At 54.8% G+C, this 230,686-nt stretch carries 186 protein-coding genes, 4 pseudogenes and 5 riboswitches (1 of these 195 cut by a window edge); of the genes and pseudogenes, 40 read left to right on the top strand and 150 right to left on the bottom strand.

The window, feature by feature from the left end; all coding sequences use genetic code 11:
• Positions 1–938: the 5' portion of a putative cytokinetic ring protein SteA gene (gene steA, locus GSF01_RS06680; RefSeq protein ID WP_159882244.1), read on the bottom strand. The gene continues 238 nt to the left of window position 1, outside the view; only the first 938 of its 1,176 coding nucleotides appear in the window; it begins with the start codon at positions 936–938; its stop codon lies beyond the left edge, outside the window.
• A 21-nt stretch (positions 939–959) separates the two neighbouring features.
• Complete coding sequence (locus GSF01_RS06675; RefSeq protein ID WP_159882243.1) at positions 960–1,316, bottom strand: carboxymuconolactone decarboxylase family protein; 357 nt, start codon at positions 1,314–1,316, stop codon at positions 960–962.
• A gap of 196 nt (positions 1,317–1,512) precedes the next feature.
• Between GSF01_RS06675 and GSF01_RS06670 the strand changes: the two genes are divergently transcribed.
• Complete coding sequence (locus GSF01_RS06670) at positions 1,513–1,851, top strand: hypothetical protein (RefSeq protein WP_235941321.1); 339 nt, start codon at positions 1,513–1,515, stop codon at positions 1,849–1,851.
• A 790-nt stretch (positions 1,852–2,641) separates the two neighbouring features.
• Here the strand turns inward: GSF01_RS06670 and GSF01_RS06665 are convergent.
• The 27 genes from GSF01_RS06665 to GSF01_RS06535 all read right to left on the bottom strand — a co-directional run bounded on the left by GSF01_RS06665 (position 2,642) and on the right by GSF01_RS06535 (position 25,944).
• A complete protein-coding gene (locus GSF01_RS06665) occupies positions 2,642–2,923 on the bottom strand; it encodes a hypothetical protein (protein WP_159882242.1) in 282 nt (93 codons plus the stop codon).
• A gap of 956 nt (positions 2,924–3,879) precedes the next feature.
• On the bottom strand, positions 3,880–4,686 hold the full coding sequence (spo0A, locus tag GSF01_RS06660) for a sporulation transcription factor Spo0A (protein ID WP_159882241.1): 807 nt from the start codon (positions 4,684–4,686) through the stop codon (positions 3,880–3,882).
• A gap of 251 nt (positions 4,687–4,937) precedes the next feature.
• Positions 4,938–6,284: a SpoIVB peptidase gene (gene spoIVB / locus GSF01_RS06655; protein ID WP_201305329.1), complete on the bottom strand. Its 1,347-nt coding sequence runs from the start codon at positions 6,282–6,284 to the stop codon at positions 4,938–4,940.
• A 182-nt stretch (positions 6,285–6,466) separates the two neighbouring features.
• Positions 6,467–8,167, bottom strand: a complete 1,701-nt coding sequence (recN, locus tag GSF01_RS06650; RefSeq protein WP_159882239.1) for a DNA repair protein RecN — start codon at positions 8,165–8,167, stop codon at positions 6,467–6,469.
• A gap of 17 nt (positions 8,168–8,184) precedes the next feature.
• Complete coding sequence (ahrC, locus tag GSF01_RS06645) at positions 8,185–8,634, bottom strand: transcriptional regulator AhrC/ArgR (protein WP_159882238.1); 450 nt, start codon at positions 8,632–8,634, stop codon at positions 8,185–8,187.
• A gap of 64 nt (positions 8,635–8,698) precedes the next feature.
• The gene (locus tag GSF01_RS06640; RefSeq protein WP_159882237.1) at positions 8,699–9,175 is read right to left on the bottom strand and encodes a hypothetical protein; all 477 of its coding nucleotides are present in this window, start codon (positions 9,173–9,175) and stop codon (positions 8,699–8,701) included.
• Between the two features lie 79 nt (positions 9,176–9,254).
• The gene (locus GSF01_RS06635) at positions 9,255–10,139 is read right to left on the bottom strand and encodes a TlyA family RNA methyltransferase (protein ID WP_159882236.1); all 885 of its coding nucleotides are present in this window, start codon (positions 10,137–10,139) and stop codon (positions 9,255–9,257) included.
• A 30-nt stretch (positions 10,140–10,169) separates the two neighbouring features.
• Positions 10,170–12,056: a 1-deoxy-D-xylulose-5-phosphate synthase gene (dxs, locus tag GSF01_RS06630; RefSeq protein WP_159882235.1), complete on the bottom strand. Its 1,887-nt coding sequence runs from the start codon at positions 12,054–12,056 to the stop codon at positions 10,170–10,172.
• A gap of 152 nt (positions 12,057–12,208) precedes the next feature.
• On the bottom strand, positions 12,209–13,114 hold the full coding sequence (locus tag GSF01_RS06625; RefSeq protein ID WP_159882234.1) for a polyprenyl synthetase family protein: 906 nt from the start codon (positions 13,112–13,114) through the stop codon (positions 12,209–12,211).
• The gene (xseB, locus tag GSF01_RS06620; RefSeq protein WP_159882233.1) at positions 13,111–13,362 is read right to left on the bottom strand and encodes an exodeoxyribonuclease VII small subunit; all 252 of its coding nucleotides are present in this window, start codon (positions 13,360–13,362) and stop codon (positions 13,111–13,113) included. Before xseB ends, GSF01_RS06625 begins: the two co-directional genes overlap by 4 nt.
• Positions 13,359–14,714, bottom strand: a complete 1,356-nt coding sequence (gene xseA, locus GSF01_RS06615) for an exodeoxyribonuclease VII large subunit (protein WP_159882232.1) — start codon at positions 14,712–14,714, stop codon at positions 13,359–13,361. The genes xseB and xseA overlap by 4 nt, the downstream gene beginning before the upstream one ends.
• Before the next feature lie 4 nt (positions 14,715–14,718).
• Positions 14,719–15,585 (bottom strand): bifunctional methylenetetrahydrofolate dehydrogenase/methenyltetrahydrofolate cyclohydrolase FolD, encoded by an 867-nt coding sequence (folD, locus tag GSF01_RS06610; RefSeq protein ID WP_159882231.1) that lies wholly within the window; start codon positions 15,583–15,585, stop codon positions 14,719–14,721.
• A 76-nt stretch (positions 15,586–15,661) separates the two neighbouring features.
• The gene (gene nusB / locus GSF01_RS06605) at positions 15,662–16,120 is read right to left on the bottom strand and encodes a transcription antitermination factor NusB (protein ID WP_159882230.1); all 459 of its coding nucleotides are present in this window, start codon (positions 16,118–16,120) and stop codon (positions 15,662–15,664) included.
• A 79-nt stretch (positions 16,121–16,199) separates the two neighbouring features.
• The gene (locus GSF01_RS06600; RefSeq protein WP_159882229.1) at positions 16,200–16,439 is read right to left on the bottom strand and encodes a DUF2273 domain-containing protein; all 240 of its coding nucleotides are present in this window, start codon (positions 16,437–16,439) and stop codon (positions 16,200–16,202) included.
• 17 nt (positions 16,440–16,456) lie between these two features.
• A complete protein-coding gene (gene amaP, locus GSF01_RS06595) occupies positions 16,457–17,017 on the bottom strand; it encodes an alkaline shock response membrane anchor protein AmaP (RefSeq protein ID WP_159882228.1) in 561 nt (186 codons plus the stop codon).
• Between the two features lie 77 nt (positions 17,018–17,094).
• On the bottom strand, positions 17,095–17,508 hold the full coding sequence (locus GSF01_RS06590; protein ID WP_159882227.1) for an Asp23/Gls24 family envelope stress response protein: 414 nt from the start codon (positions 17,506–17,508) through the stop codon (positions 17,095–17,097).
• A 162-nt stretch (positions 17,509–17,670) separates the two neighbouring features.
• Positions 17,671–19,029, bottom strand: coding sequence for an acetyl-CoA carboxylase biotin carboxylase subunit (gene accC, locus GSF01_RS06585; protein ID WP_159882226.1), 1,359 nt, complete (start codon positions 19,027–19,029; stop codon positions 17,671–17,673).
• Positions 19,030–19,045: 16 nt separating this feature from the next.
• The gene (gene accB, locus GSF01_RS06580; RefSeq protein ID WP_159882225.1) at positions 19,046–19,540 is read right to left on the bottom strand and encodes an acetyl-CoA carboxylase biotin carboxyl carrier protein; all 495 of its coding nucleotides are present in this window, start codon (positions 19,538–19,540) and stop codon (positions 19,046–19,048) included.
• 246 nt (positions 19,541–19,786) lie between these two features.
• Positions 19,787–20,560 carry a SpoIIIAH-like family protein gene (locus GSF01_RS06575; protein ID WP_159882224.1) on the bottom strand — a complete coding sequence of 258 codons (774 nt, stop codon included), beginning with the start codon at positions 20,558–20,560 and terminating at the stop codon, positions 19,787–19,789.
• Between the two features lie 46 nt (positions 20,561–20,606).
• The gene (spoIIIAG, locus tag GSF01_RS06570; RefSeq protein WP_159882223.1) at positions 20,607–21,245 is read right to left on the bottom strand and encodes a stage III sporulation protein AG; all 639 of its coding nucleotides are present in this window, start codon (positions 21,243–21,245) and stop codon (positions 20,607–20,609) included.
• A 4-nt stretch (positions 21,246–21,249) separates the two neighbouring features.
• On the bottom strand, positions 21,250–21,972 hold the full coding sequence (gene spoIIIAF / locus GSF01_RS06565) for a stage III sporulation protein AF (protein ID WP_159882222.1): 723 nt from the start codon (positions 21,970–21,972) through the stop codon (positions 21,250–21,252).
• 34 nt (positions 21,973–22,006) lie between these two features.
• On the bottom strand, positions 22,007–23,239 hold the full coding sequence (spoIIIAE, locus tag GSF01_RS06560; RefSeq protein WP_159882221.1) for a stage III sporulation protein AE: 1,233 nt from the start codon (positions 23,237–23,239) through the stop codon (positions 22,007–22,009).
• Positions 23,240–23,311: 72 nt separating this feature from the next.
• Positions 23,312–23,701: a stage III sporulation protein AD gene (gene spoIIIAD / locus GSF01_RS06555; RefSeq protein ID WP_159882220.1), complete on the bottom strand. Its 390-nt coding sequence runs from the start codon at positions 23,699–23,701 to the stop codon at positions 23,312–23,314.
• 37 nt (positions 23,702–23,738) lie between these two features.
• The gene (gene spoIIIAC, locus GSF01_RS06550; RefSeq protein ID WP_072331993.1) at positions 23,739–23,942 is read right to left on the bottom strand and encodes a stage III sporulation protein AC; all 204 of its coding nucleotides are present in this window, start codon (positions 23,940–23,942) and stop codon (positions 23,739–23,741) included.
• A gap of 46 nt (positions 23,943–23,988) precedes the next feature.
• Complete coding sequence (gene spoIIIAB, locus GSF01_RS06545; RefSeq protein ID WP_159882219.1) at positions 23,989–24,507, bottom strand: stage III sporulation protein SpoIIIAB; 519 nt, start codon at positions 24,505–24,507, stop codon at positions 23,989–23,991.
• Positions 24,508–24,550: 43 nt separating this feature from the next.
• Positions 24,551–25,561, bottom strand: coding sequence for a stage III sporulation protein AA (gene spoIIIAA / locus GSF01_RS06540; protein ID WP_159882218.1), 1,011 nt, complete (start codon positions 25,559–25,561; stop codon positions 24,551–24,553).
• Between the two features lie 107 nt (positions 25,562–25,668).
• Positions 25,669–25,944, bottom strand: a complete 276-nt coding sequence (locus GSF01_RS06535; RefSeq protein ID WP_407945745.1) for a YqhV family protein — start codon at positions 25,942–25,944, stop codon at positions 25,669–25,671.
• Positions 25,945–26,084: 140 nt separating this feature from the next.
• Between GSF01_RS06535 and comA the strand changes: the two genes are divergently transcribed.
• From comA to GSF01_RS06520, 3 genes are all read left to right on the top strand, one after another.
• Complete coding sequence (comA, locus tag GSF01_RS06530; protein ID WP_159882217.1) at positions 26,085–26,960, top strand: phosphosulfolactate synthase; 876 nt, start codon at positions 26,085–26,087, stop codon at positions 26,958–26,960.
• Positions 26,961–26,996: 36 nt separating this feature from the next.
• Entirely contained in the window at positions 26,997–27,758 is a 762-nt protein-coding gene (locus tag GSF01_RS06525) for a 2-phosphosulfolactate phosphatase (protein ID WP_159882216.1), read from the top strand.
• A gap of 70 nt (positions 27,759–27,828) precedes the next feature.
• The gene (locus GSF01_RS06520; RefSeq protein ID WP_159882215.1) at positions 27,829–28,293 is read left to right on the top strand and encodes a DUF441 domain-containing protein; all 465 of its coding nucleotides are present in this window, start codon (positions 27,829–27,831) and stop codon (positions 28,291–28,293) included.
• A gap of 1 nt (position 28,294) precedes the next feature.
• On the opposite strand, the gene GSF01_RS06515 is transcribed toward GSF01_RS06520, so the two are convergent.
• The 5 genes from GSF01_RS06515 to GSF01_RS06495 form a co-directional block, all read right to left on the bottom strand.
• The gene (locus tag GSF01_RS06515; RefSeq protein WP_159882214.1) at positions 28,295–29,554 is read right to left on the bottom strand and encodes an aspartate kinase; all 1,260 of its coding nucleotides are present in this window, start codon (positions 29,552–29,554) and stop codon (positions 28,295–28,297) included.
• A 96-nt stretch (positions 29,555–29,650) separates the two neighbouring features.
• On the bottom strand, positions 29,651–30,094 hold the full coding sequence (locus GSF01_RS06510; protein ID WP_159882213.1) for a flavodoxin: 444 nt from the start codon (positions 30,092–30,094) through the stop codon (positions 29,651–29,653).
• A 235-nt stretch (positions 30,095–30,329) separates the two neighbouring features.
• A complete protein-coding gene (locus tag GSF01_RS06505) occupies positions 30,330–30,662 on the bottom strand; it encodes an antibiotic biosynthesis monooxygenase family protein (protein WP_159882212.1) in 333 nt (110 codons plus the stop codon).
• An 18-nt stretch (positions 30,663–30,680) separates the two neighbouring features.
• Positions 30,681–31,400, bottom strand: a complete 720-nt coding sequence (locus tag GSF01_RS06500) for a DUF1361 domain-containing protein (protein ID WP_159882211.1) — start codon at positions 31,398–31,400, stop codon at positions 30,681–30,683.
• Positions 31,401–31,473: 73 nt separating this feature from the next.
• The gene (locus tag GSF01_RS06495) at positions 31,474–32,280 is read right to left on the bottom strand and encodes a GNAT family N-acetyltransferase (RefSeq protein ID WP_159882210.1); all 807 of its coding nucleotides are present in this window, start codon (positions 32,278–32,280) and stop codon (positions 31,474–31,476) included.
• 266 nt (positions 32,281–32,546) lie between these two features.
• Here GSF01_RS06495 and GSF01_RS06490 point away from each other — a divergent pair, with 266 nt between their 5' ends.
• The gene (locus GSF01_RS06490) at positions 32,547–33,017 is read left to right on the top strand and encodes a GreA/GreB family elongation factor (protein ID WP_159882209.1); all 471 of its coding nucleotides are present in this window, start codon (positions 32,547–32,549) and stop codon (positions 33,015–33,017) included.
• Positions 33,018–33,365: 348 nt separating this feature from the next.
• Here GSF01_RS06490 and GSF01_RS06485 read toward each other — a convergent pair whose 3' ends face one another.
• From GSF01_RS06485 to GSF01_RS06465, 5 genes are all read right to left on the bottom strand, one after another.
• On the bottom strand, positions 33,366–33,701 hold the full coding sequence (locus GSF01_RS06485) for a hypothetical protein (protein WP_159882208.1): 336 nt from the start codon (positions 33,699–33,701) through the stop codon (positions 33,366–33,368).
• Positions 33,702–33,782: 81 nt separating this feature from the next.
• Entirely contained in the window at positions 33,783–34,340 is a 558-nt protein-coding gene (efp, locus tag GSF01_RS06480) for an elongation factor P (protein WP_159882207.1), read from the bottom strand.
• 30 nt (positions 34,341–34,370) lie between these two features.
• Entirely contained in the window at positions 34,371–35,444 is a 1,074-nt protein-coding gene (locus GSF01_RS06475) for a M24 family metallopeptidase (protein ID WP_159882206.1), read from the bottom strand.
• A gap of 2 nt (positions 35,445–35,446) precedes the next feature.
• Positions 35,447–35,893, bottom strand: a complete 447-nt coding sequence (gene aroQ, locus GSF01_RS06470; RefSeq protein ID WP_159882205.1) for a type II 3-dehydroquinate dehydratase — start codon at positions 35,891–35,893, stop codon at positions 35,447–35,449.
• 102 nt (positions 35,894–35,995) lie between these two features.
• Positions 35,996–36,508, bottom strand: a complete 513-nt coding sequence (locus tag GSF01_RS06465; RefSeq protein ID WP_159882204.1) for a YqhR family membrane protein — start codon at positions 36,506–36,508, stop codon at positions 35,996–35,998.
• Positions 36,509–36,720: 212 nt separating this feature from the next.
• Here GSF01_RS06465 and GSF01_RS06460 point away from each other — a divergent pair, with 212 nt between their 5' ends.
• On the top strand, positions 36,721–37,590 hold the full coding sequence (locus GSF01_RS06460; protein ID WP_407945746.1) for a DUF1385 domain-containing protein: 870 nt from the start codon (positions 36,721–36,723) through the stop codon (positions 37,588–37,590).
• A gap of 31 nt (positions 37,591–37,621) precedes the next feature.
• A complete protein-coding gene (locus GSF01_RS06455; protein WP_159882202.1) occupies positions 37,622–37,897 on the top strand; it encodes a hypothetical protein in 276 nt (91 codons plus the stop codon).
• A 26-nt stretch (positions 37,898–37,923) separates the two neighbouring features.
• Here GSF01_RS06455 and GSF01_RS06450 read toward each other — a convergent pair whose 3' ends face one another.
• Together GSF01_RS06450 and mntR are read right to left on the bottom strand one after the other, a co-directional pair.
• Positions 37,924–38,943, bottom strand: a complete 1,020-nt coding sequence (locus GSF01_RS06450) for a patatin-like phospholipase family protein (protein ID WP_159882201.1) — start codon at positions 38,941–38,943, stop codon at positions 37,924–37,926.
• Positions 38,944–39,105: 162 nt separating this feature from the next.
• Positions 39,106–39,528 carry a transcriptional regulator MntR gene (mntR, locus tag GSF01_RS06445; protein WP_159882200.1) on the bottom strand — a complete coding sequence of 141 codons (423 nt, stop codon included), beginning with the start codon at positions 39,526–39,528 and terminating at the stop codon, positions 39,106–39,108.
• Positions 39,529–39,729: 201 nt separating this feature from the next.
• On the opposite strand from mntR, the gene splB reads away from it, so the two are divergent.
• On the top strand, positions 39,730–40,788 hold the full coding sequence (gene splB / locus GSF01_RS06440; RefSeq protein ID WP_159882199.1) for a spore photoproduct lyase: 1,059 nt from the start codon (positions 39,730–39,732) through the stop codon (positions 40,786–40,788).
• A gap of 9 nt (positions 40,789–40,797) precedes the next feature.
• Here the strand turns inward: splB and GSF01_RS06435 are convergent, their stop codons facing one another.
• From GSF01_RS06435 to yidD, 6 genes are all read right to left on the bottom strand, one after another.
• Entirely contained in the window at positions 40,798–41,505 is a 708-nt protein-coding gene (locus tag GSF01_RS06435) for a cytochrome c biogenesis CcdA family protein (protein WP_159882198.1), read from the bottom strand.
• A 31-nt stretch (positions 41,506–41,536) separates the two neighbouring features.
• Complete coding sequence (locus tag GSF01_RS06430; protein ID WP_159882197.1) at positions 41,537–42,340, bottom strand: metal ABC transporter permease; 804 nt, start codon at positions 42,338–42,340, stop codon at positions 41,537–41,539.
• Positions 42,341–42,398: 58 nt separating this feature from the next.
• Entirely contained in the window at positions 42,399–43,181 is a 783-nt protein-coding gene (locus GSF01_RS06425) for a metal ABC transporter ATP-binding protein (RefSeq protein ID WP_159882196.1), read from the bottom strand.
• A 33-nt stretch (positions 43,182–43,214) separates the two neighbouring features.
• A complete protein-coding gene (locus tag GSF01_RS06420) occupies positions 43,215–44,201 on the bottom strand; it encodes a metal ABC transporter substrate-binding protein (protein ID WP_159882195.1) in 987 nt (328 codons plus the stop codon).
• Positions 44,202–44,380: 179 nt separating this feature from the next.
• Positions 44,381–46,420 (bottom strand): methionine--tRNA ligase, encoded by a 2,040-nt coding sequence (gene metG / locus GSF01_RS06415; RefSeq protein WP_159882194.1) that lies wholly within the window; start codon positions 46,418–46,420, stop codon positions 44,381–44,383.
• Between the two features lie 357 nt (positions 46,421–46,777).
• Positions 46,778–46,987, bottom strand: coding sequence for a membrane protein insertion efficiency factor YidD (yidD, locus tag GSF01_RS06410; RefSeq protein WP_159882193.1), 210 nt, complete (start codon positions 46,985–46,987; stop codon positions 46,778–46,780).
• A gap of 348 nt (positions 46,988–47,335) precedes the next feature.
• Here yidD and GSF01_RS06405 point away from each other — a divergent pair, with 348 nt between their 5' ends.
• Positions 47,336–47,728, top strand: coding sequence for a hypothetical protein (locus tag GSF01_RS06405; RefSeq protein WP_159882192.1), 393 nt, complete (start codon positions 47,336–47,338; stop codon positions 47,726–47,728).
• Entirely contained in the window at positions 47,715–48,182 is a 468-nt protein-coding gene (locus GSF01_RS06400) for a type II toxin-antitoxin system VapC family toxin (RefSeq protein WP_159882191.1), read from the top strand. Before GSF01_RS06405 ends, GSF01_RS06400 begins: the two co-directional genes overlap by 14 nt.
• Positions 48,183–48,377: 195 nt before the next feature.
• On the opposite strand, the gene GSF01_RS06395 is transcribed toward GSF01_RS06400, so the two are convergent.
• From GSF01_RS06395 to GSF01_RS06385, 3 genes are all read right to left on the bottom strand, one after another.
• Positions 48,378–49,172: an ABC transporter ATP-binding protein gene (locus tag GSF01_RS06395; protein ID WP_159882190.1), complete on the bottom strand. Its 795-nt coding sequence runs from the start codon at positions 49,170–49,172 to the stop codon at positions 48,378–48,380.
• Positions 49,172–50,083 (bottom strand): ABC transporter permease, encoded by a 912-nt coding sequence (locus GSF01_RS06390; protein ID WP_159882189.1) that lies wholly within the window; start codon positions 50,081–50,083, stop codon positions 49,172–49,174. Before GSF01_RS06390 ends, GSF01_RS06395 begins: the two co-directional genes overlap by 1 nt.
• A 102-nt stretch (positions 50,084–50,185) precedes the next feature.
• Positions 50,186–51,226 carry an ABC transporter substrate-binding protein gene (locus GSF01_RS06385; RefSeq protein ID WP_235941319.1) on the bottom strand — a complete coding sequence of 347 codons (1,041 nt, stop codon included), beginning with the start codon at positions 51,224–51,226 and terminating at the stop codon, positions 50,186–50,188.
• Between the two features lie 312 nt (positions 51,227–51,538).
• On the opposite strand from GSF01_RS06385, the gene GSF01_RS29265 reads away from it, so the two are divergent.
• Together GSF01_RS29265 and GSF01_RS06380 are read left to right on the top strand one after the other, a co-directional pair.
• Complete coding sequence (locus GSF01_RS29265) at positions 51,539–51,715, top strand: hypothetical protein (RefSeq protein WP_201305325.1); 177 nt, start codon at positions 51,539–51,541, stop codon at positions 51,713–51,715.
• A 101-nt stretch (positions 51,716–51,816) separates the two neighbouring features.
• Complete coding sequence (locus GSF01_RS06380; RefSeq protein WP_159882187.1) at positions 51,817–52,581, top strand: helix-turn-helix domain-containing protein; 765 nt, start codon at positions 51,817–51,819, stop codon at positions 52,579–52,581.
• Between the two features lie 141 nt (positions 52,582–52,722).
• On the opposite strand, the gene GSF01_RS06375 is transcribed toward GSF01_RS06380, so the two are convergent.
• The 7 genes from GSF01_RS06375 to GSF01_RS06345 form a co-directional block, all read right to left on the bottom strand.
• The gene (locus GSF01_RS06375; RefSeq protein WP_159882186.1) at positions 52,723–53,796 is read right to left on the bottom strand and encodes an alpha/beta hydrolase; all 1,074 of its coding nucleotides are present in this window, start codon (positions 53,794–53,796) and stop codon (positions 52,723–52,725) included.
• Positions 53,797–53,824: 28 nt separating this feature from the next.
• Positions 53,825–55,360: a carboxylesterase/lipase family protein gene (locus GSF01_RS06370; protein WP_159882185.1), complete on the bottom strand. Its 1,536-nt coding sequence runs from the start codon at positions 55,358–55,360 to the stop codon at positions 53,825–53,827.
• A 90-nt stretch (positions 55,361–55,450) separates the two neighbouring features.
• The gene (locus GSF01_RS06365) at positions 55,451–57,208 is read right to left on the bottom strand and encodes a type 2 periplasmic-binding domain-containing protein (RefSeq protein WP_159882184.1); all 1,758 of its coding nucleotides are present in this window, start codon (positions 57,206–57,208) and stop codon (positions 55,451–55,453) included.
• Positions 57,209–57,248: 40 nt separating this feature from the next.
• Positions 57,249–58,217: a carbohydrate ABC transporter permease gene (locus GSF01_RS06360; RefSeq protein ID WP_159882183.1), complete on the bottom strand. Its 969-nt coding sequence runs from the start codon at positions 58,215–58,217 to the stop codon at positions 57,249–57,251.
• Positions 58,214–59,134, bottom strand: coding sequence for an ABC transporter permease subunit (locus GSF01_RS06355; RefSeq protein WP_235941318.1), 921 nt, complete (start codon positions 59,132–59,134; stop codon positions 58,214–58,216). The genes GSF01_RS06360 and GSF01_RS06355 overlap by 4 nt, the downstream gene beginning before the upstream one ends.
• Before the next feature lie 593 nt (positions 59,135–59,727).
• Entirely contained in the window at positions 59,728–60,432 is a 705-nt protein-coding gene (locus tag GSF01_RS06350; protein ID WP_159882182.1) for a hypothetical protein, read from the bottom strand.
• Positions 60,425–60,988, bottom strand: coding sequence for a helix-turn-helix domain-containing protein (locus GSF01_RS06345; protein WP_159882181.1), 564 nt, complete (start codon positions 60,986–60,988; stop codon positions 60,425–60,427). Before GSF01_RS06345 ends, GSF01_RS06350 begins: the two co-directional genes overlap by 8 nt.
• Before the next feature lie 204 nt (positions 60,989–61,192).
• Here GSF01_RS06345 and GSF01_RS06340 point away from each other — a divergent pair, with 204 nt between their 5' ends.
• Positions 61,193–62,131, top strand: a complete 939-nt coding sequence (locus tag GSF01_RS06340) for an MraY family glycosyltransferase (protein ID WP_159882289.1) — start codon at positions 61,193–61,195, stop codon at positions 62,129–62,131.
• Positions 62,132–62,284: 153 nt separating this feature from the next.
• Here GSF01_RS06340 and GSF01_RS06335 read toward each other — a convergent pair whose 3' ends face one another.
• The 5 genes from GSF01_RS06335 to GSF01_RS06315 form a co-directional block, all read right to left on the bottom strand.
• On the bottom strand, positions 62,285–63,403 hold the full coding sequence (locus tag GSF01_RS06335) for an aminopeptidase (RefSeq protein ID WP_159882180.1): 1,119 nt from the start codon (positions 63,401–63,403) through the stop codon (positions 62,285–62,287).
• 186 nt (positions 63,404–63,589) lie between these two features.
• Complete coding sequence (locus GSF01_RS06330; RefSeq protein WP_159882179.1) at positions 63,590–64,582, bottom strand: glycoside hydrolase family 43 protein; 993 nt, start codon at positions 64,580–64,582, stop codon at positions 63,590–63,592.
• A gap of 110 nt (positions 64,583–64,692) precedes the next feature.
• Positions 64,693–65,538, bottom strand: coding sequence for a carbohydrate ABC transporter permease (locus GSF01_RS06325; RefSeq protein WP_159882178.1), 846 nt, complete (start codon positions 65,536–65,538; stop codon positions 64,693–64,695).
• Between the two features lie 4 nt (positions 65,539–65,542).
• Positions 65,543–66,460: a carbohydrate ABC transporter permease gene (locus tag GSF01_RS06320; protein ID WP_159882288.1), complete on the bottom strand. Its 918-nt coding sequence runs from the start codon at positions 66,458–66,460 to the stop codon at positions 65,543–65,545.
• A 62-nt stretch (positions 66,461–66,522) separates the two neighbouring features.
• Positions 66,523–67,824: an ABC transporter substrate-binding protein gene (locus GSF01_RS06315; protein WP_159882177.1), complete on the bottom strand. Its 1,302-nt coding sequence runs from the start codon at positions 67,822–67,824 to the stop codon at positions 66,523–66,525.
• Positions 67,825–67,953: 129 nt separating this feature from the next.
• On the opposite strand from GSF01_RS06315, the gene GSF01_RS06310 reads away from it, so the two are divergent.
• Together GSF01_RS06310 and GSF01_RS06305 are read left to right on the top strand one after the other, a co-directional pair.
• A complete protein-coding gene (locus GSF01_RS06310) occupies positions 67,954–69,027 on the top strand; it encodes a GntR family transcriptional regulator (RefSeq protein ID WP_159882176.1) in 1,074 nt (357 codons plus the stop codon).
• A 93-nt stretch (positions 69,028–69,120) separates the two neighbouring features.
• Positions 69,121–70,146 carry a phosphotransferase gene (locus GSF01_RS06305; protein ID WP_159882175.1) on the top strand — a complete coding sequence of 342 codons (1,026 nt, stop codon included), beginning with the start codon at positions 69,121–69,123 and terminating at the stop codon, positions 70,144–70,146.
• A gap of 137 nt (positions 70,147–70,283) precedes the next feature.
• Here the strand turns inward: GSF01_RS06305 and ndk are convergent, their stop codons facing one another.
• From ndk to GSF01_RS06280, 5 genes are all read right to left on the bottom strand, one after another.
• A complete protein-coding gene (gene ndk, locus GSF01_RS06300; protein ID WP_159882174.1) occupies positions 70,284–70,739 on the bottom strand; it encodes a nucleoside-diphosphate kinase in 456 nt (151 codons plus the stop codon).
• Between the two features lie 207 nt (positions 70,740–70,946).
• Entirely contained in the window at positions 70,947–71,285 is a 339-nt protein-coding gene (locus GSF01_RS06295; protein WP_159882173.1) for a L,D-transpeptidase, read from the bottom strand.
• Positions 71,286–71,612: 327 nt separating this feature from the next.
• The gene (locus GSF01_RS06290) at positions 71,613–71,888 is read right to left on the bottom strand and encodes a DUF1294 domain-containing protein (protein WP_159882172.1); all 276 of its coding nucleotides are present in this window, start codon (positions 71,886–71,888) and stop codon (positions 71,613–71,615) included.
• Between the two features lie 47 nt (positions 71,889–71,935).
• Positions 71,936–73,225 carry a UDP-N-acetylglucosamine 1-carboxyvinyltransferase gene (gene murA, locus GSF01_RS06285; protein ID WP_159882171.1) on the bottom strand — a complete coding sequence of 430 codons (1,290 nt, stop codon included), beginning with the start codon at positions 73,223–73,225 and terminating at the stop codon, positions 71,936–71,938.
• A 47-nt stretch (positions 73,226–73,272) separates the two neighbouring features.
• Complete coding sequence (locus tag GSF01_RS06280; RefSeq protein ID WP_235941317.1) at positions 73,273–73,992, bottom strand: FHA domain-containing protein; 720 nt, start codon at positions 73,990–73,992, stop codon at positions 73,273–73,275.
• 289 nt (positions 73,993–74,281) lie between these two features.
• On the opposite strand from GSF01_RS06280, the gene GSF01_RS06275 reads away from it, so the two are divergent.
• Entirely contained in the window at positions 74,282–75,835 is a 1,554-nt protein-coding gene (locus GSF01_RS06275) for a sulfatase-like hydrolase/transferase (RefSeq protein ID WP_159882170.1), read from the top strand.
• Positions 75,836–76,024: 189 nt separating this feature from the next.
• Here the strand turns inward: GSF01_RS06275 and GSF01_RS06270 are convergent, their stop codons facing one another.
• From GSF01_RS06270 to GSF01_RS06235, 8 genes are all read right to left on the bottom strand, one after another.
• A complete protein-coding gene (locus GSF01_RS06270; RefSeq protein WP_159882169.1) occupies positions 76,025–77,815 on the bottom strand; it encodes an ABC transporter ATP-binding protein in 1,791 nt (596 codons plus the stop codon).
• Complete coding sequence (locus GSF01_RS06265) at positions 77,812–79,578, bottom strand: ABC transporter ATP-binding protein (protein ID WP_159882168.1); 1,767 nt, start codon at positions 79,576–79,578, stop codon at positions 77,812–77,814. The genes GSF01_RS06270 and GSF01_RS06265 overlap by 4 nt, the downstream gene beginning before the upstream one ends.
• Before the next feature lie 154 nt (positions 79,579–79,732).
• Positions 79,733–80,158, bottom strand: coding sequence for a chemotaxis protein CheW (locus tag GSF01_RS06260; protein WP_159882167.1), 426 nt, complete (start codon positions 80,156–80,158; stop codon positions 79,733–79,735).
• A gap of 13 nt (positions 80,159–80,171) precedes the next feature.
• Positions 80,172–81,740 (bottom strand): methyl-accepting chemotaxis protein, encoded by a 1,569-nt coding sequence (locus GSF01_RS06255; protein WP_159882166.1) that lies wholly within the window; start codon positions 81,738–81,740, stop codon positions 80,172–80,174.
• An 84-nt stretch (positions 81,741–81,824) separates the two neighbouring features.
• Positions 81,825–81,929: riboswitch (cyclic di-GMP riboswitch) on the bottom strand.
• Between the two features lie 278 nt (positions 81,930–82,207).
• Positions 82,208–83,281: a nitric oxide synthase oxygenase gene (locus GSF01_RS06250; RefSeq protein ID WP_159882165.1), complete on the bottom strand. Its 1,074-nt coding sequence runs from the start codon at positions 83,279–83,281 to the stop codon at positions 82,208–82,210.
• A gap of 130 nt (positions 83,282–83,411) precedes the next feature.
• Positions 83,412–83,861, bottom strand: a complete 450-nt coding sequence (locus tag GSF01_RS06245) for a GNAT family N-acetyltransferase (protein WP_328803650.1) — start codon at positions 83,859–83,861, stop codon at positions 83,412–83,414.
• A 13-nt stretch (positions 83,862–83,874) separates the two neighbouring features.
• Positions 83,875–84,567 (bottom strand): metal-dependent hydrolase, encoded by a 693-nt coding sequence (locus GSF01_RS06240; RefSeq protein WP_159882164.1) that lies wholly within the window; start codon positions 84,565–84,567, stop codon positions 83,875–83,877.
• 111 nt (positions 84,568–84,678) lie between these two features.
• A complete protein-coding gene (locus GSF01_RS06235; RefSeq protein WP_159882163.1) occupies positions 84,679–85,041 on the bottom strand; it encodes a response regulator in 363 nt (120 codons plus the stop codon).
• A gap of 309 nt (positions 85,042–85,350) precedes the next feature.
• Between GSF01_RS06235 and GSF01_RS06230 the strand changes: the two genes are divergently transcribed.
• Together GSF01_RS06230 and GSF01_RS06225 are read left to right on the top strand one after the other, a co-directional pair.
• Complete coding sequence (locus GSF01_RS06230; RefSeq protein WP_235941325.1) at positions 85,351–86,688, top strand: MFS transporter; 1,338 nt, start codon at positions 85,351–85,353, stop codon at positions 86,686–86,688.
• Between the two features lie 60 nt (positions 86,689–86,748).
• Positions 86,749–87,756, top strand: a complete 1,008-nt coding sequence (locus GSF01_RS06225) for an acrylyl-CoA reductase family protein (protein ID WP_159882162.1) — start codon at positions 86,749–86,751, stop codon at positions 87,754–87,756.
• Positions 87,757–87,874: 118 nt separating this feature from the next.
• Here the strand turns inward: GSF01_RS06225 and GSF01_RS06220 are convergent, their stop codons facing one another.
• Together GSF01_RS06220 and GSF01_RS06215 are read right to left on the bottom strand one after the other, a co-directional pair.
• On the bottom strand, positions 87,875–88,042 hold the full coding sequence (locus tag GSF01_RS06220; protein WP_159882161.1) for a hypothetical protein: 168 nt from the start codon (positions 88,040–88,042) through the stop codon (positions 87,875–87,877).
• Positions 88,043–88,149: 107 nt separating this feature from the next.
• Positions 88,150–88,232: riboswitch (cyclic di-GMP riboswitch) on the bottom strand.
• A gap of 52 nt (positions 88,233–88,284) precedes the next feature.
• Positions 88,285–88,929: a sensor domain-containing protein gene (locus GSF01_RS06215; protein ID WP_159882160.1), complete on the bottom strand. Its 645-nt coding sequence runs from the start codon at positions 88,927–88,929 to the stop codon at positions 88,285–88,287.
• Positions 88,930–89,161: 232 nt separating this feature from the next.
• Between GSF01_RS06215 and GSF01_RS06210 the strand changes: the two genes are divergently transcribed.
• The 3 genes and pseudogenes from GSF01_RS06210 to GSF01_RS30185 all read left to right on the top strand — a co-directional run.
• Positions 89,162–90,148, top strand: coding sequence for a Gfo/Idh/MocA family protein (locus GSF01_RS06210; protein ID WP_159882159.1), 987 nt, complete (start codon positions 89,162–89,164; stop codon positions 90,146–90,148).
• 118 nt (positions 90,149–90,266) lie between these two features.
• Positions 90,267–90,521: a DUF1450 domain-containing protein gene (locus GSF01_RS06205; protein ID WP_159882158.1), complete on the top strand. Its 255-nt coding sequence runs from the start codon at positions 90,267–90,269 to the stop codon at positions 90,519–90,521.
• Positions 90,522–90,625: 104 nt separating this feature from the next.
• Positions 90,626–90,703, top strand: a pseudogene (locus tag GSF01_RS30185) (alpha/beta hydrolase); the annotation flags it as partial.
• A gap of 275 nt (positions 90,704–90,978) precedes the next feature.
• On the opposite strand, the gene GSF01_RS06195 reads toward GSF01_RS30185, so the two are convergent.
• The 6 genes from GSF01_RS06195 to GSF01_RS06170 form a co-directional block, all read right to left on the bottom strand.
• The gene (locus tag GSF01_RS06195; RefSeq protein WP_235941316.1) at positions 90,979–92,520 is read right to left on the bottom strand and encodes an ABC transporter substrate-binding protein; all 1,542 of its coding nucleotides are present in this window, start codon (positions 92,518–92,520) and stop codon (positions 90,979–90,981) included.
• A gap of 64 nt (positions 92,521–92,584) precedes the next feature.
• Complete coding sequence (locus GSF01_RS06190) at positions 92,585–93,502, bottom strand: carbohydrate ABC transporter permease (RefSeq protein ID WP_159882156.1); 918 nt, start codon at positions 93,500–93,502, stop codon at positions 92,585–92,587.
• Between the two features lie 22 nt (positions 93,503–93,524).
• Complete coding sequence (locus GSF01_RS06185; protein WP_235941315.1) at positions 93,525–94,505, bottom strand: ABC transporter permease; 981 nt, start codon at positions 94,503–94,505, stop codon at positions 93,525–93,527.
• A 213-nt stretch (positions 94,506–94,718) separates the two neighbouring features.
• On the bottom strand, positions 94,719–96,332 hold the full coding sequence (locus GSF01_RS06180; RefSeq protein WP_159882155.1) for a response regulator transcription factor: 1,614 nt from the start codon (positions 96,330–96,332) through the stop codon (positions 94,719–94,721).
• Positions 96,307–98,088, bottom strand: a complete 1,782-nt coding sequence (locus GSF01_RS06175) for a sensor histidine kinase (protein ID WP_159882154.1) — start codon at positions 98,086–98,088, stop codon at positions 96,307–96,309. Before GSF01_RS06175 ends, GSF01_RS06180 begins: the two co-directional genes overlap by 26 nt.
• A 14-nt stretch (positions 98,089–98,102) precedes the next feature.
• A complete protein-coding gene (locus tag GSF01_RS06170) occupies positions 98,103–98,903 on the bottom strand; it encodes an RDD family protein (protein WP_159882153.1) in 801 nt (266 codons plus the stop codon).
• Between the two features lie 76 nt (positions 98,904–98,979).
• On the opposite strand from GSF01_RS06170, the gene GSF01_RS06165 reads away from it, so the two are divergent.
• Complete coding sequence (locus GSF01_RS06165; RefSeq protein WP_159882152.1) at positions 98,980–99,999, top strand: stage II sporulation protein M; 1,020 nt, start codon at positions 98,980–98,982, stop codon at positions 99,997–99,999.
• Here the strand turns inward: GSF01_RS06165 and GSF01_RS06160 are convergent.
• From GSF01_RS06160 to GSF01_RS06025, 28 genes and pseudogenes are all read right to left on the bottom strand, one after another.
• On the bottom strand, positions 99,959–101,341 hold the full coding sequence (locus GSF01_RS06160; RefSeq protein ID WP_235941314.1) for a DUF58 domain-containing protein: 1,383 nt from the start codon (positions 101,339–101,341) through the stop codon (positions 99,959–99,961). The genes GSF01_RS06165 and GSF01_RS06160 overlap by 41 nt on opposite strands.
• Positions 101,292–102,218, bottom strand: coding sequence for an AAA family ATPase (locus GSF01_RS06155; RefSeq protein WP_159882281.1), 927 nt, complete (start codon positions 102,216–102,218; stop codon positions 101,292–101,294). The genes GSF01_RS06160 and GSF01_RS06155 overlap by 50 nt, the downstream gene beginning before the upstream one ends.
• Before the next feature lie 5 nt (positions 102,219–102,223).
• Positions 102,224–103,354, bottom strand: coding sequence for a DUF4350 domain-containing protein (locus GSF01_RS06150; RefSeq protein ID WP_159882151.1), 1,131 nt, complete (start codon positions 103,352–103,354; stop codon positions 102,224–102,226).
• Positions 103,335–103,976, bottom strand: a complete 642-nt coding sequence (locus GSF01_RS06145; RefSeq protein WP_159882150.1) for a DUF4129 domain-containing protein — start codon at positions 103,974–103,976, stop codon at positions 103,335–103,337. The genes GSF01_RS06150 and GSF01_RS06145 overlap by 20 nt, the downstream gene beginning before the upstream one ends.
• Positions 103,969–105,246 (bottom strand): glycerophosphoryl diester phosphodiesterase membrane domain-containing protein, encoded by a 1,278-nt coding sequence (locus GSF01_RS06140; protein ID WP_159882149.1) that lies wholly within the window; start codon positions 105,244–105,246, stop codon positions 103,969–103,971. The genes GSF01_RS06145 and GSF01_RS06140 overlap by 8 nt, the downstream gene beginning before the upstream one ends.
• Before the next feature lie 99 nt (positions 105,247–105,345).
• Positions 105,346–106,044 (bottom strand): SanA/YdcF family protein, encoded by a 699-nt coding sequence (locus GSF01_RS06135; RefSeq protein WP_159882148.1) that lies wholly within the window; start codon positions 106,042–106,044, stop codon positions 105,346–105,348.
• A 250-nt stretch (positions 106,045–106,294) separates the two neighbouring features.
• A complete protein-coding gene (locus tag GSF01_RS06130; RefSeq protein ID WP_159882147.1) occupies positions 106,295–113,125 on the bottom strand; it encodes a fibronectin type III domain-containing protein in 6,831 nt (2,276 codons plus the stop codon).
• A gap of 126 nt (positions 113,126–113,251) precedes the next feature.
• A complete protein-coding gene (locus GSF01_RS06125; RefSeq protein WP_159882146.1) occupies positions 113,252–114,130 on the bottom strand; it encodes a carbohydrate ABC transporter permease in 879 nt (292 codons plus the stop codon).
• A gap of 15 nt (positions 114,131–114,145) precedes the next feature.
• Positions 114,146–115,147, bottom strand: a complete 1,002-nt coding sequence (locus tag GSF01_RS06120) for an ABC transporter permease (RefSeq protein WP_328803649.1) — start codon at positions 115,145–115,147, stop codon at positions 114,146–114,148.
• 203 nt (positions 115,148–115,350) lie between these two features.
• The gene (locus tag GSF01_RS06115) at positions 115,351–117,006 is read right to left on the bottom strand and encodes an extracellular solute-binding protein (RefSeq protein ID WP_159882145.1); all 1,656 of its coding nucleotides are present in this window, start codon (positions 117,004–117,006) and stop codon (positions 115,351–115,353) included.
• 265 nt (positions 117,007–117,271) lie between these two features.
• The gene (locus tag GSF01_RS06110; RefSeq protein ID WP_159882144.1) at positions 117,272–118,768 is read right to left on the bottom strand and encodes an extracellular solute-binding protein; all 1,497 of its coding nucleotides are present in this window, start codon (positions 118,766–118,768) and stop codon (positions 117,272–117,274) included.
• Between the two features lie 19 nt (positions 118,769–118,787).
• A complete protein-coding gene (locus GSF01_RS06105; protein WP_159882143.1) occupies positions 118,788–119,765 on the bottom strand; it encodes a glycoside hydrolase family 43 protein in 978 nt (325 codons plus the stop codon).
• Between the two features lies 1 nt (position 119,766).
• Positions 119,767–120,732: pseudogene (locus GSF01_RS06100) on the bottom strand (sugar phosphate isomerase/epimerase family protein).
• Between the two features lie 85 nt (positions 120,733–120,817).
• Positions 120,818–122,332, bottom strand: coding sequence for an extracellular solute-binding protein (locus GSF01_RS06095; protein ID WP_159882142.1), 1,515 nt, complete (start codon positions 122,330–122,332; stop codon positions 120,818–120,820).
• Positions 122,333–122,357: 25 nt separating this feature from the next.
• Positions 122,358–123,236, bottom strand: coding sequence for a carbohydrate ABC transporter permease (locus GSF01_RS06090; protein ID WP_159882141.1), 879 nt, complete (start codon positions 123,234–123,236; stop codon positions 122,358–122,360).
• A gap of 21 nt (positions 123,237–123,257) precedes the next feature.
• The gene (locus tag GSF01_RS06085) at positions 123,258–124,208 is read right to left on the bottom strand and encodes an ABC transporter permease (RefSeq protein ID WP_407945744.1); all 951 of its coding nucleotides are present in this window, start codon (positions 124,206–124,208) and stop codon (positions 123,258–123,260) included.
• 170 nt (positions 124,209–124,378) lie between these two features.
• Entirely contained in the window at positions 124,379–125,971 is a 1,593-nt protein-coding gene (locus GSF01_RS06080; protein WP_159882140.1) for a glycoside hydrolase family 43 protein, read from the bottom strand.
• A 222-nt stretch (positions 125,972–126,193) separates the two neighbouring features.
• Positions 126,194–128,452, bottom strand: a complete 2,259-nt coding sequence (locus GSF01_RS06075; protein ID WP_159882139.1) for a helix-turn-helix domain-containing protein — start codon at positions 128,450–128,452, stop codon at positions 126,194–126,196.
• Between the two features lie 238 nt (positions 128,453–128,690).
• Complete coding sequence (locus GSF01_RS06070) at positions 128,691–130,229, bottom strand: glycoside hydrolase family 28 protein (protein WP_159882138.1); 1,539 nt, start codon at positions 130,227–130,229, stop codon at positions 128,691–128,693.
• A 215-nt stretch (positions 130,230–130,444) separates the two neighbouring features.
• On the bottom strand, positions 130,445–132,688 hold the full coding sequence (locus GSF01_RS06065) for a helix-turn-helix domain-containing protein (protein WP_159882137.1): 2,244 nt from the start codon (positions 132,686–132,688) through the stop codon (positions 130,445–130,447).
• Positions 132,689–132,904: 216 nt separating this feature from the next.
• The gene (gene metE, locus GSF01_RS06060) at positions 132,905–135,211 is read right to left on the bottom strand and encodes a 5-methyltetrahydropteroyltriglutamate--homocysteine S-methyltransferase (RefSeq protein WP_159882136.1); all 2,307 of its coding nucleotides are present in this window, start codon (positions 135,209–135,211) and stop codon (positions 132,905–132,907) included.
• 179 nt (positions 135,212–135,390) lie between these two features.
• Positions 135,391–135,597, bottom strand: a riboswitch (cobalamin riboswitch).
• A 93-nt stretch (positions 135,598–135,690) separates the two neighbouring features.
• Positions 135,691–136,143, bottom strand: coding sequence for a GNAT family N-acetyltransferase (locus tag GSF01_RS06055; RefSeq protein ID WP_159882278.1), 453 nt, complete (start codon positions 136,141–136,143; stop codon positions 135,691–135,693).
• 3 nt (positions 136,144–136,146) lie between these two features.
• Entirely contained in the window at positions 136,147–137,937 is a 1,791-nt protein-coding gene (locus tag GSF01_RS06050) for an ABC transporter ATP-binding protein (protein ID WP_235941313.1), read from the bottom strand.
• Entirely contained in the window at positions 137,924–139,675 is a 1,752-nt protein-coding gene (locus tag GSF01_RS06045) for an ABC transporter ATP-binding protein (RefSeq protein WP_159882134.1), read from the bottom strand. The genes GSF01_RS06050 and GSF01_RS06045 overlap by 14 nt, the downstream gene beginning before the upstream one ends.
• Before the next feature lie 400 nt (positions 139,676–140,075).
• Entirely contained in the window at positions 140,076–140,936 is an 861-nt protein-coding gene (locus tag GSF01_RS06040) for a class I SAM-dependent methyltransferase (RefSeq protein ID WP_159882133.1), read from the bottom strand.
• A 50-nt stretch (positions 140,937–140,986) separates the two neighbouring features.
• Positions 140,987–141,751 (bottom strand): ABC transporter ATP-binding protein, encoded by a 765-nt coding sequence (locus GSF01_RS06035; protein ID WP_159882132.1) that lies wholly within the window; start codon positions 141,749–141,751, stop codon positions 140,987–140,989.
• Between the two features lie 12 nt (positions 141,752–141,763).
• A complete protein-coding gene (locus tag GSF01_RS06030; protein ID WP_159882131.1) occupies positions 141,764–142,819 on the bottom strand; it encodes a FecCD family ABC transporter permease in 1,056 nt (351 codons plus the stop codon).
• A 2-nt stretch (positions 142,820–142,821) separates the two neighbouring features.
• The gene (locus GSF01_RS06025) at positions 142,822–143,994 is read right to left on the bottom strand and encodes an ABC transporter substrate-binding protein (protein ID WP_159882130.1); all 1,173 of its coding nucleotides are present in this window, start codon (positions 143,992–143,994) and stop codon (positions 142,822–142,824) included.
• A 207-nt stretch (positions 143,995–144,201) separates the two neighbouring features.
• Positions 144,202–144,408: riboswitch (cobalamin riboswitch) on the bottom strand.
• 157 nt (positions 144,409–144,565) lie between these two features.
• On the opposite strand from GSF01_RS06025, the gene GSF01_RS06020 reads away from it, so the two are divergent.
• The 6 genes from GSF01_RS06020 (at position 144,566) to GSF01_RS05995 (ending at position 150,066) form a co-directional block, all read left to right on the top strand.
• On the top strand, positions 144,566–145,684 hold the full coding sequence (locus tag GSF01_RS06020) for a WD40/YVTN/BNR-like repeat-containing protein (RefSeq protein ID WP_159882129.1): 1,119 nt from the start codon (positions 144,566–144,568) through the stop codon (positions 145,682–145,684).
• Complete coding sequence (locus tag GSF01_RS06015) at positions 145,668–145,949, top strand: MoaD/ThiS family protein (RefSeq protein ID WP_159882128.1); 282 nt, start codon at positions 145,668–145,670, stop codon at positions 145,947–145,949. The genes GSF01_RS06020 and GSF01_RS06015 overlap by 17 nt, the downstream gene beginning before the upstream one ends.
• A 189-nt stretch (positions 145,950–146,138) precedes the next feature.
• Positions 146,139–146,915: an ABC transporter permease gene (locus GSF01_RS06010; protein ID WP_159882127.1), complete on the top strand. Its 777-nt coding sequence runs from the start codon at positions 146,139–146,141 to the stop codon at positions 146,913–146,915.
• A complete protein-coding gene (locus GSF01_RS06005; RefSeq protein WP_159882126.1) occupies positions 146,912–147,730 on the top strand; it encodes an ABC transporter permease in 819 nt (272 codons plus the stop codon). The genes GSF01_RS06010 and GSF01_RS06005 overlap by 4 nt, the downstream gene beginning before the upstream one ends.
• Positions 147,731–147,797: 67 nt before the next feature.
• A complete protein-coding gene (locus tag GSF01_RS06000) occupies positions 147,798–148,778 on the top strand; it encodes an ABC transporter ATP-binding protein (RefSeq protein WP_159882277.1) in 981 nt (326 codons plus the stop codon).
• 106 nt (positions 148,779–148,884) lie between these two features.
• Positions 148,885–150,066 (top strand): MalY/PatB family protein, encoded by a 1,182-nt coding sequence (locus tag GSF01_RS05995; RefSeq protein WP_159882125.1) that lies wholly within the window; start codon positions 148,885–148,887, stop codon positions 150,064–150,066.
• A gap of 46 nt (positions 150,067–150,112) precedes the next feature.
• On the opposite strand, the gene GSF01_RS05990 is transcribed toward GSF01_RS05995, so the two are convergent.
• A complete protein-coding gene (locus GSF01_RS05990) occupies positions 150,113–151,051 on the bottom strand; it encodes a phosphotransferase family protein (protein ID WP_235941312.1) in 939 nt (312 codons plus the stop codon).
• 643 nt (positions 151,052–151,694) lie between these two features.
• Between GSF01_RS05990 and GSF01_RS05985 the strand changes: the two genes are divergently transcribed.
• Positions 151,695–151,910 carry a YrzA family protein gene (locus GSF01_RS05985; protein ID WP_159882124.1) on the top strand — a complete coding sequence of 72 codons (216 nt, stop codon included), beginning with the start codon at positions 151,695–151,697 and terminating at the stop codon, positions 151,908–151,910.
• Between the two features lie 5 nt (positions 151,911–151,915).
• Here the strand turns inward: GSF01_RS05985 and GSF01_RS05980 are convergent, their stop codons facing one another.
• Positions 151,916–152,128, bottom strand: a complete 213-nt coding sequence (locus GSF01_RS05980; protein WP_159882123.1) for a hypothetical protein — start codon at positions 152,126–152,128, stop codon at positions 151,916–151,918.
• A 102-nt stretch (positions 152,129–152,230) separates the two neighbouring features.
• Positions 152,231–153,526 (bottom strand): Gfo/Idh/MocA family protein, encoded by a 1,296-nt coding sequence (locus GSF01_RS05975; protein WP_159882122.1) that lies wholly within the window; start codon positions 153,524–153,526, stop codon positions 152,231–152,233.
• 147 nt (positions 153,527–153,673) lie between these two features.
• Between GSF01_RS05975 and GSF01_RS05970 the strand changes: the two genes are divergently transcribed.
• From GSF01_RS05970 to queF, 5 genes are all read left to right on the top strand, one after another.
• Positions 153,674–154,534: an AraC family transcriptional regulator gene (locus tag GSF01_RS05970; protein WP_159882121.1), complete on the top strand. Its 861-nt coding sequence runs from the start codon at positions 153,674–153,676 to the stop codon at positions 154,532–154,534.
• A 125-nt stretch (positions 154,535–154,659) separates the two neighbouring features.
• Positions 154,660–154,703, top strand: a riboswitch (PreQ1 riboswitch).
• A gap of 135 nt (positions 154,704–154,838) precedes the next feature.
• The gene (gene queC, locus GSF01_RS05965) at positions 154,839–155,507 is read left to right on the top strand and encodes a 7-cyano-7-deazaguanine synthase QueC (RefSeq protein WP_159882120.1); all 669 of its coding nucleotides are present in this window, start codon (positions 154,839–154,841) and stop codon (positions 155,505–155,507) included.
• Positions 155,504–155,947, top strand: a complete 444-nt coding sequence (gene queD, locus GSF01_RS05960) for a 6-carboxytetrahydropterin synthase QueD (protein WP_159882119.1) — start codon at positions 155,504–155,506, stop codon at positions 155,945–155,947. Before queC ends, queD begins: the two co-directional genes overlap by 4 nt.
• Positions 155,940–156,689 carry a 7-carboxy-7-deazaguanine synthase QueE gene (queE, locus tag GSF01_RS05955; RefSeq protein ID WP_159882118.1) on the top strand — a complete coding sequence of 250 codons (750 nt, stop codon included), beginning with the start codon at positions 155,940–155,942 and terminating at the stop codon, positions 156,687–156,689. Before queD ends, queE begins: the two co-directional genes overlap by 8 nt.
• A gap of 47 nt (positions 156,690–156,736) precedes the next feature.
• Positions 156,737–157,234, top strand: a complete 498-nt coding sequence (queF, locus tag GSF01_RS05950) for a preQ(1) synthase (protein WP_159882117.1) — start codon at positions 156,737–156,739, stop codon at positions 157,232–157,234.
• Between the two features lie 133 nt (positions 157,235–157,367).
• Here the strand turns inward: queF and GSF01_RS05945 are convergent.
• Positions 157,368–158,590: pseudogene (locus tag GSF01_RS05945) on the bottom strand (MFS transporter).
• Positions 158,591–158,704: 114 nt separating this feature from the next.
• On the opposite strand from GSF01_RS05945, the gene GSF01_RS05940 reads away from it, so the two are divergent.
• Positions 158,705–159,517, top strand: coding sequence for an AraC family transcriptional regulator (locus tag GSF01_RS05940; protein ID WP_159882116.1), 813 nt, complete (start codon positions 158,705–158,707; stop codon positions 159,515–159,517).
• Between the two features lie 202 nt (positions 159,518–159,719).
• Here the strand turns inward: GSF01_RS05940 and GSF01_RS05935 are convergent, their stop codons facing one another.
• The 9 genes from GSF01_RS05935 to GSF01_RS05895 form a co-directional block, all read right to left on the bottom strand.
• Positions 159,720–161,045, bottom strand: a complete 1,326-nt coding sequence (locus GSF01_RS05935) for a DEAD/DEAH box helicase (protein ID WP_159882115.1) — start codon at positions 161,043–161,045, stop codon at positions 159,720–159,722.
• Positions 161,046–161,269: 224 nt separating this feature from the next.
• A complete protein-coding gene (locus GSF01_RS05930; protein ID WP_159882114.1) occupies positions 161,270–162,763 on the bottom strand; it encodes a tagaturonate epimerase family protein in 1,494 nt (497 codons plus the stop codon).
• Between the two features lie 35 nt (positions 162,764–162,798).
• A complete protein-coding gene (gene uxaC / locus GSF01_RS05925) occupies positions 162,799–164,208 on the bottom strand; it encodes a glucuronate isomerase (RefSeq protein ID WP_159882113.1) in 1,410 nt (469 codons plus the stop codon).
• Between the two features lie 113 nt (positions 164,209–164,321).
• Entirely contained in the window at positions 164,322–165,773 is a 1,452-nt protein-coding gene (locus tag GSF01_RS05920) for a glycoside hydrolase family 28 protein (RefSeq protein WP_159882112.1), read from the bottom strand.
• 111 nt (positions 165,774–165,884) lie between these two features.
• Positions 165,885–166,988 carry a prenyltransferase/squalene oxidase repeat-containing protein gene (locus GSF01_RS05915; protein ID WP_159882111.1) on the bottom strand — a complete coding sequence of 368 codons (1,104 nt, stop codon included), beginning with the start codon at positions 166,986–166,988 and terminating at the stop codon, positions 165,885–165,887.
• Between the two features lie 36 nt (positions 166,989–167,024).
• Positions 167,025–167,900, bottom strand: a complete 876-nt coding sequence (locus GSF01_RS05910) for a carbohydrate ABC transporter permease (RefSeq protein WP_159882110.1) — start codon at positions 167,898–167,900, stop codon at positions 167,025–167,027.
• A 92-nt stretch (positions 167,901–167,992) separates the two neighbouring features.
• The gene (locus GSF01_RS05905; RefSeq protein ID WP_159882109.1) at positions 167,993–168,946 is read right to left on the bottom strand and encodes an ABC transporter permease; all 954 of its coding nucleotides are present in this window, start codon (positions 168,944–168,946) and stop codon (positions 167,993–167,995) included.
• Between the two features lie 84 nt (positions 168,947–169,030).
• The gene (locus tag GSF01_RS05900; RefSeq protein ID WP_159882108.1) at positions 169,031–170,548 is read right to left on the bottom strand and encodes an extracellular solute-binding protein; all 1,518 of its coding nucleotides are present in this window, start codon (positions 170,546–170,548) and stop codon (positions 169,031–169,033) included.
• Positions 170,549–170,798: 250 nt separating this feature from the next.
• Entirely contained in the window at positions 170,799–172,322 is a 1,524-nt protein-coding gene (locus GSF01_RS05895) for an extracellular solute-binding protein (protein ID WP_235941311.1), read from the bottom strand.
• A 155-nt stretch (positions 172,323–172,477) separates the two neighbouring features.
• On the opposite strand from GSF01_RS05895, the gene GSF01_RS05890 reads away from it, so the two are divergent.
• Complete coding sequence (locus GSF01_RS05890) at positions 172,478–174,790, top strand: helix-turn-helix domain-containing protein (protein WP_159882107.1); 2,313 nt, start codon at positions 172,478–172,480, stop codon at positions 174,788–174,790.
• Entirely contained in the window at positions 174,780–175,061 is a 282-nt protein-coding gene (locus tag GSF01_RS30175) for a DUF3025 domain-containing protein (protein WP_328803652.1), read from the top strand. The genes GSF01_RS05890 and GSF01_RS30175 overlap by 11 nt, the downstream gene beginning before the upstream one ends.
• 223 nt (positions 175,062–175,284) lie before the next feature.
• Here the strand turns inward: GSF01_RS30175 and GSF01_RS05880 are convergent, their stop codons facing one another.
• The 8 genes from GSF01_RS05880 to GSF01_RS05845 all read right to left on the bottom strand — a co-directional run bounded on the left by GSF01_RS05880 (position 175,285) and on the right by GSF01_RS05845 (position 185,230).
• The gene (locus GSF01_RS05880) at positions 175,285–176,442 is read right to left on the bottom strand and encodes a sn-glycerol-1-phosphate dehydrogenase (RefSeq protein WP_235941310.1); all 1,158 of its coding nucleotides are present in this window, start codon (positions 176,440–176,442) and stop codon (positions 175,285–175,287) included.
• 109 nt (positions 176,443–176,551) lie between these two features.
• Positions 176,552–178,048: an L-arabinose isomerase gene (gene araA, locus GSF01_RS05875; protein ID WP_159882105.1), complete on the bottom strand. Its 1,497-nt coding sequence runs from the start codon at positions 178,046–178,048 to the stop codon at positions 176,552–176,554.
• 134 nt (positions 178,049–178,182) lie between these two features.
• Positions 178,183–179,856, bottom strand: a complete 1,674-nt coding sequence (locus tag GSF01_RS05870; RefSeq protein WP_159882104.1) for a ribulokinase — start codon at positions 179,854–179,856, stop codon at positions 178,183–178,185.
• A gap of 39 nt (positions 179,857–179,895) precedes the next feature.
• On the bottom strand, positions 179,896–180,585 hold the full coding sequence (gene araD, locus GSF01_RS05865) for an L-ribulose-5-phosphate 4-epimerase (protein ID WP_159882273.1): 690 nt from the start codon (positions 180,583–180,585) through the stop codon (positions 179,896–179,898).
• A gap of 106 nt (positions 180,586–180,691) precedes the next feature.
• The gene (locus GSF01_RS05860) at positions 180,692–182,005 is read right to left on the bottom strand and encodes a copper amine oxidase N-terminal domain-containing protein (RefSeq protein ID WP_235941323.1); all 1,314 of its coding nucleotides are present in this window, start codon (positions 182,003–182,005) and stop codon (positions 180,692–180,694) included.
• 251 nt (positions 182,006–182,256) lie between these two features.
• Positions 182,257–183,429: a GntR family transcriptional regulator gene (locus GSF01_RS05855; protein ID WP_159882102.1), complete on the bottom strand. Its 1,173-nt coding sequence runs from the start codon at positions 183,427–183,429 to the stop codon at positions 182,257–182,259.
• A 77-nt stretch (positions 183,430–183,506) separates the two neighbouring features.
• Positions 183,507–184,367: a sugar phosphate isomerase/epimerase family protein gene (locus tag GSF01_RS05850; RefSeq protein ID WP_159882101.1), complete on the bottom strand. Its 861-nt coding sequence runs from the start codon at positions 184,365–184,367 to the stop codon at positions 183,507–183,509.
• 53 nt (positions 184,368–184,420) lie between these two features.
• Positions 184,421–185,230 carry a phytanoyl-CoA dioxygenase family protein gene (locus GSF01_RS05845; RefSeq protein WP_159882100.1) on the bottom strand — a complete coding sequence of 270 codons (810 nt, stop codon included), beginning with the start codon at positions 185,228–185,230 and terminating at the stop codon, positions 184,421–184,423.
• A gap of 311 nt (positions 185,231–185,541) precedes the next feature.
• Here GSF01_RS05845 and GSF01_RS05840 point away from each other — a divergent pair, with 311 nt between their 5' ends.
• Positions 185,542–186,384, top strand: coding sequence for a helix-turn-helix domain-containing protein (locus GSF01_RS05840; RefSeq protein ID WP_159882099.1), 843 nt, complete (start codon positions 185,542–185,544; stop codon positions 186,382–186,384).
• Positions 186,385–186,491: 107 nt separating this feature from the next.
• Positions 186,492–188,012 (top strand): arabinosylfuranosidase ArfA, encoded by a 1,521-nt coding sequence (arfA, locus tag GSF01_RS05835; RefSeq protein ID WP_159882098.1) that lies wholly within the window; start codon positions 186,492–186,494, stop codon positions 188,010–188,012.
• Positions 188,013–188,125: 113 nt separating this feature from the next.
• On the opposite strand, the gene GSF01_RS05830 is transcribed toward arfA, so the two are convergent.
• The 13 genes and pseudogenes from GSF01_RS05830 to rpoD all read right to left on the bottom strand — a co-directional run bounded on the left by GSF01_RS05830 (position 188,126) and on the right by rpoD (position 204,567).
• Positions 188,126–188,866 (bottom strand): MerR family transcriptional regulator, encoded by a 741-nt coding sequence (locus tag GSF01_RS05830; RefSeq protein WP_159882097.1) that lies wholly within the window; start codon positions 188,864–188,866, stop codon positions 188,126–188,128.
• Between the two features lie 221 nt (positions 188,867–189,087).
• Positions 189,088–189,618, bottom strand: a complete 531-nt coding sequence (locus GSF01_RS05825) for a hypothetical protein (protein ID WP_159882096.1) — start codon at positions 189,616–189,618, stop codon at positions 189,088–189,090.
• Between the two features lie 200 nt (positions 189,619–189,818).
• A pseudogene (locus GSF01_RS05820) lies at positions 189,819–190,237 on the bottom strand (transposase); the annotation flags it as partial.
• A 265-nt stretch (positions 190,238–190,502) separates the two neighbouring features.
• A complete protein-coding gene (locus tag GSF01_RS05815; RefSeq protein WP_159882095.1) occupies positions 190,503–192,578 on the bottom strand; it encodes a beta-galactosidase in 2,076 nt (691 codons plus the stop codon).
• 104 nt (positions 192,579–192,682) lie between these two features.
• The gene (locus GSF01_RS05810) at positions 192,683–193,795 is read right to left on the bottom strand and encodes a rhamnogalacturonan acetylesterase (RefSeq protein ID WP_159882094.1); all 1,113 of its coding nucleotides are present in this window, start codon (positions 193,793–193,795) and stop codon (positions 192,683–192,685) included.
• A gap of 36 nt (positions 193,796–193,831) precedes the next feature.
• Positions 193,832–194,857: a glycoside hydrolase family 88/105 protein gene (locus GSF01_RS05805; protein ID WP_159882093.1), complete on the bottom strand. Its 1,026-nt coding sequence runs from the start codon at positions 194,855–194,857 to the stop codon at positions 193,832–193,834.
• 50 nt (positions 194,858–194,907) lie between these two features.
• Complete coding sequence (locus tag GSF01_RS05800) at positions 194,908–195,684, bottom strand: carbohydrate ABC transporter permease (RefSeq protein WP_235941322.1); 777 nt, start codon at positions 195,682–195,684, stop codon at positions 194,908–194,910.
• Positions 195,685–195,799: 115 nt separating this feature from the next.
• Positions 195,800–196,705: a carbohydrate ABC transporter permease gene (locus tag GSF01_RS05795; RefSeq protein ID WP_159882092.1), complete on the bottom strand. Its 906-nt coding sequence runs from the start codon at positions 196,703–196,705 to the stop codon at positions 195,800–195,802.
• Between the two features lie 200 nt (positions 196,706–196,905).
• Positions 196,906–198,243 carry an ABC transporter substrate-binding protein gene (locus GSF01_RS05790; RefSeq protein WP_159882091.1) on the bottom strand — a complete coding sequence of 446 codons (1,338 nt, stop codon included), beginning with the start codon at positions 198,241–198,243 and terminating at the stop codon, positions 196,906–196,908.
• Positions 198,244–198,511: 268 nt separating this feature from the next.
• Positions 198,512–199,819, bottom strand: coding sequence for an ABC transporter substrate-binding protein (locus GSF01_RS05785; RefSeq protein WP_159882090.1), 1,308 nt, complete (start codon positions 199,817–199,819; stop codon positions 198,512–198,514).
• Positions 199,820–199,962: 143 nt separating this feature from the next.
• Positions 199,963–201,510, bottom strand: coding sequence for a response regulator transcription factor (locus tag GSF01_RS05780; protein WP_159882089.1), 1,548 nt, complete (start codon positions 201,508–201,510; stop codon positions 199,963–199,965).
• On the bottom strand, positions 201,503–203,275 hold the full coding sequence (locus tag GSF01_RS05775; RefSeq protein WP_159882088.1) for a cache domain-containing sensor histidine kinase: 1,773 nt from the start codon (positions 203,273–203,275) through the stop codon (positions 201,503–201,505). The genes GSF01_RS05780 and GSF01_RS05775 overlap by 8 nt, the downstream gene beginning before the upstream one ends.
• A gap of 173 nt (positions 203,276–203,448) precedes the next feature.
• The gene (gene rpoD, locus GSF01_RS05770; RefSeq protein ID WP_159882087.1) at positions 203,449–204,567 is read right to left on the bottom strand and encodes an RNA polymerase sigma factor RpoD; all 1,119 of its coding nucleotides are present in this window, start codon (positions 204,565–204,567) and stop codon (positions 203,449–203,451) included.
• A 326-nt stretch (positions 204,568–204,893) separates the two neighbouring features.
• On the opposite strand from rpoD, the gene GSF01_RS05765 reads away from it, so the two are divergent.
• Positions 204,894–205,742: a sugar phosphate isomerase/epimerase family protein gene (locus GSF01_RS05765; RefSeq protein ID WP_159882086.1), complete on the top strand. Its 849-nt coding sequence runs from the start codon at positions 204,894–204,896 to the stop codon at positions 205,740–205,742.
• A 55-nt stretch (positions 205,743–205,797) separates the two neighbouring features.
• Here GSF01_RS05765 and GSF01_RS05760 read toward each other — a convergent pair whose 3' ends face one another.
• From GSF01_RS05760 to GSF01_RS05740, 5 genes are all read right to left on the bottom strand, one after another.
• Positions 205,798–206,178, bottom strand: a complete 381-nt coding sequence (locus GSF01_RS05760) for a VOC family protein (RefSeq protein ID WP_159882085.1) — start codon at positions 206,176–206,178, stop codon at positions 205,798–205,800.
• Between the two features lie 195 nt (positions 206,179–206,373).
• Positions 206,374–207,060 (bottom strand): S1 family peptidase, encoded by a 687-nt coding sequence (locus tag GSF01_RS05755; protein ID WP_159882084.1) that lies wholly within the window; start codon positions 207,058–207,060, stop codon positions 206,374–206,376.
• 37 nt (positions 207,061–207,097) lie between these two features.
• Positions 207,098–216,889, bottom strand: a complete 9,792-nt coding sequence (locus GSF01_RS05750) for a chitobiase/beta-hexosaminidase C-terminal domain-containing protein (protein ID WP_159882083.1) — start codon at positions 216,887–216,889, stop codon at positions 207,098–207,100.
• A 94-nt stretch (positions 216,890–216,983) separates the two neighbouring features.
• The gene (locus GSF01_RS05745) at positions 216,984–224,684 is read right to left on the bottom strand and encodes an S-layer homology domain-containing protein (protein WP_159882082.1); all 7,701 of its coding nucleotides are present in this window, start codon (positions 224,682–224,684) and stop codon (positions 216,984–216,986) included.
• Between the two features lie 33 nt (positions 224,685–224,717).
• On the bottom strand, positions 224,718–230,171 hold the full coding sequence (locus GSF01_RS05740) for a hypothetical protein (RefSeq protein WP_159882081.1): 5,454 nt from the start codon (positions 230,169–230,171) through the stop codon (positions 224,718–224,720).
• Between the last annotated feature and the right edge of the window lie 515 nt (positions 230,172–230,686).

Here is a 230,686-nt window from a genome sequence, read left to right as displayed (position 1 = left end):
GCCAGAAAATCCTGCATATGTGCATGAAGCCCCACGCCCACGATCAACGAGCAGCCCCCGTCGAACGCCAGCAGCAGGGCTGCATCCTCGCTCGTGCCTCCTGAGCAAAGCACCCGTGCTTCGGAACCCTGACCGGCCGCTTGCACACGCGCCATACCCGGCGTCTCCCCGCTGCGGTATCCGTGCACGACCAGCTCAGCCCCGCACCCGAGTGCCCGGTCGGACACGCTATCCATGTCTCCGACTATCAGATCCGGTATCCATCCGTTATCCAGCAGCGCATCGGCGCCTCCGTCTACCCCGATCAGTACCGGCTTGACCCTTTTCATATAAGACTTGAGCGCTCTCAGGTCACTCTTGTAACCGCCGCCTCGAGCGACCACGAGCGCCTGTCTTCCGCGTAAACCGACACGCAGCTTCAAGCTTTCCATCGGGAAGGGCGACAACCAATATTCCTTTTCGAGATGCGCATAGCGCAAGGTATTGTCGATGAATCGCGAAAGATTGGCCAGCTCTTTATCAAGGGCGTGGCTGTTCATCCTGTGCCAGCTATGGCGGGTAAACCAGCGGCAAGGCAGCCAGCCCGTGCCCAAGTCGATTCCATCATCCGATAAGCTTGCATAGGAAGCCGCGCTTAGGATGTCAAAGGCATCGGGCGACGTCTCCACGATCGGAATGCCCGCATCGAGGAGCTTCAGCGGCGCTGTCGTGGGGAAAGCTCCCGACATGGTCATCCCCGTATTAACAACAGCCGCCGCGCCTGCCTCCATAAGCCCCTCCGCCGCCAGTTCATCCAGATTATCATGATGAATAACGGCGATCGCACCCGGCTCCAGCTGCCGGATCAGATTCTTTGTACTCCGGTGAGCCTGCACTTTGCCCTTAATCCGAATGCCCCGGTGCTGTTCGGGCCAAGCAAAGGTTTCCTTCCCCAGCATGGTTTCACCTCCCGCCGGTTGCTACTGCATCCCGGCCGTAAGACTTTCAAGCGCCTGCTGCACGCGTGTTGCCCCTTGCGACAGGATATGGCCGCTTCCCACCGCCGAAGCAACGGCCGAAGCTTCCAAGATTTCCTGCTTGGTTGCTCCTTGAGTATAAGCTTCCTGCACATGATAGTAGGTGCATACCTCATTATTGGCAAACAGACTGATACCGAGCGCGATCAGCTGCTTTTGCTTGGCATCCAATGCGCCGTCTTTCAAGCAAATGTTTGTAAATTGATCGTATGCCTCCACCATAGTGGGCATAAGTTCTTTCATATGCCCGACTCCGAGCTTGTAAGAGTCGACCTTGCGGTCCAGATCCGCTGATGGCATGTCCTTGGCTCCTTCCATTCGACAGCCGTCTGGCAGACTTCCGGGCTGTCATCTTACTCTTACATTGCCCATGCCAAAAGACTCGTATGCAAGTAAATAAAAATAAAAAAATAAGAAAGCACTTACAAAATTCTACACCTTCCGAGCAAAACCATATGCTATAATGAGGCTTATTCCAACGCAAGGAGTAGAGTCCATGCAGAAAATTTGTCAAAAAATTGTTCGTGTTCAGGACGGTCTGATTACGGAAATTTATGATGGCTTGATCTATCGGGACTTCCAAGACAATCACAGTGCTATCAAGGAACTGCTGATGGACGATGTCGGCTTGGACTTCGATGGGATCCTGCAAACTTACGAGAAGTTGATTTATGACATGGCCTGCGCCAGCGTGGAGTTTAGAAGCCAAATCATGAGAAGACTTCCTGAAGGGTGGATGGATTGGGCGCATAGCTGCTATCGGGAAGAGGAGGAGATGGCGGTAGCCGAGACGGCCGTTGCTACGCTTCCCGGCTCTTCCGGCCTTCGGAAGTAGGCTCCAGCGATTAAAGGCTTGATGGCATCGATCAAACGATAGTGAAACAGCCCGTCAGAGTTGTTATACAACCTAACCAATACCGCTCCTTGATCGGATGACATACCGTCCAGGAGCGGTTATTGGTTATTTCCTAGTGCTGGATTGGCTATATGACTCGAAATGTTTAGGTCATGTTTCAATAGACTTATTACATTATTTTCAATATAATATCAATAAAGGAATTTTCAATTGTTTAACTGAGGGCTCTCTCATAACGATATTATGCTGCCCCATCACCGAACTCGAATGGCCTTTGGCCAAATCTAATCGAAGGAACATGGTAATTATGAAACGAGGTTATACGGACCTGAACAGTACGGAGCAGAAATTACAGAAGATTTCTATCATCTCTTTCAGCTTACAGTTCGGTCCCATATTTGGATACTCACTAAACAAAGAAATGTATTCTATCTGGCTATTACTTACCTTTGTTGGCAGCATTTCTTTAGTAGTCAAATCAAGGTGGATCAGACAGGAACTTAGAACTAAGATTATCATTTGTGAGATTATTTTGACTACGGCACTAATCATATGGATTTTCTCAGAAGCAATCCTATTGCCCATGATTTTAAAACAACTCATCTTTTTTATTGTTTTTAGCGTAGCGGCTCACCCCTATTTCCAGCTGCTGTATGACGGTAAACTTGCGATAAAAAATGCAGAGTCGAAATAACTACTGCCGATAAAATAAAACCAGTTGCTGTTTGCCGCAACTGGTTTTCATGTATTAAATCTTAGTTTTCCGTCATTACTGTTTTTTCATATTTTTTTGTATGAAAGATCTTAATTGACTCTCAAAAATTTGACTTAATACTCCTGCTATTCCTGCAAAAATACAAAATGTACTCCATCCATGATTCGCTGATAAGTCTATTTGATAAGTGTCGGGAGTAAAAGATCCTGCGTGTGCCAACTGGAAAACAGCATATCCTATTTTTGGCATGAGTACTTCAATCGTATTTGACATCACCCGAATTAAGATACCTACAAGGATAAATAAAAAAGAAAATACAAGGGTTACTTTTCGCATTTTTCCGCCTCCTTTTAGATTTACTAGATTACCTAGGGTGTATAGCCAATGACTGATATTTTGAAACTTATAGGGGAACAAATCAGAGAGCATCGTAAAGCCATCGGTCTCAGCCAAGGTGGCAACTTGGAATTGAACTAAGCCAATTGGTTGACATATTGCATCGATTATTCCAGACATACAAAGAATCGGCCGATAAGTAATAGAGGCTGATTTTTCACTTTGACAACGCATCCTAATTCAGTTCATCTTAAAATTAAAAAAAATAATAGAAAGCAGGTCATGTTTGATAATGGATATTATTTTCGGAGTTGTAGCTTTCATATTCATGCTATCTTTTCTTACTACCCTACGTACGATTGTTCAGAAGGAAAATGGTGGTACACTTACATTTTTTACAGCATTGATGTTCGGAACATTGCTTTGGGTGATTATGTATATATTTGCCCGATCAAGCTAACAGCAACAGTCAACCATTTATATATTTAGAACAAGATTCTTAGATGTTTCTTTCTCGACTTCGTACAAATAATTGAAAAATACTTTAATATTACTAACGTAGTTAGCAATGGTTGTCCTTGAAACTTCTTTCTTGAAGTAATGTTCTGCTTTCGGGGTGATTCTTTGCCTTGGACTCCTCTTTGTGGACAACAGTGTATTTGCCGCGTTCTCTGACATACTTGATATATTGTCGGATATGTCCAGATATGGCTAAGATTCTTGGATGAACAGTAAATCATGAAATTAACCAATTGAAACTCATGTCAGTCACAAGAAAAATACCGCATTTCATCGGATTTTAGAAACCCAATAAATAAGCGGTATTTGTTGGTTTGCTGCTCAAAAGTTTATCGGTATGAAAACGGCATTTTCGGATATTAGTCGCCGAAATTGGACTGGCTGGATGCCATTTCCAAAACCCGAATTCCCTTGCAGTTGCTCTACTCCTTACCCTCTCAAGACACCTTATGCTCAATCCTTAACTTATCCGCCACCATCGCGATAAACTCACTGTTCGTCGGCTTCGATTTACTAATGTTAATCGTATACCCGAACAGGTGGCTGATGCTGTCGATGTTGCCGCGCGTCCAGGCGACTTCGATCGCGTGGCGGATGGCGCGTTCGACGCGGGATGGCGTCGTTTTGTATTTTTCGGCGATGGCTGGGTAGAGTGTTTTGGTGATGGCGCCCAAGATCTCGATATTGTTGTACACCATCGTGATCGCTTCGCGCAAATATTGATAGCCCTTAATATGGGCGGGAACGCCGATCTCGTGGATGATGGTCGTAATGTTCGCATCCAGGTTTTTACCCTTAGGGAGCTGCACGATGTTGGCTTTCATGGAGATTTGCGAGCTCATCATCGGCATGGACGACTGGGAAGTATTCACCAGCTGCCGGATCCGGTTGGTCAGAATCTCCATATCAAACGGCTTGAGAATATAATAAGAAGCCCCGAGCTGGACTGCTTTTTGCGTAATATTCTCCTGGCCAAAAGCCGTGAGCATAATGATTTTGGGCTGCGGATTGAGATCCATTTCACGCAGCTTCTCCAGGACTCCGAGTCCATCCAAGTGAGGCATAATAATATCAAGAATCAACACATCGGGAACCCGGCCGCTCTGTTCGATTAATCGAAGCACATCATTTCCGTTATAGGCTACCCCGGTAACTTGCATATCTTCTTGTTCATCGATGAATTCAGACAGCAGGTTCGTAAATTCACGGTTATCGTCAGCTAAAAGAACTTCAATGGTTTGCAACGGCAAGCACTCCCTTCATTTGAGGCAATTAACTTTAGCATTATTTACCTAATATATGAATTCGACAGTCCGCTTTAAAATCCTTCTGTCGAATATTATTTTTGTGGATTTATTTTCTGTTATCTATTATAATGGAAAATTCGACCTTCTAAAAAACAATTATCGACAAATAGCGTGTTCATCAGGCAGTCCTCGCTACTACTGACGTATTGCACGCGCTTTTTGTTGCAATATTAAAAAAACGAAGGCCATTAGCTGGCCTTCAGAAGTTGTTCCGGCTTTGAAGTCGTATCTTTCGTACGGAGCATGATGCCTGCATCCTGCAGCATCCATTCGATAAAGCAGCCATAGCCGCTGGTCGGATCGTTGACAAAGACATGCGTGACGGCCCCTACTACCTTTCCGTTCTGGATGATCGGACTGCCGCTCATGCCTTGAACAATTCCTCCGGTTTTCTCGATGAGCTTCTGATCCGTAATTTTGATGACCATGCCCTTGGTTTGCGGAAATTCCTGCTTGGCCACGTGAATAATCTCGATATCGAACTTCTCGACCTTCTGGCCGTTGACTACCGTATAGATATGAGCCGGTCCTTCCTTCACCTCTTCGGCAAAAGCGACCGGGAGCGCGTGATCGTTAATGCCGTGATCAGGTACATCGTGCATTTTTCCGAAAATGCCGAACTGCGTATTTTTCTCGATATTGCCGATCGATTTGCTTTCTCTGGAAAACTGGGCCCGCTTCTCCCCGGGTTCGCCATTGTGGCTCTTGGAGATGGAAGTGACGTTGGAGTGAACAATGTCTCCGCCGCCGACCGAGATCGGAGTCTGTGTATCCATGTCCGTGATGACATGGCCAAGCGCGCCGTATACTCCTTGGTCCGGGGCATAGAACGTCAAGGTGCCGACACCCGCCGCCGAGTCGCGAATGTACAAGCCGAGCCTGTAGGCTTTGTCCACGATATCGTAAGCTGGCACAATAGGAATTTCAAGCGTCTCATTATTGCGAACGATCGTGAGTTTCAACGGCTTCTTGCTTTCTCCCGCTTCCTTCACAAGCTCCGCCACTTTGCTGACGTCCTGAATCGCCTTGCCGTTCATCTTGACGATCAGATCGCCAAGCAAAACCTTGGCTTCTTCGCCTGGGGACGATTTTTTATCCTCGGCTACGGCAACCAAATGATGACCGACGACCATGATGCCGGCCGATTTTAATTTGACGCCGATGGTTTGTCCGCCAGGAATCACCTTAAGATCCGGCACGACATTGACCTTGACCGTTTTGAACGGGATGGCGCCGAACAGCTTGAGCTTCATTTCCGCTATTCCTGCCTGATAAGATTCCAATGAGATCGGGTGATGAAGATCGACTCGGAATGAATGCTCGGTCGAACCGTTCACTTTGAGAATTTCCGGGTGGTTCACGGTGATTTGGGCGCTTACGGGCATGGCCAGCTTCAGATGGGTCTGTTGTCCTGTAAATAATCGGAGCTCCTCGGGGAATGAGGCAAAGCTGCGGAAAGGGGTGGTCAAGCTACCCAAACAAACGAAGAGGACGAGCACTAATCCAATCAATCTTTTTCTCTGGTTGGAACTCAATTCGCTCACGCTCCCTTGCTTCCTTTGCTTAGCGGCGCCGGCCTTCCTTGCCCTGAAGGCCGGCGTCACACCTGCGCACCGACCTCTCGGTCAGCTTTATCCTTGCGCAGCACCGCCGTTTGTGTACCTTTAAGGTAACCCCCCGCCTCCGCTTTTATAACTCCAAAATGCTCCCACAAGCGTCAACTCATGCGCATTTTCTTGTCCTGTGCCAGGTTTAGCATGTCCTGAGCATGCTCCAGCGTTTTGTCGGTGACCTCAACTCCGCCAAGCATTCGAGCCAGCTCATGAACCCGCTCTCCGCCTTGCAAATCCACAATATTCGTATAAGTCCGGTCCCCGTCCGTCGTCTTCCGGATCAGATAATGCACGTCGGCCATGCAGGCCACCTGCGGGAGGTGAGTGATCGAGAAGACCTGACAATCGTTGGAGAGTCTGGACATTCGCTCGGCGATCGCCTGCGCCGCCCTCCCGCTTACGCCCGTATCGACCTCGTCAAAGACAAGCACAGGTATACGGTCTACCCGAGCGAAGATCGATTTCATCGCCAGCATGATTCTCGATATTTCGCCGCCGGAAGCAATTTTGCTCAGGGAACGCAGCGGCTCGCCCGGGTTAGCGGAGATCAGAAACTCCACTTGATCGGCTCCGTCTGCGGTAAACCTTCGCTCTCCCTCCGATTCAACCTGCACTTTGAATTGCGTGCGCTCCATATGCAGGCCGCGAAGCTCCGCCACGATCTCTGCGGCGAGCCGCTCCGCCACCGCCAGACGCTTCAGCGTCAGATTGGAGGCCAGCTTTGACATCTTCTCAAATGCCTTGCTCTCCTCACGCTGCAGCTCCTGGAGCCTTTCATCTTTATGCTCGATCAGGCTGAGCTCCGCCTCGATTTTATTGGCATACTCGATAATTTCCTGAACGTTATCTCCATATTTTCTCCGCAACGAAGAGATTGTATCCAGCCTTTGCTCAATAAAATCGAGCCGGGACGGGTTGAATTCGATTTCATCCCGGTAATCTCGGACCTGGTACGCCGCATCCTCCAGCTGGTAGAAGGCAGACTGAACCTGTTCGGCGAGCGGCTGCAGCTTGGCCGTATCGTAGGAAGCGATATCCTGCAACTTCTGAACAGCGCGGCCGATCACATCCAGCCCCTTGCCGTTGCCGTATAACAGCTCGTAGGCATCGGCTGCGCTCTGGTACAGCTTCTCCGCATTGGACAGCTTTCTCCGCTCCTCCTGCAGCGCCTCGTCCTCGCCGGGCTTCAGCTTGACCGAACGGATTTCCTCGACCTGGAATTTGTACAGATCCGCCATCTGCAGCGCCTGCTGACTCGTCTCCTGGAGCTCACGGACCTGTCTGCGGACTGCCTGGTAGTTCGCGTAAGCGCTCTGATAATCACGCTTGACCTCGCCAATCGTCGGCTCTCCGAATGCATCCAGAAAGCGAATATGGCCTTCGGCATGGAACAGCGATTGATGCTCGTGCTGACCGTGAATATTGACCAAGCATTCGCCGATCTCCTTCAGCATCGCCAGGTTGACTAGCTGCCCGTTGACACGGCTTGTACTTTTGCCTTGAGCCGAAATTTCGCGGCGGATGATCAGCGTTTCCTCCGATTCCCCCTCGATACCGAGACGCGACAAGACGCTCCATACCGGATGGTCGGCCGCCACGAGAAAGGAGGCTTCGATGGAAGCCTTATCGCTGCCGTAACGGACGAGATCCGAGGAGCTTCTCCCTCCTGCGATCAGACCGAGCGCATCGATAATAATCGACTTCCCGGCTCCGGTCTCCCCGGTTAAAACATGAAAGCCGGTCTTGCAATGAAGCTCGACATGCTCGATTACCGCTAAATGACGAATCGATAATTCTAATAGCATAAGCGCACCTCTTTAAGTTAGCTTAACATCCCCATCACTTGATTAACCACGTGAACGCTATGTTCCTTCGTCCGGCAAATAATCAAAATCGTATCGTCTCCGCAAATGGTGCCCATAACCTCATTCCACTCCAGGCTGTCGATCAGTGCGCCTATCGCATTGGCTGTTCCGGGAAGGCTTTTCAGTACGACCAGATTTTCGGAATAATCGATATGTACGAAGTGGTCATTCAAAGCGCGCCGCAAACGCTGAAGCGGATTATACCGCTGGTCGGCCGGCATGGAATATTTGTACCTGCCGTCGTCAAGCGGCACCTTGATCAGGTGCATCTCCTTGATATCTCTTGAAATGGTAGCTTGCGTAACATGGAATCCTGCGCCGGCAAGCATATCTACCAGATCATCCTGCGTTTCAATCTCATTGTTCGTAATAATTTCTCTTATCTTCACATGCCGTTGGCCTTTCATAAATTCCTCCTAGGCTTTGTTAGACGATCATGTCAAGCAGCTCTGCAATGGCGATTCCATCAAATTACTCTTCCTGATCCGCCTCCATCAGGGAGAATCGATAGCAGACGACTTCCCTTTCCGCCAGCCTTACGTATAATACGCCTTCCGTTTGCTCATCCAGCAGCTGGTAGACAAGCAGACGATCCCGCAGCGAGCTGCCGGTAGGCTCAAGGGGCTTGCGTTCCTTGGCTACCTTAACGGCAAAGAAGCTGCCGTCACGCTCGGCCATATAATCAAGGAACAACCGGCTTTGCAGCGTTTCCCCGTCATTCACCCGAATCGTGATCGGAATCCGCCGCTTGCCTGCCAGTACGCGATATCCGTGCTCCGCAAGCAGGCTTGTCGTCTCGTCTTCCGGTATCTCCGCATCTGCGGACAGCCAGTCCAAAGGGGGCGAAGCTTCCACCGCATCACGCATTTTTCCCCGTATACTTACAAATACCCAAAACCCGAGTGCAGCGATCAGCAGCAGTACGACCAGCCCGTCTCCGCTTTGCATGGCATCACCTCGTGAGTAGTATTCGGGGAAATGGAGGCAAACTCCTTCTGCAGCAAAAAACTCATCGCTGCGGACGAAACTAGCCCACGGATGAGTTCTGCATGCCTTGCGACTCTTGAACGACCTCGCGAATCAGCGAATCGAGCCTCGTTCGATCAATATTCAATTCGTGCTGCTGTTCGTCCTGTACGCTGTCCGGGCCTTCAACGGATCCCGGCTTGACCAGATACGTCAGAAACTCGATATTGCCTTCGCCACCCTTGATCGGCGAGTAAGTCAGACCGCGTATAGCAAAGCCCGTCTCACCCGCAAAACCAAGAACAGCCTCCAGCACTTCGCGATGTACCGCGGGCTCCTTCACCACGCCTGTTTTGGGCACCTTCTCGCGCCCCGCCTCGAACTGCGGCTTGATCAGCGCCACGACGGCGCCGCCTGGAGCCAGCAGCTGAAACAACGGCGGAAGTATCAGCTTCAGCGAGATGAAGGACACGTCGATCGAAGCGAAGGTCGGAACGGGACCCGACAAATCCCCGGGCTGCATAAAACGGAAGTTGGTCCGCTCCATCACGCGAACCCGCGGGTCCTTGCGAAGCGACCAATCCAGCTGGTTATAGCCGACATCGACCGCGTACACCTCGGAGGCTCCGTTCTGCAGCGCGCAGTCGGTGAAGCCTCCCGTGGAAGCGCCGATATCGATCATCGTGACGCCGGTCAGATCAAGTGAAAAGGACTTTAAGGCCTTCTCCAGCTTCAATCCGCCTCGGCTGACGTAGGGGTGAAGGGCTCCCTTCACCGTAAGGGAGGAGGTGACGGGAATTTTGGTGCCTGCTTTATCCACAGGCTCCCCATACACCGCCACCAGATTCGCCATAATGGCGGCCTTGGCCTTCTCCCGGGTTTCAAAGAAGCCTTGTTCGACGAGAAGAACGTCCAGCCGTTCCTTTGCCTTTTTATCCGGATTCATGTAAAGCTCCTCTATCGTTCCTGCTGCTGACTACGCCCGCTGCCTCCTGCGGGGCACCAGTGCCTGTATGTCGCCGACCAGCCGCTCGGCAGTCAAGCCGACCTCAGCGTATTGCTCCTTCACCGAACCGTGCTCGACGAAATAATCGGGCACGCCGATAACCTTAACCCGCATGCCGAAGATGTTGTGCAGCGAATAAAACTCCATCACTCCGCTGCCAAAACCGCCCATCACGGAACCCTCTTCAAGCGTTACGACCGGTATATCCTCCTTGGCCAGCTGAAGCAGCATCGCTTCGTCCATCGGCTTGATGAACCGGGCGTTAATGACCCTAACCTGGACGCCTTCCTTGGCCAAAGCCTCCGCAGCCTCCAGCGCGATCGGGATCATCGGACCGACGGCAAGCACGGCCGCATCCGCACCTGCTCTAAGCACTTCCCAAGTCCCGATCGGGATTGGCTCCAGCACCTCATCCAGAGGAACTCCGAGTCCGCTGACCCGCGGATACCGGTAGGCGATAGGGCCCTCGTCGTACACAAGCGCCGTGTGCATCATATGCCGGAGCTCATTCTCATCCTTGGGCATCATCACGACGATATTAGGGATGCTCCGCAAATAAGCAATATCGAATACGCCATGATGCGTCTCTCCATCCGGGCCGACGAATCCGGCACGGTCGATCGCGAACGCTACGTTCAGATTCGCCCGGCAAATATCGTGTACGATCTGATCGTAAGCACGCTGCATAAAGGTCGAGTAGACGGCGTAAACCGGCTTGAGACCTTCCGCCGCGAGCCCTGCGCAGAACGTTGCCGCATGCTGCTCGGCGATGCCGACGTCAAACATCCGATCCGGGTACGCTTTGGCAAATCCGGTAAGTCCCGAGCCTCCCGGCATGGCCGGGGTGACTGCCACGATACGCGGATCCTGACTCGCCATCTCGATCAGCGTACTGCCGAACACCTCCGTATACATCGGAGGTCCCACAGATTTCAAAACTTGCCCGGACTCGATTTTGTAAGGGCTGATTCCATGCCATTTGTGGGAGTCGGCCTCCGCCGGGGAATAGCCCTTCCCCTTCCGCGTGATGACATGGACGACGACCGGTCCGTTCACTTTATCCGCCTGCCTCAGCGTCTCCATCAGCAGCGGCAGATTATGTCCGTCCACGGGCCCGAAGTACGTAAAGCCCAGCTCCTCGAACCAGATGCCCGGAACGACAAGATATTTGAAGGAATCCTTCAACCGCTCAGCCGTCTTGGCCAGCGTCCCGCCGATGGCGGGAATTTTCTTGATCAGATGCTCGACTTCTTCCTTGGCCTTCACGTAGTGGCGGTCCGAACGGATCCGGGCCAAATAGTTGCTAAGCGCGCCTACGTTCGGAGCGATCGACATCTCGTTGTCGTTCAGCACAACCATCAGTCTGCGCTGCTCATGACCGATATGGTTGAGCGCCTCCAGCGCCATCCCTCCGGTCAGAGCGCCGTCGCCGATCATCGCGATGACGCGATTCGTGCCGCCCGTCAGATCGCGCGCGACGGCCATCCCCATAGCGGCGGAGAGCGACGTGCTGCTGTGTCCGGCCTCCCAGACGTCGTGCTCGCTCTCGGAGCGCTTGACGAAGCCGCAAAGCCCTTTATATTTGCGAAGCGTATTGAACCTGTCCATACGTCCCGTCAACATTTTATGCACATAAGATTGATGTCCGACATCGAATATAAATTTATCCTGGGGACTCTCAAACAAGTAATGCAGGGCGAGCGTTAATTCGACAACACCAAGATTCGGCGCGAGGTGGCCGCCGGTCACCGACAAATTCTCGACCAGAAACTGGCGGATTTCGGCTGCCAATGGTTCGAGCTGTTCGAGCGTCAGACGCTTCAGATCTTCAGGCTGTTGAATGTGTTCGAGCAGCATGCTTGTTCCCCTCGCTTTCCGTAATAAGATGTTTATGCCCGTGATATGTACCAAGTTATTATATCACGGAGCATCGGCCCGCTCAAACGAAACTCAGCCAGCCTGTATGACAAACGGCATTCCCCCGGTCTCCTGGCGAATAAGCTCAGGGACTAGTGGTCGCGCTTCATCAAATAATCGGCCAGCTGAAGCAGCCGCTCCGGCGACGGGAATCCGGCGGTCGTGATCGCTTCCCGGGCTTCCCGGGTCAGCTCCTCTACCTTCGCCTGCGACGCTTCGATCCCAATAAAGTACGGGTACGTCACCTTCTGCTGCTTCACATCGCTTTGTACCGGCTTGCCCAGCTTAGTCTCGTCGCCGACGAGATCGAGAATATCGTCCTGAATCTGGAACGCCAGCCCGATGCAAGTGCCGAATCTCTCCAGAGCGGCAAGCTGCTCGCGGCTTGCTCCGGCGATCCGTCCTCCCGCTTTCACGGAGAACACGATCAGATCACTCGTTTTGTGAAGATGGATATACTCCAGCTCCTCCAGCCTCGTCACGCCTTGCTCACCCTCCATGTCGGCCGCCTGCCCTCCGACCATGCCCGGAGCGCCGGACAGCCTGGACAGCTCCTCTACGATATCGGCTATCGTATCGCCAGGCACCCCGCTCTTCCGGGCAGCCTGAACGACCGAATAGAACGCATGGGTCAGCAGCGCGTCGCCCGCTAGGATCGCCATGGCTTCGCCGAATACCTTATGATTCGTCGGCTTGCCGCGGCGGAAATCGTCATTGTCCATCGCCGGCAAGTCGTCATGGATAAGCGAATACGTGTGTATCATCTCCACTGCAAGCGCTACGGGAAGCGCGTCCTCGGGACGCCCTCCAAGCGCCTCGGCTGCAGCTAGCACCAAAATGGGACGAAGCCGTTTGCCGCCTGCCATCAGCGAATACTGCATCGCTTCGCGCAGAGCGGCCGGCATGTTCCATTCGGCCGGAACGGATCTCTCCAGCTCGCGCTCGATCAGCGCCGCCTGATCCTTGATGTAATCTGCGATGTCCGCTCTTGTCGTCATTTAGAATCTCCTTCGCCGGGCTGGAAGGGCTTCTTCGCAAGCCCGCCCTCCTCCTCAAGCAGGATCTCGATCTTGCGCTCCACCTGCTCAAGCTTCTGGCCGCAAAGCTGGGACAGCCTCATACCGTCCTGAAACAGCTCGATCGCCTGCTCCAGCGGTACGTCTCCGCTTTCCAGCCGCGCGACGATTTTCTCGAGCTGCTCGATCGCCTGCTCGAAGCTGGGCGTATTTTGTTCCTGCTCCGTCATTTTGATTTCTCCTCCATAGACCAGACATGACAATCGACCTTGCCGTCCGACAGCTGGAGCTTCAGCACATCTCCTAGCTGGATCTGCTCGACCGACTTGATCAATTGCTTTTCTTGTTCGTCATAGACAAGGCTGTATCCGCGCTGCATCACCTTCAGCGGGCTTAGTGCGTCCAGCTGACGGATCGATGACTGCCAGTCCCGCTGCTTGCCTTTGAGCGCCGCTTGCATCGACAGCCTCAACTGACGCCTCGCTCCCTCAAGACGCTTCCGCGTATACACGATCTGCTCCTTGGGGTTAAAAGCAGCCAGTTGGCGTTCTTTCCTCATCAGCGTTTCCTGCGATTTATTCAACCTGTCGCGCATTTTGTAGATCAGCTGCTCCCGCATCCGGTCCAGACGCTCTGCCGGCTGCAGCATCAGCTGCCTGCGCGGGTTCGTCAGATACGGGGAGCGCTCGGAGCGCCGCAGCCGCTCCCGGCTTTGGTCGAGCCTCGACGTCAGCCCGCCATAGAGCCGCTGCTTCAGGTGGGTAAGCCGCTGCGCGAGCTCCAAGTGATGCGGAACGGCCAGTTCGGCCGCCGCCGTAGGCGTCGCGGCCCGAAGGTCCGCCACAAAGTCGGCGATGGTAAAATCCGTCTCATGCCCTACCGCCGAGATCACCGGCAGCAGCGAGCGATGAATCGCCCTTGCGACCGCCTCTTCATTGAACGCCCAGAGCTCCTCCAGGGACCCCCCGCCGCGCCCGACGATCAGCACGTCGACCTCGCCGAGCCGGTTCATCTCGTCAATCGCTTTCACAATCGAAGGCGCCGCCTGCTTACCCTGGACAAGCACCGGATAGAGCAGCACGGGCACGGACGGGTACCGGCGCTGCAGCGTGATGATGATGTCACGTACGGCCGCCCCTGTAGGCGATGTTATGACGCCGATCCCACGCGGAAACGCCGGTATCGGTCTTTTCCGCTCCGGCGCAAACAAGCCCTCGCCCTCCAGCTTCTTCTTCAGCTGCTCGAAGGCCAGATATAGGCTGCCTATCCCGTCGGGCTGCATCTGCGTCGCATAGAACTGGTACTGCCCGTCCCGCTCATAGACGGAGATATTCCCGCAGGCGAGCACCTTAGTGCCTTCCCGCGGGATAAAGGCCAGCCGTTGGTTGTAAGAGGCGAACATAATACTCTTTAACCGGCTGTCCGCATCCTTTAACGTAAAATACATATGCCCGCTCGAATGATGGGTAAAGTTCGAAATCTCACCCCGCACCCAAACATTCTGAAGGGCGTCCTCGCTCTCCAGCTTCAGCTTGATGAACCGGTTAAGCTCCTTGATGGAGAGTATATTTTTCTGGTTCATAGGCTCACGAAGAGACGCTTACGCCTGCCGCACGCTCCGCCGCTTCCAGCGTGTTACGCAGCAATATCGTAATCGTCATAGGTCCCACGACGCCCGGTACGGGGGTAATCACGGATGCCGCATCCACCACATCGTCGAAATCGACATCGCCGGACAGCTTGCCGGTATCCAGCCGGTTTACGCCGACGTCAATTACGACGGCTCCGGGCTTCACATGCTCGCGCTTGATCACCTTCGGCTTACCGATAGCCGCTACGAGTATATCGGCCTGGCTCGTGATCGCCGCCAAATCCTTTGTCCGCGAATGGCATACCGTCACCGTCGCATTCTCCCTGAGCAGCAAAATGCCCATCGGCTTGCCGACGATGTTGCTGCGTCCGATGACTACGGCATGCTTGCCCGCAATCTCCACGCCGACCTTCTTCAAAATCTCGATCACGCCCGCAGGCGTGCAAGGCGCGGGTCCCGGCTTGCCGATCATCAGATTCCCGACATTCACGGGATGGAAGCAATCTACGTCTTTCTCTACCGCAATCGCCTCGACGATTCGTTCCTCATCGATATGCTTTGGAAGCGGAGACTGGACCAGAATGCCGTGAATGGCCTGGTCTGCATTCAGCTTGCCGATGAGAGCCAGCAATTCGCCCTCCGTGGTCTCCTCAGCCAGTTTATACACTTCCGAGTGGATGCCCGCTTCTTCGCAGGCACGGTTCTTATTGCGCACATACACGTGAGAGGCCGGATCATCCCCCACGATCACAACGGCCAGGCCCGGTTTAACCCCCCGCTCGGCCAGACGCTCGACCTGCTGCTTGATTTCGGCACGATAGGCGCCTACTAGTTCCTTCCCGTTGATGACATGTGCAGACATACATTGTTCCCCTTTCATCGTATCCTCGCGGATTGTTTAGCTTCAGGCCTGCCCTGATGGCAGATAACGCCCTGGTTTATTCCCGCGGAGCTTGACCCCGCAGCGTCTCCAGATCCCGGATCATCTTGCCGAGTACGCCGTTGACGAACTTGCCGGACTCTTCCGTTCCGAAGTTTTTCGACATCTCAATCGCTTCGTTCACGACCACCTTCGGCGGAACGTCATCGCTATAGATCATCTCATAAGTGGCCAGACGCAGTATCTCGCGGTCGACCTTGGAGAGCCTGTCCATCTGCCAGCCCTTCAAATAGTCGACCAGCAGATGATCGATCTGCGATTTGTAACGCAGCGTCCCCTCGACCAATTCCTTGACATCGAGCTCTGAGATCTGGTCCTTCGCACGCGTCAGCTGCGCTTCATCCTCGCCTCGGGCTTCCTCCACGACATGGTCGACCGCATCGGTAGTCGTCACTTCGTTCATCGCCATCTGGTACAAGCTTTGCAGGGCAAGCTCCCTTGCCAGTCTTCGTCTCATTGATTGAAAATCCTCCTGTTGGCTCAAATCCGGCCTCACGTTTGCCCGACAAAAAATCCTTGGGCGGCTCCCAAGGATTTTAGCGGAACATTCTCCATTTGTCCATGAGCCGGCGCCAAACGTCTTCTGCGGGAAATACCGGCTCGTTCCGGTCAAGCTTATTCCCTATATAATATCCAGTATATACGATCAAGCCAAAGATTAACATATGAAACAAACCAAAGAACAAATAAATGATGCCCAGCACGCCCGCTGCAAGGGTACAGAGCGTCGCGCTTCTGTGCTTATCGAAAAGCTGTTCCCACATTTGCCTCCACATGCTCGGGGCACCCCTTCCTACTCTACGCGGCTTTTAAACGTCGGGGCAGATTGCTGAATGTTCGCAATAAATACGGACACGAACGCCACGGGAATGCCGGTAATTTCTTCGATATGCCCTTTTACGTTAGCTTGCATCTCTTCCGTCAAGCCTGGAATCGGGGTTTCACCGTCGACAATCGCACGGATGACGATCTCGAGACCGGCTTGGTTGACCTTCACCCGGGCGCGCAGATCGCGTACGCCGCGGGAGCGGGAGGCGGCCTTCAGGGACAAGTTCTCGACCGTATCGAGCGAGATGCGGATATCGCCGAACTCCGTCCGCTGGTCGATCGAAGGCACGGAGGATTTCCCGCGGCGCACCGATACATACAGAAAACGCAGGGCCAGCAGGCCGGCAACCGCCGATGTGACAATGAACGGAATCGCATAGTTGAAATCCTCATAGACATGTTCGGCAAACTGCTTGGTGCTGCCGAGCGAAACCCAGCCAAATGCAGCAAACAGCGCAATTAAGGCTGCGATAAGAACGATGAGGCTGAGGAGGAACAACAGAAATTTATCGAGTACTTTGGCCACGGGCTTGGACTCCTTCCGCAATATGGAGGAAACCCCCAGACGTGAACGTAAGGGGGTTCGACCTGACTATGATCGGTTTATTTCACGCGCTGGGAGCTGACTTCCGGCTCTTCCGGCGGCTTCTCCGCACCTTTGAAAATAACGTCGTGGATATGCACGTTCACCTGGATCACGCTCAGCCCGGTCATGGATTCGATCGCATGCTTGACGTTCTGTTGAACGCCGCTCGCCACTTCGGGAATCCGGGTGCCGAACTCGATCACGATGGAGACGTCGATCGCCGCTTCGCGCTGTCCAACTTCGACTTTTACGCCTTTGGACAAATTTTTACGCCCGAGCAGCTCGGCGATCCCGCCGGCAAATCCGCCGCTCATGCCAGCGACTCCCGGCACCTCGATGGTAGCCATGCCGGCGATGATTTCAATAACCTCAGGTGCAATTTGGATCGTGCCCATGTCGGTCTTTTCGTAATCGGCAGCAAGTAAGCTCATGGTAGGTCCTCCTTTTATTTTCTGCGGAACACAATCATAAATCCGATTCTATTCAACCGAAAATTGGCGACTGGTTCTGGCATCAACTCAAACCTTGTCTATACTGTATACTATACCACCCGGTCAAAAATATGACAACGAAGTGAACGAAGGAACCGGTCATTACGAGTTCGGATCGTTGACATCATGCTCTTCCAGGAATTTGATATCGAAGTCTCCCGCCAAAAACTTTTTGTGCTCCAGCAGCTTCATGTGGAACGGTATCGTCGTATGTATGCCTTCAACGGCAAATTCCGCAAGCGCACGCTTCATCCGCTGGATGGCGTCATCCCTGTCGGTTCCCCACACGATCAGCTTGGCGATCATGGAGTCGTAATGAGGGGATATCGTATAGCCCGGATAAGCGGCACTATCGACCCGCACGCCAAATCCGCCGGGAGGCAAATAAAACTGGATCTGTCCGGCCGACGGCATAAAGTTGCGCTCGGAATCCTCGGCGTTAATGCGGCATTCGATCGCCCAGCCGTTGATTTGCACCTCATCCTGAGTGAAGGATAGGGGCTCGCCCTCCGCTACGCGGATCATTTCCTTTATGATATCGATTCCTGTGATCATCTCGGTAACCGGATGCTCCACCTGAATCCTTGTATTCATCTCCATAAAGTAAAACTGCCCGTCCTGTCCGAGCAAAAACTCCAGCGTCCCTGCGCCGGAATACTGGACGGCCTGTGCCGCACGCACTGCGGCTTCGCCCATCTTCTGACGGATTTCGGGCGTCAGCACCGGACAAGGCGCTTCCTCCACGAGCTTCTGTCTGCGCCGCTGAACGGAGCAATCGCGCTCGCCCAGATGAACGACATTGCCATGCTTGTCCGCCAAAATCTGGATTTCGACATGCTTCATGCCCGTCAAATATTTCTCAAGGTAAACGCCTGCATTGCCGAACGCCTTCTGAGCCTCCTGCTGGGCAGTCGTAATCTGTTGAATCAGCATTTCCTCGTCTTCGGCAATACGGATACCTTTGCCTCCGCCCCCTGCGGTCGCTTTGATAATAAGGGGGTAGCCGATCTCGCGTCCAAGCCGGATAGCATCCTCCATATGGTCGACAATGCCGTCAGAGCCCGGAATTACCGGTACTCCCGCTTCCTTCATCGTCTGCTTGGCGACGGATTTGTCCCCCATCCTGCTGATAGCTTCCGGAGAAGGACCGATGAACGTAATGTTGCAGCTTTCGCAAATCTCTGCGAAGTCGGCATTCTCAGCCAAAAAGCCGTAACCGGGGTGAATGGCATCGGTCTCGGTCAAGGTAGCCACGCTCATCAAATTCGTATAATTCAGATAGCTGTCCTTGGACAGCGTCGGCCCGATGCAATAAGCCTCGTCGGCCAATCGGACATGCAGCGCATCACGGTCGGCTTCGGAATACACCGCGACCGAAGCGATGCCGAGCTCACGGCACGCGCGGATGATCCGAACTGCGATCTCGCCGCGGTTGGCAATCAAAATTTTATGAAACTTCAAAGGGTTCTCCTCCTACTTACTCCGGTTTCACCAGAAACAACGGTTGTCCGTACTCGACGAGTTGACCGTTCTCAGCCAGCACTTGAACGATCTCGCCCTTGACCTCGGCTTCAATCTCATTCATAAGCTTCATCGCTTCAATAATGCAAACGACGGTTTTCTCCTTAACCTCGCTGCCTTTGGAAACAAACGATGCAGCTCCAGGCGAAGGCGCCGAATAGAACGTGCCGACCATCGGAGATGCAATTGTATGTAATCCCGCATCGGCAGCCACGGGAGCGGCAGCCGTTGAGCTTTGTGCCGCAGGGGCTTGTACCGCCGCTGCTGCCGGATTCGGCGCCAGCACAGGGGCGAATTGCTGCGCGCTGGGAGCAGCGGTGACAAGCACCTGTTCGGTTTTTACCGGTTTACGGATGAAAAGGCGCGAGCCTTCGCTTTCAATCTCAAGTTCTTGCAAAGAGCTTTGGTCCACCAGCTTGACCAATTCTTTGATTTCGCTCAGCTTAAACACAGGAAATCCACTCCTTTGGGCTTTCTGACGTTGTTATTATATCACAATCTAGTTTGAAGGGAAGAGTTTATTACGGCACCGGGCCTACCGCTCTTCACACCCTTCCGCCCGTCAGGCAGTTTGGCGCCCCGCAAAAGTCAGGCGGCAAAAAGAGCCTGACGCGCGCAGGCTCTTTCTCCATTCCTACTATCCATACTAGGTCCAGCCGTATGGAGCGAAGCTCATCCGATTGTCGAATCCGGCTGCTTACGGCTTCATTTCAACCTTGATCTGATCCGGCTTCAGTCCGAGCTCCTCGATCGCCTTGTCGACGATGCTCACTGCCTGACTGCGCTCCAGCTTGGTGGCCTGCACCGTTACCTTCCATTTGGACGCATCCTGGGTAACGACCGCCTGCGGGTAATCCTTCATCAGGCTTTCTTCCAAGCTGGTGACTTTGTCCTGTGTATCCTGCAGCCTGCCCAGCTCCTCCTGCGCTTTGGCCGCCTCTTCCTTACTTTTCTTCGGATCGGTTGCTATCGTCATCAAACTTTCCACCTGCTTGGCCAGCTCTTCGTTACGCTTCAGCTGCTGGGAGATAAAGAAATCCGTGCCGGATGTGGCCTTGGCCGTCGCTTGCATATTTTGCAAAACTTTGGCTTCCTCTGTCACGGCCCCTGCGTCCGTTTTCGACACGGGCTGAGCTTGGCCGACACCGGCTGCGGCCCCGCTCGATTTCCCGTCTGCTTTGGTTTCAGCCTTCGGATCAGCTGTCTTTGCTTCGGCGGCTTTCAAGTCGGTAGCCTTTGCGTCTGTTTTGGCCTCGCTGACTTTGGCGGACACGGCCTTGGCGTCTGCCGCTGCAGGAGCGCCCGTATCCAGCTGACCCGTATTCACGACGATTTCATCCGTCTTGAGACCGGCAGCGGTAGTCGCGATGTCCAGTTCCTTCACATCCTCGGTAAACAGATAGTAAGCAGAGAGCACGACCATCAAGCTCAGCATCGATACCAGCCATATGGTTTGTTTTTTGGAGTTCATCCCTAATTCCTCCTCAGATGGGTTTATATACGTTAGACAGCCGCGGCTATTGCTTCCGGGGCAATATCGATATCCGGTGCGCCGGCACGTCAAGCCCCCGTTCCACCGCTTCAATCATCATTTTTTTAACCGTCAGGTTATCCGCTCCCTTGGCTACGACCAGAACCCCCCGGATCTTCGGCTTGATAGTTTTGACGATCAGCGGCTGCTTCCCGTTTCCTCCCGATTCATATACGACGACCTCGCCGCTGCGGCTCACATCGGTTATATGCCGGGTGGCTCCGTGCTGGTCCTTCTCATTCGTCACCTGCTGCGTTTCCTTTGTATTGCGTTCCGTCTGGATCTCTTCGGTGGACTCGATCGTGACCAGCACCTCGACTTCGCCGACGCCTACGATCTGGGACAGCATGTCGCGCAGCTTGGTTTGGTAAGCCTCCTCGTATTCCCGGAAGCTCGTCTGTTCCCGGCTGGAGCTGCCGAAGACCGTGCTCGACTTGTCCTCCGGGGAGGCGCGGCTAGTGCCCAGCGGCTCCACATCCTTCACGGTGAGGAAGGAATCCATAAGGAGCAGGGCGGCTCCCGCCAGTCCGAGCAGCAGCAGCCAGCGGAACGCCTGGACCCGCTTCGGTCCTCCCGGACCGCCGCCCAGCCAGCGAAGCCATTTGTTCTTCTGATGTTCCTCCATCGACTCACCTCCCCGGGGACGGTTCCAGCATCAGCTCGATCTGTTCCTGCCGAAGCTGCCAATCCAGCTCCAGCAACCGAATAATTTGCGTCTTCGCTTGCAGCAGACTTGGGGAAATAAGCTTGGTTTGCTCTTCCTTATGCGTTTGGGCGGCCGGCGCAGCTCCCCGCCCGATCCGCACCTCAGCAGGCGGGGTAACAGGCTCCATCGGCTTGAACGCTCCGATCGCAGGCGACGCCGCTTGGGTACGTGTCTGTTCACGCGAAGCGTCCTCCGGCTTTGCCTCCTCCACCGCCAGCACCACCCTGCGGATCACGGGCTGCCCCTGATCATTCGGCCCGGTTTCGACATTCACGCTGCGCACGCTGACGGGAACTTGCTGCTCGATCTGCCGCTTCATCAGCTCGGCTACCTGTGAACGGACCAATCGTTCGGCGTCCTCCCGTTGCCGCTCCTGCAGCGTTTGGCCGCGCTGACGGATAACCTCGAGCGAATCGATGCGCCCTTCCGCCTTGACGGCTTCCGGTTGAAGCAGGGTTGCCGTAAGCCTTTCCTCGATAGCGGACTCGGTTCTCAGCAGGGACAGCAGCGGCTGAAGCAGCGTCATCAGAAGAAATAAGCTCATGACGGTTTTCACATAACGCTGCATCGACCGGTTCGGCAGCAGCAGGTCCACGAAGGTTGCGATCAGAATGACGAGCACAACCGACTTTAGCCATTGGCTCAAAAATTCCAGGCCCGCCCCTCCCTTCGTCCGAGCCTTAGCGCATCATTACCGATACATTGCCCGCCGCGATCATGATCGTAATAGCCAGGAAGAACATCAGCCCGACTACCGCTAGAGCGGCAAACACATAAATCATGCTTCGGCCGATGGTCTGAAGACAAGCGATCATCGGATTATCTCCGAGAGGCTGCAGCACCGCTGCGGAGATGTTATATATGAAGGCTAACGCCATTATTTTCAGCGCGGGGAAAGCGCAGAGCACCATGATGACGACAACACCCGCCAAACCGATCGCATTCTTAACCAGAAGCGAGGCTCCGATCACCGTCTCCGACGCGTCGGAGAACAAGCGGCCTACCACAGGTACGAAGTTGCCCGCAATATACTTGGCCGTCCGTATGGTGACCCCGTCTGCTACGGCTCCGGTCGCCCCTTGGACCGAGATCACGCCCAGAAAGACCGTGATGAAAATGCCGAGGCACGCCAGACTTACCGTCCGGAGCAGATTAGCCAGCTGTGTCACCTTGTATTTATCCGACAATCCGCTGACGATGTGCAGAATCGCCGAGAAGAACAGCAGCGGGAAGACGACCAGATGCACCGCCGTTCCTACCGCGTGAACCATAAAGACGATAAGCGGATGAAGCACGGTAACGGATACCGCATTGCCCATCGATGCCAGCAGTGTCAGCAGCAGCGGTACGACGGCGATCATGAAGTGAATCATATCGGTGATGGCTGACTTGGCGTATCCGATAGCGACATTGAAGCTGTTGACCGCAAGAATCATCAGCACAAGGAAGGAGATGGCATATGCGACCTTGCTGACGGCATTTTTCTCAAATGAGCTTTGCAGCGTCTCCAGCAGCATGCTGAACACGGTAAGAACGACGATGGACACCAGCAGCTTGCCGTTATAGATCAGTTCATGAAAGAAATACTTGAGCAGACCGGCGAACAGGCTGCCGATGCTGAAGTCCTTGGCCCCCAGAAGCAGGTCCTTGAAAGTGGGCGCTTTGCTGTCCGGGAAGTAACCTCCGTACTGCTTCATCAGCGTGCTCCAGAACTGCTCTACCTGATCCAGAGGAAGCCGCTCGGCCTGCTGGCGAACCAGCTCATCGGCCGGTACGGCCGCCTGTACGCCGCTTGTACATCCGGCCCCGTGCTTGCAAGCGATCCCGGTGTCGCTGCCGAAGAAAAACACGGTAAGGATCGCGGCGGTAATCAGCCAGCGTATGCGGCGATTCGGTCGGAACATGGGCTTCATCTCCTGGTTCAGCGCCTGGCTGCCGCTCGGGATGGCCGGAGCTTGCGTCAGCCCCCTGCAGCCCCTCGCCGTTTAGGCCGGCAGCAGCTTGATAACCGTTTCGATAATGACGGATATGATCGGAATGGCCATGACCATAATCAGGACCTTCCCCGCCAGCTCGATCTTGGCTGCGACCGACTCTTGTCCGGCATCCCGGACGACCTGGGCGCCGAACTCGGCAATATAGGCGATACCTATAATTTTCAATATCGTTTTAAGAAAGATGACATTGATGTCGGCCTTGGCTGCCAGATCCTCCAGCATGTGAATAACAGACGAAATTTTGCCGATGAGGAACAGGAAGATCACAATCCCGGTAAAGGTCGTCAGCAGAAAGGCGAACATCGGCTTCTGCTCCTTGATAACCAGCACCAGCACCGCCGTTAAGAGACCGAGTCCTACCACCTGTATAATCTCCATGGGCCGCTCCCGCCTCGCCACCTGAGCTAAAGCTTCCTTATTGGAAGAGAAAGATTGTTTTGATCTCCTGAAACAGACTGTCGAGCAGACGGACAACCATAAACAACACAACGACAAATCCGATCAGCGTAACCCAGTGGGCCATGTCCTCCTTGCCCATCTGCTTGAGCACCGTGTGTATCATCGCGATAATGATGCCGATGCCGGCAATCTGAAATATCGCATTCACATCCACATTCATGAGAGGCACCCCATCCTTAAAACCCTTTGCGCCGGACAGTCCGGATTTAGTAGATCAATACTACGACCAGCGCCCCCATCAGCAGTCCGAGACTTTTCCACATCCGTTCATACCTCTGCTGTTCGTCCCGGGCATTGTCCTCTTCCCCTTGAAGCTGGCTGATGGCCAGCCTTACATGCTTGACCTGGTCCTCCCGGTCCGACAGTCCTAGCGTTGCTCCGAACTGGAGCAGCACCTCCCTCTCCCCCTGCTTCATGGACAGATTCCGCCACAAAGCTTGCACGGTCTCCTGCCAGATCAGCTGTACGGGCCTGCCCCCGGAGCGAAGCAGCTCATCGGCGGTGCGCACGAATAAGCTTCCGACCTCCGTAGCGCTGGACTGCCCCGTCTTCCGAAGCGCCCCCGGCAGTGGCGTATAGCCGTAGACGATCTCGGTCTCCAGCCGTTGAAGCAGCCTAATCGCATCGCCGATCTGTCTCGGACGTCGGGACAGCTGCGAAGCCTGATAAAATCCGAGCAGCGTGCCCGCCAGGAGAATCATGCCTGCGCCGAGCAGCTTGATCATGGCGGGCTCCCTTTGCGCAGGAGGCTCCTTCCCCGCCGACGCTTCATAAGCTTGCCCCTCCACGAAGCGTCAGCCGCTCGTCGATCCGCCGTCCTCCTGTATCATAGACGGCTGTCAGCGGTCCGACTGCCTTCCTGTCCCCCCATCCTGACTGTCCGGGCGAAGACAGCACGACAAAGCGCTCGAATACTCCGTCACGGAGAAGCTCCCTTAGGATCGGGCGTCCTCCGACATCCTGAACGTCCCTCCCATGGGCGGTAGCAATGACGCTGATGCCCGCATGAAGAGCTTCATGAAGCGCCGACGCATCCTCGGCCCGTCCGATTTCATCCGCGATCAGGATCTCGGGCGACATGGAGCGGATCATCATCATCATGCCCTCCGCCTTCGGACAGCCGTCCAGCACATCCGTCCGCGGACCGACATCGAAGCTGGGCACCCCGCCTACGCAGGCCGCGATTTCGGAGCGTTCGTCCACGATTCCGACTTTATACGCCCGCCCTGACTCCAGCGCTTCTCCGCTGCTCAGCAGCCGTGCGATATCCCGGATCAAGGTGGTCTTGCCTAGCTGCGGAGGCGAAACGATCAGCGTCGATAAAATCCGCCCCTGTCCGGGCTCGGTCAGGTGAGCAACGACCGCTTTGCCCGCCTGCTTCCATTCTCTCGCTATACGGATATTGAACCCGCTGACCTCTTTGATATACTTGACCTTCCCCTGCTCGATCACCGTGCGTCCGGAGAGACCGACCCGGTGACCTCCCGGTACGGTCAGGAAGCCTCTCTTCATTTCTTCCTCGAAGGTATACATGGAATGCTGGGTAAGCAGCTCCAGCAAAGCGGCGCAATCCTGACGCGTCGGCCGGTAAGCCCGCTCCGGAGCCTGGCGCCAATCCCCATCGACGGAGATAAAGCCGTAGCCGCCTCCCCATGAGGCTTCGAGCGGGCGACCTTCGCGGATACGTATCTCCTGGATCGGATACGTCAGTTTCGTTGATAGAGCTGCTAGAATCTGTTTCATAGGGTCGGAAAAATAACTCAACAGCGACTGCATCATGATCGTCCTCCCAACGCTCTTACGGAATCCGCGGTAGTCTGAAGGCAAGCTGTCCATCTTTTACAGTCATATGTATGCTCCCTATCCGGAAACTATGACTATGCTACTTACTTTTTTAAGATTCCGATAAAGATGCAGCTGACGCCGGCAAACACCCACAGCATCTTGCCCCACGACAGCTTATCCGCAAGTCCCACCAACCCAAGCGTCGTCGTAGCGAGCAGCACGAGCGGTCCGACCAGAGCAAGCCCCGAGTTGACGAGCAGCGCCTTCTCGATCTGGTTGAAGCGAAGCATCAGCAAGGCTGCGAAAATTTCGATACAGCCGGACAATAGTCGCAGCGCAGCCATCCCGAGGACGATTTTATGAATCACACCCAACATTCAGCACTCCCTTCGCATTCCAAGTCTTCCCTAACACTGTATGCTGGCTCGTCTTCATTTAGGCTATCCGGGCACCTCCCCAATCCAACGCGCATATGATGACTCATGATTCCAAACCTGAGTATAGCGAGGCGATAGTTATGGAGGTTTCAACTCCGCTGCAATGGCACTCTCAGCTTGGCGACCCGACTGGGCAGCGAGCCGGTAAACCGCGTACGGCCGGCAAAACGATGGTGATTGACAAAGGTCTTGGACTACACGCGCTGGAGGATCTTCTGCAAACCGCCGGCCCCCATATGGATATGCTGAAAATAGGCTTCGGTACCTCTCCGCTGTATGAAACGACCTTGCTGCGCAAAAAAATAGAAATGGCCAAAGCGAGCGGCCTTCTCATTTATCCGGGCGGCACGTTTCTGGAGGTCGCAATTGTTCAGCAAAGCGTGGATCATTACATGGATATGCTGGCCTATCTGGGATTCAACGGTCTGGAAATATCTGACGGCACCATCGAGGTGCCGCGCAGTCTGCGCAGCGAGTTAATCCGCAGAGGGGTGGATTCGGGATTTACGGTAATTACCGAATATGGGAAAAAGGGCTGGGGATCGACTATCGAGCTGGAGGAGCTGATCGAGACCGTGCTGATTGACTCCGAGCTGGGGGCCGAGCTGGTAACCATCGAGGGAAGGGAATCCGGCCGGGGCGTAGGCATCTATGACGAGAAGGGCGACTGTAGGGACGAAGAGCTCGACCGGGTGCTCTCCCAGGTGCCGAGTCCCGATATCCTGCTGTGGGAAGCGCCGCATAAGGAGCAGCAGGTCCATCTGCTCAAGCGCCTCGGCCCGGGCATTCATCTGGGGAATATTGCTCCGGCCGAGGTCATCAGCCTTGAAGCGCTCCGGCGCGGCCTTAGATCGGATACCTTATCACAGTCAATGTGCGAGACGGCGAAGCCAATAGCTGCCATGCCCAGGAGGTTGCAGGAAGCTGCGGAGCCGGCTTGGTACTACCACATCTGATGAGACAGACTTACGGAACGAGGGGGTAGAGCGAACGTGCATATTCAAGTCATCTCCAGTGTCAATGAAGCCAGAGGAGACGATCTGCAGCATAAAACGGTAATCGTGATCGATGTGCTGCGGGCCACTTCGACCATCCTGAAGGCGATTGACTCCGGATGCATGCAGCTCATTCCTGTAGAAACGGTGAATCAGGCGAAAAACATGCAGCGGCCGGGAGAGCTGCTGGGCGGCGAACGCTTCTGCAAGAAAATTCCGGGCTTTGACTTCGGCAACTCGCCCTTGGAATATACGAGCGATCGCGTAGAGGGTAAAAGCATCATACTGACCACAACCAACGGCACCCGCGCCATTCAGAAGTCGTCCAAAGCCGCACATGTGCTGATAGGCAGTCTATTGAACGCCAGGACATGCGCGCGCAAGGCAGCTGCGCTGTCGGAAGATGTCGTCATCTTATGTGCAGGCACACAGGATATGTTCGCCCTGGAGGACGGCCTATGCGCCGGTCTGATCGTAGAAGAGCTGTTGAAGCTGGAGGCGGACGGCTGGCCCCGCCGTTCTTCCGCTGCAGGCACAGACGCAGTCACGATAGATGATTTCGGCCTGTCCATGCTGCTAGCGTACCGACACGCACGCGACAATCTGGAGGAAGCGCTTCTCTCCAGCTCGAACGGCAAAAGGCTGAAGAAGATCGGATTTCACGAAGACATCGTCTACTGCGCCCAAGTGAACGTGCTGGAGTACGCTCCGATCGTGCGCAACGGACGGCTTGAGGCCGAGATGCCGCTTCACCGCTAGCTTGTTCTAAATGGCAAACAGGCTCATACACTTATGAAGTAGATAAGTTAGGGACAAGGGGCACTGTGCCATGAATGGAGACATTTTGCTGGTTGCGCTCATTATTATCGGCTTGCTCGGTCGCTCGCATATTATTACGACGGCAGCCTGCGTGCTGCTGATCATCAAGCTGATCAGTCTGGAGAGGTTTTTGCCGAGCATCGAACGACGAGGACTAGAGCTGGGGCTGTTGTTTCTGACGATGGGGGTTCTGGTGCCGTTCGCCAGCGAGAAAATCTCGATCAAGGACGTTACCTCCATGTTCACCACATGGCCGGGTATCCTTGCTTTGCTGGGAGGCGCTATCGCCACTTATATGAACGGTAAAGGCTTGGAGCTGCTGAAAATAGACCCGCAAATGATTGTGGGCCTCGTGATCGGTTCTATATTCGGCATCATTTTCCTAAAAGGAATCCCGGTCGGACCGTTAATGGCCGCCGGGATTACCGCATTCTTATTGAAGGCATTTACCTTGTTCTTCGATAAGCTCCGCTAGACTAACGGCGGTCAGCCGGTCCTCCGACGAATACAGTCGAATCCGTATCCAAACCGTAAGCCGTGTGAAGCGCCTGGACAACCTCGTTCAGGCGTCCTTCGTTCTCGATGACGCAGGACGTCTTGATCTCGGACGTGCTCACCATCAGAATGCTGATCCCGAGATCCGAGATCGTCTCGAACATCTTGGCGGCGACGCCAGGCGTACTGACCATGCCGGCTCCGACGATCGACACCTTCACCAGATTGTTCTCCGAAGTAATCTCGCGGAAGCCTACGGAGCTGCGGATGCTTTCAAGGGTATTCAGGGCTTTGTCCAGATCGCTCAGCGATACGGTAAACGAGAAATCGGCGGAAACGTTCGTCACACCGCTCTGCACGATAATATCTACATCGATCTGGTCCTTGGCCAGCGCCGTGAATACCTTGGCGAGCTGCCCCGGCTTCTCCTCTACCCCCAAAATACTGATGCGGGCCACGTTTTTGTCGTAGGCGATCCCGCGGACCACAATTCCTTGCTCCATCGCTGCTTCCTCCTTCACGTTCGTGCCTTCATTATGATTGAAGCTGGATCTCACGACCAGCTGCACCTTATGGTTTTTGGCGTACTCGACCGCACGCGGATGAAGCACGGCTGCCCCGAGATTCGCCAGTTCCAGCATCTCGTCGTACGTAATTTCTTTCAGCTTGCGCGCGCACTTGACGATCCGCGGATCGGTCGAGTAGATGCCGTCCACGTCCGTAAAAATTTCGCACACATCGGCCTGGATCGCCCCGGCCAAGGCAACGGCCGTCGTATCGGAGCCGCCTCGTCCTAGCGTCGTGATCTCGCCTTCTTCCGACATGCCCTGGAAGCCCGCCACGATCACGATCTTCCGCTCATCCAGCGCCTGACGCACGCGGGCTGGCTGAATATCGGTGATTCTCGCTTTCGCGTGGACCGCTTCCGTATAGATGCCTGCCTGCCAGCCCGTGAAGGAAACGGCCGTCTCTCCGAGCATATGTATCGTCATAGCCAGTAAGGCCACGGAAACCTGCTCGCCTGTTGACAGCAGCATATCCATCTCCCGGGCCGGAGGCGACGTTGCGCCGATCCGCTTCGTCAGATCGATCAGATCGTCCGTCGTATCGCCCATCGCGGATACGACGACGACACATTGATGCCCCTCGCGGTGCCGCTCGACGATACGTCCGGCCACCCGCTTCATCCGTTCAGCGTCCCCTACCGAGCTTCCGCCAAATTTCATTACTATAAGAGCCAAGCTGCTCACTCCCTACACAAACTTTTGCATAACTAAGGATGAATTATACCATAAGGGCTGCTCTCATAGAAATAGACAATTGTCGAACTTTTTCAATTAGCTCAGTGAGGCCGCCAGCTTGCTTCCCAGCTGCCGGCACTGCTCCTTCTCTCCCAGAGACGGGCTTAGCTCAACCTTGAAGCCTTCCAGCTCTACCTCCGCGCCCAGCTCCTTCAGCTTATCGAGCAGCGTATCCACGGCGCCGCCGTAGACCGGGTACGAGGAATCCGCCGAGCCGAAAACAGCCGCTTTACGGCCAGCCAGACGGATATCGTCCATCTCTTCATAGAAATCAAGCATCTCGTCAGGCAGATCGCCATCTCCCCACGTATAGGCCCCGAGGATAATACCTGCATACTGCTCAAGCTCGGAGGCGCTGGCATCCAGCACGGATTTCAAAACAGGCTCGATGCCCGCCGATCTGACCCCTTCCGCGATCAGCTCCGCCATCTCCTCCGTATTTCCCGTCATGCTCGCATATACAATGATAATCGAACTCATGGCACCCTCCAATGTTCAGGGAGGCTTAGTCCCTTTTTCTATGATTAGCAGCGTAAGCAAGGGCTGTTACCAAATGAAGGCAGCCTCTTACTTCTCGATCATAGTTGATAATGATTATCATTGTCAACATAACTTTTTCACGATTACCCTCCTACTTCCTGAACCTAAAGAAAAGACCGTCCGGAAATTAATTCCCGAAGGGTCTTCCTTCATACGGTGCTATGAAAGCCTGTCGTTATGATCTTTTAAGATGAGTATACGAAAGAGGCTCTTGACCCAGGTTGATTTGGATATAATGCTCCACTTCGGGGAACGGATCGTAAAAGTGATGGAGCAGCTCCTTCCATTCCTGATATTCAGCGGAGCCCCGAAAGCCGACCGTATGATCCTTCAGCGTCTCCCATCGAACTAGCAGCACATATTTATTCTCGGTCTCTATGCACTTCTGCAGCTCGTGCTGAACATACCCCCTCATCGAGGAAATAAGTCGGGACGCCTTGCGGAAGCTCGATTCAAACTCACTGGCCGTACCGGGCTTGATCTGAAGAATAGCGACTTCCAATATCATGTTCTTCTCCCCTTCGGTCTAGGTTCTCTCGCTCTTGCCACTTGCCCCCAAAGCCGCCACGGCGTGGAAAAACAAATAGGTAAACGCCTGCACGAAAAATATCAGCAGCGTAAAGGCCAGCATAAACTTCCCGGACCTCTCGTCCGTGACGATCTGCTGCATATCTCTCAGGATGGACCCGGGATCGGATATCACATCCCAGCTGTTCCAGCGGATGAAGCGCCCGATATAGATCCCGATGCTGCTGATCCCTATCATCATGATGGCGCCGAGCCAGCCGTACCATCGCCCGATTCGGTCGCTTAGGAGCCTGTGAACGATGTATAAGGATAGGCAAAAAAGCATAAGCCCCAGCAAGCTGGTCGCAAAAGCCGAAATTAGACTGAGCCAGAAATCCGTATGCAGCCAAAAGGTCGTATAGGGATTGGGCTTAAAATACCTGAAAGCATGGATCATCTCCGTCACCAGGTAAGAGGCATTGGGCAGGAAGAAAAACCAAGCCGCTCCCACGACAAGCAATGTCAATCGACTTGCCCATACAGGTGCTCTGCCGACAACTTCCATGATAATCAAAGCTAGCATCAGAGGCACCCAGCCAAGAAAGATATCCCAGAGTAGGGAATTATACACGTTCGTCCCTGTTCTGAACCGCAAAAACATGCTGGTGCCAGCACAAAACACGGTTAAGGCCAACAGAACATGAACGGCCGGATACGGTTTCCATATACGTTTCTTCATGTTGCCTCCTTCTTGCACCCTGCATCGTTCGGCAGTTCTTTTTCTCACGAAACCTTATGCCGGCGCCGAAATGTTATTCGCTCCAGGTAGCTCGCGTATAGGCGATTCTCATGCCGATCCGCTCCATATTCCGCTGACTTGGCGATAGGAAAGCCGCTTGCGACACCAGTAACGAGCAGCCGCGCGCCTCAGCCTCCTCCCGCCTTCTTTGCAGAAGAGCCGAATGAATCCCCCGGCCGCGAAGCTCCGGCAAAGTTGCGGCAAACGTAAGCGATGCCGTAGTACCCTTCACATAAAGAACGCCGACTCCAGCCGGTTCTCCTTGATACAGCGCCATATAAAACAACCAGCCGGGCCGTCTCATCAGTACTCGGTTATTGTCCGCCACATAGGGAATGCCTTCATCCGGAAGTCCGGTGCCTCTGCAATGGATGGCGGCATAGGCTTGCGCCTCCGCTTCCGTAAGCGGCTTGATCTGAATATCCGAGGAACGGCTGGCAGGCTCGCAGGGCTCCGACAGATCCGCATACAACGACGTATGAAAGCCGGTCTGGCGCAAGCCAAGACTATGCAGCTTGCTTAACAGCGGGGCTCCCGCCCGGGTCGGTACGACTTCGATCTGCGGCTTGCGTCCGCGTGACTTATAGAACTTATAGATTTCCTCAAGCAGGGGAAGCTCCTCGTCACTGATTCCCTTTACGGTATTGAAGGCCGGCCAGCCCATCGTACGGCTGTAGAAGGCTTGAGCGTGACCGAAGGCGCAAAGCTCCACCCCTTCGGGGTTGCCCTCCCTTTCCCGTACGGCCGTCATCCGGTCAGTCATATAGTCAAGTTCCGACCGCTCGATCGCACGCAGCAGTGATTCCGTCAAGATGGCCATGCTTCTCCCCCTTACCGTTCGTGCTTCCTCTAAAATATACCATCCCGATTCATTTGTCATCTTCTCCTCAGGACAGGCTTCTCCCGGGCGAACGGTGTTGGACTTCTTCCAAGGATTTGATACAATAGATCCAAGGCCTCTGTTCCGCAGAGGCCTGTTCGTTCAACACAAGTTTTCTAATTCCATGAGGGAGGAAACAGTCATGAAACAGCCCGGTTTAAGCTTCGCCAAAGTGCGCACCAGACACATAGGAGGTGATATCTACTATGAACCCTAGCAGAGCCTTCCATCCGCTGCGGGAGCAGTACGTCCGGCAGCTTATTCAGCTTAGCGACGAGAGGAACCGCTTTCTCGACGTTTATTTTCCCGATTACGGAACCAGGCGCACTCAGATGGGCAAGCTTTTGTCTTCCTATACGCATGCCCTGGAACGAATGCTGGCAACGCCGGACGAGGCTTGGCCCGACATTGTGCTTATCGGGAGCCGCGTAACGATCACCTACCTTGAGGATAGTCTTTCCGATACCTTCACCATTGTGTTCCCCGATCAAGCCGATCCCGAGGAATACCGGATTTCATTCGTATCCCCTGTTGTAGAGAAGCTGCTGCTTCGTAAGGCCGGGGACGTGGTGACGGTGGAAACGAACCTGGAGACGTTTCATGTCCGTATCGAACAGATCTACCCTGCCGATGAGCCTGTAGCGGCCCCCAATGGAGGCAAGCGACTCGGGTCCTAAGAGCGACCTGCCGGCTTCCGCCGGAAATGTAACCCTTAATGCGACTGAACCTCATTCAAAAGCTTACGATAGCCGGGAGGCTCCTTGGCCTTCTAGATGCCTATCGGTAACATGTACTTCCGTTCCGAGCTTGTTTCGGAGCGATTTTCGATTTGGATATTTTTCGCGAAACTCCACTTTACCCGGCTGATCGTGCGCTGGCTATCGGCCAACATGCTGCCTCAGCTGCGGCAAGCTTACGATGATCATGACAAACATCGGCAAAGCACAAGAGTCTGCTCCCTGCCGTTCAATCTATGGCGGTGCTGCACGTACCGCTGCTGGCCCAGGATTCAGCTCCAGGCCTGATTATACAAACACCGAGATTAACATGGACACAATCACAATGATTAGCAGGACGACTAGAAAGGATACAATCATCCCTTTAATAAATTCACCTAAGCCGGTTTTCTTATCCGTAATGACGAACCGGCTTTTCAGCCATATCACCGCCAGCGTGACCAGGCTGATAAACGAAGCGAACCTGAGCAGTTGGATGATGTATTGCTTATCATTAGTCACATGGATGCTAAAGCCCCATATCCATCTGACGGTCGACGAATCCGGATCCGGGAAAATAACTAATCCGAGAAGCAGGCCTATCAGAAAGCTGTAGACCGCTCCTTTAACCAAGGTTTTTTCCATATCGAGCTCTCCTTGCTCAAGCGAGAACAAGCCGCACCCGGACGGGTAGCGGCTTGTTCTCGTGCGTTGGTGTATGGTGTTCTATGCTCTGGAGATATAGTCGCCTTCGCGGGTATCGATCAACAGGACGTCGCCTTCATTAATGAAGAGCGGAACTTGTACCGAAAGACCTGTCTCGACCTTGGCATGCTTTGTAGCGCCTTGAGCCGTGTTGCCCTTGATCCCAGGCTCTGTTTCGATGACCTTTAATTCTACGCTATTAGGCAGGTTGATACCCAAAATTTCGCCGTGATAGCTCATGATATTGATATTCATATTTTCCTTCAGGAAGTTCAATTCCCACTCGATCTGCTTCTCGTCCAGGCTGATCTGGTCGAAGGTTTCCGTATCCATAAACGTATGCTCTTGGCCGCTCGCATACAAATATTGCATCTGGCGGTTCTCGATATGGGCACGGCTGACGTTCTCGCCAGCGCGGAACGTCCGCTCAACAGTATTGCCGTTACGCAGATTTTTCAGCTTGGAACGGACGAACGCTGCGCCTTTACCCGGCTTCACGTGTTGGAAATCAATAACCGTAAACAAGTCGTTTTCTACTTCGATCGTCAAGCCTGTTTTGAAATCGTTAACTGAAATCACTTTTAAAAAACCTCCCTGAGATGTAACCCTTTATGAAATCACAACCAAGTCTTTGCTTGATTGCGTCAACCGCCGATTGCCGTTCTCCGTGATCACAATGTCATCTTCAATCCTTACGCCTCCGAAGCCCGGTAAGTAAATGCCCGGCTCCACTGTGACGACCATGCCTGGCTCCAGTATGATATTCCCCGTAGGGGACAATCGCGGCTCCTCATGGATCTCCATCCCGAGGCCGTGACCGAGACCGTGGCCGAAGTAATCTCCATAGCCGTGCCGCTTGATCACCTCGCGGGCGACAGCATCCGCTTCGCGGCCGGTCATGCCGGGCCGGATACGGGCCAGCGCCTCAAGCTGTGCCTCGAGTACGATGTCATAGATTTCCCTATGCTTGTCCGACGGCTTGCCTACGAAGAGCGTGCGCGTTATATCGGAACAGTACCCTTTATAATACGCGCCAAAGTCCAATTTGACAAACTCATCCGAACCGATGATTCTATCGCTCGCCTTCCCGTGAGGCAGCGCAGAACGCTCGCCTGAAGCGACGATCGTTTCGAACGAAGTGGAAGCGGCCCCGCCCCTGCGAACGAACAGCTCGATCTCAAGTGCAATATCGCGCTCGGCCAGGCCCGGCTTCAGCAGTCCCGCAATATGGTGGAAGGTGCGATCCGCCAGATCCGCCGCCTCTTGCAGAACGGCAATCTCCGTATCGTCCTTGACAAGGCGAAGCGTCTCGATCAGCTTGTCCGTGGGGACAAGCTCTATCCCGGCAAGAGCTTGGCCATAAGCCAGATAGGCGCCATACGACACATCCTGCTGCTCAAAGCCGAGCTTCCCCAGACCTTCCGTACCGAGGATAGATCTCACCGTGTCCATCGGGCTCGAAGCATGCTCCATCACCTCATAGCCGACAGCCTGCTGGGGAGCCTGCGTCATGTACCGGAAATCGGTCAACAGAACAGCACGCTGCCCCGTCACCAGCACATAACCCGCCGATCCGGTAAATCCGGTCATATAAAGCCTGTTCGTAGCATTCGTGACCAACAGAGCTTCTAATCCCTGCTGCTCCATCAATCCCCGAAGCCGATTCAATCGCACGCTTTGCATAGCTATCCCTCCGCACGGTTAACATAATGGACTAACGCCTGAAGACCCAGTTCATAGCTATCCGCGCCAAAGCCGGCAATTTGTCCGACCGCAACAGGCGCTATCACAGAAACATGCCGAAAAGCCTCTCGCTTATGAATATTCGAAATATGTACCTCAACGGCAGGCAAAGCGACCGTACTGATCGCATCGCGCAGCGCATAGCTGTAGTGGGTAAAGGCTCCGGGGTTGATAAGGATGCCGTCCTTCGTCCCGAAGGCGCTATGAATTTTATCGATCAGCTCGCCCTCGTGGTTGGACTGGAAGCATTCCAGACCGACTCCCAGGCTGTCGGCAAGCCGGTTCAGCTTATCCTCGATCGCCTGAAGCGTCAGCGTTCCATAAACGCCGGGCTCCCGAATGCCAAGCATATTCAAATTCGGCCCGTTTAGCAGCAATATTTGTTTCACCAGATCGTCCTCCTTACCGCAGACCAAGCATACGCTAAGCCATTTTACCATAGATTTCCCCGGTTTGAGAACTTTTTTTTGTTTTCATCCCGTGAACTCCGCTCAGGCAGGCTCCGGTTCTTTCCTTTCCTTCGAGTCGTCAGGCTCGCGGCTGCGCTCGTCCGTGAACTCGAAGCTGATCGAATAGCCGATAAACAATCCCCACAGGACGAACAGGCAAAACTCCGTTATTACCGTATTCAGCTCCATATAAGCAATCCACTTCGTCATGCCCGTTATCGGCCCGATGAAGAGAAATATGACGATCCACCACATGATCCCGTAGCCAAGTCCGTACCAGGGCCCCTTCGCCTTGGCCAGTATCAGCGCATACAGCAGAGAAGCGATAACCGAGAATAAAGTAAAGACTGCCCAGCCGATCCAGAAGCCCGCTTGCGAAAGCAGAAATTTGTGCAGAAAGAACGGCTCCAGCATAAATCCGGGCGGCAGCGATGTAAAATGGAAATAGTTTTGAATGATTTTGATCCCGCCCCATACGAGACCGGCAAAAAATCCGATATACAGCGCAAATGACCATTTGCCAGTCCTGACTGGCTTCCCATGGCTCCTCGACATGACCATACTCCCTTCCTTAACTCATTGTCGCCCGCATGTCTGCATAGTATGTACAAAACTTCATCCTATAAACAAGTAGCATTATAAGCTCCGATTCGTTACAATAAAAAAGTGTGCGGAGCACAAAGATGAATAATTAAAGAAGGTGCAGCGGTTTGTCGAATAATCAGCAGCAAGCGGTTTACGGCGGTCAAGCCGTCATCGAAGGCGTCATGTTCGCCGGGAAGACGGTTCACGTTACAGCCGTCCGCCGCAAGGATCAAACGATTCAGTATCTGGAAGTCCCCAAGAAAGAGATTCCATGGGTGCAAGCCTTGAAGAAGATCCCTTTCATCCGGGGAATCGTAGGCATTGTCGAGGCAAGCGCCAAGGGAGCGCAGCATCTTAACTTCGCCGCGGAGGTATTTGCCGAGGAAGAGGGCGAGGCTGCAGAGGAAAAGAAAGAAACCGTCGGAAGCCGGATCTCGATGATACTGGGCGTTGCCGTTATCGGTATTCTATCGTTCCTGTTCGGCAAATTCGTCTTTACGCTAGTCCCTACCGCTGTTGAGCAAGTGATCTTTGGCCGAATGTTCACGAATCAAATCGGTCATAATCTGATCGAAGGGCTGATCAAAATCATTCTGCTTGTCGGCTATATTTACTTTATCTCCCTAACCCCGATGATCAAGCGGCTGTTTCAATACCATGGGGCCGAGCATAAGGTTATCAGCGCTTATGAAGCGGGCATGGAGCTTACCGTTGAGAACGTGCAGAAGTTTAATACGCTTCACTACCGCTGCGGAAGCAGCTTTATCGTATTCACTGTGCTGATCGGCGTCGTTATTTATTCGTTCTTCGAATATAATTCATTTATCGAACGCATCGTACAAAGAATCGTCCTGCTTCCGCTGGTCATCGGCGTTTCTTACGAAGCACTGCGGTTTACCAATTCGCTGAGAGAGGTACCCGTTCTGCGCTATCTGGGTTACCCCGGTCTTTGGCTGCAGCTGCTGACGACCAAGGAACCCGATGATTCGCAAGTCGAGGTATCGATCGCCTCCTTCAACCGGATGCGTGAAATCGATCGTCAACTGGGTTAAATACTATCTAGGGCAAAGGAGGTCTCAAGGAATGAGAAACCGGAACAACACGATTGCTTATGTGATTTTCGGCCTAATCGCCATCGGTGTACTTGCCAGCCTGCTCATGAATCCCAGTGCATTCCTTTTACCGCTTCTTATATTTGGAGCTATCTTCTTCCTGTACAAGTTTCCTCCGAATACTTGGAATCGTCCTAAGCGGACGCCCCCTGGCAGCCGGTTTGCCAAAGGCAAGCGCAAAAACGCCACGTTCCGCGTGATTCCCGGCAATAAGGACAAGCAGGATGACCCGCCAAGCTACCATTAATGCCAAAAAAACTGGCCTCCTCGAGGTCAGTTTTTTTTGATTGTTTCTTTCGTTACCACGTTAACGGGTTGAACAGGAAGAGGTATCTGGCACACATGCGAATAATAATGCTCGGTGTACTCGCTGATTTTCCACTTGCTGAAAAATTTATCAGCGGCCTGCTTCCCGGCTTCGAACAGCTCTCTGCTTTGTTCCGGGGAAAGGTCGAAATCCGTCATGCCGATGCCATGAGTCGGAATCTTGACCGTTCGAAATCTATTGTTCTCTTGAATATAATAATCGTCATGCGCATCGAGCATCGTCGAAAATAAAGCCTTCAGCATGGAAAGCGGGCCGCGCACGGGATTAGGCTTGGCGGCTCCTCGGCCGACGAGCTGAAACCCAATTGTCGGTATCAGCTTCTCCGCCTTCGGAGGATCCGTTTGATCGAATAACCACAGCGGGAAGTTGCTGAGCAGCGCTCCATCCACGATATAAGCGAACTGATCGGCAAATGTAGCCCCTGGAGTCCGCACAGGCTTCTTCCTGCGGATAATGACCGGGTCGAAGAAATACGGGATGCTCGTGCTCATCCTGACGGCTTTGGCGACCATGAGCCTTTTCGGATCGATCCCAAACTGCTCGATATCATCGGGAAGCACCAGGAGCTTTCGGTCCGAGATATCGGACGCGATGATCCTGAGCTGCATCGGCTTTAGATCGCCAAAAGTCCGAATTCCTTTCGCAAGCAGCAGACGGTGCACCCAATGCTCCAGCGCCTCTCCGGAATAAAGCCCTTTTTTGATAAATAGACGAGCCATAGGACCGACTACTCTTGCATTAAAAATAGGAGCCCGCTGCAAAAAGGACTTAAAGGGCGTAGACTCGATAATATCCCGCAGCTCGTCGGCCCGGTAGCCTGCCGCCACCAGCGAAGCGACGATAGCTCCCGATGAAGTGCCCGCAACCTGATGAAAGGAATAGCCCAGCTTCTCCACCGTCGAAACGGCCCCAGCGAGTGCGATTCCCTTGACCCCCCCGCCCTGAAACACGGCGTTAATCTTCATACGCATCCCCTCTCCCCACCAGCCGAGCGACGCTTTCCGTGATTTATTGTATGAGGATACGGGTTGTACCTATGTCCGGCCCGAAACAACGAAAAAGCTTTGACCCTGTATGACGGATCAAAGCTTCTAGGCTTCTATATTATATATGAATGCGCTACTGAGCTATTCCGTTTCAAGCTCAGCCTTGAGCTTCAGCAGCTCTTCTCCCCGGGAAGCATCCCTGCGAAAGTATTCGACAAGCGTCTCGATGCAGGTGATCGAATCGGTACTCAGATGATGCTCGATCCCTTCGACATCCTTATAGATGTTCTCTTCCGCTACGCCGATCGTCGTCAGAAACTGCTCCAGCAGCTGGTGGCGGTCGACCAGACGCTTGCCGACCTTCTGTCCTTTGGACGTCAGCACCAGTCCCCGGTACTTCTCATAGATGAGGTAGTTATCCTTATCCAGCTTCTGAATCATCTTGGTAACCGAAGAAGGATGCACTTCCAGTCCTTCTGCAATGTCGGATACGCGCGCATAGCCTTTCTCGTCGATCAATTTGTATATTTTCTCCAAATAATCTTCCATACTCGGCGTAGCCATCTAGTATCCTCCTGTATTCCAAAACCGTAATCTTTGGACAATGGTAATCCGGTATGTACCCTTTATCGAAATTTCCAGGAGTCGAATATTCGCTCCTGCAGCAAGCTAAGGGGGCCGGATAAGCGTTACTAACTATATCATAGCCTTCCGGCGTAAAGCAAGTCCAGCCCTATATCAAGCAAAGGGAGGCGGATATCCGGCATGACAACCGAATTGCTGCCGCAGGTCCGGCAAACGCAGGTTTTTGTACCCGAGCTCGTATATTTCGAGCCGGCTGCTCTGGACTTCCCCAAGGGCAAACGAATCCACGAATGGGCCCTGCGCGAAGGTTTGCCGATTCGGATGACGACATCCCACAACCGGATCACCAATCTCCCGGGAGAAAGCGATCTGGAGAAATATCGGATCGCGAAGCGAACCCTTGTCGTCGGCATCCGAAAAACACTGAAGTTCGATACATCCAAGCCGTCGGCGGAATATGCCATCCCGGTTGCAACAGGCTGCATGGCGCACTGCCATTACTGCTATCTGCAGACAACCCTGGGCGCTAAACCCTACGTACGGGTTTATGTGAATACCGACGAAATCCTGGAACAGGCTCAGAAGTACATCGACGAACGGGCGCCCGAGATCACCCGGTTTGAAGCGGCCTGTACCTCCGATCCGGTAGGGCTGGAGCATATTTCCGGCTCGCTGAAGGAATATATCGAATTTATGGGCAAGCAGCCGCTCGGAAGACTCCGATTCGTCACGAAGTTTCATCACGTCGAGCCGCTGCTCGACGCCCGGCATAACGGCCATACTCGCTTCCGCTTCAGCGTAAACGCCGATTATGTGATCAAGCATTTTGAGCCCGCCACGTCGAGCTTTCAGGAGCGTATTACAGCAGCGGGCAAAGTGGCCAAGGCCGGCTATCCGCTGGGCTTCATCATCGCTCCGATCATCTGGCATGAGGGCTGGGAGGACGGCTATGCCGGTCTGCTGCACAAACTAAAAGAGGCGCTCCCGCAGGAAGCAACCTCCGATCTGACCTTTGAGCTGATCCAGCACCGCTTCACCAAAACCGCCAAAACCATCATTAATCAGCGCTATCCGAAGTCAAAGCTCGAAATGGATGAAGCGAAGCGGAAGTATAAATGGGGACGCTGGGGTCAGGGCAAGTACGTATATCCCGACGAGCAGGCGGACGCACTCCGGGAGTTTATCACGGAGCGCATCTTCGAGAGCTTCCCCGAGGCCCGGATCGAGTATTTTACTTAGCAGGCAAGGCTAGCCAATCCAGGCGGGCGTAATGCTCTGCAGCCAGATCGTAATGCGGGTCATCTGATCCGTGTAGAGCAGCAAGGCGATCACGACCATGACGCCCCCGCCCACCTTCATCATCAACGAGGAATACTTCAGAATCCATCTGGTCGATCCGATAAAGAAGGCCAGTATAAAGAACGGAATCGCGAAGCCGAGCGAGTAAGCGGTAATTAAGGGAAGCCAGGCGTTCGGCTCGCTGGCCGCCAGCACCAGCATCGCGGACAAAATCGGCCCTATACAAGGGGACCATCCGGCTGCAAAGCCGATCCCGATCAGCACGGAGCCCAGATAGCCGGCGGGCTTCGCTTTGATCTGCAGCTTGCGCTCCTTCATCAGCCACTGGGGCCGGAATATGCCGAGCAGGAACAAGCCCATAACGAAAATAAAGATGGCGGATAGCTGTCTTAATAGATCCCGATTGTCGAAGAAAGTTGTAGCGACCACATTCGCTCCAAGCCCGAGACTGTAGAAAACGATACTGAACCCGAGAATAAAGCACAGCGTATGCGTGATCAGCTTGAATCGGATTTCCTTCGAGTTTTGCCCATCCTTTAATTGTCCGACCGAGACTCCGGTTATGTAGGACAAGAATGACGGATACAGCGGAAGCACGCAAGGCGAGATGAAGGATATCAAGCCTGCCCACAACGCGATCCATACGTTCAATTCCATACTTCCCCCTCCTCCTTGCCTCCATCCCTTCTTAGGAACGCAGGCCTCTCTTGACGAACATGATGACGATCAGCATGGCAATAAGCATCAGCACGACCGTCGCGCCAGGCGCCAGATCCCAGATGCCCGCGGCGAACAGACCGAGCACGACAGCGGCCTCCGAAAACAGGATAGACCAGAAGATCGATCGTTTGAAGCTGCGGGCAACGAGCAGACTGCAGGCCACCGGAATCGTAAGCAGCGACGATACGAGCAGCGCCCCGACGATCTTGATCGCTACGCTGATGACGAGCGCCGTCAGCATCGTTATCATTATATTGTAGAAACGCAGTGGCAGACCGCTGACTCCCGCGGCGTCCTCATCGAAGAACAGCAGGAACATCTCCTTGTAGTTGATCGCCACGAATACCGTTACGAGTACCGCAACGCCCCCGACCACCCACAGATCCGTATTGTCCAGGGTATAGATACTGCCGAAGAAATAACTCATGACATTGATATTAAAGCCCCGTCCCAATGTAAAAAGAAGGGTCGCCAGCGCTACGCCTCCGGACATAATGATGGCAATCGAAAGCTCGGCATACGTCTTGTACGCTTTACGCAGCCGCTCAATGGCAAAGGAAGCGATCAGCGCGAACAGCAGCCCGACTCCCGTCGGATATACGTTGATCAGGAAGCCCAGCGCCACGCCCGCGATGGAGACATGAGCCAGCGTATCCCCGATCATCGACAAGCGCCGAAGCACCAGAAAAACCCCCATCAGCGGCGCAGTCAGCCCGATCAGAACACCTCCGATGAGCGCCCTTTGAAAAAAATATTCGGTTACGATATCCAAGTGGTTTCTCTCCCAAACTAAGACTATGCCCCGGCACTTTTGGTTCCGCCAAGCTGTGCTATGTCAATATTTCAGCGGTCTCCCGCAATTGCCGCATGGAATGGGACAAGTCCGTCTCGCGGCAGTTCTCGGGAGCATGCGTATGCTTGACATAGAAGCTAAGCCCTCCGTTGCGCCGCTCCGGCTCCGGTCCGATATACGACCGCACCATATCCAGATCATGGGACACCATCATAAAAGCAATATGATGATGCTCATGCATATGCCGGATCATCCGGAAAAAGCCAGCCTGCGTCTCGGCATCGATGCCGACCGTAGGCTCATCCAGGATGAGAAGCTCCGGGCTGTTCACGAGCGCGCGAGCCAGGAAAACGCGCTGCTGCTGCCCTCCCGACAATTGACCGATGCGCCGGTCAGCCAAATCTTCGATGCGCATCGCGTATAACGCATCGTCCGCCTTGCTGCGCTGGGCGGCGCTTAACCGTCGCAGCAGCGTTTTTTTGTTATACAGGCCGGAGGTTACCACCTCTCTCACGGTCGCGGGGAACAGCGGATTCAGCGCATTCTTCTGCGGCACATAGCCGATCCGCTCCCAATCGCGAAACGAGGACAACGGCTGCCCGAAGAGACGGATCTGGCCCTGGGTCGGCTTGAGCAGTCCAACGATCATCTTGAGCAGCGTCGTCTTCCCGGCTCCATTGGAGCCTACGACGCCGACAAAGTCCCTCTCCAGAACAGAGAAGCTCAGGTCCTTGATGACCGTTTTGTTCTCATAAGAAAAAAAGACGTCATCGATCGTTACGATCTGCTGATGACATCCGGAATGAGCATTCAATTCCATAAGCGAGGCTCCTTAGCGGTTCAGGTGTCCCTTCTATTTTAACGCTTTTATTAAATTATTCAAATTTTTCTCCATCTGCGATATATAATCCTCGCCTTGAGCCAGCTGCTCTTCCGTCAAGCCCTCGATCGGGTTGAGCACCAGCGTCTCGATACCTGCGTCTCGGGCTAATGTTTTGGCCATTTTATCCGATACGAGCTCTTCAAAGAAAATATAGCTCACTTGGTTGTCCTTAATAAATTGAAGAATTCCCTTCATCTCTTTGGAAGTGGGCTCGGCATCCGGGGACAGCCCCATAATCGCCTTCTGAGTCAATCCGTATTCCTTAGCCAGGTAAGCGAACGACTGATGAGTCACAACGATTTCCTTCTTCGATACGGTGGCGAGCTGTGAGGCATACTTGGCATGCAGCGCATCAAGCTTGTCGGCTAATGCTTTATAATTCGCTTCGTAATCCTGCTTATGGGCAGCGTCCGCCTCGACAAAAGCGTCCTTGATCGTCGCCGCCATTTGCTTGGCGTTGAGAGGCGACAGCCACACATGCGGATCGTGCGAGCCATGATCATGCGCAGCCTTGCTCTCCTCTTTGCCGTGGGCGTGCTCCTCCTCCTCGCCATGGCCGTGCTCCTCTTCGCCGCCTTCGAGCAGCTTGATGCCCCGGCTCGCTTCCACGACCTTGACTTTGGCATCCTTTCTCATGCTGTCGAGCGCATCGTGCACCCATCCCTCGAAGCCCGCCCCGAGATAAACGAACAGCTCGGCGTCGGTCATATGCTTGATATCCCGGCTCTTCGGCGACCAGTCGTGGGGCTCGACGCCCGTAGGGACCAGGTTGATCACATGCACATGATCCCCGCCGATCTCGGAGGCGAAGTTGTACAGAGGATAGAAGCTCGTCACGACATTGACCTTACCGCTGACCAGCCCCGATTTGGGTTGACCGCAGGCTGACAGCATTAAAGTTAAAGCCATAACGAGCGCAGCCGACCATATAAAACGTTTTTTAGAAGAACGCGACATGAATAATTCCCTCCACCATGAATGTAAATCGTAATAATTTTCATTTAACTAGGCTGATTATAAAGCTCTGCCCCCTACTTGTCAACGTTAAATGTAGTTTTTACGAAAAGACAAAAACACCCTCACGCTCCGGCGCGGTCTAACTCGCTCGGAGCGGAGGGCGTTTGGCGCCTCTTATCTTACTTCACGATGGAACCGTTAGGCAGATCCTCTGCCACCGTTGCCAGCGTCAGCTGATCCCCTTGGGAAGCGGCCAGGATCATGCCTTGGGACAGCTCTCCCCTTAGCTTGACAGGCTTCAGGTTGGTTACGCAGATAACTTTGCGTCCCACCATCTGCTCCGGGGTATAAAACTTGGCGATTCCGGATACAACCTGGCGCTGCTCGAAGCCCAGATCAAGCTGCAGCTTCAGCAGCTTGTCAGCCTTCTTCACCGGCTCGGCGGCGATAACCTGCGCGACGCGGAGCTCGACCTTGAAGAAATCGTCGATGGAGATTTCTGGAGCTCGCTCTTCGTCCTCCGTCAGGGAGGAGGATCCGTCTGCGGCAGGCTTGCCCGCAGCGTTCTCAGCGGAGGCCGGCTCCTGCTTCGCATCTGGCGCAGCGGCGTCGCTTTGACCCGTGCTCGAACCCATCGACGAGGCAATAAAGGCGATCTCCTTCTCCGCCTCAAGCCGCGGGAACATCACTTCGCCCTTGACCACCTGCGTGCCGGCAGGCAGCGTTCCGAAGGCATGGATGGTATCCCATACGGTGAGCTCCCCCTGCACGATGCCGAGCTGGGCCCACATCGCACGCGGCGTGCCGACCATGAACGGCTGCAGCAGCACCGAGGTGATCCGCAGGGACTCGGCCAGCATGTACAGAACAGAACCGAGCACGGGCCGCTTCTCTTCATCCTTCACCAGAGACCAGGGCTGCGTCTCATCGATATATTTGTTGGTCCGGCTGACCAGCTGCCAGATCGATGAGAGCGCAACGGAAAACTCCAGGCCTTCCATCGCTTCTTCAACCTTAGCCACGGTGTTCTCCATGGTTTCCAGCAGCGGAGCATCGAATTCGGTCGCATTCGGGATATACGGCTGCACGATGCCATTGAAATATTTGTCAATCATGACGACCGTCCGGCTCAGGAGGTTGCCCAGATCATTGGCCAGATCGAAGTTGATGCGCTCCACGAAGCTTTCCGGCGTGAAGGTGCCGTCCGAGCCGAAAGGCACCTCGCGCATCAAGTAATAGCGAAGTGCGTCCAAGCCGTAGCGGTCGATCAGCGTGACCGGGTCCACCACATTGCCTTTGGACTTGGACATCTTGCCGTCCTTCATCAGCAGCCATCCATGGCTGAATACCTTCTTCGGCAGCGGCAGGCCGAGAGCCATCAGCATACACGGCCAGATGATCGTATGGAAGCGGACGATCTCCTTGCTCATCAGATGAACATCCGCCGGCCAATACTTGAGGTAGGCCGTATCGTCGTCGCTGCCGTAGCCGAGCGCCGTAATATAATTGGAGAGCGCGTCAATCCAGACGTAGATCACATGCTTCGGGTTGCCGGGCACCCGGATTCCCCAGTCGAAGGTCGTGCGCGAGACGGCGAGGTCCTCAAGCCCCGGCTTAATAAAGTTGTTGATCATCTCATTGCGGCGGGATTCGGGCTGGATGAAGTCGGGGCTCGACTCGTAGAACTCGACCAGCCGGTCAGCGTATTTGCTCAGCCGGAAGAAGTAGCTTTCTTCTTTCACCCACTCCACGGGACGGCCGCAATCCGGACAATTGCCGTCCACGAGCTTATTTTCGAGGAAGAAGGACTCGCACGGCGTACAGTACCAGCCTTCATAATGACCCAGATAGATGTCATCCTGCTCCATCAGCTGCGTGAAGATTTTCTCTACCGCCTCCTTGTGGCGGGGCTCGGTCGTCCGGATGAAGTCATCATAGGAAATGTCCAGCTTGCTCCACAGCTCTTTAATCCCGGCCACGATGTCGTCGACGAATTGCTGGGGAGTTTTACCGGCCTCCTGAGCCTTGCGCTCGATCTTTTGACCATGCTCATCCGTGCCCGTCAAATACCTGACGTCAAAGCCGCGCAGTCGCTTGTAGCGGGCCAGTACGTCGCCTGCTACCGTCGAGTAGGCATGACCGATATGCAGCTTGTCGCTTGGATAATAGATCGGGGTTGTGATATAAAAGCTTGGCTTGCCTGTCGTGTTGTTGGACATCATATGGCCTCCTCTTGATCTGCATCATTGAACACAAAAAAGCCCTCGTCCTCTTGGGACGAGAGCATCGCTCACGTGGTACCACCCAACTTCCCCTGCCCAGCGAATGCTCCGTGTTCATCCGGCGCACCGCAGCCCGGCAAGGCTCAGCGGTCATAATGACCTTCCCGTAACGCTGGAAATGCGATGAAGGCTTACCCGCACGCGGCGCAGCTCACCCCCATATCCTCCGGGACCATCTTCCTCCGACTTCCGCCTGCCGGTTCGCAGCTACCCCGGCTCTCTGGGCGACGTCCCTCGAAGTACTTATCCGTTCATGGGATATTAAGCCAAATATATCGAAAACCGTACGCGATGTCAAGGAACATGGTCGATTCCCCCGGGATGAAACGGATGGCACTTGCAGATCCGCTTCACTGCCAGCCACGAGCCCTTGGCCGCCCCATATTTATCCAGAGCCTGCAGCGCATAATCGGAGCATGTCGGATAGAACCGGCAAGTCGGCGGCTTCAAGGGGGATATGAACGTTCGATAAAAGACAACCCCGCCCCGCAGCACACGTTTCATCGCAAACCCGTTCTCCTTTATCGATCGAATGAATGGCCTGACCCTATTGAGTCATTAGTTTAATAGTGAACGATCCTCTCGCAGCTGTCAACTTCACCTCTAGTCTCTCCAAGAAACAGACATGCCAAGCGTAAGCCGAGTTCCCTCCTCCCTCTATTCTGGGAGCACAGGCTTGCTCTGTATGCCGGAAGACTTGAAATGTCAGCCCGTTTCAGTGTTTAATGAATGGGGTAACAGGGTATGCGCCGGCATGTCCCGACTGAAATCGACGACGCCTCCCGAAGCCTATAGGGAGTACCTGGATCGCACGATAGCCTCAAATCCATGCTGTGGAAGGTGAAACAACCGATGAATAATTCCAAGGATTTTGTTCAAAGCCAATTTAAAAAATGGAAGAGCGCGGCCTCCTCGCTGATCTCGAGCGAGGAAGGCGATGCCCAGGACACGATGGTCGAGCTGGAACCGGAATATTACGAGAAATGCCGCCAGCTGGCCTCGGCGCAAAATACGACGGTCGCTTCCGTCGTTCATTACATTCTCGAGCAGCAGTTCGCCGTCAGAGCCGGGGAACGCATCTACCAAGCCAGCGTCGAGCAGATCGAGAAAAATCCGCTGCTTGCCCTGGACGGCCTGACCGGACGCCGGGACAAACGCGAGCCGCATGAAGGCCGCGATCGCTCCGACAGCTGGAGCCTGCGCGAGGAACGCAAGACGGAGGTGCGCGAAGATGAATTCTCATGACCAAGCCTATCTGGGCCAAGCCGTATTCCTGGAGCAATCCGCCTGGATGGCCTTCATGAACCCGGAGGATCCCTACTACCTGAAGGCGCGATCGTTGTTTTACGATCTGAACGATCTGGATCGCCCGCTGGCCACTACGAATTACGTCATCTTCGAGACGCATCAGTGGCTGCGCAATCATTTTGATTATGCCGATGCCCAAATCTTCCTGAACACCATCGACAAGTCGATGCAGCAAGGCAATCTGACGATTATTCCCGGCGGCTCGGAGCTCGAGCATGAATCCAAGCGGCTGCTGCTGGAATATCCCGACTACCGCTTCTCTCTGAATGAAGCTCTGACAGCGGTCGTGCTGCTCCATTACCGGATGAAACGGATCTTCACCTTCAATCCGAACTACGCCTTCCTCTCGCGGATGGACCGTGAAATCAAGGTAATTCCGAGCATCGTATAGCTTTCCCCGGTAAGACCCGTCCCTCGGACGGGTCTGTTTACGCTATTGGCGTTCACCATAGCCAGAGGTACAGCTCCTTGTCACGAGAGAGATGACCGCGCCCTATTCGGACGTTCGGTCGTGATCAATGCCAAACAGGACCTGCCGGAGCTGGATTAGCCCCGACAGGTCCTGCGCGCTTGCTTATGAGAGGTTCTAGCCCAAGACGACCCGGTCGTCGGCGAACTTGGTCCCGCGAATATGTTCGAACTGCTGGAGCAAGCCTTCTACCGTCAGCCCCCGCTTCTCCTGCTCCGAAACCTCCAGGATGATGCCGCCCTTGTCCATCATGATCAGGCGATTGCCGAGGCGAATCGCTTGCTCCATGTTGTGGGTGACCATCAGCGTGGTCAGCTTCAGCTCGGAGACAATTTGCTCGGTCAGCTTCGTGATCAGCTCCGCGCGGGACGGATCAAGCGCGGCCGTATGCTCGTCGAGCAGCAGGATGCGCGGCTCGGTGAACGTGGCCATCAGCAGGCTCAGCGCCTGGCGCTCGCCGCCGGACAGCAGACCGACCTTGGCGTTCAGCCGGTCCTCCAGCCCGATGCCAAGCCGGCTGAGCTGCTCGCGGTACCATTTCCGCTTGGAGGCCGTAACGCCGATCGACAGCCCCCTTCGCTGTCCGCGCTTGTATGCCATCGCCAGATTCTCCTGGATCGTCATCGTCGGCGCCGTCCCCGCCATCGGGTCCTGGAACACGCGCCCGATCCAGGCGCTGCGGCGGTATTCGGGCAAATCATCCACCTGCTTGCCGTCAATCCAGACCCTGCCCAGATCCGGAGGCATGACCCCCGAGACGATATTCATCAGCGTTGATTTCCCGGCCCCGTTACTGCCGATCACCGTTACGAAATCCGCTTCCTTTAGATGCAGGTTGATGCCGGACAACGCCATCTTCTCATCCGGCGAGCCCGGGTTAAACAGCTTGGACACCTGTTCGATACGCAGCATCAGCGTTGCACCTCCCGGGAAGGCTGTGAGACTCTTGACTGAAGTTCGTCCGCTCTTCGCCGCATCACGGCTTTCTGACGAAGCGACTTACGCACCATCGGCAGCGTAAGCGCCACGATAACGATCAACGCCGTCATCAGCTTCATATCGGTCGGCTCCAGCCCGACCCGAAGCGCAAGCGCTACGATCAAGCGGTAGACGATCGCTCCGAGCATGACGGCCAGCGTAGCCCTGAACACCGTGCGGGCGCCGAACAGCGCTTCGCCGATAATGACGGAAGCAAGACCGATGACGATCATTCCGATCCCCAGCGTAATGTCTGCGAATGCGGAATATTGGGCGATCAGAGCGCCCGACAAAGCTACCATTCCGTTGGACAGGCTCACGCCGATGATAATCGTGTTATCGGTGTTGACGCCGAAGCTGCGAATCATCCGCGGATTATCGCCTGTCGCTCGGAGCGCCAGGCCCGTATCCGTATGCAGGAACCAATCCAGACCAAGCTTGATCAGAATCACCATAATCGGCATGACCAGAAGCACATTGACATCGGTAAGCAGCGTCTCGGTATTCAGCAGAGGAATGTTGGACTTCCCCATGATCCGCAAGTTAATCGTGTAAAGCGCGATCATCATCAAAATTCCAGACAACAGCGCATTGATCTTGCCTTTCGTATGCAGCAAGCCCGTACAGGCGCCTGCCGCCAGGCCCCCGGCGAATGCCGCGATGCTCGCGAGCAATGGCGATTGGCCCGCCGTTATCATCACGGCCGAGATGGCCGCCCCGGTCGTGAAGCTGCCGTCCACCGTCAAGTCCGGAAAATCCAGGATACGGAACGTCAAATAGACGCCAAGCGCCATAATCGCGTACAGCATGCCCTGTTCTACGGAACCTAATAAAGCCGAACCCATATACATCCTCCTATCGTGAAAGAAGCGGGAGCAACATCTCTTGCACACAAGAAAGGCTGCCCCCGCTCTGACTATATCTCCTGTTTACGAAGTAATGACAGATTACTTCGCGCCGTTCAGCAGGTTGTTTTTATCCTGCATCTTGCTCTTCATCGAATCCGTAATTTCCACGCCCTGCGCCTTGGCAGCGTTCGCATTGATGATCAGATCGAGCTTATCCGGATACGTCACGTTCATATCGCCAGGCTTTGCTCCCTTCAGAATCTCGACAGCCATTTTGCCGGCCTGGTAGCCATGATCGTAATATTTGAAGCCGTATGTGGCAAAAGCGCCCTTCTCGACCGTATCGCGATCGCTGGAGAAGAACGGTATCTTCTTGTCGTTCGCCACCTTGATGATGGATTCCACTGCGCTTACAACCGTGTTATCGAGCGTGATGAAAAACGCATCCGCCCGGCCAACGAGCGACTCGGCAGCCTGCTTCACCTCAGAGGCGTTCGCAATCGCCGCTTTGACGACCTTGATATTATGCTTCGCGAGTGCCGCTTCAGCGGACTTCACCATGAAAGTCGCATTCGGCTCGCCTTCATTCACGACGATCCCGACGGTTTTCACCTTCGGAAATTCCGCTGCGATGAAATCCATCAGCATCGGAGTCGCGTCCGGATGTGTGTCTGCAGCGCCGGTGACGTTGCCGCCTGGCTTGTCCAGTTGAGGGACCAGCTTCGCGCTGACCGGATCAGTGATGGCGCCGAACAGGACCGGCGAATCCTTCACATTCTGTACAACAGCCTGTGCCGAAGAAGTCGCGATAGCAAACACGAGGTCCTTCTTGTCGGCCGCAAACTTCTGAGCGATCGTCATGTTGGTCGTCGTGTCGCCTTGAGCGTTCTGATAGTCGACTTGCATCGTATCTTTGTCGACGAAACCTCCGTCCTTCAGCGCCGCCAGAAACCCTTCACGGGTAGCATTCAAGGAAGGATGCTCGACGATCTGCGAGATGCCGATCTTGACGACCTTTTTCTCCGGCTGAGAGGCGCCCCCTCCGGCAGAGCCTGTGGATTCAGGCGCCTTGGTCCCACAAGCGGCAAGCACGAGCGGTACCGCGACTAGCAAGGACAATAGCTTAACTGATTTCTTCACAATCTTGATCCCCCTATACATACGATCACGTTAAATTGCTGTAAAGCAATAAGGTTATCATAGTATGGACGATCCTTATTCGTCAATAAAGAATAGACTCTTGTTCAAATAAAAAAGGCCTTTTTCCAGGTGGAATAAATAAACAGTTCCAACATAAACCCAACTATTTCTAACATTATTATCCAAAAACATGTAAGATTTTCAACGTAAGGCTTACTACCCTGACTGCGTTTGCGGACAAGACATGGTACAATATACGGCGGGCAGACCCGGCCTATGTCAGGTCTGCCATCACTTCCTTGGGAGGTTCCTATGAAAATCGCCGTATTCATCCTGTTGATGCTGCTGTATCCCTTGTTCCTTCGCCTGATCGAGATTTGGGACATCCGCGCCATTCCCCTGATCCTGCCGTATGCCCTAGCTTCGTTATCGCTAATCATCCTGGTATCGGAGATCGGTTCGTTTCTAATGAGGAAATGGAATAAATAGCGGTTAAATTCATCTGCTGATTGCGATCCAACCAACTGAATCCTCATTCATATTTTTCTAGAAATGGTATAATATAAATACAAGTTCAAGGAGGGGAACGAATGGCCCATATTCACTTCGTCGAATGCAATACTACACATACAAGTAATTTTGTTATCGATGTTCCCGTGGGTTATCACTGGCTCCTTGTCATTACCAAAACCCCTGCGCAATTCTGGGTCGATGGCGGCCTCAAAGAATACCCTGCGCACAGCGCCATCCTCTACGCTCCCCTACAGAAAGTCTATTACCAAGCCTGTGCCGATCATTATATCAATGACTGGATTCGCTTTGAATCCAATGAACCTTATATTACAGACTCGCCGCTTCCGCGTGGCGTTCCGTTCTCCCTGGAAGATCCGGACTACTGCCATAAGTTATTTGAACTGCTAGTCATCGAACATAACTTTTCTCGAAGTTACCGAGAATCCTCTATCGACTATTTGTTGAGAATGCTGTTCAACAAGCTACTGGAATCCTACTTCCACAATGACATTCCCCCTCAATACTACAATTTACTGAGACTTCGCACCGCCATTCAAATCAATCCTAGTGATCATTGGACCGTTTCGAAAATGGCAGATTATCTTCGTATCAGTCCAGGCTACCTTCAGAACATCTACAAAAAAACCTTTGGAATTTCCTGCATGGATGACGTCATTAACAGCCGAATTCGATTGGCCAAAGAATACTTAATTCACAGTTCTCAAAGTGTTGCGGAAATCTCTGCTCGATGTGGATATCAAAATGTGGAACATTTCTGCAGGCAATTTAAACAGATAACAGGATATTCGCCCAGAACATACCAAAAAAGGTTGAAAAGTTGAGGTTCCATTTCAATTATGGCCAAGCCGAGCCGGTTATTCTTACCCTCTCTAATTTTTTGTTGGATTTGAAAACAAAGAGCCATTCCATCTGGAACGGCTCTGAAGCTGCTTATTATTCAATCAAAACCTTTTGCATGGTCGCTAGGCGAGTGTCACCCTGATAACGTTCGGCTGCAAGCACAGTTCATGATTCCTGAAGCACAACCGGGTAAACTGATAGGCCCCGTTGTACCATACATGAAAATCATGAATCCCACCTGTAATAAGAACCTGGTAAAAATCGGAAATATACTTCCCTGCCAACTCTGCGAGTTCATCTATTGAATTTGCGTAATGGGTTATGGATACTTCATCTGCTTCACCGCAAGTCATATAAAGCAGATGAAGCCTGTGGCATTGTGATGCTATACCGCTGCCGAGCACTGAACCACGACTCGACGTCGGCGCATTCGAAAACGCCCCGACGTAAGCAAAAAGATCTCCCATTCCCGGAGCGAGCACCGTCGTGTCAAGCCCGTTTGCCCAGCTGCTTGCTGTTCGGGTAAACGCTGTTGAATCACATCGATAACCACCAAGTACCAAGTTCAATGCCTGCATCCCTCCCATTGAAAGGCCGGCTATTGCCCTGTGCATGCGATTTTTTTCGATCCCTTCGGGTGAGGTGTCTTTACTATTCGCATAGGTATGATACTCGGATTCGATAAAGGGGATCAGATCATATCTCAGCTCATAATCGAAATAATAGAAGCCAAGTATGTGGGTACCTGTCGTTTGGAAGGAACGGTCCGTCCCGTCATGCGCGCTTCTGCCGTTGGGGAATACAATAATAAGCGGATCGATATGACCGTTTGCTATGAGATTGTCCATGATATTGCATAGGATAAAATTCCCGTCGACTGTGCCATTGCCGCTCAACCATTCCTCATGGTCGCCGCCTACTCCGTGAAGCAGGTACATGACATTGTATCTGGTCTCAGGATCATGCTCATCATAGCCGGCAGGCAAGTATATGCTGCATGTCTTTACGATGGCTTCTCCCTTGGCCGTTTCTCTTCCCGCTTCTGAGGAATCGATGTGCCGGTCCGTCACAAGCTGCCGAGATGCGTTGATATAATTCCTTACCTTGTAGGAAACATTACGAATCTCACCTCGGCGCCCCTCTTGGGCAGCCTGTATATATGCGAGAGGCAGTGCAGTCACATCGTCGTTTGTCATCGTTCGTTCTCCTTCTCCGTCCCCATCCTCATGCATGGTTCTGTTGCAGGACCAAGCCGTTTTTCTTAACATATTGCTGCACAAGAAACTTCACGATCTCACTCGGTTGTTCCCTGGAAAACTCGGCCCGGTCTGCGAACAGCATCCCATACGGCGCTTCGGATATATAGGGTTCCCATCTCGGCAGTTCCTCTCCTGCAGAACCTCGCCCGTTCGGGTTTCCGGAACGGATGAAGTTCGTCCAGTAATCGCACATTTGGCGAGCCAAATCATAATGCTTACCGACAAAAGGTCTCCAGCATTTGGCAAGCGTCTCAAAGAAAAACCAAAGATCTACCGAATGGAAGGTGCCGGGGTTATCCCAGCCCGGTATTTCCGCGTCGAACTTATAATAGTATAACGGGGAAACGGTATTGGCCTGAGCGGCAATATGAATCGCATATTCGATGCTGCCCACCGAAGCTTTCTTCTTGCTCTCCTCTAGGTTGACCGACTGAGCATCGCAAAGCGCCAGGAATGCATCGGCATCGTCGCCAAACAGGTCCACGGCCATTTTCTTGAAGTCGTCGAGTGTGTCGACATTCGGAACGCTGAAAAACTCGGAGGATGTATGCCCGAACATCACCGGCACCATCCAGCGCTTGTTTTGAAGGAACAATTCAAACGGATGACCTACGCTGAACACCTGATCTGGAACGGTGCCCCAGAAGCCCCGGTACTCCACCGCCTTGTCGCGGAGGTAGACCGCATCCAGTTGCCGGGCTTCCGCTAACGAGGACACGCCGAGGTACTCAAAAAACTTGACGCCCTCCTGTTCGGCTTCTGCCAAATGACTCTTATGTGCGGGCACGGGAGTTCCCGGGTAAAGCTTCGCAAATATTCCGCTTTGAACGATCGCCTTCTGAAAGAGCCCTTCGTTCTGAGGCGATGTGAGCTGGCTCATGACACTTCCACCGCCGGCGGACTGTCCGCCGATTGTGATGTTGTCCGGGTCGCCGCCGAAAGCCGCAATATTGCGCTTGACCCATCTTGTAGCCGCCTGTTGGTCGAGGTTGCCGAAGTTGGCGGGCGCCTCCGGCGCTTCCGCCGTAATGTCAGGATGGCATAAAAATCCGAAGACATTCAGACGATAGTTGATCGTGACCACCACGATGCCTCGTCGTGCAATACGTTCGCCGTCAAATTCCATTTCGGCTGTATGACCAACCTGCAGTCCTCCGCCAAAATACCAAACATATACCGGCAGTTTTTCATCGGTATGATGGGCCGGAGTCCATACGTTCAGATAGAGGCAGTCCTCGTCCATGGCGATGTCCGGTTCCACAGCCCATTCACGGGTATAGATGTTGTTTTCGTCGAGCTCTTGTCTCACCTGCATCGAGATCGGCGCGAATTCATAGGCTTTGAGCACGCCTTCCCAATCTTTTGCGGGCTGCGGAGCACGCCAGCGGTTTTCCCCGACGGGCGGAGCGGCGAAGGGTATCCCTTTGAAACTCGTAATCCGAGGATCAGCCGCCGGCAGCCCCTGAACTGTCCCATTTTCAACCTTCACTACTCTTAGCATGGTTAATGTCTCCCTTCAGGCCTGCCAACAATGCGAGGGATATATATATGATTGAGCATACATATCCCTCGTATTTATAGCAGTCGTATATTACTTTTTGGCTAAGGCTTCGGCACGCAATCTAACTATCTTTTTGGCTTTTACCGTATCCGAGGCAACGACATCATTCCAGCCAAGACCTACCACATCGGTCTTCATCTTTGCCCACAACTGGTCAAAATCTGCTTGATTTTTTGCGAATACTATTTTCCAGGAGGTGTTCTTTATATAGTCCGAAATTTGGCTGCGTTTGTTTTTAATATCTGACGGATCGATTCCGAAGCTTGTGTTGATATTGGGTACGATATCGATCATCTTATTTTTCAGGTAGTAGTCTGTTGCGTTCTTTGCGTTATAGGTGTTCTGCCAATCAAGCGTCAGAGCAGTCTTGTTAGCTTCTAGGGTGGCGTTCCAGTAATTATTGTTATAGAATTCCCCTGTATCCGGATCTATGACAAAATCACTCATAATCATACTGTTGATCTTACTTTGTCCGTCCTGATATCCGCCGCCTCCGTACTGATTCGGAACTGGCGTATTCTTCTGAAAGGCGGTTTGTCCTATCTCGGTCAGCTTAAACTTGCCATCTGCCGTCTTCTCGTAATTGAAGCCTTCAAAACCATTCGTCGTGTAGCGCATACCCTCGGGAGAAACGAACCAATCCAGGAATTCCATGATTCTTGCGGGATCCTTGGCTTTAGCGCCAAGTGCAAATACTCTTCCATTGCCATAATAAGCATCGCTGTTCTGAATGATTCGGGTGTCCGCGATCGGAATTGCCACATTACCATCGCCGTTCTTTCCTCTTTCAATCGTATTGTAGAATCCTCTTTGCCAGGTGTACCACAAGAGAAGCACCTGCTTGTTGGTCAGCTTCTCAGCCACTTTGTTCCAATCCTGGGATGCGGAGTCCGGATCAACCAATCCCATTTGGTTTGCCGTGAATAAGAAATGCAGCATTTTTTTGTACATGCTGTTGTCATCGATAAGTGGAACGATGTCGCCTTTTGCATTCAATTGTATCGTAGTGGTCCCGTCTGGCTGCTCATAACCGTACCAGCTGCTCAACCAGCGTACATTTTCCATACTGCCGCCATCCCAATCCTTCCACAAGGTGATCGGAACGATCGGTTTACCATCTGAAGTCTTAGGGTATTTTTCCTGCATTTTCTTTAGTGCATTCAGAAGATCTGTCAAATTATTCAGCTTGGGGGCGCCTACTCCCTTGTAATAATCCCAAGGCATAATTGGGCTTGAGTAAGGCAGTTCTTCAGAGTACGTCGTTGGCGAAGTATCCGCTACATAAGTGGGCATAGCATAAATTTTTCCTGCCGGATTTACTTTGTCAAAGGCTGCATTGAATGGTTTAAAATGATTATCTACGTATTTGGACAGATATTTCGTATTCTTGATCCTGTCCGTGATATCCATAATTAAATTGGCCGGAATTAACTCTTCCAACTGACTATTATCGATTACTAGAAGATCGCCCAGATCCCCTGCCGCCGATCTTGTCTTGTATAACTGATCGCCGGCAACCTGCGGAGCAAGAATGTTCAAGGTAATATTGAACTTGTCTTTAAGAAGCTTTCCATACCATCCAGTCTGCTCGCCTTGATAATTGGCTGCATTGTCGAAAACGGTAATGGTCAGCGGCTGACGGTGATCTGTCGAATCACTAGAGGCTCCAGTTGATGCATCCGTATTCCTGGGTGCGCTTTCACAACCGGTCAATACTGCAGAAGCCATGAAGACGCAAGCAAACAACACCAAAGCCAATCTTTTTACTGATTTAGTACTCTTACTCATTTGCAGCCCCCCTCATATTCCTTTATTACAATGGTGCATGTTAACCTTTTACCGCACCTATCATAATCCCCTTTACAAAAAACCTTTGAAAGATCGGATAAACCAGCAAGATGGGCGCAACAACAATAATAGTAACCGTCATACGAATGGAAGTAGTGGTTTGCTTGGTTGCCAGACTAGCCATAGCTGACGAACCGGCATTTTGCAGGTTTACCATGGTAGATAATGAGCTTGCCTGATTAATATAGTTATATAGAATGAACTGCAAACTATATAGCTTGCTGTCCGTAACCAACAACAACGTATCCTGAAAGGAATTCCACTGATCCACCGCTGCGAATATGGCAACCGTAGCTAATATGGGCTTACTTATCGGCAGCATGATCTTGAAAAAAATCGTCATTAACCCGGCCCCGTCGATACTTGCCGCCTGCTGCAATTCCTTCGGCGTTGACTCTATAAAAGTCTTGACAAGAATAATGAAAAACGGTGCTACGATTGTCGGCAAAATATAGGCTAGAAAATTGTTAGTCAAATGCAAGGATCTCATGGTCAGATACCAAGGAATAATCCCGGCATTAAAGTACATCGTTATGATCGTAAAGCGGTACCAAAATCTTCTCCTCCACATATCCTCCTGGGTGAACATAAATCCCAAAAAGGCAGACGCCCCTACCGTCAAGGCTGTTCCCAGCAACGTTCTTCCCAAGGATACGAGAGCGGCATTCCCCAGCCCCGGTATTTTAAACACATCCAAGTAGTTCTGGAAATGAATCTGACGAGGGTAAAATACAACATCTCCTCTGGCGCTGATATCGTTTGCGCTTATCGTATTAATGATGATCGAGTAAAATGGAAATACACAGATTAGGGCGAACAGAGCGAACAGCGCATAGATCAAGACCGTTATCATCGTGTCGGCTGCGCTGACCCGCGCTTTGAGTTTGGCAGAGGAGCTTTTGAAATGAACTTGTTCGTTCGGCGTGATATCTACTGCTTTTTCACTCATACAATGCTCTCTCCTCTTAACAATTTGGATAGTCCGTTTACAGAAAAGAGAAGCACCACACTAATCAGGCTTTTCAGCATACTGATCGCGACGGAAACGGAATAGCTGCCGCCTCCCATCGCCAGGTTGTACACATATAGATCTAAAACCTGGATAGTCTCCTTGTTAAAAGAATTTTGAAATACAAAGTATTGCTCCAAGCCATTATTCAGGAAGCTGGCAATCTGCAGCATCAATAATACAAAATAGGTCGGCAGCAAGCTTGGCAAGGTGACATGCCGTATAACCTGCATTCTCGTCGCACCGTCAACATGGGCCGCTTCATAGAGGGAGTCATCGATTCCCGTTATCGCTGCTATGTACAAGATGGCTGACCAGCCCAGCGTTTTCCAGATAGTCCACAGCAACATCGTAAGCCAAACATGCTCGGAGTCCTGAAGGAATAAGATCGGCGACTCAATAAATCCCAGTTGTTTCAAAAAACCGTTGGCTATACCTTCACTCGAGAACATGGCGAATGCCAGTGAATAGACCAATACCCAGCTGATAAAGTTCGGAAGGGTCGTTACCGTCTGTACAACCTTCCGGAAACGAATGACTTTGATCTCGTTCAGGAATATCGCAAAAATCATGGGAAGCCAGGAGAATAGCAGAATCAAGCCACTCATCGCAAACGTATTCTTGATTACCTGGAGCAGCTGGTCTATCTTGACTTGATTTTCAACCAAGGAACGAAACCACTTCAAGCCAACAAACTGCGATTGGGACAGAGGAGTCGGCGGCGTGTAATCAAAGAACGCATACACCCATCCATATAGCGGGTAATAAGCAAAAGTTGAAAGTAAAATCATGAATGGGAGAATATAAAGAAATTTCCTTACAGACATGCTACTCAAACTGTTTTCTTTTAATCGCACCTTTTCACCTTCCTCTTATTTGGTATTCTCATCGCACTGGGGAGACGCCACGTTAACGGCGTTCTGCCCACGAAAGGGTTCGAACAAATCCGAAGTCGAATTCAGAGTAAACGCTTCCACGATTTATTAGATTTTCCGACCCCCTTCTAGTATTCCCTTCATTTCATATGGATTACTTTTTTTTACATTCACCGACTTGCAAAAATAATTTTATATGACTATCCTGATCAAAACAATGATGTATGCAACTATGTAATTGATGGATACTAAGATTCGCATGTAGGATAGCGCTGCTACTGACCGAACGATAAAAAAACTGCGTGGAACCGTTCTTCTCGCGTCCGCAAAAATGATCCCAAGAAAAAAGGCGACCTCTCCCCGGTTGAATACCGAGAATCGGTCGCCTCCGGTTGTATAAGGCGGCAGCCAGTACGTTTGCTTTTCCAGCTCTCGGAGGGATTGACATCCGTCCTTACACTCCCTCTCGCGCCAGCTATGGTTATAAGAATTAACAAGCCCGAATGACCTACAGCTCCGTTGTATCTGTTGGCTCCAAAAACGAAAAGAACTATTCCGAGCCCCGCACGGCCCGCCTACAGCCACACCAAACAGCCGATAACAAGAACAGCCAGACCGATGATGGCCGCCATCGCCTCAGCTCTCACGATCGATCGCTTGGCCAGCTGTACGACAGCCAGATTAAATCCGGTATGCAGCGGGATGAGCAGCCAAACCATCCAAGGAACGGCCGCTACGCACAGCGTCGCTCCGATATGAAAGCCGCTGGCGCTGATGCGCTCGACCACTCCCCATATCGGATGAGCCGTAGCGGTCCCCTGTGCCTCCAGCATCGCCTTGGCCTGCATCGATTTCTCGTCGGTACGGCCCGAGAGCGAAGAAATCGCTACCGTCTGCAGCATAGCAAACAACACCTCGATAGCCGCCCAGCCTTGCCCGAGCGATGCCGCCCACCCGAACTGCATGCTGGTCAAAACGAGCAGCGCGTAGCGCACCCCTTCCTCCAGCGGACCTGAAGCGGAGATCATGACGAGCTTCCCCGGTCCAGGCTTCTTCATGGCCAGCAGCGCAATAGGCCCCCGAAGCAGGTAGGCAACCACCCACCCGCCGGCTCCAAGTGCAAAGGCGGACCACTGCATAGCCGCCCCCGCCCAAGTAAAGACGATTGCGTACAGGATAGGCACCAGTAAATAAACCGGCAGCAGCTTCCTGGCGAGACGGGCGTTGCGGTCGAACACTTCAGCTTGCGTAAAGGCGTGGACGTTCATTTCTTTATTCATGCTTGCTCTCCTTCGGGGACTCAGGCGGTCCGGGAATAATTAGATTGGTAAATGTTCTTCTTCTGCGATCGGGAGCGGCCTGCAAGCTCATGCGCTTGGCATAGGCTTCTCGCACTTCTCCGAGCAGCTCGTGAAGCTCGTCCTCGTTCAAGTACAAGGTAAGCTGTCTGAGCGAAACTCCGTCCTTCACGAGATCATAGCGGTCTTGAGCGACATAGCTTCCGAAGTCGGCGATCAGGCCGGAGATCAGCTTCAGGAACAGTTCCATATGCTGCTCCGCATCCATCGCCTGCAGGTCTTCATGAGGTACGCTCTCCGCCTCCTTGCGGAGAGCGTACACCTTCTCGGTTGCTCCCCGCTGCTTGTACTGCTCCACGACATCGATCAGCCCGCCCTTCTCCAGCGTGTTCAGATGCCGGTACATCGTGGCTTGCGGAATTTCGGGAAAAAGCTCGCTAAGCTTCTGCCGGGTCAGTCTTTTGTCGGGAACAAGGGCCTGAATAATTTTCAAGCGGACCGGGTGCAAAATAAGATCCGATTTGGATGCTGGCTTCATGACCTCACCTCTAACCATTATTATTATCGATAATGATAACAGAAGTCAATCTTTTTTTTCCAGCTGCTGCGGTTATCCTGACGCAACCCTGATAAAGCCGTCATATTATGGAACCTTTTTGCGCAATCATGCTATAATTGCTACAGATTGTCACTGATTTCGACACAGTGGAGGGGAAACCTTATTCTTTATTTCGCCGCCTTTATGGTCTCATTTCTCGTCGTCCTGCTGTTGATCCCACCACTTCGGAAGCTTGCATTCCGCATCGATTTTGTGGACAAGCCCAAGCCGGATATCGAACGGAAAATTCACCGCGACCCGATCCCGCTTACCGCAGGGCTCGCGATTTTCGCCGGATTCGTCATTGCCTATGCGCTGTTCATTCCTTTGCAGGAAAACGGCTCCTTCTCGCTGCTGCTCGCTTCCCTGCTCATTCTGGGCGTCGGACTCGTCGATGACTGGTACAAAACGCACGGCAAGGAACTGGCGGCATGGCCGAAGCTGATCATCCAATTAGCCGCGGCGATCATCGTCTATCAATCCGGCGTCGTGTTCTACGGCTTCAACAATCCGTTCACGGGACAGGATGTGCTGCTGCCGGTCTGGCTTCAATTTTTCCTCACGATCACCTGGATCTTCGGCGTCACAACCGTCATCAACTTTATGGACGGCATGGACGGGCTGGCAGGAGGACTTTCAGCTATCTCCGCCGTAACCCTATTCGTCGTGGCCCTGGCCAAAGGCCAGTCCGACTCGGCCATGATGGCGATTATTCTTGTCGGCGCCGCCGTCGCTTATCTGCGCTATAACAAGCCACCGGCCAAGGTATTCATGGGCGATGCGGGGGCTACGCTGTTCGGCTTTCTGCTCGCGGTCGTCGCCTTGGACGGCGCCTTCAAGGGAGCAACCGTGCTGTCGCTCGCTATTCCGATCCTAGCGCTCGGCGTGCCGATCTTCGACAACATCTTCGTCGTGATCAAGCGGATCCGCAACGGCAAACCCATCTACCAGGCCGACGCCACCCAGGCGCATTACCGTCTGCTGCGCAGCGGACTGAATCCGAAGCAGGTCGTGCTGTTTCTCTGCTTGATTAATGCCTGCTTCAGCCTGACGTCCATTATCCTGCTTCTCCTGAATGTCTAGACAAACCGCAGAGGCCCTGCCCGGTTGAGAGAGCATCCACTCTCGCCCGGACAGGGCCTCTTTACGTTAGTCCGCTTCCTTGCTGCGGCCGCGGAAGATCCATCTGATTATTTAACACTCGGATTCATATGGACCCTCCTGCTCCATCGCCCGTTACTTGAGATTCTCGGGATTCAAAGGCTCCAGATCGGCTGTCACGAACCGTCCGTCCTTGCGTACCAATTCTCCGTCGAAGTAAATCTCCCCGCCTCCATACTCCGGCCGTTGAATAAGCACCATGTCCCAATGAACGGATGACCGGTTGCCGTTATCCGCATCCTCATACGCATTGCCCGGGGTGAAGTGAATGCTGCCGTCAATTTTCTCGTCGAACAAGATATCCTTCATCGGCTTCTGGATGTACGGATTGACGCCTATCGCGAACTCGCCGATATAACGCGCGCCCTCGTCAGTATCCAGAATATCGTTCAGCTTTCCGGTATCGCTGCCTGTCGCTTCCACAATCTTGCCGTTCTCGAACCGAAGCGTGATGTTCTCGAATGAAGTGCCTTGATAGATCGTCGGCGTATTGTAGGCAATCACGCCATTCACCGAATTTTTTACCGGTACGGTGAATACTTCCCCGTCCGGAATATTATTTTTGCCTGCACACTTGATCGCCGGTATCCCTTCGATCGAGAAGGTCAGATCCGTTGCGCCCGGGCCGAGCAGACGAACCTGGCGGGTACGCTCCATCCGTGCGACTAGAGCATCCATAGCCGCGGACATCTTGCTGTAATCCAGGTTGCAGACCTGGAAGTAAAAGTCCTCGAACGCCTCCGTACTCGTACTGGCAAGCTGCGCCATCGACGGATTCGGATAACGCATGATGCACCATTTGGTATGATTGACGCGCCAATCCGTTACCGGACGCTGGAACAGCCTCGTATACAAGCTCATTTTCTCGGCAGGAACATCGGACGTTTCCGTAATGTTGTCGCCGCTTCGTACAGCCAGATACGCATGCATCTTCTTCATCCGGTTCAGCTCCAGCTCCGCCAGCTGCGTATACAGCTCCTCGGTTCCGCCAAGCATCAGGCTCCGTGTGACTTCGGGATGGCGGAATTCTAGGAAAGGAAACCCTCCGGCTGCATAAACCTCCTCGATCAGGCACTTGGTCAATTCTTGATCGGGCAGCCCGATCATCTCGATCAGCACGTTCTCACCCGGCTGAACATCCACGGAGTAGCTGACCAAATTTTTGGCAAATTGCTTCAGTCTAGGATCACGCATCGTATTCGCTCCCTTTTGCGTCTGTTTGAACACCCTATTCTTCAATGTATCGTTTTTTGAAGAAAAGTTCAAATGCGCGCATCGCTTGGAAAAAGCGCAAGCAGGCCTCTGCTCCTCTCCCCATCGGGCAATCCAACGCTCGGGGCATGCGTCGATCACGATGTCGGTCCTGACTGACCGGCCCATCTATCTGCTGCCGCCGGCCTCCGCTTCGGCCGGCCTTCCATAGACGGAGGCATGCAGATCCGGAGTGCCGTCCTGCGTCCACAGCAGCTTGCGTATGAAGGTGTGCCGATTCGGGTCATACAGCGGGTCCCCGACGATGTCGCGATACTTGCGCGCGTGAAGCACGATCACATCATCCTGCCCGTCCTCCGATTTGGTGAAGCTGTTATGCCCAGGTCCGAATATTCCGGCTTCTTCATTCGTACGAAGCACGGGCTGCTCCGACTTTCTCCACGACGCCGGGTCCAGCAGATTGGCTTTCTCGTCAGCCTCCAGCAGCCCCATACAATAGTTGGCGTCGGTCGCGCTGGCCGAGAAGGAGATAAATATACGTCCGCCTCGCTTGAGCACAGCCGCCCCTTCATTCACCTTGAAGCCGATAATCTCCCAGGCATATTCCGGCTTGGTGAGCATGACCTGCTCTCCTCGCAGCGTCCACGGATTGCTCATTTCGGAAATATAAAGATTGGAATTGCCCGGGATGTCCGGCGCTTTCTGAGCCCATACGAGGTAACGCACCCCGCGATGCTCAAAGGTCGTCGCGTCCAGCGAGAAGCTTTCCCACTTCGTGCGAATCTGCCCTTTTTCTTCCCAAGCCCCCTCAAGAGGATGGCTTCCGGCATTCTCCAGAACGTACATCCGATGATCGAACAAGCCTTCATTCGTCTCCGTCGTACGCGCGGCGGCAAAATAAATGTACCATTTCCCCTCGATATAATGGATCTCGGGGGCCCAAATATTGGCGCTAAGCGGCCCGCTTTCGTGCTTTCGCCAAACTGTCTTCGGCTCGGCCTTCGCCAAGCCCTCCAGGCTCCTCGCCCGACGTACCTCGATACGGTCATACTCCGGCACCGAAGCGGTAAAGTAATAGTAGCCGTCCGTATGCTTATACACCCATGGATCGGCCCTCTGCTCGATAACCGGTTGAAGGTCTGCGATAGAATTGTCTCTCATGATAGCTCCTGCTCCTTTATTCTCTGTTAGGTTGGGCCTGGTGAACAGAAACGCTCCGATCACCAGACCGCTTAATACAACCGGTACCACCGTCTTCCGAGCGAAGGAATTCAACCTTTGACGCCCCCGACCGTCAGGCCCGACACAAAATACCGCTGGAAAAAGACGAATACGATGAGGATCGGCAGGATAGCCAGCACGGACCCCGCGATAAGAATATCGTAATTGTTGCCGTAAGGCGTGATGAGGCTGGCGAGACCGATCGGCAGCGTCATTTTCCCGCTTGATTTGATTACGATCAACGGCCATACGAAGCTGTTCCAGCTGGCCATCGCCTGCAAGATCGCCATCGCGGCAAATGCCGGCGCCATCAGCGGCATCATGATGCGGAAGAAGATCCCGTACTCGGAGCAGCCGTCGATTCGTCCCGCGTCCATGAAGTCCTTCGGCAGCCCGCTTGCATACTGCATAAAGAAGAAGATCGGCAGCGGGGCCACCACGAACGGCAGAATCACGCCGCTGAACGTATCGATCAGCCGGAATGCAATCATTTGCTTGTAGAGCGGCAGCATAATGATCTCGACCGGGACCATCATCACGAGCAGAACAAGTACGAAAACAACGTTCCTCCCGATGAACCGGTACATCGACAGCCCATAGCCCACCATCGAGGACAGCAGCAGACATAAGGCCGTGTACACCAGTGAAATGAGGATACTGTTTTGGTACCACTGCATGTATTTTTTGGCAGAGGCCGAAAATAAGAACATATAGTTCTTGACGGTCAGCAGCTCCGGCTGGAGCTTCAGATTCAGCCCAAGCCGCAGCAGCTCCTTGGACGGCTTGAATGATGCGAGCGCCAGACTGTATAACGGAAACAGGGCAAAAACGGCCAGCAGGACGAACAAGAGAACGAGCAGTCCCGTCCGCGGCCATGAAGCATGCTTACCTGTCATGGCATTACTCCTCCTTTCGGAACAACCCGAAGAACCGCAGCTGGATGATGTTAATGAACAGCGTAAGGGCAAGAAGCGTCAGGCCGATGGCCGAACCGAAGCCCAGATTGTTCTTTTCGATGCCTTCCCGGTACAGCAGGCCGATCATCGTCAAGCCGATATCATTGGGCGAGCGGTTGCCGTTCCATAGAATGAAGCTTTCCGTAAACATGGAATAACCGCCGTAAATGCTAATGGTAATGACATAGATGGCCACCGGCTTGAGAAGCGGAAGCGTGATGCGGCTGAATTTGTCCCAGGTGCTCGCGCCGTCGATATCGGCCGCCTCGTATAGCTCATGCGGAATGCTCTGGAGGGCTGACAAATAATAGATGAGATTGACTCCCAGATAACGCCAGACAGCCAGCACGACCAGCACGAGCATCCCAAGGGAGGAATCGGCCAGCCAGTTGACCGTCGGCAGCCCGAACAAGTGGCGGAAGCCGTTCATCACCGAGTCATCCAAAGAACCGAACACAAGCCGGAAGATGGTGCCTGCGACTACAACCGAGGTCAAGGTAGGGATAAACAGCGTCGAGCGGAAGAACGTGCTCCATCTCATCAGCTTGGAGTTCAAGAAGACGGCCAGCACCAACGGGACGGGCACCAGGATAAGCAGCGTCCAGAACGTGTACCTGCTGCTGTTGAGCAGCGCGGAGGAGAAGGAATCGCTCCACAGGTTCGCGTAGTTTTCAAAGCCTATAAACCGGGTTTGCCCCGGCAGCACCTCCTGAAAGCTCATGACGGCGGTCGTCCAAACCGGGTAGGCGAAAAACACGAGAAACGAAAGGACAAATGGCAGAACAAACACATAAGGGGCTATCCGAGCTGAATATAACCATTTGCCTCTTAGGCCGGATTTTTTATTCGCTTTAGCCTCCAGTACAGCAGAGCCAGCTTTCACTCGGGCTCACTCCCTTCATAAGCGTTAGCTTGCTGCGCTGCTTACTTAATGCTTTTGGCTGCATCCTCCAACACCTGCTTCGGGTCCTTCTTGTCATTCAGTACCTGGAATACGACTTTCGTCTTGACGATGTCGGAGACAGCAGGCGTCCGTTCCTTAATATTCGTCGGCGCGATCTCATCCTTCATGCCGATCAGCACGTCGAAGATTTGTTTGCCGAAATAAGCCGTAAACTTGTTATCCTCCTTCAGCGCCGGGTCACTCCATACATCGGAGCGGATCGGATCAAAGCCAAGCTGCTTCCAGATCTCAATGTTTCCTTCCTTGGAAATTTTAGAGTAAGCCAGAAATTGCTTCGCGATTTCCTGCTGCTTCGATTGGTTAGTGAGGACCGTACCCGTGCCACCCATCCCGGAGGAACGCTTCTCGCCCTGCTTGAATACGGGCATCGGCTTGATGATGATCTTCCCTTTCAGGTCGGGCATATAATCGGTGAAGCGCCCCATATACCACATCGGCATCCACACGGAAGCCGCGCCTCCTTTATTCATGAAGCCGTAGTATTCCTCCGCATGGTGGAACCCACCGGGAGCGAGCACGGCCACCTTTTCTTGGACGAGACGCTGCATATAAGCAAGCGCTTCCAAATTGGCAGAGCTGTTCAAGGTTACGTTGCCTTCCTTATCGAGGAAGTCGGAGCCGTGCTGCACGACCATCGGCCAATAGCTCCATTGATCCGTCGTCTCCAGCGACGTCATCGGCTTACCCGTCTTTTCCAGCACTTGCTTGCCCGCTTTCGCGAAGTCGTCCCAGGTTTTGATATCGTCGGCATTCACCCCGGCCTTATCCAAGATTTCTTTATTGTAGTAAATGACCTGCGCCCCGACATGATAGTCGATGCCGTAATACTTGCCGTCCTTCGCATAATTATCGATCCGGGACATGACCAGATTCCCCTTCTCGGGGTCGACGATATCGTTCAGCGCTACAAGCTGCGGAGTTCCCTTCAGGAAATTGCCGATCTTGCTGATTTCAATATCGGCCAGATCGGGAGCCCCCGTACCCGACTGTAAGGCGACAAGCAGTTTATTGTGGGCATCGTCATAAGGGAAGGTGGTAGCCTCCAGCTCGATAGGTCGATCAGGATGCGACGCGTTCCAGGATTTGGCCATATGCTCCATGAAGGTTTGGTGCAATTCATTAAAGGTCCAGAACGTAAGCCTCGTCCCGCCGGCGCCATCCCCAGAAGCGGAGCCGCCGCCTCCCGCATCAGGTCCACCGCAGGCTGATAAAAGCAATCCAGAAGCCAAAATAACGGAGCAAGTCGCTTGAATAAGCTTCATACATGAAAGCCTCCCTTTAAGATTATGATTGTAAACGCTTTATATTTTGGATTATAATATATGTATAATATAATTTATATACCAAATTGGTTATAAAATATAAATTTATCCATCCAAGGGTGAGGTATATTGAGCAAAACAGCGCTGTATAAACAAATCCAACAAAATATTCGAGCACAGATCGCTTCGGGTATTCTTCGTCCCCGGGACCGGATTCCCTCCGAGCAGGAAATTATGGACGAATACAAGGTAAGCAAGATTACCGTTAAGAATGCACTGACGGCCCTCGCGGATGACGGCCTTGTCATACGTATCCAGGGTAAGGGCACCTTCGTCGCTTCGCAGCTCCCTTCTGCCGAAACGCCCGCGTCTGCCGCATCCGCCGGGACGACCGGCGGCCATATCGTCGGGTTTATTATCCCGACCATGAAAACCCGCGTTATTCAGCAGCTTGTCGATCACGTCGAATACTTCCTGCAGCGTGCGGGTTACCAGTTGATCCTGAGGATTACCCGCGAATCCTCGGCGGAGGAATCGCAGGCGATCAAGGAACTGACAGGGCTCGGGGTCAAGGGCCTGATCGTCTTCCCTACGGAGGACGAAAAATATAATGAATCGCTCCTGCGTCTGTCTTTGGACAAATATCCATTCGTATTCATCGACCGGTATTTACGGAACATCGATACGTACACCATTACCTCAGATAATAGGGGAGGCGCCTACGAGACGGTAACTTACTTGCTGGACCAGGGGCATCGCCGGATTGCCCTGATCTCGCCCGAAAACACCAACACGGCGATCGAAGACCGGACAGCCGGCTTCGAGAAGGCTTATATCGACCGCGGTATTTCTATCGACAAAGGGTTGTGGTGCCATGTCCCGCTAGATATTTTGCGCAGCGAGAACGCGCTTCCGTACATCTCGAATTTCCTGATCGAGCATTCGAGCGTGACCGCCATCTTCACCTTGACCGCCGAAATGGCCAACCTGACCTCGCGCGCCCTAAAGCAGCTATCCAGCGAGCCGGGCAGCGTACAGTTGATCTCGTTCGATAATCCGGAGCTTGTGCCGGTACCCTTCGTGATGCAGGATGAGCAGCGGATGGCTCAAGCGGCCGTAGAGCTGCTATGCCAGCAGATGAACAGCGACTACAATCCGCAGCATGTCGTGATTCCGGTAAGGCTTGTCCATCCCGAGGGATAAAGGAACGCGGACTCGCATCCGGCCCCGTGCTTGTAACCCGGGAAATATGTTACGATAGAGCCTGCCCTTATAACATGCTAGACAGGAGATTGTATGAAAACGAATAACGACGAACAGCTTGCACGTCTTCTTCCTTACTGGATGCCGGACGGGGAGGGGATCCTGCGCTCGGGAGCGAGCGGAATGAATAATACGACGCGTCTAGTCGATAGCAGGGACGGCCGTTACGTTCTGCGCGTCTATGAAACTCATCGGGACGAGTCCAAGGTGGGCTTCGAGCTTGCTGTGCTGAAGCAGTTGAATACGCTGCCGCTGACCTTCCGTGTCCCGACTCCCGTCGATTCCCGCAGCGGAGAATCCTATATACGCACCGAAGACGGGAAAGTCGCCGTCCTCTTCCGGTATATTGAGGGCGAGCGGCCTTCCTTAAGCACAGGGGTCGCGCAATATTCCTTTGGTCAGACAACCGCGCTGCTCACCCGCGCCTTGGAGCAGATTGTCACGGGAACAAAGCCGGCATACCCGCCGTATTACGAGCTTGATCAAGCATCCGATGTGTATTATGCGCTGTCTGACGCGCTGAAGTTTTGCAAGGAGCCGCCTGAACCGTTCTTAGACCTTGCCGAGGCTTTGGGGAAGATCGGGGACTGGCTGGCAGCCTATCGAACCCGCCTCCCTCAGCTCCAAGCAATGCCGCATCAGCTGATTCACGGCGATCTGAACCGGACGAATATGCTAAGTGCGGAAGATGGCCGGATCACCGCTGTGTTGGATTTTGAATTTGTCACCCGGGATTTACGTGTGATGGAGCCGGCAGTCGCCTTGTCGGATCTGATCTTCGGCGATCTGGATGAGGAAGCGATCTGGCCGGCCGCAGCTGCTTTCATCGAAGGCTATGCAGCCGAATTCCGGTTGTCCCGCGAGGAGACGGATGTCCTTCCTCTGCTGATTCAGCTGCGGCGCTGCGACGTGTTCCTGCATTTTTTGTATCGCTATTGGGACGGCATCGACAGCGCCGACATCGTGATCGGACAGATTCTCGCCGCCAAAGCCAGCCTTGACTGGTTTCGGCAGCATGGCCATCGCTTGGCCGCTCTGTGCGCCGGCTTGTCGGATTGAGTGGATGGAATGGATGGAATGAGCCAGGGGGCTGCAGCACCTGGTGGAGGCCACTGTGCGAAAGACCTGAAAAAGCCGGCGCCATGAAGGCGCCGGCCGGTTTAACTAGCATGTGGGTATAAATAAGGTGTCTGATCTCAGCCGACCAACCGTTCCTTGGTCGATGACAGCACGCCGGCAGCGACCAGCTCCTCCGGTGTGAAGAAGTTAGTAAGCTCCCTCTTGGCGCTTTCTGCCGAGTCGGAGCCATGGATGACATTCTCCCCGACATATGTAGCGAAGTCCCCGCGAATCGTCCCCGGAGCCGCTTCCAGCGGATTCGTCTTGCCCATCATGATGCGGGAAACCTCGATGAGGTTGTCTCCCTGCCAGATCATGGCGAATACCGGTCCGGATGTAATGAAATCGACCAATTCGCCGAAGAATGGCTTTTCTTTATGCTGGCCATAATGCTTCTCGGCTTGTTCCTTCGAGATCGTCATCATCTTGGCGCCGACCAGCACAAACCCTCTGTTCTCAAAGCGTTGAACAATGTTGCCGATCAATTGGCGTCTTACCCCGTCAGGCTTCACCATCAAAAACGAATGTTCCATACTCGCATCCACTCCATTCGGCAATAATTTCCAAGCTTCGGTTGCGTGTCCTCCAGTATTCCCTATCCACTGGACAACGATTCATCGTCGTAGAGCTTAACTCAACCTTAACATATCCCTATTATAATGTAAAAGCGGCGAAAGCAATGTGACCGTTCTCACACCCTCTGTTCGCCGCTCCCGGTTGGGTCTTCCGCTCTTTCGCCCCTATTGCCTGATCGTAACCCGTGTGCCGATCGAAACGAGCCGGGACAACGACAGCACGTCGCGATTATGCATACGAATACAGCCATGCGAAGCCATCGTTCCGATGGAGGACGGGTTGTTCGTGCCATGAATGCCATAGTGAGGCCGGGACAGTCCCAGCCAAAAAGCGCCAAAAGGCCCTCCAGGATTGGGGACTTTGTTGATGATCGTGTACTCCCCCTGCGGAGTCTGGGTTAACATCTTCCCGATCCCGATCGGATACCCATTGACAACCTGATTGCCATCCAGCAAATAAAGGGTTCTTTCAGACAAATCGACGATGATCCGGTATGCCGGCATGGTCCTTCCTCCCTTGTTCCCTACATCTGGTTGCTCCAGATTATGCAGGCAGCCCGCTCCGCGCATCGGGTGATCGTGGGAAATTGACTATTTTACCAACGACGGGAGCAGACCACCTATGGAACAAGCATTCGGCAGACGGCAATAACCGGTCATAGCCGCCTGATGTCTGGTGAAGAGCTGACGGATGCCTATGGGCGGCTAGCGTCGGATTTCGACCGGATAGCAGTTCCGTGGGACCGTAAGTATGTAAGGAAAGGTAGATCGCTGGTACCCTATCCAACTGGCAGCTAGACTCAAGGCACGCTGCCCATCGTACCCAAGGGTTCAACGGGGAAGCCGGTCCCCCCAGACAGCCAGAGCGATCAAAAGCTGCACGACAAAAATCGCCGGGATGCCGATCGTAAACGAGCTGTGCTTCGTTTTGTGCCGCCAGGTCCGCATGCCGATCCACACGCCCGCCGCACCTCCCGCCACAGCGACGAGAAACAAGCGTTTCTCGGGAATTCGCCAAGCCTTGCTTCTCGCCTTGCGCTTGTCGGCCCCCATCAAGATCAGCCCGACGATATTGATCAGCACGAGATATATCCACAGAAAGCCCACGGGCCTCCTCCCTTCTTCAGCTAGGCGGCTTTTCAGGCCGGACGTGATCAATAGGCGACTTGCAGCTGCTCCTGATCCTGATCGTCCTCCCTCAGCTTCAATACAGCTCCGATAGAGGCAAAGCTCCCGATCACATTATCATAGCCCCTCGTCAGATGCTCGACGCCTGTAATATAAGTTTTGCCCTCCGCCGAGAGCCCGGCCAGCACCAGACAGGTACCTGCGCGCACATCGGTCGCATGCACGAATCCCCCGGAGAGCGGCCGTCCTCCATGAATAAAGGCGCTTTCCTGCCGTACCTCTATGTCGGCGCCCATTCGGCGAAGCTGCGGCACATGGTTGAACCGGTTCGGAAACACACGCTCGGTAATAATGCTTTTGCCCTGCGCCCGGGTGAGCAGAGCCGTCATCGGCTGCTGCAGATCGGTGGCAAAGCCCGGGTACATCGATGTGCGGATCCGCGATGCCCGGATGGGCTGGCCCCCGTAAGCCGTCACGCCGCTTTCCCGGACTTCAAGCCCGATGCCGCACTCTTCAAGCTTGGCCAGACATGAGCCCATATGTTCGGGAATGACGTCATTTACGGTTATCGTGCCGCCGGTGATCCCGGCAGCCATCAGGAAAGCGCCGGCAATCAGCCGGTCGGGGATGACCGTATGGGAGCCGCCGTTCAGATACGGCACGCCCTCGATGCGGATCCGGTCTGTGCCGGCCCCGTAGATCCGCGCCCCGAGCGAGTTCAGGAAAGCCGCCGTATCGACGACCTCGGGATCGACGGCGGCGTTGTACAGATTGGTTCTGCCTCTGGCGCGCGCAGCAGCCAGCATCGCATTGATCGTCGCGCCGGAGGTGATGGTGTCGAAGTAAATATCCGCACCACGGAGCTCCTTCGCTTCCACGATATAATGATCCTCCGTGAAGACGACCTTCGCACCCAGAGCCTGAAAGGTTTTGATATGCTGGTCGATCGGACGCTGCGTGAAGTCATCTCCGCCCGGGAAGCCAAGCGTAACCCTGCCAAACTTGGCCAGGAGCGCACCGACGAAATAATAGGATGCGCGATACGACCCGGCCTTCCCGGGGTCGATCATCGCGCTGTGGATGTAGCGCGGGTCCAGCCATAGCTCGCCCGTGGGCTGCCAATCCCAGCCCAAGCCGATCTCCTGCCCGATCCGGGCAATGACCTTGACATCGTCGATGGCAGGAATGCCTTCCAGCTTGACCTTATCGTCGGCCAGACAAGCGGCAGCAAGCAGCGCCAGCGAGCTGTTCTTGGAACCGGGTATTTGAACGGTCCCTTGGAGCGGACCGGATGGTTCAACTTCAATATAACGCACGGGCAACTCTCCCTTCCTCGGTCTTAAGCCCAGACGGCTGTTCGTTGTCAATCGGAATCCAGCTCCAGCATATATCCGCTGCCCCGCACGGCACTGATGGCGAATGTTTCCTTACCGTATTTCTTACGAATACGGTAGACGAGTGCATTGAGCTCGTCCATCGTCACATCAGGGATGCCGTCGGGTCCCGCAGTGCGCTCCTGCCATACAGCGCGCTTGATCTCCTCGATCGGGACCAACCGGTCCGCTTCGTCATGCAGCAGCCGGAGCAGCAAATACTCCTTCTCCGACATGGCGATACGTCTGCCGTCGACGACGCATTCCCGTTTCTCCCAAAAAATCGTAGGGAGCGGGTGATCTTCTTTTCCTTGCAGGTTCAGATGCTGAGTCAGACTGAGGGGCTCGAATTCGAGCGTCTGATCGGCAAATATATACGAGAAATGAAGCACGGTCATCCCCTTCGCCAGCTTCACGATATCGAAGGATTGCAGCGGATATCCGACATGAGGCTCCACCATAGTCCCGTTCAGCTCCGTACCATGACGAGAACCCAGGTCATACAGCACCGCCTGCTCCCCCTCCCGGCGAATCACCATGTGCTTCCTGGAAATAAAAGCATTGGAAAACGCAAAATCCGGAGCGTCCTTGTTCGTGGCTCGCCCGATCACTGTCTCATTCGCAGTCAGATCCAGGCATGTACCCGAGCGATACGGCTCTCCCCGGATCACATACAGACAGGCGTAAGTATCCAGAACGTTCCCCTCCACAAGCCGAGTTCAATGTTTGCAGCGTTTCTTGCAGATTACCGCTTTTTCATCATATCGTATTTTCGGATGGAAGGGAAATGTCAGTTCGCTGACGCCAGCCTAACGGATCGGTTATAAGATATCTGTATCCAGACCATTCGACGAGGAGCGGCTGGGAACCTTTCCTTCGAATACCTGCCATCCCTTGACAGAACATGCTATAATAAGCTTTGCGAAACGGCCCGGATTACGTCCGGTATACCTAAGCTGCCTGTCTGATATGAATCAAATTATAGCTAGGAGACCGCCTATGCGACCTACCATCCGCACCATATCGGCGACGCTTTTGTCGCTCGCGCTCATCCTGATTCCAACCTCCGAGAAGCAGCGCACCAAGACGGTCCCTCCACCCCCAATCCCCGTTATCGAGCAGGTAACCGACTGGACGCCCGAGGAGCTTGCCAAGCCGCCCAATGTTATTATTGTGCTCAGCGAATCGTTCTGGGATATGACGAAGCTGCCCCAGCTGGAATTCAGCCGTGATCCGATTCCGATGTACCGGGAGCTTGCCAAACGCTATACGTCCGGGACGATGCTGTCTCCGATGTTTGGAGGAGGCACCGCCAACGTCGAGCTGGAGGTGCTCACCGGTTATTCGTACCGTTTTTTCCCGCCGGAGTCGATCGTTTATGAGCAATACCTCAAGCAGCCGACCGCTTCTCTGGCTAGTCTGCTGTCCGGGCAAGGCTATGCCACAACGGCAATCAGCCCGTTCCATCAATGGTTTTTCAACAGCGCGGACGTATACAGACATATGGGCTTTTCCCGGTTTATCAGTCTGGAGTACTTTAATCCCGACGATTACGTCGGCCCTTATATCGGCGACCATGCCGTAGCCAGGCGGATTATCGAGGAGAGCGAGCGAAGTCCCGGTCCCGATCTGATCTTCGCCAATACGATGGAGAACCATTATCATTACTGGCCCGGGAAATTCACCAGCAACACGATCAGCATCAAAAGCAAAGGAAAGGCATCCGCTGAAGCGATCGGCATCGCCGAAACCTATGCCCAGGGCTCGCAGGGAGCGGACCGCATGCTGCAGGAGCTCGTGCTTCATTATAGCCGGCTGAAGGAGCCGACGATTCTTGTTTTCTTCGGCGACCATCTCCCCTCCCTCGAGAAATATACCGTTTATACGGAAACCGGATATATATCCGGCGAGGACGATCCCGACTTCCTGCGGAAGATGCATGAGGTGCCGGTGCTGATCTGGAACAACTATAAAAAGGACGAACCCCGTGACAACCTCGATCTCAGCCCGGCCTTTCTCGGTCCTTATGTGCTTGCGATGGCTGGGCTTCAGGGGGATGCATACATGGAATATTTAAGCGGACTTTACCGGCATATGCCCGTGCTGCCTCCAGAGAAGGATTACGAGCGGTACGGCATCGACCGCAGCCTGGCCGAGGAATGGAGATCCCGCCAGCAGGCGCGCTTCGAGAACGAGCAGCGGAACGCGCCCCAGGCGGAGGCCGCCCAGCAGCCCTTCACGCTCGGCTACGGGAAGCCCGAAATTCGAAGCCTCTCTCCGTCCGTCATCTCGGAAGGAGGCGACGGGAAGATCAAGCCGCAGCTGACGATTGAAGGAGGACGCTTCGGCCAAGGGAGCACCGTATATGTTAACGGGACAAGGCTCGAGACCCAGTGGCAAAGCGAATCGTCCGTCCGCGCGGACCTTCCCAAGTCTTCTTATGCGAGGCCGGGCCCGCTGACGGTCGAGGTCAAGGTGCTTGACTCCAAGGACAATGTGCTTGCCGTTTCCGAGCCTGCCTTCCTGACGATTGCACCACGCAGCAAGCCTTAAAACCGTTCGACCTTCGATAAGAGACAGACGACGATTACCATCCATTGGACGCAAACGGCAAGGACCGGCAGGTATAGGACATATACCGGCCGGTCCTTGTTTTATTCTTCGGCTTGCGTTCGACACCTCTGTCGGAAGCGCGCCCTGAATCCTGTCGACTTATGCGCTTGCCCGGGAAATGACGACCGGCTATTTCCTCGAATCCGGCTCTTCCGAGCCATACCAGATACGGCGGAGCTCTTCGCTTGTACTCAGCAGCTCGTCAAGCTTCCCTTCGGCCTCGATCCGTCCGTTGTCCATGACGATCACATGATCCGCACGCGACAAAGCCGCTTTGCGATGGGTTACGACCAGACAGGTCGTTCCTTCACGCAGCTCGGCAAGCCGCTCCCACAGCTTGCTCTCCGTATCCACATCGAGCGCGCTCGAAAGATCGTCGAATACAAGCAGATCTGCCTCGCGCACGAACATCCTAGCCGCCGCCGATCGCTGCGCCTGCCCTCCGGAGAGCTTGACTCCCCGAGGTCCGATCATCGTACCGAGCCCCTCCGGCAGCCGGTCCACATCCTTCTCCAGCACGGCAGATCGGATAGCCAAGGCTATCCGGCTATCATCCGCCTCCAGACCGAGCAAAATATTATTGAGCAGCGTATCGCTGTACAGCCTTGGGATTTGCGGGGTGTAGGCGCTCCTCGGAGGAATGAAATAGTCGCCCGGCTCTGCCACCGTACGATCATTCCAACGGATATCCCCTTCCTGTCTCGGAAGCAGCCCCAGCAGCGTACGCACCAGCGTCGTCTTCCCCGAGCCTACGCGGCCGGTGACTACGGTGAAGGAGCCTCGCTCCAGACGAAGGTTAATGCGGTCTATGCCGCGTCCGGTCTCCGGATACGTATAGCTTAGCCCGACAAGCTCCAGACTCCGAAGGGGCTCATAGGGAGCTTCTCCCTTGGAGGCGATGCTGTCCGCTTCAGGCCCGGGCAGCGTCCCGCGCAAATACAGCGGATGATGCTCGGTCAGCCGGTGAGGGTCTGCCCCTTGGAGCAGCGCCTGCAGACGGTCCTTGGCAACGGCGCTCACCTTGTAGTAGGTTATGAATTTTCCGAAATTTTGAATAAATTGCGTGACGAAGCTCAGGTAATAAACAAACAATGCGAAATCTCCTACCGTAAATTGCCCAGTCCTCATCGATTCGGCGGCAAGCAGGAGAATGAGCCCCGTCCCGAAATTAACCGCATTCGAAAATACGGAGTCCAGCGAGGTCGTCAGCAGCGTATCCTTCAGCATCGCCTGGCGGCGTTCGTCGCTCAGCCGGCGGAAGCGGCGGATCATGCGCTCTTCGGCTCCCGCAACCTGGATCGATTGGACGGTGCCGAACATTTCGCTGATCGCACCGGTGACCTGGCTTGTCGCTTCGCGGCTGGCCGCCCGGTACTTCTGCAGCATGGCGGTGGACAGCTGCGCTGCCGTAACTACGAGGATCAGGGGCAGAAACACCCATAGCGTCATCTGCGCATCAATCCGGATCAAGATTAGGCAGGACACCGCCGCAAACACCGTCAGCCCCAGCACATCGACCGACCAGCTGACGCTCTCTTCGACCTGATCGACATCGTCCCGGAAGGAACTGATCGCTTCGCCCGGCGAGACGGGTATCGCCCGGGCCCCCGGCTCCTTCAGCACATGCCGAAGCACGTTCCGCCTCAGCAGAGCGCCGATCCGGAAGCGAAATTGCACATCCGTCGTAAAGCCGAACAGAATAAAGCTGACGCGGGCCAGCGCGGCTGCCAGCAGCAGCGCAAGCAGCGCTCCCAAGCCCAGCGTATAGGCGGCATCGCCAGACAGCTCGTCGAAAAACTGCTTGGTCAGCAGCCCGGGAACAATAGGCGCGAGGTAAACGAGCGACCAGGCCAGCGCATTCAATAGATAAAGTCCCTTGCGGTAGCTGACTAGCTTCCATAGAAAGTTGAACGTCGTCATGCGAGCAGCTCCTCCATTCCAGTCCGCAGCATGCGGCTGTAGCGCGACTCCGGATCGGCGGCCAGTCTGGCCCGCTCGCCTTCCTCCACGATCCGGCCCTGCTCCAGCACCAGGATCCGATCCGCCCGCTCGATCGTAGCCAGGCGATGCGCGATGATGATACAAGTCCTCCCCTGGAGCAGCTTGTTCATTGCCTGTTCAATCCTTTGCTCAGTCGCCGGGTCCAGCCTGGAGGAGGCTTCATCCAGAATGACAAGCCCCGGATCGGTCAGAAACACACGGGCAAACGACAGCAGTTGGGCCTCTCCGGCCGACAACCCTCCTCCGCCCGATTCCAGCCTCGTGTCCAGCCCGAGTGGCAGCGAATGCAGCCACTCGCCCATACCCAGCTCGCCCAGCACCTGAATAATCCGCTCATCATCGGCCTCTTCATCGAAGAACGTCAGATTGTCGCGAATCGTCCCCTGAAACAGCTCGATGGTCTGGGTGACCAGCCCAACCCGGCTGCGCAGCTCCTGCAGCTTAGTCCGGCGAATGTCCACTCCGCTGAGCGCGACCCGGCCCTCGTCCGGATCGTAGAAGCGAAGCAGCAGTCTGGCAAGCGTCGTTTTGCCGCTGCCGGTTCGTCCCAGCAGACCAAGCACCTGACCCGGCTCCAACCGGAAATCGACATCCGAAAGCGTAGTCCGCTCTCCCTCGTAAGAGAAGGTCACGCGTTCCAGGGCAACAGCAAGCGGTCCGGAGGGCAGCGGGTCTCCTGCGCCGTCCTGGATGGAGGACTCGGTCTGAAGCAGCTCCCGCACCCGTCCGATGCTGGCGTCCGCCTTCTGCAAATCCTCCATCTGCGTCCGGATTTGTTCGATCGGCTTGGCCATCAGCTCGGTGTAGTAGAAAATCATGTAAACGGTCCCAAGCGAAATCGCGCCTTCCTTCCACAAATAGTAGCTGACGGCGAAGGCGACGGCGTTGCCGATGGTGAACACCACGATCGTCGTTATCCACATCGAGGCCCAGCCGTAAAACGCGCGAACCCGCAGGGGAAGCCATTCTCTCATCAGCGTAAAGAAGCGATGCATCACGTAGCCTGTCGCCCCGCTGGCCCGGGTGTCCTCCGTACCCTCCAGATGCTCGCCGAGGAAGCCGTAGAACTTCGCGCTGACTTCTCTTACTTTGCTCCAATGAGGTACCGCAAACCGTCGTATATAACGGATTGCCATCAAGGCAAAGACGACGAAGAGCAGCATCCCGCTGCCGATCAGCCAGCCCTCGCGGAACAGCAGTACCAGCATTCCCGCGACGAGCAGCACATTACTGACCAGCATGATCGCGAATTGGGAGAAAAAATTCGACAGGTTATTAATATCCCCGTCGACTCTCTCGATAATGGAGCCAGATGTCTGCGTCTTATGAAAAGCCATATCCAGCTTCAGACAGTGAGCAGCCACATCGCTTCTCAGTTGATTGGTGGCCATCCAGCCGACATTCGCCCCCAGATAGGAGGCACTCACGGAGACGAGCTGCTGCACGAACGAAACCCCGATGAACAGAATCGCCGCCCATATGAGCGGCGTTCCACTTTGGAGCGATTGGGCCGAATCGATAAAGTAACGGATAATTTGCGGATTAACCAACTGCAGCGCGATACCGGACAGCAGCAGAGCCGACAGCACCGTCATCCTTTTTCGCTGCGGCTTCAGATAACTGCGGAACAGCGAAAGATATTCGCTTATCGGGATCCGCGGCAATGCTTTTTTTGTGACCATATTTCTCCCCTCTTCCCTATCGTACCGCTATTCTACCATGAGTCCCTCCCGTTCTGCCAAAAGAAAAACCGTCTGAAAAACAGACGGTTTCGATCCATACGCTTGCCCACGCCCGTATCGTAGAGGATGACAGGCATGGACTTTAACCGGGCTCCTATCCTTGCAGCACGGAGTCCAGCTTTAACAGGCAGACCAGCTCTTCTCCCCTCTGCCCAATTCCCGTAAAAAAAGCTTCGTCCGCTTCGCCAAGCTGCGGGGGCGGCGCTTGAATACGGCCGTAGGAAGTAACCCGATGCACGCAGTCGACGATGATTCCCGTCCGACCGCCGTCATAATGAACAATGACAATACGCGTCGCCTTCGTGTAGGCCGTCTCTGGATAGCCGAAGCGCGCACGCAGACAAAGGACGGGAATGAGCTGGCCTCTTACCTGCAAGACACCCTTCAGCTGTTCCCTCGCTCCGGGAATCGACGTTAAGCCGGGAGTCTTAATAATTTCATGAACTTCAGCGATCGGGATCGCATATCGCTCGTCTCCGATCCCCACCTCGATAAACTGCCCTTGTCCGGCCTGAGTCACCGTGCCGCCTCCTCTATCTAAGCTTGAATATCTCGACCGCGCTGTTCAGCTCTTCAGCCAGTATCGCAAGGGACTGGGCAGAGGAGGCCGTCTCTTCGCAGGCTGCTGCGGCCTGCTCCGTCGCAGCGGAGATGCTTTCTATCGAATGCTGCACATCCGTTGTTTGAGCCGCTTGCTCTTCGCTGGCTGCTGCGATTTCCGTCACCTTACCGGACGACTCATTCACAAGCGAGAAAATTCGTTCGAATGATTCACCCGTTTTCTGCGAATAAGCAACGCCTTCGTTCACGGCTGCGATACTGCGAAGCGTGTTCTGCTGCATGCCCTTGATGATGCCGGTAATTTGTTTGGTCGCATCGATGCTGCGCTCCGCTAATTTGCGTACCTCATCGGCGACTACGGCAAACCCTCTGCCTTGGTCCCCGGCCCTTGCCGCCTCGATGGCCGCATTCAGGGCGAGCAGATTCGTTTGATCCGCGATGTCGTCGATGACCTCGATAATATCCCCGATTTTATTCGAATCCTCTTCCAAGCGAGACATCTGGCTATGGATCGCATTCATGCCGTCGATAGAGGATTGCAGCACCTTGCTTCCTTCTGCCGCGAGGCCCATCGTACTGCTGGTCAGCTCGGACGCTTCCTCCGCCCCCTTGGCAACGGAGGTGACGGCCGACGACAGCTCTCTGAACAGCTCATTGATCGTCTGGGCCGCACCCGCCTGGCTGCTGCTTCCGCTTGCGATTTCTTCCGTACTCGCGGATATTTCTTGGGCTGCCGCCGACAGGCTGGCCGCCGAGTTCAGGACCGAGCGGATGATTTGGCTCAAATTATCCGTCATCGCGTTGAAGGACCGGGCCATTTCGCCAAGCTCGTCCCGGTTGCGGACCGCTAAAGGCTCCGCTGTCAAGTCGCCGGCAGCGATGCGTTCTGCCGCCTGGGATACGGCCAGGATCGGCCGGGAAATTTGCCGGCTGATGAAGAACGCAATAACGCCTCCAGCAAATACAGCAAAGATGCTTAGCAGCAGCAAGGTGGTGATGGTGGCATCCACCTTATCGGAGTTATCCACGTTGCCTTGATCCAGCAGCTCCTGCTGCATGCCCATGAACTCATCGCCTACCTTTTCGATAGCCTCTACCGAGGAGGCCGACTGGTTCTCGATGATATCCAGCACGACATCCATGTTGCCAAGCTTCTTGTTCTGGATAGCCTGATCGGCAAACTGTGCGAAGAGAGCCTGCTGCTTATTCATTTCACTTAAATACTCCTTCATTCTTGTCGTGGTCAGCAGCTTGGCGATCTCATTGCTCTTGGCCTTGTAATCGGCTCGTGCCGTCTCCAGACCAACGAGATATTTCTCGTTGCCTGTCAGCAGGTAGCTCCTAGCCATTAGCTGCTGTTCACGGACGCTGAGCACCATATCCTTAATCATAATAACCTTTGCTGCCCGATCATCGATCAACAGACTATACGAATGGTCAACATTTTTCATTTGAACATAACTGATACCGCCCACAGCCGCCAATAAAAGCAGCACAGCAAAAAATCCACTATATAGTTTCTTAGCCACGGTCATTCTCATAACAATAACATCCCTTCGTTATATAAATACATGTTGAATACACAAAAAAAGAGCTTCCCGAATTGATGAGGAGGCTCCATCTTTTCCGGTAACTGGCTGGCATGATGCCCCTTCCTTCCGAGGAAGACCGGCATGTTAACCCCTATAGCTTTGCGACCCCACCTTTCGATGGGTGTGCCCTTACTATGTAGTTGTCATTGTCATGTATGGAATTCTAACCTCAGCCCCCCTGTCTCCTTGTGAAACTCCGTTTAGTTTTCGACATTTTTCACCATTTACTAAGACTAACTTACGCCTCACACTTTGCATTATAGTTAAATCATACCAATAATACAAGAGATCATGATTGAATATAGTTTAAAAGACCCACTTTTATGTTGAAAGTCGTGCTTCTTCATAAAATAAGACCTGACAATAACTGTCAGGTCCTTCCCTCTCGGCCTTACTCTCTAAATAAAATGCCTTCGTCAGCGATAGAAAAAATTGGGGGTAACCGTTCTATTCTCATAGGTACTGTGGAAAATAGGAGTTGCCGCCGGAGACACCGGCGGAATCAGCCACGACCAATCGCCGGTTACCGCTCTTCCCCGCTTGTTCTCGTTGTCCTCAAAGCGCTTGAACTGCTGGGCGGCCGTATGATGATCGACAATCGCGACCCCGTTTTTTTTGAACGAATGCAGCACCGCTGCGTTCAGCTCCAGGAGCGCTCTATCCTTCCACAGCGAAGACTCACGTGCCGTATCCAGTCCCATAATGCGAGCCATGACCGGCTGCAGGTTATAACGGTCCTCATCCGCCAGGTTACGGGCGCCGATTTCGGTACCCATGTACCAGCCGTTGAAGGGCGCTGCGGAATAGGAGATTCCGCCAATTTCGAGCCGCATATCGGACACGATCGGAACGGCATACCATCGGAGCCCCAGCTTGGCGGTTTCCGGATAATCGGGATGCTCGATCGGCACTTCCAGCACCAATTCTTTCGGAATCTCATACAGGCTGGGGGCCTCGCTCTCCATGCTCAGGACGAGCGGCAGCACATCATACGGCGTTCCCTCCCCCCTCCAGCCCAGCGACTGACAGAAGGAAGTGAACTCTGCGGAGATGGGGTCGCCTACGATGCCGTTCTCCGTCTTATACCCGGCATAGCGGATCAGCTGGCGGTTCCAGATCCGTGCGTCCGGCCTTGCCGCAGAGGATGCCCGAAACACAGTGATGACCGGACGTATCCGGCCTCCATGGGTTGCGAGCTCGAGATGGCGGAACAACGCCTCCGCCATCTCGTCATCCGTGGACAGGGCGCGGGCATCCACCACCTCCAGCGTCTCCCAGAACAGCCGTCCAATACACCGGTTGCTGTTGCGCCACGCCATCTTGGCCCCATGGGTCAGCTCTTCCTGCGTATGGGTGTAGGCTCCCAAGTCGGCTAGGGCCTTCTTTACTTCCTCCAGTCTGTCCGCCAGTTCTTCTTCGGATTTATTCAATTCGGCGTAGCATACCCGGATGAAGTCCTCCGCCTGCTGCCAAAGCTGTTCTCGTTCCAACTCGTTTGCGCCCCTCGCTGCTTATATTTCCTCCAGTGTATACCATAGAGCGTCTAGTTCCAACGAACAAGCTGTGACAAATGAACGCATAGCCAAGAGCCGTCCGGTCAATCTGTCGGACGGCTCGTTCCTATGCGTCTACTCTCTTTTTCATCCGCACATGCCAGATGCCCGCATCCAGGAAGGGTTCGTCCGACACGGTGACGTACCCCAGCTTGCGGTAAAAGGACTCGGCGTGGGTCTGCCCGTCCAGTATGATAAAGCCTACGCCCAGGCTCCGGATCTCGTTCTCCATCACTTCGATGATCCTTCTCCCTAGCCCGAAGCCGCGGTACGCAGCGAGCACTGCGATGCGCTGCAGCTTGGCGGTATTCTCATCGTACATCCGATAACGGGCAGCCGCCACAGGCCTGTCGCTATCCAGCAGCAGAAAGTGCCGGCAAGCCTCCCAGGAGGCATCGAATTCGTCGATCTCAAGCTCGACAGGCACCTGCTGTTCCTTTACAAATACTTCCATGCGCACCTGCAGACATTGCTCCAAGTGCTCCTTCGAGGTTGCGGCTAAAGTCTTGATGTTCACTTCGTGTTCTCCCTTATCCGATCTGATGACGTTCTCCCGGCTTCATCGCAATGCCGCGTATTCCCATGCTCTCGAGCTTCGCGGCGAAAGCCGCCGTATCTTGGCGAATGGGAGGGAAGGTATCGAAATGAAGCGGTACGACCGCTTTGGCGTTCAGCCATCGGGCGGCGATTGCCGCATCCTCCGGACCCATCGTAAACAAGTCTCCGATCGGCAGAAATGCGACGTCAATATCATACAATTCTCCGAGCATTTTCATATCCGAGAAGAGCCCGGTATCGCCGCTGTGATACATCGTCAATCCGTTCCACCTTATCAAGAAGCCGGCCGGCATCCCGCCGTATATAATTTGGCCCTGCTCCTGAAGGACAATGCCGGAGCTGTGGAAGGCATGCGTCATCTGTACCTCGGCAAAGCCCAGATTCACCCGGCCCCCGATATTCATCGCAAGTGTTTTCGCCCCCTGAAACTCCATATAGGCGGCCAGCTCGAAAGTGGCGACGATCGTCGCTTCATTCGCTTTCGCGATCGGATAGGCATCCAGAATATGATCCTGGTGAGCATGCGTCAGCAGCACGAAATCGACCTTAATCTCATCCGGCGTAGTTGCAGCCAGCGGATTGCCCGACAGGAAAGGATCGATCACGATAGATCGTCCGCCTGCCGTCAGTTGAACACAGGAGTGACCATGATATCTGATTTCCATGAATTCGAATACCCCGCTTTCTCAATTAAGATACATCGTATCTCCGGAAGATCTCCTCCACATTGGCTATTGTATCATTATAAAGCTTCCGCCACCAAATCAGCAGCAGTCTTAGCCCGCGAGCGCTTTCTTCAGCGCCTCTCGTACTCTGTCCTTGCTGAACGGCTTCACAATAAAATCGCTGGCTCCCATGCTGACCGCACGAATCAGCAGCGCCTGCTGGCCCATAGCGGTTACCATGATGACCTTGGCTTCCGGATTCATCGAGATGATCTTCTCCAGAGCCGTAATGCCATCCATTTCGGGCATCGTAATATCAAGGGTCACGACATCAGGCTTCTCGTCTTCGAATTTTGACAACGCTTCCAGTCCGTTCGTTGCTTCTACCACTGTTTCGTAACCCAACTCGTGAAGCACATTCTTCAACAGCATGCGCATAAAGAGTGAATCGTCGACGATCAATATTTTGCTCACGTCGAAACAGCCTCCTCTTCGCAAAGTCTTCGCATTCAAGGATGTTGGATCTATTTATATAATTTGTACCCTGTATTATAGCACCAGAACCAGAAATTACAAGTCTGAACACAGGAAATACTTGGATGTAACGGCCTCCCAGCCTCGCTGCGCGAATCGTCCCGGTTGCAGCAAACTGCCTTTGCTTAGATGCTTCAGCCGCCGATTTTTTAATTTTAGATAAAGGCAAGGAATTTGCCTGCTTGGAACGAATACTTCTGATAGAGGGCAATCACTTTGCAGCGAAGGAATGGTGTACCTATGTCTATGATGCCAAGCTCCAAGGAACGTTCCGCGGAACATCCTGCCCTGCCGCGCAGCGGCTGGCAGCTTTATTTGTCGCTGCCTGTGCTAGTCTGGGCGCTGTACGACTTTGCCAATACGATCTTCACGTCCAACATTATCACGATCTTTTTCCCGTTTTATTTAAAGGAAACGCTGGGCGGCAGCGAGACGATGAATCAGATTGCAAGCACGTTCATCACGTATACCAATGCGCTGGCAAGCTTTTTTCTGGTTCTGTTCACCCCGCTATACGGCGTCCTGATCGACCGTACCGGGCGCAAGAAACCGTTCCTGGTACCGCTGACTATTCTGTGTATTGCAAGTACGCTGCTGATGGGAGCAGCCTCCTTCTGGCAGACCGGCCTTACAGTGGGAGGAATACCTCTATCGCTGGCGATTGTACTCGTCTTGTTTATGTTCGCCAAGTTTTTTTATAATTCCAGCCTCGTATTTTACGATGCGATGATCTCGGATCTTGGCAACGAAAGCGAGCTGCCCCTTATTTCCGGTTACGGGGTCGCTATCGGCTATTTCGGCACCTTGGTCGGGCTGGCCGTCTATCCGTTTATCGGGAACAACGGCTCCCATCACTCGTTCATCCCCAGCGCGCTGCTGTTCCTGATCTTCTCGCTCCCCCTCTTCTTCTGGTATAAAGAAGGGGCTGGCTTGAAAACCGCAGCAGCAGACCGGCCAAAGTCTTCCTTTTTCTCCGGCTACCGCGAGGTCTGGCAAACCTTCAAGGAAGCGAGGGCATACCGGGCGGTGTTCCTGTTCATGATCGCTTACTTTTTTTTCAATGACGCCGTTGCTACGGCTATCGCCGTCATGGGGGTATACGCCACAACCGTCATCGGGTTCTCGACGGGCCAATTCATCATCCTGTACCTGGTTTCCACCGTTTCCAGCATTATCGGCTCCTTCATGTTCGGCTACGTCAACCGCCGCATAGGGTCCAAACGGGCCGTAGGCGCTGTGGCTGTTATCATGATGGTTTCCATCGCCCTCGCCTCGCTGACGGCTAATCAAGGATTGTTCTGGGCCGCTGGAAGCTTGTATGGCGTCTCGATGGGCGCGATGTGGGTTACCTCGCGGACGATGATCGTGGAACTCACCCCAGAAGAAAAACGTGGCCAGTTTTTCGGCTTGTTTGCCTTCTCCGGCAAGGTGTCGTCCATCGTAGGACCGTTTCTATACGGCACCATCACTTTGACGCTTGCCGAATACGGTAATCTCGCCAGCCGGCTGGCGCTCGGCTCGCTGATCTTGCTCCTCCTGATCGGATTAGCCGTACATGTCCGCGTACCGTATGCCGCCAAAAGGTAAGCTGTCATCCCCCTGATACATGCAAAGGGATTAAATTCGGTAATAAGGAGGGACAACGGCATGAGTACATTTCAGGCCTATGTCTTGGAGAAGGCCGGAGACACCGTTTCGGGAGCCATCCGGGAGATGAGGAAGGACCAGCTGCCCCAAGGGGAGGTTACCATTCGGGTTTATTTCTCCGGCGTCAACTATAAGGATGGTCTTGCCGCGCTCCCGAAAAGTACGATCGTGAAGTCGTACCCCTTCATTCCGGGGATCGACCTCGCAGGCGTTGTCGAGCATGCGGAGAGCGGCTTGTTCGCGCCCGGAGATCGGGTGCTCGTCACCGGTTACGGGCTGGGAGTCTCGCATTATGGCGGATATAGCGAGTATGCCCGCGTGCCGGCCAGTTGGGTAGTCCCTTTGCCGGACGGGCTGTCGATGGCCGAAGCTATGGCGCTCGGGACAGCCGGCTTCACTGCCGCTCTTTCGCTTGCAGAGCTGGAGAGCAACGGGCTGCAGCCTGGCCCGGACACCGCCCCCGTTCTCGTCACGGGGGCGACTGGCGGGGTCGGCAGCGTAGCCGTCTCCCTGCTGGCTGCACGGGGATACCATGTGACCGCAAGCACAGGCAAAGCCTCCGAGCACGAATACTTGCTGCAGCTCGGAGCCTCGGCCATCATCGGACGCGATGAGCTTCGACCGGACAAGCCGAAGCCACTGCAGAAGGAAGCCTGGGCCGCCGCTATCGATCCGGTAGGCGGGGAAGCCCTAGCTGCTATTCTAGGCTCGATCCGGTACGGGGGCGCTGCAGCCGTTAGCGGATTGACCGGAGGGGCCGCTTTTGCCGCAACCGTGTATCCCTTTATTCTTCGCGGAGTGAAGCTGCTGGGGATCGACTCGGTCTATTGTCCGATGACCCTCCGGACTGAAGTGTGGGGCAGGCTGGCCGAAGCCTGGAAGCCTGCTACGTACCTGGCAGCGGGCTATCGAACGATCGGCCTGTCCGAGCTGCCGGAAGCGCTGGCCCATATCCTAAGCGGCCAAGCGCGCGGACGCGTTATCGTCAAGCTGCGGGAAGAGGCCTAGCTGGGGTCGACGTTTCTATACACCAAAAAGGATCCGCCCTCGGGGCTGGATCCTTTTTGGTGTATAGAACGCACCTTCTCCGCGCGGAGGAGAAGCGCTATATGGGGAAGCTGGACGGTCAGCTCGCCGCCAGCTTCATTGATTTTTCATAGTTCATCAACGTTTCGAAGGCTTCCCGCATCGCAAGCAGCTCTTCCTTGGAAGCCTGACGCATCTCCTGCAGCAAATTTCCGGCTACCTTCTCTCCCAACAGCTCATTCAATTCCCAGGTTTCCTTCTCGTTCATTACACTCGACCTCCGCTAAATTTTTGCTCAAAGCTCGCAGCGCAAGGGAACATCCACCATACCCTTGCACAGCCAAAGGGAAGCGTAGTGACCTAAGTCCTCATACGTTCGGCAGCTGGCTGACATCGTTTGCACATTAGTCCCTGTAGCTTTGCGTCCCTGACTTTCGTCAGATTTGCTATTATCGTGTCGGGCGGTTACCCGATGGAACTAGTATAGCACGAAAATAGTCCCAGATCGAATTATTTTCCCCAAGCGTTCGCAAACCAGATCGAAGCCCGGAACATCCGGTTTACGAGGTAGATGCCGATCAGAAACCAGACCAGCCCGACCCCAGCCACCACATAAGAACGCTCCTGAGGAGAGGCCATCGGCAGCAGCTTATCCATCACCAGGTCATCGGCAAACAGATTAAAGCCGTACCACTGGGCAGCAGCCAAATAAACGAGCGGCGCGAACAATAGAATAAAACCCGCTACCGGAAAAGCAACGGCCAGCACAAACTGAACAAGGCTTATCGGCAGCTTCAGAATCCAATACGCGACCGGCAAATACGATTCCAAAGACAACAGTACCGCCTTCATCCCGCGCTTGCCTTCGGCGGGAGTCTGGGGTTCGTCCAAGTACCCGAACTCTTCCTTCCTCGTTTCCTTACGGCCGAGCGCCTGGGCGTCCAGCTCCTGCAGACGTTTACAGCCCAGAAGCGCAAAGTAGAGAATGGGAATCCCGATTCCTAACGGGGTCAGCGCAACGCCGAGCGCGAAGAAGGTGACCGCAAAAGCGAAGCCCAAAACGCCTAATGGCAGCGTAGTTACGAGAAAGTACTGCATTTTGATCAAAAACGATTGATTCCAAGTCACGGCCTGTACCTGAGTTCCTGTATGCATCCTTATCCAAACCTTCCTTTTTCCTGTCATGTATAAACTTATTATAAGATCGCAGACTTTCTCTTCCCACCAACCTGCGAACAGGTTAGAACTGGACCAAAGTCTTGTTTATCCTTGCATTTATCGCTGCATTAAAGACAGACGGCAAGCTTCCAGCAGCGGATCGCCGCTGTTATAATGGGCATGTATCGGAATACCAAACAAGCCTAAAATCGGTTGTGGAGGAACGAACATGAACTATCGGGTAGCAGTAATCGGGGCAGGTGCGATAGCCCAGTCCCATCTGAATGCGCTCCAACAACTGGAGTCAACGACACCGGTCGCGATTGCGGATATACAGGAAGACCGGGCCAGAACACTGGCACAGGCCTACAGCGGAGTGCAAGCCTATACGGACTACCGCAGGATGCTTCAAGTAGAAAGGCCTGATCTGGCGATCGTCACGCTGCCCCACTTCCTGCACAAGGAAGCTGCCCTCGCTTGTGCCGAAGCGGGCTGTCATCTTCTGCTGGAAAAGCCAATGGCGCTTAATGCGGAGGAATGCGACGAGATCATGCAGGCGGTGCGAAGGGCAGGCATCCGGATTCTCGTCGGACATACCCAAAGATATATCCCGCACAATCTGGAGGCTAAGCGGTGGATCAAGGAAGGAACGCTCGGACAGCTGCTTATGATCAACGACGCCCGGCACATCGATTACTTCCACGACAGCCGGCCGGCCTGGTTCTTCGAGAAGAGGCTGTCGGGCGGCGGGATTCTCGCCAATCTCGGCTCGCACTCCGTGGACAAGGCGGTATGGCTCAGCGGCTCGCGCGTGCTTCGAGTGAAGGCTCTCGTCAGCCATGCGGGGAGCAAGGGAGATGTGGAAGGCGGAGGTGCAGTGTTCCTTCATCACGAGAACGGAATCGCCACCACGATCGTACAATCCGGCTATAAGGGAGCGGCCCGCAATGAAACCGAGCTCTTGTTCTCCGGCGGCAAGCTCTGTTTGAAAACAGGCGTCTCCCTTCAAGCCAGCCTCGGTAAAGACTACGAGCCGGTCGAGACCCCGCAGGCAGAATCCCCCTTCGTCCTGCAGCTGCTCGACTTGATCCGCCATATCGAAACCGGAAGCGAGACGGCTTGCACGCTCGAGGATTCCCGGCATATCGTAGCGGTGATCGATGCGATATACCGCTCTCATGCTTCAGGAAGGGAAGAAGGCGTGCAGCTTACTTAAGCTTGCAAGCCGCCTGCGGCACCCCGCCGATTCTCCATTGACAGCAGACTTGTATGGCGCCTATAATAATCGATAATGATTATCATTAGCATGCCAGCATGCTCAAGGAGACGGTCTGATGAAAATCAAGTACTGCTGTAAAAATTTCAAAAACGGCTCCAAGTCCGTATTCAAGTCGATGAAGGACGAATTCCCGGACATTGAGCATAAGAAGAAGGATTGTCTTGGCTGCTGCAAGCAGTGCTCCAAGCAATGCGTAGCTAAAGTAGGCAAGTCCGGATTGATCTGTGCCGAATCACCGGATCTGCTGTATGAGCAGCTCAAACAGCTGCTCAATGGCTCGGTTCATGACAAAGAAACGGTTTTGATCTAAAATCTTAGCGGAGTGGTGTGCGCGGATCGCGCCCCGCTCCGCTCTTGCGTCCAAGAGAACATTCGGGAGATGAGCAAGCATGAGGGACACAATCCGTCAAGTCGCTGCCCGAGCTTATTCTGGTCGGCATCGAGCCGATTAACCGCCATGACGAGTACACGCCCTGGCCGGCCAAAGCGCTGATCAGCACATGGTTCCTAATACCCATCTGGCTTACAACGCGCTTGTCCGCAAGAGCTATCCCGAGAGCCGGCTGAAATTCGTAGAGGAAGAAGGAGGAACGCACGACGGGGTGTTCTTCGTCAAACATTTCCCCGAAGCTCTCAGGTGGTTATTTGCTTAACGACAACAAGCAGGCCGCAGTTGTAGGAAGGTTCACCTACAGAGCTGCGGCCTGTTTGCGCAAAGCTGCTTTCGTTAATGGAATTCCGCGAACCCGCCAGACGAGGCGTGTTCGTTATTTCTTTTGAGCCAGAAACTCATCCAATTGTTTTTGCTTTTCTGCGATAATTTTATCGACTCCGGCTTTTTTCTGTTTCTCCAGGAATTCGGCAATCATCTTGTCAGGATCGACAGAACCTGTCGTCAACGGAACGTGGTATTGCTCATTGAGCGTTGTATAGGCAGCGATCTCCGTTTTGACCGGTTGAGAATTGAAAGCGAAGCCGAACGATGGAGAAGCTACGCCTTTATCGTTGAACGATTTGTACAGCTCCCACTTTTTCGGATCTTCGTTTTCCTTCAAGAAATTGAGGAACTGATTGCCAAGCTGCCATTGGGCCCCTGGGTTATACTGCTCGGCTTCAGGGCCGTTTTTGATAATTTTGTCGCTCACCTTCACGTAATGCTTGCCTTCAATCCCGAAGTTGATCAGATTGTTGAAGACAGGGTCTTTATGAAGAAGATTGATGATCTGCATAGCCAGCTTCGGATTTTTCGACGTTTTGGAGATAGCCAGCATAGCACCGGACGCGTCGCCTGTCGTGATCGTTGGCTGCGTCAGATCGATCTGCTCCAGCGGGAAGCCGATATAGCCTTGCTCTTCTGCCGCTTTCCCAGGCTTCAGGCCGTCCGTAAAGGCAAACGCCTTGCCCGCCTTAGCCTGGTCTCTTGGGAATACCGTCGAAGTTGCCGCATCTTTATTGATATAACCGGCCAAGTACCATTTGCGGGCCAGCTTCGCTTTTTCCAGATACTCCGGCGTTTCAAGCGCATTCATAACTTTCGTTTCCTTGCCGATCTTGCGGATGACGCCAGGAACGGAGGCATCCCCCAAGTAGTCCCAATCCAGATTGTCCAGCAGCCCATTTCCGTTATTGGCGTTCGAATTATAGAATGGTGTGATGGTCGGCTCGTTCTCTTTAATAATCTTGAAGAGAGGCTCCAGATCCTCCCACGTTTTTACGGCGGTCAGATCCATTTTATATTTATCCGCCAAGTCCTTGCGGACGATCACGCCGCGCGTAGCCGCCAGCTCCTTGTTGGTCGGTACGCCGTAATTTTTGCCTCCGATCTTGGAGCCCTCGAGAAATCTAGAGTCCAGATTGGCAACAATATCCTTGCCATCCGACTTCAACAGCTCGCCGATGTCCAGGAAAGCGCCCTTGGCTACGTTAACGGTATAGTTTTGCCAGGCTGCCGTGAAAATAATGTCGGATTTTTCGCCCGAGGCAATCATCAGGTTCAGCTTCTGATCCCATTGTCCCCAATCGATCGCATTGATCTTCAGCGTAGCTCCGATATTCTGGCTGGCGAGATATTTGTTGGCCTCGGCCTCCACCGCCGCGACTGCTTTTTGCGGCACGCCCGGATACTGCAGGCTTACTTCATACAAAGCGGTCTCCTTTGGAGGCGCCGTATTCGTAGTCGCTCCTTTCGGGTCCTCAGGCTTCGGAGCCTCCGTCCCGGCCGGTGTGCTCCCTCCGCTGCAAGCGCTTAAGGCCAAAGCACATGTAAGCGGCAGCATTAGAAACAAGCTCTTCTTTTTATTTGTTTTCATACAAACCCTCCCACTGGCATAATAAATTTGTTTGCTCTATGCTAACCGGTCGACTAACCCGGATCTAGCCTTTGACCGCACCAACCGTAAGACCTTTGACAAAGTATTTCTGGAAGAACGGGTAAGCAAAGATGATGGGACCGATCCCTACGACAGCCATCGCCATCTGCAGCGTACGGTTCGGCAGATTCGCCAGATCCGAGCCCGACAAGTACTGGGATACGTTCGAGTTTTGCGTAATATACTGGATATTCAGCACAGCCCGCTGCAGCAAATACTGCAAGCCTACATTGTTGTTGCCCGGCTCAATGAACAAGAGGCTGAGGAACCAGTCATTCCAATAGTTAAGGGTCGTGAACAAGCCTACGCTTGCTATGACCGGCATGGAAAGCGGAATAATAATTCTCCAGAAGATGCCGAATTCTCCGGCTCCATCGATTTTGGCGGCTTCAATGACCGCGGGCGGGATGGAGGTTTGGAAAAACGTACGCATGATGATGACGAAGAACGGCTGGAGAAGCAGCGGCAAGATCAGGGCCAGCATGGAATTCTTCAGCCCGAGCACCATCACGTACAGGAAATAGAAAGGAACGAGCCCGCCGTTGAACAGTAGAGTAAAAAAGACATAGAAGGAGAAAAATCCGCGATAAGGCAAGTCCGATCTGGACAACGGATAGGCATAAAGCGCCGTGATCAGCAGGCTGAGCAGCGTCCCTGTGATCGTAACCGTGATGGAAACGCGATAGGCGTTCAGCACCTGCATCTTATCCTTGATGATATACTCATAGGCGTTCAGACTGAACGTTTCCGGAATAAACTTATACCCGTTGGCCAGAATCGTATTCTCGTCCGAGAAGGAGATCGAAATGACCAGAATGAAAGGGACCACGCAAAGGAGAGTCCATATGATGAAAAACGTGTTAATCGCAATGCTTGAGCCGGTTGACGCATCTAGCGCCTTGCCGCTCTGCTGCCCGCTCATACCTTTCCCTCCCTGTCTGCTTTTAGAATAGAGCTGAGTTTCTATCGAACTTTCTCACGGCGAAGTTGGCAAGAAGCACGAGTACGAACCCGACGAAGGCCTGATAAAGACCTGCTGCCGATGCCATGCCCGCATCCCCGTTCTGGATAAAGGTCCGGTACACATACGTATCGATGACCTGGGTAGTCGGGTATAACGGTCCTGCATCGAGCGGTACGTTGAAGAACAAGCCGAAGTCCGCGTAGAAAATCCGTCCGATCTGCAGCAGCGTCATCGTGATGATAAGCGGCGACAGAAACGGTATCGTAATATGCACGATCTGCTTCCACTTGCTCGCGCCATCGAGAACGGCCGCTTCGAAATATTCCTCGTCAATCCCGATAATAGCGGCGTAATAAATGACGACGTAGTATCCGATGTTTTTCCAGACATTGACGAACGGAAGGATATAGGTCCAATATTCGGGCGTCATGTACCAATCGATCGGCTCCATCCCGAACGCCTTCAGCACCGAGGTGTTGATATAGCCGGTTTCTACTCCCAGGAAAGCCAGCACCAAGTAACTGATGACGACCATCGATAAGAAGTAAGGGAAAAACATAGCCGACTGATAAATCTTCGATAACCGCCTGCTCTTGACCTCATACAGCATGACGGCCATCCCGACGCCTATGATCAGATTCAGACCGATGAAGATGCTGTTATACATCAAGGTATTGTAGGTCGTACTCCAGGCGGCGTCCGTAGCGAACAAATATTTAAAGTTCTGTAGTCCGCTCCACGGACTGCGGAAGGGACCGTCGGTAAAGTTGACATCCTTGAATGCCATAACAACACCGGCCATCGGCAAATAATTGTTAATCAGCAAGAATAGCGTTCCCGGCAAAAACATCAGATACAGGATTTTGAACTTGCTGAAATTGCTTGCGAATCCCGAACGGCGTTTGGCCTGCTTAAGCGGACGAACGGTCCTCTCAGGCGTGCGGGCCCCCACAGTTTCCATGTCTGTCTCTCCTCTCTTTCTCCTCTATGTCTATAGTATAGAAGAACATGGAAACCCCCTCTATAACTGCTGTGACTTCCCGACTAACGCTTTTGTGACCTGCCCGCCCGGCGAATGACGAAAAAAAGCCCAGCGCTTCTCACGGCGCGCATCACTGCACAGTCCATGACAAAGGCTGGGGCGCTCTCGCTTGCGAACGTTCCTGCCCGAGGGCTATTCCTCGGCTCTCGTCTGCTTGCGGTACTCTTGCGGCGTCTGGCCGGTAACCTTCTTGAACATTTTTGTAAAATGCGAAAAATTGCCGTAGCCGGTCATCTCCGCGATTTCGCTGATCTTCAGCGGAGATTCCGCGAGCAGCTGCTTGGCCTTCTCGACCCGCTGCTGCAAAATATAATCGAACAACGAAATCCCGCTTTCCTTCTTGAACATACGGGACAGGTACGCGGGATTGAAATGAACGAACGAAGCGATATCCTCGCGCGTCATTTCTTCCGCCATATGCTCCTTCACGTATGCATAGATTTGCTCCAGCACGGGCATTTTGTCCGAATTCGACGGGTATAGCCGCTCGATTCCGATGGTGGCTACCTTCATCGCCCATGCCTGCAGATGATTCAGACTTTTGGTCGCATGCGCAATATCGCTGAATTCCTTGGCGGAGTACAAATGATGCACCGAGATGCCCTGCTTATGAAAGACGTTGTACACTAGATTCAGCAATGCATGGTAGAAGGCCCCTAGAGTTTCGACCGTCAAGGAAGGCTGCTGCCGGAGCAGCTCGAAGCCCTCTTGCATCCGTTTTACGAACTCTTCCTTCTTCCCCGTCTCGAACAAGACTGCAAGCTCCGAAAACCAGGGAATAGGCAGGGCAGTCGCCATGGCCAGCTCCTGGGGCTCATTCCAGATCACAGTCCTGGAGTTTCGAATATTGTTGCGCTCCGCCTCCAGCAGCTCGTAATACACCTGGGTCAGGTCCTCGATCGGAGTCGGGTCCGCGATATAGCAGGAGACGTGGCAATAGAAATACTTGGAGCATGCTTCAATGTATTGTCTGCACTGCTGCTGCAGCTCCTCCCGGCCGAGCGGCATATCCCGGAGCACATAGAGCAGCACCAGGTTGATGCCGTGACGGTCCTGCAGAACGATCCCCTGCCTGCCGCTCTGGATGATCTCGGCGGCTGCGTTGCGCAGCGCATACTCGACGATCTCCTCATCGCGTACGCTGAGCTCCTTGTTCCATTGCTCGATGCTGATCATGATCGGCATCAGCAGGCTATCCGGCTTAAACTCGATGCTGTACGTATCCATGAGCTCCGCGAGCTTCGACGGCGACGGGGCTATCCGCTCGGCCAGCACATCCTGCCAGAACCGTTCGACGAGCAGCGGCTTCTGAGAGTTCCATAAGCCGTAATATTTGGAATAGGTTTCATGCTGCTGCTTCATCTCTCTTGCCTGGCTTCTCTTCTCCAGCGCTTCCTTCACCACCTGCAGCAACTGGTCATACTTCACCGGCTTCAATAAATAACTGAAGCTCCCAAGCTGCAGCGCCAGCTGAGCATAGCTGAACTGGGCATGACCGGTTAGAAAGATCATCTCGGTATCGAGTCCCTGGTCCCGGATGCTTTGCAGCAGATCAAGCCCGTTCTCACCCGGCATCTCGATATCGCATACGATGACGTCGATATCGGCCTGACCGAGAACCTCCCTCGCTTCCTCGGCATCGAAAGCGGTATGGATGTCCGTTATCCCTGCCTCCGTCCATGCGACCTTCTCATGCAGCGCCTGGACGGCATATTCTTCATCATCCACGATCAACAGCTTGTACATGAGCGGCCCCTCCTGATTGTTCATTGAATACTTGCATAGGCAGTCTAATCCTAACGACGGCTCCATGCTCCTCCTCATTGCTGAATTGTACGGAAGCTCGCTCGCCGAATTTCATTTTCAACCGGTGCCTGACATTCCATATGCCCAGATGCTTGTCTCCGTACTCGCCGTCAAACTGCTCGCTTTGGAGCATCTCCAGCAGAGCGGGCGGGAACCCGGGACCGTTATCCTTGATCAGGATCTGAATCGTATCGTCCAGCCGCTCGTCGGGCCCGATCTGGACGGATATCGCCAGTACCTGCTTCCGGTGCTTGAAGCCGTGTACCACGCTATTCTCTACGAACGGTTGTATGGTTAAGGGAGGAATGACGCAGGCCTCGTATCGGTCGGGTAAACTTACGGCGAAGGTCAGCTTGCGCGGAAAGCGCAGCTTCTGAATTTCCATGTAGTTGTCGATATGGGCGATTTCCTCATGGAGCCGGACAAAGCTTCGGTTCGTGCGGATCGCGAACCGGAAATATTCCGCCAGATGCTCGGCCATCTTCTGCACCAGCTCATGCTTGTGCAGAGCGGCAAGGCTGTAGATGATGTTCAGCGAATTCAAATAAAAGTGGGGATTAATCTGCACCTGGAGATGCTTATACTCCGCCTCCTTGGTCCGCAGCTGCTCCTCGTACACGTCGATCTTCAGATGCTGAATCTGGGCAACCATGTCGTTGAAGGTTCGGATCAGAAAATCAAACTCGGTGGAGGATTCATGGGTAAGACGGACCTCCAGATCTCCTTTCATCACCCGCCGCATTCCTTGCATCATGACATTCATCGGCGTGAAAAGAATTTTGCGGATAAAGAGCAGGGAGAACAGCAGGATAACCCCGGCGACCGCCGGTATCAGGAAGACCGCTCTTTGGAAAAAAGGAAGATTTTGAAGCAAAGCCTCCTCCTTGATCAGCAGGGTATAGTATACGTCGGCCAGATCGAATTTTACGCTGAGCAGCAAATATTTCTGACCGTTAGTCGGATGCTTGACCGTTTGATACGGGCGGTCGCTCCCGCCCATATGCGATCCGATCACACCGAGCAGCTCGGGCGAAAGAGTCGTATCCGAGAGAGGAATCCCGTGCTTGTCCACGATCACGCTCCCGGCCAGCTTCTCGTCCTCGATCGCCTCGATCGGCTCCAGCAGATCATTGAATTTGATCCAGGCGCCCATATAGAGAGACGGGTTGATCATGACAACCTTCATCATGGCCCGTTCCTTCTCCGAATCGACGATTCTCCACTCCGGGTTAACCGGGCTCTCTTCCTCCTGCCGTATAGCTGGCAGAAGCTTGTCCAGCAGCTCCATTCTATCGTTATAGCTGCTCTTGCTCATAAATATAAACTCGTCGCTCGGAACCGTATAAAGAAACAGCGAGTCGATGATATTGTAAAAATCGATATCGATGCTGAACTTGTTAATAATTCGCTGACGGATAAGGGCGTATTCATTGGTGGAGGAAGACGTGAAGTATAACGCGGTGATATCCGGGTCCCTGTCCGGAACCGAGTAGATATACGAGTTGGTCATTTTCATGACGAGGTCATGCTGATTCACCTGCTTCTCCAATTGATCGATATACGCTCTGGAGACCTGATCGCGCACCACCGTCGTCGCATATAGATTATTGAAGAAGACAAACACAAGCAAAGGGGTGATGACGACAAGAAAGCCGATAATGAACTTGACTCTCAGATTATTCCAGCTTCTAAACATGGCCGCCCCTCCCCCTACAACGTCCAGTCCTCCGAGAGCTGCTCATAGAGCACGATCAAGAACGCGGCCGGACCTGACGCATACAGGCGGGCATCGAGCTCCAGTCGGGCCGCGATCCGCTGGGCGATCTGCCACGCAAGCGCCTCCCGCTTCATGCGGTCAAGCGACGGCAGCCGCTCCACGAACGAGGACAGAAGCAGCCAATCCTCCCGCTCTATCCTGCTGCGCTCAGTTTCGGAGAGCTGAAGCTCCGGACGCGGCTCTCTCCACTTGCGCAGCCACTTCTCTGTCCGCCGGCGAAGAGCCAGCTGATCGGCACGCGTATCCCGGATCACCAGCGTGCCGGCAGCCAGATCCCCCAAGCGCTTATCCTTGGGATGGAAAAACATCCAGACGGCGCCCAGAAAATAGAAGGAGGGCAAAAAATCGATCAATCGGAAGAAATTGCGGATTACGGAGGACAGGAAGGTTAAGGGCTGACCGTTCTCCTGCACGACGCGGAGACTCATCCACTTCTTGCCGTACGATTGTCCCCCCATATAATATTCGGTTAGAACGAAATAACTCCCTATCAGCACGAAGCTGAAGAGGATCAGAAAAGCGGCCGCATACTCGCCGAGCGCGTCCGTTACGTTAACGCCGGCGAACATAAAACCGAGTCCGATAAGCAGGGCAACGGCTCCCAGCAGCGCGCTCAGCAGCAGGACGTCGAATACTTGAGCTGCCGTCCTGCTGCCGAGTCCGGCCGTCCGGAACTGAAGCCTGACATGCTCGGGGGTCACGATGTCCGCTTCGCGGTTGAATGCATCTTTCATGGAGAATTCACCTGCTTCTTCTTCCAATTAATGTGGTAGTATGGTACATATAGCTTGAAGGAGGATTTGTCATTATATGGACATTCATCGCTTTATTCGCGAACATAAGCCGGTCTGGTCCGAGCTCGAACGGCTGCTTGAGAAGTTCGAGCGCAAGAAACGGCATGTACAGGCCGAGGAAATCGACCGGCTCACGACCCTGTACAAGCAGGCCTCCGCTCATCTGGCCTTCGCCCAGACCTATTATGCCGGAGACGATGCGGAAGTTTTCCTGAACCAGCTGGTCAGCCGGGCCCACCATGCGCTGCACGCCGAGCAGTGGAAATCCGGCAGCCGCCTCGGCGATTTTTTCAAGCGGCATTTCATCGGATATGCACTGGAGCGGAAGTGGTTCATTCTGCTGGCGCTGCTGCTGTTCCTCGTTGGCGGCCTATCCGGCTTTGTCTCCGTCTGGCAGGATCCTTTGAACCTGTACGCCGTCCTGCCGCCAACAATAGCGGAAAGCGTGGACCCGCAGCGCGTAGGCGAGAATCACGATTCGATCCAAAGCGCGATCATGTCGTCCACCATCATGACGAACAATATCCGGGTCGCCGTGCTGGCCTTCGTCAGCGGGATTACCTTCGGGGCGCTCACCGTATATCTGCTCGTCTTTAACGGACTGCTGATCGGCGCTCTAGCCGCCTTGTTCTGGCAGTCCGGACGAAGCTATATATTCTGGGCCTACATCCTGCCGCATGGCATCATCGAGCTGATGGCCATCTTCATCGCAGGCGGAGCCGGACTTTATATGGGCTACCGGATGATCGCTCCCGGACGCTACACGCGCAAGTACATGTTTCTGCGCTCCGTGAAGGAATCCGCCCTGCTGCTCGTCGGTACGATTCCGCTCTTCGTCATCGCAGGCATCATCGAGGGCTATATTACGCCTTCCCCGCTGTCGCTGGAAGCCAAATACGCCTTCGCCGGTCTGACCGTGCTCGCCCTGGCCGTCTATGTTCTATACGGGGTCCAGAAGCAGAAGAGCTTTCTCGCCGAAGAGGGAGGGACGCTGCCTAGAGCCGGTCATCCGCTTTCACATTCAAGTACCGGTTAACCGCCGTAAAGGCCAGCTCTCCGACCGGCACGTCGATCACGTCTATGCCGCTGGCCGCTATCCGTGCGGAGAAGGCGCGCCGGTCGAGCGCAAACTTGTGCGCGAGGCTCTTGACATAAGCTTCGCGCTTGCCTGCGGTATCGGCAAGCGCCCAGCTGTGCAGCACCTCATCGCGCAAGCCGAGCAGCAGCACATGATGCTGTCTCCGCAGCCGGAGCAGCAGCGGCATCAGTTGATCCTCGAACATGTAATTGTCCAGATCGGAGAACAGGACGGTCAGTCCCCGCTTTTTCTGTACCCGCATCAAATGCTGCAGAGCCACCCTGTAGCTCGCTTCGACAAACTCGCTCTTCAGATCGAAAACCGATTCGGTAATCGTCTGCAGATGAGCAAGTCCAGCGCCCGGGGGCACGTACACCCTGACCTTGCTCGAGAAGGCCAGCAGCGCCACCTTATCCCCCTGCTTCAACGCTACGGCCGCCAGCGCAAGCGCCGCTTCCAAGGCGGCGTCCAGCTTCGTACGGCCCTCCAGCTCCACACCCATCATACGACCGCAATCGAGCAGGATCGTGACTACTTTGCCCCGTTCCGGCCGGAATATATTGGTCATCAGCGATCTCGATCGCGCGGATGCCCGCCAGTTGATGAAGCGCGGGTCGTCATCCTGCACATGCTCCCGGATGGCATGGAACTCCGAGCCCGCTCTCTCCCGTCTGTACACTCTCCGTCCATCCAATATCAAGTCACGCTGAGCCGAGGACAATATCCCGCGAACGACCGACATATCCGGGTAAATCCGGATGCTTTGGTCCGTTCGGACGTTCATCTGCTTGGACCACAGCCCTAGCCTGCCGCTGATGCGGAGCCTGATCCGATCGAACGCATGGGTGCCGCGTTCCAGCCCCGTCGCGGTATAGGTCAGCACGGCATCCCTTCCCTGCCAGCTCGTTCGCATCGCCTGAGGCTCTACGACCTGGAACTGCTGGGGTACATCGTCGGCCGCCTGAAGCATCAGCCGGTCTGATGGCGCCTGCGGCGCCTCTATCGTCAGCTTCACCTCGAACGGGCTGCCGATATCCGCTTGACCCGGCAGCGTCCGGCTCACACGGAGGCTGGCACGTCTGGGAAGCAGCGACAGGTCGAGCACCGAGGCGCCGGCCAATGCCGCGTTGACGAGCACCAGCGTTATCGTGCCAACGCCGGCCGCATAGCCTGCGCCCACGACAAGGGCCCCTATCCCGGCCGCAGCGGCCAGGCGGGGGGTAGGCACGATCAGCCGCTTCTCCAGCTTCTCAGCGAGGTACCGGAATCTGGGCCAGCGTTTCCTGGATGAAGTGGTCACTCGTTTCCCCCTCCAATTCAACCTGCGGCGTCAGCAGCAGCCGGTGCCTTAATGTCGGAACGGCCACCGTCTTGATGTCGTCAGGCGTGACGAAGCTCCGGCCGTCGAGCAGGGCCCATGCCTTGCTCGCCATCATCAGCGCGATGCCCGCCCGGGGGCTCGCTCCCAGAAGCAGCCGCTTGTCCTCGCGCGTCTTGCGAACCAGCGCCGTCATGTAGGCGAGCAGGGAATCCTGCACGACCACCTCGTGGAGCGACTTGCGCAGCTCCTTCAGCCTCTCCAGCGACATGGCTGCGGTTGTCTCCGCTCCGCGGGTCGTCTCTGCGAAGTAAGGAACATGCTCCTTCAGTATGCCGAGCTCGGCTTCTAGGGACGGATAGGAGACGACCAGCTTGAACAGGAACCGGTCAAGCTGAGCCTCCGGCAGCGGGTAGGTCCCTTCATATTCCACCGGATTTTGCGTAGCGACGACGAAAAACGGATCCGGCAGCAGATGGGTTTTACCCTGGATCGTGACCTGCCGCTCCTCCATCGCTTCCAGCAGCGCAGCCTGAGTCTTAGGCGGCGTCCGGTTGATCTCGTCGGCCAGCAGTATATGCGTGAATACCGGTCCGCGGACGGTCTCGAACTCGTTCGTCTTCATATTCAGGATGACGCTGCCGGTAATATCGCTCGGCATCATATCCGGCGTGAATTGGACCCGGCTGAACGTACCGTCGACCAAGTCGGCCAAGGTGCGCACCATCTTCGTTTTACCGAGTCCGGGCACGCCTTCCAGCAGCACATGCCCTCCAGCCAAAAATGCGGTCAACAGCAAGCGAATATTTTTCTGTTGTCCGATTACGATACGGTCCATCTGCTGCAGAAGCTGTTGCAATCGGTTCACTTCCCTTCCAGTTTGCGAATGAGTTCATCGGCGGCCCGGCTGTCCTGCTCCAGCTGCTTCGATGTGTATACGCTGGATTCCCGGGCCTTTCGAAAGCTGGCAAGCAGTCCCGCCAGCCATTCGGCGTCGGCTTTATCCCCGTGCAGCCTCGCTGCGGCAAGGATCTGGCCGTCTGTGGCGTCCGTACGTACGCCCCACTTCTCCCGCAGCAAGCTGCGGACATACGCCTCCTGATGCGAGAGAGCTTCCCGCGCAAGTCCCCGGCGGTCATACCAGCCGGCCGCTGCGAGCAGCGTCTCGTCCCCGCGCCTGACGGTCCAGGAGCGAGGCGTATAGGCAGGTCCGAAGCGGACGGCCTTCAGCCAGAGCCAGAGCGCAGCAGCCGCTGCCGCCTGGGCGATTACGGCCAGCAGCCACGCGGGATAGATCGCTAGCAGACCCGGCTTGTCCTGGACGCCGTGGTGATAATCATCGAACCAGACCGCCTGGCGGTCTTGCGGCAAATAGGGCCACAGCAGCTCAAAATGAGCGTTGGCGAGTACGGTATCGTTGCGCGTCCATTGGGGCATCAGCACGAGCGTGACCGTTCCTTGGCCGTGCTGGGATCTTGCAGCAACGACGCCCTCCTCATCCCGAAGAAGCGGCTCCACACCGGACGCCTCTTGGATGCGTACGGAAGCAGCTATGCTCCCCGTCCGTGTCGGCGCTTCCGGCTGAAGCAGGTCGGTGATCGGAACGGCCTCCGTATTAACCTTCTCCAGCTTGCTGTAAGCAAAGGGCGTCCACTCGGGAGGCGAGCTGTGGAACAGCAGCAAGTCATTGCCCCGTTCCACCCAGCGCAGCGCATTCTCCCGGTCTTTATCCGTCAGGCTGAGCGGCTGGATAACCACGAGCGAATGTCCTTGAGTCTCCGGCAGCGAGCTCCATGGCTTGCGCCACGCCTTGACCGGTTCGCCGCGTTCCTTTAACAGGACGTACAGCCCCTTAGTCCCGTTGGCAGCCGGCGAGCCGGAGAGATAGGCAGGATAGTCGGGCAAGCCTGGTTTCACCAGCAAATAGCCTAAGATCAGAAAAGCCAGCACGCTAAGCAGAAGCGCAAGCTGACGCTTATACAACTTCAGCATCATGCCCGCCTCCTCCCCGTGCCGCTGCTTCAAGCGCCTGCATGCGGACATAATCATCCGCAGACGCTGAAGCGGCGCCGTATACGACATGCTCGAAGAGAGCAGCCCCCTCTATGAAGGGCGAGCACAGCTTCGGCTTGCGATCCGTCAGCTCGTCCACATATTCGCGATTCGTTTTCCACTTCTCGGCGCGTATCCAGCCCTGCTCGTCCATCAACAGCAGCACGCTTAAAAACATGCGGCGCACCGCTTCCGGGTAATCCCCTTCGGCGGCGCACCGCTCGGCCTCTTCCCGCAGCTGCGCCGAGCTTTTGTCAAGCTCGGCGACGGAGCGGAAAATGCCGCGTCTGCGGCTCCTGCGGAGCAGGACGGTGCTGCGGATCAGCCATACGATAGCTGCTGCCAGCGCGGCCAGCAGCAGCCCAAGCAGAAGGTAGGCGAGCACCTTCGGCGTCCCCGGCGGAAGATCCACGTCCGGGAACAGCCCGAGTACCTTCCGCCACATCCGCTCCAGCCAGCCCAGAAGAGGATTGATGGAACGTTCGCGCAGATAAGCCGTGAACTCCTCCCTAGCAAGGATTTCCTCCAGCTTCTCCTTGTCTGCTTGCATGTCATAATTAATCATCGTTCGAAGTCGGCTCCCCCGCCTTCGGCGAATCCGTATCCTCCGGTGCCGGCGACGTGTTCGTCTCTTCCCTCGAGCCGCCTTCCGCATCACGCGCCTCCGGGGACTCTTCAGCCGATCCGGCTTCGGCTCCGTCAGCCGAGGCTTCCTCCACATCTGCTCGGGAAGGGACAAGCGGCTCCAGCCCGGCCGCCGTGGCGCCTGCCGCTGCTCCGCCTATCAAGCTGCCGCCCGATACGCCGTATACATCCCCTGCCCGGGCAGATTCTCCGTATACCGGCTGCCCGGCAGCGGGTGGCATACCCGTCGAGGTTTGCAGGTAGCGCTCCAGATCGGCCCCTTCATTGCGTACGCGAAGGTCGTAATAAATGACCGCGTAAGGGATCGTATAAAAGGGGGCGATAAGCAGGATCAGCGCAATATTGATCAATTGGCCGATCAGCGACATTTTAAACACCGCGATCAGCAGCGCATAAGCGCCTAGCGAGAAGACGGAATAAATAATAGAAAGAATCAGGTACACGGCGAATATACGCCAGAAGCTCCCCCGGGTCAGTCTCCAGCTGCGGCGGATAGCCTGCCCTCCTTCTTCCAGCGTCACAATAGGCAAGTAAAAGCCGAAGCGAATCATGAAAAAGCTGGAACAAGCCGTCATCCCGAGGCCTGTCAATATGTATACGACAAAGATAATAATGATAAACGCAACGCTTCCCCCGAACGGATCCCCGCCCAGCGCCAGAAAGCCGGCTCCTACGCCAACCGTCAGCGAAGCGATGATAACGATAGCAATCACGAGCGCGATCCAGATGACGAATAGCAGCCCGACGACGATCAAGCCGTACAGGAAGGTATTGCCGACCTGTCTGCCGTAGCGGGCGAACGACTTGCGCAGCACCTCGGCAAAGCGGACTTCTCCGCCCTCGATGGCCGTCCTGACCAGCTGAAGCTGAGAAGACAGCATCACAGGCGCAAGCAGCACGGCGTAAAGAGGCAGCACCAGCAAGATAAACAGAATCATGCCGGGACTTGGCTCATCGGTTGCGCCCCCGTTCCCGTTTACAAACAAATTCAAAGATTCGGCGAACGAATCCCCGCTTTGAGGCAATAGCGGAACCGTCGATAAATTATACAGGAGTAAATTCTGAAGCAGGTAAAAAGGTCCTACAAATAAGAGCAGTAATAAAAAAGCAGTGGCGAAATGCTTGCGGTAAAGCTGAAAGCTTCTGTCTAAAATCGCGCCCACGCCCATCGGCTTGTTTAAAGAGTCCATACACGCATCCTCCAGTCACATATTCGACACTATTATACATGAACATCCTAGCGAAGGCACCAAAAAAAACCATTTTCGCTAGGATTTCAAGAAATTTACCTATTTATCGTTCGTCAGTCTGCCATCGGAGCTGACAGGAAGCGGCTCTCCAAGCTGTTCCGGCATAGGCTTTAGGACATGTACATTGAGAAAATCTTTAGTCCGGGCCAGCACCTCTCTTGCCTCATATTTCCGGATGTCGCGATAGTCCTGTTTATCCGGCGCTGCCCCGACCGCCTCTATGCCCATAGCCCTGGCCACATAAATAGCTCGCTTCAGATGGTAATCCTGCGTAACGATAATGATCTTCTTCGCTTGAAAGACAGCTTTGGCCCTGTACATGCTATCGTAGGTGCTAAATCCCGCATGGTCCATGAAAATATGCTCATCAGGCACCCCTTTCTTCATTAAATAATTTTTCATTGCATTGACCTCATCGTATTCGTCGCTCGCGTGATCCCCGCTGACGATGATCCGGCCTGCTTTTCCCGATGTATAAAGATCATAGGCCGTATCCAGCCTGTCCCTAAGGATATCCGATACTTTCCCGTTGGAAAAGACGGAGGCGCCCAGCACCACCAGGGCCTCGGCTTGCGGCAGCTCAGTTTTCGGTAATATATGGGTATGCCCGGTACGCAGCACATATTCATTGACGACCAGCAGCGAGGTAATGCCGATAAAGCCCGCGAGCGCGAGCAGCCGGAGACATCGAGCTGCCGAACGCAGCATTTTCCCGATTTTTCGTTTAACCTGTTTCATTCCAATCTCCTTTTCCCTCATTACCTGTACAGGGAAGCTTTGAATCGACTAACCTGTACACTCTCCATTATACCTTATCCGGAGAACGGAAAGGACTCCACTTTATTGGGGGGGAGTTGTCTCTATTCGATCGATCATACATGACAAAAAGGGCCCCCGTCCAGCGGGAGCCCCTAACTATGTGCGAATCAGTCTGCCGATTATACCCGTGTTTCCCTGCTGCCTGCCCGGCGATGACTAAGATTGGCTTTCAATCGGGCGGGTATTCCAGTGCGGTCCATTCATGAATAGACCAGTAGTTACCAACGCTTCCCTTCTGCACCATCTTGACGTAGCGGGCAGTCTGCGTAGGGAAGCGGATCGACAGGAGCGGCTTGCCGGTGCCGGCTGCCACCGGCTCCCCCCAGCTTGCGCCATCCAAAGAGACATAGACCTCATAACTGCGAGGATAGTCATAGGCGCTTCCCGTCGCATCCAGCACGAGAGCGTTGAAGGTACGGGGAGCCCCCATATCCACCTGAAACCATTGTCCGCTCACCTGATGCGCTCCGGTGTCCCACCGGGTCGCGGGATTGCCGTCCAGCGTGTTCCCCGCCTTGGCGGACTGATGGGAAGCGGTAGCGGTCCAGCCCATTCGCTCCAGCTGATAAGGCTCGCCTCCCGGCATCCCATAAGTGACTGCGGTAACTGGCATAGAGCCTTGAGATTCATTGCCAGCCAGGTCCCTCGCTTTCACCGTGAAGGTATACGCCGTCGCCGGTGCAAGACCCGTCACCGTGTACGTCGTACCCGTCACCGTCATGTTGTTTACCTTCTGCAGTCCCAGATACACGTCATAGCCTGCTACGCCCCTATTGTCCGTCGATGCCGTCCAGCTGAGGCTGACGGCCGAAGACGTCCGGCCCAGCACTTCAAGATGCTCCGGTGCCGTCGGAGGCGATGTGTCGGCAGCCCTACTTCCGCGGGTGATCACATAGATCGGGTCGCCGGCCGGACCGTTCCCCGATCCGTTCGCTGCGATGATCCGGTACGTGTAGAATACGCCGGGGCTCAGCCCCTCGTCCGTATAGGACGTACCCGTGACGGAAGCTGCTGCGAGCTGCCAGGATGCGGCTCCTTCGCTGCGCCGCTCCACCCGGTAACCACTCGCCAGCGGGTCGGCGGCCCACGACAAGGCCGTGGACGAGGACGTGACCCGCGTCACCCCGGCCAGCTTGACCGCTCCGGGCGGCGGAGTGGCCAGCTCCGTCAAGGTATCGATGGCAGCCGTTACTCCGGCTAAATCTGCGGCCACGACGTTAAGCGCGTGATACTCCCCGGAGAAGGGCGAGTTTACCAGGCTGACCGCCGCATGCCCCGGCGCAAGCCCGTTCCCCTGCTCCGAAAGCAGATAGCCTCTGGCTTGATCGAGCAGCAGTACATTGGTGGAGGAAGTCCCGAACAGCACGAGGTCCGTATCGACCGTGCTCCACTGCGGATATTTGGTCATGGACTGGTACGTCTGCAAGCCTTTCACCACCCCGCCGGGTCCTGCAAGGCCCAGCGAAACGCTGCGGCCCTGCTGCACATAGTGCTGCTTCAACCGATCCGCTTGGGTCACGATGGCAGGATCGGCCTGCTGCGCCGCCGTCAGCGCGATCGTCAGCGGTACATCGGAGCGCGTCGCGAATGACCGGATATCCGCGGTTCTGTCCAGCTTCACCGAAGCGTCCGGCGATGCGGCTGGCGATTGAACGGCGACCTGCACTGTCGTCTGCAGCCCGCTCAGCAGCTCCTTCGCCTTCACCTCGTAGATGCCGGGCGTATCCCGCTCATGCAGCGGCAGCTTGGCGCTTAAGCCGGAGGCCGAATATACGGTCGCCGTATCGCCGCTTGTCGTATGCGTAACGGTCAGCTCCACCGGGATGCCTGCCATCGCATCGGGATTGCGGATGGCCGTGAAAGCCTCGAAGTAGCCCGCTTCCGATTTCGTTACAGCCAGCTCAGGCGTCGTCACCTCAGCCGGAGGCAGCGCATACCATTGGAATCCGTTCGTCCGGAGATCGACCTGCCCTGCCTCGGCCGTTGTAAGCTGGCGCCCAGCCCGGACATCGTAGATCGGCCTTGACGTATTCCACTGCAGCGCAGCTGTCTTGCCGACGAGATGCTGGCTCTGGCCTGCAGCCGTGTCATGATTTTCATTCAGCACGGTGACGTACTCCGTATCTCCGGCACGGGTCGGGACTGCCCAGACCGTGCTGCTGTCGGAGTACGCGATCGGCTTCTGCACGGCAGCCATCGCCGTCCGCAGCTTGACGATATTCGCCGCATTGCGGTTCAGGAGCAGATTCGTCTGGTCGGTGTCGCTCTGCACCACATATGAAGCTACCTGCATCCCCGTCTGCGTCGCGGTTACCGGAGATACCGATTCGTCGTCCTTCAGGATCAGGCCGCCCTGATCCACGAAGCTTTGCAGCTGCGGGACAAGACCGTCATACCAATGCCAGCTCGCATCGAATTCATTCAGACCGACGAGCAGAATCGACTTGATGGAGGAAGGAAGCCCGCGCTTCAGCTCCTCCGGGGTGATGATTTTGGACGGCCAGCCGGCCGCATGCGTCAGGAACAAGGCTTCGGTTACTTTGCCTTCATGAGAGCCCTGAAGCAGCTGCGCTTCGGTCGGATTTTCGCCTGCCACGATTCCCCGCAGCAGCGCCTGATCGTTCACATACATGATCCCGATCGAAGGCGTCGGCTCCGTCAGCGCGTACGCCCCGCCGTACTTGTGAATCCACGCGTACAGCTCCTTCTGCTCGGCGATCATCTGAGGCTTAGCCAGCGGACCGCGGTCGTTAGCCAGCACATTGGTGCCGATCGCCTGCACGCCCCGCGTCAGCGTCATCGCATACGTCTTCTCCCGGTCGGCTTTGCCGTAGAACAGGGAGAAATCATCCTGCAGCGCCCAGGTCGGCTTGTTCGGCGCGTAGCTCCGCAGCTTATCGACCAGCGACACATTATGAAGCGGCTTCGAGGCATCCAGCTCATTCCAGTCGTAGGCGGACTGAACCGGCAAACGCTCGTGCATGTCCTTGCCCGGAATCGTCGCCCACAGCCAGCCTCCGCGACCTCCTACGCCGGGAGAGCTGCCGTAGGAGCCCGTTGTCGTCGTGTAAGCCGGGTTCACCTCGGCTGCCGCTTGGGCGAAGTAGCCGTACTGTTTGTACGTTTCATTATAGCGCCCGATGTAATCCAGGAACGGCTTGGCGCCAGTTGCCCAGTACTCATGCGTTTTGAGCGAATACTGCCCCTGAAGGCTTGGGGCGATCGGTGTGGTCAACGGCTCCCCCGCCCCCGTCTGGAACGGGACAAACGCCCGGCCCCAAGGCCGGTTCGGATGCGGCGGCGCCCAATCCCAATACTGGGCGTAAGCGGCATTATCCGCTCCCAGGCTGATGCCCGCGAGGTTCGGGTAACGGCTCAGCCGCTGCAGGCCAAGCTGCAGCTCCCGATACAGCGGAGCGTGATAATCGGCGATGTAGGAGCTGTAGAACGACAGGTTCTGGCTGGTCAAATCCATGATATCCCAGTCGGTCCTTGGGATAAGTCCCAACTGCACGCCTCTGTCCGCCAGCGCCTGCGCCATCTTCTCGTGGCTCTTGGCGCTTGCAGGATCCGCGAAGGTGCCGAATTCATACACCCGGTCATAGCCGGTGTCAGCCACATACTCGGCATAATCCTCCACGGTCCCAAGATCTTGATACATGCGGGCGATATCCCGATGCTCCGAATGATAGAAGCCTCCCGAGCTCATCCCGTGGGGCAGATAAATAAAATTGACCGTCTCCGGCGACCGGGGCACCTCCGTGCCGATATGCCGGGCGATCGAGCTGCCGGTGGGCTCATACTTCGGCGAGGCAGGCTTCGCCCCGGACAACGCCTGCACGTCGGCATCCCAAGCGCCTTGATGCGGGAAGGTCTCGGGACCATCCACGCTGGTCACCGTAATCGCCGGACCCGGACCCGGCAGCGTTAAGTTAATCTTCAGCTGCACATCCTTAGGAGCGCCGGGAACAATCGGCGCAAGCCCTGCGTCGAAGCTCACCGGTCCGCGGCCGTCCACCCACAGCTCATAGGGCTTGCCGTCTTCATTTTGCGGCAGCAGCAGAGTCAGTGAATCCATCGTCCGGGTACCGCTGTTATAGATTTCCTTGCCGTCGTTCTTCAGGATGACTGACTTGACTGCGCCGGGGCCCGTTCCGGCGATCTTGACCGGGAACGTCCACAGCTCGTAATCCCAGATCCATGATCGAGCTGTGCGGTCCGAAGCATACATATTCGTCTGTCCCCAGCGCCAGGCGACTCCCCGGAACCAATGATTGCCGGGCGACAGCACGTTGTCGTAGGGACGCTGCACGATCGACATGTTGGCGGGCGGCTGCTGCAGCAGAATCTCGGTTTTGTATTCCGCCCCGTCTGCGAACGGCTGGACGGTCCGTATGGACGAACCGCTGTTGTCCTGCGGGATATCCAGAGTGATTTGCGGCCAATCCACCGCGTCGGGACCGTCCCTCCGCACGGCATTCTGGTGAATCTTGGCGCTGCCCTTTGTGAACAGTCCCGTCGGGGTGTCGAATCGCACCAAGCGCAGCGTAGCGTACTTGGTCGGGGCGGTGAAGTCGCTGTCCAGTGCGGAGCGCGTGACGATCGTATTGTTCATATCCGCCTGAACCTGCGTCTGCGTCAGCGGGGCGGCATACATCCGAAGCGAATCGATCGCTCCCCGGTAGCCGTACTTCATCATCGTACGGGTTGCGGTGTCGAAATGCCATTCGGTCCCAAGCAGCACCGGCAGCTCGTTCGGCAGCAGATCCGTAAAGACGCCGTTTGCAGGAACCTGCCCGATCAGCTTGCCGTTGACGTACAGCCAGACCCCTTCATATTTCTCGAAGACGGCGGCCACATGGGACCATTGCCCCGCCGCCAGCTCGGAGGCCGTGTACGACCAGTTGTACCATTTCTCGCCATAGTCGGAGCCGAAGTAAAGCTTGTTGCCCTGGAGGCCGAGATAGAAGGTCGTCCCTTTCCAATTCGCATCCCGCTTGGACGCAATCGGCTGGTAGCCGTTCAGATCATCCGGCTTGATCCAGGCCGAGATCGTAAATGCTGTGGAAACGCGGTTCAGCTGGCCGGGCTTCGTGATCGAGGCCTGATCGCTCCCGCTCAGCACGAGCGCCTGCCCTGCTCCGGGACGGCCCGGCGCGTAAGCGGCCGGCGCGCTGAACGAGCCGGCATTTTCCGGCTGCGCCGGATTGCGCGTATCCCAGATCGCGTTAGGCTCGGAAGCCTGCGGCTCCATCTCGTATCTGGCGATCAGCGGCAGCTCCATGACAGGCAGAGTCGTCACGATCAGAGTCGCCGGGGCGGATTCGTTGCCGTATACGTCCCTGGCTTTTACGACGAGCGAATAGGCCGTATTCGGCGTCAGACCAGAGAAGCGGTAGGCACGCACCGAAGGCGGCAGCGAGATCACCTTGGCCGAATCGAGATATACGTCATAGCCGGCCACCCCGATATCATCGCTAGACGCGTCCCACGAGGCGTCAAACTGGGTATCCAGCAGCTTCTTGACCGTCAGATTTCCCGGCGTCGTCGGCGGGTTCAGGTCGGGATCCGCCTGGCCGTACAGCTGCAGCTCATGGATAGACCAGAAGCTGCCGCTGTTCTTCGTCAGCGTCAGGCGGACGTAGCGGGCGGTCTGCGCCGGAAATATGGCGTTTACAAGCGCTGAGGTTCCGACGAAGGTTCCAATCGGCTCGCTCCAGCTCACGCCGTCCTCCGAGACGGAGAGCTGAAACTCGCGAGGGTAGTCGCCGTTGGAACCGGCCGCATTCAGCGATAGCTTGCTGTAGGATTTGCCTCCCGGTCCTGTATCGAGCTGAAACCACATGCCTGCCGCCTGGGCGGCTCCGCTGGTCCACCTCGTGGAAGCGCTGCCATCTATAGCTAATAAAGCACTGCCCCCTCCATGGGAAGCGCTCGCCGCCCACAGAGCACGCTCCAGCGCAGCTTGGGTCGTGAAGGTTATCGGCGTCGCGTACACCGACTTATGGCCAGCCATATCTACAGCCCGAACCTGAATCGTATAAGCGGTTTTGGGAGTCAATCCCTTCAGCGCGAAGTTCGGCTGCCGGGTAAATCCGGCATAGTCGTTACCGGCGTACACCTCATAGCCAAGAACAGCCACATCATCGATGCTGGCGCTCCAGCTGAGCGACGCCTCCGTGTCCGTCACCCCGGCAGCCGCCAACGCATCCGGTATTGAAGGCGCTTCCATATCATCCGCTTGTGAACCGAGCAGCTTCAGATTCTGGATCGACCAGTAGTTGCCGACTCCCTTGGTCAGCGTAATGCGCACATAGCGGGCCGATTGCTCGGCAAATTCCGCCTGGATCAAAGCGCTGCCGTTGCCCGATGCGATCGGCGCGCTCCAGGTTGCCCCGTCATCGGACACCGTTACCGAATAACCGCGGGCATAATCGCCGCTGTAGCCGGTCGAGTCCATGACCAGCTTGTGGTACGATTTCTCCCCCGGTCCGGTATCAACCTGGAACCACATGCCGGACACCTGATTCGCGCCGCTGGTCCATCGGGTGGACGACAGCGCATCGATAGCCAGACGCGCTGCTCCCCCCCCATGCGAAGCGCTCACGCTCCACAGCGCCCGGTCCAGCTCGTCCAGATTGACGACAAGCGGCGTGCTTGCGGCGGATCTATTCCCGGCCGCATCCTTCGCTCTGACCGAGAACGCGTAGTCTGTGCCCAGGGTCAATCCCTCTGCCTTATACAGCGGAGGTCCTTCCACGCTCGCCTCCAGCACCCCGTCCCGGTACACGTCATAGCCGGTCACGCCGGTATCATCCGCCGGGACCGACCAGGTCAGCTGGACGGACGTATCGGTACGCCAGACTGACTCCACATTAGCCGGTACACCTGGCGCTTGCGTGTCCGCGGCATGAACGGGGACTGCCTGCAGCGGCAGAAGCCCGGTCAGCAGCGCCCCTAGGAGCAGTCTTGAAGCCGTTCGATGCAGTTGTTTCCACATCCGTTCCTCTCTCCTCACCTGAATCGTATTTTGCCTGAATGTTGATTACACCAGCCTCTGCTCGCATGCAGAGCGTCATCACCCCCTTTCCTTATCCGCGTTGACGCTTGTGCCCAGTGTCCGCCTTTATCCCTTCACGGCTCCGATCAGCACGCCCTTCACAAAATACTTCTGCAGGAAAGGATATACCGCAAGCAGGGGGAACAGCATGACCATAATACCCGCAGAGCGGATCGATTCCGGCGTCAGCATCTGCTCCGCCTCCTCCAGCTGAACGTTGTTCAGGCTTTGCAGGAGCGACTGGTTCGCCACCATATTCTGAACCAGTACGGCCAGATTGAATTTGGAGGAATCATTAATGTTGATCAACACGCTCTGGAATGAGTTCCAGTAGCCTACGCCGTAGAACAGCGTCAGCGTAGCCAGCACCGGCATGGACAACGGCAGCACAATCTGCCAGAGGAGCCGCCATTCGCTGCAGCCGTCGATTTGGGCCGCTTCATTCATCTCCTCGGGAATTTGCTCGAAGAACGATTTCAGCACGAGCATATTGTATGCGCTGACCAGTCCCGGCAGCCACAACGCCCAGTACGTATCGACGATGCCGAGTCCCCGATTGACGAGGAAGGCCGGAATCGCCTGGATGCCGAACAGCATCGTGAACACGATGCCCAAGGTGAAGAACCGTCGGGCGTAGAAATAGCCCTTGGACAGCGGATAAGCGGCCAGAATCGTAAACAGCATGCTGAACACGACCCCGAAGCCGGTAATGACCAGACTGTTGCGGAACGTGCGGACAATCGGCGTCCCGTCGATCAGCATCTTGTAAGAGTCAAGCGAAAAGCCGACCGGCCAGATGCCCACTTTTCCCGCTGCGACGGCCTCGTATTCGCTCAGCGAGATCGCTGCCAGATTCAGCAGAGGAAGCAGACAGCTCATGCCGGCGATACCTAAAAGCACGTAGTTGGCCGCATAAAACCATTTTTCACTGCGCGACAACTTCATGACCGTCCTCCTCCCTTACCATAAGGATTGGTCGAACAGCTTGGCGAGCCGATTCGCGCCCACTACCAGCACGAGACCGATCACAGCCTCGAACAGCCCCATAGCCGTCGTCATGCTGTACAAGCCTCCCTGTATCCCGACCGTGTAAATATACGTGCTAATGACGCTCGACACATCCGACACCACGGCATTCTGCAGGTTGTATACCTGATCGAAGCCGACCTCCATCACACTGCCCATCGAGAGAATAAGCATGAGCGTCATCACCGGCAGAATCCCCGGCAGAGTAACATATCCGATCTGCTTGATCTTGCTTGCTCCGTCGATGCTCGCCGCTTCGTACAGCGACGGATCGATCGAGCTGATCGCCGCCAGATAGATAATGGCCGAGAAGCCGGCTTCCTTCCAGATGCCCGAGCCGAAGAAAATCGCGAGCCAGGAGCTCGTCTGATACAGGAAGCGGACCGGCTCGCCGCCGAAATATTCGATGATCGTGTTCACTGCGCCGGCCTGCGAACCGAACAGCGTAACCACGATCCCTCCGACGATGACCCAGGAGAAGAAATGAGGCAAATAAAGCAGCGTCTGCACCGAGCGCTTGAACCAGGCTTTGCGTACTTCATTGAGCATCACCGCAACCAGAATCGGAAACGGGAAACCGATCACGATCTTGAGCAGGCTCAGCATAAATGTATTGCGGATGATAGCGATGGACTGCGGGTTGGAGAACATCATCCGGAAATAATCGAGTCCGGCCCACGGACTTCCCCAGATGCCCTGCATCAGGTTGTAATGCTTGAAGGCAATGACATTGCCCAGCATCGGCACGTAGCGAAACAATATAAAAAAGACGATAACCGGAATAAACATCAGCAGCAGCGGAACATTGCGCCGGAACCGGCTGCGACTATGAGTCCGCAGAGCGGTTCCGGCTCCGGCGTGCCTTGCTTGCCTGCTGGGCTTGCCTGCCAAGCGCCCGTTAGTTTCTCCGGATACCGTTTCAGGCGTTTTCATCATGGCATCCCCCTATTCGTTTCAGCGTCCAGTCGATGTAATCGAGGCGCATGGACTCGCCGTACCTTCTCTTTACAGAAGAAGGTCCGTTCGGCAATCGAACGGACCCGCCCCGTTACCTGCTTATATGCACATCCTTAGCATGAACGCCGACTGTAGTTCCCTTCCATGATGCCCTCGCCGGCTCATGCAGCCGCTACTTCGGCTTATTTGGTGGAGTACAGCTTGACGGCATCTTCTCCGAACTGATACAGATCCTTCAGCAGGAACGCATTCGCCTTGTTCGTTTCATACCACTTCGTATAGAATTCATCGACCTTCAGACCGCCCGACTTCTCCCAGATACTCTTGGCGTCCTTCTCTGCTTGCTCGGCGGTATAGCTGCTGCCGCTGACAATCGATTTCATCCATACATCCTTTATTTGCTGATCGGTGTTTTTCACAACCAGCGCGAGATCCTGAGGCAGCACGGGCAAATATTCCGGCTTCAAGGTTGGGATCGGACGCTCCTTGCTCACATAAGCCTCATTGGCCTGCAAAGCCAGATCCCGCAGCGTTTTCTGCGTTTCCGTCTCCTGCGAGCGCTGCTCGGTAAATGAGCATTTGCCCAGCAGGAGCACCGAAGACATCATCCGCAGATCGGAGGTGTAGGAAATCTCTTTTTTGTTTTTCTCGGCATCCAGCGGTTTCGGGCAGCCCGCTTCATTCTTGCTCCAATGGACGCCCTCTTCGCCGCTCTCCAGCGTACGCGCCGTCTCCGGCTTAATCATGAAGTCAATATATTGCATGACCGCCTTCGGATCCTTCGCTCCTGCGTTGATCGCCCCGACCATCTGGATCGGACTGCTGACGACTGGACTGAACTGTCCGAATTCGGATTTCGGCAGCGTCAGGATCGCGAGCTTCGCATTCGGGTTGTTTTTCTTCAACGCATCATAATCCTTGTCGACTATTTCCTGATGCAGATACATGCCGAGCTTACCAGAGAGGAAATCCTGCTTGGCTTTCTCTCCATTCTTATCAGCGAGAAAATCCTTGTCAGCTACCCCTGCATCGAATAATTGCTTCTGGAACGCGACGGCAGCCGTTATTCGATCCCACTCATGTATAAATTTGTCCCCTTCAAAGCGCCACTGCACCTCCCCGAAGCCAAACATATGCTGCAGGATCGAAGGTCCGTTCCCGCTCAGGTTCAGCCCGAAGGTGTCTGCTTTGCCGTTGCCGTCCGGGTCCTTCGACGCGAATGCCTTCGCTACCTCCAGCAGCTCTTCCGTCGTTTTCGGCATTTGCAGATTCAGCTTCTGCAGCCAATCCTCCCGGATGTAGATGCGGTGTCCGGCCATCAGCGGCGTTACCTTGCCGATCTCGTATACCTTGCCGTCGTCCTTGGTGCCAAGCTTCTTCAATTGCGGAAATTGCTTCATTAAATCTTTATACGTGGTGCTGTGCGTTTCGATCACATCGTCCAGCGGCATGAGCAGCTTTTGTGCGTACCATTGGTTTCGGTAGCCGGTATCGTACTCCAGGATCAGGTCGGGCGCAGAGTTCGTCGCGAACAGGGCATTGAATTTCTGCAGCGATTCCCAGCGGGGCACCGTTATATACTTCACATCGACCGGCCCGTTTTTGTTCACCCACTCGGTCCAGCGGTTTTTATCCCAGTTCCCTTCCTCAGGCGGAATATTATTACGCTCATACATGGAGACGGTGATACTTCCCCGCTTCTCCGGCGCCGCCCCTTTATCGCCCTCAGCCTTGGAGGAAGCAGGCGGCTGATTGGCGCTGCAGCCCGCGATCAGGACACCCGTCATAGCCAGCGCCGTTACACCCGCCGTCATCCGATTTCTTCTCTTGTTGTTCATTCGTTCAAGCTCCCCTCGTTTATCGTACTCGTTGTTGTGCTGCTCGCCTTCCTGATTGCACTATACCCCAGGGTCGCGATTCCCGGCAATTTACATGTTTCACAGGGCTAACCGATTGGCCAAATAGGCCCGACTAACCGAAAGTCAGCGATGAACCGAATAGAAAAAGTGCGCTCCAACAAGGGTTTTTGATTGAAATGCCAAAGAGACCGCCCGCGACCGGCCACGTTGGCCGGATAGCTTGCGATCCTCGCTTACTCTTCTTCTATTTCAGTTGGACGGTCTTCCTATACGCTGCGGTAAGCTCGTCCATCATCCGGTCGCCACCGTTCTGCCTCCACGAGCTAATCGCTTCGTTCCAGCCCTCCTCGTCGAGAACGCCAAGAATATAATTTACCTTCGCATTATACAAGCCGGTATCAAGCTCCTTGCCCACATCGTAGTTGGTTGCAGAAATCAACGGAGCGCTCAGATCGGGAATAGCCAATACTTCGTTCTGAGCCGCCAAGCGATCTACTTTTTCCTCAAGCTGAGTCTTGATTCCCTGCATCCCAGCCACCGGATCATCCCACTTGAAGCTCCAGTAGTCTCCAGCTCCAATCGTTCCAGGTAGTTTCCGGGGAGTTCCGTTCTCCATGACGTAATCGATGCCTTCGAGCCCCCAGTTCAGCAAGTCCTGCATCGGCGGGTCGCCCAGCTTATCGAAAAATTGAATGATGCGGCGAACCTCCTGCTCCGAGGCTGCGCCTGCTTTCGGAATAACCAGCAGCGAATCGTACCCATTCGTCGCTCGCACCCGCTGTCCGAGCGGGCCATTGATATTCTGCACAACATCAATGACCTCAACCGCATCGGGATTAAGCTTTTTCGTATCTGTCTTGCTGACGGCGTCGCCGAGCACGGAGAAATACATCCCGGCTTTGCCTTGATTGAAATAGCTGTACTTCGGCGCAATCGGGAAATCCGGGTTGATCAGCTTCTCGCTATACATCCTGCGCATCAGATCCAAGGCCTGTTTATAGGCAGGATGCAGAAAGTCGGGCTGAAGCTTCCCTTCCTCCCATCCCCAGCCATTCGGCGCGCCCAGGTAGACCGCAAGCTGCTTGAGCGATTCTAGGCTCTTACTTTCCTCGATGCCGAATGTATCGGGTTGACCATTGCCGTCCGGGTCGCGCTCCGTTATCGCTTTAGCCGTATTATAAATATCTTCTACACTTGCGGGAACCGCAAGCCCGAGACGGTCCAACCAATCTTTCCGGAAAATGATGCCATACCTCGCAATAACGCGCTCCCGGGGAATACCGTACAGCTTACCGTCGATCATAGCGTTATCTAGCGCTGTTCTACTCATATGCTTCAGATGAACGGTATCCTCCAAGAATGGGGCGAGATTCCAGAACAGCCCGGATTGCTGGGCATTCAGGCTCGCCTGCTCCTTGTTGCGCCGGAGCAGCATCACCTCTGGCAGCTTGCCTGAAGCAAGCGTCGCACTCACTTTATCGTCATAGGAGGTAGCAGGCACCCACGTCATATCAAGCGTCAGTCCCGTATATGCTTCGATGCTTGTCTGGACAGGAGAATCCGGTTCCGGCGTGTCGGCACCAAATTGGATCATCATCACCGACAGCTTCGGATGTATGGAACTGACTGGTGGTGGAACCTCCGAATCCCCGCATCCGCTCAGCAGTACGGCGCCGATGCAGAAACCAATCGGCAGAGAAGAAAGCTTGGACAGACAACGGTTGACTAAACGTGAGTGCATGATAAACCTCCTGTTGATGTTACTCGGGTGTGTCAGCTACAGGCTGACCGAAATCCGGCCACCCTCCGATTGTCCAGTCTATCGCCTGGGCACGGGCATGACGATTCGGATCCTGCAGCGAACTTCCTTGGAGCTCCTTATGGTTGCGCGCATGATAAACCATGACATCGCGTGTACCGTCCTCCGATACCGTAAAGCAGTTATGGCCCGGACCGTATTGCCCCGTTTCCTCACTAGTACGAAAGACCGGAAACGAACTTTTGGTCCAGGAGCCTGCATCCAGAAGGTTGCTGTCAACCGGTGCGGACAGCAGCCCCATGCAATAATGGTGATCCGTCGCGCTCGCGGAGTAAGTCAAAAACACCCGCCCATTGCGGATCATGACGGCCGGACCTTCGTTTACCAGATATCCAACTTTCTCCCACTCATACTCCGGCTTCGATATCATCACTTGCCGACCACGGATCGTCCACGGATTCTCCATTTCGGCGATATACAGATTGGAATTGCCCGGGATAGAGGGATCGTGCTGCGCCCACACCAAATACCGGATTCCATGATGCTCGAATGAAGTGGCGTCAAGTGTAAAGGATTCCCAGTTCATGACGACCTTCCCCCTCTCTTCCCATCTTCCCTCAAGCGGATTGGCCGCTTCATTCTCCAGCACGTATGTTCTGTGCGCGAAGGACGCGTTTATACGACCGGCTGCGAAATAAATATACCACTTTCCGGCGATAAAATGTATTTCCGGCGCCCAGATTTTGGCGCTCATCTCACCTTCCTGGTGCCTGTGCCAGATTGCAAGCGGCTCAGCTCTACCGATATCCTGGATTGTCCGGGCCCTGCGGAGCTCGATCAAGTCGAAATCCGGGACAGTTCCCGTAAAGTAATACCAGCCGTCCGTGTGCTTGTATACCCATGGATCGGCTCTTTGAAGAACAAGCGGGTTTTGGTACTTGGCAGGCGTCAAGGATGAATCGGAAGGAAGGTTTGTCATCTTAGCCACTCCTTTGAGCGTTTTTATTAGTAAGCTGCTGCAATCTTGTCGTAATTAAACTGTGACTCTCCCGGATCGATTCGGGCTCGCAGCGGGCTTTCAACTCGTAGACCTTCACTTCAGCCGCAGCGATGGCAGCCAGAAACGGGTCAAATTCCTTCGGGTCTCCACTGTGCACGTATGGGCACCAATGATCCGATAGCCCGAGCGTTTCGTGAATGTGCACGCCATAGATGTAAGGCAGCAGCTCGGAAAGCTGGGCTTCATTCGGATACAAGCCCATCCGTTCCATCATCTTTGCATGGCCGATGTCATACCAAAGGCGAACCTGGCTGCCCCTCAGACTATCGCAGAGCATTTTTGCTTCCAGCAGTGTCGGCATCTGGTAACAGCGGGAGCGTGTCTCGATTCCGATGATCACCGACCAACCCTTACGGGCGGCAATCTCGCTTGCTTCCTCCAGACTTTGCTGAATTCTGGCCAGATAATAGGGAGCAAGAGCCTCCCTCCTCTTGAGCATTTCTCTCCACAGCACACCGTACGCCTCCGAATCACGGCCGTATTCATGGTATAGCTCCTTGAGGCGCTTATCGATGTTATAAGGGAACGGCACCTCGCCGGGATGCACGACGACGGCCTTGGCTCCGTACCTGTGCGCATACTCCATGGAGCGAAGCTACAGTTCGACCGCGCGGCTGCGTTTCATCTCATCCTCGAAGCCGAGCATGACCGAATCCGTATCGTAGTCGGGGTCGTCTATGAAGGGGAACACATTGTGAACACTAGAGATACCGATCTTTCCCTTTTCGATCATCGGCTCGATCGTTTTCAATAGCTCATCGGTTACGTTATAGTTCAGCTCGACAAACCGGAAGCCCAGCTCCTTGATTTCCTCGATCATCTCCCGTCCTATCTGATGTTTCTTTACATTCCAGCAAGTGGAGAAAGAATAGTCGCCCATATCCATCCTTAGCAGAACCTCCTCAGTCGTTGTAAAAACAAGGAATCCGCCGATTTGGACGGCGGATTCCTTGTTGTGTCAAGCCAAGCGTTTACTTGGCCGCGTTTTTATTGTAGTAGGCGGTGAATTCCTCGATAATTTTATCGCCGCCGTTCTTCTGCCACTTGTCCACCGCATCGCTCCAACCTTTTTCATCGAGTTCGCCAAGCACGTACTTCGTTTGCGCATCGGTGATCGCTTTCTTCAAATCCGCACCTTTCTGCGTGTTCGTCTCCGAGATCAGGGAAGCGCTCAAGTCGACTACTGCCAGCTTCTTGTTGTCCGCAAACAGCTTCTGGATCTTGTCTTCGACAGGCTTGATCGAGCCCTTAATATCGGATGTGCCTCCATCCCATCTCAGGTTCCAGGCATCGGCAGCCAGCAAGGCGCCGTCCTTTTTCTTGGCCAAGCCATTTTCAACCGTATAATCGACGCCCTCGATACCCCATGCAAATACATCCTGCATCGGCTTATCGGCAAGCTTATCCAGGAAGGCGATGATCTGCTTGACCTTATCCTCCGACTTGACGCTTTGCTTCGGAATCGCAATCAACGAATCATAACCAAACGTGCCGCGGACATGCTGTCCCTTTGGACCGTCGAAGTTTTGTGCGACATCAACCACCGCTTTGGGATCAAGCTTAGGCAGATCGTTATGCCGGGTGCCCCCGTCATCGATGACGGAGAAGTACATACCTGCTTTGCCTTGATTAAAGTAATCGTACTTTTTGGCAATCGGGAAATCCGGGCTGATAATCTTCTCGCTGACCATCTTCTTGTACAAATCGAGGGCCGGTTTGAATTCAGGAAACATAAAGTCCGGGGTAACCTTGCCATCCTTCAGTCCCCAGGCGTTCGGTCCGCCGCTATAAATGGTCAGCTGCTTGAGCAGCTCCATGGATGCATCCTCTTGAATGCCGAAGGTGTCGTTTTTCCCATTTTTATCCGGATCATTCAAGGTAAATGCCTTAGCTATATTGTAAATATCTTCAGTCGTTTTTGGCACCTGCAGGCCGAGATTATCCAGCCAGTCCTTGCGGAATATCATCCCATAACGGGCCAGCGTCCGTTCGCGCGGGATCCCGTACAGCTTGCCGTCCACCTTGGCATTCTTTTGCGCGGCCTCGCTCATTTTGCTTATGTTTTTCGTGTCACCCAGGAAAGGGGTCAAGTCCCAGAACGCCCCGGATAATTGTGCGTTCAGCATGGCGGAATCTTTATTCCTCCGCATTAGGATGACATCCGGCATCTTGCCCGAAGCCAGAGTTGCGCTTACTTTATCATCGTAGGCGGCTGCAGGAACGAAGGTGAAATCCAGCTTAGTATTCGTATATTCCTGGATCTTCAGGATAGCCGGATTGTCTGCCTTGGGTGGCTCTGCCGCCTGCTGAATGACCATAACCGAGAGCTCGAGCGGCTTCTGTGCGGCTTCTCCCGCTTGGCCGTTTCCTGTGGCAGCGGGTGTCGTGTCCTTCGAAGCGCAAGCTGCGAGCACTGTTGCGGACAAGCAGGTGATGCACAATACGGAAGTGATGAGTTTGAACTTGCGGTTTCCTTGAATTGACATAGTATTTCCCCCTTTGAAAGTTGAGTTAGCCTTTAACGGAACCGAGCAAAGCGCCCTTCGCAAAATGCTTCTGCAGAAAAGGGTAAACAATTAGAATCGGCAGAGAGGAAGCGACGATAACCGCCATCTTGATCGTTTCGGCAGGCGGTGCGACATACCCCTCTTCAAACGTCGTGGAGTCGCCAATCCCTCCTTGTGATAATATTACGATCTGCCGCAGCCACACCTGTACCGGCCACAGCGAGGATTCGTTGATGTAAAGAACAGCGCTAAAGTAGGAGTTCCAGTGTCCGACAGCGTAGAACAGTGCCATGGAAGCGAGCACTGGCGAGGAGAGAGGAATGACAATTCGGAATAAGATCCCGAAGTCGCTGCAGCCGTCGATCCGTGCCGCCTCCTCCAGCCCGTCCGGCAGCTGCTGGAAAAAGTTACGCATGATAATCAAGTTAAAGGCGCTGATCAAGCCCGGAACGATGACGGCAGCTAAGCTGTCAAGCAGCCCGGTCCATTTGACGATCATAAATGTCGGAATCATCCCGCCGCTGAACAGCATGGAGAAAACGATGAGGCGCATAAACAGCTTGTTGCCCATTAAGTCTTTCTGTGCAAGCGGGTACGCCATCAGGGCCGTAAAGAACAAGTTAACCAGTGTCCCTGCTACAGTGACGAACACAGAAACGCCCAAAGAGGTCATAATGATCTTGGTCGAGAAAATGTATCGGTAACCTTCCAGTGAAAACTTGGTCGGAAACAGGATAAACCCTCGCCGCAGCAACTCTTCGGGAGCGGTCACCGAGGCAGCCAGTATATAAATGAACGGCAGGACGCAAGCCAGCGCGACCAGTCCCAGAAGCGCGTAATTAAGCCCGTCCAGCAGTCGGTTCGATAAGCCTTTATCAACCACGTGCAGCCCCTCCTTTCCAAATTAATAAATCCCTTCTTCACCGAACTTTTTGGATAAATAGTTGGCGCCTACGACAAGCACTAGACCTACCGATGATTTGAACAAGCCTACTGCGGTACTGTAACTGAACTTGCCCTGCGTGATCCCAGTCGTATAGACGTAGGTGTCGAACACCTCGCCAACCTCCCGGTTCATCGGGTTGATCATGAGAAATATTTGTTCAAAGCCCGTATCGAGAAAATGCCCCAGCCGCAAAATAAGCAAAATAATAATCGTACTGCGGATAGCCGGAAGCGTAATATGCCATAGCTGCCTCCAGCGATTGGCTCCATCGATCCGCGCGGCTTCATACAACCCGGGATCTACGCCAGCAAGCGCGGCGAGGAATATGATCGTTCCCCAACCCGTTTCCTTCCACATCACCTGAGATGTGATCATCGTGCGGAACCATTCCTCGCTTAGCAGGAAGTTCACGGGCTCCTTGCCCCAGCTCACCATCATGTTGCTGACGATGCCGCCGGGCGTGTTGAAGAACAAAAAGCTGATACCCACAACGACAACCCATGATACGAAATGCGGAATGTAGATAAGCGTTTGGATGAACCGCTTGTACACTTCCTTGCGCACCTCGTTAAGCATCAGCGAAATGACAATCGGTAGCGGAAAGAAGAAAACAATATTGTACACCGCCAACACGAACGTATTCCGGAGCAGCATCCAGAAGGAATCGTCGCCCATAAATGCTTGAAAATGCTTAAGTCCGACCCACTTGCTGTTCGCAATGCCGAGATAGGGCTGATAATCCTGAAAAGCAATTAGCACCCCCCACATAGGGATGTACTTATATACTAGGAAAAATAGCAATCCCGGCGTCAGCATCAGATAAAGCCAACGATGCTTGTTAAATCGGCGTGCAAACGTCGTCCATGCTGAGGTCGCCTGCCGATTCTTTCCTACTGTTGCGGTTTGCACTGCCCTCACTCCTTCGTTCTTTAGGTATATGGACCGTCCTGTGTCCTGCTACCAACTTATCCGCTTCCCAGATTACCGTCTACAATCCGCCCGGCATGTTCTGGACGTCAGATGCTGACAGATGCCTCCTCAAGCGTAAACAAGCCGAATAATAATCATTTGGGAAGCACCTACAATCCGGAGGGAAGCTCTTCGACCTGATATTTGCCAATATCGGCGTGGCCCGAACTCCGAGTCCTGTTCCGATTAACCGCGAACAGTCCGATCTTTGCCCCTACCCATCGGCCGGCGCTGGCCTGTACCTTCCCTCCCGCCTGCCGCCAAACTGATCCGTCTAAGCTGTAGCTGAATCGGCAGCTGGCTTCACCTGTGATCGTGACACGAAGCTGAATGGACTCAACCGAAGCTCCTCTCGGCTGCACGTCCAGATCCACAGCCCATACCTCCCGCTCTACCCGGTTCCCTTCTTCGGGGGTGCCTTGCACGAGAGACATACGAAGGCGTTGGCCGCAAAAAGTAACAGCCAGATAGGTATACCTGATCCCGAACACGATCAAACCAGTCTGATCCCCATCCTCCTCGGGGAAAAATCTCAGCGAAGCCGTCGCCTGCAGCTGAGGTGCGGACAGCTTCTGCAGCAGCAGCTGGGGTGCATCGTATAACGTCCCGGCTCCCTCCGGCAGCGACAAGGCGTACAGTCTCAGATTGCCGGGCCGTTCGCTGAGCGAGTACCACCGCGAATCAGGATTAGCCTGCCATTGCCACTGCAAGCCCAAGATGGGAGCGCTAAAGTCATCGGATGCGGCAGGCGTCTGAATGGGATACGTTCGGCCGACATCCGGTTTGTTCCACCGCTTGACCGGCTCACCGATCCCGTCCATGTTGCGATCGACGCCCATAACCGGCCAGTCATCCGACCAATGCATCGGCTGCAGATGAATAATCCGCCCGTAAGCGTCCCTATCCTGGAAGTGCAGGAACCAGGACTCGCCTGATAGCAGCTCGATCCAGCCCCCTTGATGAGGCCCGTTAACCTCTGTATCGCCCTGATGAAGCACGATCCTGTCCTCATAGGGACCCCATATATCTCTTGAGCGCAGAACGGTCTGCCAACCGGGCACAACTCCGCCCGCTGGGGCAAAGATGTAGTAGTAGCCTCTGCGCTTGTACAGCTTGGGCCCTTCGATCGTCGGATGCCGCTCTTCCCCGTCAAATACGATGACGCCGTCTCCTAGGAGCTCTCTGCCGTCAGGCGACATCTCGATCAATTGAAGCTTATCCTTGATGCCGCAGCGGCTGTGCGCGAACGCATGGATCAGATAGGCTCGGCCATCCTCATCCCAGAACGGACAAGGATCGATCCATCCTTTAACCTTTCGGACCAGATGCGGGCTAGTCCAAGGACCCCGTGCATCCTCCGAAGTACACATAAAGATGCCTTCATCGGGTGTCGCAAAAAATACCCAGAACTTCCCGTCATGATGCCTGATGCTCGGAGCCCAAACCCCCTCGCCGTGTCGGGGCTTGTCGAAGCCGGGCAAATCCAGCCGGTCGATCACATGGCCGAGTATCGTCCAGTTGATCAAATCCTTAGAGTGCAGCAGGGGAAGTCCGGGAGTGTGTGAAAAGCTCGAAGAAATCATATAGAAATCGGAGCCTACCCGAATCACATCAGGATCAGCATAGTCCGCGTGCAAAATCGGATTCCGATAAGTGCCGTCTTGCATATCCGCCGTCCATATCGCTTTACCTGTACCGCTCATCTCTATCCCTCCTATGGCTAAAGTTCCTGGCGCTGACTGTCCGCATGGTCATGTCTTGCTCGCCTCAACCTAACTATAAGGGGCTGTAACCTTCTAGAACATAATCCGTCCGGCAGAACGTGCTCTCTTATCAGCTCAATAATCACTGCGGCAGACCTGGTAATCATCAGAGCAGATCTCTATCCGCCCCGCCAACAAAAAAAGACCCCGGCGGGGCCGGGGCTAGGAAGATCGATATTTTTTCCGGTATTCGCCGGGTGTCATATCCTCCAGCTTGCGGAAATAACGAATAAAGTTTTGCGAGTTTTGATAGCGCAGTCGTTCGGCAATCTCTGATATTTTCATATCCGTTTCGATCAGCCACTTTTTCGCTTGGGTCAATCTGTATTGCGACACATAATCGCTGAAGTTCGTCCCCGTTTCTTTGCGGAAAACAGTTTTGAGGTAATTGGGATGATAGTTAAGCTTACCGGCGCACACGTCCAGCGTCAGATCAGACTCGAACTCATGATGAATAATATCTTTCATTTGCTCGGAAATGTTGCGGTTGCGCGCTTCCCACTTCCGGCTCATGAGCGTTACCATCGGTTTTAGCACCGTCTTCATAAACCATTGCTCGATCTCGGCTGCCGTTTTCAGATCGAGAAGCTGCTGGAAGAGCTCACGATCCCCGTCGGCCAATGCAGGCAGCGCCTCGTCGACATTCTGCAGCTCACGGAGCAGGTCGGCCAGCAGACGGAACAGTATCATTTGATATTCCTGATGGTGCATATTTTCTTTCAGCGTCATATTTAGAAATTCATGAAGCAGCTGACCGGCCTTCTCCAGATCTGGCACCATCAGCGCGTCGATCATTTGCTTCTCGATCCATTCCGGAAATATCATCTGGACACGACTGTTGGGAAGAACATCCTCCATATGAAGAATCGTTTCTTCTCCAAACCGGATACGGTATTTCAGCGCCCCCAGACTTTCCCGGTAAGCTTGTTCCGCGGCGGCCAGGCTCGAGCTCAAGCGGCTGATCCCGACACTTACCTTCAGCTCAAGCAAGCTGCGGACTGTCGCCTGAATCGTTTCAGCCGCCAGGTAAACTTCGTTCTTCGCTTCTTCGGGCGTATCGGCCGTCATCTTGAGCAGCGTCACCTGATTGCCACCCAGTACTACGGGATCCAGGCGACGGTTAGGTGATATTAGATCCGAAACGATATTATTGACGGCAAACATCAGCAGATCACGATCGGATTCCTTAAAGCGGGTTTCGGCCAGCGTATCGATCTGAACGGTAAGAACGAAGTAGGAGTCGATGTCCATACCGTCATAATACTGGCTGACCCGCTCCTGAATTTCCCGGGTGCCCAGTTCGCCAAGAAGCAGCTTCCGGATGAAAAACTCCTTGAGCTTGCGGGTCTGGCCTTGAATTTGTTCAAGCAGCTTCGTTTGGGACAGCTTGAGTGTCCGGATATGTTCCCCGATCACCTGAAATTCATCCTCGGCCTGCAGGTTCTTCATCTCGTCCATCGGGCGACCCAGTCCGATCTCGATCACCTGGCGGATCGGCTTATACATGCTGTGCGAGCCGAACAACAATATGACAAGCAGCAGAACAAAAATAACGGAGCATATGAGTATCGTGTAAAACCCAATCGCCCGTGAATCCTTCGTAATCAGCTCGATGGATACGAGCGATATATAGTTCCAGCCGTTGTAGTCGGAGTGGCTGTAAGCGATCCCGACCGTCACGTGATTAAGCTGCACCGTCGTGTATCCCTCTTTGGCATCCAGCGTCTTCAGATGGCCGATAACCCCTTCAATCGTATCCTGCGAAAAAGTCGGGTTGCTCGTATCATGCGTCAGAAGGCGATATTGCCCGTCTAGAATCAACGTCATGGATTCCACCGTCATGTCAGGAACCAGTTTCTGCAGCCGAGAATCCGGGACCGTAACCTCCAGTATGCCGGCCGGATTATTTACGGCATTAATCGGCAGTTTTTTGACGAGCCTGACATCCCGAGACTCCACGTCGGTTACCCACATGGAGGTTTCATGAGTGCTGGCAATTTGTGTAAGCATTTTCAAGCCTTCCTCCGATAAAGGAGCGAAGGCGTTGTTATCCAGCGACCAGCGGCCCTCCAGGCTGGACAGCCTAACATTTTTCATGCCTACATCATAAGTCTGAAGCTTGTGCAGCCCTTCGGTCAGATCATTGATTTTCTGAAAATCACGGGCCGCGAGATTTGCGCGAATACTTTGGCTGACGATCGGGCTGATCGTAAATTGAATCATGGAATTATCGATGGTTTGCAGCAACTGCTCTACCTTTAATCTTGTCTGGTTGAGCACCTGCACTTGTCCTTGAATAACCTTCTCTTCGATAATCCCGCGTGCTTTCATATAGGAAAGAATCCCCAGTGAGATAACCGGTATGGTAACAAGAATCAGACAAAATACGGTAAGTCTTCTTAGATACTTCGATCTCCACATAGTTCCCCCTTGTGATGAATCAAACGAATGCCCTTATTATAATGAAAAGCAATTTACCATTCAAACCGATTCGATAATCACTAGGGCAGAACTTGCTCAGGATTCTGATTAAACTCTCTAAAGCTTAAGCCAAGCCGCCTCGCTTAGCCAACAAGCTGCGCCGGTCCCTTCATCACCAAGGGACCGGCGCAGCTTGTTGGTTTGCTTATCAGACGGCATCAAAGGCAGCATGCGCAGTTTAAGGTAGCTCAGGAAGCTTGTTCGATGCCGCGAAGTAGACCGGCGGAGCATCTTCCGCGAACCGGACAGCCTCCCGGGCCTTCGAAAAGTCATTGCCCACGATGAACAACTGGCTGGCGTCCACATTATCCAGAGATAAGAAGGCATCGGTATCGGATACCGCCTTGCAGCCTTCCACCGACAAGCTCCGTACATCCTTCAGCTCGATAGCGTTCAACCCCTTTTTCGCCGGACCTCCACGGAAGCCCTTCAGAGACAGCTCATCGAGATGGACGCCGTACAGCGCATTTTCCCAGTGCCGGTTCGGCTGTCCGCTCCAGCCTACCTCGACGTCTTCCAGCGAGATCTGCTTCCCATAGCGGCAGAACACGGCGGGAATCGTATGGTGGTAAACGCGACGCGCCGACGGATTGGGGTCGAAAACGCCACCGGGATACCCGCTTTTGTCTCGCATCGTAACCTTCAGGTTGCGGATTGCGATGCCTTCCAGCATGCTGTCCTCCGTCCCCTCCAGATAAATCGCATTCTCCGAGTCGGCCAAAATATGATTGAAGCGGATATTGCGGATTTTTCCGGGAAACACATCCGGGGTACGCCGGTCCACCGAAACAAAGATCGGCTCGCCCTTGCCCCACCACTTCCGCTTGCGCGTCTGCTCCAGCTCATCGCTGAATAGCCTTGTTTCGACGACGATGTTGGAGAATAATATGTTCTCGATCGTCCCTCCGTCCCTTGCCCAGACCCCCATCCCGCGGTTCGTATAGCGAATAACGCAGTTCTGAAACACAACATTACGGATGTCCGCATGCGTCTCTGTTCCAATCTTGAGTGCTGTTGAACGGGAGATCAGCGTACAGTTCGTTACCGTAATATTCTCACAGGTTCCATAATGCCTGGCCCCATGCTCCGTCGTCTTCAACACGATGCAATCATCACCGGCTTCGATATGGCAATCGGAGATATGCACGTCCTTGCAGCTGTCCGGATCGATGCCGTCATTATTAGGGCCCCGCAGTTGTCCGATGATCTTGATACCCTGAATGTTAACCCGGTTGCAGCCGGTCATATGCAGGCACCAGGAGGAAGCCTGATACAGCGTAACATCCCGGAAAATGACGTCCTTGCACCCTTCCAGATCAATCAGCTTGGGACGGAATTCGAAGAGCGGAAGCAGCACATGGTCGCCGATGCCGTTGTCTTCCTCCACAAACCGCGGGCCTTGCCCGTCGATCGTCCCCATGCCCGTCACGGCTATCCGATCCGCGCCCCGTGCCGACAGCAGACCACAGCGTCCGCCGCCCTGGAGCGGATCGAAGTCCTGCTCTTCCATGCTGCTGATGATCCGTCCATTCGCAGACAGATGCAGGTTGACATCCGACTTCAGCATGATCGTGCCGGAGAGAAACTGCCCCTGAGGAACAATAACCGTCCCCCCGCCTGTCTCCGAGCAGCGGTCGATGGCTGCTTGTATACTTGCGGTATCTTTTGTAATCCCATCACCCACGGCACCAAAATCCCGAATATTATAAGTGTTCATGATCTGTCATCTCCTTCTGATCTTCTCCTCTACCTTAAGGGAATGCGGAATTTCCGTATACAATCATTAGGGCATATGATGGTCGAAACCCTCGATTTCTTGAACTTCTTCGTTCCGATAACGACGCATAAAGAGCTGCCCCCAAGGATCATTGCGACCCGTGAAGACAGCTCTTCGCTAAACTTCTTCCTGTCTTGCCCGACATGCCTCTTAACTTAAGAAGGCGCTTGAAAATCGCCATGACTCTTCCGATAATCGCCCGGCGTCGTTCCCATGACCTTCTTGAACGCGCGGATATAGGAGATATCGTGGAGGTAGCCAACCTCGAGAGCGATTTGCTTCAGCGATAACGACGTCTCCTCCAGCAGCCTGCGGCTCTGGGCGATCCGGACGCCGACCAGATAGTCGACCAGCTTCTCGCCGAACGTTTCTTTGAACAGACGGCTCACATATTTGCCGTTCAGACCGAACTTCTCGCATAGCTGGTTCAGGGAGAGGTCCGGGTTCGCATACTCGGTATCGATATAGACTTTGACCTCGCTGATCAGCTTGTAGTGACTGCGGCTCTCCTGCTGCTCGCGAAGCCTGTCGCTGAATTCATCGAGTATGGCCACAAACCGGGTTTCCATCTCTCCGCTCCAGTCAAACGTATCCCGAAGCTCATTCAGCTTCCCGACGATCTCGTTCTTCCAGACATCCTGGATGTCAGGCGGAAGCTCGATCATCTCGCGGTATAAATGATCGATGAACGTGCCAAGCACCTGCACCAGCTCCTCCCGGGGCAGACGCTGAGCGCGTATTTCCCGGAAAACCGCTTGGAACATCTCCCGCCAATCATCATCTCCTGTCCGGAATGCCCGGGCGAAGCTGCGGATCAGCTGGAGATATCGGTAAGTTTCGCTTTCGCCGGACAGTATGTCCTGGTAGGAAATGATTCGGTTCAAGCCAAGGCTGGCCTTATATTCCAGCGCTTGCTGCGACTGGGTATACGACTCGGGCACTTTCGGGATATCGTCTACGGCAGCCCCTAGTCCGACCGTCACGGTAAACTCCAGGTTAGCCATCACCCAGGCCTGCACTTCTCCGGCTACCTTCAGCAGCTCCTCTTCCGCTTCAGCCTCCTCTCGGTGGCTTTGATACAAGGCGGTCAGTTGATGCTGGGCCGTCCATTCCGCCCAAACCGCGACCCGATGCGTCTCGGCCAACTCCTTGACCACGCTGTTCAGCACAAACTTGAGCAAATACATATCCCGCTGCGAGTAGGTGGACTGCACGGTCGAATATTTATCTATCTCGAAGATGGCGACAGCCAATGTCCGATAGGTCGCCGGCAGACCGAAACGGTCCGTCTCCCGATCCCATTCCTCCCTGTCAATCGGCCGGTTCCCTTCCAGCAGCTCCGTGAAAAAATGCCGGCGGCGATAGACGGAATCCTCCTCATGCCTTTTCTGATACGTGTTCGACTGGTCGATCAGACTGTCCAGCGCCTGCTCGATGAATTTGAATTCATCCTGCCCTTTGCGGGAAAGCTTCGAGCTGCGGCTCTTCGAATACCGTTGAATCCGTTCCATAATTTCCTCGATCGGCTTGTAGTTCCTGCGGGTGACATACGTCATCCACACCGTGCCGACGATCACGACGATCAGACTGGCCGCAATCCACACATAGGAGAATAAGGATACATAACGGAATACATTGTCATCATGAACCCCGCCTGTATAGGACCACCCCGTATAATCCGAGCTGAGCTGGGACAATGTCGAGCCGGGCAGTTTCCCGTCGGCGCCCGCGGGTCCTGCGATGACCGTTCCGCCAGAATCGCGGATTTCGACGAAGCTGCCTGGTCCGGTCAGCTCGGCAAGCCGCTTCCCGATCTTGGACAAGCTGACATTGACGACGATCAGCCCCTGCCCGCCCTGCAGCAGCGGGTATTTCCTAACCATCGAGACGACGGATGGCGGGTACCGTTCCTGATCCTGAAATTCCATGTAGGTACGTGGACCCGATAACTCAAATAGCACCCCGCGATCCGCCCGGCTCGCCGCAAACTCCCGGTCACCAAACCGCTCCAACGGAATGAACGTATTGGTGCTCAGTACCATACTGTCCGCATAGCGGTACAAATAGATCGAATCGATCAGGCCGTCGGGTCCCCCCATCTGATGAATTCGCTTGGATATTTCATAAGTATCGAAATAGGTGATAGCTCCGTCCCCCTGAAAAAAGCCTCTCAGCTTCTCATCGGTCTCCAGCTCCTTGATGAGCGCGTTGTCGGTCTCCTTCAAGGAATAGTCGATGAGCTGCATCAAATGGCGGACAAGCTGCTGATTCCCATTGGCCGTCTCCCGCTGAGACATTTCACTGAGAAGCAGGAAGGTCACCAGGACCAGGATGGAGGTCAGACTGAAAAAAATCGGGAAATACGAGAATAGCAGGCGATAGAACCAGGTCTTCTTCATGGTGTCTCCCTTCGTGGGCAACCGCTTCGGCCAACATTCGGAGAGAAATCGATTGCTCCGCATTTGCCCTATGCGACGAATATTAACACGTGTTATCTAGCTCTGTAAAGAGGGCCTACTCCCCGCCCGGTTCCTCAGCTTAAGCTAAAAAACCCGCAGCAACGCCCCATGTGCGTTGTCTGCGGGTTTCTTCCTTAGAATAGGGATAACCTACCTCTATGAATTTACCTGTGCCGGTTGAAGCCGTTCGCGAGCGGCCAGAGCCGCCTCCACCATATGGCGCAGGGACTTCTCCGTCTCCGGCCATCCACGTGTTTTCAGGCCGCAGTCCGGATTGATCCAGAACAATCTAGGGTCCAGCGCTTTCAGCGCCCGGTCGATCATGTCCTCCATCTCCCGAACATCAGGCACACGCGGGCTGTGAATATCGTAGACGCCCAGGCCGATGCCATGGTCATAGCCCTGCAGCTCGAAGCTCGCGATCAGCTCGCCATGGCTGCGCGAGGTTTCGATCGAGATCACATCCGCATCCATGGCCGTGATCGAGTCGATCATATCATGGAACTCGCAATAGCACATATGCGTGTGAATTTGCGTCGTAGCGCGAACGGAGGCGGTGGCGATGCGGAACGACCGGACGGCCCAGTTCAAGTAATGCTCATGGTCGCTGCCCTTCAGCGGCAAGCCTTCACGAACAGCCGGCTCATCCACCTGGATCATCTCGATGCCCGCGCCCTCCAGCGCCTCGACCTCCTGCCGCAGCGCCAGCGCGATCTGGCTCGATACCTGCTCGCGGCTTAGGTCGTCCCGGACGAACGACCAGTTCAGTATCGTAACCGGTCCCGTCAGCATGCCTTTAACCGGACGCGAGGACAGCGATTGTGCATACGCGCTTTCTTTGACGGTCATCGGCTCTACGAAGGCAACGTCGGCGTAGATCACCGGCGGCTTCACGCAGCGGGAACCGTACGACTGCACCCAGCCGTTCGCCGTGAAGAAAAACCCGGCCAGCTTTTCGCCGAAAAATTCCACCATATCCGTCCGCTCGAATTCGCCGTGTACCAGCACATCAAGGCCAATCTCCTCCTGCAGCCGGATGCAGCTTTCGATCTCCTGGTTTACAAAGGCCTCGTAGGCGGCATCGTCCAGACTGCCCTTGCGCCATTGCTGGCGCGCCTGGCGCACCTCCATCGTCTGCGGGAAGCTGCCGATCGTCGTCGTAGGCAGCAGAGGGAGCTTCCACTTCTCCTGCTGCACCTTGAACCGCTCCGCGAACGGCAGGCTGCGCGTATCGCCCACCTGGGCGATGCCCGCCAGACGCTCGGCCACATCCGTCCGGTTCCGCTCAGGCAGCGAACGGAAGCGCGTCAGCGCGTCGCGGGCGGCCGCCAGCTCGGAAGCCACCGCATCCCGGCCCTCGCGGACCGCCCGGGCGAGCAGCGCCAGCTCATCCAGCTTCTGATCGGCGAACGCCAGCGCGTCCTTGATCTCCGGCTTTAGCTTGTCCTCGCGGTCTACCGTCACCGGCACATGCAGCAGGCTGGAGGAGGGCTGCAGGATGAGCCGGTCGGCGGGAACGTATGCCGACAGGCGGCCGATCAGCTCCAGCTTGGCATCCAGATCGGAACGCCACACGTTGCGTCCGTCGATGATGCCGGCGGCAAGTACCTTGTCCTGCGGCCAGCCGTGGCGCTCCAGCTGCTCCAGATGCTTCCCCCCGTCGTGAACAAAGTCCAGACCGATGGCAGCTACCGGCAGGGCGGCCACCTGCTCGAAGTGGTCTACCGCCTCGAAGTAGGTCTGCAGCAGGATACGTAAGTCCGGTACCTGGCGGCGCAGCTCGGCATAGATATGCTGCACCAGTCTAAGCTGCTCCAGCGACGTATCCTGCACCAGCGCCGGTTCATCGATCTGAACCCACTGGACGCCCTCCTGCTTAAGCTCTTGCAGCAGCTGGACATACACCGGGAGGAACTGCTCTGCCTTCTCGGCAAGCCGGGAGGAAGCAAAGCCCTTGGACAGCCTGAGGAAGGTATATAACCCGACGACGACAGGGCGGCCCTCGATACCCGCTTGTTCCTTAGCGAAGCGGTAGGCGGCCAGCGGCTTGTTCTCGGCCAGGTAAGGCTTGCTTTCGCCGATCTCAGGCACGATATAGTGGTAATTCGTATTGAACCACTTGGTCATCTCGCTCGCTACAGCACCGGCGCTGCCCCTTGCCATCGCAAAATATGTATCCAGGGACACCTTTCCTCCCGGATGGCCGTACCGCTCCGGCACGATGCCGAACATAACGGCCGTGTCCAGCATATGATCGTAATACGTAAAATCATTGAGCGGAATGAAGTCGAGTCCCTTCGCCTGCTGGCGCCGCAGCTGCCCGAGGAGCAGCGTCTCCATCTCGGACAACAAAGCCTTCTCGTCCGTCTTTCCTGCCCAGAACGTCTCCAGTGCTTTTTTCCACTCGCGCTGCTCCCCGATTCTCGGATATCCCAAACTGCCTGTTCTCACTTGGTTACTCATATTCTTTGAATACCTCCCGGTTTAGTTAGTTTTCTAAGTCTGCGTTGCCGTTTCGGTCTCTGGCTTCCCACGCGCCGAAATCAAAAAAGACGTCTCTCCCCTCCAAAGTCAAGGGGAAAGACGCCAGCGCTATTGTTCATTGGTTGTCGTCTAACACCTCCCTATCTCCCGTAGGTAATGCAGTGTCGTCGAAACAGGCAGGTCTCCTGGCTATCAGCGTCAACATCGTCAGCGTCTTCCCGGCTGCTGGAGCAACCAGTGACATGTATGCTGCGACTCTTCTGTTACAGTGGCGGGACCGCGTCGGCTTTACACCGAACTTCCCTATTAAGCTTATCCGGACGTTGATTCAACCTCCGGGAAGCACCTGTTTCCCTTTATTCAGTTGGGTTCTAGCTTTACAAGCTTCATGGATACAACGACCATCATAACCGAGCGCTGCCAAATGCGCAAGACATATTCTAACTTTTCGGAAAAAACTACAAATCTATCGCCATTCTGACCATATCTATAACCTGCATGCCGTTTTCGTATATCTTTTCCTTATAATGACGAATGAAAAAGTCCCGGTCAATCCAGGTCATCCGAAATCCGCATTTCTGGTATAGAGCCAGCTGGCTGATACCTGTACTTCCCGTTCCTACCTCCACCGTCTTGTAGCCGAGCGACCTCGCATGGCCGATCGCATGAAGCACCAGCGCTTTGCCGATGCCTTGACCCTGCAGCGCCTCGGTTACCGCCACATTGACCAGCTCGGCTGTGCCGGGGCGGGTCGGCAGCAGCACGTACACGCCTGCGGCCCGGCCATCCCGCTCCGCAACGCAGCAGATGCCGCGACCGGCGTATTCCTGAACAAGCTCCACCGAAGGGTCGGCGAGCAGCAGCAGCTCAAGCGGGAGCGGCTCGCCTGCCCCTAGCCTCCTAATCTCCAACATTTAGCCGACTCCTCTCATTTTACCCTGCGAATGCTTATACAGCTGCTCGTAATAGCCGTGCAGCTCCAGCAGCTCGCTATGATCGCCCTGCTCGACAATCTCACCGCTGCTCATGACGAGGATGCGATCCGCATGCATAATCGTGGACAGCCGATGAGCGATGACAAGCGTAGTGCGTCCTTTAGATACGACGGACAGCGCGTTTTGAATGAGCTGCTCCGTGTACGAATCCAGATTGGCCGTCGCTTCATCCAGGATCAGCACCTTCGGCTGAAATACGATAATCCGCGCGAAGGAAATCAGCTGGCGCTCGCCGGCCGACAGACCGCTCCCGCGCTCCGACAAGCGGGTTTCGTAGCCATCCTTCATCTTGGCGATCACCGCTTCGGCGCCGACGAATTTACAGGCCCGGATCACGTCCTCGCGTGAAATGGTTTCGTCAAATAACCGGACATTATCGACGATGGTGCCCGAGTACAAGTAAGGCTCCTGTTGAACGAGACCGACGATCCGGTGCAGCGTAGCCTGCGGAATATCGCGGATATCCGTACCGTCGATCCGGATGCTGCCCTTCTGCACGTCGTAGAACCGGCACAGCAGACCGATCAGCGAGCTCTTGCCCGCTCCCGTCGTGCCGACGATGCCGATCAGCGAGCCCGGGGCGATGTGCAGATCGATATCCCGGATAACCGGCTGGCCTTCCACATAGGCAAAGGTAACGCGGTTAAAGTCGATTTTCCCCCGAACGGTCTCGGGGGCGATGGCCTTCGGAGCGTCCGCATCGGTCACTTCGGGCTGTATAGAGAAAATGCCCCAGATCCGGCTAACGGACACCGTCGTCGACTGCAGCGTATTCCATTGCTGGGTAATCGTATTGATCGGTTGGAAGAACATGCGGATATACGTAATGAACGCATACAGCACCCCGAATTCCAGCTGCTTATCGAATACCGCGATACCGCCGAGCCAGGTGACGAACGCCACGGACAAATTGCCCAGAATATCGAAGGACCGGTTGAACAGCACGTTTGTCGTAATTTCCCTCAGGTTAGAACGGTAATACGTATGATTTTTATCCGTAAATTGATTCTGCTGCTCCTTCTCTTGATGGAAGGACTGGATCAGGTTCATCCCGGCCAGGTTCTCCGCTACGAACGCCACCAGCCGCGACAAGTTCGTCCGCGCCAGCTGATACGTCTTGCGCATGTAGGATCGGAAAGAGATGGCGATCAAGGCGATGATCGGCAGCAGCATCAAGCAGTACAGCGTCAGCTCTACATCCAGCTGGAACATGAGCACGATGATGAAAACCAGCGTCAGGCCGTCACGTATTATACTGAGCAGCACCTGATTGAAGAACTGGTTGACCGTCTCCGTATCGCTCGACACATGCGTGATCAGACTGCCGCTTGGCACGCGATCAAAGTAAGACATCGACAGCTTCGAAATATGCTCGAACAGCTCCTTGCGGATGCGGGCCACGATGCTTTGGCCGGCAATTTGCAGCAGGTTATTCTGCAGATACGTAAACAGTAGGCCCGTTAAGGATAAACCCAGATAGATGGCGCTGATGATCACTACCGTGCCGTAATTCGTATCCCCGATCATCAAATGATCGTCGATGGCTACTTTCACGAGATACGGCTGGAATAAATCCGCCGCAATCGCCAGCAGCGTACAGGCAATCATCAGAAAAAACGTTTTGCGATGCGGCGTGGCATAGGAAAAAAGCACGCGGAAGGCCGACTTGTAACGTGTCGGAGCCTCCACCGCTGACTTATCCTTCTGCATACTGATTCCCCTCCTCCTGGATAGCATAGAGCATCGCATAAATCCCCGGCTGGGCGATAAGCTGGGCATGGGTCCCCCGCTGCACGATCCTGCCTTCATCCATCACGATAATCACGTCGGCATGCTTGAGCGCACTGATCCGATGGGCGATCAGAATCGTCGTCCGGCCCGCCCGTTCCTTGCGGATCGTCTCGATAATTGCCTTCTCCGTCACAGCGTCGACGGCGCTAACGCTGTCGTCCAGCAGCAGAATCGGAGAGTTCTTGATCATGCCGCGGGCCAGACTCGTGCGCTGGCGCTGCCCGCCGGACAAGGTGACGCCGCGCTCCCCGAGCTTCGTCTCGAACCTGTCTGGGAAGTCGAGGATGTTGTTATAGATCTGGGCCTGCTTGGCAGCCCGCTCCACTTGGTCAAGTCCCGAGTCCCGGCGGTAAAAAGCAATATTATCGCGAATCGTCGTACTGAAGAGAAAGCCCTCCTGGGGCACATACGCGATCTGACTGCGAAGGCTCTCCAGCGTCAGCTCGCGTATATCGACGCCGCCTATCCGCACCGTGCCGGGCGGCGGATCATAGACGCGCAGCAGCAGCTTGGCCAGCGTCGTTTTGCCGCTGCCGGTTTTGCCGATAATTCCGATCGTTTGTCCCGGCTCGACGGTCAGGTCGATCCCTTGTAGGGACGGCTTCTCCGCATCGGGGTACGTAAATGTCAGACGGCTGATGCGGATAGCCGAACGATCCAGGTCGACCTCGCGGGCATCCTCCAGCTCGAGAATATCCGGACGGCGCGCCAGCAGCTCGTTCAGCCGCTCGAGCGAGGCTCTCGAACGCTGCATCGTATTGATGACGTTGCCAATCTGCTGCAGCGGGTTGACCATCATACGGATATACAGGGTAAGCGCGACAAAGTTCCCCAGCGTGATCTGTCCCCGGATCGTCAGGTAACCGCCGAAAGCGAGCGTAACCACGAGTGAAAGCGCACCCAGGAATGGGATCAGCGCCTGAAACAACGAGGACACGCGTACGAGGCTCAGCTGATTATCCCGAATCCGGTCAACCGTCTCCCCGAAGCGCCGGATCATAATGGGCTCCACCGCAAACTTCTTGGTTACGCGAATTCCGCCAAACTGCTCCTCGGCCGACTCCGTCATCTTGCTCAGCGACTCCTGCACGGTTAGCGAGCGCTTGCGGATAACCGGGCCGAAGCGGACGACGAGAAACGGAATAATTAACAGCGGCGTGACGCATACAGCAATCAGATAGAGCGGGATGGAGCTGGCGGCCATCATCACGACCGCGGCCATCAACAGAATAATAGCATTCGTCGTCTGGTTGATCCCCATCGAGATCGATTCGCGGATGGCGGTGACGTCGTTCATGACGTAGCTCAGCATCTTGCCGACGCCGTGCTTGGAATAGAAGCTTTCGCTCAAGCGGGTAAAATGCTCGAACAGCTTCCTGCGCGTGACGAATTCGAAATATCGGCCTGCGCGCATAACGACATACTGTCCGATCCCGGCCAACAACCCGAACAACACGCCCACGGCGAGCAGCTTGAGGCTGTAGTCGATGATCAGTGGAGGCGTCAGCTCCCCCCGCTGCAGATGATCCGTGAAATCGCCAAGCAGTCTGGGGTAGTAAGACTGAATGATGTTGGCCGCTGCAATCAGCGCGACCGCAAGCGCGTAGAGAGGCCACTTGGACTTCACATAATCCAATAACAGGCGCTGGGAGTTCATGAAGCAAATCACTTCCTATATCTTGTAGTTGGCAATGCAACTATAGGAGCCGTCATTGCCATTGGACAACGTGCACACGTTCACAAAAGCTTCTTTATGTAGTTTACCACAACCCGGGCGATAGCTAAACGGTTTCCTGGCAAATCTTTTTCTTTCCCGGCATCATCAATGATTATCATACTGCCGCAGCTGCAGGATGTCTAGCCTCACATTGCCCTGCCTGCCCGCCCGCTTCTATGCCGCTATGCGCCGTGCTCACGGCGGTCCTTCGCTTCTTTCCCGCCGGTAGCCGGGCCGGTATCCTTATAAAAAGAACTGTCCGGATCACCGGACAGCTCTTCTTCCCTTGCTATGCATCGTGCGGGCGCATTCCTCCTTGGGCGAAGACCAAGTCGCCGGCCTAGCAGCCGATGATGCGCTCCGGCTTCCAGTACAGCAAAGCCGCCTTGAAGCGGTGAGGATAAGCGAGCCTGCCGTCCTGCTCGATCACATGCCGCCGCAAGATAGCTTCTGCCGTCCGCCGGTCGTACTCCTCGTCCAGTATCGAGCGAAGATTCGACTTGAACAGCTCCTCCTCCGTGTCATACCAATAGATGCGCTCGAGCTCAAGCATCCTGCAGTTCGCATCGATACCCAGCTCATACAGCATCGCAAGCAGATGGATGTAGTCCCTGCGCTGGAATTTGATCCTGCAGCCCAACCGTTCGCGAATTTCTGTGTAATGAGGCTTCTCCGGACCCCCTGTTAGTCCGAGAACCGCCAAGCGGCGAGCACTGTCATTGATACGGATCAGCGCCTCGTCAATATCCGCCATCCGGTAGAAGCAGTTTACGCCAAACACAACATCATACGATTCCCGGAGCTGATGCTCCTCCCACTTCGCATGAATATACTCCATGTTCGATAAACACTGACGGCCCGCTTCTTTCTCCAAATAAGCCAGTACGCTGCGCGAGCTGTCCACACACACGAGCCGCTTCACCGCCGAAGCCGCCGCAAACGTATAATTGCCCCAGCCCGGGCCGATCTCCAGCGCCGTATCGTCCGGGTTCATCAGGCCAACCAGCTCTTCGCGGATCGGACCCGCGTATTCATCCAGCGCAATAGGCTGCTCGCCGCCCCGTCCTTCCACATATCCCTGCCAGAACGCCTCCTCCTGCCCATCGTCGGTCATCCGCTCGGGCAGCTTCCCGTTCCAGTCTCTCATGCCCTCCAGCCATAGCTCCTTGGCGTTCAATCGCATTCTGGCGACCTGCACCATCGGTTCTTCCCCTCCCTTTGTCCTTCCCTTGTCTTCCCGCTACGCCTCACTTATACCGGCCTGACAGCGGTGATTTTCAGTCCATACGCGCTGCGTTCGATCTCGGCCTCAACTCCATAGACATCTAGCAAATGACCGGCCGTAAACACCTCGAGCGGCGTGCCTGCGGCCGCGACCGCTCCGTCCTTCAACAGAAAGACGCGGTCTGCGTAACGCGACGCCAGCTCCAGATCGTGCAGTACGACCACGATCAGCACCTCCTTGCGCCGGGCAAGTCCCCGCACCAGCTCCAGCACTTCGAGCTGATGCCGGATATCGAGCGCGGCTGTCGGCTCATCCAGCAGCAGCACATCCGGCTGCTGGGCAAGCGCCCGGGCGATCAAGGCCCGCTGGCGCTCGCCCCCGCTCAGCTCGTCGAGCTGCCTACTTGCCAGCGCCTCCAGCTTAAGCTCGGCGATAATGTCGCTGACGACGGCCAGATCGCGATCCGTGACCGTCCACTGCATATGCGGCTTGCGGCCCAGCAGCACGGTGTCGAGCACCGTCAGCGGCAGCGCTGCGGCTCCCTGCGGCACATAGGCCTGCTTCCGGGCGAGCTCGGCAGGCTTGTAGTCGCGGATGTCCCTTCCGTCGATCCACACCTGGCGCTTGTCCGGCGGGATAATGGAGGCCAGATGCTTAAGCAGCGTCGACTTGCCCGCTCCATTCGGTCCGACGACCGCGACCACCTCCCCGCTTGCCAGTCCCATCCGGATGTCGCGCAGCAGCTCCCGGCCTTCATGCCGGAAGGTCAGACCCTTTACTTGCACGACCATCGCTTTCGCCCCCTATCCCCAGAACTCCGTGCGTTTCTTAATCAGTAAATAAATGAAAAATGGCGCTCCGAAGAAGGCGGTCACGATACCGACCGGAATCTCGATCGGAGACAGCACCAGCCTGGCTGCCGTATCCGACAGCAGCAGAAGCACCGCCCCCGTCAGACAGGAGCAGGGGAGCAGGTAGCGGTAATCCGTACCGATCAGCATCCGGCTGATATGCGGCGCGACGAGTCCGATAAAGCCGATGATTCCCGAGAATGCGATCGTTGTCGATGCCATCAGCGTCACCAGCAGCAGGCCGAGCCAGCGCAGCCGCTTCACCTTCACCCCCAGTGTGCTCGCGACATCCTCGCCCGAGCCGAGCGCATTCAGATCCCAGGCCAGCTTCATCAGGATCAGAAATGATCCTGCAAACAGCGGCAGCAGCAGCTCCAGCACCTGCCACTTGGCTCCCCAGAAGCCGCCCATCAGCCAAATGACCAGATCCTTCAGCGCTTCGTTATTGGAGAAGTACTTCAGCGCCGTCACCCCGGCGGCGAAAAGCTGGCCGACGGCTACGCCCGCCAGCAGCAGCACGGTCGTCGAGCTGCTCTTCAGCTGCGCCAGGCCGTAGACGACCAGCACCGCCAGACAGCCGAACACGAAGGCATTGACGGCGATCAGCCACGGTCCCTGCTGAATCAGATTGACGCCGAACACCCCCGCACCGGCTACGATAGCCAGTGCGGCTCCGAAGGAGGCGCCGCTCGATACTCCGAGCGTGAACGGATCGGCCAGCGGATTGCGCAGCAGCCCCTGCATAATCGCCCCGGCAGCAGCCAGCGACATGCCGGTGACGACCGCCATCGCGATACGGGGCAGCCGGACCTCCATGACGATATAAGCGTTCATCGGATCGATCGGATCGCCAAGCAGCATCGCCGGCAGCTCCCGCAGCGGAATGCCCGCCGAACCGCTCGAGGCGGCATAGAGGACTGCGGCGATCAGCAGCAGCGCGAGCGTAAGCGTCACGCCGAGACGGCGGCGGCGTTCCTTGCGGTAGAGCTGCCTCAAGCGAAGCTCCATGCCTAGTTATTCTCCTTATACGAATAAGACCAGATTCCCTGATAGGGGACCGTCAGCCACTTCTCAAAGTACTCCTTGATATAGCTGTCCGGATCGACGTCCTTGAATCTGTCAGGATACAATAGCTTCGCTAGCTGGAGCGTGCCGATATAACGCTTGTCCGAGCCGATAAAATTCGTATAGAAGAAATACAGCTCCTTGTTCTGACCCGCTTTCAGCTTGGACACGGAGGAAATGTTCATAATATGATCAATCGCGTCCTTCATAGGCTTGGTATCCTTCGCCTCGTAGCCGCCGAGCCAAGTCCCGTGCAGCGTGATCACGTCAGGGTTCCGCTTCAGCACGTACTCCTCGTCTACGAGAATGGTGGTTGACGCCTCCGCCGGATTCCACTGCACATCAGCCGCATCCTTGCCTCCCGCCAACAGAGTGGCATACCCCTCGCCGACTCCCGGCTTGCCGCCCAGCGACTGGCTGGGGAAAATCCGGTATCCTCCGTTCGAGTTCAGATACCCGACGGATAAGGCCAACACCGTCTTCTTATCCGCCTCCGGGATGTCCTTCACACGGTCTGCAGCCAGCTTCTCGATGGACTGCTTCCATTGCAGAAATTGCTCCGCCTTGTCTTCCTTTTGGAAAATACGTCCTAGAATCTTCAATTCCTCATCCTGGCGCTCAGGCAAATAATTGTTTAGCCTCACCACCCGGATTCCCGCAGGCTCCAGCTTCTCCTCCAGCTTGGAATCCGGCCGGTTGGTATAGGCGAACACGACCTGCGGCTTTAGCGACAGCACCGTTTCGAGATTCACCTTGCTCGTCTCCCCGACGTCAGGAATCGAGCCGTAGCCGAGATAGGGATTGTTCTTGATTGTCGTGTCCCCCGTCGCGATCACCTTGTCGGCCGCCCCAAGCAGATGGATGGCTTCCGCTGTATTGCGGTTAATAACGACGACTCGCTCGACCGGAAGATTCAGCGTGATTTCTTTGCCCGCCGAATCCGTGAATGTGACGGAAGTTGGCGGCTCCTCCTTCCCGCTAACCTGATCGGCAGCGCCTCCCGCAGCCGGCGATGCTTGATTCCCCGCTGTCGCCCCGCATCCGGCCGTTATGGCTAATAAGAGGATAAACACCAGGAATCGGGCGGCATAATGCTTTAACGCATATCGATTGTTCATTTCGTATTCTTCTCCTTCAGCTTCTTAATCTTCACGCGCCTACAACGGCCTGTTTACAGCCAAAAAAAGAGCCCTTCCAACCGAATACGTCGGTTAGAAGCGCTCTATGCCTTTCTCATGTTCAGATGGACGCGCATGTATGGTTACCCTTACGGCATCCGCATTCATCAAGCTCTCCTAACACCTCCCTATCTCCCGTAGGTTATCGCAGTGTCGTCAGAACAGGCAGGTCTCCTGGCTTCAGCATCGCCGCCTGACACCGCCTTCCCAGTCCTTCAGGACCAGTGGCAAGTTTATGCGTCAGACTCCGCTGTTACAGTGGCGGGACCGCGCCGGAATCGCACCGGGCTTCCCTTTTAAGCATGATTTGTCGATGGTTATCGATAAATCCGCACCTATTCCCACAATATGCTGTTGTTGATCGCTCTAAGCTTAGCTGAAGGACGGACACATTTCAACTCAAAAATTTGCAGCGAAGCCCGTCAGTTGGCAGGATAAGAGATATTTACAAAGAAATAGTAGATAGTAAGCATGTTCCCTGATGGGACCTAACCAAGGAGGATGACACACATTGGGTAAACACATCCATCTGCTTGTCGGCACCAACAAAGGGCTGTTCCGGTATAAATCGCCTGCGGAGGACCGGAAAAACTGGGAGCTTAGCGGACCGTTTCTTCCTGGCTGGGAGGTTTACAGCGCCTTTGGGGACAGCCGCCATGGCAAGCGCCGCATACTTGTCGGAACGTCCCATGCCGCATACGGAGCGACGATCCGCATCAGCGATGATGAGGGAGCAACATGGTCGCAAATTGAAAACGGACCCGCTTACTCCTCTGAAAGCGGATTCAGCTTAAACCGGATCTGGCAGATTGCTCCCGGAGCTCCTGCCGAGCCGGGCACCTTGTTCGCGGGAGTCGAGGAAGCGGGCCTGTTCGTCAGCCGTGACCGGGGCGAGACGTGGAAGGAGCTGGACGGATTGACCAAGCATCCGTCGAGGCCCGGCTGGTTTCCCGGCGCCGGCGGGATGTGCCTGCATACCGTCATCGTGGATCCACGCGATGCTCGGCGGATGTGGGTAGCCATGTCTGCCGTGGGCGTGTTCCGCACCGAGGACGGAGGCGTCACCTGGACGCCGCGCAATGAAGGCTTGGCCCGCGTCCCGACCGGTCAGCCTTACGACGAGGTAGGGTACTGCGTACATAAGATGGTGGCCGATCCCGACAATCCCGACACGCTGTATATGCAGGAGCATGGCGGAGTCTTCATGTCCGAGGACGGCGGCGACCTGTGGAGGCCTATCGAAGAAGGCTTGACGGTGCGCTCTAATGACGCGCCGTTCGGCTTCCCGATCTGTATATCCCCTACCGGCGACCTGTTCCTCATCCCGCTGGAAAGCTCGGAGCAGCGGACGATGAAGGACGGCAAGATGCTCGTCTACCGCAGACATCGGGATGAGTCCGAATGGCAGCCGGTGGGGGACGTCGTTCCCGATGAGCAGAGACATGTAAGCGTACTCCGGGACGCCATGAGCGTGGATACGCTCGACCCTTACGGGCTGTATTTCGGTACCACCTCCGGCGAAGTATTCGCCTCGCTGGACCGGGGCGTCAGCTGGCAGCGGCTGCCTGGACAATTTTCAAGGATTCTGACCGTCAAGACCTGGATAACCGAACATGATGACGGCCATTGAAATCAGCGTTCCCTCTCTCCTGATGGATTGCACGGGCGGACATACCCGGTTTACGATGCATGCCGCCACCTTGAGCGAAACGCTCGAGCAGCTGTGGTCGGCTTACCCGCTCCTCCGCCGCCATCTTTATCAGGAATCCGGCAAGCTGCGCCCCCATGTGCTGCTCTTCTATAACGACGACAATATCGAATGGCTCGATAATCTCGACATTCCTCTGAAGGCCGGTGACCGCCTGCTCGTGCTGCAGGCCGTTTCCGGCGGGTAGAGCATCACCGCTGCCCAGCGCAGCTTGCCTGCCATCTCTGCGTCAGCCCTGGTCCGCTCGGACCAGGGCTAAAAATCTGATTGCGCCCCTCTCCTTATTTTGGTATGATGGGGGACGTCTCTCTCGCGTTTCGCCTTGTCTGAAGTTGGCGGATTAGCCCCGCCTGCATAAACTTATCGGAGGTGTACAATGCTTTACTACGTTTTGGCCGCCAAGGCCTACTCCCGCAATCTGCAATATCGGGGAGCGCATATGGTGCACAATATCGCAAGCGCCATGTTCGGCTACATGTATGCCTGCATCTGGATCGGCATCGGGGAAAACCGCTCCCTGGGCGATTACGGGGTACAGGGCATGATCAGCTATATTGCGTTCACGCAAGCTGCCCTCTGGATTACGGGATTTATTACAGGAGGTCTCGGGATTCCGCAAGCTGTCCGCACCGGGCACATCTCGCTGGACCTTATGCGCCCCGTTCATCTGTTTACCCATCTGATGAGCCGGGAGTGGGGGCAGATCGCCTACCAGTTCGTGTACAAATCCATCCCGATCTACGCCCTGTATGTCATCGTCTTCTCGCTTCAGCTTCCTTCCGATGTTTACCGCCTGGCTCTTACCGCGCTTGGTCTGGTCTGCTCCGCCTATCTATCCATTTGCATCAACTACCTGATTGGCTCTACCGCACTCTGGACGACCGAATCGAACTGGCTGTACTGGGGCAATCATGCCATGGTGATGCTGCTGGCCGGCTTCTTTATTCCGGTGGAATGGCTGCCCGGGTGGCTTCAGACGATTAGCTGGCTATCGCCTTATCCTTATCTGCTGTATGTGCCTACGCGCATTTATCTTGGATTCGAGGACGGCTCTTTGCTGATCGGTTCCCTCATCTGGTGCGTCTGTCTGACGGCTGTGTGCTTAAGCGTAACCATCCTGCTTAGGCGCAAGTTGGAGGTGCAGGGAGGATGAGATCTGGAATACTTACGTCCAGCCTGGCAGCAGCAAGGCTTTATTTTCTGCTCATCCGGGCAAGCATCCGAAGCCGAATGCAGTACAAGTTCAATTTCGTGCTGTCGAGCCTGCTGGCCGCCCTTATTCAGATTTCAGACTTTCTTATTTTGGCTATCGTGATGAATAAATTCGGCGCGATGCGCGGCTGGAGCCTTTATGAGGTCGGCTATCTGTTTGCCGTGATGACTCTATCCAAGACGCTGTACCGGACTTTTGCCAATGAGGTGCATAATCTGGAGAAATATTTGGTGGGCGGAGAGCTGGATCAGCTGCTTACCCGTCCCGTGCCGATTCTTTTTGCGCTGTTCACCCAGAACTTCCGCCTGCTCCCCGGAGAGTTTATCCAGGGTGGCTTTGTGCTGGGCTGGGCCATGAACGGGATGCTGCGCAGCGGACAGATCGGCTGGATTGCCCTTCCTTATACGCTGCTGGCCGTCGGCACAGGCGCCGTCATCCTGTTCGCGATCGGACTCGCAACGGCGACGGTCGGCTTCTGGATCACCCGGATCACCGAGCTGCAGAACATCACGGAGGATGCGGCCCGAACGGCCGCCCAGTATCCGCTTGTCCTCTATCCCGGCTGGTTGAAGTCGATACTGCTCTTCGTCATTCCCGTCGGACTTGTCAGCTATGCGCCTTCGCTCTTCATCCTTCGAGGCGAATACGGAGGCTGGCTGCTGGCCGCGATCGGAGGGGCTGCGCTGATTGTTCTGGCCGCAAGTCTTCAGTTTTGGCGCTATGGATTAACCAAATATCAAAGCACGGGCAGTTAGAGAGGAGCGAACAGGGATGACGCAAATGAACAGGCGGCTGCTTAGTCAGACGTCCGAAGACCAGCCTATGATTGAGGTGCGCCATATCGGCAAAACCTTTAAAACGCCGGTAGCGCGGGAAGGTAAATTCGCAGGCTTGCGGACGCTATTTTCCCGGGAATATCGGGTTAAGGAAGCCGTTCGAGATATTAGCTTTTCCATCGGGAAGGGTGAATTTGTCGGGTATATCGGACCGAACGGTGCCGGTAAATCAACGACGATCAAGATGCTGACCGGCATTCTTCACCCGACGTCGGGGACCGTAGCGATCGGGGGAGAAGACCCCCATCGCAAGCGCCGCAAGGTCGTTCGCCGCCTCGGCGTCGTATTCGGTCAGCGCAGCCAGCTGTGGTGGGATCTGCCTGTCAAGGATTCCTTCGATATCCTGGCGGAGATGTACAAGGTGGACCCCGCCGACAAGCGGCGGAGGCTGAGTCAGATGGCCGAGCTGCTTGCCCTGGAGGAATTTTGGCAGACGCCGGTACGCAAGCTGTCGCTCGGGCAGCGGATGAGGGCCGATCTGGCGGCGGCTATGCTCCATGACCCCGATCTGCTGTTTCTCGATGAGCCGACTATCGGTCTCGATGTAACGGCGAAGCGCAATATCCGGCAATTTTTAAAAACGTTAAACCAGGAGTTCGGCAAAACCGTCCTGCTGACCACCCACGATATGGACGACATCGAGCAGCTATGCAGCCGGGTTATGGTGATCAACCATGGCGAGCTCGCCTACGACGGCACGATCGACGAGCTGCGCAGCCTGATCGGCCTGCCCACGGTCATACGCGTGACGTTCCGTGGCGAGTTCCAGGTACCGGACTTGACCGGCAGCGGGATCCCCTCCCGGTTCCGCGTAACCGAACAGACGGATCGCGGGGTCGTCATCGAAGGCAACCGTCAGGAAGCAACCGCGATGGACATCCTGCGGGAGCTGAGCGCCTGGGGCGACATCGACGATATCCATATGGAGGAACCGGAGTTTGAGGATGTCATTCACCGGGTGTACTAGCCTTTATCTTGACTGCGAAGGAAGCGCCGGTTCGCCTGCCTTCCTTCGCAAATCCGGTGCTTTGGTGGTATAATGGCAGCAAATCCAGTATAGAAGGTGACTTTTGTTGAGCTATAACTTTGATGAACTAATCGACCGCCGCAACACGCGCTCCTACAAATGGGATCAGGCGGAGAAGCTGTTCGGCCATGCCGACATTCTGCCGCTGTGGGTAGCGGACATGGACTTTCCTTGCCCGCCCGCCGTCCGCGACGTGCTCGTCAAGCGGGCCGAGCTGGGCGTGTACGGCTACGCGATACATACGGATAGCTACTTCGATTCCATCGTACAGTGGTACAAGCGCCGTCATGACTGGCAGTTGGACCCGGCCTGGATCGCCGATTCCCCCAGCATCGTCACCTCGCTCAGTCTGGCCGTCGAGCTCTTCAGCGAGCCGGGCAGCCAGGTCGTGCTGCAATCGCCGGTTTATTATCCGTTCTATGACGTGATCCGCAGCAACGGCCGTGTCGTCGCCAAAAATCCGCTCGTCATCCGGAACGGACGCTTTGAGATGGATTACGACCATCTGGAGTCGCTGTTCAAGGGCGGCGCCAAGCTCCTGCTGCTGTGCAGCCCGCATAATCCGGGCGGACGCGTCTGGGAGCGCAGCGAGCTGCTAAGGCTCGGCGAGCTGTGCCTGCAATATGGAGTCACCGTCGTCTCCGACGAAATTCATTGCGACCTGGCCTTTCCCGGCCATAAGCACATCCCGTTTGCTTCGCTTTCCCCGGAGCTTGCCGACATCACGTTGACCTGCCTGGCCGCGACCAAAACCTTTAACCTGCCTGGGCTGCACACTTCGTTTATCGTCGCCTCCAACCCGCAGATCCGGCGCAAGGTGGTTCAACGAATAAAAGCGCTCAGCCTGCATATGGCCAATCATTTTGCTCAGGATGCCGTCCAAGCGGCTTATAATGAAGGCGAGCAGTGGCTGGATGACATGATCGCGTATGTGAAGGGCAATCTGGACTATGCGCTGGAGTATCTGCAGCAGCACCTGCCTCAGGTTAAGCCGCTTGTGCCGGACGGGACTTACTTGCTGTGGCTGGATTGCCGGGGACTCGGCCTTGAGGTGAAGGATCTCAAGGATCTGATGTATAATAAAGCGAAGGTCGCCTTTAACGAAGGCTCCGTATTCGGCTCCGAAGGAGAGGGCTGGCTGCGCATCAATCTGGCTTGCCCGAGGTCGATCGTCAAGCGCGGACTCGATCAGTTCTGCCAAGCGGCGTCCGCCTATGTACGCTCCTAACGAGTAATAACTAGTAGTCGACTCATCAGACGGGCAGCAGAGAGCCCTATCCGCTCTCCGCCGCCCGCTTCACCAAGCTGGAGGCATATTCGTCCATGCGCTCCATGATTAATTCGTCCGTCAATTCGGTGACGCCAAGCTGTATCCACCCCTCATAGACGCCAGGAGTTCCGTCCTGCATATCCATCACGGAAACAAGGTCCCAATAGGGATCGTAGCTGAAGGCTTCCCCTGCATACGCACGGTAAGCGGACAGGAACAAGTCGGCCGTCTCTACGCCGAACAGCTGCGCCAGATTTACCCGGCAGTGACCGACATCCGCACCGGCCGGCCCCCGGCAGGCGTTTACCCAGTCCACGACTCCGCTTACCCGGGAGCCCTCCCACAGCACATTCGTCGGGTGATAATCCCGGTGGATCAAGCAAGGCTTGAAGTCGGGGCGCGGACCCTTCACGATATCTAGCGCGGCTTGCCACACTTGCGGGCATGCGGTCCAGCCGGGGAGCTCCAGACTGCTCCTATCCCGGTATGAGAAGTAGGTCCAGGGAAACCCGTCACCGGACACCTGATGGATCCGCGCAAGCACCCTCGCAAGCTCCTTCACCCAGCTTTCCATGTTCCCAGGCTTCAAGACGACTTCCCCCTCCAGCTTCGTCATCAGCAAGGCAGGTGTTCCGCTCTGGCTTCCCGTCTCGTCCCACGCTATCACCTGGGGCGTCTGTACGTCCGCAAGAGCGGCCCATTGCAGACTGTGAGCCTCATGACGTGCAAGATCAGGCTCCTTCCTAAGCCAGTCCGCGTTGTCAAACTGACGCAGAACACACTCAGTCACACGGTCCCCTTCCTGCAGCGTAACGCTGTGCACGATGGAAGATATGCCTCCGTACAGTCTTCGAAAGGATCGAACAACTCCGCCAGGCGACGTATGCGCTATAACCCAGGCAAGCATACGCTCCGACAGCTCTTCTTCCTCATGGATTATCACCAAATGTTCCTCCCCCTTCGGATGGTATAGATTTATTGTAAGAGGAATCTTGTACCGTCTCAAGCTTTGCCCTCCTATCCCTATGTGCCAAGCAAACGGCTTTCATCTATATAGATTGAACTTAGAATGGTAACATTCAGCTAGATCGGCAAAATCCATCATGTGCATAAAAACCTGCAGTTGTACATCTTTAATTTCTTATAGTTGACCACCAAGTAAAACTCCCGCAAAAGTGCATCTATTTTCCGCTTAACCCGTTGTACAGGGGAAAATCGCATGAAATTCCTGCATGATTTCAGGCTTTTCCCCCCTGAAGGCGATTGATGTGAAAAAACCTGCACGTTGGCATTTTTTCGACCTGGAATGGAGAGTGAGACTGTCTACAAACATGAATACTAGTTAAGTTCAACTTATATAGATCGGCACAATCTAAAGTAAGCCGGACGGAACGGAGCGTGTGGAGCCAATAGTCCGGCTGCTTAACGCGGATAGATCAAAACAAATGCGGCCTCCGAGGCTGCATCCGTTAATTCCTTTCAAGCAGGTCTGGTTTTATTAGCGTATCCCGATAGCCACCCTGGGCTTATTCCGGTATACTGGACAAAAAGACGATACAGACGTTTGACAAAAGGAGACCGTTGTTATGGAGTTCAGACTGGATATGATCGAGGACAAGGTAGAGTTCTTCGAGGCTTATGACTTGAAGACGCTGGAACGTAAAGTAGATGAACAAATAATGAACAACAAAGCGCTAATGCTTCAGGTCGGAGCGGTACAGCATCACGCCGTCTTTGATCCGAACGCCGGCAAGCTGGTGTACAGTGCCGTCGTTCATTTCAAGGTCAAATCCCGGCCTTAGAGGAGTCAGTCTTTTTTTCGGGATTGTGCATCATGAATCATTCGAGCGATCCGGTCGATCGCCATCAAGGATGAGATGACGCAAAGCGCCGCTACTATCCCGTTCTGCTCGTAGCCAAAGCCGACTCCTTCTTCGAGAATTAGATATTGAATACCTGCCACAAGCATGACTGCGCCTACGTAACTAATGATCCGTAAGCTGATGTCGGTTGTTTTCATCCGCGGAAGCCTCCTTCTCGGGTTAAGCGTTACCCCCTGATTATAGCACGAACCCCGGGCCTGTGAAGGACCGGGGTTCGTTTATGTCTGACAAGCGCCTACTTACTTGTGAAATTTGACCAGATCGTCGATCTTCACCGGAAGTCCGGTACGGATCGCACGGTTCGCCGCGATACCTGTCAGGATCGAGCGAGCTCCGTCCACATGGTCAGCCGCACGATGGAAGCGATCATCTACCGGCGTGCCGAAGATATCGTTCAGCAGCACAGGGTCGCCGCCGCCATGACCGCCGACTCCCTCTTCCACCTCGACGTCGTAAGGAGCGTCGAACATCGGGAATACGCGCATGGTTTTACCTTTCAAGGCGCCTTCCAGCGCCTTGTCTCCGCCGGAGTTCACGTAAGACTGCTCGACGATCGTCATCTCGAGACGTCCCTTCGTGCCATTGAAAGCGATGCGGTAGCCTTCCCACGGCAGGTAAGCGTTTAAGGAATAAGTAAGGATTGCATTGTTTTTATAACGGACCAAGACACCCATCGTATCCTCGATGTTAATGCCGTCTCCGAACACGCTTTGGTCGCGGCGGTAGCCGTCCTCATGCTCGGCATCCAGATACATCGCCTTCAGATGCGGGTTGGAATCCAGGTGCAGCGCGAACGGATCGTTCTCCGCGTTTTTGTTGCCCGTTGCCCGCTCGTAGAACTTCGTCTCGCCGCGGTTTTCGGCATTCTCACGGCCATAGAACAGCAGATCGCCGAAGGCGAATACAGTTTCAGGCTGCGATCCGATCCAGAAGTTGACAAGATCGAAGTGATGGGTGGACTTGTGAACAAGCAGCCCGCCGCTGTTGCGCTTGTCGCGGTGCCAGCGCCGGAAGTAGTCCGCCCCATGCTTGGTGTTCAGCAGCCATTCGAAATGTACGGACGTTACTTTTCCGATAACGCCGTCCTCGATCAGCTCGCGCGCTTTGGTATGATGCGGCGCATAACGGTAGTTGAATGTCACACGGACGTTTTTACCGGTCCGCTCGACCGTATCCAGAATCTCCTGACATTTTTCCTCGTCCACCGTCATCGGCTTCTCGGTGATGACGTCGCAGCCGAGCTCCATCGCACGGATGATGTACGTATGGTGGGTCCGGTCTACGCTGGTCACGATTACGGCGTCCGGCTTCTTTTCCGCAATCATTTTATCGAATTCATCGGATTTATACGTGCTGACTGCCGGATAATCGTATTTCTCTACCAGGCGCTTGTTGGCATAGTCCATACGAGTTTGGTTAATATCGCAGAACGCCAGCAGCTGCGAGGTTTCCTTATAATGCGTACAAATCGCCGAATAGAAAAATTCCGCGCGGCCCCCAGATCCGACCAATACATAGGTTTTCTTAGCGCTCATGTGCTTGTCGCCTCCGTAAGTTCATTAGTTCAAGCTACATCTCCATAATAGCGCAATATAGAAGGTATTTCTGCTCTTTTCATGCCATAATATTTATTAATCACGCTTATTTTGCTATACTGAATCCAAAAAGGAGGGTTTACAGCGATGAGTGATACCCAGAGCCACAGCTTCGGCCGCACTTCGGATCCCTTATACGTGGAATATACCAGGCGCAGCTCCCCCTTCAGCATGTCGGAGAACCATTTTCATCCCTTCTACGAAATTTATTACATGCGGTCCGGCGAGCGCATTTACTTTATCAAAGACTCCTCCTATCCCATCCAACAGGGAGACCTGGTGTTTATAAATAAATATGAGCTCCACAAGACGCTTCAGACCGGCTCGGGGGGGCATGAGCGGGTCATTCTGCATTTTGACGATCGGTTTATTCATGCCTTCGGCGAGCAGCAGTCCAAGCTCCTGCTCAGCCCCTTCCAGCAGGATAGCCCGGTGCTGCGCCTGCCCGAAGCGGAGCGGGCCGTCATCGAGGACCATATCGATCGTCTGGATGAAGAGCTGACGACGACGCCCGTCGGCTATGAGCTCTATGTTCCGCATGCGGCTATAGACCTGCTGCTGCTTTCTTCACGGTTTCTGCAGAAGAACGCCCCTGCCGATATCGCTTACTCCACTCCGATGCATAAGAAAATTTCGGAAATCGTACGCTTCCTGAACGCCCATTATGCCGAGCCGATCCATCTGAACATGCTATCGGAGCGATTTTTTGTCAGCCCGTATTACTTGAGCCGGATGTTCAAGGAAGTGACCGGGTTTGCGCTGATCGATTATCTCAATCTGACCCGAATTCGCGAGGCGCAGCGGCAGCTGCGCGAGACTGACCAGAAGATCATCGACGTCGCAGCCAACGTCGGTTTCGACAATTTCTCGCATTTCGGCAAAACGTTCAAGAAAATCACCCGTACCTCGGCGCGTTCCTACCGAGTGCAGGAGAAGGCGAAGCGCTAACGATGCACGGCGGCGAATCCGCCGCCTTATTCACAATTCTCCTCAACTATGCTATAGTACGTGAGACAACTAAAGAAGAAATACCGGATTTCGGCTGCTTGAAGCTGCTGTGCAGCCAGCCAAAGCCGGGAGAGGTTCGCGAACTCCCTCTATAAAAAACTAAGTCAAAGCGATGGCCCTGTTCAGGTATCGTCGTTTTTGCGTTCGGCGCGAAGCGGGAACCCTGCCTCGCGCCGATTCTTTAGTCATTAGGGAAGCGCTAAAGAATCTCTTTCTTCTCAGCACAAGAGAGGAAGATGATGACATGGAACAAACGAAAGCCGTCGTCGTATTCAGCGGCGGACAGGACAGCACGACCTGCCTGTTCTGGGCCTTGAAGCGGTATGATGCCGTGGAGGCCATTACCTTCGATTACGGCCAGCGGCACCGGCTGGAGATTGATACGGCCGCCGCTATAGCGAAGGAGCTGAACGTACCGCATCACGTACTGGATATGTCGCTGCTTGGGCAGCTGACGCCGAACGCGCTGACCCGAAGCGAAATCCCCATTGAGCAAAAGGAGGACTCGCTGCCTTCCACCTTCGTGGATGGACGGAATCTGCTTTTCCTGTCCTTTGCCGCCGTAGCGGCCAAGCAGATCGGAGCCAGACATATTGTGACTGGCGTATGTGAAACGGATTTCAGCGGCTATCCGGACTGCCGGGATGTTTTTGTGAAATCGCTGAATGTCACACTCAATCTTGCCATGGACTATCCCTTTGTCCTGGAGACGCCGCTGATGTGGCTGAACAAGGCTCAAACCTGGGAGCTGGCCGACCGGCTGGGGGCCTTTGATTATGTGCGGGAGCGGACGCTTACCTGCTATAACGGCATCCTTGCCGATGGCTGCGGGGAGTGCCCGGCATGCAAGCTGCGCCGCCGGGGACTGGACGAGTACTTGTCTTCTTCGGCGAGAGGGGAGGCCCAAGGATGATTCAACAAATCTATCCCTCCGTCCCCCATTCCTATGCCTATGAATTGAATAAAGACCTGCAGTTTGCCGCGGCCCACTTTATTCCGTCGGAGACGGCGGGCAAGTGCCGTAATCTGCACGGCCACACTTACTTTGCCAATATTACGGTTGCAGGCGATACGCTCGACGAAGCCGGATTCCTGGTGAACTTCTCTATCCTGAAGCAATGGATTCACGATCGTTTCGACCATACCGTCCTTAATGACGATACCGCGAGCTTCAGCGAGCAGCAGCCTGACCGATTTCCGACAACCGAGGTCGTCGCCCGCACGATCGCCGAGATCGTCCAGCGGCATCTGGATCAAACGGTCAACCGTCCGCGATGCTTGCAGGTCTACCTGCGCGAGACCCCGACCAGCTACTGCATCTACAGGCCGAAAGCGGGTGCCGGACATGAGTGAGCATCCCGTGCGGGAGAGAAGCTTGAAGATCCCCGTCCTGGAAATATTCGGCCCGACTGTGCAGGGGGAAGGCATGGTCATCGGACGAAAAACGATGTTCGTCCGGACCGCCGGCTGCGATTACAGCTGCGCCTGGTGCGATTCCGCCTTCACCTGGGACGGCAGCGCCAAGGAGGACATTCGCTGGCTGTCGGCCGCTGACATATGCGCCGAGCTGCAGGCGGCCGGAGGAGACTCCTTCGACCATGTGACCTTGTCCGGAGGCAATCCCGCGCTGCTTCCCCAGCTGGGGACGCTGATCGAGCTGCTGCACGCAGAGGGAATGCAGGTTGCCCTCGAGACGCAGGGCAGCCGCTGGCAGGACTGGTTTTTGCTCGTCGACGACCTGACCCTGTCCCCGAAGCCCCCCAGCTCGGGGATGACGACGAGCTGGCCGATTCTTGACGAGCTTGTATCCCGCTTGACTGAGAGCGGTCGCTCCTTCTGTCTGAAGGTCGTCATCTTCGACGAGCCCGATCTGCAGTTTGCGGCGGACGTTCACGGTCGGTACCCGAACGTGCCTTTCTACGCGCAGGCGGGGAACGGACGGCTGCAGGAGACCGAGCCGGAGCGGCTGCTGCCGTATTTGCTGGAGCGCTACCAATGGCTGATCGGCCGCGTCATGACCGACAGCCGCTTGAAGCGCGTTCACGTATTACCCCAGCTGCATACCTGGGTATGGGGCAATAAGAAGGGCGTGTGATCGGCATCAGACCTCACCGCCCCGATCACCAAGGAGGAGAAACCGACATGACAGGAAGAACCGACCAGGAACTGCAGGGAATCACCCTGCTCGGGGACCAGGGTACGGATTACCGGTTCCACTACGCGCCCGACATCTTGGAGGCGTTCGACAATAAGCATCCGGGACGCGATTACTTTGTCAAATTCAACTGCCCTGAATTCACCAGCTTGTGTCCGATGACGGGACAGCCGGACTTCGCAACGCTGTACATCTCATATATCCCTGACCTCCGTATGGTCGAAAGCAAATCGCTCAAGCTGTATTTATTCAGCTTCCGCAATCACGGCGATTTCCATGAGGATTGCATGAATATCATTATGAACGACTTAATCGCCTTGATGCAGCCCCGTTATATCGAGGTTTGGGGCAAATTCACACCCCGCGGCGGCATCTCCATCGATCCGTATTGCAACTGGGGCCGTCCTGGCACAAAATACGAGCAAATGGCGGAATACCGGCTCATGAATCATGACCTGTACCCCGAAAAAGTAGACAATCGCTAGAACGTTAAAAGCTCCTCCAACCAACAACAGTAAGTGGTTGTATGTAAGACATTTTAAAAAGGATGAGTCATGCAAAGGATGATACCCTTTGCGTGGTGCTCATCCTTTTTTGTTTTATAGAGATGTGAGTGAATTATTCCCGGACAAGCTTGGCATCCTTAGGCAGCAAAAATGCAAACACGCCCAACATTGGCAAATAAGCGCAAAGATGTATGACGTAGGCCACGCTCGTCTGGTCGATCAGCCACCCTAATAGCACGGAGCCGAGTCCTCCCATACCGAAAGACAACCCGAATATGAGCCCTGCAATCGTTCCTACTTTGCCTGGAAGCATCTCTTGAGCATACACGATTATGACGGAAAAGCCTGACATTAAGATGGCGCCCACGGCAAAGCAGAGCAGGAAGGAACCGACAGGCCCGGCATAAGGCAGCAGAATTGAGAATGGCGCTGTTCCGAAGATTGAGAACCAGATGATCTTCTTCCGTCAAATCGATCGGCTAGCGGACCTCCAAGCAGCGTCCCTAGCATCCCAGCAAATTGGAGCGCAAACAATGAGATCTGGGCTTTTTCAAGTGGGAGCTGGTATTTGTCCATATAATAGAAGGAATAGTAGCCGGTCATGCTGGCCAAGTATACAAATTTAGAGAAAAGTAGCACGATCAGTACGCCGAGCACGAAGATGACAAAACTTCTGCTGAGTGAATGATGGCCCCGATTTGCAGAACGACGCTCGCTTCTGGCCGATATTTTGACATGCTGAGCGTACCACCTGGCAATGTAAGTCTGAATAAAGATGCCCGCTACGGCCAACAACATAAACCATAGAAAACCAAGTTGTCCCTGCGGGGTTATGACAAAAGCAACTAATAGCGGCGCCAGCGCCTGTCCAGTGTTGCCGCCGACCTGAAATACCGACTGGGCCAGCCCCCTGCCCTTGCCCGCAGTGAGGTGCGCGACACGGGAAGACTCCGGGTGCAGGATCGAAGATCCGATACCGATCAGCGCCGCCGATACGATTAACATCGTTAGGCTGGAGGCAAATGCCATTCCACCCATGCCTAGCAGCGTGAATAGCATCCCCAAGGGAAGCAGCATTGGCATGGGCCGGCGGTCGGTGTAGGCGCCGATCAGCGGCTGAAGCACAGATGCCATCACGTTGAGCGTAAAAGCGACCCACCCGATCTGGGCGAAGCTCAGCTTCATCGATTGCTGAAAAAGCGGAAAGACCGCAGGTACGACCGATTGCATCGCATCATTCAGCAGATGTGCGAGACTGACCCCGATCAGCACAACTGCGGCACGCCTGCCTACTGATTTTTCCTCGACTGTATTTGAGGTTGTTGTTGACGACATGGAAATCACCTGTTTCTTTTTTGCCTCATTTTATCGAAGAACCATAGAAAAGTCTTCGCTATAAATGCGCTTCATAAGAGCAATTTTTGATATAATGTTATCAGGTGATTACACATGATTGTACAGATAACTACGCCACAGCTGGAGTTATGGCGTATCGGAGGACAGTTTTCCAACCTGCCTCACGCTCATGAGGGCGAGTTTCAAGTGACCGTACCCGTGAACGGGACCTGTTTTTTTACACAGGAAAATAAGGAGTACATGGTGGCTGGCGGAGGAGGGCTTGTTCAGCATCCGCTCGAGAATCATTACTTTAACATAGGGCATGGTGCGGAGGTGCTTATTTTTAAAATCGGCTGCAGCAGCTTGAAGGAGCTCGTTCCTTACACCGAACTGGAGTTTGCCGTTCGTCAGGAGTTCGATCCGATCATCGTTAGCGGGCATTTCCGCCGTTGGATGGGGCTGTTGCTGGACTGCGATCCGACCAATCGCTTGGCGCAAGAGGAGACAGAGACTGAGGTGCTCCAATATTTGCTCGGCTCCCTGGATGGCAGTCATGACAATGCTTCCAAAGCGTATACTGACCTGCCGATGGGCGCCTTTTCATCCGATCCCTATCTGAGACATGTGCTTGAATACATTCACGCACATTACTCGGACGACATTCACATTGATGAGCTGGCATCGATTGCTAGGCAAAGCAGGTTCCATTTCATACGTTCGTTTAAAAAAAACGTCGGCCTGACACCGTACCAGTACGTGCTTCGCCTGCGAATCGAGGAAGCGAGACGGCTGCTCGAACGGACCGCGCTATCTGTGACGGAGATCAGTTGCAGCCTCGGCTTCTCGAGCCCCAGCCAGTTTTACCGTGCATTCGCGAGGATGTCCGGCTTGACGCCGGAAAAGTATAGAGGCTCGCGAACGTAAGCTCTACAAGAAGCTGTCCCTTACTGTTCATAAATAACAATACGCCCGCTCTTTATGAAGTGTTATAGATAACAAAAAAGAAATGGATAGAGATTCAGATGTTTTCTGAAACCTCTATCCATTTCTATTTGTCTAATAAAATGTCTAATATTGAACTTCCACCAAGCTTCAATAAAAGATCGACGCAGGGGGAGCTTTTTACTTATGACTTTCCTCTAACTTTAGCCCGATTAGCGGACGGCCGGGAAGGACTGCCCGCCTTGCCTCCGGAGCTGCCCGCCGGTTTGCTTGCCGGCTTCGCCTGCTTCGGCTGAGCCGATCCCGGCTTGTTCCGGGATGGCCTAGACGGCTGCCGGGATTTTACCACCGGCTCTGCCGGCTTGGTCGTGATCATCATCGGATAAGGGTGATCGGTAACGACAGGAATCGTCTTCCCGATCACTTTCTCGATATCCTTCAGATACGGCTTCTCTTCAATATCGCAGAACGAGATAGCCGTGCCGCTAAGCCCTGCCCGGCCGGTGCGTCCGATACGATGCACGTACGTTTCCGGGATGTTCGGAAGGTTGAAGTTAATGACATGGGACAGCTCATCGATGTCGATCCCTCTGGCCGCGATATCGGTCGCTACCAGCACGCGCGTCGCGCCGCTTTTGAAATTCCCTAAAGCCGACTGCCGCGCATTTTGCGATTTGTTGCCGTGAATGGCCTGCGCGCTGATGCCCGCTCTCGACAGATCGCGCACGACCCGGTCAGCGCCATGCTTCGTACGGGTAAACACCAGCACCGAGGCGATGGACTTGTCCTCCAGCAGATGAATCAGCTGCTTCTGTTTGTTTTCTTTATCCACAAAGTAAAGCGACTGATTGATTTTATCCACCGTTGAAGAAACCGGCGTAATCTCTACCTTGACCGGATTCACCAGGATAGTCTTCACCATCTGGGCGATTTCAGGCGGCATCGTGGCGGAGAAAAGAAGCGTTTGTTTTTTGCTCGGTATCTTGGCCACAATGCGTTTGACGTCGTGAATAAAGCCCATGTCCAGCATGCGGTCGGCTTCATCCAGCACAAAAATCTGGAGATGCTGCAGATCGATAAAGCCCTGATTCATCAAGTCGATGAGCCTGCCCGGCGTGGCAACCAGAATATCGACGCCCTGCTTCAGCGCCGCCTCCTGCGGCTTCTGGGACACGCCGCCAAAGATAACGCAGCTGCGCAAAGAGGTGTGCCGGCCATAGGCCTCCAGGTTGTCCTGAATCTGAATGGCTAGCTCCCGGGTCGGTGTCAGGATCAGGGAGCGGATAGGCCGCTTTCCAGGCTTTGACCCCTGCCCTTTGCTTAACAGCTGTAAGATCGGAACAGCAAATGCCGCCGTTTTCCCCGTTCCGGTCTGGGCACAGCCAAGCAAATCTCTGCCGGCCAAGACGGGCGGTATCGCCTGCTCCTGTATAGGCGTTGGCGACGTGTAGTTTTCTTGGGCCAGCGCTTTTAATATCGGGGGGATAATGTTCAATTCCTCAAATGTCATGGGTTCTCCTTAGCATCAAGCAAATATTGGTCCAAGTATCGTACACGTCCCGCAAGGGGCTATCGGCCGCACAAAGACACTTCTTCTTATGATATACGAAGCCGGGCAGAAGTACAAAGAAAAACTGCAAATTCTGGCGCAAAAAAACCGGAAATTGAAAAAAGCTGTCCCTTGGCAGAATAATCTGCTTGAGGGACAGCCATGAGGTAGAGCCGAGGAACGGCTTATTTGCCCAGCAGGGACAAATGCTTGCCGATATGCACGCCGAGTCCTTCAGCGTACTGCTCCTCGTACTCGTTCAATACCGCAAAGAATTCGTCGGCGAACAGCTTGCCGCCCTTCTCATCCTTAGCCTGAAGCAGAATGCCGTAGGTGATGTGGAGCAGCTGGCGCGCATTGTTTTCGTTCATGTATTCCGGCAGCTCGGCATCGCTGGTCTCAGCCAGCGGACGAATAGCGCTGATATCGGTTGTAACATGATAATACGCAGTCGCTTCTTCAAAGTGATCCAACGCGTGCTGGTGCATCCGGCGGTAGAGCGAAGGAGCGACCTTGGCTACGACGCGGACGGCTTCCAGCCAGTTCGTGCCGGCCGTTTTCACGTGGAAGCGACCTTTCGTATATTGACCGATCAGCTGGAATACGCTGAACTTGTCGCTGCCCGAGTGAATGCTCAGCTTATAGCCGAAGTGATCGGCAATCGCAGCATGTGCCTGAAGCTCGCGCTCGAACTGGGCGATATCGCCGATGTAGTCGATACCCTTCTGGAACTCGCCGCAGAAGCGCGGAGCCATGCTATAAATCTGAATGCCGCGCACATACAGCTCGTTGGCCACGAGGAAATGTGCCTCAGGCGAAGTCGGCGTTTCGGTCTCGTCGATCGAAATTTCGAAGTCGACGGCCCCGTTCAATTGCTCGATATATTTGCGGTAGATATGCTCCATGAAGTTAATCGCTTCATGATAGATCAGCACATCGCGGACAAGCTCTTCCCGCGTAAAGTTCAGCTTGGCGTCAGCGATCTGAGGAGAAGTCGCCAGGTAGCGCTCCTCGTAGCCTTGACGGATTGCTTCTGGAAGCTGGGCGTAGCGCTCCTCCAGCTCGGAAGCGGACAGCCGCGCGATCGAATTATCGATGTTCTCCGAGCAGTCGAGAGTCAGCATCGTGAAGCCAAGACGCAGAGCGTACTCGATATCTTCTTCTTTCTTCAGGTGGTCGCCGTCGGCGCCGAAGCCATCCTTGTAGCCTTCTTGGAATACGGCGAAGCAGGCGGCATCCAATACGTCTTCATAAGTACGGCCCGTCAACGCAAGCTCGCGGATGCTTTGCTGCGCCAGGATCGGACGCACATCCTTGCCAAGCACGGTACGGATATGACCCGGGCTTGCTTCTCCAAGACGGTCGCCCAGACCAAATGTAGCAATCTTCGTGCCGAACGCCTGAGGCGCCGTGTAAGGCAGATAGCGGTTAAGAACCAAGCGGTTGGCATGAGTAAGCGGAGCCAGCTTGCCGCCTTCGGCAGGCTCGCCTTCCAGCTCGCCTACGATAGGACCGTTGCCGACAGCCAGCAGGCGCTTGCCGTTCTCGGTGCGCACCATCAGCAGCGTAGCACCGTCCAGCTCGGTTAACGATTGGGGGTATATTTTGACAAATGGGGAAGCCGCGCCGGCGAACTGTCCCGATTTAATTTGATCAATGATAGATTGGTAAGTTAACATCGAATTCCCGTCCTTTTCCTATATAAAATAGAACTCTAAAAATCGAAGTAGCCGTTGGCATTATCGTACGAGATATCCCGCACCATGCCGCCGAGAAGTTCCATATCATGAGGAGCCTCGCCTTGAATGACCCACTCTCCGAGCAGGTTGCAGAGCAGGCGACGGAAATACTCATGACGCGTGTAGGACAGGAAGCTGCGCGAATCCGTCAGCATCCCGACGAATCTGCTGAGCAGTCCCAGGTTGGCAAGGGCGTTCATCTGCCAAAGCATGCCTTCCTTCGTATCGTTGAACCACCAGGCGGACCCGAATTGGATCTTGCCGGGAATGCCGCCGCCCTGGTAGCTGCCGATCAGCGTTCCGATGACGTAATTATCTTTCGGATTCAAGGAGTACAGAATCGTCCTTGGCAGCGAGTCGTCCGAATCGAGCGCATCGAGCAGCTTCGAGAGCGGATAAGCAATGTCGCTGTCATTGATCGAATCATACCCGGTGTCCGGACCCAGCGTACGGAACATCCGGGAGCTGTTGTTGCGGGCAGCGTTGATGTGCAGCTGCATCGCCCAGCCGAGCTTCGCGTAGGCGCGTCCCAGGAACAGCAGCGTATACGTTTTGTATTGCTTTTCTTCCTCTAAGCTGACAGGCTGGCCCGAAAGCGCCTTGGCATAGATAGCGGCTGCCTGCTCTTTAGTCGTCTCGGCATACGGCACATAGTCGAGCGCATGGTCGGATACGCGTCCGCCCGCTTCATGGAAGAAAGTAATCCGCGAGTCAAGCGCTTGCAGGAACTGATCGTAATCGTCTACAGGCAGACCCGAAACCTCGCTAAGCTTCTGTACCCATGGAAGATAAGTCGCGCGGTTGATCTCAAGTCCTTTGTCCGGACGGAAGGACGGAAGCACCTTCACGTCGAAGTCGGAAAGCCCTTTGATTTTCACATGATATTCCAGCGAATCAGTCGGATCGTCGGTCGTGCAAATCACTTTGACATTCGACTTGACGATCAGGTCGCGGGCTGCGAAGCCGCCGGCCTCCAGCTGGGCATTGACCTTCTCCCAGATGACGGGAGCATTCTGTTCATTGATCAGCTCGTGCACGCCGAAGAAGCGCTGCAGCTCAAGGTGAGACCAGTGATAAAGCGGGTTGCCGATCGTCTTCGGTACGGTCCTGGCGAACGCCAGAAAACGGTCATAGTCGCTGACGTCCGGTCCGCCCGTTACGAGCTCCTCCGGTACGCCGTTAGCGCGCATCGCTCTCCATTTGTAATGGTCGCCATAGAGCCAAGCCTCGGTCAGTGTCTTGAACGATTTGTTCTCATAAATTTCCTGAGGGCTCAAATGACAGTGATAGTCGATGATCGGCATTGCTTTCGCATAATCGTGGTACAGCCGTTCGGCTACTTCATTCGTTAACAGAAAGTTATCGTCTAGAAATGCTTTGGACATAGTTAGCCACCTCGTTTCGATCATGTATCCAGTATACCGCAATATTGTTGCAATTTCTTTTCATTTCATGCTCAATTTCCGATTATTTACGCTTATTTTGCCATTAACTTGAGCTATTCCTTGCTCCAGGTCGTATCCTTTTCCTCCAGCAGCGGCGTATCGGCATGCCTCCGCCGCTGCACCAGCCCTTCGACGGAGACCTCCTCGACCTGATCCAGCCGCAGTGCAGGACCTTGGCGCGTCTCAATACGGACCCGGTGCAGCTCCAGTCCATGCACATGCTTGCACAGCATCCCTTCGCCTGCCATGACCAGCTCCTCAGCCACCATATCGGGCTCGCCGCCCTGCTCCTCCGGGTCAAGCGTCATATCGATCATCACATTGTTGAGCACTACATCCTCGATCGGCTGCTCCGGCAATCCATAGATGAAAGCAGCGGCCGCCCGGGCATTGCGAGCCGTTACATCGCTGATGTACAGATCGCGAACGACCGGCGTTCCGGGGGTGATTGCGACCTTGCCCGGACTTGTCATCAAAGGATTGCTTTCGTCTACGCCATGCTTGTAGAAAGCGTTGACCGCCAGCGGGCACAGCACATCCTTCATGAATATATTGCTGATCCTCACGTCTTGCACGCCGCCGCCGCGGGCCCGGTTAGTCTTCACGCGAATCCCGCGGTCTGTGCCGATAAAGACGCAGTTGGAAATGGTCACATAGCGGATGCCTCCGGCCGTTTCGCTCCCCATCACGACTCCTCCATGCCCGTGCAGCATCGTACAATTCGTAATGGTGACATTCTCCGTAGGCCTTCCGACACGGCGGCCGTCTTCATCGATCCCTGCCTTCAAGCACAGGCAGTCATCGCCCACGTCGAAGTGGCAATCCGAGATATGAACATTCGAGCAGGAATCCACATCGAGCCCGTCGCCGTTCGGCGTCGTGGACGGATTGCGGATGGTCACGCCTCTCACGTTCACCTCATCGCAATAGACGAGATGCGTATTCCAGAACGGCGAATTTTGCAGCGTAACTCCCTCCAGCACCACATGCCGGCAATCCAGCAGTTGAAGCAGCGGTGGACGGAGAAACTGCGACTCCCACTCCACGATGTTGCTTTTCAAGGATTCCGTCAGCTTGCGGTTGCGTTCGACAAGCTCCAGGCGATGAGGCGAATCCGGCGCGTTGCCCCGCTTCAGCTCGCGGTAAGCGTCCCACCAGGCCTGTCCCTGACCGTCAATCACGCCCTCCCCCTTGATCGCCACTCGCTTCAGCCCGTATCCATAGATCAGCGGGGAATACCCATAGCATTCGTATCCTGACCAGCGGGTAAACACCGGGGCGTAATCGTCAAATCGGTCGGAGAAGCGCAGGGTGGCGCCAGCCTCCAGGTATAGCGTGATGTAGCTTTGCAGCTTGATCGGCCCTGTCAGGTAATCGCCGGCCGGCACGTATACCGTCCCGCCGCCCTTGCTGCTGCAAGCCTCGATAGCTGCGGAGATCGCAGCCGTGTTGTCATAAACGCCGTCGCCGACAGCGCCAAATTCCGTTATATGATAGATAGCCATTGGTGCTCTATTCCCTTCCTTCCGCTGCCGCGTTATATAGTCGAATACATTCTATAAAACTATCCAAGTTGGAAGACTTGGTGGGATGGACCCGAGTCATGCAGGCGGAGACTATCGGTAACGGGCAAACCAGTCAGCCGGAGCCTTCAGCGGTTCAGGCTCAAGTCCCGCCAGGCTGTGAAGCAGAGATCGAATCAATATGGCCTGAGTACCAGCATTCATATCGCCTTCTACTTCGCCAAGACCTAGTCGCACCGGGTGCGGCATGTCCGGATAATGCTCGCCTTGCTTAACCTGGGCCACATTTGGCGCTGCCGGAGAATGGGCCAGCTCGCGGGAAAATCCTCCGTCGCCGCGCCTCAGCCTTGTCATATTCCGGACCGTGATCTCGGCGATTTCCAGCCATTCCTCAGGAGACGGACGCAGCTTCATCGCCGCGAGCAGGCTGATCGGGTTACGGATATAGCACATATCCACCGCTTCCTCACTGCGCAGCGTGTGAAGCAGGCTTCGGTACATCTCCCGCAGCCTCGGCATTTCCACCCGAAACCGGCCGTAGAACGTATGCAGCTTGAAGGTTCCGGATAGACGTACATACCAGCTGCCCTCTCCCCATAAGCCGGTGTCCGGATCTTGAATCCGGTCGAAATAGTCGAGCGCTTCCTTCAAATAAGGCTCTCTCCGCTCAGCGCTCATCTGGGCGAGATAAGGAGCCGAATTGCATAAACGGTCGCAGCCCCGCCAGCTGTTCGCGAGGCTGATGCTGCGCAGCCAGCGCCCGTAAGCTTCGGGCGTCGCGATATAGTCCGGGGCCGCATCGCGCTCATTGGGCAGCGGGAACAAAGGCGCCGCCCCGAACCTGCGAAGCGCCCCCGTGCTGTAGCTGATGGCGCGTCCGACCATCACCTCATCCAGCCGCATATGAGGATCGGCATCATAGAAATAGCCGCTGGCCGCATCCTGCTTGCTCTGAAAAAAACGGACGGCTTGCGCCGTCATAGGTTCATCGAGCAGGCGAAGAAGCCCGCACCGCTCTATTATATTGTAGGCTTGCGCCGTCGATTCGATATCTGGCTCGAACCGGCCGGACTTCTGCGAGCTTCTTGCATAATAAAACCCGCCGGTAGACGGGTCGTACTGGCCCTCCAGCCAGTCGAAGAATCCTTCGAACAGGCTGTCGAGCTGAGTCCGTACAGCTTCCAATCTTCGGTTCATGGGCTCTGTTCCTTTCTGTCTCAGCCTTCCTGCAGGTTAACCTTTAATCGAGCCCAGCATCGCGCCTTTGGCAAAATGCTTCTGCAGGAACGGATATACGAGCAGGATCGGCAGCGTCGCCACTACGATGACCGCCATTTTTACCGATTGTTCCGGTGGTGGCGTCGTGTTATCCAGAGCAGAGCTGTGATCGATCCCGCTTGCCAGCACCACGATCTGGCGAAGCAATACCTGAATCGGCCACATCGTGCTTTCGTTCAGATAGAGAATGGCGCTTAAGTACGTGTTCCAGTAAGTTACAGCGTAGAACAGCGAGATCGTCGCGATGGCGGGCATCGACAGCGGCAGCACGATACGGAACAGGATGCCCCAATCGTTGCAACCGTCGATTTTAGCCGATTCCTCCAGCCCCTCAGGCACGTTCTGGAAGAAGTTTTTCAGGATGATCAGGTTGAAAGCACTGATAGCGCTAGGCAGAATAAGTGCCGCATACGTATCGATCAATCCCAATTCCTTGACGACAAGGAAGGTAGGGATCAGGCCGCCGCTGAATAGCATCGTGAAGACAACCAGAAACATGAAAATATTGCGGCCGTCCAGATCCTTGCGGGACAAGGCGTAGGCGGTGAGCGCCGTTACAAACATACTGAACAGCGTGCCTGTAAGCGTAACGCCGATCGAGACGCCCATCGCTTTAAAAATCGTGTTCGTCGAGAAAATAAACCGGTAAGCCTCCAAGCTCCAATCCGTTGGAATCAACACGAATTTTCTCATCGCAAGCTCGGCGCTGGTCGTGAACGAGCCGGCTACCACGTGTACGAACGGCAGTACGGTAATCAAGCCGATGAGGCCAAGCAGCACAATGTTGATTCCGTTGAACAGCCTCCCGGCCAGTGTTCTGTCTTCTACCATGTGGGTTCCTCCTCCAGGCTTTCCGTATGGAAAGCCACTTCGTAAGCATAAGCTCCAGGCTTCCGTGTAGGAAGCCACTTCGTAAGCGATTCTTAATATACCCCGTCCTCGCCCATTTTCTTGGCAAGACGGTTGGCGCCCATGACGAGTACGAGTCCGATCAGCGACTTGAAGAAACCGATCGCGGCGCTGTAGCTGAATTGTCCTTGTCTAAGACCTGCGGTATATACATACGTATCGATGATCTCAGCTACATTCCGGTTCATGGAATTCAGCAGCAAGTACACATGCTCGAAGCCAAGCTCGAGAACATCGCCAATTTTCAAAATCAACAAGATGATAATGACGCTGCGGATCGCAGGCAATGTGATATGCCATACTTGTCTAAGCCGCCCAGCGCCGTCCATACGGGCCGCTTCATACAGCTGCGGATCGACCGAGGCGATAGCCGCCAAGTAAATGATCGTTCCCCATCCCGCTTCTCTCCATATCACCTGAAAGATATAAGTAGGTCGGAACCAATCCGGGTTGAGCAGGAAATTGATTTCTGAAAATCCGAAGAACTTCAGCAATTCGTTTACAATTCCGCCGTCCATCGTCAGCATGACGAACGTGATCGATACGATAATTACCCATGACATAAAGTGAGGCAGGTAGACAAGCGTTTGTACCGTTTTCTTGAAAAATTCGACCCTTACCTCATTCAGCATCAACGCGAGAATAATCGGTATGGGGAAATAAAACAGCAGGTTCATTCCGAACAAAATCAGAGTATTGCTCAATATATTGAGAAAATCCGGCTCTGAAAATAATCGCTCAAAATGCTTCAGTCCGACCCAATCGCTGCCCATAATTCCTTTGAACGGCTTATAATCCTGGAAGGAAATAATGAGCCCGTACATCGGGATATACTTGAAAACTAAAAAGTAAAGCACTCCCGGCAATAACATGACATAAATCCATTTATTTTTCCACAGGCGTCTGCTCAATTCACTGCTGCTCCGACGCGCCGTCGTAGCTCTGGGCTGCACATGCACTTCTGGCATAACGAATCTTCCTTTCCGGGAGGTAGTAGGAGAAGAGGGAGCCGCACCAGGATGGGCTCCCTCTCATTTCAGGGCTACAACCGGTTATTTTTTGTATACGGCATTGAATTCATCGATGATTTGGCTTCCTCCGCGGCTCTTCCAGTTCTCGACGGCTTTCTCGAAACCGGCTTTATCCAGCGAACCGTAGATGTATTTGTAGGTAGCATCTTTGATCAGCTCTTGCAATTGAACGCCTTTTTCCAGGTTCGTCTTGGATTCCAGCGGCGCCGTAGGATCGTTAACGGCATACTTCTGGTTTTCGACCTTCAGCTCATCGGCTTTCACTCTGGCCTGCAGCGTTGCAAGACCCAGGTAACGGCCGCTCGTATCGTCGTCGCCGACAGCACCGTCGGTGAACGGCTTCACTTCGCGTTCGATCAGTTCCTTGTTGTCAACTTTTTTCGCTTTGTTGTTTTCAACCGTATAGTGAACATCCTTCAATCCCCAGAACGCTACGTTCGCCACTTCCGGCGTCATCATTTTATCGTAGAAGGCCAGGATGGATCTCAGCTTCTTCTCGTCTTTGATAGCGGCCTTGGAGAACAACAGTACGTTCGCATAACCTGGAAGCGCCCAAGCTTTATACTTGCCGTCCGGTCCCTTCACCATGCTGTGCACATCGATAACGGCAGTCGGAACGTTTTTGATCAAATCCTTATGCAGCGATTCCACATCCGTCATAGCGCCGATATACATACCGGCCGTGCCGTTCGTGAAAAGCTTGACTTGATCGGTTTTGCTCGTTGCTGCGAAGTCTTTGTTGATCAGGCCCTCATCGCGCAGCTTCTTGAAGTAATCCATAGCCGTGATGTACTCAGGGAAGGTGAACTCCGGTTGAAGCTTGCCGTCCTTCTCGCCCCAGTTGTTCGGCACGCCCAGCCAAGCGCCCACCGTCTTGAATGCTCCGTAGACGAGGTCGTTGCGGTCAGCTACGCCGATCGTGTCTTTCTTGCCGTTGCCGTCCGGGTCATTCTCGGCGAAGGCTTTCATCATCGCATACAGGTCTTCCGTCGTTTCTGGCGCTTTCAGTCCGAGCTTGTCCGCCCAGTCCTTCCGATAGATGATGCCCTGACGAGTCAGGTCAACGCCGCGGTACAGCGAGTACAGCTTGCCGTCCACCTTCGTGTTGTTCAGAACATCCGGCTTTAATTTGCTCAGATTCGGATAGTCCTTCAGATAAGGGCCGATCTCCCAGAACTGTCCGTCGCGGATGGCGGATTTCATGGTGATGAAGGTCGCCTGGTTTTTCAGATAAACAACCTCAGGCAGCGCTCCCGTCGCCAGCGTCGCGTTAAGCTTCTCTTCATACGTATCCGCCGGGAAAAATTGATACTTCAGCTTCGTATTGGTCAGACGCTCCAATTCGTTCTTGACCGTATCCGTGGGAGCCTCAGCCGTGTTCAGCGGAGACATGATCGTGAACTCTACCGGCTTGGCCGGCTCATTCGGATTAGCGGCTTCTCCGCCTGCTGCCGGCGCCTTCTCTGAGGAACATGCCGCCAGCGTAAGACTCGATGCGAGCAGAACGCTAAGGGAAATAGACATTTTTTTCTTTGTCATGGTACTTCGACCTCCAAAATATTGATGTTGGCTGCTCTTTCGGTTTTGCTATTTACCTGACCTTCGGCTTCTCTTGCCGCATCACTAACGTACGACATGCTGAACGATTACGGCTACAATCATTTGCATCGCAAGCCCCATTCCCCCCCGAATCTGAGAACATGATTAGTCCGCCGGACGGATGACACTTGTCGAAAAACAAAAAAACCGCCGCGCATATATTGCGCCGACGGTTCCATCGCTGCCCTAATCATTTGCTCTGCTTAAAGTAAGCTTCCTCGTATTCATCGATCACCTGCTGGCCGCCGTTCCGCTTCCATCTCTCGATCTCCTGGCGGAATCCGGCCTCGTTTAGATGGCCCAAGATATAATTGTAAGTCGCATCGGAAATAATCTTGTAAAGCTCGATGCTTTTTTCATCATACGTTTTAGATTCTACACTCACCATGGGGTCCCTGACGACAAATTTCTCATTGTCCCTCACCAGCTGCTCCGCAATCTCGGTCAGTTTGGAGCTTTTGGCCACCTTGAGCACGTTCGGGTTGCTCATATCGGCGATCATCAGCGCGTAGAAGGCATTGATCTCCGTAGCCCTCAGCTGCGAGGTTTCCTCAGGCAGCAGCACTTCCCCGTTCTCTAGCTTATAGTGAACGTCCTGCACCCCGTAATGCATCAGATTCGCCAAGTCCTTGTCCATCGTCCGGTCGAAAAAGGCCAGGATGGCTTTCAGCTCCTCTTCCGTCTTGATCGCTTTCTTGGAGAACAAGTACAAGGCGCTGTAATTGGGGATCGACCAAACCCGGTAACCGCTTGGCCCTTCGATGCGGTTCACAAGCGTAAACTTGGCATTCGGATTGAGAGCCTTCGCCTCGTCGGACAGACGCTGAACGTCGGTCATGCTGCCGATATAGACGCCGGCCGCTCCGCGTATAATTTTGTCGCGCTGCACTTCCTTGCTCGTCACGGCAAAATCCCGGTTGATAAACTTTTCATCATATAGCTTTTTCACGAAATTCATCGTATCCATATAGGCCTTTGTTTCGAACTCGGGTACGACCCGATTGCCCGATATGGTCCAATTATTGGGCGCCCCGAAATACGAGCTCAGCGTTTTAAAAGCCCCGAACACGAGGTCGTTCCGGTCGCTTAGCCCAACCGTATCCTGTTTTCCGTTGCCGTCGGGATCGTCATACGTAAACCGGCGCATCACCTCGTACAGCTCCTGAAGGGTCCGGGGCTTCTGCATATTCAGCTTCTCCAGCCAATCCTCGCGGATAATCACGCCCTGACGGGACGATGGCCGCTCCGTGTACAAGCCGTACACCTTGCCATCCACCGCCGATTGCATCAGGATCTCCTTATCCAAATGCTTTAGATTCGGATATTGCTCCAGGTACGGACCGATCTCCCAGAAGGAACCCGAACGCACCGCGCTTTTGAGCAGCAAATAATCCGTATATTTAACATAGGTAGCCTTCTTCATCGAGTTGGTCGTTAAGGCCGTATTCATCTTATCGGTATAGATGCCGTCGGCAACCCATTCAATCTCCAGCTTCGTATGGGTCAGCCTCTCGATCTCCCCGATCAACTCCCGCTTCGGAACATGTGGAAAATGAAGCGGCGCCATGATCGACACCACCGGCCGATCCTCCTGATCCCGATTTTCCGCTGGCCCCGTCTTGCCTCCGCAGCCCCCGATCAACATCACAATCGCCAGCAGCATGATTATCCCACTGCGGTAAGCCGCTTGGCGCGGCAGCGCTCTCTCTAGCATCCCGAATTTACCTCCCTTGTATAAGACGCGTTTTGGGCCATAATCTGATACAATGATTATTGCGTCATCCGATGATTATTGCCCCGGATAGCTGAAATGATTACAATAGATGAGTCGACTTTTGATCCAGAACCCTAACGCGAGGTGTGATTCCGATGCGCTCTCTCAGCTTTCTCAGCAAAATGACTTTGTTCGGATTCCTGCTTAGCACACTCCCCGTCTTGTTTATCGGGGCTTTCGCCTATGTGACGTCTTCCAATGAAATTCAGAGAAACGCCAACAAGGGAAGCATGCAGCTTATCCAACAAATCAATACAAATGTAGAGCACAAATTAACGACTGTCAACCACACCCTGAATCAGGTGCTCAATTCGACTGTTCTCAAGAAAGCGCTGAATGCTCCGCTTGCTGTAAACGATTTCATGACTTACGACGATCTGCGTAAAGAAATCCGCTACATGCAATCATTCGATACACGCGTCGAAGATGTGCTGCTGATTAATCAGCAGCAGAACTGGATGATCAAGAACTCCGGCCTTTACCGGCTGGACAGCTACAACTACCGGGAGCAGCTGGAAGGCCTGATGAACGTGGAGGAGCAGACGCCTTGGATGCTTACGCCTTCGGCGTGGTTCTACAGCGAGGAAAATGCGAAGAGCCTGTCCTGCGACTACACGATCAGTCTCGTTAAGAAGCTTCCGACGACGGGCCTAGAGAAATTTGGCCTCGCCCTAGCCAATATTCCCGCCTGCAGCCTGCAGGACTTTATGCCGTTTGACGGGGAGTCCCCCGCCTCCATCCTGATTCTGGACGAGAAGGGACGCATCCTGCTGCATCCCGAGCGCGAGTTGATCGGCAAGTCCCTGCGCGATGCGGGTATCCCGGACGAGGACCTGCCCTCCGGCGAGTCCGGCGAGTTCAAAACGGTGCTCGCGAACAAGCCCTACTCGGTCACTTTTCTGCGTTCCCAGCTAACCGGCTGGACGTACTTGTCGGTCACCTCGATCGATAGCTTGACCGCGCAATCGGACAAGATTGGTTTATATACCATCTATGTCTGTCTGCTCATGCTGGTACTATCGATGGTGCTCGCCTGGCTCGGCTCGAGGAAGATGTATTCGCCGATTCAGATGCTGCTGAATCAGATCGGGGAACGTCTGCAGGACAATCGTAACCGGAAAACCGATGAGTTTCAGCTGATCGGGGAACAGGTCACCCATCTGTTTCAATCGAAGTCCAAGCTCGAGAAGGAAGTCCGTCAGCATGTCCAGCAGGTACGCACCTTCTTCCTGATCAAGCTGTTCCAGGGCAAGGTGAAGCAAAGCGAGCTGCAGGAGAATCTGGAGCAGTTCGGGTACGGGGCGCACAGCGAGTCATGGAAGACGATGGCAGTCATCACGCTGCAGATCGATTCGATCGACAATACCCGGTACGAGAGGCGCGATCTTGATCTGCTGCTGTTTGCGGTTCATAACATCATCGAGGAGCTGATTCCTCCCGAGCGGAGATTGGCCCCCGTCACGATCGATCAGACGGTTGTAACACTCTTGGGGAGCGAGGAGGATAACCCCGAGTCCTTCCGCAGCTCGCTCAATGCGATAACCGAAAATTTGCAGCAGCAGATTTCCAGCTACTTAAATCTGCAGGTCAGCATAGGCATGAGCTTGCCGATCCAGTCCTTTGCAACGGTACCGATTGCTTACCGGGAGGGCCTGGAGGCGCTCAGACACCGGATTAAGCTCGGCGAAGGGATTATTATCCAATACGAGCATATCGACTCCGGCCGTCATTACCTGAATCTGAATTATCCGAAGCAGCTGGAGAACGACCTGATGGATGCCATCAAGCTGGCCGACAAGGACAGAGCCAGGGAACTGCTCAAGCAGCTTCTGCACACGGTATTTAGCGTGGAGCTGACGCCTCAGGAATACCAGGTTCCGTTAGCCCGGCTGCTCAACAACCTGCTGATTGCAATGCAGGAGTCGGGTATCGGCATGCACCAGATTCGCTCCAATCAAGGATCCTTGTTCGAGGAGCTGTTCGGTCTGTCGATCGCCTCGGAGATCGAGGACTGGTTCTGGGATGGCGTCATTCAGCCGCTGGTGACCATATTCCGCGACCGTCAGGAAGCGCAGTATCATAACATATCGGAGAAAATCATCGATCTGGTCCAGCATGGCTACGATACCGATCTCACGCTGGAGGAATGCGCATCGCGGCTGCATTATAACGCCAACTATCTGAGCAGTATTTTCCGCAAGGAAACGAACTATTCGTTCAGTGAATATTTAATCATGTACCGGTTTAATATGGCCAAAAAATGGCTCGCCGAAACGGATATGCCGATCAAGGACATCGCGGAGAGGCTGCGTTATACGAACCCGCAAAACTTCATCCGCTCCTTTCGCAAGCAGGAAGGGATGACGCCAGGCCAATACCGCACCAAGTACGCATCGCCTGTCCATTAGTTTTCATGATTATTTTCAATCTTGTTGTCAATTTGGCAGTTTCCCGCATATATATGTTTTGTTGGATACTTTGACGAGGGAGCTGCTTCGAGAGATGGCAATGAAACAATTGGAAGTGCGCGGCGGAAAGGACTATGCCATTCAGGTGCTGGATGAAATGGGCTTGAACCAGATTGCGAACTGGTTGAGCATTTTACCCGAAGACCGTTGGCAGGAGCTTTTCGTCGCCCAGTGGCCGACCTTGGCCAAAAAATGCGGAATTAGCGACTAAGCCTGTACATACCTCAGGGATAGCCGCCGCTTTAGCAAGTAATTCCAGCAGAGCGCAAAGGCGGAAGCTGTGCCGAAGGGTACACGCGAGAAGCCGGCCGCAAACGACCAAAAGCCTTCAAGCTCCTTGACCTAGTGGTCCATGAGCATTGAAGGCTTTTTGGTTCGCGATCAGGAGGAGAGTGACGGCCGACCTCCGACGCGTTGCTATAAACCAGGGCGCGTCAGTCCTCGTTGACGGCCCGCAGCAGCGTCCAGCGGTTCAGCCGGACGCGGTGCGCTTCGCGCATGCTTCGCGCGAACAGCTCGCTGTCAACGCCCAGCTCTTCGAGCGTAGACGGCCCCCCGACCGTACGGAGCAGTCCGCGCAGCTCGGCCTCATCAGGGACGGCGGCCAGCTCGCGGCCGACCTCCTCCTGCCACGGCCGGTCGGCGAATGCCCCTTCGCGCCACAGCTGGTGGTAGTATGCGGAAATTTCCGCGCAGGCGACGCCGACCTTGGCTCCGTGCAGCAGCTGCCGGAGGCCGGTCCGGATATAGGCCATCTCCCAATAATGGGAGAGATGATGCTCCGCGCCGGAGGCCGGATGGGATTGCCCAAGCGCTAGCATCGCCAGGCCCGAGGCGATCAGAGCCTCGATCAGCACGCGAAGCCCCTCTTCCGTCCGACTGCCGATAGCCTCGGCATGACGGACGCAGTCCAGCAGCGCTTCCTCCGTAACCGCCGCCACTTCGGAGCGATAAGGCTCACCCGCTGTCAGTCGCCCGAATTTCCAGTCAAACAGCGAAGTGAATTTGCCCAGCATATCGCCGAAGCCGGCGGCCGCCATCGGCGCAGGAGCAAGCCGCAATATAGCCAGGTCGGCGAAAATCGCCTCCGGACCGATCGCCGCCACCGTAATCTTATCCCCACGGATCAGGAGCGGCGCCCCCTTGGACGTAAAGCCGTCGACAGAGGGCGCGGTCGGCACCGAGATAAAAGGAATGCCTGCGGTAAAAGCCGCGTAACGGGCCACGTCATGGAGCGTTCCCGCTCCTACGGCGATCACGGCCGCGCTGTTATTCTTTTGCACATCAAGCAGCACCTGAAGGACAGAAGCCTCGTCGGCTACCACATCGCCCAGGGCATTGGGATGCACCAAGGTCACGGCCACAGCTGCCGCGCTGCCCGCCAAGCTGTCTGCCAAGGTGCGGCCGGCAGCCTTATACGTGTTTTCGTCGGCCACCACAGATAATCTCGCATAGCCGCGCTCCTGAACAAATCCGCTTACGCGCCCGATAGCGCCCGCTTCTATGACAATCGGATCCGGAAACCGTAAGGCGGAATCCGTCCCTTCCTCAGCTTGCAGCCTGGCCATGATATCGTTAAGTCTTGTGCCCATAGTTACCCGTCCTTTCGTTATCGTTGCTTTGTCCACATCCGCTACGCTCTGAACCGGTCATGCCGGGCACAAGGGTTTCCTCAGCCTTCCGCTTTCGCTAGAGCCGCCATCAGCCTCTGCCCAGCCGCCATGCCATGTCATTGAGACGAAGCTCATTGCGGAATGCCCGGGTTGTTGTTTGTTCGTCGATAACGACGCATTCAATCCCGAACATTTCGGCAAAATCAACCAGCTGCTCCGTCGTCACCTCGTAAGAAAATCCGGTATGATGGGCGCCACCCGCCAAAATCCATGCTTCGACGCCATCCTTGAGCGATGGCTCCACCTTCCACAGCACGCGCGCTACCGGCAGCTTCGGCATTGCCTCCTGCGGCTGTACGGCGACAACCTCATTGACCAGCAGGCGGAAGCGGTGACCGAGGTCGACGATCGAGGCGTTCAGCGCTTTGCCCGATCGGCCGTCGAATACCATACGAGCCGGATCTTCCTTGCCCCCGATCCCGAGCGGGTGCACCTCAAGCTTCGGACGGTTGGCGGCGATGGTTGGACATACCTCCAGCATATGAGAACCGAGCACCAGCTCATTCGCCGGGTCGAGATGGTACGTATAATCTTCCATGAACGAGGTTCCGACATTGCCCGCGATAATTTTCATCAAACGGACGAGCGCAGCCGTCTTCCAGTCTCCTTCCCCGCCGAAGCCGTAGCCCTGCTCCATCAGACGCTGCACGGCTAGACCCGGAAGCTGCTTGAGCCCGTGAAGATCCTCGAACGTGGTGGTGAATGCCGTAAAGCCGCCTTCCTCCAGGAACGACTTGAGGCCAAGCTCCAGGCGGGCCTGATAGCGGATCGCTTCAAGCGCAGCACCGTTCCCGTCGTTCTCTTCAGGTATATCATACTGCTCCGCGTACTCCTCCATCAAGCGATCGAGCGCTTCTTCCGTCACTCCGTTGACGCGCTCGACCAGATCTCCGACGCCATAGCCGTTTACCGACCAGCCGAATTTGATCTGAGCTTCGACCTTATCCCCTTCCGTGACGGCTACCTCACGCATATTGTCGCCGAATCTGGCTACCTTCAGCGCGCGGCTCTCCGCAAAAGCAACGGCCGTTCTCATCCAGGCGCCGATACGCGAACGGACATCGGCATCTTCCCAATAACCGACAACGACCTTGCGCGAAATGCCCATACGTGCCCCGATAAAGCCATGCTCGCGGTCGCCGTGCGCCGCCTGATTCAGGTTCATGAAGTCCATATCGATCGAGTCCCACGGAATGTCGCGATTGTACTGGGTCGCGAAATGCAGCAGCGGCTTTTGCAGCTGAGACAGTCCGGCGATCCACATCTTCGACGGCGAGAAGGTGTGCATCCACGTGATGATGCCCGCGCAGGACTCATCCGCATTGGCCTCCAGAATCAGCTTTCGGATCGCATCCGGCGTGACCACGACGGGCTTGAACACGAGCTCGAACGAAACGGACTTATCCGCATTCAGCCCCTCCGTGATGGTGCGGGAGTGCTCGTTGACCTGCTCGAGCGTCTCCGGTCCGTACAAGTGTTGACTGCCCGTTACAAACCAGAATTGATAAGGTTTAATCGTTAGCATAAACATATTCCTCCTCTGAAGGTCCGCAGTCTGGCCCATGTACGTACATAGTCGCAGAGCAGCCTTATATGGTTTAATCCGTTTCTTTGCTTAACGCCTGCGACCATGACAGCGACGTCACGGCTCGCCTCGCTCTAAGCCAGTGCGTCTTCCTTCAGCGCCTTCAGGCGCTTCATGACATCGTTGCCGCCCCGTCCGAAATAATCATGGAGCTTCAGGTACTCCTGATAAAGCTTCTCGTAAACGGCGACGTTCTCCGGAATCGGCTTGAACGATTCCTCCCGTACCCGGCCCATAAGCTCCGCCGCTTCCACGATCGAATCATAGCCGCCCCGCTCCTTGCCCGCCGCCACGGCGCCGAACATCGCCGCCCCGAGTGCCGGCGTCTGCTTGGATGCGGCTACCTTGATCTCGCGATTGGTCACATCGGCGTAGATCTGCATCAGCAGTCGGTTCTTCTGCGGCAGGCCTCCGCAAGCATACAGCTCCTCTACCGGTACGCCATTCGTATGGAAGGCGTCCACGATAACCCGGGTGCCGAAAGCGGTAGCTTCGAGCAGCGTGCGGTAAATTTCTTCAGGCTTGGTCAGCAGCGTGCAGCCGACCAGCAGGCCGGTCAGGTCGGTGTCCACGAGCACGGAGCGGTTGCCGTTCCACCAGTCCAGCGCCAGCAGACCCGTTTGCCCCGGCTTGTAGCCAGATGCTCTGCGCTCCAGCCATTCATGCACGCTCGTGCCTTCCTGGGCAGCGGCATCCTTCACATAGCCGGGCACCGCTTCCTCCACATACCACTCGAAAATATCGCCGACGGCCGATTGTCCGGCCTCATAGCCGTAATACCCCGGAATGATGCCGTCCTCCACGACGCCGCACATGCCTTCGACCTGCTTCTCTTCCGTCCCGAGCAGCATATGGCAGATCGAGGTGCCCATCGCCATCACCAGCTTGCCGGGCGTTACGACGCCGACGGCCGGGACGGCGGCATGAGCATCGACATTGCCGACAGCGACGGCCGTTCCGGGAAGCAGGCCGGTCAGGGCCGCCATCTCGTCCGTCAAGCCTCCGGCTTTGGTGCCGAGCGGCACGATATCGCCGCGCAGCTTGGTCGTCGTGAGCGTCTCCAGACGCGGATCAAGCGCACGGAAAAACGCCGCTTCCGGGTATCCGTCCTGCTTGTGCCAGATGGACTTGTAGCCGGCCGTACAGCTGTTGCGCGTTACTTGGCCGGTCATCCGGAAGATCACCCAGTCGGTCGCCTCCAGAAGCAGATCGGCAGCATCATAGAGCTCCGGCGCTTCATTGGCGATCTGCCAAGCCTTCGCCATCATCCACTCCGACGATATTTTGCCGCCGTAGCGGGGCAGCCAGCGCTCCTCGCGCCGCGCTGCCGTCTCATTGATCAGATTGGCCTCATCCTGGGCTGCGTGATGCTTCCACAGCTTTACCCAGCTATGCGGATTGTCGCGATAAGCCGGCAGCAGACATAGCGGTTCGCCAGCCGCGTCAACCGGCAGCATCGTGCAGGCCGTAAAGTCTATGCCGACTCCTACGACATCCTCGGGTCGTACGCCGGACGCGGCCAGCACAGCCGGTACGGACAAGCGAAGCACGTCCATATAGTCGGACGGATGCTGAAGCGCCCAGTCGGGCTCCAGCTTGATGCCGCCGCCCGGCAGCTCCTCATCGATCACGCCATGCGGATAAGGCGTCACATGGTCCGCCACCTCCGTACCGTCAGCCAGATCGACCAGCACGGCGCGGCCGGATTGCGTCCCGTAATCGACGCCGATAGCATACTTTTTCCCCATTCTGCGTTCCTCCTCTTTTATTCGCTTGTCAGCTGACGATCAGCCTTGTCCGTAGTAAGCATTCGCTCCATGCTTGCGCAGAAAGTGCCGGTCCAGCAGCCGCTGATCCATCGGCTCCGCGTGCGGATTAAGCGCCAGCGTGCGCGAAGCGATCTTCGCCACTTCCTCCAGCACAACCGCGTTGTGTACCGCCTGGTGCGCATCCTTGCCCCATGTGAAGGGAGCATGACAGTACACCAGCACGCCAGGAATGCGAAGCGGGTCAAGACCTGCAAAGGTTTCGACAATGACATTGCCGGTCTCCAGCTCGTATGCCCCCTGAATCTCCGCCTCCGTCATGGGCCGCGTGCAGGGCACCTCGCCGTAGAAATAATCGGCATGCGTCGTGCCCAGTGCCGGAACTCCTTTGCCCGCCTGCGCCCAAGCCGTCGCCCAGGGTGAATGTGTATGCACGATGCCGCCCAACCCGGCAAACGCGCGGTACAGCACCAGATGCGTCGGCGTATCCGAGGACGGCTTCAGGCTTCCTTCCACGACGTTGCCGTCCAGGTCCACCACGACCATATGCTCCGGCTTCATTTCCTCATAAGGAACGCCGCTCGGCTTGATGACGACAAGCCCCTGCTCCCGGTCGATACCGCTGACATTTCCCCAAGTAAACGTCACCATCTTATATTTGGGCAAATCCATATTGGCTTCCCACACTTCTTGCTTCAAGTGCTCCAGCACACTCATCAGCTCCCTTGTCTGCGCTTTAATCACCCCCATTATACACTTGTACGTACAAGTTGTATAGATGCAAAAAAGACGGGCGCATCAGCTGCCCGTCTGTTCCTTACATATAAATGGCTGTTAGCACATACTCGCCGTTCACCTTACTGAATTGGAACTGGACCCCTACCGAAACATCCGAACCCTCAATGATCGTAGTGTACCGGTAATCGAAGGTCGCGGAATCCTCGGATGGGAAGGAGGTAAAGTCAAGCTCGGTATCGGCCGATACGGCTTTAAGTTCTTTGCCATAGTCCACAAATGCCTGATCGCTCCAGCCATATTCGACCCCGACCATCCGATGGATGTAGCTGCGCTTGACCTGGTTCGCATCGGCCAGCTCGGAGTCCTTTGTCAGATGAAGGTCCACAAACTTGTTAAACTCCGCCGCTGCGGCATCCTGATCCGTTTGATAAATCCCGTGGATGTTGATCAGCTTGACGGCGTATGCTTTCAGCTCCGCCTTGACGGCTGTCTCCGAATAACCGGCCGCCAGCTTCAACGGCTGGCCGTCCGCTGGCCCTGTCACCTGCTTAGCTCCAGTCGCAGGCGTAGAAGCCGTAGACGTCGAAGAATCCGATTTCTTGATGTCATCGAGAGCAAGACCCGCTTGATAAACCAATACCAAGAAGCGTGATTTGTCCTTGTCCAGCGCGCGTACCTCGATAACCTGCTTGATCTCGGCATCCTTCGGCTGAGCGGTCAGGTACATCGTGCTTGTTTTGGACGTATCCGGCACGACATAGCTGAGCACGAACTCGGCATTGCTAGCGGAGAAGCGCTGACCAAGCAAATCGCCCAGCTCATCCTTCTGCGCCGCCGCATCGGCAGCCGATAAATCGACCTCAGCTTGAATTTCTATGTTAGAGGCCGCGCGCTCCGTTACCTTGAGGGACGAACTGACGGCCGGCTTGAAGGGAGGCAAGTCGGAAGGAACGGCTTGGCCTGAGCCTGTAACCAGAACCGTTTGGGACTGCGCATCCCAATCCACTTTCGCTCCCAGGCTTTCCGCTACAAAGCGTGCCGGAGCGTAAACGCGACCTTCCACTCGCTGAGCCGTCGTATCCATCTCCAGGAGCTGTCCCCCCGCCTGATAGCTTGTCTTTCCTACCGTAAAGGTTGAGGAACTTCCTGACAGCCGAAACGATGCGGTTTCGGTAGCTTCCTCCCAAGTGACCTCGGCTCCAAGAGCCTCTCCGATGAACCGGATGGGGACCTGAATTCTTCCCACCTCGTCCTTAAACGGCTTGGCGTCCGGGAATTCCACCTTTTTCCCGTCCACGGTTACTTGGATGGCCTCTTCCTTGCCCCCGGCAGCAGCGGCCATAGCCGATACGAGCAGGGACGCGGCCAGAGCCAATATAAAGCCGCTGAACATTTTTTTCACGTTTCTCATCCTCCGTCTGTAAGTTAATTTCATACAATTTCGTTTATATCTTACATGATTCTCACCTAAAAAGCACCCCTTCAGGAAAATTCTTACGCAGCTCCTGGGATCGGCACAGCTTGATTGCCGGAGAATATACCAAAGACCGTCAGGGAAAAACCCAGACGGTCTTGACGAATCGCGCGGTTACCTCGCGCGGTTATAGGCCGCTCCGCTCCCGGGCCGGGAGCATGCCAGGCCTGCTAAGGAGCCGCGCTTCCATGTGCGCTTTCACGAAAAGCCGATGTCGATTCCCTGACGATCAGCTCGGGTACAAAGATGCGCTCTCTGCCCCTTTCTTTGACGGGCAAGGGCTCAGATTGGCCCTCTCTGAAGGAAGCGTCTCCGTCGCCGCTCCTGTTCTCGATCAAGTCCATCAGCAGCGCTGCCGCCTGATGACCCATCTCGGACTTCGGATGCGTGAGGGTCGTCAGCTTGACCTCCGTCGCCGTGGCGAGCCAGGAATCGTCGAAGCCGACGATCGACAGGTCGTCCGGCACGGAAAGCTTGGCCTGTCTGGCCGCCTCCAGCAGCCTGACGGCCAACTGATCGTTGTACGTGACAAGTGCGGTCGGACGATCCTCCCTCTCCAGCATGGCTAGCGCGGCCTCATACGGCCGGTCGGCGCTCTCCTCGGTCGTATAGCAAGTGACCGACTCCGGCAGCAGCGCCAGCCCATAGTCGGCGTAAGCGCGGAGGAAGCCTTTGAGCCGGTTGGCCCCCTGCAGGTCGTCGGTTTTGAAGAAGCCGGCAATGGAGCGGTGACCGAGCTCGATCAGATGCTCGGCCGCCCGATACCCACCGGCCTCGTCATCGAGGCGCAGACAGGGACAATTTAGCTCAGGATAGCGCTCGTTGATCATGACGAAGGGGATGCCCTGCACCTGCAGAGCCAAATAAAGATCCAGGTTCGGATTGCCCTGCGCGCTGCGGGTCGGTTCGATGATGAGCCCGCTTAGCGGCTCGCCGAGCAGCAGCTCCAGATTCTGTCTTTCCTTCGCCTTGTCATTATCCGTACTGAGCAGCATAAGTCTATAGCCATTGTCCCGGAGCACCGACTCCGCCCCCCGTACAATATGCGGAAATATATAATCGGAAATATAGGTGGTCATCATGCCGATCGTTTTCACCGCTACGGGCGGTTTGGACGCTGACGGAGCAGAGACGAATGTGCCCTTCCCCTGCAGACGATAAAGCCAGCCCTCCTGCTCCAACTCGCCCAGCGCCTGGCGCACCGTCTGCCGGCTCATGCCGAACCGGCTCGCGATGTCATGCTCGGAGGGCATCTGATCGCTCGCCTTCCACTCTCCCGCGTTCAGCTTGTTCAACAGCTCCTGTTTCAGCTGTCTGTATTTCGGCATTTGTTTGTCGTTCATGTTAGGCTACACCTCGGACAGCGCATTGCGCATTTCATGTGCAGCTATTATAACATAAACTACTTGTCCGTACAGGCTTAATCCTTTTCCGCGCTTACGGATTCCCTCCAGATTGTCCGGGCCGCCTGCGCAAGCCACAAGGACTGCTGCCACCGGTCCGCGATTTCGACCGTTCTTCCGGCATATTCGTCGGCCGTAATCGCATAAGGAGGAGGTCCCAGCTCGCAAACGAACGGAAACGCCTCATGCTCCCCCGCCGTTTGTCGCCAATGGCTCATTCCGATGCGCCACCAGTCCAGGAAGCGGGGCACCATCTCATGGATACCGTCCGGGCCGATATCCACCTGCACCTGCTCGCCGTTCGAGATGCGCCCATGAATCGCTGCGGTATGCCGCAGCAGCTTATGCAGCAGCGCCACGGCCTCGGAAGACGGATTTCTCATTTCCCCCGCCACTACATAATGGGAAAAATCGATCGTCAGCCGCAGATCAACTAGCTCCTCTATATAAGCAGCGGTGCGCAGCAAATCCTGGGTTATCGTACCGCGATGCGTCTCCACGTATATCGGAATCCCCGCTGTAACGGACAACTCCCGGATATCCCGGAGCAGCCTGACGGCCCCGTCCCCCGTGAGAAAGGGCGTCATAACCTGTGCATTGATATGCTGAATCGAATCTTTTCCATAGGCTAGCGCTTGCTTCAGATAGTCAGCCATGTCGGCGGCCGACGCCGGATAAGCATTGACACTGAACGAAAGGCCGTACTCGGCCAGCAGCTTTCTCCAGCGGGGAGCGAGCCCGGGCTCCGGTATAAATCCGTTAATTCCGTCGAATCCGGCCTCGGCGATAAGCCGTACCTTCGCTTCATCGCTCCACGCCGAGTCAGGACCTTCCTCTTGAAGGCGGCCTTGCAGACCGTTCATCCCCCACCAAGACATCTGGACATCCAGCCGTGGTCCGCTGCCTTTATTCCCTAGTCTATGCATAGGCTTCAATGAGGGTATAGAGCTTCAAACTCTACGCCGCAAGGGCCCCCGTCCGGATTGACCTCAGCTTCGGCATAGCTGCCGTCGGCCCTCAGAAGCGGCCGGTAATGCGTGGCGATATGCGTCACCGATTCCCCTGTGTAGTGACAAATAAAGGCTCGGCGGAATCGGTCCTTGGTCTTATTGCGATAAGAGCCGTGGATCAGATTGCCGTTGAAAAATAGAACATCTCCCTTGTCCATAACGGCGGGGATCGCTTTGTTCCCCTGAGGCACCTTCACCAGATGCTTGGTAAACGACTCCTGCTCATCGGCAAGCTCGGGGCACACAAGCTCATGGTCATTCGTCTTGGGTACGACCAGAAGACCGCCATTCTCCTCATCGGCGGGGTCCACCGCCATCCAGGCGGCTATACAGTTGCCCGGCTCCACCTTAAGGTAGAAATTATCCTGATGTAGAGCTTGCCCTCTTGAACCCGGCGGCTTGTAATAGAACATGCTCTGTGCCGCCAGCGGCGATTCCTCGAACAAGTCAGTCAACGCCGCCAGCACCGGCGGGTGAAGCAGATAGTTCTTAGCCGTCTCATTGAAGCGATGCGGATGCATAACCCGCGGGTATCGCTTCAGCGGATCAGCCGTCTGCGGGTCAAGGTCCGGTTCGAAAAAGCCCGGTACCGTCTGGTGGCTGATTTCCTCGAAGGTGCTTGCTATCTCCTCCAGCTGCTCGGGACTGAACAGTCCCTTCACGATCAAGTATCCCTCGGTTTCGAATTGACGCTTCTGCTCTTCCGTCAGTGTCTGCAAAGAATAAGCCATCTGTATGCCTCCTATTGGGTACGGGTTATGGGTTACGGAATACAGGTTACAGGTTACAGGTAACAGGTAACAGGTAACAGGTAACAGGTAACGACCCTTTATCCTGCTAGAACTAGCATACAGGGTTGCGCCCGTTCCTAGAAGCATCGATTCTGCTAGAGTGTCATACGATTCTGCTGCCGACATTTGCGAAATCAAGATCTGTTGCAGGATATACCCGGTATCGACTATCCTGATCTTGTAGGCTGCCTGCGGTTCACCTGCAGGAGCGGCCCCCCAGCTAACCCATCAACGAACGGAGGCATTCAGGCATGGTAACCGTTGACGACCCGTCCCGATTCGACGGAAAGACTTATGGCATCGTGCTCGCGGGCCACTACGACGAACCGGATTCTTATATAACGAAGCGCCCGAGAGGCATGAGCGACTGGCTGATCACGTATACGATATCCGGAGAAGGCTTCATGCGTACGCCCGATGGAGAAGCGGCCTGCCGGCCAGGCGACGTTGCCCTGCTCAAGCCGGGAACTCCCCACCAGTACGGGACGGCGGAGGGAAGCCGCTGGCAATTCGTATGGGCTCACTTCACTCCAAGATTGCTGGAGACAGGGATGCTGCCCGATACCGGACTGCTGCATCTTCATATCGAGGGGGATAATGAAAGCAAGCGCATCTTTCGGGCATTCGAACGAGTCATCTCCGATTCCATCGAACGAAGCGCCTATTGGGAGGAGCTGTGCGAGAACGCCCTCCGGGAAATTCTGCTGCTGCTCGCTCAATCGCTCAACAAGAGGACCGACCCTCGCGTACGGGAGGCGCTTCATTTTCTATCGATGCGTATGAAGGAGTCCTTCCGACTGGATGAGCTGGCTAAGACCGTGGGCTTGTCTCCCTCCCGGCTCTCTCATTTATTCAAGGAGCACACCGGGCTGACCGTTGTCGAGACGCTGAACCGGATGCGCGTGCAGCAGGCGGCTCTGCTGCTTACTCATACGGAACGCACCGCTCTGGAGGCTTCTTTCGACGTGGGATTTCATAATTACAATCACTTCGCCAATCAATTCCGCAAAGTATTCGGCATGAGTCCGAGCGCTTATCAAAAAAACAAGGAACAGGCGGCAGCCCGGACTAGGCCGCCCGGATACGGACCCTAAATTTTATATTGCTTTTTCGAGCATATTGAGGTGTAATAGATATAGTTTATGTTTATGTTAATTAGTTTACATTTATCTAAAACACTTAGGATGAGGTGATCGTCATTATGTCAGTAAAGGCAGCCATGACCGTCGATAAGGATTTTCGGATCGGAAGCATTGACGAGCGGATTTACGGCTCTTTCATCGAGCACTTGGGACGCGCCGTTTACGGCGGTATTTATGAGCCCGGACATCCGGATTCGGACGAGCAGGGCTTCCGCCGCGATGTGCTTGAGCTGGTCAAGGAGCTCCAGGTACCCATCATTCGCTATCCCGGCGGCAATTTCGTCTCCGGCTACAACTGGGAGGATAGCGTAGGTCCGCAGTCCGAGCGCCCAACCCGTCTGGAGCTGGCCTGGCGCGTGCTGGAAACCAACCAATTCGGATTCAATGAATTCGTCGATTGGACCAAGAAGGCGAATTCCGAGGTCATGATGGCTGTCAATCTGGGGACGCGCGGCATCGATGATGCACGCAACATTCTGGAGTACAGCAACCATCCGTCAGGCACCTATTGGAGCGATCTGCGGCGCAAGCACGGCTACGAGCAGCCTCACGGCATCAAGACCTGGTGCCTGGGCAACGAGATGGACGGCCCTTGGCAGATCGGACACAAGACGGCCGATGAGTATGGACGGCTTGCGAATGAGACCGCCAAGGCGATGAGGCTGGTCGATCCGAGCATCGAGCTCGTCGTCTGCGGCAGTTCTCACCTGCATATGCCGACGTTCGCCCAGTGGGAGGCGACTGTGCTTGAGCATACGTACGACAGCGTCGATTATATGTCACTGCATCAATATTACGGCAATCCGCAGGACGACACGCCTACCTTCCTGGCCCGCTCCGTCCAGATGGATGATTTTATCGGGAAAGTAATCAGCACTTGCGATTATGTCAAAGCAAAAAATCGCAGCAAGAAAACGATCCAGCTTTCGTTTGACGAATGGAATGTATGGTATCACTCCCATCAATCGGACCGCAAGCTTGACCCTTGGCAAATCGCGCCGCCGCAGCTCGAGGACGTCTATAACCACGAGGATGCGCTGCTCGTCGGCTGCATGCTGATCAGCCTGCTTAAGCGCGCCGACCGCGTGAAGATGGCTTGCATGGCCCAATTGGTCAATGTCATCGCCCCGATCATGACGGAAACGGGCGGCGCTGCATGGAAGCAGACCATCTTCTATCCTTACCTTCACGCCTCCGTCTTTGGCCGCGGGCAAGCACTTATTCCGCTCATTCAATCGGACAAATACGATACCAAAGAAATTACGGATGTTCCTTATCTGGAATCCGTAGCTGTACACAATGAAGAGCAGGGAGAGGTTACGATCTTCGCCGTTAACCGCCACCTGGACCAGGCCCTTCAGCTGAACATCGACCTTCGCAGCTTCGGCACACTGTCCCTTATCGAGCATATCGTCCTGGAGCATGAGGATCTGAAGGCCGCCAATACGCGCGAGCAGCCTCATACTGTCCAGCCGCATACAGGCGGCAATGCTGCGGTCGAAGGCGGCGCCAAGGTAACAGCCGCGCTTTCCAAGGCTTCCTGGAACGTCATTCGCCTGAGAATGTCCGACCGCGCCTAGCACATCCGAATCCACAGAGAAGCGCACAACGCCCGCAGCCGATGGCCGTGGGCGTTGTGCGCTTCTTCCTTCACTTGGGAGAAAGGCTCCCATAGGGCCTCGCTACCCATGCTCTAGCGGATCTGACGGTCCGCGAAAACCTCCATCGCTTCTTTCATAAACATGGCCAGGCCCGTACCGAATTTGTCGATATTAGCCGTGAAACGCTCGTCGTCCACGTACATATGACCAAGTCCGCGGAACGCCTCCGGAGTATAGCTGCCTAGCGTATTCAAGAACGCATACCATTCACCGATGGCCGCTTGCGCTTCCTCAGCTGCCGGCGAGCCGTGGCGCAGCTCCGCCAGCTTCCGGTAGATATCATTCATCGCCTCTCCCAATGCCTCCTGCTCCTGCCCCGGCTTCGCGGCCAGCTTCCCCTTGGACCGGTCGACGGCTTCGTCGCCCCAACGCTGCCGCGCTTCCTCCTCATAGGGATGATGACTAAAATCAAACCCTTTGAACTTTTCTTGATTCGTCATGGAAATCTCTCCTTTCGTATGCCGGATCGTTTGCTCTACCGTAGCGAGGATGTCATCCAGCCTCCGCCTTTTCTCGAGCAGCATGCTCCGGTGCATCTCCAATGCTTTCTGCCGGTCGAACCCGGCGCTATTCACGATAGCCTTGATCGATTTCAACGAGAATCCGAGCTCCCGGTAGAACAAGATTTGCTGCAGCAGCTCAAGGTTATCGTCCGAGTAGACCCGATAGCCCGCCTCTGTCGTTCCGTCCGGAACAAGCAGCCCGATCTCATCATAATGATGCAGGGTCCGAACACTGATTCCGACCAGATCCGCTACCTCTTTCACTTTCATATTTGATGGCTCCTCCTCTCTGCTCTTACTATAGGCCCTCACGTTACGTTAGAGTCAAGACCTCAGAATACCCTATTTTTCATAAAGGCTCTGTTAAATTTTAATGTTGGTAAATCGTAAAAAATTAAGGAAACCCTATTCATTTGGGTTTCCTTAATACGCCCAGTTTCTTTAATTTTTTTACAATTTTTTATATAAAAAGAAAATTGGTTGACAGAAACCTACAACATTCCCCAAAATATATTGGTTTGAGCGGTAAGGAAATAGAGAAGCAATCCTATGATAACCACCTTGATTATTTGTTTTGGAGACTGATATAAAACAAAAATCGTGGCTATCCAAAGTAACAATTCTAAGTTATTTCTTATATCAAAATACCAAAATCCAAATGCAAAAGCCTGTCTTGAAATAAGCATAAATATAATTGATGAAATAGAAAAGGCAATTATACCTTTCCCTTTTGCATACCAACATACAAAAGCCAAAAATGGTGAAATACAAGTCATTATAATCCAAATCATCATATAGGATTTGGGAAAAAAACCAGCTAACAGAACTGTGTATAGATAATAGCTACCAACCATGCCTACAAAAAACAAAAAAACATTTATGGCAGACCTAACAGGTGATTTGCTATACACAGATATAACTAACGCAAGGAAAATCCAAACTCCCATGCGAGAAAAAAAGTTCCTTAAATCTAATATTTCAAGGAAATAGGGTAATAAATTACTTGGGGTTGTATCAAGCACCTTTGAGATTACGCCTAAAATAAACCCTACGATAAATATAAAAGCCGAATATAAAAACTTCCTTAATAGAGATATTTTTATTGGTCTACGAATCTCATTTAAAAAATTTATTATTTATTCCCTCCCAAATATAAACAATCTTTATTAGTTTTTTCTACTAATGGGCTTTAATCCTCTGATTTTATTTTATAGTGGATGAATACGGCGTTTAGCAGTTTATGTCTTCCAATAAAAAAGCGTAATCCAAGTAACCCCTACGATTTCAGCAGATTTTCGCAGGGAATAACCTTTGAACATATAATCAACAAATGTAATCCATTCGTTGCCTTTTCGGGTTCGGTACAAGACGGTGTTGGTTGTGTCAGTGAAGGTTTTGTTACAACATTTACAGCGATACCGTTGCCGACCATTATATTTTCCGAACCGCACAACGTGTCTAATGAACAATAAGGACACTCAAATCCTTCCTTGAAGCGAGTTTCCCTCATTTCATTGATTAAACGACCACCCGCAGAGAAGAAGGTTCAACATAGCGTTTAACCCAATGGTAAACTTGTTCTTTTTTTGTATGTGGTAATTTGTCGATATGTTTTAACAAGTTGCTAAACGCCTTGCTCACCTTGACTACCTCCCAGAATACTTGTTCTCATATAAATTGTATCAAGGATTCAGAGTGGTAATCAACATTTACCTTTAACAGAGCCCTTCATAAAAAAACCTGCAGCTCCGCCGGAACGGAACTGCAGGCCTCTCTATAACGCGTCATCCCTTGCCTACCGCTTATCTTGCATGTTGCACGTTACTCCAAACACCAGCATCAGCATTGGCATTCTTCCAGCCGCGCATGCCTCCTGTCGGCCCTATAAGCGAGCTAGCCTTAACCCCTAGCTAATCGCAGCCGACTCGCGGCGCAATACGGCCAGCCCGTATGCTTCGAGTCTCAGCTCCGCACCCGTCGCCCCGTCGTTCAGCACGTCCGTATACGCACGGTCGTCCAGGTTCACGACACGCTCCGCATCCGCGAAGTTAAGCACGAACACATAGTCATTCGTCCCGTCCGTACGAATCTGAGCCGTCACGCCCTGCGGCAGCTCCGTGTTCAAGGCCCGCCGAACTCCCGTCTCGTCAGCCAGCGCGCCGAGGAACGCATCCTGGAACGGCTGCTTTGTCCGGCATGCGACATAATAGGCTTTCCCCGAGCCGATCCGGTTAACCGTCAATGCGGGACGACCCGCATAAAAGTCGTGCTCATACTCGGCGAGCGCCGTCGCGCCCTCCAGGTGAATCGTCTCGCAAAGCTCCAGGGCGTCGAAGGTCCCTTGCAGTCCGAGCTCATTACCGTCCGACAGACGCAGGCCGTTCGCATCCCCGTCATGCAGCCCCTCGATTTCCTCCGCCCAGATGCCAAGCGTCTGGCGCAGCGGTCCGGGGAAGCCGCCCAAGAAGCATAGATCGTTCTCATCTACGATCCCCGACCAGTAAGTCGCCACGAACGTTCCGCCGGCTTCTACGAAGGCGTGAATCCGCTCCGCTACGCCTGGACGTACCATGTACAGCATCGGCGCGACCAGCAGCTTATAACGGGAGAAGTCCTGCTCCATATCGATGACGTCAACCGGTATGCCGCGCTCCCAGAACGGACGGTAGTAAGACAGCACCGTCTCCTCATATTTCACACCCATGTTGCGCGGCCCCTGGGCATCGTTGATCGCCCAGCGGTTCTCCCAATCGAAGATGACCGCTACATCGGCAGCCACTTGTGTTCCGGCAACCGCAGACAGTCTCCCGAGCGCTCCGCCAACCTCCGCTACCTCGCCGAATACACGCGTATGCTCATGCCCGGCGTGGTCGACCACCGCGCCATGGAACTTCTCGCTGGAGCCGCGGCTCTTGCGCCACTGGAAGTATTGCACGGAATTTGAACCGTGCGCGACCGCCTGCATGGAAGAAAGCAGATGCATGCCGGGACGCTTGCTCTTGCTGACCGGCTGCCAGTTGGTCAGACTCGGCGTGCTTTCCATCAGCAGGAACGGTTTTCCTTTAATCGATCTCATAATATCATGGACCATGCCGATCCGGGCCGCCTGAGGACTGTTGTCCGCGACGTCATGCCAGGTAGGATAGCTATCCCAAGAAATGATATCCACGTGCTCGGCGAACTTCCAGTAGTTCAGATCCGCATAGGGCAGATCCATCAGGTTCGTCGTCACCGGCAGCCTATCGGAAACTTCCCGGATCGCCGCAATCTCATGACGGCAGAAATCGACCGTACGATCCGTCACAAACCGTTTCCAGTCCAGATTGCACCCATGAACGAACGTTTCGCCATGCGGGGCAGGAGATTCGATCTGCGACCAGTCGGTATACGTATGGCTCCAGAACTTGGTCCACCAGGCGTGGTTCAAGGCTTCCAGCGTGCCGTACTTGGCCTTCAGCCAATCCCGGAAGGCATCCTGGCACAGATCGCAGTGGCATTCCCCATTATATTCATTGGAGATGTGCCAGCCGATGACAGCCGGATGGTCCCCATAGCGCTCGGCCAGCTTGCGGTTCATGATGGCTACTTTCTCCCGGTAGACAGGAGACGTGTAGCAATGATTATGACGGAAGCCATGCAGGTTGCGGACCCGATTGGCCCCTACGCGCAGCACCTCCGGATATTTGGCGGACATCCAGGCAGGTCTGGCCCCGCTCGGTGTAGCCAGAAAGGCATAGATGCCGTTGTTTGCAAACCTCTCCAGCACCTGATCCAGCCAGTCGAAGGTAAACACGCCTTCCTCCGCCTCAAGCGATACCCATGCGAATATCCCTACCGACATCACGTTGCAATTGGCCAGCTTCATCAGACGGATGTCTTCCTCCAGCACGTCCGGATAAGCCACCCATTGATCCGGATTGTAATCGGCTCCATGAAGCAGTTTTTGGGGAAGCATCTGTACCCTTCCAGTATCCATCGTCATCTCTTAGCACCCTCTCTTCCATCCATACGGTCTCTTTGTAAAACAATGGGGCCGCATCAAGAGCGAATCCGCCCTATGAAGCGACCCTGTCCTATAAAAGCGGCTTACCGGAGCAGCAGGAGCATGGTTTTCAACTGCAGCTCCTTCAACCCCTCCACCACAAGCTCAGCGATGCGAATGGCTCCACGCTCCTGAAAATGCGTGTTATCCTCCACCCCGCCCGGAAAGTTCATGAACTCGCCCGGAGCGCCCCACATCAGCAGCGACTTGGTGCCTTCGGGACCGAGCTCCTCGAATAACCGCTTGCTGCTGGCAGCAAGATCGACGAGCGGCACATCTTCATCCGCGGCAAGCTCTCTCATGGCGGTCAAGTACGCGCCATGCGTGTCTGTCAGCGTGCCATCCGGCTCGAAATACCTGCGCTGCACCGATGTGACCAGGATCGGATAAGCCCCCCGTTCCCGTGCCCCGTCGATATAACGCTTCAGGTATTCCTTATAGGTCGTTTCCGGCTCGGTTCGACGCTCCTCATCCGGCTTCTGATCATTGTGGCCGAACTGGATCATCAGAATATCATGCGGCTTGATCTCCGCCCAGATCTTGTCCAGGTGGCCTTCGCCTATGAAGCTCTTCGAGCTCCGCCCGGATAACGCGAAGTTGGCAACCGCCGCATCATGCTTCAGCAGGTACGGCAGCATCTGTCCCCACCCGGCATACGGATACCCGTCCGCCGGTTGATCCGTAACCGTCGAGTCTCCAGCGAGAAACACCGTGCGCACCTGCGGCGCCGACTCAATCTCCAGGGCATTGATGCGCGGAGCGAGGCCCGAGAAGGCAAGCTCCAGTCGCCCGTCTGATACCCATACGGAGAAGCTGTGGCGGATAAACTGGCCGGCCGATGTGCGCAGACGGCGCACCATCAGCCGTCCGCAGCCAGCTTTAATCGTGGTCTCGGTCCCAATTATCGCATCACCGATCAGCGCATGCACCGTGTAGACGCCGCTGGGCACGTCCACCCGGAATACCGCGTCGAGCGGGATACAAAAGTCGCGGCGCAGCTTGTCCGGTTCGCCGCGATCCTTCACCGAGATCCGAGAGCTCTCCTGCTGCAAGAAGCCAAAGCCCAGGGAGGTACTATACCCTAATTCGGCCCCTATCTTGATATATCCTTCCGCGGCTTCCCCGATTCCGAAATCGAATTTATGCTGAATGGTCATCCCGGTGAATCCTCCTGTATCCTCCCGTTATCTTGCTTACCAATCCCGCTTCTTCAGCAGCGATGACAGGAAGACCAGTCCGAGTCCTTGTCCCCACCCTTGAATCCGTTTCACCGGAACGCCCTTGTACCCGTCAGCGTCACGCATAACGGCAGTTCCGGCAGATACGCCCGTAATCATGCCGTCTTCTGTAATCCGTGACAGAAACGCAGGGATGGCCCGGTTCACATATTTGTTATACAGGCCGCCCGTAGTGAGCAGCGCAGCCGCGATACCGGCCGAACCGGAGGTTTCCGTGTACGAGGACGGGTCGTTCAGCACCGTGTGCCATAAGCCGTCCTCGCCCTGCAAGCGGACGAGCGCAGCCAATTGATCGCGGAGCGAGCCTTCGATAATCATGAAAGAAGGATGCGTGACATGCACCAGTTGAAGCGCACGCGCCATCGTTATCGCAGCCCATGAGTTGCCGCGCGCCCAGTAAATGCCGGACATATGATGCTGAGCGATATTGTCCCAGCCGTGATAGTACAGATTCGTCACAGGGTCCTGGAGGAAATGCTCATGCCCGTGATACTGCTTGATGCCGTCCTCGAAATAATCCTCGCGATTCAGCAGCGAACCGATGCGGACCAGAAAGTATCCGGCCATGAACATCGTATCGACCCAGGCTTGCTCGGGAAAGTTATACGTCTCCGAATTGACCGTGTGCTGGAAGATGCCATCCGCAAAGCGCTCGGCGTCGTTCTTCAGATAATCGGCCATCTGGATGGCAATCTCGATGTACTTCTCTTCGCCTGTCACTTGGTGCAGCGTCAGCAGGGAGTGCCCGATCGACACCGCGTTGACCGACAGCTTCGGCAGACCGTCTTCCAGCTTTTCATCGACCCAAGCCTTCAACAGCTCGATATACTTTTCGTTTCCTGTCGCTTCGTATGCTTCCGTAACGCCATAAAAAGCGACACCGCCCGGCCAATCCCAGCTGTAGTCCATATTAAACGTGCGATGGACCACACGATCGATCGTTTCACGAATTTCATTTGGATCAAATACTAATGCCGGCATAATATCTGCTGGTCCCCTCTCTATCATGATCAGCCCATCGCCGCGTTGGATTACCCTTTAAGGCCGCTGGTGCTGATGCCTTCAACGATATATTTCTGGAAGATAAAAAACACAATAACAATCGGAAGCAGCGACACTGTCGACATCGCGAACATCCCGCCCCAGTTGTTGATCGACTCGGCGTCCAGGAACAGCTTGAGCGCCAGCGACATCGGGTAAAGCTCAGGACGGTTCAGGTAAAGCAGCGGGTGGATGAAATCATCCCAGCGCCAGTAGAACGAGAAAATCGTCGAGGTGATCAGAGCCGGAACGATCATCGGCAGGATAATCCGGAAGAAAATGCCGTAACGGCTGCATCCGTCCATCTTGGCCGCCTCATCCATCTCCTGAGGAATGGTGCGGATAAACTGCACGATCAGGAAAACGAAGAACGGCGTTGCGAAAAATTGCGGAACGAGAATCGGCTTGAACGAGCCGAGCCATCCGAGCTTAGCAAACATCACATATTGCGAGATCATCGTAACGTCGCTTGGCAGCATCATCGTCATCATCATGCAGCCGAACCAGAACGCCTTGCCGAAGAACGAGATCCGGGCAAAGCCATAGCCGACTAGCGCAGAGGAAATGACAGCGCCGATCGTAGAAACGACGGATATGATCATCGAGTTTTTGAAGAAGGTAGCAAAGGTCGTCCCGGCGAAGCCAGCCCAGCCCGTCACATAGTTATTAAACTCCAGCCTGCTTGGAATGAGACTATGGGCCGTTGTGAAAATTTCATCGTTAGGCTTTAGCGAGCTGGAAACCAGCCACAGAATCGGGTAGAGCATCAAGAGTGCCAGTCCGCCTACCAGCAGATGATAGGCCACTCGCTTAATGGCTTTCTTCGGAATAGCCGTTGTCTGTACATTCGTCGTTTGTTTAGCAGCTTGCTGCATCGCCATCTTACTTCTCTCCCTTCGACTCGTAGTGGACCCAGAGTGTCGATGTCTTGAAGATTATGAGTGTCACTACCCCGATGATGATCAGCATGGTCCAAGCCATAGCAGATGCGTAGCCCATATCGAAGAACGAGAAGGCTTGACGGTACAGATACAGGGAGTAGAGCAAGGTGTTGTCCAGCGGTCCGCCCTCGCCTCGCGAGATGATGTAGGCCGGAGTAAACGTCATGAACGCTGAGATCAGCTGCATGATCAGGTTGAAGAAAATAATCGGGCTGAGCAGCGGAAGCGTGATTTTGAAAAATTGCCGCAATCCGCTAGCCCCGTCTACGCTTGCCGCTTCATAATAGGAAGCCGGGATGTTTTTCAAGCCTGCCAGGAAAATCAGCATGGACGAGCCGAACTGCCACACGGACAAGGCGATCAGCGTCCATAGCGCGGTATCGGGGCTGCCGATCCAGGATCGGGTTACTTCGATGCCAATCGAACCGAGAAACGCGTTAAGCAGACCTTTATCGCCGAAAATTTGCTGCCACATGATCGCCACGGCAACGCTTCCGCCGATCAGGGAAGGCAGGTAATAGGCCGAACGGTAAGCGCCAATGCCGCGGATCGCCTTATTCAGCAGCATCGCTACGATCAGTGCGAATGCGAGCCTCAGCGGTACGCTGCCAAATACGTAGGTGAATGTCACCTGAAACGACTTCATGATCTTATCGTCCTCGAACAACAGCTTCTGGTAATTGTCCAAGCCGATCCAACGAGGGGTCTCCATCATGTTATAGTCCGTAAACGAATAGTAGAGGGAAGATATCATAGGGTACAATGTAAATATCAAAAATCCCAATACAAATGGAGCGGTGAACACGTATCCGGTCAGGTGGTCGTTGTCCCTCAATCTAAGCTTCATCTTGTTCAACCCCTATGCCTTTATTTATAGTTTTATTATGCAGGATAGCGGAGGACGGCAGAAGGAAAAAAACCGTTCATTTTGTTCAAAAAGCAGACAAAGAAGCCTGTATTCGCTGCCGAATGGTTCTTCCTTTTTGGGGACACGCCAAAGACCGGGGCCGCAAGCGGCCCCGGTCTGGCTTGCGCCGAAGTGCGGGATTATTTCTTGTTTTTGGCCAGAATCGCATTCGCTTCCTTACGGAATTTTGCGGCAGCGTCCTCGACGGAAATTTTCTTATACAAAATTTGCTCGCTTGTATCCTTCAGCAGCTTCTCGACTTCGATGGAGCCGATCGGGTTCGGAGGATCCATATCGCTGCTGTTTTGCTCAGCCCATGTTACATAATCGAATACTTTCACTTCGTTCGGAGTCAGCAACGGTTTCAAGGCTTCTTTTACTTTGGAGGAAACCGGTACGCCGCGCTCGCCCTTGATGATCTTGTTCGCTTCGATATCATTGATCCAGAAGTTGATAAACTTCGCTGCTTCTTCTTGCTGCTTGGAGCTGCTCGTGATCGACCAGTACATGCTAGGCTTCAGAAACAGGCCTTGCTTCTGGTTCGGGCCTGGCAGCGGCTGCATTTCGAGATCACGCTTCGCCAGATTGGCGAGGCCCAGGAACTGGTTGGACCAGCCGGTGGAGGAGATCGAGTTGCCCATTACCATTTCATCGTCTTCCGGCGTTCCTTTCTTCTGGGCTTCCTTATCCAGGCTCATCAGATAGCCGGCGTCATACCATTTTTGGTAGCGCTTGAAGTAGTCAATAAACGGTTTGTCATCCGGGTAAGCCAGGGAAGTACCGTCTGCCGAGTACATTTTTTGGCCTTGCGTACGCAGGAAGTAAGGGAAGAATACGTCATGACGGTAGCCGCCCATGATCTTGCCTGCCGCTTTCGCCTTGGCCGCAAGAGCATCCAGATCGTCCCACGTCCAGTTTTTCTCAGGAGGCGTAATGCCTGCCTTCTTCAGCATTTCGAAGTCCATCGTCGATTGAAGCGCATTGACGCCCAGGTTCATGGCAACCAGCTTGTCCCCGACTTTACCGCCGGATAGGGCCGATGGGCTGACATCTGCGACGTTCAGCACGCCATTTTTGGTGAACGGAGTCAGATCAACCAGTTGATTGCGTCCGCCATATTGCGTCAGATAAGAGATATCCATTTGAATAATATCAGGGAGTTGGTTGGCCGCCGCTTGCGGAGCCAGTTTCTTCCAATAATCGTCAAATGATGCATATTCGGCTTCGATCTGTACATTAGGATTAGCCTTTTGGTACTGCTCAATGACCTTCAGCGTGTAATCGTGACGGGCTTGACCGCCCCACCAAGCGATACGCAGCTTGACCGGTTCAGCAGGCTTAGTAGCCGCAGGCGGTGTTTTTGTATCCGTACCTGCCGCAGGCGTTTTGCCGTCCGTTTTGGTACCCGTTCCGCCGCCGCATGCAGCAGCCGTGAACAGAACCGATAAGGACAATACCAGTGTTAACGCTTTCTTCATGTGTAGTTCCTCCCCTTTTGTCGCCATGTCTAGCGTTAGCGCTTACAAGATCATTATGTCCGATTTTTGGTTATTTTTTAATTCAATTTTCCGGTCTGTTTGTTCAAATTTCAGTGCTATTTACCCTACAATAACTCGGTATAGACGACTTTTCGTCTATGCAGGCTGTAGCATATCCCAGATTCGGTCGAAATATGCACGTTGACCCTACATCCTCTGGGTTACCCGTGTAAACAAAAAGGGACCGGAATCGGCCCCTTCTGACTGTTTACTTCTTGTTTTTAGCCAAAACCGCATTCGCTTCCTTGCGGAACTTCTCTGCGGCAGCTTGTACGGTGATCTTTTTATAGAGGATCTGCTCGTTGATATCCTTGAGCAGCTTCTCCACTTCGATCGCTCCTACCGGACTTGGAGGGTCCATCGGGGAGCTGTTTTCCTCAGCCCAAGCGACATAATCGAACAGCTTCGTCTCTGCCTCATTCAGCGTTGGTCTCAGCGCTTCCTTCACCTTGGAGGATACCGGAACGCCGCGCTCCGCCTTAATCAGCTTATTGGCTTCTACATCGTTGATAAAGTAGCTCATAAACTTAGCAGCTTCTTCTTTTACCTTCGAGTTTTTCGTAATTGAGAAATACATGCTCGGCTTCAGGTACATGCCCTTCTGATTGTCCGGGCCAGGCAGCGGGTGCAGCTCCAGCGGACGATTAGCCGCAGCGGAGTAAGCGGTGATCGCATTGGACCAGCCGTTCGCGGAGATCGAATTGCCCATAACCATCTCATCGTCCTCCGGCACGCCCTTCTTCGTCGCTTCTTTATCAAGCGGGAGCAGGTATCCGGCATCGTACCATTTCTGGTAGCGCGTGAAGTAGTCGATGAACGGCTTGTCGTCGGTATAGCCGATCGAGGCTCCGTCATCGCTATACAGCTTCTGTCCTACGGTTCTCAGGTAGTACGGGAAGAACACCTCATGCTTGTAGCTGGCGATGTACTTGCCGTTTTCCTTCATCTTCTGAGCGATATTGTCAAGATCTGTCCACGTCCAATTTTTATCAATCGGCGTAGCCACGCCCGCCTTCTTGATCATTTCCATATCCATAACCGAGGCTAGAGCGTTGACGCCCAGCGGCAAAGCGAACAGCTTGCCGTCGAGCTGGCCTCCGGAAAGGGTATTGGGACTTACCGAGCTGACGTCCAGCTGCCCGTTTTTCGTATAAGCTTCCAAGTCCTCAAGCTGGTTTCTGCCTCCGTATTGCGTCAGGTAAGAAATATCCATCTGGATAATATCCGGCAGCTGGTTGGCAGCAGCCTGCGGCGCAAGCTTCTTCCAGTAATCGTCGAAAGACGCATACTCCGCCTCGATATCGACGTGGGGATTCGCTTTCTCATACATCTCAATGACCTTGAGCGTGTAGTCATGGCGTGCTTGTCCGCCCCACCAGGCAATTCTCAGCTTAACCGGCTGACCTTCCTTGACCGCTCCCTCTTGCTTGGTTTCTCCTCCGCTTGCATTGCCTCCACAAGCGGTTGCCGTAAATAACAGCGATAACGACAGTACAGCAGCTAATGCTTTTTTCATGTCAGTTCCTCCCGAATGGCGGGTCGCATCTATAGTGTGCGCCTCTCTCTATTCTTCTTTATTATCCGCCATGGGGTACAAAATTTTAATCCAAAAAACCGTCCGGATTGTTTAAATAACAGGTTAAATCACAGCGTCCCTTGTCAGGATTTGGTATATTCGGACGGCGTGCAGCCGACGATCTTTTTAAAGACTTGGCTGAAATATTGCGGATTATCCCCGAAGCCAAGCTGCTCGGCAAGCTCGAATATTTTCAAATCGCTGCGCTGATCTAGCATTTCGGTCGCTTTCTTGATGCGGGCCTTCATGACATAGTTGGAGAATTTCTCGTCGGTTTCTTTTTTGAACAGCTTGCCAAGATAGTCCGCATTCATATAGAGCAGCTGATGGGCGACCCAGTTCAGCGACAGCTCGGGATTGGCGAGCTGCTCCTCGATGATGCCGATAACCTTCTGAACGATGGCAGAATGCTTGCTCTTATGCTGCTCGTACTGGCGCATCGTGATTTCATGGGCCACTTCCTTCAGGAACGACTGCATGGTATGAAGCGTATCCATTTCGGCCAGATGAACGACCTTGCTCATATAGGCATTGATGCGCTCCGCATCCGCTTGGCGGATAATCGCCATGAACAGCTGAATGACATAGGATTTCACCGTGTACACATCCGCTCGATGCTCGATCGCTTTGGCGAAGAATTCATCGATTTCCGCGCTCGCATCCTCCCAGCGCCCCGTCTTTATCATCAGCAGCAGCGGCTCCTCATCGAATGAAAAGTCGCCCACAGGCGCTTGATCGGGACCAGCCAGATCCGTCTTCGTAATCAGGCTGCCCTCTCCCAGATAGAAGCGATGGTGCAGACATTCCAGCGTTTCTTTGTACAGCTGGCGGGCGGACGTAATATCGCCGGCTTCGCTCATGGCGATCGTCAGGTCGATTTTATAGTAGCCGAGGAACGTGGTCCGAATGCGCTGCATGCGTTCATGAAGCTCCTGAATCGGCAGGTTGTCCTCCACCGCTATGATCACATGATCGCCGATCGTGGAGCTTAGCAGCGTTTTCGGCAAAATATCGCCGGCTATATTTTTGACCGCGAACAAATGCTCATAATCAAAAGTACCCTCGAGCTGAAACAAAATGAGGCGTATGCGGCTAGTCTCCACATCAAGCTCGAACAGCTTGCGGTAATAAGCCCAGTCGTGTGCGCCGTACGTTTTATTCGTAACAAACTCTTTGAGGAACTGCTCCTTCGCATGGGGAAGCACCTTGGCCAGCCCTTCCCGCATATTGCTGACGAACCTTTCGCTTTCCTCCGATTGACGAAGCTCCTCACTGACATCCTTCAGCGCTTCGACGATCTTGTTCTCATTGCAGGGCTTCAGCAAGTAATGCTTGACGCCATACTGCATCGCCGCCCTCGCATATTCGAACTCGTTGAAGCCCGATAGCATAATCAGCTTGATGCCCGGATAACGCTCATGAACCTTAGCCGCCAGCTGCAGTCCGTCCATCGCAGGCATACGGATGTCGCTGATCACAATATCGGGTTTGTTTTCCTCGATAGCATCGAGCGCCTCCAGCCCGTTGCGCGCCGTCCCGATCAGCTCTGTGTTCGCAGACTTCCAGTCCACGACAGCCGATATGCCCTCCAGAATAATTCGTTCATCATCCACAAGCAGTACCTTATGCATGGGAGCACCCTCTTTCGTATGGTAGTCTGACCGTCACCTTGGTCCCTTTATACGGTTCGCTATCCAAAATCAGGCCGTAGTCTTCTCCGAAGGAAAGCACGATCCGTTCCTCGATATTTCGCAAGCCGATTCCGCTGCCGCGGCGCATTTCTCCACGGCGGACCTTGTCCAGCAGCTCGTGATCCATCCCGGGACCGTCATCCTCGACCGACAGGACCAAATAGTCCTGCTCCAGGGTTGCCGCTAGCCGGATTCGGCATGGCTCGATCTTAGGCTCCAGCGCATAATTGATCGCATTCTCGATCAGCGGCTGCAGCGAAAGCTTCGGGATGCAGCAATCCATTACCTCTTCGGGGACGTCCACTTGAAACTCAAGCCGTTCCTCGAAGCGGTATTTCTGAATCGTTACATAATGCCCCACGATCTCCAGCTCTTCCCGCAACGGAATAAGCGCCGCCCTCATGCTGATGGAGCTTCTCAACAGAAAACCGAGCGATTCCACCATTTTTGAGATGACGGGCTGACGGTTCACCTTGGCCAGCCAGTTGATGGACTCCAAGGTATTGTACATAAAATGCGGATTAATTTGCGCCTGAAGCGCCTTAAACTGCGTCTCCTTGATCGTGAGCTGCTTGGCGTAATTTTCAGTGATCAGCTCATTGATTTGCTGCACCATGATTCGGAACGAGCGGTTCAGATGCCCTACCTCATCCATCGATTGCAGCGTACTCTTCTCACCCGTGTCCCATTCAATCTGGGTGAAGTTGCCCATCTGCACCTGCTTCATCCGCACGATCAGCGATTCCATCGGCCTGGTTATGCTCCGCGCGAAGCTGATCGCGAGCGCCAGCACGGCGAGCAGGCTTCCTACAAAGACGACAAGCAATATATTTTTCATCCAAATAATCTTTCGAAAGATGCTCTCGAATGGGATCAAGCTTGTGTAGGTCCAGTTCGTATAGGGGGACTCGACATGCGTGTAGAAATACTGCTCGCCGTTCATCTCCTGGATCAAATAATTGCCCGAGCCGGTCGCCGGCTGATGCACACTTGAAGCAAGCGAATTTCGATCCAGCGGATAGACGACCGTGTCTCCCGCCGCGATGACGATCTCACCGTTTTTTAGCTCGGTGCCGGCAAGGACCTCATCGACAATCCGGTCCAATCGGACGCGGATGAGCAGCGTGCCGAGCTTGCTCAGCTCCAGATTGCGATAAGAACGGATCTGCCGGGCGGCGATTAGCGTATCCTCCTTATTGATCGGATAGCTCCAGACATTGCCTCCGCTAGCTTGGTCGGCCCCCCGGAGCACCTCAGCGCCCGAGTCGCCTGTGATCGGTCGGCTTAGCCCGGCCCGCGTAACATGACCGGACAAGTCCACGATCTCTACCGAGTATATATTTTTCTCATAGCCGGCATACTGCACCAGGCGGTCATTCATATTCGCACGGAGCCGCAGCAGCTCATAGCTGGGCGTATCCGGCTTCATCGCCTGAAGAAAGCCTTGAATCTCCGCATCCGTGGCCACGTTGAACGACAGCCTCTCGATCCGCCTCAATTCTTCCTCGATCCCGTTCGACGACAGATTCAGCACCTGGGACGATTTAGCGAACAGCTGCTCGTCATAGATCGAATACACGTATTGCAAAGCGAAATAGGTGATCAGGAAGCAGAACGTCATAATGAGAGAAATAAGGGCAATCACCTTATGCTTGATTCTGAGATTGCCGAATGCCTGCTTGAGCGAAAGGAAAAATGGCATCATGTCTGTCACCCTATCCCGTCAGTGTCTTGTCATCGTATTGGTCCATGTTACTACATCCGGGGACTATCTTGCCAGCGCGAGGCGCCCTCGTTTTTCCACATAGAAAAACAGAGGCACCGGTGTGCCTCTGTCCACATGCAATCTAATGATATAAGAATCCGGCACGCCGGTTCCTAATCCAGAAAGTCCTTCAATCGCTTGCTCCGGCTCGGATGCCTCAGCTTACGCAAGGCTTTGGCTTCGATCTGGCGAATCCGCTCCCGGGTTACTCCGAAAACCTTGCCGACCTCCTCCAGCGTCCGCGTACGGCCGTCATCCAGCCCGAAGCGGAGACGCAGTACGTTCTCCTCCCGCTCCGTGAGCGTGTCCAGCACATCCTCCAGCTGCTCCTTCAGCAGCTCGAATGCAGCGGCGTCAGCCGGTGCCGGAGCGTCGGAGTCCTCGATAAAATCGCCGAGATTCGAATCGTTCTCTTCTCCGATAGGCGTCTCCAGCGAGACGGGCTCCTGCGCAATTTTCATAATCTCGCGAACCTTCTCTACGCTGAGCTCCATCTCCTTCGCCACTTCCTCCGGCGTAGGCTCCCTTCCGATCTCTTGAAGCAGCTGTCTGGATACGCGAATGAGCTTATTGATCGTCTCCACCATATGCACAGGAATCCGAATCGTCCTTGCCTGGTCGGCGATCGCGCGCGTGATGGCTTGACGAATCCACCACGTAGCGTAGGTACTAAACTTGAAGCCCTTCGTATGGTCAAACTTCTCAACCGCTTTGATCAAGCCCATGTTGCCCTCTTGAATCAGATCAAGGAAGAGCATCCCCCGCCCGACATACCGTCTGGCGATACTGACGACCAGCCGCAGGTTGGCCTCGGCCAGTCTGCGCTTGGCCGCTTCGTCGCCAGCCTCGATACGCTGCGCAAGATGAACCTCTTCCTCCGTAGAGAGCAGCTGTACGCGGCCGATCTCCTTCAGATACATCCGGACCGGATCATTCGTTTTGAGGCCTGGAGGCAAAGAAAGATCATCGTCCACCTGGAATTCGTCAGACGCCGACTCGGGACGAGCTGCCGGAAAATCGTCATCCGAATCTTCATGGATATCGATGCCTATTTCGGATAAATGCTCAAAGAAATCATTCATCTGATCCGGGTCTTGTTCGTATGGCGAGAGCTTATCCATGATCTCCTTGTACGTTAAGGATGAGCTCTTCTTTCCTTGCTCGATAAGCTGATCTTTAGCCTGCTCCAACGTGATGTCCGTGCCCAGCTTGGTCTGTTGTTCGTTCTCCATCGATCTGCCCCCGTTTTCAAGAGAATGGCCTGGTCAGCCGGTTGACTTTTATTTATCAATATGCTATGATTTCTTTGTATATCATATTTATTTGATAAAATATGTCTCTTTACTATCCGCCATTATATCATGCCTATATATGAAAAGCAACTTGAAAATATCTTATCCTTCGCTCGTTTGAACCGGACTCCACCCTGTGGGTTCCGGTTTTTTCATGTGCAAAAATCAGTTTTATCCGTTGTCACTGTTTTTTGGATCGCCTCTGGCGGTCGGACATGGTATAGTTATAGCGAACTTTTCAATACAGGTTTAAAGGAGAGATAGAATTGGGATTCGGAACGTTGGCGCATACGGTCGGCAAGCGGCCGCTGCAAGAGCTCGTCGATCGGCTCGCTTCTTACAACATCGATTTTGTTCAATTAGCGCTGCTTAAAGCCATTGGGGATATCAACTTATCTCCAGGGAAGCTAAGCCCGGGTCTGGCGAATCATATCGCCGGGCAATTCGATAAGGCCGGCATCCGTATCGGGGTGTTGGGCTGCTATATCAATCCGGTTCACCCCGATCCGCAGCAGCGGCGGGCGGAGATCGACCGCTTCAAGGAGCATATCCGGTACGCTCGCGACTTCGGCACCTCCATCGTTGCCACGGAAACGGGAGATTTGGACACGTTCGCCGCTCAAGAGCCGGAGCGCTACGAGGAGTACGGCTGGAACGTGTTAAGGGAGACGGTCGCTGAGCTTGCCGAGGAAGCCGAGAAATGGGGCGTTCATATCGGGCTTGAGCCGGTATGCGTACATACGCTTTCTAACCCGGTTAAGATGAAGCGTATTCTGGACGAGGTCCCTTCCTCGAACCTCGGCGTCGTTTTCGATCCTTGCAACCTGATGGACCAGCATAATTTCGAGCGGCGGGACGCCGTTGTCGACGAGCTGTTCGAGCTGGTCGGAGACCGGATCGTGTTGGCGCATCTGAAGGATGTCGTCTACCGCGCCGACGGGCGTCCGAATTCGGTCAAGATCGGCCAGGGACAGTTCGACATTGAGCGCTTCTTCACCAAGCTGCATGCGCGCAAGCCGTATGTGAATATTTCCTTGGAAGATACGCCTGAACAGGATCTTCCGGAAGTGCTGAAGTATGTGCGGGCATTGAAGGATACCGTCCGCAGCCGTTAAGTTAAGCCCTAAGGACCTGAGACGCCGTCTCAGGTCCTTATTGCATGTGCGGTGACTATCCGGCATCACTTTCTAAAAATTCCAGTCGGTTCCCAAAGGGATCGTTGATATAGAAACGTCTAATGCCCTCATCGGCCCTTGCCGTATCCTCCAGGATGCGGATCTGATGGCTATGAAGATGTTCTCGCAGCTCCTCTAGATTCTGAACGCGAAAGGCGGGGTGTGCTTTTGCAGCAGGAACAAAATCCTGTTGTACCCCGATATGGATCTGATGAAGCCCGCATTGAAACCAAACTCCGCCGCGCTTCGCTAAAACTTCAGGTTTGGGCACCTCCATCCAGCCCAATACGTGATTGAAAAAATGCCGGGCCTCTACTTCGCAGCCTTCCGGGGCTGCAAGCTGAACATGGTCGAGACCATAGAAGCGGAAAGCCATCCCACCCTCTCCCTTTGTTTCATTTAGTGAAACTAAGTTTCATTGTTCCTCTCCATTTTATATTATGGCAAAGCAGCTGTAAAGAAAAGTTCTCCGCGCTGCCTCCGGCTCGAACAGAAAAAGGTCCTACCCGCGATGTTTTCGCCGGAAGGACCTTCTTTCCTGTACCCGTTATTCCTATTCCCGTGCTAAGTGCTAAGGAAGCTTTACCGGCTCTGACAGTAAGCTTCGCAAGTCTTCCGTATGGACGGCCAGATGAATATTGTTCATCGTTCGCAGCGAGCCGGAGATGATCCCTGCGATCCGGCCGAACCGGTCGATGACAGGACCGCCCGACATGCCGCTCGCTACCTGTGCCGAGATGAGCATCCGCTCCCGTCCATTTACCTCTGCACTCGGGCTATTGACGATGCCTTCGGTAATGATAGGCGTATTTGCCATAGGAAAACCGATCGCAAATACCTGCTCGCCATAATTGACGGCTGTTTCCCTGACGGGCAAAAATTCGTAGGGCTCCCCGTCCCCTTGCTCGGCTGGGGGCAATTGAAGAATCGCCGCGTCCCGCTGTTCGTCGTAGCCGATCACTTCGATGGAGCTGATGACGCGACCGTCGCGGAGCGTTCCTTCGATACGCTCCGCTCCTTTCACGACGTGGTAAGCTGTCGCCGCCTTGCCCTCCGAGGACACCAGGACCGCTGTGCCTGTGGCTTTCAAGGAATCATCCTCGCGAAGTATCCGGAGATAGACCACCGCCTCTGCGCTTTGCGCGAAGACCGCCTCTGCATGATATACAGCGGGATTATCGGCCTCCGCATGCATCCATACCGCCGTGCCCGACAACAGGGAAATCAGTAAGCATAGTGCTGCGATTTTTCGTTTCATTGGGAGTGGTTCAGCCGCCTTTCCGGTGAATCTCTTCTTACTTGGCTGCCGCCATGATGTCTTCAAACGCCCAGTGCTCCGGTGTCAAATCGCTGAAGCGAGCCGGAGACTCCTTTTTCTTCGCCCAAATGATTCGATTGATCACCACGATAGCCTGGGCACGCGAGATTTCGCTGTCCGGCTTAAAGGAACCATCCGGGAAGCCATCGACGTAGCCGGCTTTCGTGAATGCATTGACATACCATTCCGACCAATGCCCGGCTACGTCGGTCAAAAACGTTTCCCCTTGAGCTCTTACATCCAGCTTGAGCACGCGGGACATCATCGCGACAAACTCCGCACGCGTCAGCCCGCGCTCGCCGCCGAACGTTCCGTCCTCGTAGCCGTCGATGATGCCGGCGGAGGCGAAGAAGGCCACGTTGGCTTTGGATGCAGCATCCACGCCTTTAAGCACCGTATCGACGCTCACCTTCTCCTTATCGAGAAGCGGAGACAGCGCGTCAAGCAGCTCATAGCGGGTAATGGCCGCATCCGGCTTGAATTCATGATTATCGTAGCCTGCTGCGTACTTGATCTCGTGGGCGTCTTTTTTCACCGCATACTTGGCGTTCTCTACCTCATAGTTGATCGTCAGGACGCGATCGTCCTTGTCGGTAATCGCCTTGATCGTCATGTTGCCGGTGATTACAATGTCGCCCTCTTTATAAACCTTGCTTTTCTTGGTCGGCGCGCTTCCGTCGGTCGTGTAGTAGATCACTTGCCCCTCGGGAGCCGTCAGCTTCAAGATGCTGTTCCTCGCCACCTTGGCGGGAGCCGATGCCTCGATAACGATCTTGCCGTCCCCTATGGCTGCCTCGATAACCGGAGGCGCTACGAAGATGCCGCCACCGCCCCAGCCTCCTCCTGACACCGTCCTCTTGGTCCAAGTACCGGACAACACTTGGCTGGTCTCCATGTCCTCAGCGATGGCGACGGCCTTGATCGTCGTCGTTGCTGTCAAGGAGATAGGCGCCGTGTAGCGTAGGGAGTTCGCGCTCGGCTGACTGCCATCCAGTGTGTAATAGATGCTCGCGTCAGGCTCATCCACCGCCAGGGTTACGTCCACCTTGTTATCAAACGTCTGACTGCCGGAGATGACTTTGGGCATGGGAACAGCTGCTGCGTATGGAGAAGACGGCGCATTCAGCACGATCGTTCTGCTCTCTCCGCCCGCTGTTACGGACAGTTCGGCCGAGCCTGTTGACTTCAAGGTACCGTTCACTATCCCTGCGCTATCACGGACGATGTGGATCGCCGCGCCCGCTTGCCAGTGAAGGGCGGGATCGGAGGTCAGCCCAAAGCGGCTGCCGATTTGGCTCATCAGATCATGATCCACTAGCGTCACGGCTGCCGTGCTCAGCTTGGAAGCCGCACTACCGCCGAATGCTTGGAGGGCGGGGAAATACCCTTGCGCAGCTCCCCATACTTTGCTGTCAAGCCCATCCGGCAGGACGGACTGGGTAAGCTGCTTGGTGTTCAGCCCCGTAGCTCCGGCTCCGGCTTCTGCCCCGCTCACGCGCTTGCCGTCCTCGTCATAATAGGCGGAGTCATTCTTCAGCGCTTGCTTGTTGAACAAGCTGCCGGTAACTTTCGCCTCAGCCGCCTTCTGTCCTGCGATACCGCCGTAGAGCGTTTTGCCTCGATGAATCTTCCCGTCGATCACCGAGCGGACCTCTCCATAGGCAAGCGCTCCGCGGATGGTTCCAGCTACCGCGAATCCGGCGATGCCGCCGGACTTGGCTGCCGCTTGGCCTTGAGCCTCCACCCTGCCGGATGCATACACATCACGGATCGAGCCGCTGCTTACGCCGGCGATACCGCCCGCTTCCGCATGCGCGCCCGTCGCCTGTACATCCGCGTAGGAGAACGATTGCTCAATGCTGCCGGACGCTGTCAGGCTGCCGGCGATACCGCCTGCTGCCGCGATATCCCTGCCTGCATCAGCCTTAACGCTGCCCGCCGCATAAGTTTGCTTGACGGTTCCTTCATTCGCTCCGGCAATGCCGCCAGCGTAGCTGCCTGCTGCCGTAACGGCCGCTATCGAAGACGAGCCTTCGATCGAGCCGCTGTTCAGCCCGGCCAAGCCGCCTACGCCCATGCCTCCGTCCACCTGAAGCGAGCGGACGGCAACGGCTGTCAGTTTATTCGCGTTAATACCGGCAGCCCCGCCTACGTTTCCAGCGCCCTTCACACTGCCCTGTACCTCCACCTGGTTCAGTTCGCCGTCATTGACACCGGCTATGCCGCCGATGCGCTCACCGGTACCCGTAACGGTTATTTGTACGTTGGAGCCGTTGATCAGGCCGCTGTTCGTCCCGGCCAGACCGCCGATTCGGGTCACGCCCTGAACCGTCAATTCCTTGCCTGTGATCGCGTGCAAGCCTTGCTTGTTCTCGCCTGCAGCGCCGCCCACATGCTCGGCGCCCTGCACCGAGCCCTGCACCTCGACTTCGGTCAGCTCGGCTTCGTTAAGTCCCGCGATACCGCCGACAAAGCTGTCTGTGCCGCTAACTGCCGCTTTCACAACGGAGCTGCCGATCGAGCCGTTGTTGGTTCCGGCTACTCCTCCGACATAGGCCGTGCCGTCCACCTTCAGATCATGCAGGTTGACTTGACGGATCGATCCTTTATTTTCCCCGACCAAGCCGCCTACGAAGTCGCGTCCTTGCATCTGACCGCTAACCTCAATCCCGTTAAGGGAGCCCTCCGCATGATTGATGCCTGTCACGATACCACTTCTTGACCCCGCGGATACTTGCGCCTCGATGATCCCCAACCGGGCCACTTTACCGCGATTCTGCGAGATAAAGCCCTGTTGATCGGCAGCTCCGGCAGCGATCTTGAGTCCCTTTATGGTATAGCCTTGTCCGTCAAGCTCGCTTGTGAAGCTGTCGAACGGCGTCCAAGGCTTGCCTTCCATGTCCAGGTCAGCGCCCAGCAAAATTTTGGAGATCGCTGGCTTCTGCGCGGCTGTTCGATCGAACAATTGGTAGTAAGCAAGTCCTGTATCCTGATTATGCAGCCAGACAAGGCCCGCAAGCTGTCTGCCGTTCAGGATGTTCCAGTCGGAGCCATTCTTGCTGTTCAAGAACGCAGCTTCCCGCTCGAAATTCCAGTCTGTAAATCCATCGAACGAAGCGGATACATCGCCTTGCGCATTGCCGGCAGCCGCTCCCAAGCTGTACCCGATCGGGTTCATAGCCGCCGTATGCCAGGATGACGTTACCTTGCCGTCACGGAAATTGTAGCCGACCAGCGCGCCCTTGTAGATGTTAGCGCCGCTAACGTTCACGGCCAGTGCCCCCGTCCGGGCGAACACCTCATCCAGCGTTCCGTCGTTGAACCCGGCGAAGCCTCCTGTATACGAGCGGGTCGATTGATTGACGCCCGTAGTTGTCAGGCTGTCCTGCGAGGCATAGGAATGCCTGATGACTGCGCCACGCTCCACGGCGCCCGCGAAACCGCCGCTTCCCGTATCGTAGCCGGTATTGGCGACTCGGCCTGCCGCATAGGCATCTGTAATCGTATAACGGTCGATGGAACCGGCAAAGCCGCCTGCATAAGAGCCGATAATGCCTTGGGCTTCTACGGAGCCAAGTGCATACACCCGCTCCATGGTGCTGCTTCCGAGATTTCCGTCGCCGAGAAGTCCGGCGAAGCCGCCCGCATAGAGGGTCGAGTCCTGATTATCATCTGCCACCTTAACCGGCATCGAAGCGTAAGCGTTCGTGATCTTCGTATTGTCCCCGCGACCGATCAAGCCGCCGGCATGCACGGCAGGAACCGCGCCTTGTTTCGCGGCCGTACGCCCTACCGTAAGGGTTTGACCGTCAGGAGACGAAGCCGACGTATAGTGGATTTCTCCTCCTGTCGAACGGCCAACGACGCCGCCGACATCATACACGACACTGGTACTCGCCGTGATGCTTTGCAGAGGCCGGGAGCTGACGATATTCCCGCTGCTTACACCTGCGATGCCGCCGGCTGCAGCTGCTTTCCCTCCGCGTACTTCGAGATCGACGTTCGTCTTCGCGTAATAGACCGAAGCATGCTCCAGCTTCCCGACGATACCGCCAAGCTGCAGGTCTGACCCGTTGTCGACGCCTTGAGCGATCAGCGGCTTCCCGTGTACAGAAGCCTCATAAATGCCCGGATACAAGGGTGCTCGTCTTCCAAAGTCGAACGCCTTGCCCCGATCCTGCTCCGCCACCGACATCACGCCTGCAATACCGCCAAGCGAGCTTTCGCCGGACTTCGCAGCAAACGTCACATTCGATACGGCTTCTACCTGATCCAGAATCGAATCTTGGCCGCTGCCTACGATTCCGCCTGACATGACCTGGCCGCCGGCCGCTCGGATCTCTACATCGGAGATCGCTTGATGCATGACCGTAGCCGCGAGCTTGCCCGCGATGCCACCTATCGTCGTCTCAGGACTGCTTTCCCTCGTAACGATCAGCAGCTTCTCGACCTTCACCTGGTCCATATCGAAGCTGTTCGTCCAGTTGCCGGTCTTCCTGCCGACCAAACCGCCGACCGTTCCCTCGGCCGTAAGCTGCTGGCCTGCCCCGGAAGCCGTAACGGTAACCTGGCTCATCGGATTGCCGGCCTCGGACTGTCCGGTCATGCCGCCGACCGTAGAGCCTGAGCCTGCGGCCGTGATCGAGCCCGTCGTGTAGGTCAAGGTCACCCGGTCCGTCTGCCCCGACACATGCTGGCCGATCAGGCCGCCCAGCACACTCTCCGGACCATAGGCCGCAAGGCTGTAGTCCATGCTGCGGTCTAATCCGCTGATAGCGCCGGACTGCTTGCCGACCAGACCTCCAAGCGTCGCACGCTCGGACGAGCTGCTCAGGACCGCTCCCGAAGACGTAAAGGAGAACAGTCCCTGCGTGAGCGCCCCCGTATTGTCGCCGATCAAGCCGCCTGCTACGGCATCGGCCCCTACGGCTTCGAGCTTGCTTCCGCTCTCCAGCGCAAGACTCACGTTCTGGAAGGTCCCGGTGTTCTTGCCAAACAAGCTGCCTACCGTACCTCCGCTGATCGTGAGATTCGGCAGCACCTTAATCTTGATGTTGGATACCTGGCCTTTGTTGTAACCGGCCAGCACCCCCGTGTTTTGAATGCCTGCGATGGAGAGCGGCTCCATCACCATATTCGTCACCTTGGCTTTCGCGCCGATCACCCCGAACAACCCGGAGTTCGAGTGATTCGGCTGAACGCTCAGGCCGTCGATCAGATAATGCCCGCCGTCAAAGCTGCCTTGGAATGTCGTGTCTTCGCTTCGCCCGATCGGCATCCATTGCTTGGATTGAATATGAATCGGATTCAGAAGCCGGATCGTCCGCCCTTCGAAATCAAAGCGTTCAACGCCGGTCACGGTCCCGTTGACCAGGGCCGCCAAGCCCGCCAGCTCCGCTTCGGTCTTAATATCGAAGGTAAAAGCGGCTTTGTCGCGCATGTACCAAGCGATATTGGCATTGACCTCATTGCCGCTGCCTCCGTCGCCGCCGGTATTGGCGCTGCGCTGAAGCTCGGGATACTTGTACTCCGCATTCACAGACCCGTATTTCCAGGTGTTCGTGAAATCCCATCCCGACAGTCCCGGGAAGGAAGCGCGGTCCATCAATGTCGAGGACAACAGCGTGCTGAGGCGAGCGTGAACCTGCAGCCAGCGATGGTTGCCGTCGGCAAAGTCAGGCAAGTCCTTGTTGATCGCCAGTGTCTCATCCTTCACATAGTAAGCCTTGTAAAGCAGCTCCTTGCTGGCATTGTCGTAGCGTCCGGCGAATCCGCCGGCATAAGCTCCGTTCTCCGCCAGAACATGAGCCGCGGAGTACACAGTCGATACCTGCCCGGATGTAATCCGGCCGAGGAAGCCGCCCGAGAACGAATCATTGCCCATAGCCGTCACGATGTTGCCTGTATAGGAGTTCATAATATTTCCGCCGGCCTGATCGCCCACGAGGCCCCCTACTCGGGAATGGCTGCCATAGGCGGTTACTTTGGATACGGAATGCGACTTATCGATCGTACCCGTGTTGCGTCCGGCAAGTCCTCCGAGATATACGGGAGAGCCCGTCGCACCGTGTGCATAACCGTTGACGTCGATATCCACATAAGAGGCAATGACCTTGCCCCGGTTGTCGCCGACAAAGCCGCCCGCAAGCGTACCCTCCCCTTCTACGGCCAGGGTGGAGTTCGAGTACGCATAATACAACGTGCCTGTCGCGGTATTGATGCCGGCAAGTCCGCCGATGATGCCGCCGCTTCCTTTGGAGGACACGGGAATTTTATCCGAGATGCTGTTGTTAGCGATCAAGCTGCGGTTTTCTCCGACCATACCGCCTGTGACGGAGGAGGGGGAGGCCACCTGTACAGATCCGACATACCGGCTGTTTTGAATCGAGCTTACACCCGCAGCCGGCGATGCCGCCGGATCCGTATCCTGCTTGTCGTTCACCCCGACAAAGCCGCCGACCGTCGCTTGAGCGGCCGTCGCATTAACCTTGATGTTCAGACCGTCGATAAAGTTGTTCGAGATAACCGCTGAAGCCGAGCTTCGGTTGTAGCCGGCCATCCCCCCAACGACCGATTGAGCGCCGTTAACGACCAGATTGGCTGATTTGACCGTCAGTTTATCCATTGCGGCCTGATCCTGGTAGGCGGCAATCCCTCCCAGATAAGACGAGGTTGCCGACTGCCCGCCCGTAATCAGCAGATTTTCGACATGGACGAATGCCGAGTCGCCGAGCAGCTTGCCCAGCTCGATGCGACCGACAAGCCCCCCGACCCCGTTCTGGGCCGCGCCCGCCGTCATGGTCACATAATTCGGGATAACTGCCTCTATTCGCGGATTCACGATCTCGGTCAGCTTGGCCGAGCCTACGATTCCGCCGACCCAGGATCGTTCTCCCATCGAAGAGATCAAAGCCGCCTCCTCGGTATGCACCTGAGGGCGTACAATACGTGCGGCGGCCAGCCCGCCGTCCGCGATATCCGAGCGGCCTGCGATACCGCCTGCTTCCGCTCCCGCCCCGCTTGTCGTGATGCCAATAAGGGAAGCGCTGCTTTCCATCAAGATGCCGCGATTTGTACCCGCAATACCGCCTAATCGGCTGTCCGCGCCGCTTGACGTGATCATGATGCTGCTTGCGGAGACCCTTGGCGTATCTCCAAGGTTTTCTCCAAAGACGCCGCCTACAGAGGCTCCAGCCCCTTGAGTGGTAAAGGTCAGCTGGTTAGCTTTCAGCGCAAAGCCGGCCGCCCCGGCGCCATCCGCAGCCGGAATACTTCCTGCCGCAACATCTTGTATGCCAATCACACCGCCCGCCTTCGCTTGCGCACCTTGGACGTTAAACGTGATCTGGTCTGCCTTGACATAAACCTTGGCCGAGCGGTTGTAGCCGATAGCTCCGCCCACCTGACTGCCTGCCGCCTTCAGGTCGATCAAAATATGATCGGCCGTCACAGGCGCCTCGACATTCCCGATTTGCGCGCCAGCTGTCAGCGATCCCGCCAGAGCACCGAGCGTATAGCCGCTTCTGCCGGCTGCCGTAATCAGCCCAATATGGCTTGCATGGCTGTTTGTCAGCGAGAACGTATTCGTATTCGCTCCGACAATACCGCCCAATGTGACATTGTCCTTGCCGCCGGCTGCATCTCTTGCCGCCGCCTCCAGCCTCACGCTGTACCCTTCCGTGAATGTCTCGTCTCCTACGGTAGCCGCCGTAATGGCGCCCTGCGCTTTACCGGCTACACCGCCGGATATGCCGCCTGCCGTCTGCAGGACAATAGTAGTCAGCTTAACGCCTGCCGTCTCGACGTTCCCGTTCATATAACCGACAACGCCGCCGGCATTTCCGTCCGAGCTTAGCTTAGCGAAGTTCGCAGCCGTATTTCCGATGCTGGCACGCTTGATCGTACCGCCGTCAACATAGCCGGCGATACCGCCGGTAAACGACTCATTTCCTCCGCCGGTCGACGTGATCTTGCCTCGGAAAGAAGCGAGATCAATCGCTGCGCGGTTGTCGCTATGGTTGACGTAGTAGCCGACGATCCCCCCCGTGCTCACCGTGCGGCCGAGCTCGGACGAGGCGGCTGTCACCGTAATTTCCTTATCGAAAAAAGCTCCGGTGATAACTTTATCTACACCCTCCTCCGGCACGACTCCGATAAGCCCGCCTGTGTAAATCTTGCTCTGGCCGCTGACCCGGATAGGAGCTGTGTTCGAGACGTTGCTGATGGTCTCGCCCGAGGTTCTGGCATAGGCCTTATTTCCAACAATACCGCCTGTGTACACGCCAGTACCGCCGCTTACCGTGATCTCGCCGCCGTTTACGTAGGCCTGATTCGCCGTGCTATCGAACAGAACGCGCTGCCCGGCGTAGCCGATAATTCCTCCGGTAAAGGCTTCGTTAGGCGCGGGAGCGCCTGCGCCTACCAAGATCGCTCCGTTATTCCTCGCGATTCCGGCGAAGCTCGCGTTTCCGCTCACTTTACCGATCAGACCGCCCGTAAATACTTGCTGCTGCCCGCTGGCTGATACCGGGGCCGGGTTGGTAAAGCCTTTGCCCCAGGCGAACGTACTGTTCACATAGCCTGCCAGCACACCGGTGTGCACATTCGTTCCGCCGTTGTTCGTGACAGGAGCTGTGTTCGTAAACGCGATGGAGAATTGCGGATTCGCCTGCTCGGTATCGATCGAACCGACAAGAGCCGACGCATAGGAAGCTTCGGCCGCTGCCGACTGAATCGTGACGGCTCCGGCGTTCGAGGTGGCATCGGAGAAATCGACTGCCGCTCCCGCCCGTCCGACAATACCTGCGGCATAAGCCAGTCTGGCATTGCTGACCTGAATAGAGCCCGTATTGCTGAACGGCGTGTTTTCGTCGCCGAGGCTCAGTCGCCCTGCTGCATGGCCGATGATGCCGGCTGCATGAGCGGCACCGCTGCTGTCCGCCTGAACGGCAGCCTGATTGCTCGTTTTCTTAATGACCAGACCGCCGCTTTCGCCATAACCGATAATACCGCCGGCCTCGATGTCAGGCCCTTTCGCGGCGATCGGCGCCAGGTTGTGGGAGTCCGATATGCTGCCTTCCCCGCCCCCGACGATCCCGCCGGCATATACATGCTTGGCGGCAAAGTCAGATTTGATCGGGATGAGATTCGTTACGCTATGAACCATACTGTTGTTGACCATTTTACCGACTGCCGAGCCCACATAACCGACTCTAGTATCGGGAACGGGGACAAGCTCCCAAACCGTTCCGTACGTTTGCGAGGTGACGGACTGCATCACATAAACAATGCCCGTTACGTTGGAGGAGCCGACTTCAATTTTCCCGCTATTCATGAACTTGAAGCCTTTGACCGTCCCGTTGTCCATGTACCCAACCAAACCGGCATAGGTCAGATTACCGGACAGCTTCATGCCCCGGATTTCGAACACGGCATTGTTTTTACTTACTAAGGCGCCGTGAAACGGATACTGATCCGTCCCGATCGGCACCCATTCGTAGGCGGCCAGATCGAGATTCCGGTCCACTTCCAATATTTTATTTCTAAACCCGTCGACTGTTCCGCTGTTCACCAGCTTGGCAGCCCCCGCCAGCTTGGCCGGAGTATCAATCGTGAAGGTCACATAATCCGAATTGTACCAAGCGGTATCCGCATGGTCGGTCCACTTCTCCGTATCCGCGTTCACGACGAACACGCCGGCCCAAACCATGACGGCAACCAATATTGCTGCAAATGCAATCCCGTAGACTGCTCTGTGCTTCCTTGACATCTGCACACCGCCCTCTTGAATTTGAAACAGGGAAAGGGGTCTACCCGCACCGGGCCGAACCGATTGGTGCGGGTAGACTTTTCTGCTACGAAGCTTACTTACTCGTGATCCACTGGTCCAGTCTGACCGCTATAGCGGCCGCCTGGGCCCGGGTCAATGCCCCGAGCGGATTCACGGTGCTGCCCTCGCCCTGAATAATGCCATACTTGATGCTCAAGGCCGTCTGCTTGCGCGCCCAGGCCGGAATCAGCTGCCGATCTTCGTAAACGCTGAGCAGCTGTTCGATCTCCTCATCCGCAAGCGCGCTGTTCATGCCCAGCGCCTCCATCAAGCGCCCTGCCATCGTCATCGCTTCTACACGCGTCAATGGAGCTTGAGGAGCATAGCTGCCATCCTCCAGGCCATCGACGATACCCAGCTTCGCAGCGATGGAGATGCTGCGGCTGTACCAGTCGCCAAGTGCCACATCTGTAAAGTCGGACTCCGCGCGTCTATTCATCCAGCCCGCTACACGAAGAAGCACGGTCGGATACTCGGCGCGCGTGATCCGGCTCTCCGGATCGAACTGCTCCTCTGCTTTTCCTTGCATGAACAGCTTGGCGGCTGCCGCCTCAATACCCGGCTTGCCCCAGAAATCATCGGCAACATCCGCGAAGATAGGTGCCGTGTGCAGGAACGCCAAGCTTCCGTCGCCCGTCAGCCGAGCTAGCAGGTAAGACTGGCCGTCTGCCGTCTCCAGCTTCCATGGCACTGTAGTCCATTCGCCATCCATTCCGCGCAGGATGACGGCTTGGATGTCACCTGCTTGAATCGAAGCGGGTACCGGCAATCTCACGTGGAGGTACGCGCTGCGGCTTGCCTCCGGAAGGTTCGTTACGATCTCGATGCCTTCGCCGCCTCCCAGCAGCGTGCCTTTCATCTCCGATGCCAGCTGCTTCATCGCGCGTATGGCAGGAGCGCCGTTCGGACGAATCTTGACCTCCAGATCATGCAGCATGCCCTTCAGCATATCCGGCGTCAGAACGAGGCTGGCCTGCGGCAGCTGAATACGGATATTCCGCTGCTTGTCAACCGCTTGCTGTCCGAGCGCCTTGTCGAAGCGGAATGAAAAATCCTTCACCGTGACATCGTCCGATGTGACGATCAGATCGCCCTTGCCAAGGTCGGCACCGCTTGCAGCCGTAACATGAACCGTGAGGGTGTCATTCTTACGCTCGGCCATGAGCGTTTGGTCGTTAACCTTGACCGAATCCTTGGACTGCGGAGCCATAGGTCCTCCGCCGCCTCCCCCGATAGTAGGGGTCCATACATCAGCCGTTACGATCGCGGATGAGCCTACGGCTTCTTGTTTAAGCGAGGTTCGTTTGGCCACCACTAGCTTATCTCCCGCCGCTGCAGACACGACCCCGTTCTGTGGAAGAAGGGTCCAGTCCTTGAGCTCGGCTTTAAAGGAAGGAATCGCCGCTCCCGCACCTTTCGCAAACACTTTATACACGAGTTGGTAACCGGACTGCTCGCCGGTATCTCCCACCTGAACTTTAGTCGCGTTGGCAGTGGCGTTGATTCGCTGCGTCGTCACGGTATAGCTCTCCATAGAAGTCGGAGCCGGCACTTTGACCGAGATAGCGAACAGGGTATCGAGCTCGGCCTGCGAGGCCGAGGCTTCGTCCTCCGCTTCCGTTCCGTGGGCGGCTACGTCGTAGTTAGCCTGAATCAAGCTTGCGCCCGTCGCCGTCCCCGCGGTTAGCTGCAGAAGCTTCCGGTCTTTACCGGTCGCCGCATCCTTCACCTGAACCTCCCGGATGCCTACAGCGTCACCGCTGCTGACCGAGTAAGCGACACGCTGGGACTGCTCCGGCGTCATTGGCACCTCAACGTAAATTGCCTTGCCGTCTTTATCTTTCCCTTGCCGCATCTTCAAGAATGGCTCAACGATGACTTGCTCTCCAGGCTTTAAGGCATCGATTCTCTTGATCACCAATGCCGCAGGCGCCTTGAAGCTGCCGCTCGACACCGCTACCGAAGCTCGATTCTCGTTCCCCGCGCCATCGCGGGCCACGAAGATCAGCTCGGCGTCCGGCTTGTCCACTAGGACAGGCACCGATCCGGCAAATCGGCCATTGTCCGCAACCGGAATACTAACGCCCGTTCCTTCGGCAACCTGATCCACGTAGACGGTCAGCTTCGCATCCTTCGAGGTCGTACCCGCTACGGTCACCTTGTCATGGATCGTTCGTTGCCCGCTGGTCGGCTCGTCCAGGTACAGAATCGGAGCGCTCGTATCAACATTCAGATACATGAACGTTACTTTCCGATCCTTCGTCCGCTTATTCGTCGCCCTCAGCTCAATCCCGAACGTACCATCCGTTTCGAAGGAGTCAAAGGCGATTGTCCCTTCACTGACCGAACCGTTATTCACGAGCCCGGTTTTTCCTATGGATTGCTCATTATAGAAAGCTTCGACCTCGATATCGGACTGATCGGCATACAGATGAATCGTTGGCTTCGTCTGATTCGTCAGAACCTCCAGGTAATCCGGATAACTTCCGGCCGCCAGACCCAGCTTCGGCTCCGCCGGTATAGGCAGCAGCGTATTCACGCTGTTCACACTGTCGGCAAAGTGGTACTTTTCGCTGACAGCTTGATCTTCCGCCCGCCGGGTTGCAGATGCTACGCTGAGTACGTAACGTTGACCCGCTTCCAGCCCCAGATACGTTTTCTTCTCGTCGGCTGCAGGCTTCGGACCCGTAAGATCGGTCGTGTTCACCTCGGATGAGTTCGAGAATTCCGTCCATCCTCCAACGAGTATTCCTTCATACTTGCCGCTGTTTGCCTTCCAATAAGGCTTCAGCTCGTCTTCGGTAAACAGCTGCTCGGCAAAATTCGGATAGGCCGTCAGCTTGCCGTTCGTCTCCTGCATGGCGGATATAGCGTAGCTATGCTCCGACGCTTCCTGCCCCGGCTTCTTGGCCGCCGGCCGGAAGGATACCGAGAACAGCCCATTGCCTGCCGGCTCGATGTGAAGGTCTTCTACCTCGCCTGGCGCCAGCGGATCAACGATTCTGAACCTTTCCGCGGACGTCTTCGTTTTGAACGAAGCCGACGACTTGAGCGCCGCGCGCAGGTAGTAATCGCCCTGCTGCAGGAGACCGCGAAGATCCTCCCTCTTGCCCATCAGCTCCACGTCGCTGACGTCCACTACAAGCTCTCCGCTCGTTATAGCTCCATTCAACGTGCCCGAATCGACCCTCACCTCTTTGGCGATCAGTACGCCGGGCTCGCCCGGATCCAGCACCTGTTGACCATTCACCACCGTTGTGTCGCTGGTGACCGCATCCTTCGTCAAATACAGGTCAATCGTATCGCCGCTTCTGGCGTTCTCTACCTGCCACGAGGCGGTAAATTTATTCGGATCCGTACCGTGGGCTGCAATTCCCACCTGCTTGAGGTCCGCCGTCATCGGTACGTTGAGCAGCCTGGAGGCCACCGGCTTCATCGAGGTAAGCGTCCAGGTTCCGCCCTCTTGCGCTTTCGCTTGCGGAATGATGATGTACGCCTTGCGAACATCGGCCTTTGTCGACGATTGATCGGCCGGAATGAACTGAGTAAAGGCGTTGGCCGCCGGATTCGTGTTCGTATTATCGAACATCACCGGATACAAAGCTCCGCTCTTATCCTTCAACGTAACGGCAGGCACTTCCGCTTCGTCGTACTCGAACTCGATAATGGCATTGCCCGACACGCCTCCCATCGGAACCTGATGGGTACGTCCTCCATCCTTCACGTGAATGCCGCCGATACCGGCCTCCATCGCGCTGTTTTCCACCAATTTGACGCCTTCGGAAATATCCCTGTAAACAATCTCGTGATTATCCTTCTCCGCATCGATCCATGACGTGGCGACCGTGCTCATCCCCTGGCCGATAACCATCAGCTGCGGTCCCTTCTCGGGATCTTCAATCAGCAAGTGCGCGAAGCCTTCAGGCAGGTCCTCCTGCGAGGTGCCGAACTCCACGCCTCCGCCCCAGTAATACGTGATGCCGAGCGAGATAAACAGAATGCCTACACTGCCCCAAACCTTGTCATTGTTCAGACCCAGGAACACGCTGGACAACGGCATGCCGCCGACTACCGGAACGCCGTTTGGAATCTGCAGCCTGGCTCCGATATAGCCTTCGAAGTCGATGCGGCCCTTCTCCAGATTTTGACCGACGAATATACCGGCTTTCCCCATAATGACGCCCCAGCCGCCGATATCGATCTCCGCTTCCACTCTGACGAACCAGGGCTGGAACCACTGAGCCTCCAGCAGCGCCTTGGTGACCATGTTGATCTTCTTGTCGCCGTCCGGATTGGTTGACAGGTCCAGCTTACCCAGAATCGCGAGTCCAGACCGCTTCACGGTCATGTCGACATTCCCGATCAGGAAGACGGGCTGCACGCCGAACCGCGCTTCGACTCCAGCTTGAATCACGAGCGGAAACGGCTCATCCTTCGTTCCCCCGGCGATCGTATCGGCCAGCTCGCGAACGGCTCCTCGTACGGCCGACAAATAAGTGGCGCCTGTAATCAGAACACCCGGTTTCCCCAAGGTCGTACCGAATGCCACCACATCCGGCAGCACACGGCCATCCCTTACCTGCTTGAAGGCAAGCTCGGCCTGAACCTCGAATTTACCCTTGACGTCCGCTTTGAAGCTGATCCCGTATCGATTGGACACATTGGGCACAGACTGCACATAATGGATGACCGTGAGCTCTCCGCTTGCCTTGCTTTCGCCTTTCTTCTTCTCATCCTTTTCCTTCTTCTTCGACTCAAACAATCCGAGGTCCTTGCCAAGATCGAACTTCAACTGAGCGTCGACCCCTACAAAGCCTTTATCGTTAAAGACGACATTCCGGACTTCCCCGTCGACGATCTTCATCGACAGCTTGCCGCCGAAGGAAATGCCGCCGGGACGCAGGATGAAATCGTTGAACGTGAAGCCGAAGCCGCCAACCATAAATCCGGGAGCGGCAAACAGGCTATGTTTGTTGAAATAAACATGGGTCAGCATCAGCTGCCGCACCGGATTCAGCCGGTCCCCGAGCGCGCCTGTCGCCCAGCTTATGGTACCGTTGAGGCTGTCATCCTCCGGGTTGTCTTCATCCGGGAATATTTCATGGCTGCTATCCGTCAGGCTTGGCGCCAGTTCCTTCTCAAAGCCGTTGAAGAAATCAAGCGTCCATTCCCCGGAGTAGAAGACGAAGCCGCTGTTCGCAACGCTTAATTTCCCTTCACCCTTCACAAATAAGGAATCAAGGAAAGGTATCTTATCATAACCGGATATTTTCTTCGGTATATCGAAGATATCCAGCTTGCCCCGGACAAAAACCATATCCTTGCCCTTATAGGCGACCGCTTCGTTGATCAGGGCAGGCTCGGTTTTCGTATCGACGATGACCTGCTTGTCGTCGCCTGTCCCGACCTCCTTGATCATCCCGCGGATATCGACAAGCTTGGTGCGAATGAAATTGTCATTCGCATCTTTTTCCTTAAAGAAATCCGTCATTTCCTTCTCGGATTCAAACAGCCTGTACTGGTAAGCAGGAACCTTCTTTAAGGATTGCTCCGAAGTAAATTCATCTAGTTTGAATTTAGGATCCAGCAGCTTGCTTCCCGGACCGACGATATCCCTTTTTATTTCCTTCAAAGCTTTTACAGCGTCGTTGAGCAACGCCCCCGATTGAAACGCCCTTCCGGGAAATGCCTCATTGATCTCATCCAGGTATCTCCCGTTCGTTGCAGAGGTCACGCTGCTCAGATCCACATACTGCTTGTATACGGCCATCAAGCCGGCCTCGCGGATCCGGGATTCCTGATTGTTCGTAACCTTAAACGTTTGCTTGGTTATGACGTCGTACATCGCGGCAATTTCTGCATCGCCGCCCGTATCGCCGTTAAAATCGATCTCCACCTGGTACTCGCCAAGCGGCAGCTCCGGCCCGAGACCCGACTGCATAACCTGGCCCTTATCGTCGACCAGATCTCCTCCCCGGTAGGTGATGCGCATATCCCCCGAGAAGCCGTCATCCGCCGGCTGCATGATGACAGAATCCTTCACTGGCACCTTATACCGCTTGCCTGTCGCCTTTTCCTTGAGATAAAGATCAAAGTTAGGCGGAACCTGGGCATTGCCTGCCGTGTACGCCTCAATATTGGTCATATTGACCGTAATATACTTGACGTCCGTGCTGTACAGCTCCTTAGGCGCCAACCCATATACATAGGTCGGGGAAGCTTGTCCTATCGCAGGCAGCAGCACGAAGTTGCCCTTGCTGGATTCATATTGGGCCTTCAGTCCTTCATCCTGGATACCTTCGATCTCCTTGACGGTCTCCGGACTTTTAGCTGTCAGCATATATTGCTTGGAGGTCGGCCACGGCCGGCCCTTGGCTTGTACAAGGAAGCTAACGGAGAGCGTATCGCCGGGCTTGTATTTCGGTAATATGCCGTTTTCCGCCTCTTCCTTAGTTGCCTGTTTGCGGTACGTAAACTCCTTGCTGCGGTAGGCTTCGATGATCGGTTGGCCGGAAGCGTCCCTGGCGGGCTCGCCCGATTTTTCATCACGCCTGACGAAGTTCAGTCCGCTTTCCAGGGAAAGCTGGGCTGTCACTTCGCTATGCTCCATATGGAACATCGCCAGGTTCTCGATCTCGGCCGTAATCTCGAAGATGCCTTCGCCCTCATAAGCGCTATTATCCGCATTCGTTCCGAGCTGCTGCGGAGGGTCCATGAAGCGAATGGAGAACACTTTATCCGGTTCAATAATTTCACCGAGTCCGTACACCGTCTCGAACGTTTGCACCGCCTTGTTGTCCAGCGCTTTCGGCTGCCAGTAGAAGGCGACCGCGGAATCGGCCGTGCCGTAGTCGTTAGTGTCGCGGGTAAAATCCAGATTGCCGTTCGGCGTGTAATCCCATTTGGTATTCGCAAGGCCGTTCCAGTGGCCGACGATCATCTCATCGACCAGCCGGATATTGCCCTCATAGATATTGTTGAAGCCGTATGCGACCACATTGGTCGCAAGCGGATTGGTCAAGTCAAACTTATCTCTCATCACCCAATAGGGAGGGATTTTGTAATAAAGCCGGTCTTCCTCCGAAATATTCGGATCATCCTCGGGGTTGTGGACAAGCTTGCGCTCCACCATCAGCGGAACGCGGTAGCCGGTCCCGATCTGGAACTGCGGCCCGTCATTGCCCGCCACCTGCGTATCGAGCAGAATACGGGTTCCCATCTCGACCTGGGCGCCGCTGTTGTTCAGCACCTCATATCGAATGTTGACATTCCCGGCATTCAGCTTATCTTCCGTATTCGCGTACAGCATCAGAATCTGCTTGATGGCGACGCCCTTGATCGTCCAGACCGTCTCAATCTGCTTGGTCCCGTTGCTGTTTTCCACAATTTGCGGAGACGTGATTTCCGAGAAGAAATCTGCCCCGAATTTGTACGGATTACCGAAAATATAGTCGGTCCCGTCAATCCGGAAGCTGGTGAACGAAGTGTCCGGGTCGTCTCCACGGAACAGCATATTGACATTGTCGTCTTGCTTGCGGATTGGCTGACCGTCTACGGTACGGATTCCAAAACGTCCGGTTTGGTTGTCCACCGTTATTTTTATGAACTTGTTTTCCAGCACCGTCACTTTCGGCTGTGACATCACGGCAGCGAGAGCCGAAGTCGCCTGAGTGAACGTACTGAGCAGTAAAAGCAGTGCCAGCACGGTCATAAGCGTTCTCTTGAACAGCTTCACATGAGTGCCTCCTGTCTATATGGATGAGAAAGATTAATCCTTTTTGCTAATGAAGAACGTTGCATACTCGCGCTCCCGTTCCTGGCTTCTGACGATCAAGGTGTACCAGCCGGCTTTCGGGAAGGTTACCTGGAAGTCGCGGTTTACCAGCTCATCATAGGTCAGCTTCGAAGCGATCGTCTTCATCTGGCCTTCACGGAACAGACCGGAGTAGTAGAACAGATCGAAAGTACCTCTTTCGTTAACCTGCTCCTGACCCTGACTGCCTATTTTCATCCGGTTAAACCCGGTAATCTTGAAGCTTAGCGTGCTCCGATCGAAGAGAGCCGACTCTGCGCTGGAAGCCGAGATCAATTGATCGTTGCCGAAGATCAGCATGCCATCGGTGTCAACCACGACGACCTCCTGCACGACCGTTGCGACATTACCGACCTGATCGGTCGCGCGGTAAGTAACGTTTTGACGGCCTGCCTTGGCGAGATCGAGCCCGCTGATCGTGACCTGGATGTTTTCGGAAGCTGATACGTTATCGCGAACGGTGTAGCCGCCCAAGTCTTTGGCAAAGTCGAAGTCAGGCTTGTTCCGGGCTATGCCTACCGTCGGTGCATGCAGCGTAATCTCCGGCGCCTTGTTATCCAGTCCCTTTACCGTGACCGGGATCTTATTGATATTGCCGAGCAAATCGGATATGGCGATCACGATGGAGCCATCTGCGGAGAAAGTACGCGTTACGACGAAGCTGCCGTCCGGCTGGCTTCTCAAATTCGTGTAGTTTTCCTCCGCATCCTTGGAAGGTGCTGTTCCTTCGAATACCTGGTTCGGCGCAGACGTTTGGCCGCTTACGGCCACTTGCATCTTCCCTTTGGCATACAGCTGCCCGTTGATCAGCACCTTGCTGCTTTCGGGAACAGGATGGCCCGCCTCGTCGATCAGCGTATACTGTATGGCGTCGGCCTGAGGCGGAGCGCCGATCAAATTCGTGACGGCTTCCCTCACAAGCGTCATATTCCCCAGCTTGTCGTATACCATAAATTCAGCCGTACCGTTATCGGTCATGTAGATGGTGGATCCGGTCGGCACGAAAATTTCTTTATCGTCTTTGGAAGGTCTCTCCACCGTCAGCGTGACTCCCGCTGCATAGAGGATGCCTCCCGACTCGAAGGTTGCATATTCCGTTCCGTCAGACTTCGTATAAGAACGAGTGACGATCGCTTTCGGCCCTTCCCGATCAATCGAATTCACGGTATAGGAGGCTGTGCCGCTGTTGCCCGCTTCATCCAGAAACTCGAAGGCGAAGGTGCCGTTTTCCTTGAACGTGTACGTATTGCTTCCATTATTATTCGTAATGCGCACCGGTTCGGACGGCTTCAGCTTCACGATCACGTTGCCGCTCGTGATGTCTTGCTCGGCCAGCACTCTCTCTACCCTGCCTGTCGGCGGAGTGCTGTCGATATTGCTGACAACCGCGTACAGCGTCGCTTTGCGATCCGGGTTGCTCGTATCCGTCAGGTCAAAGGAATAGTACCCGTTCGCTTTGACGTGGAAGCTGTTTCCGCTTCGTTCAAGCGGGGAAGGATTGACGGCCGAAGGAACCACCTTGATGCCAAGCGGAGCGGCGATATCGATATCGACTCCCGTAACCGTACTGACAGGACTTGTCGTGCCAAGCGTCACAAGTGCGTAAACCGGTTCTACCGGAGATACTTTTGCCGTATCGAGGGGCTTGGCCGCACCGATCGTACCCTCGCTGCCATCGGACTGGGGTCCTGTTTTATACCGGACCAGAATTTGTCCGTTCTGCACGTTGCCCGCAGGAACCTTGATCGCAACATAGTTCGTGTAAGGCTTCCATCTGATCCAGCTCTTGCCGAAGTCCGGCGAGACGGAATATTCATAACCGGCTTTGTCCAGCACATCGAGGCTGAGCTGAATGATAGCCGTATAGCCCTCTTCCCGGTCCCCGAACACGTAGAGGAGGTCGGATTTGGCATCGGCCGGAGGCTGAATCACAGGCTTGGAAACTTTGAAATAGCCGCTGCTCGCGGTAACCGCCTCATTGCCGGCCATGTCCCGGGCATACACATACAGCTTGTAGTCTGCCGATTCTCCTGGATTCAGTCCGGCCGCATCGATCACGGCATAACGTTCACCGTCAGCCAGCACCTTCCACGCCAACGAGCTCGCATCCGGAGGCGCATCGCCCTGCTTCACCCATTGATACTTGCTGAAGGCAAGCTCATTAAGCTCATCGCGGGCTGCGAATTGAACCTCTTGTCTGGCTCTCGGATACAAATCCTCGTCCGTGCTGAATACTACCTTCGGAGGCGTATTGTCGAACAAATAGGATTGCAGAAAATAATAATAGCGGTCGGCTGCCGTTTCCTTCACGGTAATATGCAGATACTGCTTGCCGTTCAGCGCAGGGTCCGCTGGCACGATGTAGGCATAGCCTCCTGCGGAGCCTGCCGTCCCTTCCAGCTGCCTGTACTCGCTGGCGTCCGGCCGGGCCGAGCTGTAGCTGTAGGCAGAGCTGACCTGGTAGGGGTCGGCCAGCATAAGCGCCATGGCTCCGTAAGTCGATCCCGTTACCGTCCGGGCATAGGTCGAATAGGTAACGGAAGTTACGTTCAATGTCTGCGGATTGTTTAGATAGAACGTGACGTCATGGCTTTGCAGATAGCTTTTCCCGTCGCTTTCCGAGAAGCTTCCCGTGACTAGCGCCTTGGAATTGACCGTGGCTGCCACGCTTGACGTGACGGGCGATTCATTGCCGAGCAGGTCGACCGCCTTCACATAAAGACGGTAGCTCCCATCCTCCGCAACCTCGTTGCGGGTACCGCTGATAAAGCTGCCTCCGACGAGAACGACTGGCTTCCAGTCGATGTCCTGCAGCTCGCTTCCTTCCATTACCCATTGATAGAAGCTTTCCTTCAGGCCGCTATGCGCATCGGTGATCGTCATCGTCACCTCGACGTTGGCCGAGCCGTCGTTGACCAGATTCGACAAGCTGATCTGAGGCGCCTGATTATCCAGCAGTATGGGTTTGCTGCTGTGCGTCCAGTTCGAGTCGGCATGTTTGAAATCTTCCAGCTTCCATACGTTCAGATCGTCATATTGCCCAACAGCGGCCAGCGCCTTGTTGTCTGCATAAAACTCCTTATCGGATTCGGAGCCTTGGTATTCGTCCTTCCAAGCCTTGTACTGATCGGGATGCTCCTTCTTATATTCCTTCATCTTCTTGTACTGCATCAGCTCCCGGGCCGTATCCCATGTCATGTCGGCGGTCCAGGCATGCAGATACCAGACACCGCTGCCATCCGCTGTGAACGCTTCGGCCGGAGGTGCGATCATATTGGTTTTGTTGTTCGCGACGCTTAGATTCAGACCTGGAAACTTACCCGGGTATAACTCTTCTCTGGGCTGCTTGGCCGTTAGAGAAAACCGCTTGAGCGCAGCGTACTGCTCATCCGTTTCCAGCGGATTGGCTTCGCTTCTCGTCCAGGTGTAGTACACCAGTCCGACCGCCGGCGAGGACGGTCCCGTCATATTCGACGGACGATAGATGCCCCGGCTCGGCCGCTCGAAATTCGTCACGGGATGATACTCCGGGTCGAGCACCGGTATCGCCACCGGCGGATCGTTGACGTCAATCGTAATTTTACCGCGCTTCTTGAATATGGCATCCGTCGCTCCATCATTCTCAAAGTGGAAGCCAATAAGAGGGGCCGTATTATCGACCGACAGCTTGGCCCAGTCGATCTTGGAGTTCACGTTGGAGAAATCCCCCCGTTCACTGCCCGCAGGCGCAGGCTCCGTTCTCTCCGGGTCTATGTCCTCGTGCAGTCCCTCGTAATTGGCCGGTTGAATCAGTTGGTTGCCGGCGTAGTCTTGAATGACATTTTTATCCTTGGCCTGGTAGTTGCTGTCCGGGTAATTATCTTTGCGTTCATGCGTCAGGGCAATCGCCTTGAGCAGCGGAGTTTCAACTTGAACGCCCGGCGGTACGACCATCCGGAACCTTACATTCGGCGTACCGTAGCCCAGATTGGCATTGTTATCGCCATCATAGTAATAAGCTCTCATTCCGTTATTGAAGAGCAGGTACATCTTAGCCGGATCAAACGGGTTCCCGTTTCGGTCATCGCGGGCTACCACATCCTCCGTGAACTGTACCGTAAAGTCGAGAACATCCTGATCGTTCACGGTCGCGCCTGTTACGATCTCCGGCTGGATCCCGTTGCCCGACTTCGAATATTTGGGAGCTACGGCGTCAATGATGACCCGGTAACCGCCTTTGTTGAAGTCGAACGGGTTAGGCACGGCCTTGCCCTTTACCTGCTCCAAACTGGAGTTGCTGCCGGGAACCGTTGCTCCGATTGTCTTGGCCGCATTCCCCGCCGCATCCACCAGAACCACCTGATTGAGCTTCTCTTCCAGACTCAGATCGATAAGTCCCCGATTAACGTCGGGAGCCTGATCCGTCGCTTTGATCCGGGGCTCCACCGGCCTATTCCCGCTATGATGGAACTTGGCGGCGGTATACGTATAAGTAATGCTCTGCCGGAGAGGCGTGTCCAAAAATTTGCCTGTGAAATCGGAGGACTTGTAGGACTTGTTCATCATGTACTGCTCCTGCCCGCGCGTCGGCAGCAGGTCGTCCGAAGGCGTCACGTACAACGGGTGACGAAGGAAGAAGTCATGAAGCTGGGCATCCGCTGCTAGAACGGAGGGTCTGACCGCTTTGCTGAAATTGTAGGAAAGCGAGACGGTTTCCTTCGCCTTGGCGAACAGCTCGTACTCACCCTTCTTGTTCTTTCGTTCTACTCCGCTGCCCGTAAACGTATAGCTGCTCAGCTCGGGGCGGACCTTGTCCTGGAATTTGATGAACAGCCCGTCAATGCCGGCATCCTCGTCCTCTACAAAGGCGCCGATATGAATGACAGAGTTGGCATGGAACGTTCCCGTTTTTTCTCGGTGGCCGATCGTTCCTCCCCCGCTGTGACCGCCTAAAAGCTCCACGTTATCTACACGAAAGGAGGCAGCTGAAGCCGCTGTCCAGAATAAACCCGAATCATAGATCAATCGATCCCAGCCGACCACAATCTCCGCGGTTCCGCCTGCGGCCATCTCCCTTAGCAGCGGGTTGTCCTTGACTCGGATTTCAAATTGAACCGTAGCCCAATCGCCGGTCGATCTCATTCCCCCATCCGCATAAATCCGCATATCCTTATCGGTTTCGGTTTGTACGAAACCCGGAGAGCCTGCAAAGCCCGAGCCGCTTACATTGAAGTTACGGAACGCATTGCCCACATCCTCCAGCTTCGTGGAGGCATTGCCAATCCGGGTGCCATCGAGAAATATGGGCTGATCTTTGGAGCTCTCCGCTCCATACGCTTCGTCCAGCCCCACGACGGGGAACAACGAAACAACCAGGCATAAGATTAAAGCTGCCGAAGTCCACTTGGACGCAAAACCGTTCTTAATCAAGAACAGTACCCCCTTCTAAAGTCTTATAAGCAAAATACTAAGGATGATTTCGTCTGTCGCTTTGTTTCCAGATTTGTCGAATCACCGCATCTCTAGAACCCCCTTAATCGGTCGGTTGCTATCATTCCAATCAAGCTTTCCTGCATTATAAACAATTGCCTCTAAACAAATTCTAAACATTTGGAAAAAACTATGGGAACATACCGGCTAGTACGGCCAGATTATAAAAAAAATGTCGATTCTACCGCTTTATTCACATGAATCCGTAAAGCCCCCCCTGCCTGTATAGATAAATAGGACTATTCGCTCTGTCCAGTATAGCAAGCTATTCTGACGGCTTACTGACAGCACAAAAAAACGGAAAGGAACCGTTACCGGTCCTTTCCGCCAGATTGACGAGAAACCCCTAGTGTTAGCTGGATAGCTCATTTTTTAAAGGATTATTTTTCAAAAAAAAGAGATCGCCCTCCTCATTGAACCTGTTTATCCAGGTGGAGAGCGATCTTTTTCATGTT

The sequence above is a fragment of the Paenibacillus puerhi genome (genome assembly GCF_009846885.1).
Lineage (GTDB): Bacteria > Bacillota > Bacilli > Paenibacillales > NBRC-103111 > Paenibacillus_G > Paenibacillus_G puerhi.
The sequence above is the reverse complement of the archived record's forward strand: the minus strand, read 5'-3'. Positions and strand labels throughout refer to the sequence as shown.

Coding starts and splice junctions, on each gene's coding strand:
- GSF01_RS06675 (WP_159882243.1), bottom strand. CDS start 1,316: ATGCCATCAGCGGATCTGGACCGCAAGGTCGACTCTTACAAGCTCGGA.
- GSF01_RS06670 (WP_235941321.1), top strand. CDS start 1,513: ATGCAGAAAATTTGTCAAAAAATTGTTCGTGTTCAGGACGGTCTGATT.
- GSF01_RS06665 (WP_159882242.1), bottom strand. CDS start 2,923: ATGCGAAAAGTAACCCTTGTATTTTCTTTTTTATTTATCCTTGTAGGT.
- recN (WP_159882239.1), bottom strand. CDS start 8,167: ATGCTATTAGAATTATCGATTCGTCATTTAGCGGTAATCGAGCATGTC.
- ahrC (WP_159882238.1), bottom strand. CDS start 8,634: ATGAAAGGCCAACGGCATGTGAAGATAAGAGAAATTATTACGAACAAT.
- GSF01_RS06640 (WP_159882237.1), bottom strand. CDS start 9,175: ATGCAAAGCGGAGACGGGCTGGTCGTACTGCTGCTGATCGCTGCACTC.
- GSF01_RS06635 (WP_159882236.1), bottom strand. CDS start 10,139: ATGAATCCGGATAAAAAGGCAAAGGAACGGCTGGACGTTCTTCTCGTC.
- dxs (WP_159882235.1), bottom strand. CDS start 12,056: ATGCTGCTCGAACACATTCAACAGCCTGAAGATCTGAAGCGTCTGACG.
- GSF01_RS06625 (WP_159882234.1), bottom strand. CDS start 13,114: ATGACGACAAGAGCGGACATCGCAGATTACATCAAGGATCAGGCGGCG.
- xseB (WP_159882233.1), bottom strand. CDS start 13,362: ATGACGGAGCAGGAACAAAATACGCCCAGCTTCGAGCAGGCGATCGAG.
- xseA (WP_159882232.1), bottom strand. CDS start 14,714: ATGAACCAGAAAAATATACTCTCCATCAAGGAGCTTAACCGGTTCATC.
- folD (WP_159882231.1), bottom strand. CDS start 15,585: ATGTCTGCACATGTCATCAACGGGAAGGAACTAGTAGGCGCCTATCGT.
- nusB (WP_159882230.1), bottom strand. CDS start 16,120: ATGAGACGAAGACTGGCAAGGGAGCTTGCCCTGCAAAGCTTGTACCAG.
- GSF01_RS06600 (WP_159882229.1), bottom strand. CDS start 16,439: ATGTGGAGGCAAATGTGGGAACAGCTTTTCGATAAGCACAGAAGCGCG.
- GSF01_RS06590 (WP_159882227.1), bottom strand. CDS start 17,508: ATGAGCTTACTTGCTGCCGATTACGAAAAGACCGACATGGGCACGATC.
- GSF01_RS06575 (WP_159882224.1), bottom strand. CDS start 20,560: ATGAACTCCAAAAAACAAACCATATGGCTGGTATCGATGCTGAGCTTG.
- spoIIIAG (WP_159882223.1), bottom strand. CDS start 21,245: ATGGAGGAACATCAGAAGAACAAATGGCTTCGCTGGCTGGGCGGCGGT.
- spoIIIAE (WP_159882221.1), bottom strand. CDS start 23,239: ATGAAGCCCATGTTCCGACCGAATCGCCGCATACGCTGGCTGATTACC.
- spoIIIAD (WP_159882220.1), bottom strand. CDS start 23,701: ATGGAGATTATACAGGTGGTAGGACTCGGTCTCTTAACGGCGGTGCTG.
- spoIIIAC (WP_072331993.1), bottom strand. CDS start 23,942: ATGAATGTGGATGTGAATGCGATATTTCAGATTGCCGGCATCGGCATC.
- spoIIIAB (WP_159882219.1), bottom strand. CDS start 24,507: ATGATCAAGCTGCTCGGCGCAGGCATGATTCTCCTGGCGGGCACGCTG.
- spoIIIAA (WP_159882218.1), bottom strand. CDS start 25,561: ATGATGCAGTCGCTGTTGAGTTATTTTTCCGACCCTATGAAACAGATT.
- GSF01_RS06535 (WP_407945745.1), bottom strand. CDS start 25,944: ATGTTGGGTGTGATTCATAAAATCGTCCTCGGGATGGCTGCGCTGCGA.
- comA (WP_159882217.1), top strand. CDS start 26,085: ATGGAGGTTTCAACTCCGCTGCAATGGCACTCTCAGCTTGGCGACCCG.
- GSF01_RS06520 (WP_159882215.1), top strand. CDS start 27,829: ATGAATGGAGACATTTTGCTGGTTGCGCTCATTATTATCGGCTTGCTC.
- GSF01_RS06510 (WP_159882213.1), bottom strand. CDS start 30,094: ATGAGTTCGATTATCATTGTATATGCGAGCATGACGGGAAATACGGAG.
- GSF01_RS06505 (WP_159882212.1), bottom strand. CDS start 30,662: ATGATATTGGAAGTCGCTATTCTTCAGATCAAGCCCGGTACGGCCAGT.
- GSF01_RS06500 (WP_159882211.1), bottom strand. CDS start 31,400: ATGAAGAAACGTATATGGAAACCGTATCCGGCCGTTCATGTTCTGTTG.
- GSF01_RS06495 (WP_159882210.1), bottom strand. CDS start 32,280: ATGGCCATCTTGACGGAATCACTGCTGCGTGCGATCGAGCGGTCGGAA.
- GSF01_RS06490 (WP_159882209.1), top strand. CDS start 32,547: ATGAACCCTAGCAGAGCCTTCCATCCGCTGCGGGAGCAGTACGTCCGG.
- GSF01_RS06485 (WP_159882208.1), bottom strand. CDS start 33,701: ATGGAAAAAACCTTGGTTAAAGGAGCGGTCTACAGCTTTCTGATAGGC.
- GSF01_RS06475 (WP_159882206.1), bottom strand. CDS start 35,444: ATGCAAAGCGTGCGATTGAATCGGCTTCGGGGATTGATGGAGCAGCAG.
- GSF01_RS06465 (WP_159882204.1), bottom strand. CDS start 36,508: ATGTCGAGGAGCCATGGGAAGCCAGTCAGGACTGGCAAATGGTCATTT.
- GSF01_RS06460 (WP_407945746.1), top strand. CDS start 36,721: ATGTTCGCCGGGAAGACGGTTCACGTTACAGCCGTCCGCCGCAAGGAT.
- GSF01_RS06455 (WP_159882202.1), top strand. CDS start 37,622: ATGAGAAACCGGAACAACACGATTGCTTATGTGATTTTCGGCCTAATC.
- GSF01_RS06450 (WP_159882201.1), bottom strand. CDS start 38,943: ATGAAGATTAACGCCGTGTTTCAGGGCGGGGGGGTCAAGGGAATCGCA.
- mntR (WP_159882200.1), bottom strand. CDS start 39,528: ATGGCTACGCCGAGTATGGAAGATTATTTGGAGAAAATATACAAATTG.
- splB (WP_159882199.1), top strand. CDS start 39,730: ATGACAACCGAATTGCTGCCGCAGGTCCGGCAAACGCAGGTTTTTGTA.
- GSF01_RS06435 (WP_159882198.1), bottom strand. CDS start 41,505: ATGGAATTGAACGTATGGATCGCGTTGTGGGCAGGCTTGATATCCTTC.
- GSF01_RS06425 (WP_159882196.1), bottom strand. CDS start 43,181: ATGGAATTGAATGCTCATTCCGGATGTCATCAGCAGATCGTAACGATC.
- GSF01_RS06420 (WP_159882195.1), bottom strand. CDS start 44,201: ATGTCGCGTTCTTCTAAAAAACGTTTTATATGGTCGGCTGCGCTCGTT.
- metG (WP_159882194.1), bottom strand. CDS start 46,420: ATGTCCAACAACACGACAGGCAAGCCAAGCTTTTATATCACAACCCCG.
- yidD (WP_159882193.1), bottom strand. CDS start 46,987: ATGAAACGTGTGCTGCGGGGCGGGGTTGTCTTTTATCGAACGTTCATA.
- GSF01_RS06405 (WP_159882192.1), top strand. CDS start 47,336: ATGAATAATTCCAAGGATTTTGTTCAAAGCCAATTTAAAAAATGGAAG.
- GSF01_RS06400 (WP_159882191.1), top strand. CDS start 47,715: ATGAATTCTCATGACCAAGCCTATCTGGGCCAAGCCGTATTCCTGGAG.
- GSF01_RS06395 (WP_159882190.1), bottom strand. CDS start 49,172: ATGCTGCGTATCGAACAGGTGTCCAAGCTGTTTAACCCGGGCTCGCCG.
- GSF01_RS06390 (WP_159882189.1), bottom strand. CDS start 50,083: ATGGGTTCGGCTTTATTAGGTTCCGTAGAACAGGGCATGCTGTACGCG.
- GSF01_RS29265 (WP_201305325.1), top strand. CDS start 51,539: ATGAAAATCGCCGTATTCATCCTGTTGATGCTGCTGTATCCCTTGTTC.
- GSF01_RS06380 (WP_159882187.1), top strand. CDS start 51,817: ATGGCCCATATTCACTTCGTCGAATGCAATACTACACATACAAGTAAT.
- GSF01_RS06375 (WP_159882186.1), bottom strand. CDS start 53,796: ATGACAAACGACGATGTGACTGCACTGCCTCTCGCATATATACAGGCT.
- GSF01_RS06370 (WP_159882185.1), bottom strand. CDS start 55,360: ATGCTAAGAGTAGTGAAGGTTGAAAATGGGACAGTTCAGGGGCTGCCG.
- GSF01_RS06365 (WP_159882184.1), bottom strand. CDS start 57,208: ATGAGTAAGAGTACTAAATCAGTAAAAAGATTGGCTTTGGTGTTGTTT.
- GSF01_RS06360 (WP_159882183.1), bottom strand. CDS start 58,217: ATGAGTGAAAAAGCAGTAGATATCACGCCGAACGAACAAGTTCATTTC.
- GSF01_RS06350 (WP_159882182.1), bottom strand. CDS start 60,432: ATGAATAAAGAAATGAACGTCCACGCCTTTACGCAAGCTGAAGTGTTC.
- GSF01_RS06345 (WP_159882181.1), bottom strand. CDS start 60,988: ATGAAGCCAGCATCCAAATCGGATCTTATTTTGCACCCGGTCCGCTTG.
- GSF01_RS06340 (WP_159882289.1), top strand. CDS start 61,193: ATGGTCTCATTTCTCGTCGTCCTGCTGTTGATCCCACCACTTCGGAAG.
- GSF01_RS06335 (WP_159882180.1), bottom strand. CDS start 63,403: ATGCGTGATCCTAGACTGAAGCAATTTGCCAAAAATTTGGTCAGCTAC.
- GSF01_RS06330 (WP_159882179.1), bottom strand. CDS start 64,582: ATGAGAGACAATTCTATCGCAGACCTTCAACCGGTTATCGAGCAGAGG.
- GSF01_RS06325 (WP_159882178.1), bottom strand. CDS start 65,538: ATGACAGGTAAGCATGCTTCATGGCCGCGGACGGGACTGCTCGTTCTC.
- GSF01_RS06315 (WP_159882177.1), bottom strand. CDS start 67,824: ATGAAGCTTATTCAAGCGACTTGCTCCGTTATTTTGGCTTCTGGATTG.
- GSF01_RS06305 (WP_159882175.1), top strand. CDS start 69,121: ATGAAAACGAATAACGACGAACAGCTTGCACGTCTTCTTCCTTACTGG.
- ndk (WP_159882174.1), bottom strand. CDS start 70,739: ATGGAACATTCGTTTTTGATGGTGAAGCCTGACGGGGTAAGACGCCAA.
- GSF01_RS06295 (WP_159882173.1), bottom strand. CDS start 71,285: ATGCCGGCATACCGGATCATCGTCGATTTGTCTGAAAGAACCCTTTAT.
- GSF01_RS06275 (WP_159882170.1), top strand. CDS start 74,282: ATGCGACCTACCATCCGCACCATATCGGCGACGCTTTTGTCGCTCGCG.
- GSF01_RS06270 (WP_159882169.1), bottom strand. CDS start 77,815: ATGACGACGTTCAACTTTCTATGGAAGCTAGTCAGCTACCGCAAGGGA.
- GSF01_RS06265 (WP_159882168.1), bottom strand. CDS start 79,578: ATGGTCACAAAAAAAGCATTGCCGCGGATCCCGATAAGCGAATATCTT.
- GSF01_RS06255 (WP_159882166.1), bottom strand. CDS start 81,740: ATGAGAATGACCGTGGCTAAGAAACTATATAGTGGATTTTTTGCTGTG.
- GSF01_RS06240 (WP_159882164.1), bottom strand. CDS start 84,567: ATGGAAATCAGATATCATGGTCACTCCTGTGTTCAACTGACGGCAGGC.
- GSF01_RS06230 (WP_235941325.1), top strand. CDS start 85,351: ATGCCAAGCTCCAAGGAACGTTCCGCGGAACATCCTGCCCTGCCGCGC.
- GSF01_RS06225 (WP_159882162.1), top strand. CDS start 86,749: ATGAGTACATTTCAGGCCTATGTCTTGGAGAAGGCCGGAGACACCGTT.
- GSF01_RS06220 (WP_159882161.1), bottom strand. CDS start 88,042: ATGAACGAGAAGGAAACCTGGGAATTGAATGAGCTGTTGGGAGAGAAG.
- GSF01_RS06215 (WP_159882160.1), bottom strand. CDS start 88,929: ATGCATACAGGAACTCAGGTACAGGCCGTGACTTGGAATCAATCGTTT.
- GSF01_RS06210 (WP_159882159.1), top strand. CDS start 89,162: ATGAACTATCGGGTAGCAGTAATCGGGGCAGGTGCGATAGCCCAGTCC.
- GSF01_RS06205 (WP_159882158.1), top strand. CDS start 90,267: ATGAAAATCAAGTACTGCTGTAAAAATTTCAAAAACGGCTCCAAGTCC.
- GSF01_RS06195 (WP_235941316.1), bottom strand. CDS start 92,520: ATGAAAACAAATAAAAAGAAGAGCTTGTTTCTAATGCTGCCGCTTACA.
- GSF01_RS06190 (WP_159882156.1), bottom strand. CDS start 93,502: ATGAGCGGGCAGCAGAGCGGCAAGGCGCTAGATGCGTCAACCGGCTCA.
- GSF01_RS06185 (WP_235941315.1), bottom strand. CDS start 94,505: ATGGAAACTGTGGGGGCCCGCACGCCTGAGAGGACCGTTCGTCCGCTT.
- GSF01_RS06180 (WP_159882155.1), bottom strand. CDS start 96,332: ATGTACAAGCTGTTGATCGTGGATGATGAAGAATATGCCGTCCAGGCG.
- GSF01_RS06175 (WP_159882154.1), bottom strand. CDS start 98,088: ATGTTTAGAAGCTGGAATAATCTGAGAGTCAAGTTCATTATCGGCTTT.
- GSF01_RS06170 (WP_159882153.1), bottom strand. CDS start 98,903: ATGAAAGATGCATTCAACCGCGAAGCGGACATCGTGACCCCCGAGCAT.
- GSF01_RS06165 (WP_159882152.1), top strand. CDS start 98,980: ATGGACATTCATCGCTTTATTCGCGAACATAAGCCGGTCTGGTCCGAG.
- GSF01_RS06150 (WP_159882151.1), bottom strand. CDS start 103,354: ATGATGCTGAAGTTGTATAAGCGTCAGCTTGCGCTTCTGCTTAGCGTG.
- GSF01_RS06145 (WP_159882150.1), bottom strand. CDS start 103,976: ATGATTAATTATGACATGCAAGCAGACAAGGAGAAGCTGGAGGAAATC.
- GSF01_RS06140 (WP_159882149.1), bottom strand. CDS start 105,246: ATGGACTCTTTAAACAAGCCGATGGGCGTGGGCGCGATTTTAGACAGA.
- GSF01_RS06135 (WP_159882148.1), bottom strand. CDS start 106,044: ATGAAACAGGTTAAACGAAAAATCGGGAAAATGCTGCGTTCGGCAGCT.
- GSF01_RS06130 (WP_159882147.1), bottom strand. CDS start 113,125: ATGTGGAAACAACTGCATCGAACGGCTTCAAGACTGCTCCTAGGGGCG.
- GSF01_RS06125 (WP_159882146.1), bottom strand. CDS start 114,130: ATGAAGTTGTCGCGCAGTGAAAAATGGTTTTATGCGGCCAACTACGTG.
- GSF01_RS06120 (WP_328803649.1), bottom strand. CDS start 115,147: ATGATGAAAACGCCTGAAACGGTATCCGGAGAAACTAACGGGCGCTTG.
- GSF01_RS06115 (WP_159882145.1), bottom strand. CDS start 117,006: ATGAACAACAAGAGAAGAAATCGGATGACGGCGGGTGTAACGGCGCTG.
- GSF01_RS06110 (WP_159882144.1), bottom strand. CDS start 118,768: ATGCACTCACGTTTAGTCAACCGTTGTCTGTCCAAGCTTTCTTCTCTG.
- GSF01_RS06105 (WP_159882143.1), bottom strand. CDS start 119,765: ATGACAAACCTTCCTTCCGATTCATCCTTGACGCCTGCCAAGTACCAA.
- GSF01_RS06095 (WP_159882142.1), bottom strand. CDS start 122,332: ATGTCAATTCAAGGAAACCGCAAGTTCAAACTCATCACTTCCGTATTG.
- GSF01_RS06080 (WP_159882140.1), bottom strand. CDS start 125,971: ATGAGCGGTACAGGTAAAGCGATATGGACGGCGGATATGCAAGACGGC.
- GSF01_RS06075 (WP_159882139.1), bottom strand. CDS start 128,452: ATGTGGAGATCGAAGTATCTAAGAAGACTTACCGTATTTTGTCTGATT.
- GSF01_RS06070 (WP_159882138.1), bottom strand. CDS start 130,229: ATGAACACTTATAATATTCGGGATTTTGGTGCCGTGGGTGATGGGATT.
- GSF01_RS06065 (WP_159882137.1), bottom strand. CDS start 132,688: ATGAAGAAGACCTGGTTCTATCGCCTGCTATTCTCGTATTTCCCGATT.
- metE (WP_159882136.1), bottom strand. CDS start 135,211: ATGAGTAACCAAGTGAGAACAGGCAGTTTGGGATATCCGAGAATCGGG.
- GSF01_RS06050 (WP_235941313.1), bottom strand. CDS start 137,937: ATGCAGAAGGATAAGTCAGCGGTGGAGGCTCCGACACGTTACAAGTCG.
- GSF01_RS06045 (WP_159882134.1), bottom strand. CDS start 139,675: ATGAACTCCCAGCGCCTGTTATTGGATTATGTGAAGTCCAAGTGGCCT.
- GSF01_RS06040 (WP_159882133.1), bottom strand. CDS start 140,936: ATGGTGCAGGTCGCCAGAATGCGATTGAACGCCAAGGAGCTATGGCTG.
- GSF01_RS06035 (WP_159882132.1), bottom strand. CDS start 141,751: ATGGTCGTGCAAGTAAAGGGTCTGACCTTCCGGCATGAAGGCCGGGAG.
- GSF01_RS06030 (WP_159882131.1), bottom strand. CDS start 142,819: ATGGAGCTTCGCTTGAGGCAGCTCTACCGCAAGGAACGCCGCCGCCGT.
- GSF01_RS06025 (WP_159882130.1), bottom strand. CDS start 143,994: ATGAACAATCGATATGCGTTAAAGCATTATGCCGCCCGATTCCTGGTG.
- GSF01_RS06015 (WP_159882128.1), top strand. CDS start 145,668: ATGATGACGGCCATTGAAATCAGCGTTCCCTCTCTCCTGATGGATTGC.
- GSF01_RS06010 (WP_159882127.1), top strand. CDS start 146,139: ATGCTTTACTACGTTTTGGCCGCCAAGGCCTACTCCCGCAATCTGCAA.
- GSF01_RS06005 (WP_159882126.1), top strand. CDS start 146,912: ATGAGATCTGGAATACTTACGTCCAGCCTGGCAGCAGCAAGGCTTTAT.
- GSF01_RS06000 (WP_159882277.1), top strand. CDS start 147,798: ATGATTGAGGTGCGCCATATCGGCAAAACCTTTAAAACGCCGGTAGCG.
- GSF01_RS05985 (WP_159882124.1), top strand. CDS start 151,695: ATGGAGTTCAGACTGGATATGATCGAGGACAAGGTAGAGTTCTTCGAG.
- GSF01_RS05980 (WP_159882123.1), bottom strand. CDS start 152,128: ATGAAAACAACCGACATCAGCTTACGGATCATTAGTTACGTAGGCGCA.
- GSF01_RS05975 (WP_159882122.1), bottom strand. CDS start 153,526: ATGAGCGCTAAGAAAACCTATGTATTGGTCGGATCTGGGGGCCGCGCG.
- GSF01_RS05970 (WP_159882121.1), top strand. CDS start 153,674: ATGAGTGATACCCAGAGCCACAGCTTCGGCCGCACTTCGGATCCCTTA.
- queC (WP_159882120.1), top strand. CDS start 154,839: ATGGAACAAACGAAAGCCGTCGTCGTATTCAGCGGCGGACAGGACAGC.
- queD (WP_159882119.1), top strand. CDS start 155,504: ATGATTCAACAAATCTATCCCTCCGTCCCCCATTCCTATGCCTATGAA.
- queE (WP_159882118.1), top strand. CDS start 155,940: ATGAGTGAGCATCCCGTGCGGGAGAGAAGCTTGAAGATCCCCGTCCTG.
- queF (WP_159882117.1), top strand. CDS start 156,737: ATGACAGGAAGAACCGACCAGGAACTGCAGGGAATCACCCTGCTCGGG.
- GSF01_RS05940 (WP_159882116.1), top strand. CDS start 158,705: ATGATTGTACAGATAACTACGCCACAGCTGGAGTTATGGCGTATCGGA.
- GSF01_RS05935 (WP_159882115.1), bottom strand. CDS start 161,045: ATGACATTTGAGGAATTGAACATTATCCCCCCGATATTAAAAGCGCTG.
- GSF01_RS05930 (WP_159882114.1), bottom strand. CDS start 162,763: ATGTTAACTTACCAATCTATCATTGATCAAATTAAATCGGGACAGTTC.
- uxaC (WP_159882113.1), bottom strand. CDS start 164,208: ATGTCCAAAGCATTTCTAGACGATAACTTTCTGTTAACGAATGAAGTA.
- GSF01_RS05920 (WP_159882112.1), bottom strand. CDS start 165,773: ATGGCTATCTATCATATAACGGAATTTGGCGCTGTCGGCGACGGCGTT.
- GSF01_RS05915 (WP_159882111.1), bottom strand. CDS start 166,988: ATGAACCGAAGATTGGAAGCTGTACGGACTCAGCTCGACAGCCTGTTC.
- GSF01_RS05910 (WP_159882110.1), bottom strand. CDS start 167,900: ATGGTAGAAGACAGAACACTGGCCGGGAGGCTGTTCAACGGAATCAAC.
- GSF01_RS05905 (WP_159882109.1), bottom strand. CDS start 168,946: ATGCCAGAAGTGCATGTGCAGCCCAGAGCTACGACGGCGCGTCGGAGC.
- GSF01_RS05900 (WP_159882108.1), bottom strand. CDS start 170,548: ATGACAAAGAAAAAAATGTCTATTTCCCTTAGCGTTCTGCTCGCATCG.
- GSF01_RS05895 (WP_235941311.1), bottom strand. CDS start 172,322: ATGCTAGAGAGAGCGCTGCCGCGCCAAGCGGCTTACCGCAGTGGGATA.
- GSF01_RS05890 (WP_159882107.1), top strand. CDS start 172,478: ATGCGCTCTCTCAGCTTTCTCAGCAAAATGACTTTGTTCGGATTCCTG.
- GSF01_RS05880 (WP_235941310.1), bottom strand. CDS start 176,442: ATGGGCACAAGACTTAACGATATCATGGCCAGGCTGCAAGCTGAGGAA.
- araA (WP_159882105.1), bottom strand. CDS start 178,048: ATGCTAACGATTAAACCTTATCAATTCTGGTTTGTAACGGGCAGTCAA.
- GSF01_RS05870 (WP_159882104.1), bottom strand. CDS start 179,856: ATGGGGAAAAAGTATGCTATCGGCGTCGATTACGGGACGCAATCCGGC.
- GSF01_RS05860 (WP_235941323.1), bottom strand. CDS start 182,005: ATGTTCAGCGGCTTTATATTGGCTCTGGCCGCGTCCCTGCTCGTATCG.
- GSF01_RS05855 (WP_159882102.1), bottom strand. CDS start 183,429: ATGAACGACAAACAAATGCCGAAATACAGACAGCTGAAACAGGAGCTG.
- GSF01_RS05850 (WP_159882101.1), bottom strand. CDS start 184,367: ATGTCTTGGTGGGGGATGAACGGTCTGCAAGGCCGCCTTCAAGAGGAA.
- GSF01_RS05845 (WP_159882100.1), bottom strand. CDS start 185,230: ATGGCTTATTCTTTGCAGACACTGACGGAAGAGCAGAAGCGTCAATTC.
- GSF01_RS05840 (WP_159882099.1), top strand. CDS start 185,542: ATGGTAACCGTTGACGACCCGTCCCGATTCGACGGAAAGACTTATGGC.
- arfA (WP_159882098.1), top strand. CDS start 186,492: ATGTCAGTAAAGGCAGCCATGACCGTCGATAAGGATTTTCGGATCGGA.
- GSF01_RS05830 (WP_159882097.1), bottom strand. CDS start 188,866: ATGAAAGTGAAAGAGGTAGCGGATCTGGTCGGAATCAGTGTTCGGACC.
- GSF01_RS05815 (WP_159882095.1), bottom strand. CDS start 192,578: ATGACGATGGATACTGGAAGGGTACAGATGCTTCCCCAAAAACTGCTT.
- GSF01_RS05810 (WP_159882094.1), bottom strand. CDS start 193,795: ATGACCATTCAGCATAAATTCGATTTCGGAATCGGGGAAGCCGCGGAA.
- GSF01_RS05805 (WP_159882093.1), bottom strand. CDS start 194,857: ATGCCGGCATTAGTATTTGATCCAAATGAAATTCGTGAAACGATCGAT.
- GSF01_RS05800 (WP_235941322.1), bottom strand. CDS start 195,684: ATGCTCTACCCGATTCTGTGGCTGGTTTCCAGCTCGCTAAAGCCTAAC.
- GSF01_RS05795 (WP_159882092.1), bottom strand. CDS start 196,705: ATGAAGCTTAGATTGAGGGACAACGACCACCTGACCGGATACGTGTTC.
- GSF01_RS05790 (WP_159882091.1), bottom strand. CDS start 198,243: ATGAAGAAAGCGTTAACACTGGTATTGTCCTTATCGGTTCTGTTCACG.
- GSF01_RS05785 (WP_159882090.1), bottom strand. CDS start 199,819: ATGAAAAAAGCATTAGCTGCTGTACTGTCGTTATCGCTGTTATTTACG.
- GSF01_RS05780 (WP_159882089.1), bottom strand. CDS start 201,510: ATGCATAAGGTACTGCTTGTGGATGATGAACGAATTATTCTGGAGGGC.
- GSF01_RS05775 (WP_159882088.1), bottom strand. CDS start 203,275: ATGATGCCATTTTTCCTTTCGCTCAAGCAGGCATTCGGCAATCTCAGA.
- rpoD (WP_159882087.1), bottom strand. CDS start 204,567: ATGGAGAACGAACAACAGACCAAGCTGGGCACGGACATCACGTTGGAG.
- GSF01_RS05760 (WP_159882085.1), bottom strand. CDS start 206,178: ATGGCTTTCCGCTTCTATGGTCTCGACCATGTTCAGCTTGCAGCCCCG.
- GSF01_RS05755 (WP_159882084.1), bottom strand. CDS start 207,060: ATGAAACGAAAAATCGCAGCACTATGCTTACTGATTTCCCTGTTGTCG.
- GSF01_RS05750 (WP_159882083.1), bottom strand. CDS start 216,889: ATGTCAAGGAAGCACAGAGCAGTCTACGGGATTGCATTTGCAGCAATA.